This is a genomic window from Caulobacter sp. GW821-FHT11E10 (assembly GCF_058808375.1).
In genome coordinates, this window is record NZ_JBXARP010000003.1 from 1 (window position 1) to 220983 (window position 220983).

Genomic DNA, 220983 nt, shown 5'->3' on the forward strand with positions numbered 1-220983 from the left:
GGCCAGCCCATCGTTTAGCGCCCGATGTCGGCGGAGGCGGCTATCTATCCAACCTCGTTTTCCGTGTCAAATCGTTTTTTTCAAAACGTTTCGAACCAGAGCGGCGACCCCGGGAAATCCCAGAGACACCAGAGCGGCCAGCTTCTAGAGAAGCTAACCTTGCCAGTCAACTAGTTATTTTGAAGAAACTTCAGAACAACTACTTGAATGACTTAACATCGCGCCGCTGAATTCTTGCGAACTCTTGTCTGCGATGTCTCGGAGGGGCGCTTCTAAAGAGGCGACATTCCGAAGTCAACCAACTCTTTTTGGCTTTTTCGAAGCACCGGAGAACCGGGATCGAAGAGACAAAAAAGGATCCCTGGGCCGCCGTGGCCGCCCTTGCGGATCCGTCATCGAGTCGATTGGAGCGCGGTGTTTAGCGAAGCGTCTGAACCGATGCAACTCCCTTTCGGGGGCCGCGTCGTCCGGTCGCGATGCCGTTCCGAGCGAGGCGTTGATCTAGTCGCCGACCTCCCGGCTGGCAACCCCCTCGCGACAATATAACGACGCTCTTTTGACGCCGTGATTAATGCTGGCTTTCCGGCAGGCGCACGACCAGGCCGTCCAACGCGTCGCTTACCTTGATCTGGCACGACAGGCGGCTGTTGGGTTCCACGTTCTCGGCGAAGTCCAGCATCGACTCCTCCATGGCCGACTTGTCGCCGGTCTTATCCAGCCAGGCCTCATCCACATACACATGGCAGGTCGCGCAGGCGCAGGCTCCGCCGCAATCGGCGTCGATGCCCGGCACATTGTTCTTCACGGCGCCTTCCATGACGGTCAGGCCGGGCTTCACGTCGAGGACGTGTTCGGCGCCGTCGTGTTCGATGTAGGTGATCTTGGCCATCTGTCTCTCGTTACCCTTGGAAGGCTCTCTATAAGGCGGCCCTCAGGCCGCCACCTCTTTCATGGACACCGACGGATCGGCGAGCTTGGTCACATCGACCGGCGTGCGCTTGGCGATCAGTTGCTTGCCGGCCATGAACTCGGGCGGCGCATTGACCGCCTCGACCGCCTGGACCAGATCGCCCTTCAGGTGGAAGACGGCGAACTTGGCGGCGGCGACGTCGCCACGCACCACCTGGCGGTCGGCCTCGAACGGCAGGCCGGCGATCTGCAGCTTCAGATCATACTGGTCGGACCAGAACCACGGAACCTCTGGCGCGGGTCCCGGGCGTCCCAGAATCGCCGACGCGGCCTGCTTGGCCTGCTCCAAGGCGTTGGGCACGCTTTCCAGACGGAACTGACGCTCATAGAGCGGCAGCGGCCGGTGGGTGACGTCGCCGATCGCGAAGATCGACGGATCATCGGTCCGCGCCTCCAGGTCGACGACCACGCCGTTGGCGGTCGCGAGACCCGCATCCTTGGCCAGCTCGTCATTGGGAACAGCGCCGACCCCGACCAGGGCGACATCGCAGGGCGCGACAGAGCCATCGGCGAACCGCACGCCGGTGACGTGGCCGTTCTCGCCCTCGAAGCCCGCGACGCCCGCGTTCAGCTCGAACGTGACGCCGTGGCGGCCATGATAGTCCTGGAAGAACAGCGACAGTGTCTCGCAGGCGACGCGCGCCAGGACCCGGCTCTCGCGCTCGATCACCGTGGCGTGGCTGCCTAGGGCGCGGGCCGAGGCCGCGGCCTCGAGGCCGACATAGCCTCCGCCGATCACGGCCAGCCGCTTGTCGGCGCCCAGAGCGTGCTTGAGCAACTCGGCGTCAGCCGCGGTGCGCAGGGCCAGGACGCCGGCCAGGTCGGCGCCGGGAAGCGGCAACGCCCGGGCGCGGGCGCCGGTGGCCAGGATGAGGAAGTCGTAGGAAATGGCCTCGCCCGAGGCCAGGGTCACGGTCTTCGCCGACCGGTTGATCCGCTCGGCCACGCCGGACAGGCGCAGGAAGACATTATTGTCGGCGTACCACTCGGCGGGCTTCAGCGAGAGCGACTCGGCGTCGGCCTCGCCCTTCAGCCAGGCCTTGGAGAGCGGCGGACGTTGATAGGGCAGCAGCGGCTCGTCGCCGATCAGGACGATTCGGCCCTCGTGACCGTACTGGCGCAGGAACGCGGCGGCCGAACCACCCGCGTGACCCGCGCCGACGATGACGACGCATGCGTTCTGATTGACGTTAGCGCTCAAGAACGCCCTCCCTTTCGTCAAAAATGACGCCGGCGTCACCTATTGGCAAGCGCCTTGATCGAGGCGGATAGATAGACAGAAAAACGGCGGCCGAAACCCAGTCCCGGCCGCCGCTTTCAAAAGCAAAGAAACGCGAACCCGTCAGACGACGCGCTCGACCATCATCTTCTTGATCTCGGCGATGGCCTTCGCCGGGTTCAGCCCCTTCGGGCAGACCTGGGCGCAGTTCATGATCGTGTGGCAGCGATAGAGCTTGAAGGGATCCTCGAGCGCATCGAGGCGATCGCCGGTGGCCTCGTCGCGGCTGTCGATCAGCCAGCGATAGGCGTGCAGCAGGGCCGCCGGGCCCAGATACTTGTCACCGTTCCACCAGTAGCTGGGGCACGAGGTCGAGCAGCAGGCGCACAGGATGCACTCGTAGAGACCGTCGAGCTTCTCGCGGTCTTCCGGCGACTGCTTCCACTCGGTCTGCGGCTCGGGCGTGTCGGTGTGCAGCCAGGGCTCGATCGAGGCGTACTGGGCGTAGAACAGCGTCAGGTCCGGGATCAAGTCCTTGACCACCGGCAGGTGCGGCAGCGGGCTGATCTGGACGGCCTTGCCCGGCACCTCGGCCCAGCCGTGGGTGCAGGCCAGGGTGTTGCGGCCGCCGATGTTCATCGAGCAGGAACCGCAAACCCCTTCCCGGCACGACCGGCGGAAAGCCAGGGTCGGGTCGATGGTGTTCTTGATGTAGAGCAGAGCGTCCAGGACCATGGGCCCCACGGCGTCCATATCGACGTCGTAGGTGTCCCAGCGCGGATTGCCGCCTGCTTCGGGATCGTAGCGATAGATCTTGAAGGTCTTGACCTTCTTGGATCCGGCCGGCGCGGGCCAGTGCTTGCCCGACTTGACCTGCGAGTTCTTGGGGAGTGCGAGTTCGACCATCGTACCCTCAGTAGACCCGTTGCTTCGGCGGGATGTAAGCGATGTCGTCCGACATGGTGTAGCTGTGCACCGGGCGGTAATCGACCTTCACCTTGCCAGACTCCATGTCGAGCCAGGCCAGGGTGTGTTTCATCCACTCGGTGTCGTTGCGGTCCGAGAAGTCCTCACGGGCGTGGGCGCCGCGGCTCTCGGTGCGGTTGGCCGCGCCGTTCACCGTGACCACCGCCTGGCCGATCAGGTTGTCGAACTCCAGGGTCTCCATCAGGTCGGTGTTCCACACCAGACCCCGATCGCTGACCTTGATATCGGCCTTCTTGCGCCAGACCTCGGCCAGGCGGGCAACGCCGCTGTCCAGGCTTTCGCCGGTGCGGAACACCGCGGCGTCTTCCTGCATGGCCTTCTGCATCTCGAGACGCAGCTCGGCGGTCGAAGTCGAGCCCGAGGCGTTCCGGAAGCGGTCGAAGCGGGCCAGGTGACCGTCGGTCCAGGCGTCCTTCAGTTCCGGCTGCTTGGCGCCCGGCTTCAAGACCTCGGCGCAGCGCAGGGCCGCGGCGCGACCGAAAACCACCAGGTCGATCAGCGAGTTCGAGCCCAGGCGGTTGGCGCCGTGCACCGACACGCAGGCCGCCTCGCCCACGGCCATCAGGCCCGGGATCACCTGGTCGGGGTTGTCGCCCGACTTGGTGACGACTTCGCCGTGATAGTTCGTCGGGATGCCGCCCATGTTGTAGTGGACGGTCGGCAGCACCGGGATCGGAGCCTTGGTGACGTCGACGCCGGCGAAGACCTTGGCGGTCTCGGAGATGCCGGGCAGGCGCTCGTGCAGGATCTTGGGATCCAGGTGATCCAGGTGCAGGAAGATGTGGTCCTTGTTCGGACCCACGCCGCGACCTTCGCGGATCTCGATGGTCATCGCGCGGCTGACCATGTCGCGCGGCGCCAGGTCCTTCACGGACGGCGCATAGCGCTCCATGAAGCGCTCGCCTTCCGAATTGGTCAGGTAGCCGCCTTCGCCGCGGGCGCCTTCGGTGATCAGGCAGCCGGCGCCGTAGATGCCGGTGGGGTGGAACTGCACGAATTCCATGTCCTGCAGCGGCAGGCCGGCGCGCAGCGCCATGGCGTTGCCGTCGCCCGTGCAGGTGTGGGCCGAGGTGGCCGAGAAATAGGCGCGACCGTAACCGCCCGTCGCCAGGATCACCGTCTGGGCCTGGAAGCGGTGCAGGGTGCCGTCGTCAAGCTTCCACGCCGTCACGCCGCGGCAGACGCCGTCGTCCATGATCAGGTCGAGGGCGAAGTACTCGATGAAGAACTCGGTGTCGTGGGCCAGGGACTGGCCGTACATCGTGTGCAGCATGGCGTGACCGGTGCGGTCTGCCGCCGCGCAGGTGCGCTGGATCGGGCCTTCGCCGTAGTTCTTGGTCATGCCGCCGAAGGCGCGCTGATAGATCTTGCCGTCCGAGGTGCGCGAGAACGGCACGCCCCAGTGCTCGAGCTCGTAGACCGCGGCCGGGGCGTTGCGGGTCAGGTACTCGATGGCGTCCTGGTCACCCAGCCAGTCCGAACCCTTGACGGTGTCGAACATGTGCCAGCGCCAGTCGTCATGGCTCATATTGCCCAGCGAGGCCGAGATGCCGCCCTGCGCCGCCACGGTGTGGCTGCGGGTCGGGAACACCTTGGTGATGCAGGCGGTCTTGAGGCCGGCTTGAGCGGCGCCCAGCGCGGCGCGGAGACCCGAGCCGCCGGCGCCGACGACGACGACGTCGAACTTGTGATCGATGAACTTGTAGGCCGACATCAATGGGCTCCGGTCACGGTCAGGGCCACCTTGAGGATCGAGAAGACCCCCACGGCGCCGGCCAGCACGCAGACGAACAGATTGCCGATCACCAGGGCCGACTTGCTCGTGAAGCGGTGGATATAGTCTTCGATCACCACCTGGACCGCATGCTGCAGGTGGATCAGGGCCGCGATCAGCAGCAGGCTGGTCAGCACGGCATTGACCGGTTGAGCCATCCAGGCCGCGACCGTGTGCTGGTCGGCGCCGATCAGCTTCAGGGCGGCATAGACGCCCCACAGGCTCAGCGGAATGAGGGCCAGGCCCGAAACGCGCTCGGTGATGAAATGTCCGACGCCGTGGCGCGAGGCCCCCGTGCCGCGTGCGCGCGACAGCGGCGTGCGGAACTGCAGGGGCTGGAAGAAATCGTTCTTGCTCATGATCAGAACGCTCCGTTCGCGCCGGCGATGACCCAGGTGACGATCGTCGCCACGATCGCGAAGGCGATCGCCATGGCGCCGGTCATGTCGGCGATGCGCGGCGCGAAGCCCTTGCCGATGTCCCAGAAGGTCTGGCGGATGGCATAGGCGACGTTGAAGAAGACGGCGAAGGTTTCGCCCAGCAGCACCAGCTTGCCGATCGGCGAGCCCAGCAGGCCGACATAGCAGGCATAGGCGTCGGGGCCGGCGGCGAGGGCGGCGGCCCAGCCGGCCAGGATCAGCGCGCCGACCCACAGGCCGACGACACAGCCGCGGTGGAGGATCGAGCAGGCCATGGTGATATGCCAGCGCCACACCTGCAGGTGCGGCGACATCGGGCGCTCAGGCAGCCCCCGGCTCGTGTCGGTCATGAGAGGTCCAACCCCAGTAGCCTTTGTGCGTTGCGGGACGCTTTTAAGCGCGAGGGCGGGGGTGTCAATTAAACCGACCCCTGTTGAGAAACGTTCGCAGATCTCATCCTGGGTAGGGTCGGGAACCTCGACGGCGAAGGTTGCGTTACGGTCGGTGCTCCGGGGGGAAGGCATGACCAGTTCGATCGACTTCAGCGAAATATTCGATCGCATCCCCTCCCCTTACATGCTGCTGGACCGCGATTTCCGCTACATCGCTGCCAATCCGGCCTATCTGCGGACGCTGCAGCGCCGGTGGGAGGACCTGGCCGGTCGCAACGTGTTCGACGCCTTCCCGTCCGAGGGCGCCAGCCGCGCCGAACTGGAGACATCCCTGGCCCGCGCCCGCGACACCGGCGAGATTACTGAGCTGCCGCTTATTCACTACGCGATCGAGCGCCCCGCCGAGCAGGGCGGCGGTTTCGAGGACCGAATCTGGAGCGCCACCCACACGCCGATCCCCGACGAGACCGGCGCAACCTGCTACATCCTGCAGCACACCCAGGACATCACCGCGATCCAGCGCCTGAAGGAGGCGGCCTTCGGGTCGCGTTCGGCCGCCATGCTGGGCGACGAGGTGCTGCGGCGGGCCGAGACGGTGCAATCCCAAAGCCGCCAGCTGCGCAACCTCGTCATGCAGGCGCCCAGCTTCATGGCGGTGCTGCGTGGCCCCGACCACGTGTTCGACTTGGCCAACAACGCCTACGCCCAGCTGATCGGGCACCGCGAGGTCACCGGCCTGCCCATCGGGACAGCCTTGCCCGAGATGGTCGACCAGGGATTCGTCGAGCTTCTAGACCGCGTGATGGAAACCCGCGAGGCCTTCGTCGGCCGGCGCGTGAAGGTCGCGCTGCAGCGCACCGTCGGCGCGCCGCTGGAGGAACGCTATCTCGACTTCATCTACCAGCCGATCATCGAGGCCGATGGAACGGCGTCAGGTGTTTTCGTCGAGGGCGTCGACATGACCGATCAGGTCCAGGCCGACGCGCGCCAGCGCCTGCTGCTCGACGAACTGAACCACCGCGTGAAGAACACCCTGGCCACCGTACAGGCCATCGCCCAGCAGACCCTTCGCGGCGCCCGCACTCCCGAGGCTTTCGCGGCCGCCTTCGAGTCCCGCCTGCTGGCCCTGTCCCAGACCCACAACGCCCTGACCGACAGCCAGTGGGTCGGCGCGGGACTGCGCCAGATCCTGGTCCAGGAGCTGGGCCCCTACGGCGCCGAGCGCGTGGCCATGAACGGTCCGGACGTCCACCTGCCGGCGCGCGTCGCGCTGTCGCTGGGCATGGTCTTCCATGAACTGGCCACGAACGCCGCCAAGTACGGGGCCCTCTCCACCGCCGGCCATCTGCGGCTGACCTGGTCGATCACGGACGAGGATCAGCTGAAGTTCGAATGGCGCGAGACCGGCGGACCGCCGGCCGCTCAGCCGGAGCGTCGTGGTTTCGGCTCGCGCCTGATCGAGCGCAGCATCACCAGCGAGCTCCGGGGAAAGATCAACGCCGACTACAGCGTCGACGGCCTGATCGTCCGGTTCGAAGCGCCCCTGGTCCGCGACTTCAGCTAGCTATCGAAACACCGTCAGGGCCAGGTGCTGCAGCAGCATGATGGTCTTGGCGTCACGGATGCGGCCATCGGCGATCATGGCCAGCGCCTCGTCGATCGTCGGCTCCAGCACCTCGATGTCCTCGCCCTCGTCGGGATGGCCACCGCCCTCGCCGATCCGCATCGTCGCGTCATATTCGGCGATGAAGAAGTGGAGGATCTCGGTCACCGAGCCAGGGCTCATATAGGCCTGGAACACGGGCCGCACCGCGCCGAGGCGATAACCCAGCTCCTCCTCGACCTCAGCCCGGATCCTGACCTCGGGCTCGGCGTCGTCCAGCAGGCCGGCGGCGGCTTCGATCAGCAGGTCGTCATAGCCATTGACGAAGGCCGGATACCGGAACTGGCGGACCAGCAGCACCGTGCGGTTCTGAAGATTGTAAGGCAGCAGCGCCGCACCATTGCCCCGGTCGTAGTGCTCGCGGGCTTGCGTCTGCCAGACTCCGTCGCGCCGCTTCCAGTCAAAGGTCGTCGTCTTCAGGACGTACCAGTTGTCGGAGAGCAACCTGGTCTCGCGGACGCGGATGCGGTCTTTGACGGACATCTTCCGACTCTCCTAGTCCCGGATCCGCGCCACATAGTCGGCCGAGCGCATCTCCTGCAACCGCGAGACGGTGCGTTCGAACTCGAACGAGCCGTCGCCTTCGGGATACAGCGCCTCGGGCTCGGCGTCGGCCAGGGCCACCAGCTTGGCGTCGGCCTCGTAGAGCGCGTCGATCAAGGTGTTGAACCGCTTGGCCGCGTCGCGCCGGGCCGGCGTCAGGCACGGCACGTCTTCCAGGAAGATGGTGTGAAAGCGCTCGGCCACGGCCAGATAGTCCTGCGGCCCCAGCGCCTGCTGGCACAGGCTGGCGAACGACGAGCGCAGCAGGCCGCCGGCCGCGCGGGGCAGGCGCATCTTGCGGCCTAGGACCTCAAGCGTCGCGCCGGTCTCGGACGCGCCGTCCAGCATGTCGGCCCACAGGCGCTCGAACTCGGCCTGGTTCGCCTTGTCGTTCGGGGCCAGCCAGGTGCGGGCGGCTGCGCGCAGGCGGTCCAGGCGGAAGTCGACAGGGCCGCGCACGGCGACAACGTCCAGCGCCGACTTCAGCATGTCGATGAACGGCAGGAAGAGCTGGCGGTTGAGGCCATCCTTATAGAGGTCCTCCGGCGGACGGTTCGAGGTCGCGACCAGGGTGACGCCCCGTGCGAACAGCGCCTCGAACAGCCGGCCCAGGATCATGGCGTCGGCGATGTCGGTGACCTGCAGTTCGTCGAAGCACAGCAAGCGCGCCTCGTCGGCGATCCGCTCGGCGGTCGGCGCGATCGGGTCGTCGCCCTTGGACTGGCCGAAACGGGCCTTGCGCGCCGCCGCGTCGCCCTTGCGCCAGGCGTCGATGTCGGCGTGGACCTCGGCCATGAAGGCGTGGAAGTGGATGCGGCGCTTCCGGACGATCGGGGCGCTGTCGAAGAACAGGTCCATCAGCATGGACTTGCCGCGCCCGACCGGACCCCAGAGATAGACGCCGCGCTGGCTCTTGGGCTTGCGGCCAAACAGCGAGAACCCCGGCTCGCCGGCGGAGTCGAGATCGGACTCCAGCCGTGACAGCGCCTCGACGGCGGCGGCCTGGGCGACGTCCGGCTTGATCTCGCCCTGGGCCAGGCGCTCGCGGTAGGCGGTGCGGAGAGATGTCGGCATCGAGAAGTGCGGTTAGCGCGTGAGGCGTTCCAATGGAAGCCCGCCCGTACGTCATCCGTCGGCTGACAGACTCGCGACCCGCGCCTAAGCTCCCGTCATGGTTCATGTTCCGGCCCTTGGGGCGGTCGAAGCGCAAGACGCCACGTCGCCCCACATCATCGACGCCCTGATCGCCGAGCGCGCGCCGCGCCTGACCGGGTCGGCGATCTGGCCGTTGGTTCGTCCAGGACTCTACGGGCTGCTCGACTACAGCAAGGCGCGGCGGATGGCCGAGACGATCGAGGCGATGGGCGGCCGCGCGGCGCTGGATCATGTCTCCGACCTGCTCGCGTTGAAGGTCGAGGTCGCGGGCCTGGAGCACCTGCCCCCCACCGGTCGCGTCATCATCGTGGCCAACCACCCGACCGGCATCGGCGACGGCGTGGCGGTCTATGACGCGATCAAGGTCCGGCGGCCGGACGTCGTCTTCTACGCCAACGCCGACGCCCACAGGGTCTGTCGCCAGTTCGACGAGGTGCTGATCCCCGTCGAATGGGTCGAGGAAAAGCGCAGCCGCGAGCGCATGCGGCTGACCCTGACCATGACGCGGGAGGCGATGGAGGCCGAACGGGCCCTGATGATCTTCCCGGCCGGCCGCCTGGCGGTGAAGGACGCCGAGGGCCGCCTGACCGACCCGCCGTGGATGACCTCGGCCGTCTCGCTGGCCCGCAAGTACGGCGCGCCGATCGTGCCGCTCCACCTGACCGGCCCGTGGTCGACGCTCTTCCACCTGTTCGACAAGCGCTGGAAGGAGCTGCGGGACATCACGCTTTTTCACGAGCTGCTGAACAAGAAGGGCCGGCGGTTCTCGCTGATCGTTGGCGCGCCGATCGACCCTGAAAGCTTGCCCGATGATACGGGAGAGGCCACGGAGGCGTTGAAGCGCTATGTGGAGCGTACATTACCGACCGATCCGATGAGCCTGCCCGCGTGACCACCATCTTTCTTGCCGACGAGGCCGCGACCCAGGCGCTGGGTCGCCAGTTGGCCGTCGCCCTGCGCCCTGGCGACGCCGTCTGCCTGACCGGTCCGCTGGGCGCCGGCAAATCGACCCTGGCCCGCGCCCTGATCCGCGCCCTGACCACGCCGGACGAGGAGGTGCCCAGCCCGACCTTCACCCTGGTGCAGTTCTACGAGACGGCCACGTTTCCGCTGGCCCACTTCGACCTCTATCGCCTGTCGGACCCCGACGAGGCCTATGAGATCGGTCTGGACGAGGCTCTCGACGACGGCGTCGCCCTGATCGAATGGCCCCAGAGGCTCGAAGGGCGTTTGCCGCCGACTCGGCTCGATATAGACATCGCCCTGGACGGCGACGCGCGACGCGCCGTCATCGTGCGGCACGGCGATTTCGAAGGACGTTCCCTTGAGTTCTGAGCGTGAGACGGCGAAGGCCGCGTTCCTGGAGGCCCACGGCTTCGGCGACGTTCGTCGTGAGAGCTTGGGCGGCGACGCCTCGACGCGGTCGTACGAGCGCTTGCACAGGAATGGCGGCGCCAGCTTCATCTTCATGGACCAACCGCCGTCGGTCGAGACCGCGCCCTGCCCGCCGGACGCCACGCCGGCCGAACGCGCCGCCCTCGGCTACAACGCCCTGGCTCGCCTGGCCGCCGGCCGGGTGGACGCCTTCGTCGCCTGCGCGGGCTGGCTGAACGCCCAAGGCCTGTCGGCGCCGAAAGTGCTGGCCGCTGACGCCTCGGCGGGCTTGGCCGTGCTGGAGGACCTGGGCGACGACCTCTACGCCCGTCTGATCGAGACCGGGACCGACGAGGGTCCACTCTATGACGCCGCGATCGACGGCCTGCTGGCGATCCACGCCGCGCCGACACCGGATATCCTGAACTACGACGGTTCGACCTGGCCGCTGCTGGCCTATGACAACCTGGCCTTGAAGACCGCCCACGACATCTTCGTCGAGTGGCAGCCGAAGTTCCGCGACTTGACCTTCGACGACGCGGCGCTCGCGGAATGGGAAGCCATCTGGGCCCCGATCCGCGCCAAGGGCGAGGCCGGCGCGACCGTCTTCTGCCATCGCGACTATCACGCCGAGAACCTGATCTGGCTGCCGGAGCGCGACGGCGCGGCGCGGGTCGGCATGCTGGACTTCCAGGACGCGGTCCTGGCCCATCCGGCCTGGGATCTGTCGATGCTGCTGCATGACGCCCGCCGCACCGTTTCGCCCGAGCGCGAAGGCGTCAGCCTCGACCGTTATCTGGCCGCCCGACCCGAGTTGGACCGCACCACCTTCCTGGCCGACTATCACGCGCTGGGGGCGCTCAACATCATCCGGATCCTGGGCATCTTCGCCCGCCTTGTGACCCGCGACGGCAAGCCCCGCTACGCCGACTTCATCCCGCGTCTGTGGGTCTATCTGGACGTCTGCTTCGCCGACCCGGCCCTGGCCGACCTCAGGGCCTGGTTCGATCGCTACGTTCCGGTGGAGACGCGCTGATGAGCGCTCCGAAAGTCGCCCCCAAGGTCGCCATGGTGCTGGCCGCCGGCCTCGGCACCCGCATGCGCCCCCTGACCAACGACCGCCCCAAGGCCCTGGTCGAGGTCGCCGGCAAGGCCCTGATCGACCACATGCTGGACCGCCTGGCCGCCGCCGGGGTCGAGACCGCCGTCGTCAATGTCCACTATTTCGCCGACCTGGTCGAAAGCCACCTGAAGGCCCGCGAGGCCAAGGGCCTGGGGCCCCGCATCGTCATCTCCGACGAACGCGCCCAAGCCTTGGAAACCGGCGGCGGCATCAAGCACGCCTTGCCGCTGCTGGGCGAGGGCCCGGTGTTCGTGGCCAATATCGACTCGGTCTGGATCGAGCACGCCGGCGCTGCCATCGACGCCGTCGCCGCGACCTGGGATCCGGCCAAGATGGACGTCTGCCTGATGCTGGCCTCAACCGCCGGCTCGCTCGGCTTCCATGACAGCGGCGACGTTTTCCTGAGCGACGACGGCGCGGTGCGCTTCAAGGATCCCGGCGAGATCGCGCCGCTCGTCTATGTCGGCGTCCATATCTGCAAGCCGGCGATCACCGCCGACGGGCCCGAGGGGCCGTTCTCGCTGCTGCCCCTGTGGAAGCGGCTGGCGGCTGACCATCGCGTTCACGGCGTCGCCCCCGACGGGCTCTGGATGCACGTCGGCGATCCAGACGCCAAGTTGGCGGCCGAGGCGCGGCTCTCCCAGGAGGGCCCGGCCCAGCCATGAGCGGTCCGGCCCCTTTCTTCGAAAGACCGGGGCCGCGCTGGTTCTCGATCCCCGCGCACCGGCCGTTCGTCGACGACCTGGCGCGCGGCCTTCTGAACACCCTGGAGCCATTGGGACCCGAGGCCCTGCCTCGCGCCACGGTGCTGACCCCGACCCGACGCGGGGCCCGCGCTCTGGCCGACGCCTTCCTGGCGGTCGGCGGCGGGCGGGCCCTGCTGCTCCCGCAGATCCGCCCCCTGGGTGACCTGGACGAAGGCGAGCCGCCGTTCGAGCCGGGTTACCTGTCGCTGGGCATTCCCCCGGCCATCTCCTCGCGCCGCCGCCGGTTCGAACTGGCGCGGCTGGTCGTCGACAATGGCGGCCTGCTCTCGTTCAAACCCGGCCCGGTCCAGGCCCTGGAACTGGCCAAGGCCCTTTCCGACTTCCTCGACAGTTCGCAGATCGAGGAGATCGAGATCGACGACAAGCTGGACGGCCTGGCCGAGGGCGATCTGGCCCAGCACTGGCAGGTCTCGGCCGGGTTCTTGAAGGCCGTGCTGCGCGCCTGGCCCGAGCGGCTGAAGGACCTGGGCCTGATCGACGTCTCCGAGCGTCGCGTCAAACTGCTTCGCGCCCTGGAAGCGCAATGGAAGAAGGACCCGCCGACCGAGGTGCTGGTCGCCGCCGGCTCGACCGGCACGGCCCCGGCCACCGCCGACCTGCTGCGCGTCGTGGCCGCCGCCCCGAAGGGCGCCGTGGTCCTGCCCGGCCTCGACGAGGACCTGGCCGACAGCGCCTGGGCCCAGATCGAGGGGACGCAGGGCGAGCAGCATCCGCAGGGCGCCATGAAGCGCCTGCTGGACCGGGCCGGCGTCGCCCGATCCGAGGTCCGCGCCTGGGTTCCGGACGTCGACAGCCGCGGCCGCTGGCGGCGGCGGATCGTCAACGAGGCCCTGCGCCCCGCCGAGGCCACCGCCGACTGGCTGGCCCAGATCGCCGCCCTGCGCGCCGAGGCCCCCGATCTCGACCCCGTCGCCGAGGGGCTGACCGGCTTCTCGGTGATCGCCGCCCGCGCCGAGGAAGAGGCCGCCGGCGCCTGCGCCTTGCTGCTTCGCGAGGCGCTGGAAACGCCCGACATGACCGCCGCCCTGGTCACGCCCGACCAGACCCTGGCTCGCCGGGTGATGACTCGCTTGCAGCGCTGGGGCGTCATCCCCGACAGCTCGGCGGGCGCGCCGCTGGCCGCCTCGGGCGCGGCGATCCTGGCCCTACACCTGGCGCGGCTGGCCGAGGCCCCGCTCGATCCCGTCCGCCTTCTGGCCTTCGCCAAGCATCCGCTGGTGCTGGGCGAAGACGAGGCCCCGGCCGCCGCCCTACTTGAGCGCAAGGGCCTGCGCGGCGCCGCGCCGGGCTCGGTCGAGGTGCTTCGGGCCCGGCTGAAGGACGCTCCCGACGCCTTGGCGCTGTGCAACCGCGTGCTCGCCGCGGTCGACCATGCCGCCGGCCCCTATGTCGACGGCTTCGCCCCGCCGGCCCGCGCCGCCCAGGCCCTGGTCGAGGCGCTGGAAGGCCTGATCGCGCCGAACCGTCTGTGGGCGGGGTCTGCTGGTGAGTGCCTTGGCCTGCTGATGGCCGCCCTGATCCAGGACGGCGAGCCCCTGCCCGACGCCTCGCCCCAAGCCTTCGCCGACATCTTCGACCGGCTGGTCAACGAGGAGACCGTCCGGGTCGGCGGCGCCACCCATCCGCGCCTGCGCATTCTGGGCGCGATCGAAGCTCGCCTGGTCCGCGCCGACAGGCTGGTGCTGGCCGGACTGGAGGAAGGCGTCTGGCCGCAAGGCGCGCCGATCGATCCGTTCCTGTCGCGGCCGATGCGCTCGCGGCTCGGCCTGCCGCCGCCCGAGCGCCGCGTCGGCCTGACCGCCCACGACTTCGCCCAGGCCGCCAGCGCGCCGGACGTCATCCTGGTTCACTGCGAGCGGCGCGGCGGCGCGCCGGCCGTCGAGTCGCGCTGGTTGTGGCGGCTGAAGACCCTGGCCGCCGGCGCTGGTCTCACCTTGCCGCGCCGCGACGACGTACTGGACTGGGTGCGCGCCCTCGACGCGCCAGGCCCCTACGCTCCGATCGGCCGCCCCGCCCCGACGCCGCCGGTCGAGGACCGCCCGCGCAGGATGGCGGTCACCCGGGTCGAGGCCCTGACCCGCGATCCTTACGCCGTCTGGGCCCGCGATATCCTGCGGCTCTATCCGCTCGAGCGTCCCGACGAGCCTGTCGAAGCCCGCGCCCGGGGCACCGCCATCCACGCCGCCTTCGAGGATTTCGCCGAGCAGTTTCCTGACGCCGTCCCGGCCGATGCCGCCTCGGTGTTTGAAGCCCTCTATGTCGATCACTTGATCAAGGCCGGCATGCCGCCGACGGCCCTGACCCGAGAGCGCGCCTTGGCCCGCGAAGCTGCCCTGTGGGTCGCCGACTGGGAGCGCCAGCGCCGGACCACGGCCCGTAAGATCGTGGTCGAGGCCGAAGGCAAGCTGGAGCTGTCGATCAACGGCCGGCCCTTCACCCTGACCGCCAAGGCGGACCGGTTGGAGCCGACGCCCGACGGGACCGCCCACATCCTCGACTACAAGACCGGCGCCGCGCCGTCGCAGAAGCAGGTCGACACCGGCTTCTCGCCGCAACTGACCCTGACGGCGGCGATCCTGATGCACGGCGGCTTTCCGGACCTGGGCAAGCCCACGCCTGGCGACCTCACCTATGTCCGGGTCACCGGAAGACGTCCCGCTGGCGAAGAGCAAGTCCGCGCTTTCGCCGGAGAAGAGTCCAGTGCGGCCGCCGTGAAGGCGCTGGAAGGCCTGTCGACCCTGATCGCCCGCTACGACGATCCCGCCGAGCCCTACCGCTCGCGGGTCGCCCCGCAATTCGTCAAGGAGCACCCCGGCGACTACGCCCACCTGGCGCGGGTGTTCGAGTGGTCGACCAGCGGCGATGACGGGGAGGGCGAATGACCCTTCACGATCCCCAGCGCATCGCCGCCGATCCGGCGATCTCGGCCTTCGTCACGGCCAATGCCGGGTCGGGCAAGACCAAGACCCTGATCGACCGGGTCGCGCGCCTACTGCTGGCCAAGGTCAAGCCCGAGGCGATCCTGTGCGTGACCTATACCAAGGCGGCGGCCGCCGAGATGCAGCGGCGCCTGTTCGAGCGGCTGGGCAAGTGGTCGGTGACCAGCGACGCCGACCTGCGGGCCGAGCTGGTAAAACTGGTTGGCGAAAGCGAGTCCACCTATGACGCCAAGCGCCTGTCCGAAGCCCGCGCCCTGTTCGCCCAGGCGCTGGAGACGCCGGGCGGCCTGAAGATCCAGACCATCCACGCCTTCTGCGAAAAGCTGTTGCGGCGCTTCCCGCTGGAGGCCGGGGTCTCGCCCGGCTTCACGGTCATGGACGACCAGGCCGGCGCCGCCATCGCCCGCGCCGCCCGCCGCGCCACCGCCGCCTGGGTGGATAGCCACGAAGACGCGTTCTCGGAGGCCTATGCCCGTTTCTCCGTGGCGCTCGACTTCCAGAGCTTTGAGACCATGTTCGCCGGTTTCGAGACCCGGCGTGGGCAGATCATGGCCCATGTCGCCCGCTGCGGCGGCCTGCAGGAGGCGATCGCAGACGCCTGGGAACGGTGCGGCTTCGATGCGCCGACCTCAGCCGCCGATCTCGCCGCTCAGGCCATGGCGCGGCTGGACCTCGGCGCCTGGCGCGCGGCCGCGACCGTGCTGTTCGACGGCGGCGGCAAGCAGGACGCCAAATATGCCGAGGCCCTGGCCGCGGTAGCCCGCGATCCGGACGCGACGCTCGATCTCGCCCTGCGCGCTCTGTTCACCGAGGGCGGCGACGGCACGCCCGCGACTTGGCCGGGCAAGACGTCGGGCCTGAAGAGCCGTGAGGACCTGCGCGAGGCGCTGCTGCTGGAGCAAGCCAAGCTGGAAGCCGCCCGCGAGCGGGTCCGCGCCGCCAAGGTGGCCGAGGACACCGCCGACGCGCTGCGGCTGGCGGTGCTCTATGTCAGCTCGCACCAGATCGAGAAGGATGCGCGAGGCGCGCTGGACTTCACCGACCTGATCGACCGGGCCCGGGTGCTGCTGACCGAGAGGGTCGACGCCGCCTGGGTGCTCTACAAGCTGGACGGCGGCATCGATCACATCCTGCTGGACGAGGCCCAGGACACCGCGCCCGAGCAGTGGGCGATCCTGCGCGCCCTGACCGCCGACTTCTTCGCCGGCGAGACCTCCGAGGGCTGGAGCGGCCGACGGGCCGACCGGACCCTGTTCGTGGTCGGCGACGAAAAGCAGTCGATTTATTCGTTCCAGGGCGCCGATCCGCAGCGTCTGCTGATCGAGACCCAAGGCTACATCGCTCAGATCGAGGCGGTGGGCGCGATCGGCAAGGGTGTGCCGCTGACCGTCTCGTACCGCTCGACCCGCGAGGTGCTGAGCTTTGTCGACGCCCTGTTCTCCGATCCGGAAACCCGCGAAGGGGTGCCGCCGCCGGTCGGCCAGGATCTCGTCCGCCACGAACCGTTCCGCAAGGACGGTCCCGGCTGCGTCGACCTCTGGCCCCTGACCCGCGAGCTGCCCGGCGAAGAGCGCGAAGCCTGGGAGAAGCCGCTCGACGAGGAAGGCGAACGCAGCGCCAACCGCCGGCTGGCCGAGGCCATCGCCGCCGAGACCGCCGCGATCCTGCATCGCGGCGACGCGGTGTTCGACAAGGAGCTGGGCCGCCATCGCGCCGCCCATGCCGGCGACATCCTGGTGCTGGTCCGCCGCCGCAAGGTGCTGTTCGAGGAGATCCTGCGGGCGCTGAAACGGCGCGGGGTACCGGTGGCTGGAGCCGACCGGCTGTCGCTGTCCAGTCACATCGCCTTCGAGGACCTGCTGGCCCTGGGGCGGTTCATCCTGTTCCCCGACGATGACCTGACCCTGGCGGCGCTGCTGAAGGCGCCGTTCTGTGGCCTGGGCGACGATGACGTCTACGCCCTGGCCAAGGGTCGCCGGGCCACGCTGTGGACCGAACTCCAGCGCCGGGCCGAGGAGCGTCCCGCATGGGCGGCGGCGAAAACCGTGCTGGACTGGGCCCTGGTCGAAGGTCGCCGCCGTCAGCCGTTCGAGTTTTTCGCCGGCTGGCTGGGTCTGGTTGGAGATGACGGCCGCTCGCACCGCGCCAAGGTCCTGACCCGCCTGGGCGCGGAGGCGGAGGAGGCGCTCGACGAATTCCTGGCCCAGGTGATGGAGGCCGAGCAGCGTGGCGTCCGCGACCTCGAGGCCCTGGTCGCCGACTTCGCGGCCCTGGACATCGTGGTCAAGCGTGAGATGGAAGGCGCCCGGCGCGAGGTGCGGGTGATGACCGCTCACGGCTCCAAGGGCCTGGAGGCGCCGATCGTCTTCCTGCCGGAGACGACCGTGAAGCGCGGCGCGGGCGGGTCGCCCCTGCTGGTCACCGAGGACGGCGCCCTGCTGTGGTGCACGAGCGGCAAGAATGATTGCGAAGCTTCGGGCAAGGCCCGCCGCCTCCGCGAGGAGAAGGAGAGCCAGGAGGCCCTGCGCCTGCTCTACGTCGCCCTGACCCGAGCCCGGGACCGGCTGATCCTGTGCGGCCGCATCGACGCCCGGACCAAGGATGACAAGGTCGGCGGCTGGTACGCCGCCGCCCGCGCCGCCTTCGCCCATGCCGATATCGCTCCGGACGTGCGGCCGATCGGCGATGAGGAGGCGGGCTTCCTGCGCTACGGCCCTGATCCGGTGAGCGCGCCCCATGTCGCGGAGGATGCTCGCGCGCCGGTCGCCGCGCCGAACTGGATGACCCGTGCGGCGCCGCCGGAACCGGCCGCCGCCCGCTACGCCGCGCCGTCGCGGATCGAGGACAACGCCCGCGTCCCCGCCCCCTCGCCCTTGGCGCGGGTTTCGGGCCTGGGCCGCTATCGCCGGGGCGAGATCGTCCACAAGCTGCTGCAGCTGCTGCCCGACGTCGCGCCGGACCAGCGCCTCGGCGCCGCCCGCCGCCTGCTGGCCGCCGAGCGCGACCTGACCGGCGATCAGCGCGAAGAAATGACGGAGGCGGCCTTCGGTGTGCTGGACGACGCCCGCTTCGCCGCCGTGTTCGGACCCGGCTCGCGCGCCGAGGTCGCCCTAGCCGGAACCAGCGCGCACCTGCCCAAGGGCTTGGCGGTCTCGGGCCGTGTCGACCGGCTGGTGGTCGACGAGGGCCGCGTGCTGGTGATCGATTACAAGACCAATCGGCCCTCGCCCGATCGAATCGAGGACGCCGACTCCGCCTATCTGGCCCAGATGGCGGTCTATGTCGCCGTGCTGCGCGAGGTGTTTCCGGGCTGGGCGGTGGAGGCGGCCCTGGTGTGGACCGACGGTCCCAAACTGATGCCGGTTCCAGAAAAGGTGATGACCGAGGCGCTCGCCCGCCTGGCTTAGGCCGTTGCCGGGTCGGTCTGGTCCTCCTACATCTTTGTGCAAGCGCTCGGAACGAATCCCGGGCATGAACCCTTATCGCGTCCTCCGCGCCGGAAGCCGGCCGCGCGACGCCCAGACTGGAGCAGACCATGAGCACCGTTGCGGTGACCGACGCCACCTTCGAATCCGACGTCCTGAAGGCCAGCAAGCCCGTGCTGGTCGACTTCTGGGCGGAGTGGTGCGGCCCCTGTAAGCAGATCGCCCCGGCCCTGGAGCAGATCTCCGAAGAGCTGGCCGACGTGGTCACCGTCGCCAAGGTCAATATCGAGGACAGCCCGACGACCCCGTCACGCTACGGCGTCCGCGGCATCCCGACCATGATGCTGTTCCGCGACGGCCAGATGACCTCGATGAAGGTCGGCGCCATGCCGAAGCAGAAGATCCTGGAATGGCTGAACGAAGCCGGCGTCCAATCGGTCTCGGCGGCCTAAAGCGCCTTTCAGGCTGACTTCGAAACGCCCGTCCCGCTGACGCGGGGCGGGCGTTTTCCGTTGATGGCTACTTCTTGCCCGTGACGATGAACGGCGAGACCGAGACCGGCGGGGCCTTCTTTTCGGCCTTCGGTTTGCGGACTTCCTTGTTCGACTTCTTCTGACCCTTGGCCATCGGCGGTTCCTGCCAGGGCGGGCGCGCCTGCCGAGGATGTCCAGCGGGCCGTGCCGCCCTATCGGCGTCTGTCAGCCTTACGCCCTTAGGTCGGCCAAGTCTCTGGGCTCATCGCCAGGATCTCGCCGGCCAGATAGAGCGAGCCGCAGATCAGGATGTGCGGCGTCGGCTCCAGCTTGAGGGCGCGGTCCAGGGCGTCCTCGACGCCTTCGCAGGCGCAGGCCCTGAGGCCGGCGAGCTCCGCCGAAGCGGCGGTCTCGGCGGCGCTGGCCGCGGCGTGGCCTTCGAAGCTGACGGTGAAGACCTTGATCGCCACGCCCCGGAACGGGCCGAAGAAGCCGGTCGCGTCCTTGTTGGCCAGCAGGCCCGAGATCAGCGCCACGGGCCGGCCGTCGCGGGCGGCGAGGTCGGCGACGGCGCGGGCTACGGCGCGGCCAGCGTGCGGATTGTGGCCACCGTCCAGCCAGAGGTCGGCCCCGGCCGCCTTGGCGCGCTCGGCCAGCGGACCGGCGGTCAGGCGCTGGAAGCGGGCCGGCCAGACCGTACCGGCGATCCCGCGCCCCATGGCCGCCTCGTCGATGCGCGGGTCGGCCAGGGTCAGGAGGGCGGCGACCGCGAGTCCTGCATTGGCGAACTGGTGCTCGCCCGGCAGCGACGGGGCGGGCAGGTCGAGCAGGCGATCCTGCATCTGGACCAGCAGTCGGCCGCGCTCGTTCCAGGCGTCGAAGTCGCGGCCCATCAGCGTCAGGGGGGCATCGGCCTTTCCGGCGGCGGCCTCGATCACGGTCTCGGCCTCTTCCTGCTGGCGGGCCGAGACGGCCGGGGCGCCGGGCTTGATGATCCCGGCCTTCTCGCCGGCGATCTGCGTGAGGGTGTCGCCGAGGAATTCGCGGTGATCGATATCGACCGGGGCGATGACGCTGACCTTGGGGGTGATGACGTTGGTGGCGTCCAGGATCCCGCCCAGCCCAACCTCGACGATGCAGAGATCGGCCGGGACCTCGGCGAAGGCGACCAGGGCCGCGGCCGTGGTGATCTCGAAGAAGGTGATTTCCTGGCCCGCGTTGGCGGCCTCGACGCGGTCCAGCACCTCGGCCAGGTGGTCGTCGGTGATCAGGGTCCCGGCCAGGCGGATGCGCTCGGCGAAGCGGACCAGGTGGGGCGAGGTGAAGACGTGAACCTTGAGCCCCGCCGCCTCGGCCATGGCCCGCAGATACGCGACCGTCGAGCCCTTGCCATTGGTGCCGGCCACGTGGATGACCGGCGGCAGGCGGTCCTGCGGATCGCCCAGCGCCGCGCATAGCCGTCGCATCCGGTCCAGCGACAGGTCGATCAGCTTGGGATGCAGCGCCTGAAGCCGCGCGAGGGCGGCGTCGTGGGCGCGGAGATGGTCGCCCAAGACGGCTCAGAGCCTGTCCGTTTCTGATGGGCCATCAGAAACGGATAAACAGGCTCGCTTTCCTAGTTTTAGAGCGTGGCAGGCGCCGAAACCGCCCACACTTTCGGCTGCCACGCTCTACGCCGCCTTGCGGTTGCGGCCCATCATCAGGGTGCCGAGCAGTGAGCCCAGCACCTCGGGCAGTTCCTTGCGGTGGGTGACGCGGTCGACCATGCCCTTTTCGACCAGATATTCCGAGCGCTGGAAGCCCGGCGGCAGGGTCTCGCGGATGGTCTGCTCGATGACGCGCGGACCGGCGAAGCCGATCAGGGCGCCCGGCTCGGCCAGGTGGATGTCGCCGAGCATGGCGTAGGATGCGGTGACGCCGCCGGTGGTCGGGTCGGTGAGGACCACGACGTAGGGCAGGGCCGCGTCCTTCAGCTCGTTGATGGCCAGGGTCGTACGGGCCATCTGCATCAGCGACAGCGCACCCTCCTGCATCCGGGCGCCGCCGGCGGCCGTGAAGGCGATCAGCGGAACTTCACGCGCCAGGGCGGCCTTGGCGGCGGCGATGAAACCTTCGCCCGCGGCCATGCCCAGCGACCCGCCCATGAAGGCGAAGTCCTGGACCAGCACCACGGCGTCGACACCGCCGACCTTGCCGTAGCCGATGGCCATGGCGTCCGGTTCGCCCGTCGCCTTGCGGGCCGCGGCCAGACGGTCCTTGTAGGGCTTGCCGTCCGAGAAGTGCAGCGGGTCCTCGGGCACCGACGGGGTCGGCAGAGCCTCGAACTGGCCTTCATCGAACGTGGCCTTGAAGCGCGCTTCAGGCCCGATCCGCATGTGACGACCGGCCGGCGTGACCCACAGGGCCGCCTCCAGGTCGGAGCGGAAGATCATTTCGCCCGTGTCGGGACATTTGACCCAAAGGTTTTCCGGCGTCTCGCGCTTGGCGAATGCGCCGCGCACGCCGGGGGCGATCCGCGACAGCCAGCCGCCGCGACGGTCCGCTGCTTTGGACTTGTCGCCCTTCTTCGGGTCCTGGGGTTCAGCCATAGCCATAGCCTTAAAGCCTCACTTCGTCCGGACTCGCGCCGAACGCACAGCCTTAGCCAGCTCCGACGCCTTGAGAAGAACCTTCTCGGTCACGTTTTCGTTCAACTGGGCCGCGGACTCGATTTCATCCACAAGAGCCGAGCCCACGACGGCCGCGTCGGCCACGCGGGCGACGGCGGCGGCCTGGTCGGGCGTACGGATTCCGAAGCCCACGGCGACCGGCAGGCCGGAGGCCTTGCGCAGGCGCTCGACGGCGGGCGCCACATCGGCGGCGTCGGCCGACTTTACCCCGGTCACGCCGGCGACCGAGACGTAGTAGACGAACCCCGAAGTGCGGCGGACCACCATCGGCAGGCGCGCATCGTCGGTGGTCGGCGCCGCCAGGCGGATCAGGGCGATGCCTTCGGCTTCCAGGGCGTCCGACAGCGGGTCGGCTTCCTCGGGCGGACAGTCGACGATGATCAGGCCGTCGACGCCGGCCTTGGCGGCGGCGGCGGCGAAGCTTTCGAAGCCTCGGTTCAGCACCGGATTGAGATAGCCCATCAAGATGATCGGCGTGTCGGTGTCGCCCTCGCGGAAGGCGGCGACCAGATCCAGGGTGCCCTGCAGGGTCATGCCCGACTTCAGGCCGCGCTGGGCGGCGCGCTGGATGGTGGGGCCCTCGGCCATCGGATCCGAGAAGGGAAAGCCCAGCTCGATCAGATCGGCGCCGGCGCCCGGCAGGCCCTTGAGCACGCTCAAGGTCGTGGCGGCGTCGGGATCGCCGGCCATGATATAGGTCACGAAACCCGCGCGGTTCTCGGCCTTCAGCGCCGCGAAGCGACGGTCGATACGGTCTTTGGTCACGCTGGATAGGTCCTAGATCTTGCGCCCAAGCGCTTCGGCCACCGTGAAGATGTCTTTGTCGCCGCGACCGCAGAGATTCATCACCACGATCTTGCCCTTGCCCAGCTCCTTGGCGATGTCGCCAACCCGGGCCAGGGCGTGGGCCGGCTCCAGCGCCGGAATGATGCCTTCGAGGGTCGAGCACAGCTGGAAGGCCGCCAGGGCCTCGTCGTCGGTGGTCGAGACATATTCGGCGCGGCCGATCTCGTGCAGGAACGAGTGCTCCGGGCCGATGCCGGGATAGTCGAGGCCCGCCGAGATCGAGTGGGCGTCGATGATCTGGCCGTCGTCGTCCTGGAGCAGATAGGTGCGGTTGCCGTGCAGCACGCCCGGACGCCCGCCGGTCAGCGAGGCGGCGTGCTTGTCGGTGGAGACGCCGTGGCCGGCCGCCTCGACGCCGATCAGGCGCACGCCCTCGTCGCCCAGGAATGGATGGAACAGGCCGATGGCGTTGGAGCCGCCGCCGATGCAGGCGACCACCGCGTCGGGCAGGCGGCCTTCCATCTCCAGGATCTGCTGGCGCGCTTCCGTCCCGATCACGCTCTGGAAGTCGCGGACCATCACCGGATAGGGGTGGGGACCAGCGGCGGTGCCGATCAGGTAGTAGGTGTCATGCACGTTGGTGACCCAATCGCGCATCGCCTCGTTCATGGCGTCCTTGAGCGTGCCGGTGCCCGAGGTCACCGGGCGCACTTCGGCGCCCAGCAGGTTCATGCGGAAGACGTTGGGCTTCTGACGCTCGACGTCGGTGGCGCCCATATAGACGACGCACGGCAGGCCGAAGCGGGCGCAGACGGTGGCGGTGGCCACGCCGTGCTGGCCGGCGCCGGTCTCGGCGATGATCCGGGTCTTGCCCATGCGCATGGCCAGCAGGATCTGGCCCAGGGCGTTGTTGATCTTGTGCGAGCCGGTGTGGTTCAGCTCGTCGCGCTTGAAATAGATCTTGGCCCCGCCGAAGTGCTCGGTCAGTCGCTCGGCGAAATAGAGCGGGCTGGGCCGGCCGGCATAGTGGGTGTTGTAGCCCGTCAGCTCGGCCTGGAACGCGGGATCGGCCTTGGCGTCGGCATAGGCCTTGCCCAGGTCGAGCACCAACGGCATCAGCGTCTCGGCCACATAGCGGCCGCCGAAGCCGCCGAAGCGGCCTTCCGCATCGGGATAGGCCGAATAGTCGTTAGGCTTTGAGGGGGCGTTCACGAGATCATCCAAAGGCTGGGCAGAGCTACACGCGTTTGACGGCGTCGAGAAACGCCGTGATCAGAGCCGGGTCCTTTAGGCCGGGACCGCGCTCCACGCCAGAAGAAACGTCCACCAGCGGCGCGCCGGAGGCCTTGACGGCCTCGGCGACGTTCCACGGATCCAGCCCTCCGGCCAGGAAATGCGGGCGAGAAAATCGCCGACCTTCCAGCAGCCCCCAGTCGAATCTCGCGCCGGTTCCGCCCGGCAAGACCGAACCTTCCACCGGCTTGGCGTCGAACATCAGGTGCTCGACGAGACCGTCGAAGGCCTGGCCCTGGTCGACATCGGCGGCGCTGGACACCGAAAGCGCCTTGATGACGCCGACGCCGGCGCGGATCCCGATCTCGCGGACCCGCGAGGGCGTCTCCTTGCCGTGAACCTGGATCAGGTCGGGCTTCATGGTCGCCATCAGGCGGTCGATGAAAGCGTCATCGGCGTCGACCGTGACGGCGACCGTCTTCGCGCCGCGACCGCGAACCGGCTCGATCAGGCGGGCCGCGGTTTCGGGCGCGACGTTGCGCGGGCTCTTCTCGAAGAAGATGAACCCCAGGAACCCCGCCCCGCCGTCGAAGGCGGCCTTCACCGCCTCGGGCGTCGAGAGGCCGCAGATCTTTGCCGTCGTCATTGGCGGGGAGTTACGTGCGGGGAAGCGGCGATGCAAGCCCAGGGAATCTGAAGACAGCCGCCTTCCCCCATCAAGGCGGAGGGAACATGACCTATCGACCACGCGCCGCGCGGCTGCGAGTTGATGGAAAGGGCCGCGGAGCGCCGGACATCCGTCCGGAGTGTGTGCGTTGAGTACCGTTTCGACGAAGCCGATCGCTCCGCGCGGCCGTTATCCGGAAGCGTGACGGCCCGACGCTGTTCGCGCCTGGACGCCGTTGAAGCCTCCGGCGGGCGGGCCAGGCCGCGAAGCCTGGTCCCGGATGCCCGGGTTTCCCCGGACCTGTCGCCTCACCGGCCTTCGTCCACCGTCGTTTCTGTGTTCCAGGGTCGACTACCTCGGGGATGGATGAAGTTGCGGAGTCGCCCCCGCACCGGCGAGCGCTACCCGCTCGACCGCACCCCGCCGCCGCAAATGGTCGCTGGCCATGCGCCCTTTCCTCGCGACGAGGTGGGACCAGTATGCGCCGTGGTTTGGACGCGGATCATTCGGCGGGGTGTAAAAGTGGCAAGCGGTTGATTTCGTTGGGGTCGGGATCGCGAATTCCGGGGAAAGCCACGCGCCGATCCCCTTCTCCCCTTGCGGGAGAAGGTGTCGGCGCAGCCGACGGATGAGGGGTCGATCGTCCTGTCCGCCGGCGCCCAGCGTTTCGGTCGTCGCGGCGGCGCCGTCTTTCAACCCCTCACCCGACCCGCTTCGCGGGCCACCCTCTCCCGCAAGGGGAGAGGGATAAACCCGTGTCATCCCGGAAGCGCCGCGGGCGCTATCGGGGACCCAGGGGGTGAAGGAACGCCGTGCGCTCCGCTCCGGCCGGGATGACACGGCTTTGTTGGCTCGCCTTCCCACCCGGGAAGAGCGCCCGCCTTACATCTCACGGCGAGACGATCGCTGGGCGGATCAGGTCACTCAAGGACGACGCTCCGCGTCGCCGCGCGCGGTCGCCGGAGGCGATCCTTGACTGACCTGATCCGCCCAGCACGCTGCAGCCTCCAAGAGATTTAAGGAGGGCTCCGGCCCTGGGGGGGGGGGGCGATTTCCGGGCGAGAGCTAGAGCTTCTACTTGGGGCCCTCGAGCAGCCGAAACCAGTCCTTCACTGCCAGCTTCAAACGATCCACCTCGTCTTCCGCCAGAAGGCCGCAGTGAGCTATCGGCCCTCGCAGTGTGTTGAGGGAAAACATGACGCGACCAAGAGCCTTCTCGTTACTGAGGATGCCTCCAAACAGAACCCAGTTCTCGCGAATTATGTCGCCGAGGTGACCAAACGTCACGTAGTCTAGTTCGTTATCTGAGCGACTCGTAACGCCGGCTTCCTTCTCTCTCTTTTGGTTCGCCTTACATTCTTCCTTGGCGCTTGCAGGGGAGTGAGTATCCCACCATCCAGCGCCATATGCATCAGCTATGGTCTCATCTATGAATTTTCTAATGTCGTTCTCCAACATGTAGAACAACTTATAATACTCGGCCATTACGTCAGCGTTCGATCTAACCTCAGACGAAAACTGATCGATGGAGGATTTTGTGACGCTATCAGCTCTCGTCAGAGAGTCAGAGTTGGCATCGGAATCGGGCCTATGCTTATCGACGGCGAGCTTCAGGGAAGCGCACTTTAAAATATACAACTCGACTTGGTCGGCGCTGTTCATTTCATCAGATTTTCTTTGATACTACGAAAAATGGCGTTCAAAACATTGAGATCCGAAGTCTCCGGTAGAACGATATTAATGTTGTAGGCCAATCGGATACCTCCGACGTCGTCGGTTGGAGGTTGAGGGGGGAGCGCGCGATCTTGCTCTGAAAGATCCTCCTGTTGTTGATCGGTCGCAGTTTCGTCTAGAGTAGTTCCCGATGGTATGTAGGTCTTTATGATATTGAAGGTACCTTTGATGGCCGTGACGATTGGATCGTTCGGCACCAATCCCGTAATTTCGACAATGATATCCTTTAATTTGCTGTCATTTGCCGTATGGGCGTATCCGCTTTTTTTAAATATTTCAGAAAATGCGTTCTGTAGTCCCAGAAGCGCTGCTGCGCCTCGACCGCCGTTTGTTCTAAACTTTGAATAAAGTGCAGTCGGAGTGCCGTCACTGGCGACAAATCCCATCTTCTTCAGGATCGGTATTGTTGCGCGCGCCGCGCCTCCAGTTAAGCTCAAGACATTCTCAAGAAAATCGACGCTGAATCGAGGAGGCTGTTGGGCCTCTATAATTTTATCCAGGACTTTCTTGAGTGTCCCGCTAGCTGGGAGGTAAGGGAGGCTGCCGGGGATTTTTCGCGGTGCGACCTTGGCCGATACACCGCCTGCAGGGGCAACTTCTACCGCAGTAACATTTGGTGCTTTCACCATAATCCACCCCTTTTCCTAGGGGAAGATTGGCGACTATCGGTAAGCTTAGCAACTACCAGTGGTTTGGAGGCATAGTTGCATGTGATCCGTGCCTAACCCCCAACCCTCTCCACCACCGCCCGAAACAACACCGCCATCTCGATGTGCGTGTACACATACTGCCGCTCGAACAGCCACGTCAGCATCCGGTCGTAGACATCGTCATAGTCCGCCGACGACACGCTGCCCGGCTCCCGCGCCTGGCGCTCCAGCACGGCCAGCAGCTCCGGCGCATCCGCCCGCAAGGCCGCGACCACCTCGCCAACCTCGTCGTCGGTAAACTCCGGCACATGCCGTGACCGCCCGGGGTCCAGCGGCGGCCTACGCTCAAAGCCCATCGGCTACCCCTCCGCCCGGGTCAGCTTCCAACGGATCTTGGCCCCGACTTCCGGGCGCACCTGGCTCTTGAGAACGATTTGGCCGGCCTTGCGGGCTAGGCCGTGGTCGAAGTGCGCCGTGGGGGCGATCTCGACGTCGACGGCGTCGTTGCGCAGCCACCAGCCGATGTTGTTGGGGCCCCGGATCAACACGCTCTTGCCGTCGCGGGCGATCGAGGCGCGGGCCTCGGGGTGGAGGTGGAAGCGCACGGCGAACGGCAGGTAGCGGCGCGGGCCTTCCGCGGCGCCGGGGTCGGCGGCGATCGGGGTCAGGCTGTCCTCGCCGCGCAGCTCGTCCGCGACGGCGTCGAGGAACAGGCGGCGGGCGTGGGACAGGCCCAGATGCGCCCAGCCGTCGTGGATGATGTCCAGCCAGACCCCGCCGACGTCGTCGTGGCGCTTGGCGTCGACGGTCTTGGCCCCGTCGACCAGCCAGGCGCCCAGGGCGCGGGCCTTGAAGCCGGAGAGCGGGCGGCCGGCCGAGCCGTCGCCGACCGAGACCGTGGAGGCCGCGTCCGACAGGCGGAAGGCGTGGGCGCCGGCGGCCTCGGGGCTCCAGCCGCAGCTGGTGATCAGCCGGTCCTTGGCGCAGACGATCTCCAGGGCGGCCGGCTGGGCGCAGGCGGAGACCGAGAGCGGGCCGGCGGGCGGCGAGCCGCAGTCGGCGATGACCTCGATGCTGCCGCCGACCATCTTGTGATAGCCGCTGTGCGGGGCGGCGTTCAGGGCGCGCGGGCCGGCGTCGTCATGGGCCAGGGCGGCGGCGATGCGGGCCGGGGCGATGGCCTCGCCGCCGTGGAAGGCCGCCAGGTGTCCGTCGCCCAGGGTGAAGAACCGCGCGGCGGTCGAGAGGCGGTCGATGGCGCGCGAGAGGGCCTCGGGGCTGGGCCGGCCGCGCTGGCCCAGAGCGTCGTCCAGGGTCAGCAGGTCGAACAGCAGCTCGACCCCGGCTTCCGGCGAGCGGGTGGCGTGGCCGCCGTCGGCCAGGACCATCCTGTCCAGATGCTGGGCGACCACCTTCATGGCCTTGTCGATCAGCTGCTCCCCCGGCTTGCCGGCCAGGACGCAGCCGGCCAGGGCGGCGGCGACGGCGCGCTCCAGGGTGCGTTCGGGCGCGCGGCGGATCTCCAGCAGGTGACGGCCCTGGCGGGCGATGTCCTGGCAGAGGTCGGCGATCTCGGCGTCGCTGCCCTCGGCGGCCAGGGACTTGGCGGCGCAGGCCAGGTGGAAGACCCGCCGCTCGATGCAGTCGGCGCTCCACGAGAAGGCGTTCCACTTGCCGAACACCCGGCGCCAGTCGTCCATCAGCCGCAGGGCGCGGCGGGCCCCGTCCGAGCCGGCGGCGACCAGGTCGGGCAGCCAGTCGAAGCGGTGCAGGCTGACGGCGAAGCGGCGCGAGGGGCTGGCGGTGTCGAACGGGTCGCCGTCGGCGCCCAGGCGCAGGGTCCCGCCGTCCAGGGTCAGGTTGCCCGACATCATCTTCAGCCCGTGGGCGGCGTCGGCCGGGCGCGGGTCGCGGGGACGGGCCGACAGGCCCTCGGGCCGAGGCAGGGCCAGCTTGAGCCGGTGCGGACCGGAGCCGAACCATTCGCGCTCGGCATGGGTGGCGATCTCGGCGCCGACGGCCTTCCATAGGACGCCGCCGCGCGGGGATGGCGCGGGAAACTTGAAGCCGTGGGCGGAACGCTTGACGGCCATGGGTTGGGGTCAGCCGCCCTTCAGGGCGCGGATGTTGTCGGCATAGGCGCCGGGCCCGCCCTTGAACACCGCCGAGCCGGCGACCAGGGCGGTGGCCCCCGCCGCGACGCACTGCGGGGCGGTGGCCGGGGTCACGCCGCCGTCGACCTCGATGATGATGTCGAGCCCGGCCTTGTCGACCATCTTGCGCAGGGCCTCGACCTTGCGCAGCTGGCCGGGAATGAAGCTCTGGCCGCCGAAGCCGGGGTTCACGGACATGACCAGCAGCAGGTCGACGTCCTCCAGGATCCACTCGACATGGTCGATCCCGGTCGAGGGGTTGAACACCACGCCCGCCTTGGCCCCCAGCTCGCGGATGCGCTTGAGGGAGCGGTGCAGGTGCGGACCGGCTTCCGGATGGATGCTGATGATGTCCGCCCCGGCGGCGCGAAACGCTTCAAGGTAAGGGTCCGCCGGGCTGATCATCAGGTGCACGTCGAACGGGATCTTGGCGTGCGGCCGGATGGCTTTGACGATGTCCGGACCCAGGGTGATGTTGGGCACGAAGTGGCCGTCCATCACGTCGACATGGACCCAGTCGGCGCCGGCCGCCTCGATGGCGGCGACCTCCGCGCCCAAGCGGGCGAAGTCGGAAGCAAGAATGGACGGAGCGATGATCGGCGCGGTCATGGTCCTGGGATAGCCGCGTCGCGCCGTCCTGTCATCTCTGCTTGGCCTGGATCCCGGCCTTCGCCGGGATGACAGCCTAGGCTGTCGCCTTCCGGAACCGCGCGGCGAAGAAGCCGTCCTGGCCGCCTTCGCGGTGATGCGGCAGCAGGCGCAGGGTCCCGCGCGGGGTCAAGCTGGCCTCCGGGAAGCCCGCCGAGGGGCCTTCGCCAGGCTGGATCGGGTCCAGGACCACGTCCTTGCGACGGGCCAGGAAGGCCTCGACCTGGGCCTCGCCCTCTTCGGGCTCCAGCGAACAGACGCAATAGACCAGCTGGCCGCCGGGCTTGAGGCGGTCGGCGGCGCTGTCGAGGATCCGGGACTGGACGCCGGCCAGGCTGGCCACGTCGCCGGGCCGCGCGGCCCACAGCACGTCGGGATGGCGGCGGAAGGTGCCGGTGGCGCTGCACGGCGCGTCCAGCAGAATGGCGTCGAAGGTCCGCGTGTCGTCCCAGGTCGCGCCGTCGGCGGCGACGATCTCGGCGGTCAGGTTCATCCGCTCGAGGTTCTCGGAAACGCGCTTGAGGCGGGCGGCCGAGCGGTCCAGGGCCACGACGTCGGCGCCCAGGGCGGCCAGCTGCAGGGTCTTGCCGCCGGGCGCGGCGCAGAGGTCCAGCACCTTGTCGCCGGGCTTGATATCGAGCAGGCGAACGGGAACGGCCGCGGCGGCGTCCTGCACCCACCAGCTGCCGTCCTCGAAGTTCGGCCAGGCGGCCACGTCGCCCTTGCGGCGCACGCGCAGGGTGCCGCCGTCGAGGATCTCGGCCTCCAGCGCCTCGGCCAGGACGGCCGCGTCGGCGGAGGGCTTCAGGGAAAGGTCGGTGGCCGGCTCGATGGCGATCTGGGCGGCGACCTCGCGGGCCGTGGCCTCGCCGAACGCGGCGATCCAGCGTGAATAGAGCCAGGGCGGCGCCAGCAGGGTCGGGTCGTCGCTGGGCGGCGGATCGCGCAGCAGGCCGCGCAGCACGGCGTTGACCAGGCCCTTGAACGGCCGGCTGGTCTTGTTGGCGCCGGCCAGCTCGACGCTGGTGGCGACGGCGGCGAAGGCCGGGACCTCCAGGTGGAAGGCCTGGGCCGCGCCGAGACGCAGCAGGTGCATCACCCGGTCGGGCGGGGCCTTCTGCAGCTTGGCGGCCAGGGCGCGGTCGATGGGGCCCAGATGGCGCAGCACGGCCATGGCCAGCGCCCGCGCGAACGCGCGCTCACGCGGTTCCAGGAAGCGGAAACCGTTGGCCGAAGCGGCTTCGTCGATGCCGCCGCGACGCGACAGGGCCGCGTCGATCAGGGTCAGGGCGGCCTCCCGGGCGGGGAGGCCGTCGTTCAATTCTTGAGTCACCGCCTCGCCGTGCCTTGTGACGCGGCGAGACGCAAGTGTCTTGTCGAGAACCGAGCTATGCGGCGGCCACGTCGGCGGCCTTGGCCTGGGTCTTCAGGACGGCCAGACCGAACACGACCATGCCCAGCACCAGCGCGACTTCGCCGATGCCCATGAACGGAATGACGCGCTTGTCGCCGGTCAGCAGCAGGCGGGCCAGCAGCGGGCCGACCAGCAGCAGGCCCACGTTCGACAGGGCGAAATTGATCCAGGCCAGCCGGATCGGGGCGCGGTCGCCGACCAGGGCGTAGAAGCCGCCCATGATCGCCAGGCTGACCCAGCCCAGAAGATTGACGTGAGCATGGACCGGCATCAGCGTATGATCCTGGCTGGCGCCCATGAAGATACCCAGCGACATGCCGCAGATGCCGTAGACCACGGCGCAAAGAAAGAAAGCTTTGGATACTCGAGGCATTGAAGTCCCCCCTCGCTTCAGTTGATCTCGGCGGACCCGAGCAGACGCGCAGATCTAACCGCGGATCAACGTTCTTCAACCACTGTTTTCTTAAATCGCATCCACGATCTAAAGACGTTTCATGACAAATCCTTCAGAAACCCCAGAGTCCGAGATCCCCGGCGCCGCGCCCGGCAAGGAGCTGAGCCCCGCCGCCCGCCGCGCCCTGGAAGAGGCCGCCGCCCGCCGCGCCGCCGAGGCAGCCTCGACCCTGCCTCCCGAGAAGGGCGGCCGCGAGGGCCCCGAGCCGACCCGCTTCGGCGACTGGGAGAAGAAGGGCGTCGCGGTCGACTTCTGACGTCGGCCGGTTCAGGCTTCCCGCAAGACAAGGGAGGAAGCTTTGGACGCTCTCGCTGAACGCCGCATCCAGGTGGTGCGCGACCACATGGCCCTGGAGTGCATCCACGACTGGGACGCGGTGATCGCCACCTTCCAGCACCCGCGCTACGAGATGCATGGCGGCGGCGCGGTGTTTGACGGCGAGACCGCCGTGCGCGGCTATTTCGCCGCCTCGCGCACGCCCTTCCCCGACCAGGGCAACGAGATCATCGCCATCGCCCATGGCGGCGACACGGTGCTGGTCGAGTTTTGGCTCACCGGCACGCACCTGGGCCCGCTGAAACTCTCGGGCCGCACCGTCGAACCGACCGGCAAGCCGTTCCGCGTCCGCATGGCCGCCAGCTTCGAGTTCCCGCCGGGCGGCGACAAGATCGTCTGCGAGCGGCCCTACTACGATCAGTTCGCGGTGCTGCGGGCGCTGGAGCTGGCCTAGGCGTTCCGCCGCCAGGGCGGGCGTCGTTGAGGCCGACGAGCGTTGGGTCGGGGTGGTTTGGCGGCTGCGGCGAACGTCGGCGATGGGTGGGAGTCGGATGTTCAGTGCGTCCTTCGAGGCTCGCCTGCGGCTCACGCCTCAGGATGAGGATCTCCTTGCACTGACCACCTCATCCTGAGGTGCGCGCTCCTGAGCGCGCCTCGAAGGACGCAGTGAGCCAATGTCCGACTAGGGTGGAAGTCGGACGTTGCTGCCCTGTTCGTTGTGCAGCAAGGTCTGCCTATGAATGAAACCCAGGTGGCCCGAGGCTACATAGTAGATGTTCGTTTTGACCGGACATCATTTCCCCAGGCCCCGTCACTGGCGCTGACGCTTCGTCCCTCGCCTGAACTCGCAGACAGCGAGCGTAGCGCCATTTTCAATGGGATCAGCGATCTGCGCCTTATCGACCTCAACGCTATGGTTGACTGCATTCTCTTGATCGAGGACGTGAGCCATTGGCAGCACGACAGGGTTAGGTACTTCGTTCACGACAGCGAAGATGAAGTTATCTCGTTCAAATGCCTACAATGGGACTTTGCCAGCTGAAGGTCCGATCAGGGTGGTTAGGGGACGTTGATATTGGCCGTCTGGCGCATCGAATCCCTCTCTCTTTGAGAGAGGGAGGGGCCCGCCGCGTAGCGGTGGGAGGGTGAGTGGTTTCACCGCTGGCCGGAGAAACCTGAACGGCTCCATCGCTGTTGCAAGCAACACCCATCATTTGCCTAGCGCTTCGTCCGAGCTTCCTTCGGTGAGGGTGTAACCACTCACCCTCCCACGCCTGCGGCGTGGGCCCCTCCCTCTCTCTCAGAGAGAGGGATTCCCGCGTCCGCCCTGGGTGGGAGTCGGATGTTCAGTGCGTCCTTCGAGGCTCGCTTTCGGCTCACGCCTCAGGATGAGGATCTCATTGCACTGACCACCTCATCCTGAGGTGCGCGCTCCTGAGCGCGCCTCGAAGGACGCACAGAGCCAGATGTCCGCAACGGGCCAAAAGCCGCCCTCAACTCGTCGCCAGCCTCTCAGCGAGCCGCCATCCCCGCGTGCCAGCGCCAGGCGCTGGACAGGATGGCGTCGAGGTCTCGGGAGGGCGTCCAGCCCAGCTCGGTCCGGGCCTTGGCGTTGTCGGCCACCAGCATCGGTGCGTCGCCGGGGCGGCGCGGGGCCATCTGGACCGGCAGCGGCGCGCCCGTCGCCCGGCCCACGCCGTCGACCAGTTCGCGCACGGTCACGCCCGTCCCGCTGCCCAGGTTGAACGATTCCGACGCCCCGCCGGCCAATAGCCGTCGCAGGGCCGAGACGTGGGCGTCGGCCAGGTCCAGCACGTGGACGTAGTCGCGCACCGCCGTGCCGTCGCGGGTATCGTAGTCGTCGCCGAAGATGGTGAAGTGCGGCCGCTGGCCCAGGGCGACCTGGATGGCCAGCGGGATGGCGTGGGTCTCGGGCTCGTGCCACTCGCCGATGCGGCCCTCGGGATCGGCGCCGGCGGCGTTGAAGTAGCGCATCACCGTGCTGCGGAAGCCGACATAGCGGTCGTAGTCGGCCAGGGCCTGCTCGACCATCAGCTTGCCGCGGCCATAAGGATTGAGCGGGGCCTGCGGGTGGCCCTCGTCCATCGGCATCCGGACCGGATCGCCAAAGGTCGCGCAGGTCGAGGAGAAGACCAGGGCGTTGACGCCGGCCCGGCGCGCGGCCTCGACCAGGGTGATCGCCCCACCGACATTGTTGTCGAAGAAGGTCCCCGGGTCCTTCACCGACTCGCCCACCTCGATGCGGGCGGCGAAGTGCAGGACGGCGACAGGCTGGTGCGCGGCGAACACCGCGTCCAGGCGCGCGGCGTCGCGGATATCGCCGACTTCCAGCGGTCCCCACTGGACGTGTTCGCGGTGGCCGTTCGAGAGATCGTCGAACACGACCGGTCGGAAACCTGCCGCCGCCAAGGCCAGGCAGGCGTGCGAGCCGACATATCCGGCCCCACCGGTCACCAGAACGGTTTGCATCAGCGATCCCAATACGAAGACCGCCTTTCGCTAGCGGGTTTACGGTCCGCTTGAAAGCTGATCCGCGAGGTCATCAAGATGTCACGGCCCTGAGCATTTTAGGCGCGCGGCTTGCCTCGGCGCCGTGATTGCTGGATTAGGCGGGAAGCGACGCACGAGGCGGCGCTCCCTTTCAGGATGCTTCGATGCGCGTAGCGATGATTGGCACGGGTTATGTGGGTCTGGTGTCGGGGGCGTGCTTCGCCGACTTCGGCCATGTGGTGACCTGCATCGACAAGGATCCGAGCAAGATCCAGCGCCTGGAAAAGGGCGGGATTCCGATCTTCGAACCGGGTCTGGAAGACCTGGTGGCGCGCAACGTCCGCGAAGGCCGCCTGTTCTTCACCCTGGACGGCGCAGAGGCGATCAAGAACGCCGACGCGATCTTCATCGCCGTCGGCACCCCGACCCGTCGCGGCGACGGCCATGCCGACCTCTCCTACGTCTACGCCGCGGCCGAGGAGATCGCCGGCCTGATCGACGGCTTCACCGTCATCGTCACCAAGTCGACCGTACCGGTCGGGACCGGCGACGAGGTCGAGGCGATCATCAAGAAGGCTCGCCCGGACGCCCAGTTCGCCGTGGTCTCGAACCCGGAGTTCCTGCGCGAAGGCGCGGCGATCGAGGACTTCAAGCGTCCGGACCGCGTGGTCGTCGGCACCGATGACGAACGCGCCCAGGCGGTGATGCGCGAGCTCTATCGCCCGCTGTTCCTGAACGAGACCCCGATCGTCTTCACCGGCCGCCGCACCAGCGAGCTGATCAAGTACGCGGCCAACGCCTTCCTGGCGATGAAGATCACCTTCATCAACGAGATGGCCGATCTCTGCGAAGTGGTCGGCGCCGACGTCCAGCAGGTCGCCAAGGGCATCGGCCTGGACAAGCGCATCGGCGGCAAGTTCCTGAACGCCGGCCCCGGCTATGGCGGCTCGTGCTTCCCCAAGGACACCATCGCCCTGGTCAAGACCGCCCAGGACTACGGCGCGCCGACCCGGCTGATCGAGACCACGGTCGAGGTCAACGACGCCCGCAAGAAGGCCATGGCCACCAAGATCGCCAAGGCCATGAACCTGGATGACCTGACCGGCCGGACGATCGGGGTGCTGGGCCTGACCTTCAAGCCCAATACCGACGACATGCGCGACGCCCCCAGCCTCGACATCGTCCCGGCCCTGCTGGCCCTCGGCGCCAAGGTCCAGGCCTTCGATCCGGAAGGCCGCCACGAGGCCGAGAAGCTGCTGCCCGGCATCGACTTCAAGAACGGCGCCTATGACGCCGCCGAGGGCGCCGACGCCCTGGTGATCCTGACCGAGTGGGACCAGTTCCGCGCCCTCGATCTCGACCGCCTGAAGCTCCTGATGAACGCCCCGGTCGTCGTCGACCTGCGCAATGTCTACAAGCCCAGCGAGATGGTTCGCCACGGCTTCACCTACGCCTCGATCGGGCGTCAGTAGGAAGCAGGGCATGGCGTCTGCGGTCATTGTCACGGGTGCGGCGGGCTTCATCGGCATGCACGTGGCCGAACGCCTGCTGGATCGCGGCGAGGCGGTGATCGGGGTCGATGTCTTCAACGACTATTACGACCCGGCCCTGAAGGCGGCGCGCGCCGCGCGGCTTGAGTCCCGGCCGGGCTTCAAGATGGTCCGGATGGACATCGCCGAGCATGAGGCCCTGGCCGAGCTGGTGAAGACCTCGGGCGCCAGGCGGGTCGTGCATCTGGCCGCCCAGGCCGGGGTCCGCTACTCGATCGACAACCCCTTCGCCTATGAGCGCAGCAACCTGGCCGGCCACCTGTCGGTGCTGGAGGCCTGTCGCCATGCCGGGGTCGAGCACCTGGTCTACGCCTCGTCGTCCAGCGTCTATGGCGACCGGCCGCTGAACGGCGACGGCTTCCGCGAAACCGATCCGGCCGATCGTCCGGTGTCGCTTTACGCCGCGACCAAGCGCTCGTGCGAGATGCTGAGCCAGAGCTACGCGGCGCTGTACGGCTTCCCGCAGTCGGGCCTGCGGTTCTTCACGGTCTATGGCCCCTGGGGGCGGCCGGACATGGCCTATTACGGCTTCACCGAGAAGATGCTGAAGGGCGAGCCGATCGAGGTCTATGGCGAAGGCCAGATGGCCCGCGACTTCACCTTCATCGACGACATCGTCGACGGCGTCCTCGGCGTTCTCGACCATCCGCCGGCCGCCGGCGGACACGAGATCTACAATGTCGGCGACAACGATCCGGTCGGGCTGACGGCCATGATCACCACGCTGGAAGACGCGCTGGGGATCGAGGCCCGGAAGATCATGCGGCCGATGCAGCCCGGCGACGTCACCGCGACCTTCGCCAATATCGACAAGCTCAAGGCGCTCTGCGGCTACCAGCCGAAGGTCGAGCTGGCCGAGGGCCTGGCGCGTTTCGTGGCGTGGCGGCGCGCCTACGCCGGCTAGACCGCCGCCGCTTCGACAGCCGCCGCGCGCTGGGCCAGCTGGTGCTCGCGCCACGAGATGAACAGGGTCGAGACCACCACGATCGCCGCCCCGATGAGCGTCGCCGCGCGCGGGATCTCGTGGAACAGCAGGAAGCCCGCGCCCACCGCGAAGACCAGCCGCGTATAGTCGATCGGCGCCATGACCGCGGCCTCGCCGGCCTCCATGCCCTTGATATAGGCCCCCTGGGTGAAGGTGCCGATCACGCCCATGGCGGCCAGCAATCCGAGGTCCGGCCAGGTCGGCCAGCGCCAGACGAACAGGGCCGGCGGCAAGGCGAAGACCAGGCCCAGCACGGCGGCGTAGACCAGGAGCACGAACGGGCTGTGGTCGCGGGTCATCACCTTCATGCCGGTGATGGTCAGGGCGAACAGGAAGGCCGAGATCAGGGCGCAGGCCTGGGGCCAACCGATCCAGGCGCTCATGCCGCCCGCGCCGGGTCGCAGCATGATCAGCACGCCCAGGAACCCGACCAGGGCGGCGCCGATCCGCAAAGGCCCGATCGGCTCGCGCAGGACGAAGGCGGCCAGGGGCACCAGCCACAGGGTCCGGGTGAACGACAGGGCGTTGGCGTCCGCCAACGGCAGCTTCTGATAGGCGTAGAAGCCCATGATCAGGGCCAGGACCCCGGCGCTGGACCGGAAGATCAGTATGCCCGGCCGCGTCGTCCGGAACGCCCCACGCCAGTCGCGGGCGATCAGCGGCAACAGCACGATCACCCCCGCCAGCTGGCGATAGAAGGTCTGCAAGGCCGCTGGATAGCCGGGGCCCAGGAACTTGATCAAGGTGGTCATCGCCGTGAAGCCGACCGCCGAGGCCAGCATCCACAGCGCCCCGCGCAGGTTGGGGGTGAGCGTCACCCCGCCGCGCCGGAGGCGAGCAGACTGGCCCGCATCTGGTCGGCCTGTTCGGGGGTGATGCCCATGGCCGCCAGGATCGGCGAGGGCGTGTTCCGGTCCCACGCGCTGCGCGGCCCGACGGTGATACCGCCGTCGACGACAATGTGGGTGCCCGTGACGAACTGCGAGTCGTCGCTGGCCAGGTAGAGGGCGGCGGCGGCGATGTCCTCGGGCAGGCCCGACTTGGGGATGGGCTGGATCTTGGGACCGATCGAGGCGATCTGGGCGGCCATCTGGTCGGCGACCTCGCGCGGCAGGCCCATCGAGGCCCCAAAGATCGAGGTGGCGATCAGGCCGGGGCAGATGGCGTTGACCCGGATCTTCAGCGGCGAAAGCTCGGCCGCCGCGCACCGGCTCATATGGATGACCGCCGACTTGGCCGCCGAATAGGCCAGCGGCCCGAAGCCCGCCTGCAGGCCGGCGATCGAGGCGGTGTTGATGATCGAACCGCCGCCGCGCTTCAGCATCAGCGGCAGGGCGTGCTTCATGCCGATGGCCGGACCGCGCACCAGCAGGGCGAAGGTCTTGTCCCAGCCCTCGACCGTCAGCTCCGGCACCGAGGCGGGCGTGCCGCCGTGGCCGGCGTTGTTGAACAGGATGTCGAGGCCGCCGAACGCGCTCTCGGCCAGGGCCATGGTCTTGGCCAGATCGTCTTCCGAGGTGACGTCGCAGCGCGAGAAGCGAACCTTGTCGGGGAAACGCTTCTCCAGCATCTCGCCCTTCTCGGCCTGCAGGTCGGCGGCGACCACGCACGCGCCTTCGGCGACGAACAGCTCGACCGCGCCCAGCCCGATGCCGGAGCAGCCCCCGGTGACGACGGCGACCTTGCCGTCCAGACGTCCGACCATGGAAATTCCCTCCGCGTCCCCGACCTCTTCGCGGGTCAGTGATCAATGATCATATTCGCGGAGCAAACCGGGGTTGGCTAGGGGGCTTCGACGCCGGGGCTAAGCTTCGTTGCGAGCGCGCATGCGTTCCCAGCGCGCGGCGTCCGCCGCCTGGGAATCGGCCGCCGCCAGGCGCCGCGCGACATCGCCCAGCGCCGGGCCGATCAGCGACCAGGGCTCGACGCAGTAGCGGGTGAACAGCCGCTTGGGATCGGCGGTCAGGCGGAACAGCCACTCGACGCCCATCCGACCCATCCAGCGCGGCGCGGCCTTCTGGACGCCGGCCTCGTAGTCGAAGGCGCCGCCGACGGTGAAGGTCACGGCCGGGCCGAAGTCCTTGTGGTTCTCCAGCGTCCAGATCTCCTGGCGCGGCATGCCCATGCCGACCAGCACGATGTCGGGCTTGTACTTCCGGATTTGCTCGACCACCGCGGTGTTCTGCGCCGAGCCGTGCGTGGCGTCGAAATAACCGTCATGGCTGGCGACCTGGACGGCCGGCCAGTCCTGCTTGATGCGTTCGATGGCCTGCTCAGCCACGCCGGGCGCGCCGCCGACGAAGAAGACCTTCCAGGCCTTCTGAGTCGCCAGGGCCCAGAAGGCGTCGCGCCAGTCCAGATAGGTGCAGCGGTGGAACGAACGGCTGGACCGGCCCATCAGCCGCGCCCACAGGATCACCGGGGTGGAATCGACCTCGATCAGCTCCGAAGCCTCGTAGAAGGCGCGGATCTTCTCGTCCTTGCGGACCAGGTACAGGCTGTGGAGGTTGTGGTTGGCGACGATGGCGCCCTGCCCCGCCGCCAGCTTGCCCATCACGAAGTAGAAGACTTCCTCGGCGCGCACCAGGTCCATGGACGCGCCCAGCACCTGGACGCGCTCCTCCGGCCGCCGCTTGAGGCGGTAAGGACGGCGCGGCGCGGCCGCTCCGTTCTCTTCCAGCTGGACGTCCATCGCCGCGGAGTCTCCCAATCTCTGGAAGCACTCTCGCGGAATGTCCTCATAGCTTCGCTAAGAAGAATGCTTAGCGAAACCTGACTTACTCAGTCGGTGGTGATCACCACCTTGCCCATGGCCTTGCGGCTGGCGAGGTGGGCGATGGCTTCGCCGGCCCGGGCAAGAGGAAAGCGCTCCGAGACGAACGGCTTGATCTTGCCCTCGGCGTACAGCGCCATCAGCTCCTTGAGGTTCTGGGCGTGACCCTTGGGATCGCGCGCCACCGCCGCGCCCCAGAACACCCCGACGATGTCGCAGGACTTCAGCAGGGTCAGGTTCAGCGGGATCTTCGGAATGCCCGACGGGAAGCCGATGACCAGGAAGCGGCCGTTCCAGCCGGCGGCGCGGATCGTGGCTTCGGAATAGTCGCCGCCGACCGCGTCATAGGCCACGTCCCAGCCGCTGGGGCCGCAGGCGTCCTTGATCAGATTGGCCAGCGCCTTCTGGCCGTCCTTGTCGAACGGGCCGCGCGGATAGACGACGCCGCTGTCGGCGCCGTGCTTGATGGCCAGGTCGATCTTCTCCTGGCTGGAGGCCGCGGCGATCACCTTGGCGCCCATGGCCTTGGCCAGCTCGACGGCCGCCAGGCCCACGCCGCCGGCCGCGCCCAGCACCAGCAGGGTCTCGCCGGCCTTCAGCACGCCGCGATCCTTCAGGGCGTAGTACGAGGTGCCGTAGGTCAGGACGAAGGCGGCGGCCTCGTCGAAGGGCATGTTGTCGGGGATGTGGGTGCAGCGCTGCTCTTCCAGGGCCAGCTTCTCGGCGTAGCCGCCCCAGCCGGTCGAGGCCAGGACCCGGTCGCCGACCTTGAAGCGGGTGACGCCTTCGCCCACCGCCGAGATCACGCCGGAGACCTCGCCGCCCGGCGCGAACGGGCGCGGCGGCTTGAACTGATACTTGTCCTCGATGATCAGGACGTCGGGATAGTTCACCCCGCACGCCTTGACGTCGATCAGCACCTGGCCGGGCCCGGCGACGGGATCGGGCAGCTCTTCCAGCACCAAGGTCTCGGGACCCCCGACTTCCTTGCTGAGCACCGCCTTCATATCGCCTCTCCCGGGTTTCTTCATTAAGAGGGCCGGACGCTAGCGCGGGACGCCTGGCCAAGGAAGCAGAATGTCAAACAAACGTTTTAGTCTCGCCCTGCACGGCGGCGCCGGGGCCAAGCGCGGCCACGACTACGCTGTCGAGATCGCCCACATGCGCGGCCTGGTCGAGGCGGCGCGGGATCGCCTTGCGGCCGGGGCCAGCGCCCTCGATGTCGCCGTCGAGACCGTTGTCGCGCTGGAGGCCAGCGGCCTCTACATCGCCGGCAAGGGCGCCTCGCCCAACGCCGACGGCGAATACGAGCTGGACGCCAGCCTGATGGACGGCCCGACGCTGCGCGCCGGCTCGGTCGCCGCTCTGCAAGGCTTCAAGAGCCCGATCCTGGCCGCCCGCGCGGTCATGGAACAGACCCCGCACGTGATGCTGGCCGGCCAGGGCGCCATCGACTTCGCCCGCGACCAGGGGCTGGAGACGGTCGAGGATCCGCAGGCCTGGTTCACCCGCGCCGGGGCGTTCGAAGACAATCACCCGCCGGACGCCCTGCCGACCGGCACCGTCGGCTGCGTGGTCCGCGACGCCGAGGGCCGCCTGGCCGCCGCCACCTCGACGGCCGGGGTGTTCGGCAAGCGGCCCGGCCGGGTCGGAGATTCACCGATCATCGGCGCGGGCGCCTGGGCCGATGGCTTCGCGGCCGTCTCCTGCACGGGCCAGGGCGAATACTTCATCCGCACCGCCGTCGCCGCCCAGATCGCCCACCGCGTCCGCTTCGGCGGCGAGAGCCTGGAGAGCGCGGCTCAGGCGGCGATTCAGGAGGTGGCGGACCTCGGCGGACATGGCGGGCTGATCGCCATCGATCGCGAGGGCAATGTCGCCATGCCCTTCGATTCAAGCGGCCTGAAGCGCGCCGTCCTGCTGCCGGACGGGACGATCGTCAGCGCGGCGTTCTGAAGCTGTGGCCCCCGCGCCCTAGCCCTTTGACGCCACACCGTTTATAGCCCGCGCCATGTTTGAAGGCCTCTCCCCCCTCGCCCGCGAAGCCCGCTCCTGGCCGTTCGAGCAGGCGCGCGCCACCATCGCCCGCGTCCTGCGCGTGCGTCTTCCCGACCGCGCCGACCAGGAAGCCGCCAAGGCCCTGATCGACGCCGGCAAGACCGACGAGGCGGTGAAGGCCTATCCGGCGCTCGCCAAGGCCGTGATCTTCGAGACCGGCTATGGTCCGTCGGGCCTGCCGCACCTGGGCACGTTCGGTGAAGTGGCGCGCACGACCATGGTGCGCCAGGCCTTCCGCGCGCTGGTCGACGACGTCATACCGACCCGCCTGATCGCCTTCAGCGACGACATGGACGGCCTGCGCAAGGTTCCCGACAACATCGAGAACAAGCAGCCGCTGATCGAGGATCTGGGCAAGCCGCTGACGGTCGTCCGCGACCCGTTCGGCACCCACGACAGCTTCGGCGCCCACAACAACGCCCGCCTGCGCGCGTTCCTGGACGGCTTCGGCTTCGAGTACGAGTTCGTCTCGTCGACCGACTGCTACAAGGGCGGCCTGTTCGACGCGACCCTGCTGACGGCGCTGGAGCGCTTCGACGCCATCCAGAAGGTCATGCTGCCGACGCTCGGCGAAGAGCGCCGCGCCACCTATTCGCCGTTCCTCCCCGTCAGCCCCACCACCGGCAAGGTGCTGCAGGTCCCGACCCTGGAGCGCAATGTCGAGAAGGGCACGATCGTCTTCGAGGACGAGGACGGCTCCAAGGTCGAGGTCCCGGTCACCGGCGGCCACGTGAAGATGCAGTGGAAGCCCGATTGGGCCATGCGCTGGACGGCTCTGGGCGTCGACTACGAGATGTCGGGCAAGGACCTGATCGACTCGGTCAAGGCCTCGGGCGCCATCTGCCGAGCCCTGGGCGGCGTGCCGCCGGAAGGCTTCAACTACGAGCTCTTCCTGGACGAGAACAACCAGAAGATCTCCAAGTCCAAGGGCAACGGCCTGTCGATGGAGGACTGGCTGCGCTACGGCGCGCCCGAGAGCCTGTCGTACTACATGTTCCAGAGCCCCAAGTCGGCCAAGAAGCTCTATTTCGACGTCATCCCCAAGGCGACGGACGAATATCTGCAGCAGCTGGACGCCTATCAGCGCCAGGAGCCGGCCAAGCAGCTCGACAACCCCGTCTGGCACATCCACTCGGGTCGCCCGCCGCAATACGGCTCGCCGGTGTCGTTCAGCCTGATGCTGAACCTGGTTTCGGCCGCCGACGCCTCGACCAAGGAAATCCTCTGGGGCTTCCTGTCGCGCTACATCCCGGGCGCCTCGCCGGAGACCCAGCCCCTGCTGGACCGCCTGGCCGGCTACGCGATCAACTATTACGAGGACTTCGTGAAGCCCACGAAGACCTTCCGCGCCCCGACCGACCAGGAGCGCGCCGCGATGCTGGACCTGCTGGCCAAGCTGAAGGCCATGCCGGCCGACGCGCCGGACGCCGAGCTGATCCAGAACGAGGTGTTCGAGGTCGGCAAGACCCACGGCTTCGACCCGCTGCGCGCCTGGTTCCAGGCCCTGTACGAGGTCCTGCTGGGCCAGAGCCAAGGTCCGCGTTTCGGCTCGTTCGCGGCGATCTTCGGGATCGACCGGACCGTGGCCCTGATCGAAGAGAAGCTCGCTTAGGTCGCGCCTACCCCTCTCCCCTTGCGGGAGAGGGTGGCCCACGACGTGGGTCGGGTGAGGGGTTGAAGACAACATCCGCCGCGACCGGCTTACGGGCTAGTCGCGGCGGTTTTCGTTTTTGCGCCCCTCATCCGTCGCCTCGCGGCGACACCTTCTCCCGCGAGGGGAGAGGGAAAGAACAGGCGCCCCTGCGACACCATGTCCCCATGGATGAACGAAGTCTGAATTCGCGGTTAAGGGTTAGCCCACCTTTCGGAGTCTAGTCTGGGACCATCAGAACCAAGATTAGTCATCAAGGTTACTCCAATGGCTTCGTTCACGCTCCGCCCCACCGACCGTCAGGAATTCGATTCTCTGCTCGGCGGCATTGTCCAGCAGTTCCCCGACGCCCACGTCGAGGCCGCGCACAACGACACCTGGGCTTCCTACCGGCTCGACGTGTCGTGCTCGGACCCCGCCGCCGGCCCGCTGATCGCCTGGTTGCTCGACACCCACGCCAGCTGCCCGCGCACCTGATCTTCTTGGGTCGGCCTACTGGCTGACCCAGACGATCCGCGCGATCCAGGCGACCTCGTCCCGCGACAGCAGGCGATCGCCGTCGCCCTCCGGGCGGGCCCCCAGGGGCAGCAGCTCGATGGTCCGGGCCGTCACGCGGCCCAATTGCCGGACCAGCACCTCGCCGGCATGCGTCCGGGCCACCACCCGGTCACCCTTGCGAGGCTCGACCGTCGGCGAGACCAGCAGCCGGTCGCCGTCGCGATAGACCGGCGCCAGGGACTCCCCCGACACCTCCAGAGCGAACAGGCCCTCGCCCAGATCCGGCGCGAGCGCTTCGTCCCAGCCGGCCCCGACCGGCATCCCAGCCGCATCGAAGAACCCCTCCTGCCCCGCTTGGGCCAGGCCGATCAGCGGCGCGCCCCTGCCGCCCGGCGCGCGCACCGGCCCGGGCTCGGTCAGGGCCGCGAATTCCGAGAAATTCACCCCCGTCGCTTCCAGCAGCTTGGCCAGGCTCTCGGTCGACGGCCAGCGCGCGTGGCCGCCGCCTTCGGACGACCCGCGCTTGGAGCGATTGAAGCTGGTGGGGTCCAGGCCCGCCATCCGGGCCATGGCCGAGGGCGTCATGTCGAACCGCTGGGCCAGGGCGTCGATCGCCCGCCAGATCTCGCCGTGAGAGAGGGTCGCCATCGGCGCCTCCTAAGCGTCTAGCTTCCCCCGAAAATACCCTCTCAACCTTAGGAAAGTAAACCTATCAAGCGCGAACAAGTTGACGTTTACGTAAGCGTTGACGCGAGCCCGATATCGGGTTTACGGTGATCAACGATAACTAAGCGGCCCGGCCGCAGTAGCCAGGCCCTCTTCCTTGGGAGGTTTCCATCCATGGCCGACCTGCGACGCCCCGAGCGGACCTTCACGATCCGCCAGCTCTGCAATGAATTCAAAGCCACGCCGCGCGCCCTGCGCTTCTACGAGGACAAGGGCCTGCTCAATCCGGCCCGCGAGGGCCTGAACCGCGTCTATTCCCACAAGGATCGCGTCCGCCTGCAGTTGATCCTGCGCGGCAAGCGCGTGGGCCTGTCCCTGACCGAGATCCGCGAACTGCTCGACCTCTATGACGAGAACGACGAGGGCGCGGCGCAGATGGCCCGCTCGCTGAAGAAGTTCCGCGAACGCGCCAGCGCCCTGGAGCAGCAGCGCGACGATATCGACAACGCCCTGATCGAGCTGCGCGAAGCCTGCGACCGCCTCGAAAAACGACTGGGCGAGATCCGTCCCGACCTCCTGCCGCGCGCGGCCGACTACGAGCAGGTGCTGCGCGCCCGCCTCGACGGCCACGCCGAAGCGATGCTGGGCAAGTAAGCCTTCCCGCGACGCCGGCTTCGAGCAGACGCGCCTTGCAAGTCTCGCTCAGGCCGGCGGCCGCGCACCCGTTCCCCTTCCCGATCACTCTTCTCAGTTCCCTGGCAGGACCGCTCCATGACCTATCAGCCGCCCGTTCGCGACCACGCCTTCATCCTGCGAGACGTGCTCAACATCGACCAGCACGGCGACCTGCCGGGCTTCTCGGACGCGCCGTTCGAGACCGTGGAGCAGATCCTGGAGGCCGCCGCCCAGTTCACCGGCGAGGTCCTGGCCCCGCTGAACACGGTCGGCGACAAGAGCGGCTGCCAGCTGGATCCGGCGACCAACGTCGTCACCACCCCGCCGGGCTTCAAGGCCGCGTACAAGCAGCTGTGCGAAGGCGGCTGGACGGGCCTCGGCTCGGACCCCGCCTATGGCGGCCAGGGCCTGCCGCACGTGGTCAACCTGGCCTTCAGCGAGATGTCGAGCTCGGCCAACATGGCCTTCTCGATGTATCCGGGCCTGGCCCACGGCGCCTATTCGGCCATCCACACCGGCGGCTCGGACGCGCAGAAGGAAACCTACCTGCCCAAGATGGTCTCCGGCGAGTGGACCGGCACCATGAACCTGACCGAGCCGCACTGCGGCACGGACCTGGGCCTGCTGCGCACCAAGGCGGTCCCGCAGGCCGACGGCAGCTATCGCATCACCGGCCAGAAAATCTGGATCTCGGCCGGCGAGCACGACATGGCCGACAACATCGTCCACCTGGTGCTGGCCCGCATCGAGGGCGCCCCGGCCGGCGTGAAGGGCATCAGCCTGTTCATCGTGCCGAAGTTCGTCCCCAAGGCCGACGGTTCGGTCGGCGACCGCAACCAGGGCGTCAAGTGCGTCGGCCTGGAAGAGAAGATGGGCATCCACGGCAACGCCACCTGCGTCATGCAGTACGACGACGCCGAGGGCTATCTGATCGGCGAGGAGAATTCGGGCCTCAAGATCATGTTCGTCATGATGAACGAGGCGCGCATCGGCGTCGGCATGCAGGGCGTGGCCCAGGGCGAGGCCGCCTACCAGGCCGCCGTCGCCTTCGCCAAGGACCGCCTCCAGGGTCGTTCGCTGACGGGTCCGAAGAACGCCGACGGCCCGGCCGACCCGATCATCGTCCACCCCGACGTCCGCCGCATGCTGCTGGAGAGCAAGGCCTTCATCGAAGGCGGCCGCGCCTTCCTGTTCTGGACCGCCCTGCACGGCGACCTGTCGCACGTCCACCCGGACGAGGCCGTCCGCGAGAAGTCGTCGGACTACATGGGCCTGATGACCCCGGTCCTGAAGGGCTACCTGACCGACAAGGGCTTCCAGGTCTGTTCGAATGCGGTGCAGGTGCACGGCGGCAGCGGCTTCACCGAGCACTTCCCGGTCAGCCAGTTCATGCGCGATTGCCGTATCGCCCTGATCTACGAGGGCACCAACGGCGTGCAGGCCCTGGACCTGGTCGGCCGCAAGCTGGCCTCCAAGGGCGGCCGCGCGGTCATGACCTTCTTCCAGGAGATCGACCAGTTCATCGGCGAGAACGACAGCGACGAGGCCCTCAAGCCCTTCGTCGAAGCGCTCGCGGGCGTGAAGGCCCAGCTGCAGGACGGCACCATGTGGCTGATGCAGAACGGCCTGCAGAACCCCGACAACGCCGGCGCGGCCTCGACCGACTACATGCACCTCTTCGGCCTGACCGGCCTGGCCTACATGTGGGCCCTGATGGCCAAGGCGGCCAACGCCAAGATCGCGGCCGGCTCGTCCGACCCGTTCTTCACCACCAAGCTGGTGACCGGCCGCTACTTCATCGAACGCATCCTGCCTGACGCCGCGTCGCATCTGGCCAAGCTGAAGACCGGCTCGGCGACCCTGATGGCCCTGCCCGCGGAGGCTTTCTGATCATGAGCGTGCTCGCCGTCGAAAAACCCGCCTTCATGGCCGAAGAGGACATCGCGATCTTCGAGGACGCGGTCGGAAAGTTCTTCGACGAGCACGCCCCTGAATCGGTCGTGGCGACCTGGCGCAAGAACCACTGCGTCGATCGTTCGATGTGGACCAAGGCGGGCGAGGCCGGGCTGCTCGGCATCTCCACGCCGGAGGAGTACGGCGGGGCCGGCGGCGACTATCGCCACGAGGTCGTGCTGATGGAGCAGCTGGGTAAGAAGGGCGTCGACGGCTTCGGCGCCAGCCTGCACAACGCCATCGTCATGCCGTACATCTTCCACTACGGCACCGAGGAGCAGAAGCGGCGCTGGCTGCCGCGCCTGGCCACGGGCGAGCTGGTCTCGGCCATCGCCATGACCGAGCCGGGCGCCGGCTCAGACCTGCAGGGCATCACCACCACCGCCAAGAAGATCGGCAACCAGTACGTCATCAACGGCTCCAAGACCTTCATCACCAATGGCCAGACGGCCAACCTGATCATCGTCGTCGCCAAGACCGACCCCAGCGCCGGCGCGCGCGGCACCTCGCTGATGATCGTCGAGACCGACGGCGCGGAAGGCTTCGAGCGTGGCCGCAACCTCGACAAGCTGGGTCAGGAAGCCCAGGACACCTCGGAGCTCTTCTTCAACGACGTGAAGGTCCCGACCGAGAACCTGCTGGGGACCGACGAGGGCCGGGGCTTCTTCCAGCTGATGGGCCAGCTGCCGCAGGAGCGGCTGAACATCGCCGTCCAGGGCATGGCGACGATCGAGCGCGCGCTGGAGCTGACCATCGCCTACGTCAAGGACCGCAAAGCGTTCGGCAAGGCGATCATCGACTTCCAGAACACCCAGTTCGTCCTGGCCGAGTGCAAGACCGAGGCGACCGTCGCCAAGGTGTTCGTCAACCACTGCATCGGCCAGCACCTCGAGGGCAAGCTGGACGCGGCGACGGCTTCGATGGCCAAGTACTGGGTCTCGGACCTGGAGAACAAGATCGTCGACCGCTGCCTGCAGCTGTTCGGCGGCTACGGCTTCATGAACGAGTATCCGATCGCGCGCATGTACAAGGACAGCCGCATCCAGCGCATCTACGGCGGCACGAACGAGATCATGAAACTTCTGATCGCGAGGACGCTGTGATCGTACCGCTCATCATGCTGTTGGCGGGCCCCGCCGCCGCCCAACCGGCTCCCAAGGGGCCGCCCGCTCAAGAGGCCCGCTCGGCCGTGGTCTGCGTGCGAGCCGTCCAGGGCCCGCGCGTCCTGACCTTCTCCGGCGAACTGGTCGGCAAGCGACCCCAGCCCGGCGCGTTCAAGCTGCCGCTGCAGCCGGCCGGCAAGGACATCTGCAACACGCTGCTGCGCTCCAAGATCGCCGAGTGGAAGCTGGAGGTCACGACCTCGGGCTTCACCGCCTGCTCGCTGCCGCCGCCCGAGTTCGGCTCGCGCCTCTACTACCGCGCCAAGGCCTCGGCCAGCGGACTGAAATGCGAGCCCATCGGCAAGTACCCGATCGGCAACTGGAAACAATAACGGCAACTCGGTCCACCGACCGCCCAACGACACGAACAACGCTTCCCAGGGAGGAGCCAGTCCATGGCTGACGCTTACATCTACGACACCGTGCGTACGCCGCGCGGCAAGGGCAAGAAGGACGGCTCGCTGCACGAGATCACCGCCCTGTCGCTGGCCAGCCAGGTGCTGGAAGCCCTGCGTGACCGCAACAACCTGGACACCTCCAAGGTCGACGATGTCGTCCTGGGCTGCGTGGCTCCGGTCGGCGAGCAAGGCAGCGACATCGCCCGCACCGCCGTCCTGACCGCCGACTACGCCGAGAGCGTCGCCGGCGTGCAGATCAACCGCTTCTGCGCCTCGGGCCTGGAAGCCGTGAACATGGCCGCGGCCAAGGTCGCCTCGGGCGAGGCCCAGATGGCCATCGGCGGCGGCGTCGAGAGCATGAGCCGCGTGCCCATGGGCAGCGACGGCGGCGCCTGGCCGACCGACCCGTCCTCGGCCTTCAAGACCTATTTCGCCCCGCAAGGCGTCTCGGCCGACCTGATCGCCACCCTCTACGGCTTCAGCCGCGACGACGTCGACGCCTACGCGGTCGAGAGTCAGAAACGCGCCGCCGCCTCGTGGGCCGACGGCCGCTTCAAGAAGTCGGTCGTGCCGGTGAAAGACCAGCTGGGCCTGACCATCCTGGACCATGACGAGACCGTGCGCGGCTCGACCACCATGCAGACCCTGGCCTCGCTGAACGCCTCGTTCACCGGCATGGGCGAGATGGCCTTCGACGCCGTCGTCACCCAGCGCTATCCGCAGGTCGAGAAGGTCAACCACGTCCACCATGCCGGCAACAGCTCGGGCATCGTCGACGGCGCCGCCGGCGTCCTGATCGGCACCAAGGAAATGGGCGAGGCCCTCGGCCTGAAGGCTCGCGCCCGCATCAAGGGCGCCGCCTCGATCGGCAGCGAGCCCTCGATCATGCTGACCGGCCCCTCGCTGGTCACCGAGAAGCTGCTCAAGAAGCTGAAGATGGAGGTCAACGACATCGACCTCTACGAGCTGAACGAAGCCTTCGCCTCGGTCGTGCTGCGCATGATGCAGGCGCTGAACATCTCGCACGACAAGATGAACGTGAACGGCGGCGCCATCGCCATGGGCCACCCACTGGGCGCCACCGGCGCGATGATCCTGGGCACCGTCCTCGACGAGCTGGAACGCACGGACAAGGAAACCGCCCTGATCACCCTGTGCGTCGGCGCCGGCATGGGCACCGCCACGGTCATCGAACGCGTCTGATGAAACCCGATGCTCCCCCGTTGGGGGAGCTGTCGCGGAGCGACTGAGGGGGCAAGCCCGGCCTGGGCCGAGCTGCCCCCTCCGGTCCTCTGGACCACCTCCCCCAGAGGGGGAGGAGAAGGAGAATGAATATGGAAAACTTCAAGATCGAGGTCGATTCCGACGGCGTGGCCCTGGTCACCTTCGACGTGCCCGGCCGTTCGATGAACACCCTGACCGCTTCGGTCATCAAGGAAATCGGCGAGATCGTCGAAACCATCAAGTCGGACGCCGCCATCAAGGGCGCCGTCATCACCTCGGGCAAGGCGACCGGCTTCTGCGCCGGCGCGGACTTGGGCGAGTTGGGTAGTGGGGCCCTGGGCGTCGGCGCGCCAGCCGGCGAAGAGGGCCTGAAGGCCGCCTTCGAAGCCGGCTTCGCGCTCAACAAGGCGTTCCGCGCCCTGGAGACCTGCGGCAAGCCTGTCGCCGCGGCGATCAACGGCCTGGCCATGGGCGGCGGTCTCGAGATCGCCCTGGCCTGCCACTATCGCGTGGTCGCCGACCATCCGAAGATCCAGCTGGCCCTGCCGGAAGCCAAGGTCGGCCTGCTGCCGGGCGCCGGCGGCACCCAGCGCCTGCCGCGCCTGATGGGGGTGATGGCCGCCGCGCCGTACCTGCTCGAAGGCAAGTCGATGAAGCCGCAGGAGGCCCTGGCCCTGAAGGTCGTCCACGAGGTGGTCGCCCCCGGGACCGAGGTCGAGGCCGCCAAGACCTGGGTGAAGACCAAGGGCGACCCGGTCGCGCCGTGGGACAAGAAGGACTTCAAGCTTCCGGGTGGCGGTCCCTACACCCCGACCGGCAGCCAGGTCTTCGTCATGGGCAACGCCATGCTGCGCAAGCAGACCTATGGCAACTATCCGGCCCAGCTGAACATCCTGAAGGCGGTCTATGAGGGCACGCAGGTGCCGTTCGACGCGGCTATCCGCATCGAGACCCGCTACTTCCTGAAGACGATGATGTCGCCCCAGGCCAAGGGCATGATCCGCACCCTGTTCCTCTCCCTCCAGGAGCTGGGCAAGGGCTCGGGCCGTCCGGCCAATGTCCCGCCATCGGAAGCCAAGAAGGTCGCCGTCCTGGGCGCCGGCATGATGGGCGCGGGCATCGCCTATGTCCAAGCCATGGCCGGCATCGAAAGCATCCTGATCGACCAGACCCAGGAAGCCGCCGACAAGGGCAAGGCCTATGCGGAGGGCCTGGTGAAGAAGGCCGTCTCGCGCGGCAAGATGACCGCCGAGAAGGGCGAAGCCGTCCTGGCCCTGATCACCCCGACCACCGACTACGAGCTGGTCAAGGGCAGCGACCTCGTCATTGAGGCCGTGTTCGAGAACCGCGAGGTCAAGGCCGAGGTCACCAAGAAGGCCGAGGCCCAGTTGGCCGACACCGCCATCTTCGGCTCCAACACCTCGACCCTGCCGATCACCGGCCTGGCCAAGGCCTCGGTGCGGCCGAAGAGCTTCATCGGCATCCACTTCTTCTCGCCGGTCGACAAGATGGGCCTGGTCGAGATCATCATGGGCGCGGAGACCAGCCAGGAAGCCCTGGCCAAGTCGATCGACTACGTCCTGAAGATCAAGAAGACCCCGATCGTCGTCAACGACAGCCGCGGCTTCTACACGTCGCGCTGCTTCGGCACCTTCGTGCAGGAAGGCCTGGAAATGATGGCCGAGGGCATCGCGCCCGCCATCATCGACAATGTCGGCCGCGCCACGGGCATGCCGCGCGGCCCGCTGGAAATGAATGACGACGTCGCCCTGGACCTTTCCTACAAGATCGGCGAGCAGACCAAGAAGGACCTCGGCGACAAGTACGAGGAGCGCCCGTTCGCGCCGGTCCTGGAGAAGATGGTCGTCGAGATGGGCCGCCTGGGCCGCAAGAACGGCAAGGGCTTCTACGACTATCCGGAAAACGGCCAGAAGACCCTGTGGAAGGGCCTCGCCGACCTGATGCCGGTGAAGACCACCGACGCCGACCAGGCGCTGATCCAGGAGATCCGCACCCGCCTGCTCTACCGTCAGGCCGTCGAAGCCGCCCGCTGCTTCGAGGAAGGCGTCATCGTCGACCCGCGCGAAGCCGATGTCGGCGCCATCCTGGGCTGGGGCTTCGCGCCCTGGACCGGCGGCCCGATCAGCCTGATCGACGGCGTCGGCGCCAAGGCCTTCGTCGAGACCTGCGATCGTCTGGCCCAACAGTACGGCAAGCGCTTCGCCCCGCCGGCCCTGCTGCGCGAGATGGCCGAAAAGGGCGAGACCTTCTACGGCCGCTTCGGCGTCAAGGCGAAGGCGGCGGCCTAGGTCGCCATCCTTCACCACTGAAACAGGGAAGGGCCTGGCGGCGACGCCGGGCCTTTTTCCTGTCCGCCGCGGCCACGGTTGCGCCGCACGGCCCGGATACCGACCTCTCGGGCGAAGGCGTCTGGAGGCACGATGAGCGCGGTGACCGCCGACGGGACTTGGCGATCGCCCAATCGGCGGGATCTGGCGATCCTGGCCCTGGCGCTGGCCGCCCATGCGCTGGTCCTGCTGGCCCTGGTCTCCGGCGCCCATTGGATGCCTCAGCTGGTCGAGCCGCCGGTCATCGAGGCCGAGTTGCTGGACACCCCATCAAGACGCTTGGCCACGCCGGCGCCCACGCCGACCCTGCCCGCGCGCGTCATTCGGGATCTGTCCCCGCCGCCCCCCGTGAGCGTTCCGACCATCCCCACCGTCAAACCGGCCGGCCCCGTCGGCATCGTCGCCCCACCTGGCTTCACGGCCCGCAAGCTGGTCGACGAGAGCGACGCCACCCGCGAGAGCCTGCGCAACAGCCTGGGCTGTCGGAACGACAAGGTCGCGGCCCTGACCAAGGCCGAGAAGAACGCCTGCGCCGAGGCCGCCGGCCTGCGCTCGCGCACCGCGCCGCTCTACGCGGCCATCGATCCGGACAAGAAGGCCGCCTTCGACGGCGACTGCGCCAAGGACGACGACTGGTGCCTGTACCGGGTCGGCAAGGGCCCCTATCCGGGCATCTTCGCCCTGGGCAAGAAGAAGAAGCGCAAGGGCTGGGACGACTGAGTCGTCGTCAGGACCGGCCGACGTCCATGCCCAGGGTCGGGCCGATGCCGTCGGGATGGTCGCCGAAGTACTTGCCCTCGGCCTGTCGTCGCGCGACCGCCTCCAAACGCTTTCGCAGGCCCTCGTCCAGCTGAAGAGCCGGCCCGTCCTCGGGATCCTCGCCCTCGTCCAGCGGGATCGCGGCGGCGATCACCTGCCGCAGCCGCGCCCCGAACCGCGCATCGTCGGCGCTGTCCGGCTCGGGCGGGGAGTCGAGAAAGGCCATGACCTCCTCGAGGGCGGTTTCGTCGTCGACGCGATCGGCCATGCGGATCTCCTACGAGACCCGAACGACGCGAGGACGGACGACGTTCCGTCCGCAGCCCGGAAGGTGTCAGGCCGCGCGCGCGGCCTTGGCGCCCACGGCCGCGTCGGTGGTGCGGAACGCCCCCACCAGCTCGGCCAGTTCACGCGCTTCGCTGGCCAGCGAGGTCGCGGCGGCGGACGCCTCCTCGACCATGGCGGCATTCTGCTGGGTGACCTGGTCGATCCGATTGACCGCCGTATTGACGTCGGCCAGCGACAGGGCCTGGTCGCGCGCGGACGCGGCGATCGATCCCACCACGCCGGCGAACTGGCCGATCTCGGTCACGATGCCTTCCAGCGCCAGGCCGGTCCGATCGACCAGCTGCACACCACGATCGACCTGCTGGCTGGAGGCCGAGATCAGAGTCTTGATTTCCTTGGCCGCGTCGGCCGAACGCTGGGCCAGGGCGCGAACTTCCTGGGCGACGACCGCGAAGCCGCGACCGGCCTCACCCGCGCGCGCCGCTTCGACGCCGGCGTTGAGGGCCAGCAGATTGGTCTGGAAGGCGATCTCGTCGATCACGCCGATGATGCTGCCGATCTGCTTGGACGAGCTCTCGATCGCGCCCATGGCCGCCACCGTCTCGCGCACGACCACGCCGCTCTCTTCCGCGCGCGCCTGGATCTGGCCGCTGGCCGTCCCGGCCTGTTCGGCGTTGGCGGCGGTCTTGCGCACCGTCGAGGTGATCTGGTCGAGGGCGGCGACCGTTTCTTCCAGGCTCGCGGCCTGCTGTTCGGTGCGGCGCGACATGTCCAGGGCGGCGTGGCTGATCTCGCCGGCGCCCGAGCGGATGCCGCTCGACGCCTGGACGATGGTGGCCAGCGCCCGTTCCAGCTTGGCGACGGCGGCGTTGAAGTCCTGGCGCAGTTGTTCGTATTCGCCGGAGAAGGCCTCGCGCAGGGTGACGGTCAAGTCGCCGGCCGACAGGGCCGACAGCCCTCGGGCCAGGGCCTCGACGACCTTCTTCTGTTCGGCCGCCGCGCGCTGCTCTTCCTCGCGGCGCGCTTCGGCGGCGCGGGTGCGCTCCTCGGCGTGCAGCTTCTGTTCCTCGTCCAGTTGGGCTTCCATCGCCCGCTGGGCTTCCTGTTGGCGAGCCTGCTCGCGGGTGGCGCGATCCAGATTGCTCCGCCAGCGCAGCAGGGTGCGGACCAGGACGGCCCAGCCGGCGGCCAGCATCGCCGCGCCGGCATAGGTGACCAGCAGGGCCCGACCGCGCGCGTCCTTGGCGCTCTGGACGGCCGCGCCGGTCTCCTTGCGCAGGTCGGCGCCGAAGGCCGCCGCGCCCTGGCTGTAGGCCTGCTTGGCGCTCGAATAGTCGGATCCGTTGAGGATGGCCGTCGCCCCGGCCGCGTCGCCGGCGGCCACGGTTTCGAAGGCCTTGGTCTCGAGATCGATCAGGATCTTGTTCGAACCGCCCGTCTGCTGCTCGAACCGCTCGCGCAGGGCCGGGCTGGCCAGGTCGCGGGCGGCGGCGATCGCCTTGTCCAGCTCCGGGGCGGCGGCGTCGTAGCGCGCCTTGGCCTGGCCGGCGCCCGTCGCCGCAAGGCGGGCCGAACCCGTCAGCACCTCGTCCAGTCGCGCCACCTCGCCCAGCAGGCGCTCGCCCGTCGCGGCGCGACTGTAGGCGGTCTGCAGTCGGCTGGACACGTCCTGGGTGGTCCAGACCAGCCATCCGATCACGGTGGCGGACACCAGCATGACCAAGGCGATCGCCAAGGTCGGAAAGCGAACGGTGGATTGGCTGGCGGTTGTCATGGGCGCGGAGGTCCAGTGTCGAGAATCTGACACCACCCGTACCGGCCAAGTCGCTAAGAACCGTTAAGGCTAAGCTTGGCGCGATCCGGTCGCGACAATCTGGCGCACAGGTCGAACGGACGGGGCGCGGAACATGAAAAGGAAGGGGAAGTGGTGCCGCCTAGGTGACTCGAACACCTGACCTACGCATTACGAATGCGTCGCTCTACCGGCTGAGCTAAGGCGGCCCACGGACGCTTCAGGGAAGACCCCGAAGCGAAGGAGGGCCTATTTAGCGGGGCGCGAGCCACTTGCCAAGCGCCGTCTTGCATTAGAATTGCGACGGGGCGCCGGACCGCCTTCGGGGGGGTCTGGAATCGGCGGCGCGTCGAACACGCCGGGGTCGTCCGGGATCGGCATCATCGCCCCGCCGGTCTCGGCCGCCCGGATGAACGGGGTCGATTCGGCATAGGCGGAGGGCAGTTCCGGCAGGTCGGTCATCGTCCGCTCGCGCCGCTCGTGACGCGGATGGATCAGCTGGCCGGTCTCGGCGTAGCTGACCACCAGGCGCGCCCAGTCCTCGCGCTGATAGGCGAAGGCCCGGCCCTCGGGGTCGAGATCCGTCCAGTCCGGCTCCTGCGGCGCGCCGACGCCGCGGGCGATCCAGGCGCGGGCCTCGTCGGCCTCGCCGTTGGCGGCGGCGACCCGGGCCATCAGGCCGGCGAAGCGCGCCGTCGGGGCTTCCTCGTCCAGCAGGCGGGCGACGGCGCGGGCGGCGACGGGATCGCCGCCGACCAGGGCGCTCTCGACACGCAGCAGGCGGCTCTCGCGCGCCTCGGGCTTCATGGCGGCCAGGGCGGCCAGACGCTGGGCGCGGGCCTTGGGCAGCTCATTGGTCTTCAGGTCGCGATAGGCCAGCCAGAGGGCCGGATGCGGCTGGGCCTTCCAGGCGGCCTCGATCAGGCTCCCCGCCTTGCCGGCCTTGCCGTCGTCCGCCAGCAGGCGGGCGGCCATGACCACGCCGGGCGCGAAGTCGGGCTTCAGCTTCACCGATTGGGTGGCGAAATCCAGCGCCTGGGCGCGCGCCTTGGGGTCGGACGAGTTCTCGAGACTCGCGGCGGAGGCGGCCAGGAGAGCCGCGCGACTGCGCTCGGCCACGACGGGCGAGACGATCTTGCGCTCGAGGGCGCCCTGCACGAGGGCCAGCGCCGCCGCCCAGTCGCCGACCTCCAGCCGGGCCTCCAGCAGGGCGCGCCAGGCCCAGCGGGCGGTGCGGGCCAGGCCGTAGGCGGTTTCGGCGTGACGGACGGCCGCGAGCTTGTCGCCATCGGCCTGGGCGGCCAGCATCAGGCCGCGCAGGCCGGCCAGGCGCATCTCGGGAAAGCCCAGCATGGCGTTGTAGGCGCTCTTGGCCGCGCCCCGGTCGCCGGCGGCCTCGGCCGCCTGGGCCGCGAGCACGCGGACGAGCGCGGGAGCGTCCTCGGCCAGTTCGGCCGACTTCTGGGCCAGGCGTCGGGCCTCGGAGCCATCGCCGGCGGCGACCGCCAGGAAGCCGCGCGACAGGGCCTCGATGGCCTGCTTGCGCTTGGACTCCGCACGGACCCGCGCGGCGCGGCGGGGCGCCTCGACGATCCAGATGACCCCCCGCCAAAGCAGGGTGAACAGCAGGGCCGAGAACAGGGTCAGGAGGGCGGCGGCGGCGGCCGTCATCTCCACGCGCCAGCCCATCCATTCCAGCGCGGCCCGGCCGGGCTCTCCGGTCAGGGCCAGAACGCCGACCGCGGTCGCGGCCACCAGGAAGAGGGCGAAGGCGACGCGGGTCACGGCATGGCCCGCGGAGCGACCGGGGCCGTATCGCGCGAGACGCGCGAGAGACCGGCCAGGGCGTCGGTGCGGACGGCGGCGATATGGCGGTCGATCTCGATGCGCCGACCGGCCGCGTTGATCCACGGCGCGAGCACCTCGCGGGCCGAGTCATTGATCGCATCCAGGGCCGCCACCGCGCCCTCGACGTCGCCGTCATCCAGCAGCGCCTGGGCGCGGGCCAGCATGGCGTCGGGCGTCGAGCCCTTGGTCGACCCGACGTGGCGGATCGAGACGATGCTGGAGAGGGCGTAGCGCAAGCGCGAGAACAGGTCGGCGTCGGGGCCGGGATCGCGCGAGGCGCTGGCGGCGCGCCCGGCCAGGTTTCCGAACTGGACGGCCAGGCTCGCCCGGGTCGGCGCGCCCTGGGCGGCCACGCGTTCGAGCGCCCGAAGATCAGGCGAGGTCAGGACCCGCTGGACGGCGGCCAGCTCCTCGACGAACGGGCGCGAGGTTTCGGTCGCTTCGGACAGGGCCGAGACGGCCAGGGCGGCGGCGGCGGCGTCCGTCACGCTCTTCTGACCGGCTTCCAGGGCGGCGATTCGGCCGTTCAAGCGCTCCACGTCGGCGGCGGGCGGCGCGAGCGCGGTCTCGCCATGCTCGACCGGCAGGGCCGAACCGGTGGCGACGCGCTCGGCGACCGAGCGAGGACTGGGCGTGACCGAGACCGCGCTTTCGGGCGTCTTGGCCTTGGGCGCGAACAATGTGGGGCCGTAATGCGCGATGCTCGCGCCCAGGGCGACGCAGAGCACGCAAAGGATGAGCCAGACCCACACGCCCGGTCCCATCACCCGTCGGCGGGCATAGAGCGCCGGATCGCTGGGCGCGACGATTTCAGCGGGATCGGGAGCGGCGTTCATGGTCCATTCGTGCCCCACGCCGCTGCGTCGCGCAACGTCGCGCTAGAGCGCGACAGCCAAAAGTGGCGGCCGGTTTTGGCGGCCGTCGCGCTCTTCATCAAGAAAATCAGGTCTGTCTATTCAGACAGACCTGCGGCTGTAAGCAGCTCCAGGAGCGAGGTTTCGTCCGGACGCGGCGCGAAGGCCACAGACCGAGGGTCGCTCAAACCCGACAGGGGCTCGGCGACAGCCTCGGACAGGCACAGGACTCGCAGGCGCGGCGCCTGTCGGTCTCGCAGGATCGCCGCCAGGGCGCGCGCCGCGCGCGGCGAATGGACGAGCGCCGTGAGCGGATCGTCCAGGCGCGCCAGGGTCTGGCCCGACGGGGCCCGGTCGATGGTCTCGTAGACGGCCACGCCCTTGGCCATCACGCCATAGCCCCGAAGCATGCCGACGAGATCGCCGGCCGGCTCCCTTGCCCCCGCCCAGAGCACCGCTCCGGAGGCGGCGCCGGCGATCAGGCGGCCCAGATCCTCGACGTCGCCGTCGGCGCTGGAGACGGACGCGAAGCCTTCGAGGGTCGCGGCGCGCGCCGTCGCGCGGCCGACCGCGAACACCGGCAGGCCGCGCTCATCGGACTGTCGGGCGAAGGCCTCGACCCCATTGGCGCTGGTGAAGGCCAGGGCGGCCACATGTGAGAGATCGAGCTCGACGTCGAGGACCTCGACCGCGAGCAGGGGATCGACGATCGGCGTGAAGCCCAGGGCCGCGACCCGATCGGCCGTGGCCAGGGCGCCGGGACGCGCGCGGGTGATCCAGACCGGCGCGCCCTCACCCATGGTCTATTCCGGAAGCAGGATAGCGTCGCCGCCCTCGGCGCGGACCTCGGCGCCGAGCTTCAGGCCCAAAGCGCGGGCCTCGGCGACGTCATCGGCGCCGGTCAGGGTCACTTCGCCATGGCGACGGAAGCGCTGGGCGCCGTTCGGCGTCAGGGCCTCGACGATCATGGTCAGGCGCGCGCCCTCCAGCACGGCGCGAGCGCCGATGGCCGTGCGGCACGACCCTTCCAGAGCGAACAAGGCGCCGCGCTCGGCGGCGACGGCGATGGTGGTCTCGCGGCAGCGGACGGCGTCCAGCCAGGGCGCGTTGACGTCCTCGGCCCGGGTCTCGATGACCAGGGCGCCCTGGCCCGGGGCCGGCGGGCAGGCGTCGGGGTCGAGCCAGCTCCTGGCGACATGGCCCAGGCCCAGGCGGTTCAGGCCAGACTGGGCCAGCAGGATGGCGTCGGCCTCGCCGCGCTCCAGCTTGGCCAACCGGGTATCGACATTGCCGCGCAGCATGACGATCTCGAGGTCGGGCCGCACGTGCAGCGCCTGGGCCTGGCGACGCAAGCTGGCGGTGCCCAGGCGCGCGCCCTTGGGCAGGTCTTCCAGCCGCTCGGCGACATGGCTGATGAAGGCGTCGCGCGGGTCTTCGCGTTCCGGCGTCGCGGCCAGGACCAGGCCCGGCGGCAGTTCGGCCGGCATGTCCTTCAGCGAGTGGACCGCGCAGTCGATCCGGCCGTCCAGCAGGGCTTCCTCGATCTCCTTGGTGAAGAGGCCCTTGCCGCCGATCTCCATCAGGCGGCGATCCTGGATGCGGTCGCCGGTCGTGACGATCGGGATCAGGGGCGCGGCGGCCTCGATCTCCGCCTTGCTGGCGCCTAGCGGCACGCCGAGCGCATGGGCGATACGCGCCTGCATCAGGCCCGATTGCGCCAGCGAGAGCTTGGAGCCACGCGCGCCGATGCGGATGGGAGGTTGCCGGGACACGGTCGGAACGTTACCTGCGGAGACGAAATTTCACCTTCGCTGCTACAGGAGCGGCGGGAAGCCCGCAACCGAATGACCATCCTTACGGATTCTGGCCCTACGCCCCCCGGCCTGACGATCCTCGGTCTCGAGACCAGCTGCGACGAGACCGCGGCCTCGGTCGTGCGCCGCGCGGGCGATGGGACCGTCACGGTGCTGTCCTCGATCATCGGCACCCAGTTCGAGCAGCATGCCCCATTCGGCGGCGTAGTGCCCGAGATCGCCGCCCGCGCCCATGTCGAAGCGATCGACGCGATCGCCGCCGAGGCCATGCGCGCCGCCGGTCTCGGCTTCGACCAGCTGGACGGCGTCGCCGCCACGGCCGGGCCGGGCCTGGTCGGCGGAGTCATGGTCGGCCTGGCGTTCGGCAAGGCCGTGTCGCTGGCGCGCGGCGTGCCGCTCGTCGCCGTCAATCACCTGGAAGGCCACGCGGTCTCGGCCCGACTGGGGGCCGACATCGCCTATCCGTTCCTGCTGCTGCTGGTCTCCGGCGGGCACTGCCAGCTTCTGGAAGTGTCGGGCGTCGGGGCCTGCAAGCGGCTGGGCACCACGATCGACGACGCGGCCGGCGAGGCTTTCGACAAGATCGCCAAGTCCCTGGGCTTGCCCTATCCGGGCGGTCCGGCCCTGGAGACGCTGGCGGTCGGCGGCGACGCGACACGCTATCCCCTGCCCCGCGCGCTTCTGGGCCGCAAGGACTGCGACTTCTCGTTTTCGGGCCTCAAGACCGCCGCCGCGCGGATCGCCGAGACCCTGACGACCGACGACGAACGCCGCGACCTGGCCGCCGCCGTCCAGGCCGCCATCGCCCGCCAGCTGTCGGAGCGGGTCGATCGGGCGATGAAACTCTACAAGGAAAGCCACGGGCCTGGAGACCTCCGCTTCGTCGTCGCGGGCGGCGTGGCCGCCAATGGCGCGGTGCGAGCGGCCCTTCTGGCCGACTGCGAGAAGAACGGCTTCTCGTTCGCCGCCCCGCCGCTGGCCTATTGCACCGACAACGCCGCCATGATCGCTCTGGCCGGGGCCGAGCGGCTGGCGCTGGGGATCTTCGACGACCTCGACGCCGTCGCCCGTCCGCGCTGGCCGCTGGACGAGGCCGCGGCGCTGGCCAATCCCGCCAACGCCTACGGACGCAAGGGAGCCAAGGCATGAGCTATCAGCACGCTGGTGTGATCGGCGCCGGAGCCTGGGGCACCGCGCTCGCCCAGGTCTGTGCCCGAGCCGGTCTCCAGGTCACCCTGCAGGCGCGCGAGCCCGAGGCGGTGGCCTCGATCAACCAGGGCCACGAGAACACCCTGTTCCTGCCCGGGATCGCCCTGGAGCCGGCGATCAAGGCCGTGACCGACTTGGCCGACCTCGCCGACTGCGACCTGATCCTGGCCGTCGCCCCCGCCCAGCACCTGCGCGCGGCCCTGACCGCCTTCGCACCGCACCGCAAGGCCGGCGCGCCCGTGGTGCTGTGCGCCAAGGGCGTCGAGCAGGGCACGCTGAAGCTGATGACCGACGTCGCCGCCGAAACCCTGCCCGATGCGCCGATCGCGGTGCTGTCGGGACCGAGCTTCGCCGGCGAGGTCGCCCGAGGCCTGCCCGCCGCCGTCACCCTGGCCTGCGAGGACCAGGCCCTGGGCTGGGCCATCGCCGAGGCTATCGCCACCCCGACCTTCCGCCCCTACACCGCGGGCGACCTGATCGGGGCCGAGGCCGGCGGGGCGGTGAAGAACGTCCTGGCCATCGCCTGCGGCATCGTCGAGGGCAAGGGCCTGGGCCGCAACGCCCACGCTTCGGTGATCACGCGCGGCTTCGCCGAATTGACCCGCCTGGCCGTCACCCTGGGCGCCAAGCCCGAGACCGTCGCTGGCCTCTGTGGGCTGGGCGACCTGGTGCTCACCTGCTCCAGCCCGCAGTCGCGCAACATGAGCGTCGGCCTGGCGCTGGGCCAGGGCATGACCTTGCAAGAGGCCCTGGCCGGAAAGCTGTCGGTGGCCGAGGGCGTCGCCTCCGCCCCCGCCGTCCGCGCCCTGGCGCGCAAGCTGGGCGTCGAGGTCCCGATCTGCGAGGCCGTCGCCGCCATCCTGGCCGGCGAGGTCGCCGTCGACACCGCCATCGCGGGCCTGCTCTCGCGCCCCCTGAAATCCGAAGCTTAAAGGTAAGGACCGCCCGCATGGCCCTCTTCGTCATCGTCTGCAAGGACAAGCCCGGCGCGCTGGACACCCGTCTCGCGACCCGTCCCACGCACCTCGACTATCTGAACGCCTCGGGCCTGGTGAAGGCGGCCGGCCCCCTGCTCAGCGACGAGGGTAATCCCGTCGGCTCGCTGCTGATCATCGAAGCCGAGGACAAGGCGACCGTCCAGGCTCTGGCCGACAACGACCCCTACACCGCCGCCGGCGTGTTCGAGAGCGTCGAGGTCCATCCCTGGCGCGTGGGCGTCGGCTCGCTCTAGCCCGCTTGCGCACCGACCTCGACAATCCTGCCCGCCCCCTCCCCGGGACGGTGCTCTGCGCGCTGGACGAGATCCCCTCGCCCGGCTCGAAGGGCTTTCGCTACCGCGAGGGCGACGCGATGTTCGCCGGCTTCGTGGTGCGCAGGGGCGAGACCGTGGTCGGCTATGTCGACAGCTGTCCGCACGCCGGCTGGCCGCTGGCCGGATTCGCCGGCCGCTACCTGACCCGCGAGAACGACCTGATTCTGTGCGCGGGCCACGCGGCCCTGTTCCGCATCGAGGACGGGGCCTGCGTCGCCGGGCCCTGTCCGAACGACAAGCTCTTCCCCTGGCCGGTCGAGATTCGCGACGGCGAGATCGTCGTTCTTTGAGCGCCTGACCCTTCCTTAAGACCTTTGCCTTAGCCTCTCCCGCAACCACTGGAGGAGCGGGACGCCATGGCCGCCGACATGCAATTCGACGCCGAGACGGTGACCCACCGGGGCGGCCTCGCCAAGCTGCGCTCGCTGACCAAGGTCAATCCGCGCCTGGCCACCAATCTGGCCAAGACGATGCTGGGCGGACAGCGCGACCACGCCGTGGTCGAGGCCTTCAACACCCATGCCGCCGACGCCGGTTTCGAGTTCACCTCGACCTGGGCCAGCAACAACATCCCGTTCGTGGCCCCGCTGCTGCGCGACTTCGCCGCCAAGCGCCCCGAGGGCGAGACCATCCGCTACATGGAGATCGGCGCCTATGAGGGCCGCAACCTGGCCTTCATGGACTGGCTGCTGCCCAGCCGTCTGGCGGTCACGGTCATCGATCCGTGGTTCGACGAGGCTCTGAACCCGGAAGAAAAATACCACGCCGTCGAGCCGCGCTTCCGCCGCAACATGGACAAGTGCGGCTTCCGCAGCCTTTCGACCCACAAGGGCTTCTCGACCTACGTCCTGCCCCAGATGCTGGAGCGCGGCGAGCAGTTCGACCTGATCTATGTCGACGGCAGCCACACCGCCCTGGCGGTGCTGATCGACCTGTGCTTCTGCGCCAGCCTGCTCAGCGTCGGCGGCATGATGGTGCTCGACGACTACTGGCACGACATCAGCGAGATCGGCGGGCCGGGCGTGAAACAGGCCGTCGACCAGTTCCACGCCGCCTTCGGCCGCTATTTCGAGATCGCCGCCGTCTACCGCCAGGTCGCCCTGGTCAAGACCGCCGAGATCCCGCGCTAGCTTTCCAAGCCAGACCAGCGCTCGCCGAACGCGCGACGTTATGTCGCCGCCTCGACACGATTACGGTTAAGACCTGTTAGAGGCCTTGGCCTGCATTCTTCTCCCGATATTGCGGCATGCCGCGTTGGGGGAAGATCGACATGGCTTCGTTGGGGCAAAAGGTCATGGGAGCGGCCGCTGGGGCGGCGCTGCTGTGCGCGGCCACGGCCGGCACGGGCCTGTGGGTGGCCATGAGCCTCGATTCCGCGCTCTCGCGCGCCGAGGCCTCGGCCAAGATCCTCCGCCTCCACATGCACGCCGACATGATGCACGACGCCCTGCGCGCCGACGTCATGGGCGCGATCATGTCCAGCGATCCGGCTCTAGGCGTCGACCTCAAGACTGTCCGCGCCGACCTCGACGAACACGTCCAGTCGTTCAAAGAGGATCTCGCCTCAAGCGGCAAGCTGGCCGAGGACCCCACCGTCAAGGCGGCCCTCGACGAGGTGCAAGCCCCGCTCGCCACCTATATCGCCGCCGCCACCGAGATCGGCGCGATCGCCGACACCGACGCGGCCGGCGCCCGTTCCAAGCTTCCCGACTTCGCCAAGCAGTTCTCGGCCCTCGAGGACAAGATGGAAGGCGCCTCGGTCAAGATCGAGGCCGCCGCCACGCGCGACGCCAACGCCGCCAAGTCTCTGGGCTTCCTCGGCCAGGTGGTGATGGGCGCCCTGCTGCTGGTCGCCGCCGCCTTCGCCGCGGGTCTGATGATCGCCGCCAAGCGTGGCCTGGTCGCGCCGCTGGTCGAGATCACCAACGCCCTGCGCCGCCTGTCGGCCGGCGACCTCTCGGTCGTCCTGCCGAAGAAGCGGAGCCAGGACGAGATCGGCCAGATGACCGACGCCCTGCAGACCTTCCACGACACCGTCGAGGCCCGCCGCAAGGAGCTGGAGGCCGCCGATGTCCGCGACACCCTCGAGATCGAGCGCCGCGAAGCCGAACAGCGCCGCGACGAGGCCGAAGCCACCCAGAAGGCGGTCGTCGAAAGCCTGGCCCTGGCGCTGAAGCACATGTCCGAGGGCGACCTCTCGCACCGGATCACCCGATCCTTCCCCGCCGGCTACGAGAAGCTGCGCATCGACTTCAACGCCGCCGTCGAAAAGCTGTCGGGCGTCATCGCCGCCTCGCTGGGCGCCGTGAAGGCGATCCATGGCGGCACCGCCGAGATCACCGCCGCCGCCGACGACCTGTCGGGCCGCACCGAGCGCCAGGCCGCCAGCCTGGAAGAGGCCGTCGCCGCCCTCGACGAGATCACCAGCACCGTGCGCCTGACCGCCGAGGGCGCCAGCCGCGCCCGCAAGGTGGTCGAGCGCGCCCGCACCGCCGCCGACGCCTCGGGCTCGATCGTCAGCCAGGCCGTCGAGGCCATGGGCGCCATCGAGAAGTCCTCGGCCCAGATCGGCCAGATCATCGGCGTCATCGACGAGATCGCCTTCCAGACCAACCTGCTGGCCCTGAATGCCGGCGTCGAAGCGGCTCGCGCCGGTGAAGCCGGTCGCGGCTTCGCGGTCGTCGCCCAGGAAGTCCGGGCCCTGGCGCAGCGCTCGGCCGACGCGGCCAAGGAGATCAAGACCCTGATCGGCGCCAGCACGGCCGAGGTCGGCCAGGGCGTGGAATATGTCGGCAAGGCCGGCGAGGCCCTGCGCGCCATCGCCAACGAGGTCGACCAGATCGACGGCCTGGTCGGCGAAATGGCCGCCTCGACCCAGGAACAGGCCCGTGGCCTGGCCGAGGTCAACACGACCATGAACCAGATGGACCAGGTGACCCAGCGCAACGCCGCCATGGTCGAGGAAACCACCGCCGCCAGCCACGCCCTCGCCCAGGAAGCCACGCGCCTGGCCCAGCGGATGGGCGAACTGCGGATCGGCGAACAGCCCGGTCAGCGCCGGGCGGCTTAAGCGGCCGCTTCGCTTCCTAAAATCGTGTCATCCCGGAAGCCTCGCAGAGGCTATCCGGGACCCAGGGGCGGGCGCACTGCGGTTGCCCCTGGGTCCCGGCGCTCCGCGCTACGGCCGGGATGACAGCATTTTTGAATCTGTAAGCAGAGCGCACGCCTATTTGGCGCTCCAATCCCCCGACTTGCCGCCCGTCTTCTCGAGCAGCCTTACGGCTTCGATGACCATGCCCTTCTCGGCGGCCTTCAGCATGTCGTAGATCGTCAGGCAGGCCACCGAGGCCGCCGTCAGGGCTTCCATCTCGACGCCGGTCGGCCCGGTGGTCTTGACCCGCGCGGTCACGGCCAGGCCGCCCTCGGCCGGCTCGACCTCGACGACCACCTTCGACAGCGCCAGCGGATGGCACAGCGGGATCAGGTCCGAGGTCTTCTTCGCGGCCATGACGCCGGCCAGTTCGGCCACCGCCCGCACGTCGCCCTTGCGGCCCGAACCCGACACCGCCAGCGCCAGGGTCTCGGCGCTCATCCGCACGAAGCCGCTGGCCACCGCCTCGCGCGCCGTCGCCGGCTTGTCGGAGACGTCGACCATGCGGGCCCGGCCCTGGTCGTCGATGTGGGTGAGCTTGCTCACGGTTCCAGCCGCCTCATTGTTCCAGCAGTCGGGGCATCAGCTCGACCATGTTGCAGGGCTTGTGGCGGCTATCGAGCTGGGCGCTGATCACCTTGTCCCAGCCGTCGCGCACCGCCCCATTGCTGCCCGGCAGGCAGAAGACGAAGACGCCGTCGATCAGGCCGGCCGTGGCCCGCGACTGCAGGGTCGAGAGGCCCACCGAGGCGTAGGACACCAGGTGGAAGACCACCGAGAAACCGTCGATCTTCTTGTCGAACAGCGGCTCCAGGGCCTGGGGGGTCACGTCGCGGCCGGTCAGGCCGGTGCCGCCGGTGGTGACGATGGCGTCGACCGCCTTGCTGTCGATCCAGTCGCGGACCTGCTGGCGGATCTGCTCGATGTCGTCGCGGACCACCGCCCGGCCGCCCAGCTCATGGCCGGCCGCCTTGACGCGATCGACCAGGATCTGGCCGGAGGTGTCGCTTTCCTCGTCACGGGTGTCGGAGACCGTCAGGATCGCCACGCGCACGGGCTTGAACGGAAGGTCCGGCTTCACCCCGCCGCCCGGCTTCAGCACCGATTCCGACATTCGCGTCTCTCCAGCTCTTCAGTCCCAGCGTTGCGCGTCGGTCCTATCGCGGTCCGTCGGTTCGATCCAGCGGGGTCCGCCGGGACCGTGCTCCTTCTTCCAGAAGGGCGCGCGACTCTTGAGATAATCCATCAGGAAGTCGCACGCCTCGAAGGCCTCGCGGCGATGGCCGGCGGCGGTGGCGACGAAGACGATGGCCTCGCCCGGGGCGATGCGGCCGGTCCGGTGGACGATGTGGACGTCGTGAAGGGAAAAGCGCGCCACGGCCGTTCGCGCGATCTCGCCGATCGCGCTGTCGGTGAACCCCGGATAGGCCTCCAGCTCCAGGGCGACCGCCTGGCCCTTCTCGGCCCGGGCCAGGCCCACGAAGGTGGCGACCGCGCCGGTCTCCTCGCGGTCCGCGCAGAAGGCCGTGACCAGCGCGCCCGGCTCGAACGGCTGGTCGGTCAAGGTCACGGTGGGCGTGACGATCATCCGCCGCTCATCGGCGGCAGGAAGGCGACCTCGGTCGCCGCGGCCAGCGAAGCCTCGCCGCGCACGATGGCCTTGTCGACCGCCACCTGGACGCCCGGAGCGGTCAAGGCCTCGCCGAGTTCGGGATCGTTCGCGGCGAGCGCGGCGCGCAGGGTCGAGAGATCGCCGGCCTCGACCGAGCGGTCGCGCCAGCCGGCCTGGTCGGCCAGGCGTCCGAACAGCAGGACCCGCGCCATTCTAGCCGCCTGTCGTCGACATGTGCCGGGCGACAGCCGGGCGCGCGGCGGCGATCTGGAAGTCGTGCCCCTTGGGCTTGGAGCCGATGGCCGCGAAGATCGCCTCGGTCAACTGGGCGTCGTTCGCGCCGGCCCGGATCACCGCCCGCAGGTCGCTGGCGTCATCGCGGCCCAGGCAGGTGTGCAGGGTGCCGGTGCAGGTCAGGCGCACCCGGTTGCAGGTGTCGCAGAAATGGTTGCTGAGCGGGGTGATGAACCCCAGTCGTCCGCCGGTCTCGGCCACCCGCGTATAGCGCGCCGGACCGCCGGTGGCGTAGTGGATGTCCTCCAGCGTCCAGAACGACGACAGGTCCCGGCGCACATCCTTCAGCGACAGATATTGGTCCGTTCGGTCCTGGTCGACCTCGCCCAGGGGCATGGTCTCGATCAGGGTCATGTCGCAACCGCGCGCGTGGGCCCACTGGATCAGGTCGGGCAGCTCGCCGGCGTTGTCGTTCTTCAGGGCCACGGCGTTGATCTTGACCGCGATCCCGGCCGCCAGGGCCGCGTCGATCCCGGCGATCACGCGGACCAGGTCGCCGCCGCGCGTCAGGGCCCGGAAGAGGTCGGGCTTCAGGGTGTCGAGCGAGACGTTGATCCGCCGCACGCCATGGCGCGCCAGATCGGCGGCATGGCGTTCCAGCTGGGTGCCGTTGGTGGTCAGGGTCAGCTCGTCCAGCGCGCCCGACCGGAGATGCCGCGAGAGACCTGCCACCAGGTCCATGAAGCCCTTGCGCACCAGCGGTTCGCCGCCGGTTAGACGCAGCTTGCGCACGCCCAGGCCCACGAAGGTCGAGGCCAGACGGTCCAGCTCTTCCAGGGTCAGCACCTCGGCCTTCGGCAGGAAGGTCATGTGCTCGGACATGCAGTAGAGGCAGCGCAGGTCGCAGCGGTCGGTGACGGAGACGCGCAGATAGGTCACGGCGCGGCCGAAGCCATCAATGAGGCGGGGCGCGCTGGTAACCGCTTGCGCGGGGCTGTCGTCATAGGGCGTCATGTCTGTCTCTTAGAATAGGCGCTGGGACCCATGACGCAAAGCGATACGACTCGCTGGAGGCCTTCCCGCTCAAGATGGTCATCTTGAACCGATGAGAGGGCCTCCAACCCAAAAGAGCGAACCTGCCAATCCTGGTTGGCGTGATTCACGCCAACCAGGGCAGGCTCTGGAGGCTATCGTCCTGGCGGCGGGCAGGGGCGCCCGCTTTGGCGGCGCCAAGTTGACCGCCCCGTTCAATGGCGCGCCGCTGGTCGCCAGCGCCCTCCTGACGGCGTTCCTGGCCCCGGTGCGGCGGGTTTTCGTGGCGATCGGGCCTGATCCGGCCGTGCGCAAGGCGGTGGAGACGACGGCCGCTCGCCTCGCCGCCGCGGATCGTCTCGTGCTGGTCGCCGTCGACGATCCCGCCGAGGGCATGAGCGCCTCGCTGCGCGCGGCGGTTCAGGCGCTGCCGGACGACGCCGACGGCGCCCTTGTCCTGCTCGGCGACATGCCGGCCATCGATCCGGCCACCCCGACGCGCCTGGCCCAGGCCTTCCGAGGCGCCGGCGACCTGATCGCCCCCACCTATCTGGGGCGGCGCGGCCATCCGGTGCTGTTTGGCGCGACCTGGTTTCCGGCCCTGCGCGAACTTTCCGGAGACGAAGGCGCCCGCGCCCTCCTGGAGAACGCGGGCGCCCGGTTGGCGCGGATTCCCGTCGAGGACCCTGGGATCCATATCGATGTGGATCGACCCGAGGACCTCGCCCGCGCCATCGAAGGCCGCCTGTAGGTCGAACCATCCCCCCAGATGTCCGACGGCGACCTTCGCCCGTTCGATCAGTGCGCCGCCGCCTCTCCCCTGACCACGATGCGCTTGACCTCGGCGATCAGTTTCAAGGCGGTTTCGGAGTCTCCGCGATCCTGCAGGGCCACCAGCCTGGGGATCAGCGCGGCCAGGATTCGTTTGTGGTCCTTGCCGATCACCGCGAAGCTTCGACGGAACTCGGCGATGTCCTCTTCGTCCGCGATGGCGTCGAAATCAGGATTGGACAGTTCCCTCATCGGCCCGTCTCCGGGCGCGGGCGCCTAGCCACAGGGCCGCGAGCAGGATCGCGATGTGGCACACGGCGAGGGCGTTGTTCGCGGCGATCCAGCTGTTGCGATGGACCCGCGCATCGATCAGGTCGACGAACGGACAGAGCACTACCAGCACCGCCACGGCGCATAGGAACACCGTCCATAGCTGCCGATGGCGTAGCGAAAGCCAGATGTACGCCACGGCGGTGATCACATCGATGATCGTCTGGGGCACGTTGAGGACGCCGTAGTCCCAGTGGCCCACCAACGGTGTGATGCTCCACGAGACGATCGTCACCGCCGACATCGCCCGAAGCGTCTGGTCGCCCTTCCAGAGGCCCAACCCAGAGGCGATCACCGCGCCTAGGTAGAAGATGAAGGTGTACAGGGAAATGAACAAGCTCTCGTCCCGGCACGCGTGGCGACTTCCCAAGCCAATAGGCCGGACGGGTTGGGAACGCCAGCGGCTCGGGGTTCCCGATGGCCAGGACGGCGTTCCGATTTCTTGGACGCGACAAAGGCATGCAGGTGTAATCCTTCACGCGGCCGCGACCGCGCGTTTGGTTGACGCTGGAACTGTGGAGAGAGTTGGAAGGCGGCCGGCCTAGTAGTGGGCGATCCTCTGGATCGCCAGGATGAAGGCGTCCATGCTGATCGCGATCCCGGCGAGGCTGGCGGCGATGAAAGCCGCTGCGCCCAGCACCAGGCCCAGCCATTGGAGCAGGGTCAGGTCATGGCGCCCGTCCCGCCCAGCGGACGATCGTCCGTGAGGAACGCCGTCGCGGCGAGAACCCGCAACAGCGTCTTGGACGGCGCCTCCCCGCTGGCCTGAGCCTTGCGCAGGGCCGACACCGCCTCCGGGACCAGGGCCCCGCGTTCGGGGGTCCCCGCCAGCAGGGTCAGGCACTCCTCCAACGAACCCCAACTGGCCAGGAAGCAGGTCGGGTTGATCGGGGCGTTGTTCGTCAGATGAGTGAAGGATTGCTCGTTCATGGTCGTTTCCGATCTCACGATCAGGAAGCGACGGCTCCGGAAGCTCTGCCAGACCGTCTGGCTGCTTACGGTAGTCACTACCGGGGTCCTTGCCCTCCCAGGCCACGAAGGCCAGAGCCGCGTCGCGGCGGCTCAGGCCGGACAGTCGCCGGCGGGCGCTGAGCACATGCATCTCGACGGTCTTTGGAGACAATCCCAACGCCCGCGCGATCTCCTTGGACTGGAGATGTCGGGCGATGAGCCGGAGAATCTCCCGCTCCCGAGGGGTAAGCTTTTCGAAAGCGGTACTGACGCGGTCGACCATACCGCCAAGTTTATCGGCGATTTGTTTCCCGTCCAGCGTGCGCCGGTTGAACCTGCTCCCGCGCCGTCAGGCGCCCGAGCGAGCGACAGCCATATGGTCGGCGCCACGCCCAGCCCGTCTCCGATCGCGAACAGCGAGCCAGGTCGCCACCGGAACGACGACCAGCTGGAGGTTGGATAGGATGTTGTTGGCGGCGTATCGATTGTACAAATGGATGTCGCGGTCGAAGACGTACACGAACGGGACGATCAGGGTCAGCGCCGCCAGCTTCAGCGGTAGATCCCCCTTCCAAATCGCCACGCCGAAAACCGCCAGGGCGATGAGGTAGGTAAAATAGGGGATCAGGTACTCGGGCAAGCTCGAACCTCGATGCCAGCAACGACTTGCCCGGCGCGTGGCGTTTCAGCGATGCGTGATCTGCTGGATCCGCATGATGAATTCTTGGACGCTGATCGCGATGACGGCGAGGGCGACGGCGATCAGGGTCGTAATCCCCAACACCAGCCCCAGCCATTGCAGGTTGGTCAGCTCATGGCGCCAATCCCGCCGGACGGTCGGCGGGTCGTCGGGGCCCGCGACAAGGTCCTTGATCGCCGCCCGCCATTGACCTGGGTCAGGCCCAAGGCCGCCTCCGTGGCTCGGCTGGAGGTCGGCTCCGAAGATCGCCGCGCGGCCATCGTCGTTCATAATGGCGCGATCGGGAGTCGATGGTCCCTTTGGCGCCGTCAAATCGTCAGGCCGCGCGCGATGATCGCCGCCGGGATCCTCGCCCTCCCAGGCCGCGAAGGCCAGGGCCGCGTCACGCCGGCTTATGCCCGACAGGCGTCGCCGGGCGCTGAGCACGTGCATCTCGACGGTCTTGGGCGATAGGCCCAGAGCGCGCGCGATCTCCTTGGATTGGAGATGCGCGGCGATGAGCCGGAGGATTTCCCGCTCACGGGGCGTGAGCTTCTCGAAAGCGGTACTGACGCGGTGAACCATGCCGGCAAGATGATCGGCGAAAATCTTCCCGTCTAGCGTGCGACGGTTGCAGTCGCGCCGATCAGGCCTCCGAACGCACGAAAGGCAGACGGCTGGTCGCGGTCTTGTTCAGGGCGAACAGGGCGTTGGCCACGGCCGGAGCGATGACCGGCGTGCCGGGCTCGCCCACCCCGCTGGGCGGATTGCCGGACGGCACGATATTGGTCTCCACCGTCGGCGCTTCGTTGATCCGCAGCACGCGGTAGCGGTCGAAATTGGTCTGGTCGACCTTGCCGTCGGTCAGGGTCACCTCGCCGAACAACGCCGCCGAAAGGCCGAAACAGGTGCCGCCCTCCATTTGGGCGGCGATCTGGTCGGGCGAGACCGCGACGCCGCAGTCGACGGCGGTGACCACCCGGCCGACCCGCGGGACGCCGTTCTCAAGCTTGACCTCGGTGACCTGGGCGACGACCGAGCCGAAGCTCTCGTGCACCGCGACGCCGCGCGTCCAGCCCGCCGTGGCGGCCGGTCCGGCTTTTTCAACAGCCAGGTTCAAGGCCCCGAGATGGCGATCCGCGCCCGCCTTCTTGTACAGCGCGCGACGGTACTCGATCGGGTCCTTGCCGGCCTTGGCCGCCAACTGGTCGATCGTGTGCTCCATGACAAAAGCGGTATGGGTGGCGCCGACCGAGCGCCACCACAGCACCGGTACGCCGACCTCCGGCAGGGCCACCTGGGCGTCGACGACAGGCGTGGCCTTCAGATAGGGGGAGCCCGCCGTGCCCTCGATCGCGGTCTGGTCGGGGCCTTTGCCGCCCATGGGCGAGCCCTTCATGATCGACTGGGTGACGATCCGGTGGCGCCAGGCGGCCGGATAGCCGTCCTTGTCGAGCTGGATCTTTACGGCGTGGATGACGATCGGCCGGAAATAGCCGGCCTGCATGTCGTCCTCGCGGGTCCAGACCAGCTTCACCGGCCGACCCTTGCCGACCTTCTTGGCGATATGGACGCACTCGGCCGTGTAGTCGGACTGGAAGGTCGCGCGCCGGCCGAACGAGCCGCCCGCGAACACGGTCTCGATCTCGACCGCGCCGGGCAGGCAGCCGACGATCTTGGCGGCGTTGAGTTGATCCAGCGTCTGGCCCTGCGAGCCGAACACCAGCTTGACCTTGTTGCCGTCGACCGAGGCGACGCAGTTCATCGGCTCCATGGTCGCGTGGGCCAGATAGGGGAACTCATAGGTCGCCTCGAACACGCGCTCGCCCTTGGCCGAGGCCAGGGCGGCCGCGTCGCCGTGCGAGTCGAAGGCCTCCCACTTGGTCGCGGCGTCCTTGCCGGCCAGGACGTCCCGGAAGAGTTGGGTGATGGCCGCCGAACCGCGCTTCTCGGCCTTCTCGTCGTTCCACTCGATCTTCAGCGCCTCGCGCCCCATGCGGGCGGCGAAGGTGCTCTGGGCGACCACGGCGACGCCGGTCGGGATCTCGAACACGTCGACCACGCCGGCGACCTTCTTGGCCTCGGCCGCGTCGAAGCTCTTCATCTTGGCCCCGAACAACGGCGCATGGGCGACCACCGCCGTCAGCATGTCGGGCAAGCGGACGTCCTGAGTGTAGCGGGCGGTGCCGTCGCTCTTGGCCTGGGCGTCCTTGCGGCGCACCCGGTCGGTGCCGATCAGGGTGAAGGTCTTGGGGTCCTTCGGCTTGGCGTCGGTCGGCGCCGGGACCTTGGCCGCGTCGGCCAGAAGCTCGCCGAAGGTCGCGGTCTTGCCGGAGGTGTGGGTGAGGACGCTGTCCTTCACCGTGATCTCGCCGACGGCCACGTTCCATTTGTTGGCGGCGGCCTGGACGAACATGGCCCGCGCGCCGGCGCCGGCCTTGCGCAGCTGCTCCCACGAGTTGGAGATCGCCGAAGAGCCGCCGGTCAGCTGCACGCCCATGGCGCCGTTGGCGTAGAGCTTGGCGTTGGCCGGAGCCTGCTCGACCAGCACCTTGCTCCAGTCGGCGTCCAGCTCCTCGGCGACGATGGCCGCCAGGCCCGCATGGTTGCCCTGCCCCATTTCCAGGTGCTTGGAGACCACGGTGACCACGCCGTCGGGCGCGATCTTGATGAAGGGCCCGAACGCGCCGACCTCGACCTTCGAGCCGGTGCTCATCAGGTCGGCGGGCGAGCAGCCGACCAGCAGCGAGCCGCCGACCAGGGCCGAGGCCACGATCACGTCGCGGCGGCTGGGCGGCGCCGGGCTCAGGTTCTTGGCTTGGACGGGGGCGTTCATCGGCCGGCTCCACGCTGGGTCGCGCCCGAACCGGCGACAATGGCCGCGTCGATGTCGGCGTGCGGCTCGCCCTGCGGCGGACCGGTGTCGGCCGCGTCCTTGATCGCCGCGCGGATGCGCTGATAGGCGCCGCAGCGGCAGATGTTTCCGGACATGGCGTTGTCGATGTCCTCGTCCGAGGGCTTCGGCTTTTGCGCCAGCAAGGCGCAGGCCGACATGATCTGGCCCGACTGGCAGTAGCCGCACTGGGGCACGTCGTGGCGCACCCAGGCCTGCTGCACGGGATGCTGGCCGCCCAGCCCCTCGATGGTGGTGATCTTGGCCGCGCCCACCGCCTGGATCGGCGTCACGCAGGCGCGGATCGGCTGGCCGTCCAGATGCACGGTGCAGGCCCCGCACTGGGCCATGCCGCAGCCGAACTTGGTGCCGGTCATGCCCAGCTCGTCGCGCAGCACCCACAGCAAAGGGGTTTCCGGCGCGGCCTGGACCGAAGTCGCCTTGCCATTGATGTCGAGAGTCACGGCCATGCGTCTTCGCCTCCGAGCGATGCGGGCACGCGACGCGGCCCGCCGGTTGGCTAAACCTAACACCGTTCACTCAAGGCTTGGCCAGCGGATTTTGAGCGGCGCGGCGCCGAGGCAAGCCCGGCGGCGGCCAAAAACACTTCCGGATAGGCGAAGGCGGCGGTGACGCCCGTCGAAACCCGCTATGCTCGCGCTCGCACCGTATGGAGGTCTTCGTCTTGCGCCGCGTGCTCGTCTCTTTCGCCGTCCTGGCCACGACCCTGGCGGGCTGCGCCACCGTGGCCCCGATGGACTCCACGGACGCGCCGATCCGCTACAGCTGCAAGGGCGGCAAGCGGTTCACCGCGGCCTACGCCCTGCACGGCAAGAAGGTCTTGGTCACCGCCGGCGGCGCGACCAAGACCTTGAAGCTGGCCCGCTCGGCTTCGGGCGCGCGCTATGCGGCCGGCGACGCGGAGATCTGGAGCAAGGGCGCATCCGCCATGCTCAAGGGTTTCCCCGGCGGTCCGTATGACGATTGCCGATCCCAATAGTCTCGAGGACGACGCGTTGGACTCCTTCCCCGCCTATTTCCCCCTGACCGGCCGCAAGGTGGTGATCGCCGGATCCGGCGAGGCCGCCGAGGCCAAGGCCCGGCTGTTCGAGGGCTCGCCCGCCACCGTGATCCGCCTGGATGGCCCCGAGGCCTATCTGCCCGGCTCGTACACCGGCGCGGTCCTGGCCTTCGTGGCCGGTCAGGACGAGGTGTTCGTCCAGGCCGCCGCCAGGGCGGCGCGGGCCGCGCGAGTGCTGGTCAATGTCGTCGACCGGCCGGATATGTGCGACTTCAACACCCCCGCCGTGATCGATCGCGGCGAGGTGGTGGCGGCCATCGGCACCGGCGGCACGTCCCCCGTCCTGGCGACCATGCTGCGCAACGACATCGAGATTCACGTGCCCGAGGGCACCGGCCGGGTGGCCGCCCTGCTCTCGAAGTTCCAGAGCGAAGTCCGCAAGACCTTGCCGGCCCTGCACGAGCGCCGGGCCTTCCTGCGCGAAGCGGTGATGGGCGAGGCCGCCGAGGCCGCCCGCGCCGGCGACATGGAGCGCGCCGGCCAGCTGCTCCGCGAGGCCCTGGCCAAGGGCTGGGACCGCAAGGGGGTGGTCCGCTTCATCGCCGGCAAGGGGCCGGTCGACCTGCTGACCCTGCGCGCGGTGCGGATGCTAGGCGCGGCCGACGTCCTGGTCCTGGACGCCGACGCCGAGCCCGAGATCGTCAAACTCGCCCGGCGAGACGTCGAGCGCCTCGATCCCGCCCAGGCCGACGCCGATCACCTGATCGAGCTGGCCAACGAGGGCCGCCAGATCGTCCGCCTGATCACCCATGCGGTCGACCCGGCCTTGATCCACGCCCTGACCCAGGCGGCCGTGACGGTCGAGGTCGTCCCCGTCGCCCCGATCGCCTAGAGCCCTCCCGGGGACCGCTAGTTCAGCGGTCGCCCCTTGGTCTCGGGCAGCAGGAACGCCGTGGTCAGCACGCTGATCAGGGTGAAGGCGACCGGATACCAGAGGCCGGCATAGATGTTGCCGACCGCCGTCACGATGGCGAAGGCGAAGAACGGCACGAAGCCGCCCACCCAGCCCGTGCCGATATGATAGGGCAGCGACAGGGCCGTATAGCGCACCCGCGTCGGGAACAGCTCGACCAGGCAGGCGGCCAACGGGCCGAACAGAGCCGTCGCGGCGATCACGAACACGAACAGCACGCCCAGCATCAGCGCCTTGTTCATTCGCGCCGGATCGGCCTTGGCCGGATAGCCGGCCTTGACCAGGGCGGCCTTGATCTCGGCCTCGACGCCGGTCTTCACGGCCTTGATCTGCGCCTTGGGCAGGCCCTTGGCGCTCTTGGAGACCACCTCGACGCCGCCGACCTTGACCACCGCCGTCGTCCCGGCCGGCGCCTTTTCGTTAGCGTAGGAGACACCGGCGTTGGCCAGGGCGCCCTTGACGATGTCGCACGAGGTGACGAACGCCGCCTTGCCCACCGGGTCGAACTGCAGCGAGCAGTCCGCCGGATCGGCCACGACCACCACCGGCGACTTGGCCGAAGCCTCGGCCAGGGCCGGATTGGCGGCCCGCTCCAGCAGGTGGAAGCCGGGGAAATAGAACAGCAGGGCCAGGGTCATGCCGGCCAGCATCACCGGCTTGCGGCCCACCTTGTCCGACAGCCAGCCGAAGACGACGTAGAAGATCGCGCTGATCGCCGTGGCCGTCATCATCAGGCCGTTGATGGTGACCGGATCGACCTTCAGGAACTTCTCCATGAAGGTCTGGACGTAGAAGAAGCTGGTGTACCAGACCGCCCCCTGGGCGCACATCATCGACAGGAAGGCCAGGATCACCAGCTTCATGTTCTTCCACTGGCCGAAGGCCTCGGCATAGGGCGCCTTGGAGGCGTTGCCTTCTTCCTTCATGGCGGCGAAGGCCGGGCTTTCCGTCAGCTTCAGGCGCATCCAGACCGAGACGCCCAGCAGGCCGATCGAGACCCCGAACGGGATCCGCCAGCCCCAGGCGTCGAAGGCCTCGGGCCCGACGTGCTTGCCCAGCACCCAGCGGGTGGCCAGGATCACCAGCAGGGCGCCGAACAGGCCGAAGGCGGCCGAGGTCTGCACCCACGAGGTCGACCAGCCGCGCTTGTTGGCCGGCGAGTGCTCGGCGACATAGATCGCCGCCCCGCCGTATTCGCCGCCCAGGGCGAAGCCCTGCACGCAGCGCAGGATGATCAGGAGGATCGGCGAGATGATCCCCGCCTGCTGGTAGGTCGGCAGGAAGGCGATGGCGAAGGTCGCGCCGCCCATCAGCAGCACCGTCGCCAGGAACGCCCCCTTGCGCCCGGCCTGGTCGCCGATCTTGCCGAACACCAGGGCGCCCAGCGGCCGGAACGCGAAGCCGACACCGAACAGGGCCAGGGCGGCGATGTAGCCGGCGGCGTCGGGCAGGCCCGTGAAGAAGACCTTGGAAATGACCTGGGCCAGGCTGCCGAAGATGAAGAAGTCGTACCACTCGAAGGCCGTGCCGGCGGACGACGCCGCCACCACCGTGCGCATGGATGCGCGTTCCTGACTTCCCTCGGCCATCTGGTTCCCCCGTATTTGGGCCCTGCTTAGCGTGGTTCAGGGCTCGGGGGGAAGAGGCTGAGGGAACAGGGTTAGGCGACGGCGGTGCGGGTGTCCGGTCCGCCCTGGGACAGGCGCACGATCTCGGCCACCAGGGCGGCGGGCGCGATCGGCTTGGCGACCACTCCGTCCATGCCGGCGGCGCGGTACGAGGCCCGCTGGTGAGCCATGACGTTGGCGGTCAGGGCGATGATCGGGACGCGGGCGGCCGCGCACGACAGGGCCCGGATGCGGCGGGCGGCTTCCAGGCCGTCCATGCCGGGCATCTGCACGTCCATCAGGATCAGGTCGAAGCCGCCGGCCTTGGCCGCCGCCACCCCCGTTGCGCCGTCGTCGGCGAGGCTGACGATCGCGCCCAGCTGCTCCAGGATCCGGCGGGCGACCAGCTGGTTGGTGGCGTTGTCCTCGACCACGAGGATCTTGAGTCCGGCCAGCAGGTCCTCGGCCTCACTCTCGACCGCGCACGGCGCGGCGGTCGGCGGGGCGGCGATGGTCAGGGTGAAGGTCGAGCCCTCGCCCGGCATCGAGTGGAACGAGACCTCGCCGCCCAGCATCTGGGCCAGCTTGCGGGTGATAGCCAGGCCCAGGCCCGAACCGCCGAAGCGGCGCGTGGTGCTGGCGTCGGCCTGCTGGAAGCGCTCGAACAATCGGGCCTGCGCCTCCAGCGGGACGCCGACTCCAGTGTCGATCACATCGAAGACCAGACGCTGCCCCTCGGCGGTCATCAGCCGACGGGCCCGCACGGTCACCGAGCCCCGCAGGGTGAACTTCACGGCGTTGCCGATCAGGTTGAACAGGGCCTGGCGTACGCGGGTCGGATCGGTCTCGACCCAGCCCAGGTCGTCGGCCAGATCCAGCTCCAGCCGCAGTCCCTTGTGCGAGGCCTGGCCGGCCAGCAGGCGCGCCACGCCCCGCGTCAGCTCGCGCGGATCGACCGGTTCGTGATTCAGGTCCAGGCGGCCCGCCTCGATGCGGGAAATGTCGATGACGTCGTCCAGCAGGGTCGACAGCATCTGGCCGGCCGCCAGGGCTTCGCCCAGCAGGTCGGCGCTGTCGCCGGCGGGCAGCTCGCGCTTGAGCACGTGCATGACGCCCAGCACGCCGTTCATCGGCGTGCGGATCTCGTGGCTCATATTGGCCAGGAACTGCGCCTTGGCGTCATTGGCCGCCTGGGCCGCGCGCTCGGCGGCGACCAGGGCCAGCTCGGCCTTCTTCTTCTCGTCGATATCCAGGACCAGGCCGAAGGCTTTCCGAGCCAGCCCGGAGGCGTCGCGCCGAACGTCATGGAAGACCCGCATCCAGCGCGGCTCGCCCTCGGACGTGACGAGGCGAACATCATATTCGTGAGCGCCCCAGGCGCCGGTCCGGCGCCACTCGGCGGCGGCGGCATACAGCTGATCCCGGTCGTCGGGATGGATCATCGGCCAGACGGCCTCGCGCACGTCCTCATACTCGACCCGGCGACCGACCATCCGATGGAATTCAGGCGACCCCCAGAAGCTCTGGCTCTCGTGGTCGATCTCGTAGACCCCGGCCCGGGCCGCGCCCAGGGCGACCTTCAGTCGCCGGGCGTTGGTCCGCGCCTCGCGCCGCGCCGCCGTCAGGGCGGTGACGTCGTCCATATAGGTGATGACGCCGACGATCTCGCCGGCCACATCCAGCCACGGCCGGGCCTCCCAGCGGAACGACCGCTCCACGCCCTCGGCGTCGAACAGACGATCCTCGCGCCGGGTGACGACCTCGCCCGACAGCGCGCGGGTGACCCCGGTCACGAACCGGCGACGCCCGCCATTGGTCAGCTCCTCCAGAGTCTTGCCGATGACCTGGGCCTCGGTCGACTTGAAGATTTCGAGGAAGCGCGGGCTGACCAGACGCAGCCGCATGTCCACGTCGTAGACGGCGACGGCGAACGGCGCGTCCTCGACCAGGCGCCGAGCCCGGCGTTCGCTCCAGATGGCCTTGTCGCGGCTGCGAGCCACGTCGGTGATGTTCTGCGAAATGCCCTTCAGGGCGAACAGCGGACCGGGCCGGGGTTCGGCGCGATAGGTGCTGCGGAAGGTCTGCCAGCGACCGTCGTCGCCGCGCAGCCGGAATTCGATCGAACCGCCCTCGCCCGTGCGGGTGGCCTTGCGGAAGGCCTCGTGGACCATCTCGCGTTGATCGTCGGGCAGGCGGGCCAGGAAAGTATCGGCGGTCGCGACATCGGACGGCCTCAGCCCCAGCAGCGCCAGGGCATCGGGTGACCAGTCGATCCGCTCGCCGTCAGGCTCGTAGCTCCAGACCCCGACGCCCGCGGCCTCGGCCAACAGTTCGCGGGTTCGACGAGAGGCCTCCAGCTCGGCGCGGCCCGCCATCTCGCTCGAGATGTCGTGCATCACCCCGACCCGCTCGCCGTTCGGACCCAGTCGCGCACGGCCCTGCAGCCAGACGCAGCGGCCGGACTTGCAGCGGATCTTGATCTCGGTGGTCGCCGAGCCGGCCTCGTTCACCCGTTCGGCGAAGGCGGCGAGCTCGGCGTGGCTGTCGCGATGGACGTACTTGGCGGTCAGCTGGCCGATCAGCTCCTCGGCCGTCCAGCCGGTCAGAGCGGTCCAGGCGGCGTTGACGGTGATGAACCGGCCCTCGGGCGAAACCACCGTGAACAGGTCGCTGGCGTTGTCGAAGAACCAACGCGCGGCCTCCGCCTCGCCGAAGGGCGGGGCATGTGCGATCGCATCATTGGGCGACGTCTGGGACATCCTGTCTCCGCCAAGGTTGGGCGGATCGTGGAGCGCAACCGTAAACTTATAGTTCGCAAGTCGTATCGATGTTCCGTGAACGCGGTATTTAGGCTGTTTCCGCGCTCCGACCCCTAGGTCTAGATCTCTAAACCTCGGCCCATTGGCGCAGCAGGTTGTGATAGACGCCGGTCAGCGAGAGGATTCCTTCGTCGTCCGCCTCGACCTTGCGGGCCAGGCGCTGGATGGCGACGTCCATCTCCAGCAGCATCGTGCGCCGGGCGTTGTCGCGGATCAGGCTCTGGATCCAGAAAAAGCTGGCCGTGCGCACGCCCCGGGTCACCGGGGTCACATGGTGCAGGCTGGAGCTCGGGTAGAGGATCATGTCCCCCGCCTCCAGCTTGACGGCATGGTCGCCATACAGGTCGTTCACCACCAGTTCGCCGCCGTCGTAGTCGTCGGGCTCGGCCAGGAAGAGGGTCGCAGACAGGTCCGTGCGCAGGCGCTTGCCGGTGATCGGATCGCGGCGGATGGCGTTGTCGACATGGTCCTTGAAGCCCATGCCCTCGCCGTAGCGGTTGAACATCGGCGGCAGGATGACCTGCGGCAGGGCGGCCGAGACGAACAGCGGATGGACCTCCAGAGCCTGGAGGATCGCCTCGCCGACGGTGCGGGCCGCCTCGCTGTCCTGCGGCAGCTGCTCGTTGGTCTTGGCCCGCGCCGCCTGAAAGCCCGAGGTCAGGTTGCCGTCGACCCACGGACCCGCGTCCAGGATCGCCCGGCATTCGGCCACCTGGGCCTTGGTCAGCACCTGCGGGATCTGCAGCATCATCGGGACCGCTCCTTTTCGCCGCCCAGGCTTAGCCGTCGCGCCGTCCGTCCTCTTTGATCCGGATCAGGCCGAAACGTAAAGCGCCCCGCCCGACGTCGTTGTCAGGCGGGGCGCGAACGCGAAGTCCTTCCGGGGGGAGGATCAGTACTTCACGTTGAACGTCAGGATCGCCTGGCGGCCCGGCGCCGGATCGGCGTGGTGCACGCCGTTGGTGCGGGCGATGTAGCGTTCGTCCGTCAGGTTCTGGACGTTCAGCTGCAGGTCGACCTTCGGGTTGATGGCCCACGAGGCGAAAGCGTCGTAGCGCCAGTAGGACGGGGCGTAGATCGCGTTGGCCCCGCCACCGGCCCCGCCCTGGTTGCCGCCGAAGCTCTTCGACACGTAGTACGCGCCGCCGCCCAGCGAGACCTTCCGCGTCACGCGGTAGGTCGTGAAGCTGGAGAAGGTGTGCTTGGGCGTGTTGGCCAGCGGGTCGCCCTGGTTGACGTTGGTGTAGGCGCCGCGGACCAGCTCGCTGTCCATGTAGGTGTAGCCGCCGAACACCTGCCACTTCGGGGTGACATTGCCCGAGAAGCCGAGCTCGAAACCCTTCACCTCGACCTCGCCGACCTGGGCGTAGGTGTTGGCGTCGATCTGGATCTGGGCGTTCTTGCGGGTCGTCTTGAAGGTGGCGGCCGACAGGGCCAGCGTATCGTTGAAGACGTTGGCCTTGGCGCCCAGCTCGAAGCTGACGCTGTCTTCCGGCTCCAGCTGGACGGTGGCCAGGTTGCCCGTGCCGGTCGTCGTGTTGCTGTTCTGGTCGCCGCCCGAAATGCCCGGCGGGGTCGAGGACGTGCCGTACGAAGCATAGAGGCTGGAGCTGGCGGTCGGCTTATAGACCAGGCCGACCTGGTAGTTGGTGAACTCCCAAGAACCGCTGCGCGCAGTGATCGCCGTCGTCGTGAACACGCCGTTGGCGTTGGTCGTGGTGACGTCGTAGCCCTGGCTGTCGTAGCTGTCGTGACGCAGGCCCAGGTTCAGCAGCACCTTGTCGCCGAATTTGACGGTGTCGAAGCCGTAGATGGCGGCTGTCTTGGCCAGGTTGCGCGAGGCCGGGCCGCGATTGAGCGTGCCGGTCCAAGGGTCGTTGGCGTTCGGCTTGTAGACGAGCGTGCAGTCGCCGCCGCCGACGCTGGTCAGGGTCGCCGCCGCGATGGTGAAGCCGGTCGGGCAGGCCGAGGCGCTGGTCGCGAACGGGGCGTAGGCGGCGTTGAGGTTTTCCTCGCGGCTCAGCTCGATGCCGACGTCGAAGCTGTGCTCCATCCCTGCAAAGACTTGCTTGCCGTGCAGGTCGGTGACCGCGGCGATCGTCTCGGTCGGATTCCAGCGGCTCTTGGTGCCGCGCTTCATCCACCACTGCCCCTGGACGAACTGGGCCGCGCCGCCGTCGCCCGGGTTGGTGACCAGGTAGTCGTTCACGCTCTTGGAGTAGCGCACGACCTGACGAACGTTCAGGTCGTCATTGATGGTGTGGTCGATGGCGAAGGTGGCGATGTCCGACTTGGTCTTCTGCCAGTCGCGGTTCTTCAGGCCATAGAAGCTGCGACGATCGACGGCCAGGATACCCGAGGCCGTGCGCGGCTGGGTGGTCTTGGTGATCAGCGGGATGCCGTAGTCGGGCGTCTGGTCGGTATCGAGGTGGTAGTAGCTGACGGTGATCTGGGTGTCGCCGTTCAGGCCGACGGCCAGCGACGGGGCGAAGCCCCAGCGGCTGAAGTCGACGGCCTTGCGGCCCGGGGTGTTGCCCTGGGTGCCCAGCACGTTCAGGCGCACGGCGACGTTGTCGTTGAACGCATAGTTGAGGTCGGCCGTGGCGCGGACATATTCGTCGGTGCCAACGCCGACCGCGCCGCGCGCGAAGCTCTCGGCCTTCGGGCTCTTGGACGACAGATTGATGCTGCCGCCGCCCGAACCGCGGCCGCTATAGGCGCTGTCGGGGCCTTTGACGACCTCGACCTGTTCGAGGTTGAAGATCTCGCGGGTCTGGCCGCCGCTGTCGCGAACGCCGTCGACGAAGATGTTGTTGGCCGAGCTCGAACCCCGAATGAACGGACGGTCGGCCAGCGGCTGGCCGCCTTCGCCCGCGCCGAAGGTGATGCCCGGAGAGGTGCGCAGGATGTCGGTCAGCGAGGTGGCGGCGGTCTGTTCGATGATCCGCGACGGGATGACCGTCACCGACTTGGGCGTGTCGACCAGCGGCGCGGTGAACTTGCTCGACGAGGGGTCGGCGACGCGCTTGGCGTCGATCTTGACGGTCGAGACCTCGTTGCTGTCGGCGGCCGGAGCCGTGGCGACCGGCGCGGCGGCGTCGGCCACGGCGTCCGGAGCGGCCATGGCGGCATGGGCCATGCCCAGACCGGCCAGACCGGCGACAGCGGCGGCGCCCAGGGCGCGACGAGGCCGGCTCACAACGCCGACAGAGTTCGGATTACGCATTGTTGGTCCTATCCCCAGGGGACGCCGTCGAGGGCGCCCCTCCTGATATTGCGAGGCGTTCTTAGCGATGTTGCGATACAGTCGCAATGATAATCGTTCGCAATATCGTCGACACGATCGGAAAAGTGACGCTTCGGTCCAAGAAGGCCGCCGACCACCCTCCCGGAAGGCCGGAGCGCTCCCTATTTCCCGGTCCTGGTGCCAGAGGCTTCGGGGCGCGCGAGCCTCGCGCGAGCCATCCGCCTGGACGTCGTCACGCTAGCGGAGCCGCCCATGCCCGAGGCCAAGACCTGGATCGCCTTCACGCTCGTCTGCCTGGGCATGGCCCTGACGCCGGGGCCGAACATGCTCTACGTGGTCAGCCGCTCGATCTCGCAAGGCCGATGGGCGGGGATCGTCTCGCTGATCGGCACCGCGGCGGGCTTCGTGGTCTATCTGGTCTGCGCGTCCCTCGGCATCACCGCGCTGTTGATGGCCGCGCCGATCGCCTACGACGTGCTGCGCTTCGGCGGGGCGCTCTATCTGGGCTGGCTGGCCTGGCAGGCGATCCGGCCCGGCGGCGCCTCACCGTTCCAGGTGCGGGACCTGCCCAAGGACAGCCCCGCCAAGCTGATCAGCATGGGTTTCGTCACCAACATCCTGAACCCCAAGGCAGCGATGCTGTACCTGTCCCTGCTGCCCCAGTTCATCAAGCCCGAGCACGGCGGGGTGTTCACCCAGTCGCTGGTGCTGGGCCTGTCGCAGATCAGCGTCAGCATGATCGTCAACGGGACCATCTGCTTCACCGCCGGAACCATCGCGGCCTTCCTGTCCACCCGGCCCAGCTTCGCGCTGGTGCAGCGCTGGCTGATGGCCACGGTGCTGGGCGGCCTGGCGGTGCGAATGGCCACCGAGGCCCGTCGCTGAGTCTCGGCTTTCTTGACGCCGGACGCGGCGCGGGTCCCTATCCGCGCCGCAGTTTGGAGTCTCCGATGAAGACCGCTTTCGCCGCCGCTCTCGCGCTACTCGTCACGACCGGCGCCGCCCAGGCGTCCAGCCTTAAGTCCTGCGCGGTCCCGGCCTCCGTGACGCCGGCGCCGACCGAGATCCCCCCGCAAAACGAGATCCATCCCGACGTCCCGATCGCGGCCTATCTGCTGGCGCTGTATTGGTCGCCCGAGGCCTGCCGTGCGGGGATCCCGGAGTCGGACAAGACGATCCAGTGCGAGACCAACCGCTTCGGCTTCACGGTCCACGGCCTGTGGCCCAACGGTCCCGACAAGGTCCATCCGCGCTACTGTCGCTCCAGCCCGCCGATGAGCGTGAAGACGGTGAAGGCCAATCTCTGCATGACCCCCTCCCCCTGGCTGCTGCAGCACGAGTGGCAGGCGCACGGGACCTGCCAATGGGACACGCCCGAGGCCTATTTCAAGAAGGCCCGCGAGATCCGGAAGGGCCTGAATGTCCCCGACCTGAAGCCCGGTCCGGACCAGACCATGACCGCCGGCGAGATCCGCCAGGCCTTCCTGAAGCGCAATCGCGGCATGACGGCCCAGGGCCTGAACGTCCGCGTCAAGGAAGGCCGCCTGACCGAGGTCTGGGCCTGCATGGACCTCGGGTTCAAATGGGCCGCCTGCCGGGGCGGCAACGGCCCGCCGGACTCGGCGGTGGTGAAGGTAACGCCGAAGGGCTGATCAAAGCGGATCGGGCGGCCGGATGCGCCGGTAGGCGGCCTCGACGAAGCCGAACAGGCCGAAGGCGATCAGACCCGCCGCGACCATGCCCAGCATCCAGCTGCCCAGGGGCTGCCGCTCGACGACCTGTAGGGCCTGCCCCCAGCCGTGGGCCTGGCTCGCGCGCGCCTCGACGCCCGCGACGACGAGGAAGCCGCCCAGGGGCAGGGTCGCCAGGCCGCGCGCGGCGTAGCCGATCTTCGCCAACGGAACCACGCGCCGACAGGTTCGCTCGTCGCAGGCCAGGCGCTTGCCGAAATCCTGGACCAGGCCCTGGATCACATTGCCGACGCCGAACCCCAGGACGATCAGGCCGGCGCCGATCAGCAGCAGGTCGCCTTGCGGCGCCGTGAGGATCGCGCTCGCGACATGGTGCGTCGCCTGCTCCTCGTCCGCCTCGCCGACATCTTCGAAGACGTCGAGAAGCTCGAACGCCGAGAACGCCAGGCCGCCGTACACGAGGCCGCTGATCCCCTGACCTATCCGCACCGCCCACCCCTTGGCCGAGCGCCCATGACGATCGGCGTCGAGCAGCGCCTGTACGCCGCGCCACAGCGCGAAGCCGGTCAGGCCGCAGGCGACGACAGCAATCAACACCAGGCCAAGCGGCCAGTCGGCCCAGGTCTCCAGCAGACCCTTGGCGCCTTTGGCGCGCGGCGTGAGATCGATCGCCGCCAGCAGGACGATCGCCCCGAGCCCGACATAGACCAGGCCCCGCGCCGCATAGCCGAGGCGCGCCAGAAGCTGGAGAAGCGTCGAGAGGCCGAACGCGCTCGAGGGCGAGCGCCTTGGCGAGAAAGCGGCGAAGTGGACCAAGCGTGTCGCTCCGTGGCGTTTCGACCTCAACGCCGAGAGCCGCCTTCCCGCTCCGAGCCAGATCAGCAGGTCTTGGGGTCGTCCGACTTCAACACGCACAGCATCTTCTGGGCGCGCGGCGCGGTGTAGCGCGAGACCAGCTGCCGCTCGAACCAGCGCCACTTGTCCTGGGTGTCCTGAGCCGCGACGTTCATGGCCCTGTTGTACGATCCAGGCCCGCGCTTCGTGCCGGCCGTGTCCTTGTTGAGCAGGGCGTGCCGGATCCGCCCATCGCAGTGCATCGACTCCGGGAAGCCCTCGTAGCAGCCGGAGATCAGCCCGGCCGGGAAGGTCGAACCGTTCGGCGACAGCCACGGCGCCGGGTAGGACTTGTTCAGGCCCGGAGGACTGTCGATCGAGCCTGGCGCGGCTTCGGCGTCGGTCCAGTTGCTGTGCGAGTAGAAGTCCTGGGCGGCGTGGAACACCAGGCCCATCTGTTCGAGGACGTTGCACTTGGCGCGCAGCCTATGGCCCGTGAAATTGCAGCCGCCCGAGGTGCTGATCGAGCCGAACGTCAGGTCGGGCTTCACGAGGTCGCCCGCGTCGAGCACCGCCTGGTTGAGACGGGCGACGATGTAGCGGCGGCAGGCGGTCAGCTGTTCCTGGGCCACGGCCTGGGTGCGCGGATAGCCGGGCGCGTCGAAGTAGTCGCCGCCGTCGCAGTGAGCTTCCTTGCTGCTCATCAGGCCGCGATCGGGCCGGTCGGGCGCGCCCACCGCGCCGAACTCGCCGGTCTTGCCGGCCAGCATCGACAGGGTCACTGGCCCAAAGGCGAACGAGGCCAAGCCCTGGCGGGTAATGCGCTCGTGCTCGGCGTTCTGGCCGAGTCCGCGAATGGTGCCGAAGGCCAGCGCCTGGGGCGCGGAAATCACCAGGGCCGCAACGGCCAAGATACTCAGGGTACGCTTGACCATGACGAGCCCCCTTGCCTGCACAAGGCAGGATTGCACAGGCGCGCTGGGAAATCTTGGCCCAAACGCAAAGCGGGCGGTCCCTTCGGAACCGCCCGCACGCTAGCGTCTCACTTCGGAGAACCGTTCACCCTCAGGTGTTGACGGCGTCTTCCGGAGCCAGTTCGGCCTTCTTCGACAGGTCTTCGCCGGTCTCTTGATCGACGACCTTCATCGACAGCTTGGTCTTGCCGCGATCGTCGAAGCCCAGGAGCTTCACCTTGACGATCTGGCCTTCCTTCAGCACGTCCGACGGCTTGGCGACGCGTTCGTTGCTGATCTGGCTGACGTGGACGAGGCCGTCCTTGGCGCCGAAGAAGTTCACGAAGGCGCCGAAATCGACGACCTTCACGACCTTGCCGTCGTAGATCTTGCCCACTTCGGCTTCGTCCGTGATCGACTTGATCCAGTCGATCGCGGCCTTGATCTTGGCGCCGTCCGAGGCCGAGACCTTCACGGTGCCTTCGTCGTTGATGTCGACCTTGGCGCCGGTGGTGGCGACGATCTCGCGGATCACCTTGCCGCCCGAGCCGATCACTTCACGGATCTTGTCGGTCGGGATGGTGATGGTCTCGATCTTCGGAGCGTAGTCGCCGACGTCTTCACGCGGGGCGTCCATGGCCTTGTTCATCTCGCCCAGGATGTGAGCGCGACCTTCGTGGGCCTGGGCCAGGGCTTGCTTCATGATCTCCGGGGTGATGCCGGCGATCTTGATGTCCATCTGCAGCGAGGTCAGGCCCTCGCTGGTGCCGGCCACCTTGAAGTCCATGTCGCCCAGGTGATCTTCGTCGCCCAGGATGTCCGACAGAACCGCGAAGCCGTCCTTTTCCAGGATCAGGCCCATGGCGATGCCCGAGACCGGACGGATCAGCGGCACGCCGGCGTCCATCATGGCCAGCGACGAACCGCAGACCGTGGCCATCGAGGACGAACCGTTCGACTCGGTGATCTCCGAGACCAGGCGGATCGTGTAGGGGAAGTCTTCCTTGGCCGGCAGCATCGGACGCAGGGCGCGCCAAGCCAGCTTGCCGTGGCCGATTTCGCGGCGGCCCGGGCTGCCCATACGGCCGGTTTCACCGACACTGTAGGGAGGGAAGTTGTAGTGCAGCAGGAAGGATTCCTTGTAGGTGCCTTCCAGGGCGTCGATGAACTGCTCGTCGTCGCCGGTGCCCAGGGTGGCGACCACGATCGCCTGGGTCTCGCCACGGGTGAACAGGGCCGAGCCGTGGGTGCGCGGCAGGATGCCGACTTCACCCAGGATCGGACGGACCTTGTCGACGGTGCGGCCGTCGATGCGGATGCCGGTGTCGAGGATCGAGCGACGGACGATGTCCGCTTCCAGTTCCTTGAAGACCGAAACCAGCTTCAGCGGGTCGATGCCGGCCGGGTTGGTGTCGCTCTTGGCGAAGGTCTCGATGGCCTTGTTCTTGGCGGCGCCCAGGGCGGCGACGCGGTCGCCCTTGGCCTGGATCTTGTAGGCGTCAGCCAGATCCTGGCCGACGGCCTTCTTCACTTCGGCCTTCAGGGCGTCGGTGTCTTCCGGTTGGAAGTCGAAGGGCTCCTTGGCGGCGTGCTCGGCCAGGTCGATGATCGCGTCGATCACCGTCTGCATTTCCTTGTGGGCGAAGTTGACGCCGCCCAGCACGATCTCTTCCGAGAGCTCTTGGATTTCGCTTTCGACCATCATCACGGCGTCGGCGGTGCCGGCCACGACGAGGTCCATCTTGCTTTCCTTCAGCTCGTCGAGCGTCGGGTTCAGCACGTAGCCGCCGTCAATGTAACCGACGCGCGCGGCGCCGATCGGGCCCATGAACGGGGCGCCCGACAGGACCAGGGCGGCCGAGGCGGCCACCATGCCCAGGATGTCGGGATCGTTCTCGAGGTCGTGCTGCAGCACGGTGACGACGACCTGGACTTCGTTCTTGAAGCCCTTGACGAACAGCGGGCGGATCGGACGGTCGATCAGGCGGGAAACCAGGGTTTCCTTTTCCGACGGACGGCCTTCACGCTTGAAGAAGCCGCCGGGGATCTTGCCGGCCGCGAAGGTCTTTTCCTGATAGTTGACCGTCAGCGGGAAGAAATCTTGACCGGGCTTCGCCTTCTTGGCGAACACTGCGGTGGCCAGGACGACGGTTTCGCCCATGGTGGCCAGAACTGCGCCGTCGGCTTGACGGGCGATACGACCGGTTTCGAGGACCAGCGTCTTGCCGCCCCACTCGATCGTCTTGCGCTTGATATCGAACATTTTTCGTCTTTCGGTTCCCGCGGGCGGATTCCCGTCGGGGCGGACAGGGGCGGACGGCTAACGGAAGCCGGCCCGATGATCCTCATCCAGTTCGACAGGCGGGTTTGAGGACGTGAACCCTCGTACGGACGAACGGTTCTCCAAATAAGGAAGACCGCTTTTGAACCTTCACGGCGCCCGGCCTGTCTCGGGACGCCTGGTTCCAAATACGCGATCCGCCGCCCTGCGTGAGCGGGGCGGCGGACCTTGTGCCTTAGCGACGCAGACCCAGCTTTTCGATCAGGGACTGGTAACGGGCGACGTCGGACTTCTTCAGGTGGTCGAGAAGCCGGCGACGCTGGGAAACCAGCTTCAGCAGGCCACGACGGCTGTGGTTGTCCTTCTTGTGCGTCTTGAAGTGCTCGGTCAGGTTCGAGATGCGCTCCGAGAGGATCGCGACCTGGACTTCAGCGCTGCCGGTGTCGCCTTGCGTGCGGGCGTGTTCGGCGATGAGCGCGCTCTTGCGCTCGATGGTGATCGACATCGGGTTGTCTCCGCTCAGGTGAGTTGGAAGACCCGCACCGGATTGAGCTTCCCGGCGCGCATCTCGCACAAGGCCACCAGCCTGTCCCCCGACATGGCGGAAACGGTGCGATCGCCGGGCGTGAGCTCGGCTTTCAGCGTTTCAACCTGCCTTGGAAGCAGGACGATGGCGCGTCCCTGTGCAAGCCGGAAGGCGTCTTCATCGGTCACGGCCAACGCCGGGATGTCGTCCAGCGCGGTCTCGACCGGAAGCAATGCCTCCGACAGCCGGGCCTCATAGCTCAAATTCTCAAGGGTTTCCAGCGATATCGCCGCGTCCTCGGTAAACCGGCCCACCCGTGTCCGGCGCAGCTCGGCGACATGGCCGCAGGTTCCCAGCGCCTTGGCCAGATCGCGGACCACGGCCCGGACATAGGTGCCCTTGCCACATTCCATTTCCAGGGTGACGTGGTCGGCGTCGGGCGTCGCCACGACCTTCAGCCCGTGGATGGTCACCTTGCGGGTCGCCAGCTCGAATTCCACGCCGTCACGGGCCAGGTCATAGGCCCGCTCGCCGTCCACCTTGATGGCCGAGAAGTTCGGCGGGATCTGGTCGACTTCGCCGATGAAGGCCGGCAGGGCGGCCTCGACCTGCTCGCGCGCCGGGCGCACGTCGGAGGTCCCGGTCGTCTCGCCCTCGCGATCCAGGGTCGTAGTGTCGCGGCCCCAGGCGATGGTGAAGCGATAGGCCTTGTCGGCGTCCATCAGGAACGGGACGGTCTTGGTCGCCTCGCCCAGGGCGATCGGCAGGATGCCCGTCGCCAGCGGGTCCAGCGTGCCGGCATGGCCGCCCTTCTGGGCGTTGAACGCGCGGCGCACACGGCTGACGGCCGTGGTCGAGGTCAGGTCGTAGGGCTTGTCCAGGCACAGCCAGCCCGAGATGGCCTCGCCCTTCTTGCGGCGGGCCATGTCTCAGTCCTCGTCCCCATGGTCGTCATCGTCGCCGAGGACGTCGGAGAGCCGACCGGTGTCCTGCTGCACGCGCGGATCGTCGAACAGGCGGTCCATATAGGCCGCGGCGCCGAAGCTCTCGTCGTGAATGAACTTCAGGTCGGGCGTGAACTTCATGTCGATCATCTTGCCCAGGCGACCGCGCAGGAAGCTCGCGCCTCGGTTCAGGGCCTTGATGACCTCCTTGATGTCCTCGTCCTTGCGGCCCGCTTCGCCCTTCAGGCCCGCGCCGAGGGGCTCGACGAAGCAGACGGCGTGACGCAGGTCGGGGCTCAGCCGCACTTCGGAGACCGTGATCGAGAGATTGACCAGCACCGGATCGGCCAGGCCCTCCTCGCGGAAGACATCGACCAGGGCGTGGCGGATCAGTTCGCCGGCGCGGAGCTGGCGCTGCGAGGGGCCGGCGGGGCCCTTCTTGGTTTCGGCCTTTTTGGGACCGGAGAGGCGCTTCATGGCGCGGAATCCTTGTGGCCCGGCCGGCGGATCGAACGCCGGTGCGCGGGGAAAATCGGAGGCGGGGTGTCTAGGCCCCCAGCGCTAGAAAGTCCAGCGCTAGGCCCCCACCCGCGCCCTGAAGAACGCCACCACCTTGTCTCGCGCCTTCATCGAGCCGCTGTCGGGGATCGAGCGGTGGAGGTGCAGGGTGAGGACCGAATGGGGCGCCATCGGCATGCCGGGCGCGGCGTCCTCGTCGGTGAGCTCCACCACCTCGACCTTGTCGCCGAACTCGGCCTTGAGCCGGTCGATGCGGGCGTTCGGCACCAGCTTGTCGGAGGTGAAGCGCAGGGCCAGCAGCGACAGGTCCTCGTCCTTGAACCGCTTCTTGGCGCAAGCCAGTTCCGAGGCCGAGCAGTCCAGGCCTCCGCCGTTGTTCAGCGGCAGCGACGGCTGGGACAGCACGGGCGCCACCACGGACGGCTCGGTCATCATCGCCAGGGCGAAGCCGCCGGTGAAGCACATGCCGACCGCGCCGACGCCCTTGCCGCCGCACTCCTCGTGCGCCTTCCGGGCCAGGGCCCGCAGCCAGTCGACGATGGCGCTGGAGCGGCCGCCGTTCCAGACGCTGAACTCACGCCGCACGCAGATGTTCTTGAGGATCGAACCGATCGCATAGCCCCGTGTGACCTGTTTGCCGGGCTGGCCGAACAGACTGGGGCAGAAGGCGGTCATGCCGGCGCTGGCCAGGTCGCGGGCGAATTCCAGCACGCCCGGATGCAGGCCCGGCACCTCGTGGATGACGATCACCGCCGGGCCGGAACCGATGCGGAAGACCTCCCGCGTCCAGCGCCCGTCGTCGAACTCAAAGCGCGTGAAACCCGCCAGCGCGTCCCCGTCAGCCATGCCCATTCCCCCTGTTTGAGGAGAGGCTAGACCGGAGTCCCCGGGCTGGCGAGGTCAGAAGGCCATGGCGCGTTCCCAGACCGGCCTGCGGTCGCGGGCCCGGGGGCGTTCACCCAGGTCGCTCGACTCCAGCAGAAGGCGGATTTCGATCGCGGCCGAGCCGCCATTTGGCGTCGGGGCCGGAGCGGGGCAGCGGCGCACCCACGCGGCGGCGTCCTCGCGCGAGTCCAGGTCATAGACCCAGAAGCCGGCCAGGGTCCGGCCGTCCGCCGTCTCGTCGGAGGCCATCCGGGCGCCCCGCGCCGAGAGCCTGGCGCGATCGGCGACCCCGGCGCGGGCCAGTTCGGCGTCGTAGGCCCGCATGGCCTCGGCCGGATCGGCTTCGGCGTCCGCCTCGACCTTCAGAAGCACCATGAACCGCATCACGCGTCTCCCGCCGACCCTTTCCAGTCCTGGGCCGGCCTCACTCCTAGGACGCGCGAGACCCGCCGAATGCGACACGGGCGGCGGAAAAATGTCAGTTGGTGGTGTCGGGATGCTGCGGACTGTCGGTCCAGTCCGACATCGGATCCGGCCGGCGATCCTTGGGCAGACGCCATTCGCCGCGATAGGAGAAGTCCAGGGTGCCGCAGAGCCTGGCGCGCCCATCGACCTTCGGATCGTCGCCGAACGCCTGGATACGCAGGTCGCGCCGAATGGCGATGGTGCTGAACGCCAGCCACAGGCGCTTCGAACCCGGGCAGAAGGCGCGGACATAGATCTTGCCCTGGGCGGTCTTGTCGTCGACCTCGTAGAGCGAGGCGTCGGCGTCGACGCCGTCCATGGCCCCCAGGCCGCCGGGTCCGAGGTCCTTCTGGCGGCCATCCTTCAGCACGGCCTGGGCCGGGACGCCGGTGGCCAGGACCTTGATCGGGCGGCCGGCGCCCAAAAGGCCTTGGTTGAACAGGATCGTCACGCCGGCGCCGGTCAGCCGCCTGGCGTCCGGCGAGATCGGATCGTACGAGAACATCCGCGTCTCGGCCCGCGCGGCGGAAACCGCCGGCGGCGACAGGGCGGCGGCCACCGCGATCAGGGTCAGGGCCGCGCCCCCACGGATAGCTGACTTCATCGTTTCAGGTGCAGGTTCGCCGCTTGAGCATCGAAGCCCGACAGCCGCCAGCGGTCGCCTTCGCGCATGAAGGTCAGCATGCAGGGCCCGTCGCGCTTGGCCGCGCAGACCCGGCCGTCGCCAACCGGCCGCAGCGTGCTGGCGATCGCCACCCGGCCCGGAATCGGGCGGTCGGGCGTGTAGCCGTAGTAGTTGGCGGCGGCGTGGAAGGTCTCGGGCCGGATCAGCGCCTCGCCCGCGACGTCGGCCAGGGGCCCGGCCGCCAAGGCCGCCAGGGCCATCAGCTTGTCGCCCGGCTGGCGCTGACGCGCCTCGTCCACCAGCCTCGCCTCGATCTGGGCCTTGAGCGCGCGGCGATCGACATGGGCGTCGAAGGTCGCGCGATCGTTGTCGCGGATGGCGACCAGCAGGTCGTGCACGTCGCCGGCGGCGTCGTAGCGATCCACGGTCGCGCAGGCGCTCAAGGACGCGGCGGCGACGGTCAAGACGAGAAGGGCTCTGATGCGCATGCCAAAGGCGTAGCGCCGGATTGGGGCGATTTCCAGTCTGGGTTCGGATGCCGCCACAAAGACAAAGGGCGCGGACCTTGCGATCCGCGCCCTTCGATCTTGCGATCTTGCAGCTAGCCTAGTCGAGCTGGCGCTTGATCTCTTCGACGGTGAAGCACTCGATGGTGTCGCCGACCTTGATGTCCTGGAAGCCGGCGAACAGCATGCCGCACTCCTGGCCGGACGGAACCTCGTTGACCTCGTCCTTGAAGCGCTTGAGCGTCGCCAGGGTGCCCAGTTCCAGAACGACGATGTCGTTGCGGATGATCCGGACCTTGGCGCCCTTGCGGACCACGCCTTCGGTGACCTTACAGCCGGCGACCTTGCCGATCTTCGAGATGTCGAAGGCCTGCAGGACCTCGGCGTTGCCGAGGAAGGTTTCGCGTTGGATCGGGGCCAGCATGCCCGAGAGCACGCCTTTGATGTCGTCCAGCAGGTCGTAGATGATCGCGTAGTAGCGGATCTCGACCCCTTCGCGTTCGGCCAGGGCTCGCGCCTGGGCCGAGGCCCGGACGTTGAAGCCGATGACCGGCGCGCCGGCGCCCTTGGCCAGCATGACGTCGCTTTCGCTGATCGCGCCGGCGCCCGACAGGATGATCCGCGCGCGGACCTCGTCGGTCGACATCTTGTCCAGCGAACCGATGATCGCCTCGGCCGAACCTTGCACGTCGGCCTTGATGATCAGCGGAAGCTCTTTCAGCTTCTTGTCCTGCAGCTTGGCCATCATGTCGGCCATCGAAGCGCCGGCGCCCACCGGGTGCAGCGACTTCTCACGCTTCAGGCGGATGCGGTACTCGGTCAGCTCGCGAGCGCGGGCCTCGTTCTCGACCACGGCGATGGCGTCGCCCGGCGAGGGCACGCCGTCCAGGCCGAGAATCTCGACCGGGGTGGCCGGACCGGCTTCGGTCAGCTGTTCGTTGCGCTCGTTGAGAAGCGCGCGAACACGACCCCACTGGCTGCCGGCCACGACGATGTCGCCGCGCTTCAGCGTGCCGCGGTTGACCAGCACCGTCGAGACGGCGCCACGGCCCTTGTCCAGCTTGGCCTCGATCACGACGCCGTCGGCGCTGCGGTCGGGGTTGGCCTTCAGGTCGAGCACTTCGGCCTGCAGCAGGATGCCTTCCAGCAGGTCGTCGAGACCGGTGCGGGCCTTGGCGGAGACCTCGATGATCTGGGTGTCGCCACCCAGGCTTTCGACGACGATCTCGTGCTGCAGCAGCTCGTTGACCACGCGGGTCGGATCCGAGCCCGGCTTGTCCATCTTGTTGACGGCGACGATGATCGGCACCTCGGCGGCCTTGGCGTGTTTGATCGCCTCGATCGTCTGGGGCATCACGCCGTCGTCACCCGCCACCACCAGCACGACGATGTCGGTGATGTTGGCGCCGCGAGCGCGCATCGACGAGAACGCGGCGTGGCCGGGCGTGTCGAGGAACGTCACGCGCTGACCGTCCTTCAGGCGAACCTGATAGGCGCCGATGTGCTGCGTAATGCCGCCGTGTTCGCCGGAGGCGACATCGGTGGAGCGCAGGGCGTCGAGCAAGCTGGTCTTGCCGTGGTCGACGTGGCCCATGATCGTGACGACCGGGGGACGCGGCTCCAGGTGATCGTCGATGTCCTCGGCGCCGATGAAGCCTTCTTCGACGTCGGCTTCCGACACGCGGCGCACGGTGTGACCGAATTCGGTCGCCACCAGCTCGGCGGTGTCGTTGTCGATGACGTCGTTGATCTTCAGCATCACGCCCTGACGCATCAGGAACTTGATGATCTCGACACCACGCACCGCCATCCGGTTGGACAGCTCCTGCACGGTGATGACGTCAGGAATGACCACTTCGCGGCTGACCTTCACAACCTCGGCGGGACCGCCGCGGCGCTTTTCTTTTTCACGTTCACGGGCTCGGCGAACCGAGGCCAGCGAGCGCATGCGATCGGCGGAATCCCCGTCGCCGGCCACGGCCTGGATGGTCAGGCGACCTTCACGGCGAACCGGGGCGCCCTTGGCGCGCGACACGGCCTTGCCGGGAGCGGCGGCCTTACGGCGATCATCGTCGTCATCGGGGCGACGGCTGACTTCGCCGCCGGGACGCGGCGCCGAGCGCATGGCGCGCTGGACTTCCGGCGTCGCCGGAGCCGAGGCGGGCACGCCCGGACGCGGACCGCGCGGACCACCGGGACCCGTACGGGGGCCGCCAGGCGCCGGACGCGGCGCGAGGGCCGAGTAGCGCACGGTCTGTTGCGGACGGTCGCGATCATTGCCTTGCGGACGATCGCCCTGCGGGCGGTCGCCACGGTAGCCGGCGCGATCGCCCTGCGGACGATCGCCTTCGGGACGCGGACCACGCGGACGGTCACCCTCGGGACGGGGAGCCCGTTGCCCGAAGTTGGCGCCGGCGTCGGGACGCGGCGAACGCTGATTGAACGGGCTTTGCGGAGCCGGGCGATAGGTCGTCGTGCTCGGACGATCGTCGCGGCGCTCGCGGCTGGGCTCGTAGGAACGGGTCTGGCTGGACGGGGCCGGGCGCGGACCTTCCTGGCGCGGAGCCTCGCTACGCGGCGCTTCCGCGCGCGGGGCGACCGGGGCCTGAGCCACGGGTTGGGCCGGAGCGGTCGGCGGCGGGGTCACCGGCGCGGCGGGCGCCGAAGCGACTGGGGCCTGAGCGACCGGAGCCGGAGCGGCCGGAGCCGTCGCCACGGGGGCCGGAGCCGAAGGCGGCGCGGCGGCCGCGCGTTCGGCGGCGGCCTTGGCGGCGGCTTCACGCTGAGCGGCGTCCTGGGCGGCGCGAGCGCGCGCTTCGGCGGCGGCCTGGTCGGCGGCGCTGCGGGCTTGGGACTCACGAGCGGATTCGATGGCGCGCTGGCGAGCGCGCAGTTCTTCCTGCGAGAGACCACCAGCCGAGCTGCCGCCGCCACCGCCTTGCGATTGCTGCGGACGCGGAGCCGGGGCGTCCGGCGTATGGCGACGCTCAGCCGAAGACGGCGCGGCAAGGTTGCCGGTCGCGGGCGCATGCGAACGCGTGCGCTTGGTTTCGACCACCACCGTCTTGGTGCGGCCGTGGCTGAAGCTCTGCTTCACGACCCCTGCGCTCACCGAGCCCTGGCGGGGCTTCAGCGTCATTGGGGTGCGTCCGCCGGGTCGGCCGTTTTCGTTCTCGTCGCTCATGCGCTCGCTTGTACTTCCGCCGGGCGGTACCCGGCTAAAAAACCGTTCGTCCCATGTGAGAAAGGGGCCAGGACGTACCTCTCGAAAGAAGCGCGTTTCCCGACCCTAACTCACGAGCGCGACCCGGATGGCCGCGCCCAACGTCGAAGATTCTAGAGTCTTGCGATCACACCGGCCGCCCGGTGTGGTCGAAAGACCCTAGAGCCTGTCATGGCCGGCAAGCCGGCCGGGGCAAACAGGCTAGCCCCACTTGGCCGGGAGACTTGGTCTCCCTAGCCGTCCTCACGTGCGTTCGCCGACCATTCGGGAGGCGAAAGCGGGCGAAAACCGGATAAACGCTCGACGTCCAAAGTCCATCGATCGATGCCGCGCCCGGCGAGGAGCGCCGTGTGTATCACATTCTCCCCGCCCAAGGCCAAACCCAATTCGTCCGAACTGAATGCGCCCAACAAACGGGGTGTGTTCGGGGCCTTGCGGGCGGCGTTCTGAATCTTTCGGCGACCGTCTTCGGCGCTGTCGGACGCCTCGATCAGCCAGGCGACGCTACCCGTCCCCAGGGCGGCGACCACCTTCTCGTACCCCGAGATAATGGTCCCAGCCTTCCGTGCAAGGCCCAGGCTGTCCAGGATCCGCCGCGCGAGCAGCGCCTCGACCTGGTCGGCGAGATCCGCCGGCGCGGTCAGCTTGGTCTTGGCCGCGCGCGAGAACAGGCCCTTCTTTGCGGCGGTCGTGACCGAGTCCCGGTCGGCGCCGACCCAGATGCCCCGACCCGGCAGCTTGCGGGCGAGATCCGGAACCACGACGCCGTCCGGCCCCGCCACGAAGCGGATCAGACGCGCCTCGTCGGTCGCCTCGCCCAGGACGATGTCCTTACGCAGGCGATTGGCTTCGGCGTGGGTCTTGGGCGCGGCGGGCTCGGTCATGGGTCCTTGAAGTTGGCCTTATGAGCGCGAACGGCCCCGCGGATCGCTCCGCGAGGCCGTCGTGCGTCGATCAGAGGCCCTTAGGCTTCTTCTTCCGAGGCGGCTTCTTCTTGAGTGGCCTCGACGGCTTCGTCGGCGACAGCGTCGCCTTCGACTTCGTCGTCACCTTCGAACTCGCCTTCGGCTTCCGGCTCGTATTCCGGCTCCGGCGGGGCTTCGACCCAACCCATGACGACGCGGGCGCGCATGATCAGGGCTTCGGCGTCCTCCGGCGACAGGTTGAAGCTTTCCAGGATGCCCGGCTCGCGCACGCGCTCGCCGCCCTTGTTCTCGAACCAGCCACGCATGTCGTCCGGCACCAGACCGGCGAGATCCTCGACGGTCTTCACGTCGCCTTCGCCCAGGGCCACGGCCATGGCCAGGGTCACGCCCTCGATCTCCAGCACCGCGTCCTCGACGCCGTACTCGACACGCTTGGCGTCCAGGGCGGCGGCTTCCTTTTCCAGGAATTCGCGGGCGCGAGCTTGAAGCTCCTCGGCGGTCTCCTCGTCGAAGCCTTCGATCGAAGCGATCTCGTGCGGCTCGACATAGGCGACGTCTTCCACCGCGGCGAAGCCTTCGGTGACCAGCAGCTGGGCGATGACTTCGTCGACGTCCAGGGCTTCCTGGAACAGGGCCGTCGTCTCGGTGAACTGCTTCTGACGGCGCTCGCTCTCCTGGCTTTCCGTCATGATGTCGATCTGCCAGCCGGTCAGCTGCGAGGCGAGGCGGACGTTCTGGCCGCGACGGCCGATGGCCAGCGACAGCTGCTCATCCGGCACCACGACTTCGACGCGCTCGTCTTCCTCGTCCATGACGACCTTGGAGACTTCGGCCGGGGCCAGGGCGTTGACGATGAAGGTGGCTTCATCTTCCGACCACTGGATGATGTCGATCTTCTCGCCCTGCAGCTCGGCCACGACCGCCTGCACGCGCGAACCGCGCATGCCGACGCAGGCGCCGACGGGGTCGATCGAGCTGTCGTTCGAAATGACGGCCATCTTGGCGCGCGAGCCCGGGTCGCGGGCCACGGCGCGGATCTCGATGACGGCGTCGTAGACTTCCGGCACTTCCTGAGCGAACAGCTTGGCCATGAAGCCGCCGTGCGCGCGGCTCAGCATGATCTGCGGGCCCTTGGTCTCGCGACGGACGTCGTAGATGTAGGCGCGGATCCGGTCGCCGACGTTGAAGTTCTCGCGCGGGATCGACTGGTCGCGGCGCATGATGCCTTCGCCACGGCCCAGGTCGACGATGACGTTGCCGTATTCGACGCGCTTGACGCTGCCGTTGACGATCTCGCCGACGCGATCCTTGTACTCGTCGTACTGACGCTCGCGCTCGGCTTCGCGGACCTTATGCATGACGACCTGGCGGGCCATCTGGGTCTGGACGCGGCCGATCTCGAACGGCGGCAGGGATTCTTCGTAGATCTTGCCGATCTCGGCGTCGCGCCAGGTGCGCTTGGCGATCGAGAGCTGGACCTTGCCGATCTCGCCTTCGAGTTCTGTGTCGTCGGCGACGACCTCGATCACGCGCTTCTGGTTGGTCTCGCCCGTCTTGGGGTCGATCTTCACCCGGATGTCGTGCTCGGCGCCGTAACGGGCGCGGGCGGCTTTCTGCAGGGCGTCCTCGATGGCCTCGATGACGACTTCCTTCTCGATGCCCTTTTCACGGGCGACCGCGTCGGCGATCTGCAGGAGTTCGAGCCGGTTGGCGGCGATGCCGATGGCCATGATTAGTCCTCTTCACTTTCGGACAGGTCTTCGTTGTCGGATTTGATGCGAGCGGCGCGCTGCTCGGCGCCCCGCTTCATCAGGGTGTCGGTCATGACGAGCTTGGCGTCGATGATCCAGGCGAACGGGAAGTAGACGGTAACGTCGTCCTCCCCCTCGATGTTCAAACCGACCTGGTCGTCCTCGATCCCGGCCAGCTCGCCCTTGAAGCGCTTGCGGCCCTCGGCCACGCGGTCCAGTTCGATGCGGGCGTCCAGGCCGGCATAGTCGTCGAAGTCTTTCAGGCGGGTCAGCGGGCGGTCGATGCCCGGGCTGGAGACCTCCAGCGTATATTCGCCGACGATCGGATCGGCGGCGTCGAGAATTTCCGAGATGGCGCGCGAAAGCTTCGCGCAGTCCTCGACGTTCATGTCGCCGCCCGAGCCGTCTTCCTGCAGCGGATGTTCGGCCATGATCTGCAGGCGACGCTGCTCGGCGCCGCCCATCAGGCGCAGGCGGACGATTTCGTAGCCGACGGCCTCGGCCACGGGATCGAGCATCTCGATCAGGTCACGGTCTTCCTGCGTCTTGCCGCGCACGTTCTTCTCAACTCGATACGGCTGACGGGAGCGAACCCGCCGTCCAGCCAAACAAAAAGCGGCAGCCTTTCGGGCCGCCGCTCGAAAGCGCCAATCAGCGCTAACGGACGATGTGGAGCGCTTTATAGGCGAATTGCCGCCCGTTGTCGACTCCGTCGGCGCACGCCTCTTCCGCACCGCAGCAATTTGAGCCTATAAGCCCCACCGCGCAGGCCGCCTCCCCGCGGACCTCATAAGACGAAGAGTCACAATGGACCTCTCCAAGATCCCTACGGGCGTCAATCCGCCCTACGATCTGAACGCCATCATCGAGATCCCGCAGGGCGGCGAGCCGGTGAAGTACGAGATCGACAAGGAAAGCGGCGCCCTGATGGTCGACCGTTTCCTGCACACGGCCATGTTCTATCCGGCCAACTACGGCTTCATCCCGCACACCCTGGCCGACGACGGCGACCCCGCCGACATCATGGTGGTGGGTCCGACGCCGGTCGTGCCCGGCGCGATCATTCGCTGCCGCCCGATCGGCACCCTGATGATGGTCGATGAAGCCGGTTCGGACGAAAAGATCCTGGCCGTGCCGGTCGACAAGCTGCACCCGTTCTACACGGGCGTGAACAGCTGGCGCGACCTGCCGGTGATCCTCACCGAGCAGATCGCTCACTTCTTCCAGCACTACAAGGACCTGGAAAAGGGCAAGTCGACCAAGATCACCGGCTGGGCCGATCTGGAAGAAACCGCCGACATCATCCGCGCGGCGATCAAGCGCTACAACGAAACCTACTAGGTCTTTTCTCGGTCAGCCTTTTTGTCCAGTCTGATCGCGCCGATCAGATTGGAAAGGCTTCCGATGGCCAGGATCGATCTCATCCTTCGGATCATCCTGGCCGACCCGCCCGCGGGCGTGGTCTTTTCCAAGCAGGACGCCAAGAGCCGGCCGGTCGATCCGACCAGGGCCGGCGACGGCGATCTTTCCTTCGACATCCCGATCACCCTGACACGAACGCCGGACGGCCTTCGCCCCGGCGGCGGCTTCGTGCGGTCGGATGATCGCGGACGCTTCGTCTATGTCGCCTCGGGCCGACAGGCCGGAGACCCGGCCTCCGAATGGTCTCGGCGGGTCAAGGTCTATCTGAACGACTTGCCCGCCGACCTTGCCCTGGCCGCCGCGACGGCGGGCGAGATCCTGGAGGCGACGATCGCCGGTCGCTCGGGAGACGGCGGCCCGGCCTGCGCCTCGGTTCCACTGCTCTCGACCTGGCGACGCATCGGCGGCTGAAGGTCGTCAGGCGGCCATGTCCAGATCGCGGATCAGGGCTTCCCAGTCCTCGCGCGGCAATGACGGCTTGGCGCCGAAGTTCAGCAGGCCCGCGAACGCCTCGGGCTGAGCGCCTTCGCGGATCATGCCGTCGCGCGCCTTGGTCAGCAGGGCCAGGCGTCCCGCGGGGCTGGCGGCCGGGATCATCAGCTGGGCATAGGCGATCATCCGGTCGGGCGTGAGGGCGGCGGTGATCCGCCCCTCGATCGCCGCCAGTTCCTCGTCCGTGAACAGGTCCTGCAGCACGGGCAGTATGACTTCCTCCTCCTCGGCCATGTGCGCCAGGTCGTCGGCGACGAAGCGGGTGAAGGCCAGGTACAGGCGGTGCAGGGCCCCAGCGCGCCGGTCGGCCGGGGTCGCCTCGACCGCGCTGATGGCGATCTCGATCTGGGTGAAGCTGGCGCGGTGGCGATCGTGGTCCGTGCAGAGGTCACGGGCCGCGCCGGGGATCCGCGCCTCGAGGGCGGCGTGGATCTCGCGCTCCTCATGATCGAGATGCGCGGCCGACAGGATCATCTGGGCGCGCAGGTCCGCCATCAGGGTCGCGACGGCGCCGCGATCAACGGCGTCAACCGAGCCCAGTCGGATCAGCAGCCGCGAAAGCGCCAGGCGCAGGCCCTTGTGGATCGGGGCGTACAGGTCGTGGGCGGCGGCGGGCTTGGGGGACAAAAAGGACATGGGATCTCCTTTCGGCGTCCATGCAGGGACGCCGAGGCAAGAGGCGGATGGGGAAAGGAACTAGGACGAAGCGGTCAGACGGCCTGTCGCTGCTGGGCCTCGATCGCGCTGAGCCAGCCGTTGAAGGCGGCGTTGGCGATCGGCCAGGACGGTCGGGCGCTCATGCGCTCGAGCCAGGCGGCGACATTGGGATAGGGCGAGAAGTCAAAGGCCACGGTCCAGCCCAGGCTGATGATCGCCGCGCCGAAATAGTCGGCCAGCGAGATCGCCTCGCCGCAGACGAAGGGGCGCTCGCCCAGCATGTGGCGGTCCAGCACGCCGAGCCACTTCTCGGAGGCGTGCGCCCCGAAGCGCATCAGGGCCGGCGAGGCCGAGACGTCGGGCATGTGGTCCGCCGGCAGGATCTGGGGATAGACCAGCAGGTGGCCGAAATCGCGATAGAGGTTGGTGTTGAACCAATCCATCGCCTCGTTGACCTTGGCGCGCGCCTTCAGCTCGGCGGGATAGGCCGGCGAGCCGACCTTGTCGGCCAGGTATTTCAGGATCGCCGAGGCCTCGCCCATCTCCAGGTCGCCGTCGACCAGGTAAGGCACGATGCGGTTCGGATTGATCAGGCCGTAGTCCTGGCCCCGCTGCTCGTTCGACATCAGGTCGACATGGCGGTGATCCAGGGCCACGCCGTGCTCGGCCGCGAACTGCAGGATCGGGCGGCAGACGGTCGAGAGCGGGTCGCAGTAGAACAGCATTTCGGGGCCTTCAGGGGGAATGTCGTGGGCGGTGATGTCGTGGCGTCTGGATAGGGACCACCGCACGGTTCGACAATCAGCGTTCTTGCAACGTCACTATGCGAAATCGCATAGTGCCCGAATGTTCGACTGGAATGACCTGCGACACTTCCTGGCCACGGCGCGCGCGGGAAGCACCCTGGGCGCGGCCAAACGCCTGGGCGTGAACCAGAGCACCGTGGCCCGACGGCTCGACGCGCTGGAGGCCGCCTGCGGTCTGGCCCTGTTCGATCGCGGCCGCGGCGGCGCGGTCCTCACCGAGGTCGGCCGAGACCTGCTCGCTCACGCCGAGGCGGTTGAAAAGGCCGTCGAGGCCGCCGAGCATCGGATGGCCACCCACCAGCGCGGCATGGCGGGCGTCGTGCGCATGACCACCAGCGAGTCATTGGCCAACATCGCCGTGATCCCGGCGCTCAGCGAGTTCCGGCGCCTTTATCCCGACATCCAGATCGACCTGGTGCTGACCGACGCCTTCCTTGACATCGAGAAGGGCGAGGCCGACATCGCCCTGCGCGCCTCATACGCCCTGCAATCCTCGAACCTGGTCGCCCGCAAGGTGGCCGACGACTATTGGGGCGTCTATTGCAGCCGGAGCTATGCTGAAACGCATGGTCTGCCGACGACGCTGGAGGCCCTCGCCAGCCACCCGGTGATTGATGGCGAGGGCGCGCTGGAGAATCTGCCGCCGATCCGGTGGCTGCGCGAAGCCGCGGGCGGCGCGACGGGTCCTCTGCGCTGCAGCACCCTGAACAACATGGTCAGCGCGGCCTGCGCGAACCTGGGCCTGGCCGCCCTGCCCTCCGGCCTGGGCGATCGCAATCCGGACCTGGTCTACTGCCAGCCGGTGACCGTCGAGGGTCAGGCGTCCTTCTGGATGATGACGCGCCAGGATCTGCGACAAGTGCCGCGCATCAGGGCCTTCATCGATTTCTTCGTGCCGCACATGGCGATGACCATGCGCCAGACCCCGGATCGCTCGGGCTTGAACCGCTGGTGAGGCGCGAAAGCGCGATAGCCGAAGGTGGCGGCCGGCTTCGGCGGCCATCGCGCGCCAACGATGTGAGTCAGGTCCTGATGAAGTCCAGGAACACCGGAGCGCAGTCGCCCAGCTTCTTTTCCTCGTAGCGCGTCGTGACGTGGTCGGCCGGGATCGCGTTGCGATCGGCGTCAGCCTCGGCGAAGCGGAAGTTCGGGTCGGCCAGAACCCGTTCGGTCGTCCACTCGCCGTAGTCGGCCCAGTCGGTGGCGAAACGCAGGGCCGCGCCCGGCTTCATCACCCGCGCCAGCCTGGCCACGAACTCCGGCTGGATCAGGCGGCGCTTGTTGTGGCGGGCCTTGTGCCAGGGGTCGGGGAACATGATGAAGACCCGGTCCAGGCACGCGTCGGGCAGCCAGTCGACCACCTCGCGCGCGTCGCCTTCGTGGACGCGGACGTTCTTGAGCGCCTGCTCCTCGACGTGCCGCACGGCGCTGGCCACCCCGTTCACGAACGGCTCGGCGCCGATCACCAGGGCCTCGGGATTGCGCCCGGCCTGGGTCGCCATGTGCTCGCCGCCGCCGAAGCCGATCTCCAGCCACACCGCCTTGGCCTCGGGCATCAGGTCCAGCGGCTGGAACGGGCCCTGGGGCACGGCGATCTCGGGCAGCAGGGTGTCGAGCAGGGCCTGCTGGCGCGGCTTCACCGGACGCGACTTGATGCGGCCGAACGAGCGCAGCGGCCCGTGGGGAATGGGAGCGGAAGTCATGGGCGGCGTCTTAGCGTTGATGGCGGTTGGAGGCTAGCGGCGCCAATCGTGCGTCCTTCGAGGCTCGCCTTCGGCTCTCACCTCAGGATGAGGATCTCATTGCACTGAACCCTCATCCTGAGGTGCGCGCTCCTGGGCGCGCCTCGAAGGACGCAAGGCTCAAACGAAACGGGCCCCGGCATGACCGGGGCCCGCTCGTGTTCATGAAAAGGGGTTAGGCTTACGCCAGGCCCTTCAGCTCGCTCACCAGATCGGTCTTCTCCCACGAGAAGCCGCCCTCGTTGTCCGGCGTGCGGCCAAAGTGGCCGTAGGCGGCGGTGCGGGCGTAGATCGGGCGGTTCAGCTGCAGGTGCTCGCGGATCGAGCGCGGGGTCGCGCCGCCGATCAGTTGCGGCAGCAGCTTTTCCAGCACGGCCGGATCGACCTTGCCCGTGCGGTGCAGGTCGACGTGGAACGAGACCGGCTGGGCCACGCCGATCGCATAGGCGATCTGGATGGTGCAGCGATCGGCCAGGCCGGCGGCCACGACGTTCTTGGCCAGGTAGCGGCAGGCATAGGCGGCCGAGCGGTCGACCTTGGTCGGGTCCTTGCCCGAGAACGCGCCGCCCCCGTGCGGCGAGGCGCCGCCGTAGGTGTCGACGATGATCTTGCGGCCGGTGACGCCCGCGTCGCCGTCGGGGCCACCGATCTCGAAGCGGCCGGTCGGATTGACCAGCCACTGGGTCTTCTTGGTGACCAGACCGTCAGGGAACACTGGCAGGATGTGCGGCTTGATCAGGTCCAGCACGCGCTTGGAGGTCGCGGCCTTGCCGTCGATCTTCTTCTTGTGCTGGTGGCTCACGACGATCGAGACGACGCGGACCGGACGGCCGTTGCCGTCATATTCCAGCGTCACCTGGCTCTTGGCGTCGGGTTCGAGTTCCGAGAGTTCGCCCGAGTGACGCAGTTCCGCCAGCCGCTTGAGGATGTTGTGGCTGTACTGCAGCGTGGCCGGCATCAGCTCCGGGGTCTCGGTGCTGGCGTAGCCGAACATGATGCCCTGGTCGCCGGCGCCTTCGTCCTTCTTCTCGGTGGCGTCCACGCCCTGGGCGATGTGCGCCGACTGGCCGTGCAGGAAGTTGGCGAATTTCGCCTTCTCCCAGTGGAAGCCCTTCTGCTCGTAGCCGATGTCCTTGATCGCCGCGCGAACCTTGGGCTCCAGCGAGCCAAGGATGTCCTTGGTCAGCTGCTTGTTGGCCTTCTTGTCGCCATCCGGCTTGCCGGCCCGCACTTCACCGGCCAGCACGACGCGGTTGGTCGTCACCAGGGTTTCGCAGGCCACGCGGGCCTCGGGATCGACCGACAGGAAGGCGTCGACGACGGTATCGCTGATGCGGTCGGCGACCTTGTCGGGATGGCCCTCGGAAACGCTCTCGCTGGTGAAGATGTAGGACGAACGGTTCAAGAGACAGCTCCGGCCATGAAGACGCGCGCGGGCGCAGGCGCCCAGTTGGGCGTCCAGTTAGACCGGAAGCATATAAAGATATGTTTATGCGGGCAAGGCGCGAGCGGCGTTCGCCTGCTACGTGTCCGTCAGTCCTCGCCCAGGGCGGTGTCTTCCGCCATGGACCGAACCAGTTCGAGGATCCGGCGACGGACCTTCGGCTTGGTGATCTTCGGGAACAGGGTCGCCAGTTCCAGGCCTTCGGAGGTCATCAAGAAGTCATGCACGAAAGGCTCGCCAGTTTCGGAAAAGCCGTCGACCGTGTCGGCCAGGCCTTCGAAGAAATAGCCGACCGACGACTGCAGGCTCTTGGCGATTTCGTAGAGCTTGCTCGCGCTGACCCGGTTGGCGCCGCGCTCGTACTTCTGGATCTGCTGGAAGGTCAGGCCCAGGTCCTCGGCCAGGCGTTCCTGGCTGACGCCCAGGATCTTCCGGCGCATGCGGATGCGCGCTCCAACATGGAGATCGACCGGATTGGGGTGGCGTTCGGTGTCCGACAGCTCGCTCATACCCGCGCTTGATAGCTGAAATTATGGTTTCAATTCAGCCTAAGTCTTGCGTGCGCGCAATAGAGGAAAAGGATTTACCTGTCCGAAGGCGAGCTGACGCAACCGCAGATATCAATAGAAGCGCGATGAACGGCAGGTTTCCGAAGTCGTCGAAGGGTGTAACCTCACCCATTGCCGGTATAACCGCGTCGATGACTCCGCTTTTTCCTAAATCCAGACGCGTTCCAGGAACGATTTCACCGCGCGAGTCGATGACGGCGCTTACTCCCGTCGGCGTCGACCGCAGGATCGGCTTGGCGCTTTCGATGGCCCGATAACTGGCCAGGTTCAGGTGCTGCAACGGGCCCGAGGTCACGCCGAACCAGGCGTCGTTCGAGACATTGATCAGAACCCGGACGTTCCGATCGCGGCGGGCCAGGCCCGGAAACAGGCTCTCGTAGCAGATCAGCGGCTGGATCAGCAGATCGGGCGCCACCCGCAGCGGCGCGGGGCGGGGCCCGGTGGCGAAGCCGTCGCCCAGATGGGCCAAGCTCTTGAAGCCGATCTTGGTCAGCAGGGCGTCGGCCGGCAGGTACTCGCCGAACGGCACCAGGCGGTGCTTGTCATAGACCCCGACGACTTCCAGATCGGTCGCCGTGCGGCGCAGGGCGATCAGGCTGTTGTAGTAGACCGGCTTCGCGACCGGCCCCTCGTAGCGATAGCCGCCGATCAGCAAGGTCTGGCCCGGCTGGAGCGCGTCAACGATCGCCTGGCGCACCCAGGTCCCGGGCGCGAGATAGTCATCGATCGCGGCCGGCAGCGCGCCCTCGGGCCAGATCACCAGATCGGCGGGCTTACCGGCGTAGGGCTTGGCGGTCAGCGAGACGTAGGACTGGACGATCTGTGCGAAGCGCGCCGCGTCCCACTTGGCGTCCTGCTTGATGTCGGCCTGTACGATGCGGACCGAGATCGGCTCGCCCTTGGCCAGCGGGCGCGACTGGACCAGGGCGCCGTGGCCGTAGAGCGCGACAAGACCGGCCAGGGCCGCGCCCAGCGCGATCCGCCCGCCCTTCCCGTCCCGCCAGACGGCGGGGGCGGCGGCGATGGCCAGGGTGATCCAGGTCAGGCCGTAGGCGCCGACCAGCGCGGCCGCCAGTGACGGAAGCGAGCCCGCCCGCCAGGTCTCGCCCGGCAGGTTCCAGGGAAAGCCGGTCAGGACGTGGCCACGAAGCCACTCCAAGGCCGCGAAGGCGCCGGCGAAGGTCAGGACCCGCCAGGCGCTCGCCGGGCGAACAAGGCGGTAGAGCAGGCCGGCTAGGCCCCAGAACAGCGCCAGCCCCGCCGCCATCGCGGCGACGGCGAACGGCGCCATCCAGCCCTGGTTGGCGGCGTCGACCATGAAGGCCTCGCCGATCCACCAGGTGCCGAGCCCGAAATAGGCCAGACCGGCCAACCAGCCGCGCCAGAACGCCGAGCGCAGCGGCTTGGCCTCATGGGCTTGGTCGAGCAGGTGAAGCAAAAGCGCGTAGCCCAGCAGGCCAGGCAGCACACCGAACGGCGGATGGGCCAGGGCGGCGGCGAGACCGGCGACCAGCGCCAGGACCGGCCCACGCCAGTCCTTCTCGCGGAAACGATCCCAGGCGCTCACGAGGCCCTGGTTTCCTCGGCGGCTCCGGTCGTCGCGTTCGGCGATGGACCGCCACGCACACGGACCCGGCGCACACGACGCGGATCGGCCTCGACCACCTCGAACTCGTAGCCGTCGGGATGGGCGATCACCTCGCCCCGCTGCGGCACGCGGCCGGCCAGGGCCACGACGAGCCCCGCGACCGTGTCGATGTCCTCTTCCATGTCGGACGGCGCGAGCTCGCGGCCGAGGACGGCTTCCAACTCCTCCAGCGGCGCGCGGGCGTCGGCGTCGAAGATGCCGCCCGGACGCGCCACGATCGAGGCCGAGGCCGCGTCGTCGTGCTCGTCGTCGATCTCGCCGACCACCGCCTCGATCAGATCCTCCATCGAGACCAGGCCGTCGGTGCCGCCGAACTCGTCGATGACCAGGGCCATGTGAATCCGGCTGGTGCGCATGCGCAGCAGCAGGTCGGCGGCCTTCATCGAGGCGGGCACATACAGCGCGTCGCGGCGCAGCTTGTGCAGCACCAGATCCTCGGCGCCCGGCCGCTTTTCGTCGGAGAGCAGGCGGAAGACGTCCTTGATGTGGATGACACCCACAGGGTCATCCAGCGTCTCGCGATAGATCGGCATCCGCGAGTGCTCGGCCTCGGCGAACTGGGCGACCACCGCCTCGAACGAGGCGGAGAGTTCGATGGCCACGATATCCGCGCGGGGCGTCATCACGTCGGCGACCCGCAGGCTCTGGAACGCCTCGGCCTGGTCGACGATGTCGACCTCGCCGGCCTGGGGCGGAGGCTCGGGCGGACGCGGGGGCGCGCCGCCGCCGACCGTCAGCCGCTTGCGCATGCGTCGGAGGAACGCCCGCACGCCCCGGCTTCTTCGGACAGGAACGGCGGGCTTTTGACTAGGCTCGTCGCTGGGCATGGCCCTGTTCAGCGCCCCTCTTCGTCGCTGGCATAAGGGTCTGGAACATCCAGCCCCGCCAGAATCTCGCGTTCGAGCGCCTCCATGGCTTCCGCCTCGTCGTCGCTCTCGTGGTCGTATCCTAGGAGATGAAGCACGCCGTGCGCCACCAGATGTTGCAGGTGGTGCCCCAGCGACTTGCCCTGCTCCGCCGCCTCGCGGGCGCAGACGCCATAGGCCAGGGCGATGTCGCCGATCTGGCCCTCGGGATTGGGGGGCGAGGGGAAGGACAGGACGTTGGTCGCGTAGTCCTTCTGGCGAAAGTCGCGGTTCAGCGCCTGAACGCTGTCGTCGTCGGTCAGCAGGATCACGATCCCTTGACCTTCGATGTCCTCGTGGGCGTCCAGCACGGCCTGGGCGGCGCGCCAGACCAGGGCCTCGGTCTCGGCTTCCGCCGTCGTCCAGGCCTCGTCCTCGATCTCGATGTCGACGGTGATGGTCATCTAGCGCGGCGTGCTCTGCAGGGCGTCGGCGTCATAGGCCTTGACGATGCGCTCGACCAGCGGGTGACGCACCACGTCGGCCGACGTGAAGCGCGAAATGGCGACGCCCTCGACCCCTTCCAGGATCGAGACGGCATGGGCCAGGCCGGAGTCGCGCGGATTGAGCAGGTCGATCTGGGTCGGATCGCCCGTCACCACCATGCGCGCGCCCTCGCCCAGGCGGGTCAGGACCATCTTCATCTGCAGGCGCGAGCAGTTCTGGGCCTCGTCGACGATGACGAAGGCGTGGGCCAGGGTGCGGCCGCGCATGAAGGCGATCGGGGCGACCTCGATCTCCAGCTTCTCGCGGCGGCGACGCAGTTGGTCGGCGCCCATGATGTCGGTCAGGGCCTCCCAGACCGGGGCCATATAGGGGTCGACCTTCTCGTTCAGGTCCCCCGGCAGGAAGCCCAGCTTCTCGCCGGCCTCGACGGCGGGACGGGTGACGATCAAGCGGTCGACCTCGCCGCGCAGCAGCATGCCGGCGCCGTGGGCCACGGCCAGGAAGGTCTTGCCGGTGCCGGCCGGGCCCAGGCCGAAGTTCAGCGGATGGGTGACCATCGCTTCCATGTAGCGGGCCTGGCCCTTGGTCTTGGGCGAGACGCTGCCCTTGCGCACGGCGCGGGGCGAAGCCTGGCCGCCGGTCTCGTGGGCCGAGCCGATCGCGATCCGCACATCGGCCTCGACTACCTCCTCCGCGGCGTCGGCGCGCGCGGCCAGGGTCTGCAGCACCCGCTTGGCGCCCGTCCGGCCCCGCGCGTCGCCCGTGATGGTGACGCCGCCGCCCGGCGTCTCGATCAGCACCTTGAAGGCGTCCTCGATCAGGGCGGCGTGACGGCCGCTGGGACCGGAAACGGCATGGACCGCGTCGTCCGACAGCGGCAGGAACTCAGGGGTGCGACTCAAGCGGACTCCAGAACGGTCTGATTTTCCAGAATGCCGCCCAAGCTCATCTTGGCGGCGCTCTCGATACGAACCGGAACGATCGTCCCGATCAAATGTTCGCCGCCCTCGCAGTGGACGGCCTGCAGATATGGGCTGCGCCCCACGATCTGGCCAGGGTGGCGGCCGGCCTTCTCGAACAGCACCGGCAGGACCTTGCCGACCTGGCTGGCGTTGAAGGCGCGCTGCTGGTCGTCCAACAGCTGGTTCAGGCGGTCCAGGCGCTCGGCCTTCACGACTTCGTCGACCTGACCGGTCATGGCCGAGGCGGGGGTGCCGGGGCGGCGCGAATATTTGAACGAGAAGGCGGATGCGAAGCCGACCTCGCGGACCAGCTCCAGAGTCTTTTCGAAATCGCCGTCGCGCTCGCCGGGGAAGCCGACGATGAAGTCGCCGCTCATGGCGATGTCGGGCCGCGCCGCGCGGATCTTCTCGATCAGCTTCACATAGCTCTCGGCCGTGTGGTCGCGGTTCATGGCCTTGAGGATCTTGTCGCTGCCCGCTTGCACCGGCAGGTGCAGATAGGGCATCAGCTCCGGCAGCTCACCATGGGCCTCGATCAGATCCTCGCCCATGTCGCGCGGGTGGCTGGTCGTGTAGCGGATGCGGTCCAGGCCGTCGATCTTGGCCAGCTGGCGCACCAGCTTCGCCAGGGTCGAGCCGTCGCCGTCATAGGCGTTGACGTTCTGGCCCAGCAGGGTGACCTCGCGCACGCCCTGGTCGGCCAGGCGCTTGGCCTCCTCGACGATGTCGTTCACGGGCCGCGACCACTCGCCGCCGCGCGTATAGGGCACCACGCAGAAGGTGCAGAACTTGTCGCAACCCTCCTGCACGGTGAGGAACGCGGTGACCCCGGTCACATGGCGTTCGGCCGGCAGGGCGTCGAACTTTTCATCGGCCGCGAAATTGGTCGACAGACGCTCTCCGGTCGCCCGGTGGGCGCGGGCGATCAGTTCGGGCAGCTGGTGATAGGACTGCGGGCCGACCACGAGATCGACGGCCTTCTGCCTATGCATGATCTCCTTGCCCTCGGCCTGGGCGACGCAGCCGGCCACGGCGATGGTCATGCGACCGCCGCCTTCCGCCTTCCGGTCCTTCATCTGCTTGATGTAGCCGAGCTCGGAATAGACCTTCTCGGTGGCCTTCTCGCGGATGTGGCAGGTGTTCAGCACCACCAGGTCCGCGCCCTCCGGATCATCGACCACGCCATAGCCCAGCGGGCGCAGGACATCGGCCATGCGCTCGCTGTCATAGACGTTCATCTGACAGCCGTAGGTCTTGATATAGAGGCGCTTTTGCGGGGTCTCGCTCATGCGCGAGGTTATGGGGTCACGCGGCCCCTGGCGCAAGTTCGCCAGGGTCACACCCTCACCTCGATCAGTCCTCCAGCGGCACGCCGTAGAGCTCCAGCCGGTGATCCACCAGCTTGTAGCCCAGCTTGCGCGCGATGGCGTTCTGCAGGGCCTCGATCTCCTCGTCCACGAACTCGACGACCTTGCCGGTCTTCATGTCGATCAGGTGGTCGTGGTGATGGGTCGGAGTCTCTTCATAGCGCGAGCGGCCGTCGCGGAAGTCGTGGCGCTCGATGATGCCGCTCTCCTCGAACAGGCGAACGGTGCGGTAGACCGTGGCGATCGAGATGTGCGGATCGATGGCGTGGGCGCGACGGTGCAGCTCTTCCACGTCCGGATGGTCCTCGGCCGACGACAGCACGCGCGCGATCACGCGGCGCTGGTCCGTCATGCGCATGCCTTTTTCGATACAGGCCTTCTCGAGTCGATCCACGGCGGAGCCTCCGTCTTGAGTCGCGGGCAAGATAGGGGGTTGGCCCCTAAGTGTTAAGCGCTCGCCGCATGACAAGCGCGTCCTTGGCGCCATCTGGATGGGGATAATAGCCCTTGCGGACTCCGACCTTCACGAAACCGGTCGCTTGGTAGAGCGCGATGGCCGCCAGATTGTCGGCCGCGACCTCCAGGAACATCACCTCGGACTCGGTTTCGGCGGCGATTCCGGCGGCGATCTCGACCAGGGCCGCGCCCCAGCCGCGTCGCCGGGCCGCGGGATCGACGGCCACGGTCAGGATCTCGGCCTCGCCGGCGATCGAGCGGCAGAGGATGAAGCCCTTGGCCTGAGCCGGTTCGCCGGCCTCGCCCAGGATCGCGAAGGCGCCGGGCGATTTCAGCAGTTCGTCGAACTCCAGCGCCGTCCAGGGCCGGTCAAAGGCCTTGTCGTGGATATCGGCGAGATCGAATGAGGCCTCGGGGCCGACAGGACGCAGGTTCATGCGGCGGGCAACGTCGCATAGGGCGCGCGCAGGTACAGCGGCCGGGGCGAATGAGCTGGGGCGGGCTTGGCGGCGGCCAGACGCGCCACCGCGGCGGGATCAGGCGCGGCCGGGGTCAGCACGACGGCGCCAGGCAGGACGTCGGCCAGCAGCGGCGCGCCGGAACCAACCAGGGTGGCCGGTCCGCCGGAATAGAGCTCGGCCAGGCGCGCGGCGGCCTCGCCCAGGCCCAGAGCGTCCGGGGCCATCAACGAGACCCCGTCCGCGAACACCTGGATATAGACCTGGCTCATCCGCGCATCGATGACGGCGGCGACGAAGCCTTTGGTCCCGAAGGCCAGGGCTTCCAGCGTATTGACCCCGACGCACGGGATCGACAGGGCCGTGGCAAGACCCTTGGCGAAGGCCAGGCCGACGCGCAGGCCGGTGAACGAGCCCGGGCCGACGGTGACGCCGATGCGCGAAAGGTCGGTGAAGGCCACGCCGGCCTCGGCGACGACCTCGCGGGCCAGAATGCCGATCCGCTCCTGGTGGCCTCGGGTCATGGGCTCGCTGCGCGCGGCCAGCACGCGCTCGCCGTCCAGCACGGCGACCGAACTGGCGCCGAGGCAGGTGTCGATCGAGAGGATCATCGGATCAGGCCGAACCGACCACCGCGCCCTCGGCCGGACGCCAGATCAGTTCGTTCAGCTGGCCCTTGGCCTTCAGCGCCGTTTCGGACGGCACGGCCGGTTTGTTCCAGCCCGGCACGCCGATCATGTAGAGCACGGTCGGCGCCTCGGGACGCACGCAGATGGTCGCCCCGACCTCGCGGCCGGTCCCAAGGCGGCAGTGGTCGACCGTCAGGCCCAGGTCGTTCCACTTGGCCAGCAGCTGTTCGCCCTTGGGGCCCCGGATGTCGCCGGCGGCGGCGCGGACATAGGCGATCTCGCCGTCCTCCGTCTTGCCGATCATCAGCAGCGGAACGTTGTCCTGCTCGACATTGATGATCGGCTGGGCCGGACCCTCGCCGAAATGCAGGAAGGCGCTCTCGACCTTGGCCTTGGGGAACAGAGCCTTGATCGTGGCCAGGTCGAAGGCGGTCGCGGCGGTGATCGGTCCGACCCCATCCTTGGTGATCTGAAGCGGCCCGCCGAGATAGGGCGTTATGGCCAGCTGGACCGGGGCCTTATCCTTGGACGGCGCGCTGACCGGCGGCGCGGCGGCGCTCTCGTCCTTCTTGGCCGGCCCACAGGCGGCGAGCAGGAGCAGCGGCAGGGCGAGGAAGGCGTGGCGGAGGGTCATGCCCTACTTCTAGCCAATGTACGCTTTCCGTACAAAACCCTTGTCATCCCGGCCGCGGCGAAGCGGAGAGCCGGGACCCAGGGGCCGACGCGGTGTGGTTGCCCTGGGTCCCGGCTCGGCGCGCCGCGCGCTTGGCCGGGATGACGGTTTTCAAAGAATCTTCGCCGCCTCGTCGAAGTCCAGGCGCGGCAGGCGCGGGAACAGGTTGTCCTCCGTTCCGTAGCCGATCGAGACGATGAAGTTGCTCTTGATGTTCGTGCCCGCGAAGAATTCCGCGTCGACGGCGTCGTTGTTGAAGCCCGACATCGGCCCGGCGTCCAGGCCGAGCGCCCGGGCGGCCATGATGAAATAGCCGCCTTGTAGCGAGCTGTTGCGCAGGGCGCCCCACGCCTTGGCCGCGGGATCGGGGAACCAGTCGCGAGCGCCCGGGGCGTGCGGGAACAGCCGATCCAGGGTCTGGGGGAAGTCCAGGTCGTAGCCGATGATCACCGTGCAGGGCGCCTGGCGGATCTTCACCCCGTTCGAACCCGACGAAAGCTTGGCCAGGCGCTCCTTGGCCTCTGGCGACGTCAGGAAATAGAAGCGGGCCGGGGTCGAATTGGCGGCCGTGGGGCCGAACTTCACCAGCTCATACAGCTCGTGCAGCACGCTCTCGGGCAGGGGCGCGGGATCCCAGCCGTTGCGGGTCCGGGCCTCGGTGAACAGCTGGGCGAGCGTGGCGTTTTCGAGCTTGGCCATAGGCAGTCCTTATAACGGCTATTCGCAACTCTTATAGTTACAGTATAGCCGCGTGGCGGGGGCGAGCAACACCCTCCCGCGCTCTTATGCTGGGATGATCCGAAAAGTTCGCGTCAGAGCGTCTGCTCGACCCGGGTCACTTCCGGCACATAGTGCTTGAGCATGTTCTCGACGCCGGCCTTCAGGGTCGCCGAAGACGACGGGCAGCCCGAGCAAGCGCCGCGCATGTGCAGCCACACCACGCCGGTCTGCGGCTCGAACTTCGAGAACACGATGTCGCCGCCGTCCTGGGCCACGGCCGGGCGGATGCGCGTGTCCAGCAACTCCTTGATCTCGGCGACGATCTGGCTGGCTTCTTCGTCATAGACGCCGTCCTCGTCGTGGCCGCCACCTTCGGCGGCCTGGTCCAGCAGGATCGGCCGACCGCTGGTGAAGTGATCCATGATGGCCGCCAGGATCGGGGCCTTCAGGTGCGGCCACTGGGCGTCCTCGCCCTTGGTCACGGTCAGGAAATCAGGGCCGAAGAACACACGCGTGACATCGCCCAGGTCGAACAGCGCCTTGGCCAGCGGCGAGACATCGCCCTCCTCCGGCGTACGGAACTCGCGAGCCCCTTCGACCAGCACTTCGCGGCCGGGCAGGAACTTCAGAACCTCGGGGTTCGGGGTGGTTTCGGTCTGAATGAACATGGCCCTGAAATGGACCTCGCGACGTCTCGACGCAAGTGCGCGACCTGACGCACAAAAAAAGTGACACTGGCGTCATCTTCTGGCGATATGACCGCAGAACAATGATCCGCGGGAGGATCCCTATGAGCGACGGTTCGGTGGACCTGAAGGCTGACGCCCGGGCGAAGGCCTATTCCATCCCCCTCGAGGACTATCACGTCGCCGATCCGGCCCTGTTCCAGGCCGACGCCATGTGGCCCTATTTCGAGCGGCTGCGGAAAGAGGACCCCGTCCACTACTCGCAAGGCAATGAGGAGACCGGGCCCTACTGGTCGGTCACCCGCTACAACGACATCATGACCGTCGACACGACCCACCAGGTCTTCTCGTCGGACGCGCACCTGGGCGGCATCACCATCCGGAACTTCGACGAGGACTTCGTCCTGCCGATGTTCATCGCCATGGACCAGCCCAAGCACGACATCCAGCGCAAGACCGTCAGCCCGATCGTCTCGCCGGCCAATCTGGGCAAGCTGGAGGGCATTATCCGCGAGCGGGTCTGCCAGATCCTCGACACCCTGCCGATCGACGAGCCGTTCGACTGGGTCGACAAGGTCTCGATCGAGCTGACCACCCAGATGCTGGCCACCCTGTTCGACTTCCCGTGGGAGGAGCGCCGCAAGCTGACCCGCTGGTCGGACGTCGCCACCGCCTCGCCCGAAAGCGGCATCGTCGAGAGCGAGGACGCCCGCCGCGCTGAGCTGCTGGAGTGTCTGGGCTATTTCACCAATCTCTGGAACGAGCGGGTCAACCAGACCGAGCCGGGCAGCGACCTGATCTCGATGCTGGCCCACGGCGAGGCCACCCGCGACATGCCGCCCATGGAGTATCTGGGCAACATCATCCTGCTGATCGTCGGCGGCAACGATACGACCCGAAACTCGCTGACCGGCGGCCTCTACGCCCTGAGCCAGAACCCCCAGGAAGAGGCCAAGCTTCGCGCCGATCCCAGCCTGATCCCGAACATGGTCTCGGAGATCATCCGCTGGCAGACCCCGCTGGCTCACATGCGCCGCACGGCGCTGGAGGATTATGAGCTGGCCGGCAAGACCATCCGGAAGGGCGACAAGGTCGTCATGTGGTACGTCTCGGGCAACCGCGACGACACGGTGATCGAGAACGCCGACGCCTTCATCATCGATCGTCCGCAAGCCCGCCGGCACCTGTCGTTCGGCTTCGGCATCCACCGCTGCGTGGGCAATCGCCTGGCCGAGATGCAGCTGAAGATCGTCTGGGAAGAGGTGCTGAAGCGCTTCCCCCGGATCGAGGTGCTGGAAGAGCCCAAGCGGGTCTATTCGACCTTCGTGAAGGGCTACGAGCGGCTGATGGTGCGGATCCCGGCGCGGGCCTGACGATCTCTATTGGGCTTACTTGGGGAAAAGATTCCACAAAACGGCCAAATACGAGATTCTTGACGCGGATTCATTACTGGCGCACTGTCATTCGCGCTCTGAAATGAGCGCATAAAAAAGCAGGCTGCTTTCACAGCCTGCGAGTTTGCTCGCGAACGTTGCCGCTGCGAACCGTACCGATTTTGCGGATCAGTACGGCCCGGACGGGTGAATGAGTTTCACCCGTCCCAGCATACCTGAAGTGGTTCGCGCCCAGAGTCCAGCCACACCTAGCGAACTTCCACTGGAAGATCACAAGATGTTGTGCGATCTACCTCGATTACTCGGCACTTGGTGGACGCCTTAAGTATTGAGTCCGATCAGACTCAAGCGAGTTCCTCGATCTCGGCGTCAGTCAGATCCCCCGGCACCACGGTCACTGGTAGCTTGCGCCCCGAGAACCCAACGCCCTCCTTGGCGATAGCCGAGATCAGCGGGCCGGGGCCCCGCCCCGCCGTGGACGTCGCCAGGATCAGGATCTTGATGGTCGGATCGGCCGCGACGACCTGCTTGAGGGCCGTCCGCACGCTATCGGCATGCTTGATGATGAACTCGGGCGGCAGGCCGGTGGCGGCGACGACCTGGCCGGCCAGGCTCTGCAGCAGGGTCTCGGCCTCGGCGCGCTCCTGGCGCTCGATCTCCTCGCGCACCCCGCTCCAGTGCTCGAACTCGGCGGGCGAGATCACCTTCAGCATGGCCACGTGACCGCCGGTCGAGCGGGCCCGGCGGCAAGCGTATTTGAGAGCGGCCGCGAATTCCGGGCTATCGTCGGCGACGACCAGGAATTTGCGGCGACTTAGCTCGGCTGAGGACGAAGCAGCGTCAGTCATCGGCGGAGATGACGCCGCTTTCGCCTCAGTCTCAAGCCCCCCAGAAGCCGACCAGCTTCTTGACCTCGGCCAGGGTCGGGGCGGCGGCCTCAGAGGCCTTGGCCGCGCCCTTGGCCAGGATCTTGTCCAGCTCGGCCGGGTCGGCCAGCAGGCCGCGCATCTTCTCGCCGACCGGGGCCAGCTTCTCGACCGCCAGGTCCGCCAGGGCCGGCTTGAACGTCCCGAAGCCCTTGCCCGCGTACTCGGCCAGCACCTCGGCCTTGGTCCTGCCGGCCAGGGCCGCGAAGATGCCGACCAGGTTGTCGGCTTCGGCGCGGGCGCCCAGCTCTTCCAGGGTTTCCGGCAGCGGTTCCGGGTCGGTGCGAGCCTTGCGGACCTTGGCGGCGATGTCGTCGACCGTGTCGGTCAGGTTGATGCGCGAATAGTCCGAAGGGTCGGACTTGCTCATCTTGGCCGAACCGTCGCGCAGGCTCATGACCCGCGCCCCGGGGCCCTGGATCAGCGGCTCGGGCTGCGGGAAGAAGGCCGGAACCCCGCCCGGAATCCCGAAGTCGTGGTTGAACTTGCCGGCGATGTCGCGGGTCAGCTCCAGGTGCTGCTTCTGGTCCTCGCCGACCGGCACGTGGGTGGCCTTGTAGATCAGGATGTCGGCCGCCTGCAGCACCGGATAGGTGTAGAGGCCCACCGAGCTGCGCTCCTTGTGCTTGCCGCTCTTCTCCTTGAACTGGGTCATGCGGTCCAGCCAGCCGAGGCGGGCGACGCACTGGAAGATCCAGGCCAGCTCGGCGTGCTCGCGCACCGCCGATTGGGGGAAGATCGTCGCCTTGTCCGGGTCCAGGCCGGAGGCGATGTAGGCGGCCGCGATCTCGCGGGTCTGCTGGGCCAGCAGCGCCGGATCCTGCCAGACGGTGATGGCGTGCAGGTCGGCCACGAAGATGAAGGTGTCGATCTCGTGCTGCAGGCGGGTGAACTTCACCAGCGCGCCGAGATAGTTGCCCAGGTGCAGAGCGCCGGACGGCTGGACGCCCGAGAGCACGCGGGACGGGCCCGCATAGGCGACGGGACCCGGGGCGGCGGGAGATTGGTCGGTCATGGCTTCAGCCTTGGCTGTAGAATTCGAAGGATTTGGCTAGCGCGCGGATGCGCGGTCCGCGTCCAGCGGACGCAAGGATCAAAGTCAGAAACAGCCGCGCCATCGCGGCGCGTGGAGACCGATCGGAGCCATGCCCCGCTGGTTAGCGTCCCCGTCGGCATGGATCAAGCCTTGCCCCGGCGCAGGGCGGCCTTCAGCTCCGAGGGCTTCACCCCGCCGAACAGGAACAGCAGGGGCGGATAAACCGCGACGCCGGCCAGGCAGGTCAGGGCCAGGGCGAACTCCTTGGCGCCGAGCGCGTGGCCGGTCAGGCCGAGCTCGCGCAGCGGGGCTTCGATCAGCGCCCGCCAGTGCGAGGCGGCCACCAGCAGCAGGCCCATGCCGAGGCTGGCCAGCAGGATCCGCGCCAGGCGCGACCAGGTCTGGAGGGTGGGGCCGTAGTGACCCTTGCGCCAGAGGCCGAACGCCATCTGGCCGACGTTCACCCACGAGGCCACGGCGGTGGCGGCGGCGATGCCCTGCACGCCGAACAGATTGAACAACACCACACCCAGTCCGATGTTCACGGCCACCGAGATCAGGGCGAAGCGCATCGGGCTCTTGGTGTCGCCGCGCGCGAAGAAGGCCCGCGAATAGAGCTGCTGCAGGACGAAGGCCGGGGTGCCCAGGCCGTAGAAGAACAGCGCCGACGCCGTCTGGCTGGCGTCGAAGGCGGTGAACTGGCCGCGCGTATAGAGGGCGTCCGACAGGAAGCCCGGCATGGCCACCAGGGCCGCGGCGGCGGGAAGGGTGAAGGCCATGGCCAGGGTCATGGCCTGGTCCATGGCGGTCTGGGCGTCGCCGTCTTCGCCAGACTGCACGGCGCGCGACAGGCGCGGCAGCAGGGCCACGCCGATGGCCACGCCCACCAGGCCCAGCGGCAGCTGGTAGAGGCGGTCGGCCGTGGCCAGCCAGGTCCGGCCGCCCGGCACGTGGCTGGCCAGGTTGCTGGAGATGAAGATGTTGACCTGAGTGGCGCTGGCCGCCAGGGCGCCGGGAATGGCCTTGCCGATCAGCTCGCGCACTTCCGGCGTCAGGCGCGGCAGGCGCCAGTGGACCTTGGCCCCCGACTTGTTGACGCCCCAGACCAGCAGTCCCGCCTGGGCCACGCCAGCCACGATCACCCCGACCGAGCCCCATTGGGCGGCCCCCACCGCCGTGGTCTGGGGCAGGATGAAGATCAGGGTGGCGATGTTCAGCAGGATCGGCGCGCCGGCCGACAGGACGAAGTGGTCGCGGGCGTTCAGCACCCCCGAGAGGTGCGCGACGATGGCCATGCACGGCAGGTACGGCATGGTGATCTGGGTCAGCAGCACCGCCAGCTTGTACTTCTCGGTGCCCCAGCCGAAGCCGGGGCTGATCAGCATCATCAGCCACGGCATGGCCAGCTGGCAGATGACGGTGATGATGATGGTCGAGGCCGCCAGGGTGGCCATGGCGTCGCCGGCCAGGATGTCGGCCTTGTCCTCGCCGTCGCGCTGCAGCGACTTGGCGTAGGCGGGCACGAAGGCCGCCGCGAACGCGCCTTCGGCGAAGAACCGGCGAAACAGGTTCGGAAAGGCCAGGGCGGTGTTGTAGGCGTCGGCCGCCGGCGTGGCGCTGGCCCCCATCCGGTATGAGACCGCCAGATCCCGCGCGAACCCCATGAACCGGCTGACCAGGGTCAGGCCGGAATAGATCACCGAAGACCTGAACAGCCCGCCCTTCTTGGGGGCTGCGGACTCTTCGGCGGGAACAGGGGGCACGGGGTCGGTCACGTTCGGCTTCTGGGCGTTTGGCGAAGGGGCGTCAAGCGGGGTCGGTTCTCTCCCTTCCCCCTTGATGGGGACGCCTCCCGCCCCGGCTTGACCTCGTCCGCCGCCTCGTCGTTGATGCCCCCTCGGTGCGAGGGCGTTCGATGAACAAGACAAGCGGCGGCAACTTTGTCCTGGGTGTGTGCGGCGGCATCATCTTCGGCGCGCTCATCCACAACATGGCGATCGGCCTCTTGCTCGGGTTCGCCGTCGGCTTCGGCCTGGTGAAGTTCAACTGGGGCAAGCCGCGTGCTCAGAGCCCAACAACGCCCGCGCCGCGCGTCCCCGTCTCGATCGCCTGGGCCGACTGGAAGCTCGCGAGCCTCCCCGTCGACGAAAAATACGCCACTGTCTCGAAATTTCCCGACGACAACCCCCAGAGCGATCGTTGGAGCATCGCCCTCTATTTCGACGGCGGCCGGACTGGCCCTGCCTGGCGCGGCGAGGCGGAGTTCCTGGTCCCCGAAGCGCCAACCGGGAAGCTCAAGCCTGGCGCGGTGTTCGAGATGCTGGAAGGCGAGCGGATCTCAGCCGTGGTGACGGTCGAGGCGCCCTCAGCCCTTTGACGTGAGGTCCGGCCGCGACGCCAGGAACGCCGCCTTTTCCTCGGGGGTCAGCACCTTGGCGGTCTTGCGGCGCGCCACCTTGGGCGTGGGCCGCGCATAGGCGCCCGTGGCCGCCGCGGGCTTCAGATCGGACAGGCGCTTGATCGGCGGCTTCATGTCTTTCCCTCGCGTTGAGGCCTGCGAGGACTATGTGGTGATCCGGCGGGATCGCCAAGACGGCCCCTATTCCTCGCGCAGCTCCAGCGCCGTGAACGGCGCCTGGCCGCGCTCGATGCGGATCAGGTCCAGCACCCCGACGATCTGACGCGACCGCCATTGGCTCACCATGTAGCCCAGAGGGGCCAGGGTGGCCGTCATCACCAGATAGATCGTCAGCTGGGGATGGGCGCGGACGAAGCTGATGATGTTGTCGCCGATCAACTCGGCCAGCAGCGCCGCGACCGATAGCGGCACGGTCAGATAGGCGATGATCACCGCCCGCAGCAGCTGGTCCTGCCGGCGAGCGTTCAGGTTGACCAGGGCCGACAGCGCGTCGAACGTGGCGTCATCGACGCCGTCCAGAAGCGCGAAGGCCCGGACGGTCGAGCGGTTCTTGCGAAAGCCGCTGACGAAGTCGACGCCGAGATAGCCCCACGCGCCGGGGGTGTAGAAGCTCTCGGGCAACAGGCTCCAGGCCGGGAACAGCCGCTTGAGCTTGTCCCACAGGATCCAGACCTCGCCACGCTGGTCCGCCAACTCAGCCTTCGCCATCCGCTACGCCCCGCGCACTCAACCTGTGCGGACAGGTCTAGGGGGCGCCGGGGGTGCTGTCGACCCCTGGCCAGTGTCCGAACTCCGTTGACCACCGGAGTTTATTTATAAATTTCAAAGCCATAAATTCTTGTCGTCCCGGAAGCCTCGCAGAGGCTATCCGGGACCCAGGGGGTGCGTGAACACTGTGCGCGCCGCCCCTGGGTCCCGCTCTACGCGCTGCGCGCTCCGGCCGGGATGACAAGGAGATGAGCTGAGCTCAGCGCGCCACGCTGGCCCGCGCCCGCTTCAGGCCGGGCCGCGCGGCCGGGGCCGTGGCCTCGTTCTGCTCGAGGGCGGTCAGCAGGTCGGCCTTCAGGGCGTTGACCTTCCGCGTCTCGGTCACCTTCCCGCCTTCGGCCGTCTGGACGTAGAAGGCGTCGACCGCCCGCTCGCCATAGCCATCGATGTGGGCCGACTGGATCGAGAGACCGCTGTCGGCCAGGGTCTTGGCCAGGGCGTGCAGCAGGCCGGGCCGGTCGCGACCCGAGGCCTCGACCACCGTGGCGTCGTTGGAGGCGTCGTTGTCGACGGTGACGCTGGGGGCGATGGCGAAGGCGGCGGCGCGCGATTGCTCCGACCCCCGGCGCGGCTCGACGCCCAGCGGCTCGCCCTTGCCCGCCGCCTCGAGGGCGTCGGCCAGGCGGCGCAGGGCGCGCGGATTCTCGCAGCCGAACGGCGCGCCGGTCACGTCCTGCACATAGAAGACGTCCAGGGCCTGGCCCTGGCGGGAGGTGAAGACCCGCGCTCCGACGACGTTGCCGCCGAGGGATGAGATGGCCAAGGCGAGATCGGCGAACAGGCCGCGCCGATCCTTGGCCGCGACCACGATCTCGGCGGCGTTCTGGCCGGACCGCACCTGACCCTCGGCGGCCGCGCCCCCCTGGATCGCCGCGCGCCTTGCCAAGGCGGCGTGCTCGAACAGATCCTCCTGCGAGAAGGCGCTGAAATAGGCGTTCTCCATCGCCGACACCCAGCCCTTGGCGGCCGGGTCGGTCTCCAGCAGGGCGGCGCGGGCGCTTTCGGCGAGGTTCTCCTGGTGGCGCAGGACGTTGGCGGCGGCGTCGCTGCCGCGCCCGCCCCGGAACACCGCCTCGGTGGCGTTGTAGAGCTCGCGCAGCAGCTGGCCCTTCCAGCCATTCCAGACGCCCGGCCCCACGGCGCGGATGTCGGCGACGGTGATGATCAGCAGCAGGCGCAGGCGCTCGGGGTTCTCGACGATGCGGGCGAAGGCGGCCACGGTGCCGGGATCGGAGACGTCGCGCTTCTGGGCGAAGTCGCTCATCACCAGGTGGTGCTCGACCAGCCAGGCGACCAGCTCGACCTTGGCGCGGTCGACGCCCAGGCGCTCGCAGGCGCTGCGGGCGGCGCGGGCCCCGGCCTTTTCCTGACCGCCGACCCCGCCCTTGCCGGTGTCATGCAGCAGCATGGCCAGGAACAGGGCTTCGCGGTCCTCGACCAGCGGCATGATCGACACGGCCAGCGGATGGTCCTCGACCATCCGGCCGGCGGCGATGTCGCCGATCACGCCCACGGCCCGCAGGGTATGCTCGTCCACCGTGTACGAGTGGTACATGTTGAACTGCATCTGGGCCACGACCCGGCCGAACTCCGGGATGAACCGGCCCAGGACCCCGGCGTCGTTCATCAGGGTCAGGGTGCGATAGCTGCGCTTGCCACGCGCCAGCAGGTCAATGAACGCTCGGCAGGCGTCGGCGTCGCGGCGGACCTTCGAGGTGATCAGCGCCAGGCTGCGCGTCACCGCCGTGAAGGCGTCCGGATGGAGGTCCAGGTCGCGCTCGTCGGCGATCTTGAACAGGCGGATCAGGTTGACCGGATCGGCGTCGAAGACCGCCTGGCCCTCGATGTTCAGGCGCCCGCCGTCCTCGTAGAAGCCCTCGACGTCCAGCGCCTTGCGCTTGGACCGGCCGCCCGACAGGAACCGCGAAATGCCCTTGGGCTCGTTCTTGAAATGCTCGGCCTCAAGCTTGGCCGAGAAGGCGCGGGTCAGGGTCCCGACCTCCTTGGCGATCAGGAAGTAGCGCCGCATGAACCGCTCGACCGCCGGCGCGTCGCCCCGGTCGCCATAGCCCATGCGGCGGGCGATCTCGGGCTGCAGGTCGAAGGTCAGGCGCTCTTCCGGCCGGCCGGTCGTGAAGTGCAGGTGGGCCCGCACCGCGTGCAGGAAGTCGAAGGCTCGGATGAAGGCCTTGGTCTCGCGACTCGAAAACACCTCCATCTTGAAGACGTCCTCGGGGCGGTCGACCGGATGCAGATATTCGGCGATCCACATCAAGGTATGGAGGTCGCGCAGACCGCCCTTCCCTTCCTTGACGTTGGGCTCGACCATGTAGCGGCTGGCCCCGGCCCGGGCCTGGCGGTCGTCGCGCTCCTTCAGCTTGGCGGCGACGAACTGGGCGCCGGTGCCCTTCATGACGTCGTCACGGAAGCGGCGCTTGAGATCATCGGCCAGGCGCTCGTCGCCGGTCAGGCGGCGGGCCTCCAGGATCGAGGTGCGGATCGTGAAGTCTTCCTTCGAGAGGCGCACGCACTCCTCGATGGTCCGCGAGGCGTGGCCGACCTTGAAGCCCAGATCCCACAGCGCATAGAGCATGTACTCGATCACGCTCTCGGCGTGCGGCGTCTGCTTGTAGGGCCGCAGGAACAGCAGATCGATGTCCGAGAACGGCGCCAGGGTCGCGCGGCCGTAGCCGCCGACGGCCAGCAGGCACAGGCGCTCGCCCTCGGTCGGGTTGCGGGCCCGGAACACGTGGACCGTCGTGAAGTCGTAGAGGGCGGTGATCACCTCGTCGGTGACGCCGCTGAGCAGGCGAGCGGTCTCGACGCCGCTGGCGCCATTCTCCACCCGCTCCTTGGCGATCATCCGGCCGCGAAACAGCGCCTGCTTGAGGATCTCGATGGCCCGCAGCCGCTGCTCGGCCTCGTTGCCGATGGAATCGAGCGCGGCGGCCGAGAGACGAGCCCTGAGGGCGTGCCCGTCGACGACATGTTCCAGGCGGGTAGGACGAAGGCGACGAGGCATGACGCTATATAGGGCTACCCGCTAGGTCTTGAGCAGACCCTTTAGACGATAAAGCGCTTCCAAGGCCTCGCGCGGACTCATGCCGTCAACATCCAGATCGGTCAGCGAGGTCTCGACCGCGCTCGGCGCCGCTTTGACAGGCGCCCCATAGGCTGTTTGGGAGGCGGCCTGGCTGACGGCGAACAGGGGCAGGTCGTCCAGCTTCGCCGGCGACTGGTCCTTGCTTTCGAGTCGGTCCAGCACCTCGCGGGCCCGGACCACCACGGGCGTCGGCACGCCGGCCAGCTTGGCCACCTGCACGCCGTACGAGCGATCGGCCGGGCCGGGCGCGGCCTCGTGCAGGAAGACGAGGTCGCCGTTCCACTCCTTGGCCCGCAGGCTGAGGTTGGAGACGTGCGCCATCCGCTCCTCCAGCGTCGCCAGCTCGTGATAGTGGGTGGCGAAGAGGGCGCGACTGCGATTGGTGTCGTGCAGGGCCTCGGCGCAGGCCCAGGCTATGGCCAGACCGTCATACGTCGCCGTGCCCCGACCGATCTCGTCCAGGATCACCAGGCTGCGCGGACCGGCCTGAGTCAGGATCGCGGCGGTCTCGACCATCTCCATCATGAAGGTCGAGCGGCCTCGGGCCAGGTCGTCGCCGGCTCCGACGCGGCTGAACAGGCGGTCGACGACGCCGAGCCGGAAGCTGGCGGCTGGCACGTAGCAGCCGGACTGGGCCAGGATCGCCAGCAGGGCGTTCTGGCGCAGGAAGGTCGACTTACCAGCCATGTTCGGGCCGGTGACGATCGATAGCCGCGCTCCGATCTCGCCCGAAGCGTCCAGGCAGCAGTCGTTGGGGGTGTAGGGGTCGCCAGCCCGCTTCACGGCGGCCTCCACCACCGGGTGGCGGGCGGCCTTGGCGTCGAAGGCGTAGGAGGTGTCGACCATCGGCCGCACCGCGTCGGCGTCCTCGGCCCATTCGGCCAGGGCCGAGGCGACGTCCAGGCGCGCCAGGGCCTCGGCGGCGATCTGGATGGCGTCGGCCAGCAGGCGGGCCTGTTCGCGCCAGTCCTCGAAGGCCGAGACCTCCATGGCCAGGGCCCGCTCGGCGGCCTGGGCGATGCGGGCATCGAGGTCGGCCAGCTCCACAGTCGTGAAGCGGACCTGGTTGGCCAGGGTCTGGCGGTGGATGAAGGTGGCGTTCAGCGGCGGCTGGAACAGCGGATCGGCCTTGCCGGCCGTGGCCTCGACGAAATAGCCGAGCACGCCGTTGTGGCGGATCTTCAGCGGCACGCCGCTTTCCAGGGCCAGCTGGGATTCCAGGGCGGCGATGACCTTGCGGCTGTCGTCGCGCAGGCCGCGCGCCTGGTCCAGCTCGGGCCGGACGCCGGGCGCGACAAAACCCCCGTCGCGGGCCAGGGCCGGAAGATCGGGGCCAAGGCCCTGCTCCAGGATGTTCAGGAACTGCGACAGGCCCTCGTGCAGCGACGGGGTCAGGGCCTTGAAGGCGTGCTCCAGCTCGAACGGCGGCGGCGACAGCGGATCGGGCGAACCGCCCGCCATGCCGGCCAGGCGCTCGCCGACCTTCAGCGTGTCGCGCAGGCAGCCGAGGTCGCGCGGACCGCCCCGACCCAGGGCCAGGCGCGAGAGCGCGCGGGCCATGTCGCCGGCGCCCTTCAGCACCTCGCGGAGGCGCTGGCGCAGCTGGCGGTGCTCGACGAACCATTCGACCGCGTCCAGGCGCTGGTCGATGGCGGCGACGTCCAGCAGCGGCCGGGCCAGGCGCGAGGCCAGCATCCGCGCGCCGCCGGCGGTGACGGTGCGGTCGATGGCGGCCAGCAGCGAGCCGTTGCGGTCGCCGCTCTGGGTGCGGTCGATTTCCAGGCTGCCGCGCGTGGCCGGGTCGATGGCCATGACGTCGGCCTCGGCCGCGCGCCGCGGCGCGCGCAGGGCCGGCAGCTTGCCGGCCTGGGTCATTTCCAGGTGGGCGGCGATCAGGCCCAGCGCCCCGATCTCGGCCGGCGACAGGCCGCCGAAGCCGTCCAAGGTGTCGACGCCGTAAAGGCGCTTCACGCGGGCTTCCGAGGCCTGCGGTTCCGAGAGCGCCGAAGGCATCGGCTGCACCAGGCCGCCGCAGATCTTCAGGGTCTGGGACAGGGTCTCGTCCGACAGCAGTCGGTCGGCGACCAGGGTCTCGGACGGCGCCAGGGCCGCCAGGATCGCGGCCACGGCCTCCTTGGCCACGGCGAAGACCTCGACCTCACCGGTGGAAAGTTCGACGGACGCCACGGCCGCCTGACCCGCGCGCACGGCCACGGCCGCCAGACGGTTGGCGCCGCGCGCGTCCAGCAGGCCGTCCTCGGTCAGGGTGCCGGGCGTCACGACGCGGACGATGTCGCGGCGAACCACCGACTTGGAGCCGCGCTTCTTGGCCTCGGCCGGGTCTTCCATCTGCTCGCAGACGGCGACCTTGAAGCCCATGCGGATCAGCTTGGAGAGATAGGCCTCGGCCGCGTGCTGCGGCACGCCCGCCATCGGGATCGGCTGGCCGCCATGCGTGCCCCGGAAGGTCTGGCTGATGCCGAGCGCGGCGGCGGCCTTGTAGGCGTCGTCGAAGAACAGCTCGTAGAAGTCGCCCATGCGGAAAAAGATCAACGCATCGGGCTGCCGCGCCTTCATCTCGAAGAACTGCTGCATCACCGGCGTCGCGCCGGTGGGGTCGAGCGTATGCGCGGGGGGCGTCGAGTGGGCGTTCATCGCCCCGGAAACTATAGAGCGTCGCGACTCCCGTTAAGGGGCCGCGTTAAGGAATTCCGGGGATGAAACGCCCGAAAATGGGGGCGTCGACGGGGAAAGGTTAATTCCCCGTGACCTCTTCCCAGAAGCGCTTGGCCTTGCCGACGAAGTTGGCCGACTTGGGGTTCTGCTTCTCGCCGCACAGACCGGCCAGCTCCTTGAGCAGCTCCTTCTGGCGGGCGGACAGGTGGGTCGGGGTTTCCACGAACAGCTCGACCACCAGGTCGCCGCGCTGGCGGCTGCGCAGCGACGGCATGCCGCGGCCTTTCAGGCGGACAGTCTTGCCGGTCTGGGCGCCTTCCGGCACCGAGACCGAGATCTTGCAGTTGCCGTCGCAGTTCTCGCCGCCCATCAGGCAGGGCGCGTCGATCTCGCCGCCGAGCGCCGCCGTGGTCATCGGCACCGGCACGGTGCACAGCAGGTCGAGACCATCACGCTCGAACAGCTCGTGCGGGGTCACCGACAGGAAGATGTAAAGGTCGCCGCGCGGACCGCCGCGCGCGCCCGCGTCGCCTTCGCCCGCCAGGCGGATCCGGGCGCCGTCGTCGACGCCGGCCGGGATGCGGACCGACAGGATACGCTCGCGGCGCACCTGGCCGTGGCCGTGGCAGTTCTGGCAGGGATCGAGGACCAGGCGGCCCGAGCCGCCGCAGCGTGGGCAGCCGCGTTCAACGGCGAAGAAGCCTTGCGTCGCGCGGACCCGGCCGGCGCCGCCGCAGGTGCCGCAGACGGTGGGATTGGTGCCGGGCTTGGCGCCCGAGCCCTCGCAGACCTCGCAGGTCATGGCGGCGGGCACCTTGATCGAGACCTCGGCGCCGGCATAGGCCTGCTCGAGGGAGATCTCCAGGTCGTAGCGGAGGTCCTGGCCGCGCTGGGGTCCGTTCGACTGGCGACGACCGCCGCCGAACATCTCGCCGAACACGTCGCCAAAGACGTCGTTGAAGATGTCGCTGGCGTCGAAGCCCTGGCCGCCGGCGCCGCCTTGCGGGCCATTGACCCCGGCATGGCCGAAACGGTCATAGGCCGCGCGCTTCTGGGGATCGGAGAGGACCGAATAGGCCTCGTTGATTTCCTTGAACCGGCCGGTCGCGTTCTCGCAGCCGCCGTTGCGGTCCGGATGGTGTTCCATCGCCAGTTTGCGGAACGCGGACTTCAGACCAGCATCGTCGATGGTCCGGGTCACGCCGAGAATTTCGTAATAGTCGCGCATCGTCAGCGTCTGGCGCCCAAAAGGCCCACGAAAGAGGCGTTGATAGGGAAAGAGGTGGGATAGCACGCGGCCCGGCGCAAGGCGTCCTCGGGCCGCGAGACAAGACGTCGCGGCCGCGGAACAGACCTATCGAGCATGTTCCGCGGCGCGCGCATGGCGAAGCTAGTTCGCCGGCTTGTTGTCGTCGACTTCCTCGAACTCGGCGTCGACAACGCCGTCGTCCGCGGCCTCGGCGCCGTCAGCGCCTTCGCCGTCGCCCTGCTGGGCGGCGTACATGGCCTCGCCCAGCTTCATCGAGGCCTGGATCAGGGCTTGGGTCTTGGCCTGGATGGCCTCGACGTCCTCGCCTTCCAGAGCGGCCTTCAGCTCGGTGATGCCGGTCTCGATCGCGGTCTTTTCAGGCGCGCCGACCTTGTCGCCGTGCTCGGCCAGGGCCTTCTCGGTCGAGTGCAGAACCGCCTCGCCCTGGTTCTTGGCCTCGACCAGCTTCTTCTTGGTCTCGTCCGCGGCCTTGTTGGCCTCGGCTTCCTTGACCATGCGCTCGATGTCGCTGTCCGAGAGGCCGCCATTGGCCTGGATGCGGATCGAGTGCTCCTTGTTGGTCGCCTTGTCCTTAGCGTGGACCTGGACGATGCCGTTAGCGTCGATGTCGAAGGTGACCTCGATCTGCGGCACGCCGCGCGGCGCCGGCGGGATGCCGACCAGGTCGAACTGGCCCAGGATCTTGTTGTCCTGCGCCATCGGGCGTTCGCCCTGGAACACGCGGATCGTCACGGCCGACTGGTTGTCGTCGGCGGTCGAGAAGGTCTGCGAGCGCTTGGTCGGGATCGTGGTGTTGCGTTCGATCAGCGGGGTGAACACACCGCCCAGGGTCTCGATGCCCAGGGTCAGCGGAGTCACGTCCAGCAGCAGCACGTCCTTGACGTCGCCTTGCAGCACGCCGGCTTGGACGGCCGCGCCCAGCGCCACGACTTCATCGGGGTTCACGCCCTTGTGCGGCTCGCGACCGAAGAAGTCCTGCACCGCCTGCTGGACCTTGGGCATGCGGCTCATGCCGCCGACCAGGATCACTTCGTCGATGTCGCTCTTCTTCAGGCCGGCGTCCTTGAGGGCCTGTTCGCACGGACCGATGGTGCGGGCGATCAGGTCGTCGACCAGGGCTTCCAGCTTGGCGCGCGACAGCTTGATGTTCAGGTGCAGCGGGCCCGAGGCGTTCATGCTGATGAACGGCAGGTTGACCTCGTACTGAGCCGTCGAGGACAGCTCCTTCTTGGCCTTTTCCGCTTCTTCGCGCAGGCGCTGAAGGGCCAGCTTGTCCTTGCGCAGGTCGACGCCCTGCTCCTTCTTGAACTCGTCGGCCAGGTAGTCGACGATCCGAAGGTCGAAGTCCTCACCGCCCAGGAAGGTGTCGCCGTTGGTCGACTTCACCTCGAAGACGCCGTCGCCGATCTCCAGGATCGAGACGTCGAAGGTGCCGCCGCCGAGGTCATAGACCGCGATCTTCTTGCCGTCGTTCTTGTCCAGGCCGTAGGCCAGGGCCGCCGCGGTCGGCTCGTTGATGATGCGCAGGACTTCCAGGCCGGCGATCTTGCCGGCGTCCTTGGTCGCCTGACGCTGGGCGTCGTTGAAATAGGCCGGAACCGTGATGACCGCCTTGGTCACCGGCTCGCCGAGGTGGGCCTCGGCGGCTTCTTTCATCTTCTGCAGAATGAAGGCCGAAACTTCCTGCGGGCTGTAATCCTTGCCGTGCGCCCTCACCCAGGCGTCGCCGGTCGGGCCCTTGACGATTTCGTAGGGCACCATGCCCTTGTCTTTCTCGACCACCGGATCGCTGGCGTTGCGGCCGATCAGGCGCTTGATCGCGAACAGCGTGTTGGTCGGGTTGGTCACGGCCTGGCGCTTCGCCGGCTGACCGATCAGGCGCTCGCCGTCCTCCTGGAAGGCGACGACCGACGGGGTGGTGCGAGCGCCTTCGGCGTTCTCGATCACCTTCGGGTTCTTACCGTCCATGATGGCGACACACGAGTTCGTGGTGCCAAGGTCGATGCCGATAATCTTGCTCATATTGGTACCTGTTCGCTCCTTAAGGCGGACGGCGGTGACAAGGGCCTTCTCAGAAGCGCCCCGGTTTTTCTTGTTCCCGTCCCCGGTGGGTTCGCACGCTTTACGTTAGGGTCCACATCCTGTCCCGACCGACAAAAGTCGAGCGGGCAAAATGCGTTGTTCGAAGTTGACGAGCCCGTCAACCCCGCTTCGCAGCCGGATATGGGGGATAGGTACCAGGGCGCAAGCCCATAACCCCATGCAACAAGGGGGAATCTGGTACCGCGACCAAGAAAAATGGCCGCACCCTTTCGAGCGCGGCCAAGAAAAATATCACGTTATCCGAGATTTAGCCCGTCACCCTACTTCGATCGGGCGACCCAGGCCGTGATCGCGGGCAGCCTTTGCTGGCGGATTTGGGCCCGATTCAGCACCGAGGCGGCGATCTTGTCGGCCTCCTTGCGCGAGCCCTCGGCCAGGTTGGCGACGGCGTAGGCCTTGATCTTCTCGGCCGTCGCCGGGTTCGACGAGCCCGCGCCCAGACCCGGGATGAAACGGGTGCGCGAGCTGGAGTCGACCTTGTCGTTGACCGCGTCCTTGTTGCCCAAGGCCCAGTCGAAGGTCATGTCCGGATGAGTGGCGGCCACACGCGAGATCATCGTGCTGGACAGGGTCTCGCCCGGCTCCGGCGTCAGGGCCAGCTCCAGAGCCTTCCTGGCCAGGGCCTCGTCCTCGGCGGCGGCGAGCAGCGAGAACAGCTGGGCGCGGACGAGCGGGGTCTTCTCGGCCAGGGCCTGGGCGTGGATGACGTCCCAGGTGGCCTGGTCGGCGTGCTTGGCCACGACGCCCAGGATGGTCTTGCGCAACGGGCCCGGGATCGCCGCCGGATCGGTCTTGTCGGCGTTGAAGCGACGCGTGGCCTCGGCCACCACCTCCGGATCGCCCAGACCGCCGAGCGCGCCGATCAGATCGCCGCGCAGGATGCCGACATTGTCCGGCTCGCCGGCCTTGGCGGTCCAGCCCGTCCGGGCCAGCATCGGCCGCAGCTGGGCGATAGCCAGCTTGCGGAACGCCGCGCGCTCGGTCGCCATGCCCTCGTAATAGCCGTCGATGGCCGACAGGGTGCCGGCCACCTTCGACAGCACCTGCGGATCGGCCTCGGCGGGCGTGGCCCTGGCCAGGTCCAGGAAGTCGGTGGCGGGCTGGTAGCCGGCCAGGCCCATCGACCAGGCGTCGCTCATCACGCCCAGCTGGTCGATCGAGGGCAGCTTAGCGAAGTTTCCGGCGATCGCCGCGAAGCGCTCCGAGCCGTATTGGGTGCGGAAATAGCCGCTCTGGCCGGCGTTGACGACCACGGGGCCGCAGCCGTCGACGGTCACCGAGCCCTTGCCCCCCGTGACCAGGGTCTTGGCCTCGCCGCCCCCCAGAGCCTTGACGGTGACCGGCACGCGCCAGGTCAGCGGCTTGCGGCCGGGGGCGTCCTTGCTGAACTCGCCCTGGGTCAGGGTCAGGGTGGTCTTGCCGACGGCGCAGGTCGCGCTGTCGACCGTGATCAGCGGCACGCCCGGCTGCAGGGTGAAGTCGTGGGCGATGGCCTTGATCGGCTTCTTGGCGGCGGCCTCGACCGCGCTCCAAAGGTCGTCGCTGACCGTGTTGCCGTGGGCGTGCTTCTTCATGTAGGCGCGCACGCCGTCGCGCCAGGCGTCGTGGCCCACATAGCTTTCCAGCATGCGGATGACCGCTTCACCCTTCTGGTAGGTGATGCCGTCGAAGGCCTGGCTGGCCTGCTCGACGGTCTCGACGTGCTGCACCACCGGGTGGGTCGTCGCCAGGGCGTCGAGGCCCATGGCGTACTCACGCCCGCCCACGGCGTTCAGCGCCGCGTTCCATTCGGGGTGGAAGTGCTCGGTGGCCCGGCCCTCCATCCACGAGGCGAAGCCCTCGTTCAGCCACAGGTCGTCCCACCAGGCCATGGTGACCAGGTCGCCGAACCACTGGTGGGCCATCTCGTGGGCCACGGTGGTGAAGACGTTCTGGCGGTCGGTCTCGGTCGAGATCTTCGGATCCAGCAGCAGGGCGTATTCGAAGTAGAAGATCGCGCCCCAGTTCTCCATGGCGCTGAAGAACTGGCTGCGGCCCGGGGCGGCGATGTTGTCCAGCACCGGCAGCGGATAGGGCGTGCCGAAATAGTCGTTGTACCAGGGCAGGATGTCGGCGGCGGCCTTCAGAGCGAAGTCCGCCTTCGGGGTGTCGCCCTTCTTGGTGACCACGCCGACGTCGGCGCCGGCGACCTTGATCGAGGCGCGGTCGAACTCGCCCAGGCCGAAGAACAGCAGATAGGTCGACATCTTCGGCGAGGTCGCGAACTTCACCAGGGTCTTGCCGCCGCCCAGGTCCTTCGACGCGGCGATCGGCATGTTGCCCAGGGCCATCTGGCCGGTCGGGATGGTCGCCTCGACGGTATAGGTGGCCTTGTAGAACGGCTCGTCCCACGAGGGGATGAAGCGGCGGGCGTCGGAGTTCTCGAACTGGGTGTAGATCGCGCGCTTCTTGCCGGCCTCGGTCTCATAGTCGAGGGCGAACAGGCCGGCGGCCTGCTTGTAGATCTTGCCGGCGTAGTCGATCGAAAGGACGTACTTGCCCTTGGCCAGCGGCTTGTCGAACGTGAAGGCGGCGGTCTGGGCCTCTTCGTCGACCTTGATCTTCGCCGCGCCGACGCCGGCGATCTGCGCCTTGTCGAAGGTCAGGTCGGCGGCCTGCAGGGTCACCGTGTTGGTCGGCTCGATTACCTCGATGGCGATCTTCACCTTCGCGGTGAAAGTCAGCTTGTCGGCGTCGGGCGTGAACGCCAGATCATAGTGGGAGGGCCGGACATTGCGCGGCAGCTGGGTCGTCACGCTGGCGAAGGTGGCGCCCTTGGTCCCGACAGCGGCGGCCTTCTGGGCCTTGGCCGGCGCGGCGGCGAGCGAACCGCCGGCGGCGAACAAAATCACGGCCGCGACCGCGGAGGACATAAGACGACGCATGTTCGGTCCTAATATGGAAAAATCATCCGGCCCCCTCAGCCGGCGGCGCAAACCAACACCTTCCGTCCCTATGGCGCGCGTTAAATTTCAGCAATGTTTCAGCCGCTAGCCATCGTTCCGGGTTTCGACCTCTGGCCGGGCCTTCTGGATCGCGCCGTCCAGCAGGCGCTGGTCGACGCCGTGCTGGCCGCGGCCGAGGTCGCGCCCTTCGCGAACTACGACACCGCCTATGGCAAGCCGATGAGCGTGGGCATGACCGCCTTCGGTCCGCTGGGCTGGACCAGCGACAGGGCCGGATACCGCTACGCCGAACACCATCCGGGAACGGACCAGGCCTGGCCCGCCATGCCCACCGCGCTGCTCGACCTCTGGGGCCGGCTGGGCGATCCGGACACCCCGCCGGACTCGTGCCTGATCAACCTCTATCGCGGCGACGCGCGCATGGGCCTGCACCAGGACCGCGACGAGGCCGACCCGGCCTTCCCCGTGCTGTCGATCTCGCTGGGCGACACGGCGGTGTTCCGGATCGGGGGGACCAGCCGCAAGGATCCGACCCGAAGCTTGAAGCTGAACTCGGGCGACGTCTGCCGGCTGTCGGGTCCCGCGCGTCTGGCGTTTCACGGGGTGGATCGGATCCTGGCTGGGTCGTCGGGGCTGGTGCCGGGAGGCGGGCGGATCAATCTGACGCTGAGACGGGCGCGTTAGCCGCCCTCGCCCAAGAAAAAAAGGGCCGCCCTCGCGAGCGACCCCCTTCCCCACGTCTTGTTCGCCTGGATCAGCCGCGCAGCTTGCGCGTGATCGTCTCCAGGTCATGGTTCAGCACGCTGTCGTCGACGCGCAGGGCCTCGATGCGGCGCACCGCGTGCAGCACGGTCGTGTGGTCGCGACCGCCGAAACGACGGCCGATGTCCGGCAGCGAGCGGGTGGTCAGTTGCTTGGCCAGCCACATGGCGGCCTGGCGCGGACGGGCCACGGCGCGGTTGCGGCGTTCGCTGAGCAGGTCGGCCTGCTTCATGCCGTAATGCTCGGACGTCGCTTTCTGGATGTCGTCGATGGTGATGCGCTTCTCACCCGACCGCAGGTGCGGCCGCAGGATCGCCTGGACTTCGTCGAGAGTCATGCGCGAGAGCCCTTCGCCAGCGCGGGCCGACAGGGTGTTCAAGGCCCCTTCCAACTCGCGGACGCTGTCGGTGAAACGGTCAGCTAGGAACTGCAGCACGTCCGGACGCATGGTCGGCTCGAAGCCGTGGGCGGCCGAAAGGGTCTGGATCTTGCGCTCCAGGATGCCCAAGCGGAGGTTCCGGTCAGCCGGCTCCAGGCCGCAGACCAGGCCCGCCGACAGGTGCGAGCGCAGGTGGGCGTCCATCTCGGTCATGGCCGACGGCGGACGGTCCGACGAGAACACGACGCGACGGCCTTCCTCGACCAGGGCGGTGAGCGTGTGGAACAGCTCTTCCTGGGTGGATTGCTTGCCGGCGATGAAATGGACGTCGTCGATGATCAGCAGATCGGCCGCGCGCAGCTCTTCCTTGAAGGCCGCCGTCTGGCGATCCATCAGGGCGCGCACGAAGGTCGACAGGAAGCGTTCGGCGGTCAGATAGACCACGCGCTTCTCGGGCGCGTTGCGCATGGCTTCCCAGGCCAGGGCGTTCAGCAGGTGGGTCTTGCCGAAGCCGTAGGGGCCGTGGAACAGCACGGGATTGAAGTGGCCGTCGGCCCAGTTGGCGATGCGGCGCGCCACGGCGTGGGCGAACTCGTTGGCCGGACCGGGGACGAAGGTCTCGAAGGTGAAGCGTTCCTGCAGACCCTGGGTGCGCGGCGACTTGGCGCTGGGCGCCATCACGGCCGGCGCGTCGCTGGACACGGGCAGGACGATCTCGATGGGTTCGGCGGCCGCGGCCTTGGGGGCGTCGACATAGGCGCCGCCGGAAATGGCCAGGGCGGCCTCGAATTCCAGGCGCGACTTCAGGTCGATGCGGCGCGCCGTCGGATCGTTGGCCGACCACAGCTCGCCAATGCGGCGCCAGGCGCTGCGACGGATCCAGTCGCGAGCGATGCCCGTCGGCGTAACCAGGACCACATCACCGGTCGCGGCTTCGCGCAGCATCGCGGGCGCGATCCATGATCCGAAGGCCGCGTCACCCAGCTCTCGTTTCAAGGCCACACAGACCTTCGACCAGACGCCCGTCGCCGGCTCGCAAGCCGACGCGATCGCCGCCGAGAAGTCCTGGCTGGCCACCCCACCCTTCATCGTCATTACGTCCACCGCCTCGCACATATACAACCGCCGCACACAATCAGCCGCCGCCCCCCATGGCGTACGGCCGGTTTTCTCAACGCACACAGGTTCTTACTCGGCGAACGCAATGGTTCCGCCGCCGCCTTGTTTTTCCAAGACTGGAGAAGCGCTGAGACCCTTAAACTAGCCAGCAGGCAGGGCCGGTCAAACGGAAAACTTGCGTCCGATCGCGGATATTTCTGTTGACTCGCGAGAGCCCCTCGCCCCGCAAGGGAATAGTGAAGCCAAGCCCTCAGATCACAGATTGCAACGCGAGGAACAGAACGTTGGATTCAAAGCAAAAGCCGGCCAGGCGAACCTGACCGGCTTCTGTAAATACTTGAATTCGTTGAACGAACGATGTTCGTCCGAATTCTGGACTAGGCCGCGGCCTTATCCAGCTTCTTCAGGCGAGCCGCGAGGCGCGACACCTTGCGCGAGCCCGTGTTCGGGTGAACGACGCCCTTCGAGACGGCGCGCATCAGCTCCGATTGAGCCTCGACGAAAGCGGCCTTGGCGACGGCGACGTCACCCTTGGCGATCGCGTCTTCGAACTTGCGCAGGAAGGTGCGCACGCGCGAGCGGCGAGCGGTGTTCACTTCGGTGCGGCGAGCGATCTTGCGGATCGCTTTCTTGGCGCCGGGATTATTGGCCATGGGTCGGACCTTCAAACGGACAGCCGCGCGGGCAGCCGCGAAGCAGAGGAAATCGAGCGCGCGGATATACGGGAAGCGCTGGCCGGGGTCAACGGTCCACAGGCAGGTTTCCTGCGGGCCGGTCCGCGCAAACGTTTAGCGAGGGATCACGTCCCCTTGAATAGCGGCTTACGCTTCTCGACGAAAGCCGCCATGCCTTCTTTCTGGTCTTCGAAGGCGAACAGCGAGTGGAACAGGCGCCGCTCCAGGGCGACGCCCGTCGTCAGGGTCGTCTCGTAGGCGGCCTCGACCAGTTCCTTGTTCATGGCCACGGCCAGCGGCGACTGGCCGGCGATCTTGGCGGCGATGGTCAGCACCTCGTCGACCAGGCTGTCGGCCGGAAACACCCGCGACACCAGGCCGGACCGCTCGGCCTCGGCGGCGTCCATCATCCGGCCGGTCAGGATCATGTCCATGGCCTTGGACTTGCCGACGAAACGGGTCAGGCGCTGCGTGCCGCCAATGCCGGGGGCGACGCCGAGATTGATCTCCGGCTGGCCGAACTTCGCCGTATCGGCGGCCAGGATGAAGTCGCACATCATGGCCAGCTCGCAGCCGCCGCCCAGGGCGTAGCCGGCGACGGCGGCGATGATCGGCTTACGGCACTGCTCGATCGCGCGCGCGCCGGCGGTGAAGAAGTCGGCCTTGAACATCTGGGCGTAGGTCTTGTCCGACATCTCCTTGATGTCGGCGCCGGCCGCGAAGGCCTTGGCCGAGCCCGTCAGCACGATGCAGCCCACGCTGTCGTCGGCCTGCGCCGTCGCCAGAGCTTCAGCGAGCTCGCCCAGCAGCTGGGTGTTCAGCGCGTTCAGGGCCTCGGGCCGGTTCAGGCGGATCAGGGTCACGCCTGGCGCGCTCGCCGGCGCTTCGACGATGAGGGTCTGGTAGTCGGCCATCGGGGTCTCCTGCTTGCGGTTGTCTTTATAGAGAGGCCGTTCGCATTGGGGAGCCCCCCGCCGAAGCGATCCGCCGCGCGAAGGCGCGAGAAGACGGCGAGCCTTGCCTTGATCGGGGCGACCCCATAGGTTCCGCCCCATCGCGGGGGCGCGATCGCTTACGGAGTCCAGTAAGTGCTGTACATTTTCCACCGCGCCGGCCAGCCGGCCGCGCGGCGCCGCTTCGCGTCGAGCGCGATCTCGGCGGCCCTCACCCCCATCATCCTGTTGTCGCCGCTGGCGGCCCACGGCGCGGAGACGCCACGCCGTCTCTTCGGCGAAACGGTCCTGAGCGACAGCGATGACACCATCACCAACGACAAGACGGTCGACCTGACCGAGGACAGCGACTTCGGCGGCGGCAGCGACATCCTCACCAACACCGGCGTCATCACGATCGGCGCCAAGGCGACGGCGCCCGTGTCCGTGTCGCTGAAATCGCTTGAGGGGCTGAAGAACTCGGGCCTGATCGACATGCGCAACGGCCATGTCGGCGACGTCCTGACCCTCTCCAACGAATATGAAGGCGGAGGCAATGCGCGTCTGGCGCTTGATATCGGGGCCGACGGCGCCGACAAGCTGGTGGTCGGCGGCCTGGTCTACGGCAAGACCGCCATCCTGCTGAACGTGTCCGCGTCCGCCGCCACCCTGACGGGCGACAAGGGTCCGGTCCTCGTGCAAGCGGGCAACGCCGTCCGCGCCGACGTCTTCCGCATCGACAACAGCGAGGTTGGCTTCATCCAATACAGCCTGGTTTTCGACGCGGACGCGAAGTCCTACCGCCTCAGGGGCGTGGCCAGCCAACGGGTCTTCGAAGCGCTGAAGGTCTCCGAAGGCGCCGCGAGCGTCTGGCGCGGGTCGGCCGACGCCTGGAGCGCTCACGTCGCCAGCCTGCGCGACGCCGGCTCCGACGCCAATGGCGGGGGCGTGTGGGTCCAGGCCCACGGCGAGCGGCGGAACCTCGAGGACAAGGTGGCCGCGACGGGCCGCATCGTCGACGTCGACTATGACCAGACGACCCACGGCGGCCAGATGGGCGTGGACCTGATCAACGCCGGCCTCGACGGGAGCCGGGTGCTGATCGGCCTGACCGGCGGCTATGCGGACTCCAAGATGAAGTTCAGCGGCCTGGCCGGGCAGGAGATGAAGTTCAGCGTGATGAACCTGGGCGGCTATCTGGCCCTGACGCGCGGCGGCTTCTTCCTGAATGCGCTGGCCAAGGCCGACCGCCAGTCGATCACGGCGCGAGGGCAGGAGATCGCCGCCAAGTTCGACGGCGTCTCCTACGGCGCCCAGATCGAGGCCGGCGCGCGGACCCAGGCCGACAGCCTGGCGTTCGAGCAACTGCTCGGCGTCAGCTATGTCAGCACGCGCCTCGACGACATGGCCACCTTGGCCAAGCGCCTCGACTTCGACGACGCCAGCGGCTTCGTCGCCAAGGTCGGCGTGCGGGGAACGGCGCAGGGTGAGATGTTCGGCGGCGCGCTGACGACCTACGGCGCCGCGTTCGTGGTCCACGACTTCACCGTCAAGACCGGGCTGGACCTGGTCAGCGGCGATCAGGTCGAGCATCTGTCGCGGGACGGCGGCCGGACCTATGGCCAGGTCGCCATGGGCCTGAACTACCGCACCGGCGGCGGGACGCTCGCGTTCCTGGAGGCCAACGGCGACTACGGCAATGGCCGCGAAGCCCTCGGCCTGCGGCTCGGCGCGCGGGTCGGCTTCTAGTGCGGACGGGGTCGTCGGGCTTCAAGCGAGGCCCGGCGACCTTTTTCTCTTCCAGGTCTCGGGAGCGGCGAACGCGCCTAGACCCTGGCCTCGATCATGCCGACCTTCAGGTCGCTTGCCGTATAGACACAAACCCCATCGGCCAGCAGCCGCCCATTGGCCAGGCCCAGCGCCAGCTTGCCGCGGCGGACCTGCCTGAGACTGACCTCGTAGCGGACGAGTCGCGTGGCCGGCGTGATATCGCCGCGGAACTTGACCTCGCCCACGCCGATGGCGCGTCCCTTTCCGGGTGAGCCCGACCAGCCGAGCCAGTAGCCGACCACCTGCCACATCGCGTCCAGGCCCAGGCATCCCGGCATCACCGGATCTCCCGGGAAATGGCAGTCGAAGAACCAGAGGTCCGGATTGATGTCGAGCTCGGCCACGACATGGCCCTTTCCGAAGTCACCGCCGTCCAGGCTCATCTCGGTGATCCGATCCATCATCAGCATCGGCGGCGCGGGCAACTGCGCGTTTCCGGGCCCGAAATAGCCGCCGAGGCCCGATTGGATCAGGTCGGCCTTGGTGTAGTGGTCCTTCGGCGTGTGATGGTCGTGCGGATTGGCCAAGTCGCTTCCCCCGTCGAAGGTCGCGCGGCCGGTCGGATCGCCGATCCTGTCGCCTTCGGGCCGCCGAGGTTGTGGCCTCTATGGGCGAAGCGTCAAGATTGCGCGGCGCCCCGACCTAAAAGACTTCAGACCTGGCAGACCGGGCAGAAAAAGGTCGAGCGACCCGCCTGGACCTCGCGCCCGATCACGCCCTTGCAGCCCGCCGTCGGGCAGGGCTCGCCCTCGCGATCATAGACGCGGAAGCGATGCTGGAAATAGCCCAAGGCGCCGTCGGCCGCGGCGAAGTCCTTCAGGGTCGAGCCGCCGACCTCGACGGCCTCGGCCAGGACCTCCTTGATCGCCGTGGTCAGGGGGCCCAGGCGCTTCTTGGCGACGCCGCCCGAGGGCTTGAACGGCGAGATGCCCGATCGGTGCAGGGCCTCGCACACATATATATTGCCAAGACCCGCCACGGTGCGCTGGTCCAGCAGCAGGGTCTTGGGGCCCTGCTTGCGATTGGCGAAGGCCTTTTCCAGGGTCCTGGCGTCGAAGCCCTCGCCCAGGGGCTCGGGGCCCATGGCCGCGAACCAGGGGTGGCGGCTCACATGATCGGTGGCGATCAGGTCCATGAAGCCGAACCGGCGCGGGTCGTAATAGGTGATGGTCGCGCCGTCGTCGGTCTCGAAGACCACGTGGGCGTGCTTGTCGTCGGGCGTGACCTCGCGGGCGAAGTCGCCGGGGCGGACGACACCTTCAGGCGCGGCGATCTCGAAGCGACCCGTCATGCCCAGATGCATCACCAGGGTGTCGCCCCGGTCCAGCGGCGCCAGGATATATTTGGCCCGGCGGTTGAGGCGCAGGATCTTCGCCCCGGTCAGCCGCTGGACGAAGCCGTCGGGCAGGGGGAAACGCAGGTCGGGCCGGTTGGCGCGGACGCGCGACAGGCGGGCGCCGGACAGCACGGGCTCCAGGCCCCGGCGGACGGTCTCGACTTCGGGCAATTCGGGCAAGGGTGGTCCTTCGGCGGATGACGCGAGGCGAGGCGCGAGCTAATAGCGGTCTGTCATATAGAGAGCGCGGCCCAAAGACGTCATGAGCAACTCCTCCGCCAGCTTCGGTTTCAAGGACGTCGACGCCTCGCAGAAGGCGGGCCTGGTGCGCGGGGTCTTCGACCGCGTCGCCAAGAACTACGACATCATGAACGACCTGATGAGCGGCGGCGTCCATCGGCTGTGGAAGGACGCGGTCGCCGCGCGCCTCAACCCGCAGCCGGGCGAGGTGATCATCGACTGCGCCGGCGGCACGGGCGACATGGCCCGCCGCTTCGCCAAGATGGCCCGAAACGCCCAGGAGCGGCGCGGCGGCGCGGACGCGACCATCAACATCATCGACTACAATGCCGAGATGATCGCCGCCGGCATCGAACGTGGCGGCGAGCCGGAGATCACCTGGACCGTCGGCGACGCGCAAGCCCTGCCGCTGCCGGACAATTACGCCAACGCCTATGTGATCAGCTTCGGCATCCGCAATGTCACCGACATCGACGCGGCCCTGCGCGAGGCCCGCCGGGTGCTCAAGCCCGGCGGCCGCTTCCTGTGCCTGGAATTCTCGCGACCGGTGACCGAGGCCCTGGCCAAGGCCTATGACGCCTACAGCTTCAAGGTCATCCCGCAGGTCGGCGAATGGGTCGCCAAGGATCGCGAGGCCTATCAGTACCTGGTCGAGAGCATCCGCCGCTTCCCCGACCAGCGGACCTTCGCCGGCATGATGGAAAACGCCGGCTTCAAGCGGGTCAGCTTCACCAACTTCACCGGCGGCGTCGCGGCCCTGCACCAGGGCTGGGCGCTCTAAAGCTGTGGCCAGTCTCTCCGCCTTCTGGCGCCTGACCGGCGCGGGCTGGGCCCTCGTGCGGGCCGACGCCTTGCTGCCGCGCGAGGTCGAGCCTCTGCTGCCGACGTCGGCGCGATGGGCGGGGCGACTGCTGCGCCTGTTCGCGGGTCCGGCGGCCAAGCGGGGCCGTCCCGGCGAGCGCCTGGCCAAGGTGCTGGAGGCCCAGGGCCCCGCCGCCATCAAGATGGGCCAGTTCCTGTCGACGCGGGCCGACATCTTCGGCACCGCCTTCGCCGAGGACCTCTCGCACCTGAAGGACCGACTGGCGCCCTTCCCGCTCGCCGAGGCCAAGGCCGAGATCATCCGCAATCTCGGCAAGCCGCTGGACGCGGTCTATGCCGAGATCGACGAGCCGGTCGCCGCCGCCTCCCTGGCCCAGGCCCATCCGGCCGTTCTGCTGGACGGTCGCAAGGTGGCCGTCAAAGTGCTGCGGCCTGGCATCGAGCGCCGGGTGGCCCAGGACAGCGCCGTGCTGCGCCTGGCCGCGCGCCTGGCCGAGGCCCTGGCCCCCGCCGCGCGCCGCCTCAAGCCCACCGAGTTCGTCGAGGTGGTGATCCGGGCCCTGGACCTCGAGATGGACCTGCGGTTCGAGGCCGCCGGCTGCGCCGAGTTGGGCGAGGCCATGGCTGTCGACGCCTATATGCGCGCGCCGCTGGTCTGCTGGGAGGGGGTCGGCAAGCGAGTCCTGACCCTGACCTGGGCCGAGGGCGTGCCGCTTTCGGACCCCGCCGCCCTGGAACTGCCCGGCCTGGACCGCAAGGCCCTGGCCGAGAACGTCACCCGCGGCTTCCTGGCCCAGGCCCTGGACCACGGCCTGTTCCACGCCGACCTGCACGAGGGCAACCTGTTCGTGGCCGCGCCGTCGGCGATCACGGCCGTCGACTACGGCATCCTGGGTCGCCTGGGCCCCGGTGAGCGCCGCTACCTGGCCGAGATCCTGTACGGCTTCCTGAACCGCGACTACGCCCGGGTGGCCAAGGTCCATTTCGACGCCGGCTATGTGCCCGCCCATCAGGACATCGACGCCTTCGCCCAGGCCCTGCGCGCCGTCGGCGAGCCGGTGTTCGGGCGCAACGCCCGCGACGTCTCGATGGGTCGCCTGCTGGCCCAGCTGTTCGAGATCACCGCTCTGTTCGACATGGCCCTGCGGCCGGAGCTGGTCCTTCTGCAGAAGACCATGGTCACGGTCGAAGGCGTCGCTCGCCGCATCGACCCCACCCACGACCTCTGGGCCGCCGCCGACCCGGTGGTGCGCCGCTGGATCGGCCGCGAACTGTCGCCCGCCGCCAAGGCTCGCGATTTCGCCGACGAAGCCCTGCGCGCGATCAGGGCCCTGGCCCGTCTGGCCGAGGCCCCGCCGACGACGACCACGATCCGGGTGGAGCGTGAGCACACCTGGCCGTTGCTGTGGTTCCTGGTCGGCGCCGCTACGGCGGGCGCGGCCTTCGTGACCGGCCTGCTGCTGGCGGGGTAGGGACCCCTACCCTTCCGCCTGATCCCGCTCCCGCTTCTTGGAGGCCGAAGCCCGGCGTTCCTCGCGGGTCTTCTGCACATCCCAATAGGCAGCGCCCTCATCCGGCTTGAACATCGTGCGCGGCGCGCCGTCGCGCGACACCACCGCGAAGACATTGGCCTTGGGATCGTAGATCAGCAGGTCGCCGTTCGCGCGCTTCAGCGTCTCCGAGCCCTTGGGCGGGTCGCTGACGAAGGCGTGGACCTTGGCGACATAGTCGTCGGCGCTCTTGGCTCCGAAGGTCTCGCCGTTGCGCTCGAACGAACGCTGGGCGTTCTCCTCGGCCGAGCGCGTGCGATTGGCGGCCCAGTAGGGCTTGCCGGCGACCAGCTTGACCGGCGCGTCGCGCGGATCGGCCCGACGGGAGCCTTCACCCTCGAACGACGAGGTCGCCGGAGGCCCCGTCTCGATGGTGGCCCGCTCGCCGCCCTTGGGCGCCTTCACGGCCGAGGCGCCGCTGTCGCAAGCCGCCAGGCCGGCCAGAACCGCGATGGCCGTCATGCCCGTCGCGAGATATCGCACAATCTTCATGATCGCATTTTCCATGATGCTCTACCCTGGCGTTTATTGAAACGAAAGCGGAACAAGAGTCGAGTCCCTATCTTCGACCCGCCTTTCGAGCATGTTTCTCTCTGGCGCTTTGCCGCGCGGGTGGGCATGTGCAGGGACGAGACCAACGCGGACAGCGGAGCGCGACGTGAGCGGCAAAAGGGTTCTCTTGATCGTCGGCGGCGGCGTGGCGGCCTACAAGGCGCTGCTCTTGACCCGCCTGCTGCGCAAGGCCGGCATCGGCGTGCGCCCGATCCTGACCAAGGCCGGCGCGGAGTTCGTCACGCCCCTGTCCCTGTCGGCCCTGGCCGAGGACAAGGTCTATGACGACCTCTTCTCCCTGACCGACGAGGCCGAGATGGGCCATATCGAGCTGTCGCGCTCGGCCGATCTGGTGGTCGTGGCCCCCGCGACCGCCGACCTGATCGCCAAGGCCGCCAACGGCCTGGCCGGGGACCTGGCCTCGACCACCCTGCTGGCCACCGACAAGCCGGTGCTGATGGCCCCGGCCATGAACGTGCGGATGTGGCTGCACCCCGCCACCCAGCGCAACATCGCCACCTTGAAGGCCGACGGCGTCAGCTTCGTGGGCCCCGACGACGGCGCCATGGCCTGTGGCGAGTTCGGCCCCGGCCGCCTGGCCGAACCGGAAGAGATCTTCGCCGCGATCGTCGCGATGCTGGAAGGCCCCGCCGCCCGACCGCTCGCCGGGAAGCGCGCCCTGGTCACCGCCGGCCCGACCTTCGAGCCGATCGACCCGGTGCGCGGCATCACCAATCGCTCCAGCGGCAAACAGGGCTTCGCGATCGCCGAGGCGCTGGCCAAGCTGGGCGCCGAGGTCACCCTGGTCGCCGGTCCCGTCGCTCTGCCCACGCCAGTCGGGGTCAAGCGGGTCGATGTCGAGACCGCCCGCCAGATGCTGGCCGCCAGCCAGGCCGCCCTGCCCGCCGATGTCGGGGTGTTCGTGGCCGCCGTGGCCGACTGGCGCGTCGACGAGGCGTTCGGGACCAAGCTGAAGAAGGACAAGGGCGGCCCGCCGGCCCTGGTCTTCGTCGAGAACCCCGACATCCTGGCGACCCTGTCGGCCTCCGGGCCCCGACGGCCGAAACTGGTCATCGGCTTCGCGGCCGAGACCGACCATGTCGAGGACCACGCCCGCGCCAAGCTGGCCCGCAAGGGCTGCGACTGGATCATCGCCAACAACGTGACCGAACCGGGCGTGATGGGCGGCGGCGAGAATGCCGTGCTGCTGATCACCCAGGACGGGATCGAACGCTGGGACCGCGCGGCCAAGAACCAGGTCGCGGCCCAGATCGCCCAGCGGATCGCCGCCCACCTGGCTTAGGGGCTCTGGCCTGACGGGCCGCAAATCAGCTACAGCCGGGCGGTCTTTTCAGCAGGAACGCTCGCATGTCCGCCATCCCCGCCGGCCTCGCCATCCGCTTCAAGCGCTGGGAAGGCAATCCCGACCTGCCGGTTCCCGCCTATGCCACGGCCGGGGCTGCGGGCTTTGACCTGCGCGCCTCCGTGCCCGAAGACGCGCCGATCGTGCTGAAGCCCGGCTCGCGCTGCATGGCGCCGACCGGCTTCTCGGTGGCGATCCCGGATGGCTGGGAGATGCAGGTGCGCCCGCGCTCGGGCCTGGCCTTCAAGAACGGCGTCACGGTGGTCAATGCGCCTGGCACCGTCGACAGCGACTATCGCGGCCAGGTCTGTGTGCTGCTGGTCAATCTGGGCGAAGAGGACTTCACCATCCGCCGGGGCGACCGCATCGCCCAGGGCGTCATCGCGGCGGCCCCGCAATGGTCGCTGGTCGAGGTCGACGACCTGGACGCCACCGATCGTGGCGCGGGCGGCTTCGGCTCGACCGGGGTCTAGCTGGTCGGGTGAATGGCCCGCAGGCCCAGCGCCATGTAGCCGCCGAACCCGGCGGCGAAGCCGGCCGCGGCCATCCACAGGACCGGACGGATCAGGTCGAACGGCGATTGGCCGATCGGGGGCTGGGACTTCATCGGAACCTCCTGCTGCCTATAGGCGGAGCCGGCGGAAACTCACCGGAGGAGATACGCGCTGCCGACCCGTTGGTTGCGGTTGGCGAGCGATCTCACTGTGCCGTGATTCCAGCGCGCGCGGGAATTGCGGCGCGCTGTCGCATGCTCAAGCTTGCATAGGCAGGCGTAGTCCAGATTGTCCGGGCACGGATAGTATTCCCAGGTAGTACAGTCAGGTGTAGTTGGCTGCGTCAAAACGTCGCCAAATTGGCCGATTCCTGAGCGTTACTGGCCCAGAAAACGATTTCTGGCCCCAGATTCTCAGCTAACATTGATCTTCGTCATATGCCTTCGAGTTTGTTAACCCTGTGACGGCAGCCTGATCTGGACTTCAGGTCTAGGGACGCTGCTCATGTCTAATCTCAAGGTTGCACACAAACTTGTGCTTGCATTCGCGATCCTCGTCTTCGGCGTGGTCGCCGCCGGCGTTCTCGTCGCCTCGAGCCTGAGCTCGATCCAGAAGATCACCCAGCTCAACGAGCACAGCTACGCCTATGTCGACGCGATCGGCGACACGACCAGCGCCCTGGTCGAGGAGCAGAACGCGGTGCGCGGCTATGTGGCCAGCCTGGACGCCTCGTTCCTGAAGAAGCGCGCCAAATACGCGGAAGAGTACGAGGCCGCCTTCAAGCGGCTCGCGGCCGGCGTCGAGGACGCCGAGGAGAAGGCCCGCATCGACGCCCTGACTGCGGCGGTCGGCGTCTTCCATGGCGAGATCGACAAGCAGGTCGCCGAAGCCAACGACCCCGCCTCGCTCGAAGCGACCCGCGCGGCGGTCGCCAAGACCGGCCGCCTGACCAACACCCGCAAGGTGCTGGAGGCGATGACCAAGGTCGAGGAACAGCAGCTGGCCGCGCGCACGGCGGAACAGGGCAAGGCCTTCCGCACCGGTCTGATCACCCTCATCGCTGGCGGGGCCGTAGCCATCGGGGTCGCCGTCCTGATGGGCTGGCTGCTGTCGAACGCCATCGCCGCGCCGATCACGGCCATGACCGGCGTCATGCGCCGCCTGGCCGGCGGCGACAACAGCGTCGCCGTCCCCGCCACGGGCCGCAAGGACGAGATCGGCGGCATGGCCGCCGCCGTCCTGACCTTCAAGGAAGCCGCCATCGAGAAGATCCGCCTGGAAGGCCTGTCGGTCGAGCAGCGCGCCGAGGCCGAACGCCACCGCGAAGCCGGCGAAGCCGAGCGCCAAGCCAACGCCCGCGAGCAATCGGTGGTGGTCGGCCGCGTCGGCGAAGGTCTGGAGGCCCTGGCCGGCGGCGACCTGACCTTCCGCCTGAACGAAACCTTCCCACCCGCCTATCGCAAGCTGCAGGGCGACTTCAACGCCGCCATGGACCAGCTGGCCCAGACCATGGGCGTGATCAACGGCGCCGTGGGCGGCATCCAGGCTGGCTCCGGCGAGATCAGCCAGGCCGCCGACAACCTGTCCAAGCGCACCGAGCAACAGGCCGCCAGCCTGGAAGAAACCGCCGCCGCGCTCGACGAGATCACCGCCACCGTCCGCAAGACCGCCGAAGGCGCCGGCAGCGCCCGCCGCACCGTCGACACCGCCCGCAAGGACGCCGAAAAGGGCGGCGAGGTCGTCGACCGCGCCGTGGCCGCCATGGGCCAGATCGAATCCAGCTCGCGCGAGATCGGCGCCATCATCGGCGTGATCGACGAGATCGCCTTCCAGACCAACCTGCTGGCCCTCAACGCTGGCGTCGAAGCGGCGCGGGCCGGTGAAGCCGGTCGCGGCTTCGCGGTCGTCGCCCAAGAGGTCCGGGCCCTGGCCCAGCGCTCGGCCGACGCGGCCAAGGAGATCAAGACCCTGATCTCGAACTCGACCCAGCAGGTCGACGAAGGCGTCCATCTGGTCGGCGAGACCGGCGAGGCCCTGCAGCGGATCATCGCCGGCGTGCAGGACATCAACCGCATCGTCGCCGAGATCGCCGCCTCGGCCACCGAACAGGCCACGGGTCTCAACCAGGTCAACATCGCCGTGAACCAGATGGACCAGGCCACCCAGCAGAACGCCGCCATGGTCGAGCAATCGACCGCCGCCAGCCACGGCCTCTCCAACGAGGCGCGCGAGCTGGGCAAGCTGGTGCAGCGCTTCCGCCTGGCCGAAAGCGGGAGCGCCCGCCGCGCCGCCTAGCGAGGACGATCCCTCGCGAACGCCTTTCGCGAAAACTTCTTCGAGCCATTGTTGAATTCTGGACGACTGCGTCCATTTATCCCTTGAAGAGCGCGCCGGACGGGACTATCCGGCGCGCTCGAAGTCTTTCGACAAGGGTCTGGCCATGGCGGCGTCCGAGAAGAAGAAGCTTGTTCCGATGCTCGTCGGGGGGGTGGTCCTCGTCGGCGTGATCGTGGGCGGAACCCTCTGGTTCCTCGACAAGCAGCGCTATGAGGCCACCGACAACGCCTTCGTCCAGGCCGACACCGTCCAGGTCAGCCCGCAGGTCTCCGGCTATGTGGCCGAGGTGCTGGTGGCCGACAACCAGCGCGTCGAGGCCGGCCAGGTGCTGGCCAAGATCGATCCCTCGACCTTCCAGGCCCGGCTCGACCAGGCCATCGCCAACGCCGCGGCGGCCGACGCCGCCATCCGCGCCATCGACGACAAGTCCAGCCTTGAGTTGGCGATGATCGCCCAGCGGGCCGCCGGCGTGACCAGCGCCCAGGCCGACGCCAGCCGCGCCAAGGCCGATCTCGACCGCTACAACGCCCTGGCCGGCCAGGGCTGGGTCTCGCAGCAGAAGGTCCAGACCACCCGCGCCACCGCCACCCAGACCGCCGCCGGCGTCGCCAGCGCCCAGGCGGCCCTGGAGGCCGAACGCCGCACCGCCCAGTCGCTGGGCTCGGCCAAGGCCCAGACCATCGCCCAGGCCGCCGCCGCCCACGCCGCCGTGGAGCAGGCCAAGCTCGACCTGGATCGCACCGTGGTCCGCGCGCCCGCCGCCGGCGTGGTCGGCGCCCGCTCGGTCCGCCCGGGCCAGCTGGTCCAGCCGGGCGTGGCCCTGATGTCGGTCGTGCCGCTGGGTCAGGCCTATATCGTCGCCAATTTCAAGGAGACCCAGGTCTCGCGCATCCGCATCGGCCAGCCGGTCGAGATCAAGGCCGACGCGTTCGGCAAGCAGAAGATCGTCGGCAGGATCGACAGCTTCGCGCCTGCCACGGGCCAGGAGTTCGCCCTGATCCCGGTCGAGAACGCCGTCGGCAATTTCACCAAGATCACCCAGCGCCTGCCGGTGAAGATCGTGGTCGACCGCAGCCAGCTGGGCGCGGCCTTGCGTCCAGGCCTGTCGGTCGAGATCAAGGTCGATGTCCGCGACCGCTCGGGCGCCTCGTTCGCCGAAGCCGGTCAAGCCGGACCGCAGGTCGCCCGCCAGGGCGCGAGCCGCTAATCGGGGACCGCGTCATGACCGACGCCGCCTTGCCCGCATCCTCCGCGCCGACGCCCGCCGCGGCTCCCCAGATCGACTGGGGCAAGCTGATGCTCGGCTTCGGCGCGATGGTCATCGGCCAGTTCATGGCCATCCTCGACATCCAGATCGTGGCGGCCTCGCTGCCGCAGATCCAGGCCGGCGTCGGAGCCAGCACCGACCAGATCAGCTGGATCCAGACCGCCTATCTGATCCCCGAGGTCGTGATGATCCCGCTGTCGGGATATCTGTCGCGCCTCTGGGGCACACAGCGCCTCTATCTGATCTCGTGCACCGGCTTCATCGTCATGAGCGTGCTGACGGGCCTGTCCTCGTCGATCGACATGATGATCATCACCCGCGCCCTGCAGGGCTTCATCGGCGGGGCGATGATCCCGACGGTGTTCGCCGTGGCCTTCACCGCCTTCCCGCCCGAAAAGCGCGTGACCGCCAGCGTGATCATGGGCCTGATCGTCACCCTGGCCCCGACGGTCGGACCGACCCTGGGCGGCCACCTGACCGAGGCGCTGTCCTGGCGCTGGCTGTTCTTCATCAACGTCCCGACCGGCCTGATCGTGCTGTTCGGCGTGGCCCGCTGGGGCGATTTCGACAAGGGCGACCCGGGCCTGGCCAAGGGCTTCGACTGGTTCGGCCTGGCCGTGATGGCCATCTTCCTGATGAGCATGCAGTTCGTGCTGGAAGAGGGCGCCAAGGACGACTGGTTCAGCGACAGCGGCATCCTGTGGCTGACCGTCCTGGCCGTGATTGGCGGGGTGACCTTCATCTGGCGGCAGCTGACCTATCGCAACCCGATCGTCGAGCTGCGGGCTTTCGCCAATCGCAATTTCACGGTCGGCGTGCTGATGACCGCCGTCTCGGGCGCCAGCCTGTTCGGCGGCACCTTCCTGCTGCCGCAGTTCCTGGGCCGCGTGCGCCACTATTCGGCGTCGGAGGTCGGCACCACGATGGTGATCTCCGGCCTGTCGATGTTCATGACCGGCCCGATCGCCGGCCGGCTGGTGCGCAAGACCGATCCCCGCGTGCCGATGTGCATCGGCTTCCTTCTGGCCGGTTGGGGCATGTTCATGGCTCACGCCGTGACCAAGGACTGGGGTTTCTGGGAATTCGCGGGCGTTCAGGCTTGCCGCGGCGTCGGGGTCATGATCGCCATGATCGCGACCCAGCAGATCACGATGAGCACCCTGCCCCCGCACATGGTCAAGAACGCCTCCGGTCTCGTGAACCTGTCGCGCAACACCGGCGGGGCCATCGGCCTGGCCCTACTGGCGACGTCGATCACCCAGCAGACGGCGCTGTACTATGACGACATGAGCTCGAAGGTGATCGCCGGCGGTCCCACCGCGAGCATGATGGCGGGCCTGATGGAGCGCATGGCGCAACTGGGCGTCGCCGACCCGGCCGGCGCCGCGCGCAAGGCGATCTCGGGCATGATGCAGCAGCAGGCCACGGTGCTGGCGTTCGGCGACAGCTTCACCCTGCTGGCCATCGGCTGCTTCATCGCCGCCGGCGTGTCGCTGCTGGCCGCGCCGGTCAAGAACGCCCCGCCGCCCCCTTCGGACGCCCACTGATGCCGAGAGTCGCCTAATGCCAAGGGTTCCCGGACAGATCGACGTCGCCAAGACCGAAGCCATCCTCGACGCCGCGGTCGAGGTGATCGGCGAGCGCGGCCTCTCGGCCCCGATGGAGGAGATCGCCCGCCGCGCGGGGGTCTCCAAACAGACGGTCTATAATCACTACGGTTCCAAGGCCGACCTGATGCGCGCCCTGATGCAGCGCCGGGTCGAGGCCATCACCGCCTCGCTGCGCGAGCCCGGCGCCGAGGAAAATCCGACCGAGGCCCTCGAGGCCTACGCCCGCTCGGTGCTGGAGACGGTGATCACCAGCAAGAGCTACTCGATGATGCGGGTGATCATCCTGGGCTCGGGCGAGATGCCCGACCTCGCCAAGGACGTCTATGAGGCCGGTCCGCTCAGCGCCCGCCGCCAACTGGCCGCGTTTCTGAAGACCGAGACCGAGCTGGGCCGCATGAAGGTCGAGGATTTCGACCAGGCGGCGGAGTTCTTCTCCGGCATGGTCATGGGCCACAACCAGCTGCGGTCCCTGCTGCGTCTTCCGTCCGACAAGACCCAGGAACAGTACGGCCGCCTCGCGAGGGAGGCGGCCGAGCGGTTCATGCGGGCCTACGCCCCTTAATGGGGCCAACTAAACACACCGCTCATCCACCGCTAAACAACTCGTCATCCCGGCCGCAGCGAAGCGGAGAGCCGGGACCCAGGGGCAACCGCGCTGGGCTTGGCCCCTGGGTCCCGGATCGGCTACGCCGTCCGGGATGACGAGTGATTGATACTGCCGATAGAAAAGCCTGATGCCGCCTACGCCTCTTCGGCGTCCGGCATGCCCATCATGTGGAAGCCGGCGTCGACGTGGACGACTTCGCCCGTGGTCGACTTGCCGAGGTCCGAAGCCAGCCACAGCGCGCAGCCGGCGACGCCTTCCATCGAGGTGTCTTCCTTCATGGCGCTGAAAGCGCGGCCCTGGGCGATCATGCCACGGCCGCCGGCGATGCCGGCCAGGGCCAGGGTGCGCATGGCGCCGGCCGAGATGGCGTTGGCGCGGATGCCCTTGGGCCCCAGGTCGCGAGCGATGTAGCGGGTCGAGGCTTCCAGAGCCGCCTTGGCCACGCCCATGGTGTTGTAGTTCGGGATGGTCCGCTCCGACCCCAGATAGGTCATGGTGATCAGCGAGCCGCCGTTCGGCATGATCTTCGAGGCGCGCTTGGCGACGTCCACGAAGCTGAAGGCCGAGATGTTCATGGCCAGCAGGAAGCCTTCCCGGCTGGTGTTCTCCACGAACGAGCCCTTCAGCTCATTCTTGTTGGCGAAGGCGACCGAGTGGACGACGAAGTCCAGCGTGCCGAATTCCTTCTCGATCTCGGCAAAGGCGGCGTCCATCGAGGCGTCGTCGGTGACGTCGCAGGGGATCATCGTCTTGACGCCGATGCTCTCGGCCAGCGGCCGCACGCGGCGCTCGAGTTCCTCGCCCTGATAGGTGAAGGCCATCTCGGCGCCCTGGGCGGCCAGTTGGCTGGCGATACCCCAGGCGATGGAGTTGTGATTGGCCACGCCCATGACGAGGCCCTTCTTGCCTCGCATCAGCTCGCCCTTGGGGAACGCGTAATCGTCGGCCATGTGTCGGGCCCCTTCTGGAAGTCGTTGATCGCTGGTTAGCAGGGGGAACCGCTGGGCGGAACCCTTTCCGGTCAGCTCAACGGTTGGCCATGCCGACGAAGGCGGCCTCCAGCGACCGCGCGAAGGTGGTCGGGTCAAACACGTCGGAGGCCCGCACCGCCTTCTCCAGAAGGCTTTTCAACGCGTCCAGCGCTGCTCGGTCGGTCGCGAGATCGGCGGCCTTGGCGACATAGGCGCCGACATCGCCGGCGATCAGTTCGGGCAGGCCCAGCGCCGTCAGCAGGCTGGCGCCGACCCGGCTGGCGAAACTCTTCCCCGGCAGGGTCAGGACCGGAACCTCCATCCGCAGGGCGTCGCTGGCCGTGGTGTGGGCGCCGTACGGCCACGTGTCGAGCACCAGATCGGCCAGCGCGTGGCGGGCCAGGTGCTCGGCGTGCGGCATGGGCTGAGCGAAGACCAGGCGTTCGGGCGCGACCCCGGCGTCGACGGCTTGAGCTCCGAGGTTCTCGGCGACGCCCGGCGCGCCGTCATAGAGCCAGAGCACGCTGGCCGGCGCGGCCTTCAGGATCGCCATCCAGGCCGCGAAGGTCTCGGGCGTGATCTTGGCCGGGTTGTTGAAGCAGCAGAAGACGAAGGCGCCCTCGGGGAGGCCCGCCTCGGCGCGTGTCGGAGGCGGCGGTACTGGTCCCAAGGCGTCGTTGGGCTGGTAGTGCGGCAGTCGGACCACCGCCTCGGACCAGTCAGACTCCGCGCCGGGCGGGAGCGTGACGGCGTCGGCGATCACATGGCCCGCGTGGGCGGCCAGCGTGCCTGGATAGCCCAGCCAGCTGACCTGAACCGGCGCGGCGTGGTGGGCCAATATGCCAGGCCGACCGTCCTGGGTGTAGCCTTTCAGGTCGACGGCGATATCGATTCCGAGGTCGCGGCAACGCTCGGCAACCCTTGCGTCGGTTAGGTGTCGCGCCTCGACCCAATGCTCACACGCCGCCTTGAGCCGCTCGCGCATCGGACCGCCGGTGTCCGGTCCGTATGAGACGGCGAACACTTCGAACCGGGTCCGATCGTGCGCTTCAAGAACCCCCGCCAGCAACCGGGCCGTGGCGTGCTCATGCAGGTCGGCCGACAGGTAGGCCACGCGGATCCGCTCACCCTCCGGCCTGACCGGCCATGCCGGTGGCGGAACCTCGCGCGGCGCGGCCAAGCTGGAGCAATGCCGATGCAGGGCCGGATCGTCGAACACCGCCAGGGCCGCGAAGGGCGCGATGGCGAGGTTTCCGGCCTTCAATTCCACGCGAACGAGCATCTGCAGCGCCGCGTCTTCACGCCAGTCGCAGGTTTGCCGGCGCGCCCACAGCAGGTCCCCGGCGACGCGGGGGTAGCGGGGATCAAGCTCCAGGACGCCCTCGAGGTCGGCCGCCGCCTCAGCCGGGCGGTTCAGCAGCGACTTGAGGGCGGCGCGATTGGCCAGCGCCCTCGCCTCGCGCGGCGCGGCCTGGACGGCGCGATCGTGGGCCGCCAGGGCCTCGTCGAAGCGCCCCAGGTCGGTCAGGGCGATCCCGCGATTGCAGAGGGCGTCGACGAAGTCCGGCGCGATCTTCAGCGCCGCCTCATAGGCCGCCAGGGCCTCATCCGCGCGGCCGAGCCGCCGCAACGAGACGCCCAGGGCGTTGAGAACGGGCGGGTTTTCCGGATCGACCGCCAGCGCCGCCCGGCCGGCGAGAACCGCCTCGTCGTCACGCGCCAGCGCATTGAGCGCCAAGGCCCTGGCCGAAAGGACGCCCGCCCGGAGGGGATCGAGCGCCAAGGCCGCGTCCAGCGCCGCCAGGCCCGTCTGGGCGCGGCCCAATCCCAGTCGCGCCACGCCCAACAGGTGCCAGGCCTCGACGCTGGGCGCATCGACGACCAGTCGCTCGCACAGGGCGGCGGCTTCGGCCACTCGGCCGGCTTGATAGAGGGCGAAAGCCTCGCGGGCGGTCGTCAAACGCGCCCCCGACCCGGACTAGTCGACGCGGCTGATGATCAGCGTGCCGTTGGTGCCGCCAAAGCCGAAGCTGTTGGACATCACCGTTTCCAGCGGCTTGTCCGAGCGCTGGCGCAGGATCGGCAGGTCGGCGAACTCGGGGTCCAGCTCCTCGATATTGGCGCTCTCGGCCGCGAAGCCGTTGTTGAGCATCAGGATCGAGTAGATGGCCTCCTGAGCGCCGGCGGCGCCGAGGCTGTGGCCGGTCAGGGACTTGGTCGACGAGATCAGCGGCGGCTTGTCGCCGAACACCTCGCGCACCGCGCCCATTTCCTTGCTGTCACCGACGGGCGTCGAGGTGCCGTGCGGGTTCAGATAGTCGATGGTGCGGCCGCCGGCTTCGGCCATGGCCAGCTTCATGCAGCGCGCCGCGCCCTCTCCCGACGGGGCGACCATGTCGAAGCCGTCGGAATTGGCGGCGTAGCCCACGACTTCGCCGTAGATCTTGGCCCCGCGCGCCTTGGCGTGCTCGTACTCTTCCAGCACCACGATGCCCGCGCCGCCGGCGATCACGAAGCCGTCGCGGTTCTTGTCATAGGCGCGGCTGGCCACGGCCGGACGGTCGTTGAAGTTGCTGCTCATGGCGCCCATGGCGTCGAACAGGTTCGACAGGGACCAGTCCAGCTCCTCGCAGCCGCCCGCGAAGATCACGTCCTGCTTGCCCATCTGGATCTGCTCGGCGGCCGCGCCGATGCAGTGGGCGCTGGTCGCGCAGGCCGAGCTGATCGAATAGTTGATGCCGCGGATCTTGAACCAGGTCGACAGCACCGCCGACGGACCCGAGCTCATGGCCTTGGGCACCGCGAACGGACCGATCCGCTTGGGACCCTTCTCCTTGGTCGTGGCCGCGGCCTCAACGATCACGCGGGTGGACGGGCCGCCCGAACCGACGATCAGGCCGGTGCGCTCATTGGAGATGTCGACCTCTTCGAGGCCGGAATCGGCGATCGCCTGCTCCATGGCGATGTGGGCGTAGGCCGTGCCGGGCGCGAGGAAACGCGCCGCGCGGCGATCGACCATCGACTCCCACTCGATCTGGGGCGCGGCATGGACCTGACAACGGAAGCCGAGCTCGGCGTACTCGGGCGCGGCGACCACGCCCGACTTGGCCTCGCGCAGCGAAGCCAGCACCTCATTGGCGTTGTTGCCGATGGACGAGACGATCCCCAGTCCGGTGACGACGACGCGACGCATATCGTAAATCCTCTTCTCCCCCTCCGATCCGTCAGGGGCCGGCTCTCGTGGGCCGGTCTCGTCTAACGGATCAAGCCATTTGCTCGGGCGTGAACAGGCCGACCTTAAGGTCCTTTGTCTCGTAGATGACCTTACCGTCGGCTTCCATCACGCCATCGGCGATTCCCATGACCAACTTACGCATGATCACCCGCTTCAAGTCGATCTTATAGACGACTTTCTTGACGTCGGGAGTGACCTGGCCGGTGAACTTTACCTCGCCGACGCCCAAGGCGCGACCACGGCCCGGCCCGCCCGACCAGCCCAGGAAGAAGCCGACCAGCTGCCACATGGCGTCCAGGCCCAGGCAGCCCGGCATGACCGGATCGCCGATGAAGTGGCAACCGAAGAACCAGAGGTCCGGATTGATGTCGAATTCGGCCTCGACATAGCCCTTGCCGTACTTGCCGCCCTCCGACTCGATCCGCACGATCCGGTCGAACATCAGCATCGGCGGGGCCGGTAGCTGAGCGTTGCCGGGACCGAACAGTTCGCCGCGGCCGCAAGCCAGGAGTTCTTCGAAGGTATAGGCGTTCTTCTGCATAACGGACGCCCTAGCACGGCGGTGGGTCAGGTCTCAACGTTTCCCTGAGACCTCTGTTCCTATCCCTTGCGGCATTGGACCGCGGGGTCGGCGCCCCAGATGTCGCTTTCGCGGGCCCAGCCCTGCGAGCCGTCGGCGCGCAGCCGGCACCAGCCTTTCTCGCACTTGTCCAGGCTGACGATCGAGCGGCCCTTCAGATAGGCGCTGACCTTTGCCCCCGCTTTGGGGGCGCTGAGCAGCGGCAACACAGTAGGCTGAACCCGCATGGCCGAGCGCCGGCCGTCGGTGGTGCGCTTGTGCACCCAGGCCAGGCCCCCTTCGGGATCGCAGATCCGTCGCCACTCGCGCGTCTCGGCCACGACCTGCACCGGCAGGCCCTTGGCGTGATAGATCCACAGCAGCTGGTGAGCCTCGTCAGGGCCGTTGCGCGCATTGACCTCGGCGTATTTCAGCGAGACGTAGCGCGGCACCTCAAGGCCCGACGGGGTGATCTTCGGCCCCTCGGCCAGGGCGCGACCGGCAAGGGCGGACATAATTCCGACCACCGCCAGCCCCAAACGCTTCCCAGACGCACGACGAGACGAACGTTGTTCTGATTTCCTCGGCATGTTGCTTGGCCCCTTCGGGCCCCTTTGCTACAGCTTTCAAACGCCCGTCAGAGAGAGCTTTCAAACCGCCCATGGCCGCCCGCAAGCTCAAAGTCATCGTCACCCGCAAACTGCCCGATCCGGTCGAGACGCGGATGTGCGAACTGTTCGACACCGAACTCAACGTCTCCGACAAGCCGTTGACGGCGGATGAACTGGTCGACGCCATGAGCCGGGCCGATGTGCTGGTGCCGACGATCACCGATCGTATCGACTCGCGTCTTCTGTCGCGATCCGGCGATCGGCTCAAGCTGATCGCCAATTTCGGCGCCGGCGTGGACAATATCGACGTCGCCACGGCCAACGCCCGCGGCATCATCGTCACCAACACCCCGGGTGTCCTGACCGAAGACACCGCCGACCTGACCATGACCTTGATCATGGCCGCCTCGCGCCGGATCGTCGAAGGCGCGGAAGTCGTCAAGGCCGGCGGCTTCAACGGCTGGTCGCCGACCTGGATGCTGGGCCGCCGCCTGTGGGGCAAGCGCCTGGGCATCATCGGCATGGGCCGCATCGGCCAGGCCGTGGCCCGCCGCGCCAAGGCCTTCGGCATGCAGGTGCATTATCACAATCGCAAGCCGATCAGCCCGCGCATCGCCGAGGAGATCGGGGCCACCTATTGGGAAAGCCTCGACCAGATGCTGGCCCGGATGGACTTCGTCTCGGTCAACTGCCCGCACACACCGGCCACCTACCACCTGCTGTCGGCCCGCCGGCTGAAGCTGCTGCGGCCCCACGCCGTGCTGGTCAACACCGCCCGCGGCGAAGTGATCGACGAGGGGGCCCTGGCCAACATGCTGGCGCGCGGCGAACTGGCCGGCGCGGGCCTGGACGTCTACGAGCACGAGCCGGCCATCAATCCCAAGCTCCTGAAGCTGCCCAACGTCGTACTGCTGCCCCACATGGGCTCGGCGACGGTCGAGGGCCGCATCGACATGGGCGAGAAGGTCATCGTCAACGTGAAGACCTTCATGGACGGCCACCGCCCGCCGGACCGGGTCATCCCGTCGATGCTGTAACACGCGAAAGGCCCATTGCGGGGCTGCGTGCATGCCAGCTACACCCCCGATCCAGGGTTGTGATTGGGGCTGATTCACATGATTTCTCGTCGTCGCATGATCGCGAGCACCGCAGGTGTTCCGCTGGCGTTTCAGGCCTTTTCGGCCTTCGCCCAGGCGGGGCCGCACACGATCGACGAGCTGAACATGCCCCGCCGCGACCGGGGCGCGGCGCTGTCGCCGGACGGCAAGAAGATCGCCGTGGCCTCGACGAACGAGCTCGGCAACGACAAGGTCGATTCGCGGATCACGATCATCCCCGCCGACGCCCCCGATCAGACCCTGGTGGTCCTGCCGCTGGGCGATCGCGAGGTGCAGGACATCGCCTGGGCCACCGACACGCGCTTGCTGGTCACCTTGCTGATCCCTCTGCGCCGCGCGCGCGCCGAGACCGGCACGCGCTTGGCGCGCAGCAGTGACACCTATGAGCGCGAACCGCCCAAGGCGCGACGCGTGCTGGCCATCGATGTGGACGGCAAGAACAGCGTCATCCTGTTCGACGACGGCACCGGCAAGCTGGCCGAGGTCCACGATCTGGGCTCGATCGTCGACCTGATGCCGAACGATCCCGATCACATTCTGATGCGGGCGGCGAACTACAACCTGCGGACCTACTGCCTCTACAAGGTCGACATCCACACCGGTAAGACCGACCTGATCGAGCAGGGCGGGCTCAAGACCTTGACCTGGATGAGCCAGAACGGCGTCCCGGTCGTGCGGTACGACAGCAACCAGCGCGGCACGGTCCAGACCATCTATGTCCGCCCGCCCGGCGCGACCGAGTGGAAGTTCTTCCGCGAGCTGCGCAAGGACGAGTTCAACAAGCAGGAGTTCACCCTGGTCGGGTCCACGCCAGAGCCGGGCGTTCTGCTGGCGGTCGCGCGCGAGGGCGCCGCGGGCACTCTGTCGCTGCGCAAGTTCGACCTTCGGACCATGGCCCTGGGCGAGACCCTGGCCAGCCGACCCGATCACGACGTCGAGGACGCCCTGATCACCCGCAAGGGCCAGTTTCTTGGCGCGTCGTTCCTTGAGGACCGCTGGACCTATCAGTTCGTCGACCCGAAGATGGGCGCCACCTTCCGGGGCCTGAACAAGTATCTGGGCGATACCTGCAATATCCGGATCTTCGACATCAGCGACGACGGCAATCGCTTCCTCGCCATGGCCCAAGGGCCGCGCGAGCCCGGCACGATCTATTTCTACGATCGCGTGACCAAGCGCTTCGACGGCGTTGGCCAGGCCGCCCCGCAGTTGGCCCCTGAACGACTCGCGACGATGGAGACGCTGGCGATCAAGACCCGCGACGGCCTGCCGGTCACCGCCTATCTGAGCGTGCCGCTGGCGACCGGTCCGCGCCCGCTGGTCGTGATGCCGCATGGCGGTCCGGAAGCCCGTGACAACTACGGCTACGACGCCTTCGCCCAGGTCCTGGCGGCCCAGGGCTGGCTGGTGCTGCAGCCCAACTTCCGGGGCTCCGGCGGCTACGGCAAGGCGTTCGCCGACGCCGGCCGCAAGCACTGGGGCGACAAGATGCAGGAGGACGTCGAGGACGCGATCGCCCAGGTGGTGGCCAGCGGCCGGGCCGATCCCAACCGCATCGCCATCTGCGGCGGCAGCTATGGCGGCTACGCGGCCCTGATGGGCGCCGTGCGGCGGCCCGATCTCTACAAGGCCGTGGTCGCGATCGCCGGCGTCAGCGATCTCGTCGAGTCGATCGCCGCGACCAAGCTCTACGACGGCGCCGACTCGCCCAGCTACTTCTACTGGCTGGAGACCATCGGCGACCCGGCCAAGGACCGGACGATGATGGAAGCCGCCTCCCCCGCCCTGCATGCCGACAAGGTCACCGCCCCAGTGCTGCTGATCCACGGCACGGAGGACGACATCGTGCCGGTCAAGCAGTCGCGGATCATGAACAGCGCCTTGAAGAGCGCGGGCAAGTCCGTGGAGCTGATCGAACTGAAGGGCGCGGGCCACCGCGACCTTCAGCCGGAGGAATGGGACATCGTCTTCAAGAGGTCGGTCGCCCACATCGCCAAGGCCTTCAAGGCCTAGGGCGTCAGGGCTGGCGGCGTCGGGTGCGCCGCCAGCCAGGCCGCCACGTCGGCGGCCGAACGGCCGGGGATCTGCTCCATCGGCACGTGGCCGACGCCCGGATAGAGGATCAGGCTCGCGCCCGGTATGGCCTTGTGGAATCGCTCGCCGTCAGCGGCCGGGATCAGCCGGTCCTCCTGGCCGAACATCACCAGGGTCGGCACGTGAATCCGCGACAGGTCGGCCACCGTCGCCGTCCGGCGCGGCCCGGTCTGCAGGCCCAGAAGGATGTCGCGATGCCCCGGCGCCCGCGCCAGGTCGACATAGCGGTCGATCAGGGCCGGCGTGACCAGCTTGGGATCCAGATAGGCCGCCCGCAGGCCCTGGGCGATCAGCGGCCGGGTGTCGATGTTCTTGAGCACCGCTCGGCCGACCGGATTGCGCATGACGTTGAAGATCATCGCCCCGTTGGCCTTGTCCGCCGGCCAGCCACCGGCGTCGACCAGGATCAGGCGCTCGACCTTGTCCGGATGATCCAGGGTGAAGGCCCAGGCCACGGCGCCGCCCATCGAGTTGCCGGCCAGGGTGAAGCGGGTCAGGCCCAGCCGGCGGGTCAGTTCGTCGACCACCGCCTCGAAGCCATCACGCCCGCCCGCATAGGCGCCGCCGGCCCGCGTCAGGCCATGGCCCGGCAGGTCCAGCACCACCACGCGATAGGTCTTGGACAGCGCCTTGGCCCAGCCGTCCCAGGCGTGGGTGGAGGCCGAGAAGCCGTGCACCAGCACGATGGCCGGCGCGTCGCGCGGACCCAGGTCGCGATAGTGCGCGCGGACCCCGCCCGGCAGGTCCATGTACTGGGAATCCGCATGGCCATATCGCGCCTCAAGCGTGGCGTAGGGTATGTCCGGGCGTTGCAGCAACAGCCATCCGACCGCCGCCAGGGCGACGATCAGCACCAGGGCGATCGCGAGACCGCGCGCCAGCGTCTTCATCCCGCCCTCCCCGCGTTATGGACACCCATTTCAGCATTTGAGCGAACGACGTTCCGCGAGCTCCGTCAAGCGCCGCAGGACGCGCAATGGGGATCGGCCCCGATCCGCACCGTCCGTGTCTCGGCCGACAGGGCGTCATAGATCAACAGTTTGCCCGACAGCGGCTCACCCGCCCCGGCGATCAGCTTGACGGCCTCCAGGGCCATCATCGACCCAATCACGCCGGCCAAGGCCCCCACGACGCCGACCAGGGCGCAGGTCTCGGCGTCAGGCGGAGTCTCGGGCACCAGGCAGCGATAGCAGGGCTTGCCGTGGAACACCCCGACCTGGCCGGTCCAGCGGCCCAGGGCCCCGCTGACCAGCGGCTTGCCGTGCGCCAGGCAGGCGTCGCTGACGGCGAAGCGGGTGGCGAAGTCGTCGGTGCCGTCCAGAACCAGATCATACCCGGCGACGATCCCGGCGGCGTTGTGCGCGTCCAGCCATACTGGATGGGTTTCGACGGCCGTGTGCGGGTTCAGGGCAGAGAGCCGCTCCACCGCGGCCTCGACCTTGGGACGGCCGACGTCGGCGGTGGCGTACAGCACCTGGCGCTGCAGGTTCGACAGCGAGACGACGTCGGGATCGACGAGGCCGATGGTCCCCACACCGGCGGCGGCCAGATACAGCGCAGCCGGCGCGCCCAGCCCTCCGGCGCCGACCACCAGAACCCGGGCCGCCTTGAGCTTCTGCTGCCCCGGACCACCGACTTCGCGCAGCACCAGATGGCGGGCATAGCGCTCGACCTCGGCTTGCGAAAAACTCATGGCGCTTGACCCTCCGGTCCGGCCTCGCCACATGCGAAGCCATGCAAAGCTCAACTTCCTTCCCCGACTGGCATGGCACGACCATTCTGGCGGTGCGCAAGAACGGTCAGACCGTGATCGCCGGCGACGGACAGGTCTCCATGGGCCAGACCGTCGTCAAGGGCAACGCCCGCAAGGTCCGGCGACTGGCCGGCGGCAAGGTGGTGGCCGGCTTCGCCGGGGCCACGGCCGACGCCTTCACCCTGATCGAGCGTCTCGAGGCCAAGCTCGAGCAATATCCCGACCAGCTGGCTCGCGCCTGCGTCGACCTGGCCAAGGACTGGCGGACCGACCGCTACCTGCGCCGCCTGGAGGCCATGCTGCTGGTGGCCGACAAGGACGCCATCTACACCGTGACCGGCGTCGGCGACGTGCTGGAGCCGGGCGAGAGCGCCGGCGGCGCAGCGGTGGCGGCGATCGGCTCGGGCGGCAACTACGCCCTGGCGGCGGGCAAGGCCCTGATCGACCAGGACCTCACGGCAGAGGCGATCGCCCGCAAGGCGATGGGCATCGCCGCCGAAATCTGCGTCTACACCAACGGCAATCTGACCGTCGAAGTCCTTTAGGCGAAGTTCCGTAGGTTTTCGTCGCAAACGAGGTGCGCGGCGAGATCGCTGGCGCATGGCTGAAGCATGGGGAGGATCCTGCCATGCTGAAAACCGTACTGATCGCCACTTTCGCTCTCGTCGCCGCGTCGTCCGTGCTCGCGGCCCCCAAGCCGCCCGGCCAGCAAATCGAGGCCGCCGAGCGCGCCTTCGCCGCCGATGGGCTGGCCCTGGGCGTCCGGGACTCGTTCCTGAAGCACATGAGCCAGGACGCCATCGTCTTCAATCCAGGTCCGGTCAACGCCCGGGCCCTGTACGGCGCGCGCTCGGGCGAGGGTGAGCCGAAGATCGAATGGTGGCCGGCCTTCATCGTGGCGGCCAAGTCGGGCGACCTGGGCCTTTCGACCGGACCGACGGCCTATGACGGCAAGCCCGGCGGCTGGTTCTCCAGCATCTGGCGCAAGGACGCCGACGGGACCTGGCATTGGATCTACGACGGCGGCGGCGCGGCTGACTCCGTCGCCGCGCCCAGCCAGGCGACGCCAGCGGTCCAGGCCCCGGTCTCCGCCGTGGGCGAGGGCTCGTCCGCCAAGGCCTTCGATGCGGTGCGCGTCGCCGAGGCCGCCCTGGCCGACGCCACGGGCAAGGACGCCCCGGCCGCCTACCGGGCCACGCTCAGCGCCGACGCCCGTCTGATCGGGCCGCGCGGGACCCGGCCCCTCCTGCCGACCGCCCTCGACCAGCGCCTGGCGCTGCGCCCGGCGACCATGGGCCTGACCCTGCGTGGGGGCGGCGCCTCCAAGGCCGGCGACTTCGTCTGGACCCACGGCGAGGCGCAATGGCTGGAAACCAGCAAGGAAGGCGCTCAAAAAACCGCCGCAGCCCACTATATGCATGTCTGGCAGCGGCGCCCCGATGGGTGGCGTCTGATCTTCGAGGCCCTGATCAACGACCTATGACTGAATTTTCCCCCCGCGAGATCGTTTCCGAACTGGACCGTTACATCGTCGGTCACACCGAGGCCAAGAAGGCCGTCGCCGTGGCTCTGCGCAACCGCTGGCGACGCCGTCGCGTACCGGCGGACCTGCGTGACGAGGTGACGCCCAAGAACATCCTGCTGATCGGTCCCACGGGGGTGGGCAAGACGGAAATCGCCCGCCGGCTGGCCAAGCTGGCCCAGGCGCCGTTCCTGAAGGTCGAGGCCACCAAGTTCACCGAGGTCGGCTATGTCGGCCGCGACGTCGACCAGATCGTCCGCGACCTGGTCGAGAGCGCCCTGGCCATGGTCCGCGACAAGCGCCGCGCCGCCGTGAAGGCCAAGGCCGAGGCCGCCGCCGAGGAGCGCATCCTCGACGCCATGACCGGCCCCGGCTCGACCGCCGCCCGTGACAGCTTCCGCAAGAAGCTTCGCGCCGGCGAGCTGGACGACAAGGAGATCGAGTTGCAGCTGGCCGACACCGGCGGCCAGAGCTTCGAGATCCCTGGCCAACCGGGCGCGGCGGTGCTGAACCTGTCGGAGATGATGAAGTCATTCGGTGGCGGACGCACCAAGGTCCACAAGACCACCGTCGCCGCCGCCTGGGCCCCGCTGATCGCCGAGGAAAGCGACAAGCTGCTCGACCAGGAGGCCCTGACCCAGGAGGCCCTGGAGCTGGCCGAGAACCACGGCATCGTCTTCCTGGACGAGATCGACAAAGTCGCCAGCTCGTCGCAGCGTTCGGGCGCGGACGTCTCCCGCGAGGGCGTGCAGCGCGACCTGCTGCCGCTGATCGAGGGCACGACCGTCTCGACCAAATACGGACCGGTGAAGACCGACCACATTCTGTTCATCGCCTCGGGCGCCTTCCATGTGGCCAAGCCGTCGGACCTGTTGCCCGAGCTGCAGGGCCGCCTGCCGATCCGCGTCGAACTGAAGGGCCTGTCGCGCGACGACATGCGCCGCATCCTGATCGAGCCGGAAGCCAATCTGATCCGCCAGCACCAGGCCCTGATGCTGACCGAGGGCGTGACCCTGACCTTCACCGACGAGGCCATCGACGCCCTGGCCGACGCGGCCGTGGCCGTGAACAACTCCGTCGAGAACATCGGCGCCCGCCGGCTGCAGACGGTGATGGAGAAGGTGGTCGAGGAGATCAGCTTCTCGGCCGCCGATCGCAGCGGCGAGACGGTGGCGATCGACGCGGCCTATGTGCAGGAGCGCATCGGCGCCCTGGCGGCGAACGCGGACCTGAGCCGGTTCATTCTCTAGGAGGCGGCCGCCACGGCCTCCATCCCCAGCATCGCCGCCTTGCGCGCCAGGCCCCAGTGGTAGCCGGTCAACCGGCCGCTCTTGGCGATGGCCCGGTGGCAGGGGATGAGCAGCGAGATCGGGTTGGCCCCGATGGCCCCGCCCGTGGCCTGGAACGCCTTGGGCTTCCCGGCCCAGCAGGCGACCTGGCCGTAGGTGGCGGTCTCGCCCGCCGGGATCTGCAGCAGCGCCTTCCAGACCTGCACATGATAGGGCGAGCCGATCAGCACGATCGGCAGCGGCCCCTCCCCGCCCGTGAAGGCGTGGACGGCCGTGGCCCGCGCGGCCTCGTCGTCGCGCGTCCAGTCGGCGGCCGGGAACCGGCGGTGCATGTCGGCGAACACCATCTCGTCCTCGCCGTCCGAAAAGGCCAGACCCGCCAGGCCGCGGTCGGCCATGACGAACAGGCCCTTGCCGAACGGCGTCGGGGCCCAGCCCCAGCGCAGCCGCATGCCGGCCCCACGCCGACGCACCTCGCCCGGGGTCGCGGCCTCCTGGGCGATGAACAGGTCGTGCAGGCGCGAGGGACCGGACAGGCCCGCGTCGAACGCGGCGTCCAGCACCGTACCGCCGGCCTCCAGCGAGCGGCGGGCCTCGGCGTGGGCGATGGCCGAGACAAAGCTCTTGGGACTGACCCCGGCCCAGCGGGTGAAGATGCGCTGGAAATGGAAGGGCGACAGGCCCACGGCCTGGGCGGCTTCGTCCAGCGAAGGGTGATCCGACCACCGCTCGGCCAGCCAGTCGAGCGCCTTGGCCATGCGGTGATAGTCGACCGAACGCTCGGCCAGACGGACCAGCTCCTGGCTGGCCGTCTCCGAGATCGCGCTCGCGAAGGGGGATGCGTCGTATGCCATGCTCATAGGCTAGGCCCCTCGGAGACCGGCGTCCGCCCGGTTCTTGCGGTGTTGAGCGACAGGGCCATGGCCTGAATTTAGGCGCCTCCCCGGCGCTTGGCGAGCGGTCCGCATCACGGCATGGTCGCGCCGATGGTCAAGCCTGCCGCTCCCAAGAAGAAGAAACCGCCCGTCAAGCGGATCAGCCCCGCCGAGCGCGAACGGGTCGAGGTGCTGTTCGACCGCTTCGAAAGCCTGGAGCTGCGGCCCAAGACCGAGCTGAACTACACCAACCCCTACGAGTTGGTCACCGCCGTCGCGCTCTCGGCCCAGGCCACCGACGTCCAGGTCAACAAGGCCACCGGACCGCTGTTCCAGATCGCCAACAGCCCCGAGGCGATGCTCGACCTGGGGGAAGCGGGGCTGATCAAATACATCGCCTCGATCGGCCTCTTCCGCACCAAGGCCAAGAACGTCATCGCCGCCGCCCACATCCTGATGGACAAGCACGGCGGCCAAGTTCCGCTGAACCGCGCCGATCTCGAGGCCCTGCCAGGTGTTGGCCGCAAGACCGCCAGCGTGGTGCTGAACGAGCTGGACATCGAGCCGGCCATCGCCGTCGACACCCATGTCTTCCGCGTCTCGCATCGGCTGAAGCTGTCGGCCGGCAAGACGCCCGACGCGGTCGAGCAGGACCTGATGCGGATCGTGCCAGGGCCCTACCAGACCCGGGCGCACCACTGGCTGATCCTGCACGGGCGCTATGTCTGCGTGGCGCGCAAACCCAAGTGCGAGATCTGCAAGATCAGCGACCTGTGCCCGTCGCGGGAGCTGTTCCTGGGGGCTTAGGCTCAAATCCTCTCCCTAGCGGGAGAGGTGTCGGCGCAGCCGACGGAGAGGGGAGAAGCGGGGCCAGGAGCACTTCCCCCTCCGGTCGCTTCGCGACCACCTCCCCCGCTTGGGGGAGGATTTCAGCCCAACGCCCTCACCACCGCCGCCGCGAACGCCGCGCCGCCGTCGTGGGCATGTTGCAGGAAGAGGTCCGGCTCGATGACCTCCAACTCCATCAGCTGTGGGGTGTGATCCAGACCCCGGATCAGGTCCACCCGCGCATAGGTCAATGCGGGACCCGCCGCCTCCAGCACCATTTCGGCCGCGCGCAGGGCCTCGGGCTCGGGCGCGATCTCACTGACCCGGCCGCCGAACTGCGGCTGGACGCGGAAGTCGCCCTCGACCGCGACCTTGGTCACCGCGTGGCTGAAGTGTCCGTCGAAGAAGAACAGCGACAGTTCACCCTCCTCGCCCACCGCCGGCAGGAACGGCTGGATCAGGGCCGGGCTGGTCGGGCCACCCTGCAGCGAACCGTGGCGCTTGACCCGGATGGTCTCGTGCGAGCCGGCGGAGACCTGCGGCTTGACCACCAGTTCATCGCCGCCGAACGCGTCGAAGGCCGCCAACACCGCTTCCTCGGTCAAGACGTCGTGGGCATGGGTCGGGACAACGGGCGCGCCCTTGCCCGCGAACTCGACCAGATAGGTCTTGGTCGAGTTCCAGCGCAGGACCGACGGCGGATTGACCATTTTCAGGCCGGTGGCCTCCCAGGCGTCGAGCTGGGCGAACCATTCGGGCTGGCGGCCGTGATAGCCCCAGGCGAGAGACGGCATGACGAGCCGCGCCTGATCCTTATCAATGGGGTCCGTCCAGGGCTGGTTCGCCACCGTCAGGCCTCGGGCCCGTAGCGGCGCGGCCAAGCGCTCGAACAGCGGCGCCCAGCTGTTGGCGAACCGAGGCTCGTCGCGAGCGGGGACCAGGAGCAGGACATCGACCATCGGTTTACTCACGCTTGCTAGGATCGTGCAGCTAGGGTCTCCCGGACGCCGCGACAAGGCTCGCGTTGCCTTGAGGCCCCACTTCCTTTAATCGCCGTGTGTTTTCGGCCGCTTGGCCCGTTCTTTCAAAGGTTTGTTCCGTCCCATGACCGCGCTCTACGACGTCGCCGCCATCGGCAACGCCATCGTCGACGTCATCGCCCAGTGCGACGACGCCTTCCTCGCGCGCGAAGGCCTGGTGAAGGGCTCCATGGCCCTGATCGATCCGGCGCGGGCGGCCAGCCTGTACGACGTGATGGCCGCGGCCATCGAGGCCTCGGGCGGCAGCGCCGCCAACACCGTGGCCGGCGTGGCCAGCTTCGGCGGCAAGGCCGCCTTCATCGGCAAGGTCGCCGACGACCAGCTGGGCCGCGTGTTCCGTCACGACATGAACGCCATCGGCTGCAAGTTCACCACGCCGCCGCTGGCCGAAGGTCCGGCGACCGCCCAGAGCCTGATCAACGTCACCGCCGACGCCCAGCGCACCATGTCGACCTATCTGGGCGCCTGCGTGGAGCTGACCCCGGCCGACGTCGATCCCGAGATCATCGAGGCCGCCCGCTATTCGTACTTGGAAGGCTATCTGTTCGACCCGCCGGAAGCCCGCCGCGCCTTCGCCAAGGCCGCCGCGCTGAGCCACGGCGCCGGTCGCCAGATTTCCATGACCCTGAGCGACAGCTTCATGGTCGACCGCCATCGCGGCGCCCTGCTGGGCTTCATCGAGACCCAGTGCGACATCGTCTTCGCCAACGAGGATGAGGTCTGCTCGCTGTTCGAGACCACCGACTTCGACGCCGCCGTGAAGGCCCTGGCCGCGCGCAGCGAGATCGCCGCCATCACCCGGGGCGAAAAGGGTTCGGTGGTGGCCGCCGGCGGGCAGCTTTACGAAATCTCGGCCTACCCCGTGGAAAAAGTCGTGGACACGACGGGCGCGGGCGACCAATACGCCGCAGGTTTCCTCTACGGCCTCAGCCAAGGCCGCCCGCTGCCGATCTGTGGCCAGCTGGGCAGTCTCGCCGCCGCCGAGGTCATCGACCACTACGGTCCGCGCCCGCAGGTTTCCCTGCGTGAGCTGGCCGCCAAAAACGGCCTCTAGGCCAAACGGACTGTAGGACGAGCATGGCCCGCACCGCTGAAGTGGTCCGCGAGACGAAAGAGACCCAGATCCGGGTCTGGATCGATCTCGACGGGACCGGCGTCTCGACGATCTCCACCGGCATTGGTTTCTACGACCATATGCTGGAGAGCTTCGCGCGCCACGGCGGCTTCGACCTGAAGGTCGAGACCAAGGGCGACCTGCACATCGACATGCACCACACGGTCGAGGACACCGGCATCGTGCTGGGCCAGGCGATCAACAAGGCGCTGGACGGCTTCAAGGGCATCCGGCGCTTTGGCGCGGCCTATATCCCGATGGACGAGACCTTGACGCGCTGCGCCATCGATCTGTCCAACCGGCCGTATCTGATCTGGAAGGTCGACTTCAAGCGGCCCAAGGTCGGCGAGATGGACACCGAGCTCTTCAAGGAGTTCCACCACGCGTTCGCGATGAACTGCGGGGCGTGCGTCCACCTGGAGACCCTGTACGGCGACAACACCCACCACGTGGCCGAGAGCGGCTTCAAGGCCCTGGCCCGGGCGCTGCGTCAGGCGGTCGAGATCGACCCCAAGACCGGCGGCCAGGCTCCGTCCACCAAGGGCGTGCTGTAGGAACCTGATTTCATGCAGACCGTCGCCCTGATCGATTACGGGTCGGGCAACCTGCGTTCGGCCGAAAAGGCCCTGCGCGAGGCGGCCCGCCGCCGTGCGCTCGACGCCGACATCGTTGTCACCGCCGACCCCGACCTTGTCGCCAAGGCCGATCGCGTCTTCCTGCCCGGCGTCGGGGCCTTCGCCTCGTGCCGCGCGGGCCTGGACGCCACGGGCGTCTATGAAGCCATGAACCAGGCCGTGCACGGGCGCGGCGTCCCGTTCATGGGCATCTGCGTCGGCCACCAGCTTCTGGCCACCGAAGGCCTGGAGTTCGGCGTCACCCCCGGCCTCGACTGGATCGCCGGCCAGGTGAAAAAGCTCGAGCCGAACGATCCGGCGCTGACCATCCCGCACATGGGCTGGAACGCCATCAAGTTCGTCCGCCCTCACGCCCTGTTCTCGGGGATAGAGGACGGCGCCCACATGTACTACGCCAACTCTTTCGCGTTGAACGCGGCCGATCCGGCCGACGTCGTTGCGATCACCGACCACGGTGGTCCGTTCACGGCGGCGGTGGCCAAGGGCAATGTCGCGGGCGTACAGTTTCACCCCGAAAAGTCACAAGCTTCAGGGCTCGCCCTGCTCGCCAACTTCCTGGAATGGCGCCCATGATCCTCTATCCCGCCATCGACCTGAAGGACGGCCAGTGCGTGCGCCTGCTGCATGGCGACATGGAGAAGGCCACGGTCTTCAACAATTCGCCCGCCGACCAGGCCCAGCGCTTCGTCAAGGACGGCTTCTCGTGGCTGCATGTCGTCGACCTGAACGGCGCGATCGAGGGCAAGTCGGTCAACACCGCCGCCGTGGAGTCGATCCTGGAGTCGATCTCGATCCCGGTGCAGCTGGGCGGCGGCATCCGCACCCTGGAAGGCATCGAGGCCTGGATCGAGGCGGGCGTGTCCCGCGTCATCCTCGGCACCGTGGCCGTGCACGACCCCGAACTGGTCAAGAAGGCCGCCCGCCTGTGGCCCGAGCAGATCGCCGTGGCGGTCGACGTCCGTGACGGCAAGGTCGCGGTCGACGGCTGGACGGGCCTCTCGGACCTCTCCGCGATCGATCTGTCGCGTCGCTTCGAGGACGCCGGCGTCGCCGCCCTGATCATCACCGACATCAGCCGCGACGGCGCCCTGACCGGCGTCAATGTCGAGGGCGTGGGCGAGCTGGCCGACGCCGTCTCGATCCCCGTCATCGCTTCCGGTGGCGTGGCGGCGGTCGCCGACATCGAGCGCCTCAAGGCCCGCAAGGGCGTCGAGATCGCAGGCGCCATCCTGGGCCGCTCGCTCTACGCCGGTACGATCAAGCCGTCCGAAGCCCTGATCGCGGCGGCCGTCTGATGCTGAAGACCCGGATCATTCCCTGCCTCGACGTGAAGGACGGGCGGGTGGTCAAGGGGGTTAACTTCGTCTCCCTGCGCGACGCCGGCGATCCGGTGGAGCAGGCGCGGGCCTATGACGCCGCCGGCGCCGACGAGCTGATGTTCCTGGACATCACCGCCTCCAGCGAAGGCCGCGGCCTGATCCTGGACGTCATCTCGCGCACCGCCGAGGTCTGCTTCATGCCCGTCTCGGTCGGCGGCGGCGTGCGCCAGGTGTCGGACATGCGCCGCCTGCTGCTCGCCGGCGCCGACAAGGTTTCGACCAACACCGCCGCTGTCGAGAACCCCGACCTGATCGCCGGGGGCGCGGACGCCTTCGGCTCGCAGTGCGTGGTCGTGGCCATCGACGCCAAGGCGCGCGAGGATGGTTCGGGCTGGAACGTCTGGACCTATGGCGGCCGCAAGGACACCGGCCTGGATGTGGTCGACTGGGCCGCCAAGGTGGTCGAGCGCGGCGCGGGCGAGATCCTGCTGACCTCGATGGACCGCGACGGGGCCAAGATCGGCTACGACATCCCGCTGCTCAAGGCCGTGACGGGCGCCGTGAACGTGCCGGTGATCGCCTCGGGCGGCGCCGGCAGGACCGAGCACCTGGTCGAAGCCGCCCGCGACGGCCACGCCGCCGCCGTGCTGGCCGCCTCGATCTTCCACTTCGGCGAGATCTCGATCGGCGAAGCCAAGCAGGCCATGGCCGACGCCGGCATCCCGGTGCGCCTGGATGCTCTGAGGGGGGTCGCATGAGCCAGCGCTTGACCGCCGTTCTGGAACGCCTGGCCGCGACCATCGAAAGCCGCAAGGGCGGCGACCCGACCGCGTCCTACACCGCCAAGCTGCTGAACGACCCGGCCCTGGCCGCCAAGAAGCTGGGCGAGGAAGCCGTCGAGACGGTGATCGCCGCCGTCTCGCAGGGGCTCGACGCGCTGGCCGCCGAGAGCGCCGATCTGCTGTACCACTGGCTGGCCCTGATGGCCGCCTCGGGCGTCTCGCTGGACGCCGTGGCCGAGAAGCTGGAGGCCCGCGAAGGGACCTCGGGGATTGCTGAGAAGGCTTCCAGGAAGAGCTAGGCACAATCCGTGTCATCCCGGAAGCCTCGCAGAGGCTATCCGGGACCCAGGGGGTGCGTGAACGCCGTGCCGGCCGCCCCTGGGTCCCGGCTCTACGCTACGCTCCGGCCGGGATGACACGATTTTTTTTATGGAAGCGGGCGCTCAGCCCTTCCGCTTCAGCGCCACATAGAGCGCGCCATCCCCGCCGTGTCGCTGGTCAGCCGTCGACACGCCGGCGATCATTTCCCGCACGGCCGCGCCCGCCAGCCATTCCGGCGTCCGCGCTTTCAGCACCCCGTGCCCGACCTTGCCCTTGCCGGTGATGATCAGCACCGCCCGGTGGCCGTCCTCATAGGCGCGGCGGATAAAGCCCTCCAGGGTCGCCCGGGCCCGGTCCTGGTCGAGGCCGTGCATGTCGAGGCGCGCGCCGATCGGGTCGTGCTCCTTGACGATGCGGCGCTTGCGGTTGGGCTCGATGCGCTCGGCGGGCCCCTTGGGGACCTTGGCCGCGGCCGGCTTGAGCTCCTCGGGCGAAATCCGCAATGGCGCGATCGACACCAGGCGGGTCGGCGGGTCCTGCGGGATCGCCGTCGCCGTCTTCACAGGCCGGATGCGCGCCTTGCTGCGCATCTTCTCGGGTTTGGCCGGCGCCAGGGGGGTGACGGTCGAGGCGACGAGCTTCCAGAGACGCCTGTCGTCGTCCGGTCCGGGCGGCGGCTTCTTGGCCATGTCAGGACTGGGGCGCGAGCCGATAGAGGCGCAGGGTGTGCCGCACGCGGCCGGCCTCGGCGCCGGCGGTCGCCCCGCTGCCCATGTAGAGGTCGGCGCGCACCTCGCCCTTGATCGCCCCGCCGGTGTCCAGCGCCATCGCCGCGCGGCGATAGACGGGGAAGGCCCCCGCCAGCTTCGGCGCGGCGGCGTCCAGCCAGTAGAATCCGCCATATGCGTGGCGACTGGGGTCGACGGCGATGGCCCGGCCGGCCGGCAGCGACACGCCGGCGGCCCCGACGGGCTCCTTGCCGTCATCGGCGGCCATTTTGAAGAACACGTAGCGCGGGTTCAGCTGCATGATCGCGTCGGCCTCGGGCCCGCGATGCTCGGCCAGCCAGGTCCGAATGGCGTCGCCCGAGGTGTTGTTGTCCGGTAGCAGGCCCCTGTCGCGCATGGCCGTGGCGATCCCCACGAAGGGCTTGCCGTTCGAGCCGGCGAACGCAGCGCGCACTCGGCGGCCATCGGGCAGCACCAGAACGCCCGAACCCTGGATCTGTAGGAAGAAGAGCTCTTCGGGCCGCATCCAGGCCAGAGGCTTGTCGGTCGGCGTCGCCTCGATCGTCGCGCGGTCGGGATAGGGCACGAAGCTCGGGCCCTCGACGTGGCCGGTGATCTTCTTGCCGATGAAAGCGGGCTCGAAGTCGCCGAGCTCAAGGACCACCAGGTCCGCCGGCAGGCCACGCACCGGGACCGTGAATTCCGCATTCCGCGACATCCGCGCCTCGTATTGCGGAGCGAAATAGGCGGTCAACAGGCCATCGCCCCCAACCGGTTCGGGGCGGAAGTTGGTTTCGAGGAACAGGCGGGCGCCGGCCTCGTCCTGGATCGTCGTCGCGCGGGCCAGGCCGCACACGCGCACCGAGGCCGCGTCCTTCGCCACGCCGCAACCCGCGCGGAAGGCGTTCAGGGCCGCCAGGTGGTCCTCGTCCGCCCAGCCGGCCAGGCTTGAGAACGACAGGGCCGTCGGCGGCAAGGTCGCCACCGGCGGGCGGGACGGAGGGGTCGTCGGCGTGGATGGCGGCGTCGACGGCCCGGTCGTCGCCGGGGGCGGCGTCACGGCGCCGGCGCAGGCGCTCAACAGCAGCGCCACCAGAACCAGCGGCGCGCAGGCCTTCGAAATCGGAACGCGGAGCATCAGGCCTCGGCGGCGGCGACGAACGACAGGAGCCAGTTCGGATTGGCGCTGCTGACTTCCCGCTCGAAGGTCCACAGCTCGGCGGTGCGCCGATCGTCGACGCCCTCGCCGCGCTCGTCCTTGGTGCGGGTGCGCACCTCGGCCAGGATCCGCACCACCGCCTTGGCGAGGTCGCCGACGACGTCGACGCTTTCCAGGTCGAGGCGCGGGGCGTTCATGAACTCGACCTTCTCGGTGCGGCCCGCCGTCTCGCGGGCGACCATGGCCTGCTCGAAATTGGCCATCACCTCGGTCGACAGCAGCGGCTTCAGCGCCTCGCGGTCGCCATCGGCATAGGCCTTGACGATCTGCTCGTAGGCCGCGCGGGCGCCGGCCAGGAACTTGGTCGGATCGAAATCCGGCTGCTTGGACTTCAGCGCCGCCATGCCTTCCGAGCGGAAGATGGACGGCAGATCGGCGGCGAGGGTCCCCGATCCGGGATTGGCCGTGATGGCGACGTCCTCGGGCTGACGCCCCACCCGGCGACCCAGGGTGGCGTACAGTTGGTAGAGCACGACGGCCGCGATCGCGGCGAGAAACAGGATCTGGAGCACTTCGAGGTCCGGCAGCGGGCTTTGAGCCCAGAGTATCGTGTCTATATAGGCGAGACGCGCTCTCCCGTCAGGCGCCTGACGTTGCGCCAGACGGGCCCTCATGGTAGCAGCGCCCACCTTTCTTCAGGCGTTCTAGCCGCCGATTACGGATTTTATCCTAATGACCGACACCACCGCCCCCGAGGCGACTTCGGAAGAGATCACGGGGCAATCGGGCATCCGCATCCTGGCCCAGTTCGTTCGTGACTTCTCGTTCGAGAATCCGCTGGCTCCCGACAGCCTGCGCGCCGGCGCGGCCCAGCCCGCGATCGACATGGGCGTCGAGATGAATGCCCGCGGTCGCCCCGACGGCCTGTTCGAGGTGGACCTGAAGCTCTCGGCCCGCGCCCTGCGCGACGAGCAAGCCGTGTTCCATGTCGAAGTGGTCTATGGCGGCCTGTTCCACATCGAAGGCGTGCCGGAAGCCGATCTCGAGCCGGTGCTGCTGATCGAGTGCCCGCGCTTCCTGTTCCCCTACGCTCGCCGTCTGATCTCGGACGTCACGGCCGAAGGCGGCTTCCCGCCCTTCCTGATCGACCCGATCGACTTCGCCGGCGTCTACGCCGCGCGCAAGGCCCAGACCGAAGGCCAGGTGATCGGCAACGCCTAACGATCCTAGGCTCAAGCGATTTTGGAGAGGGCTCGGCCGAAAGGTCGGGCCCTTTTCCATGCTCACACGCTCAAAATAGCTCGTCATCCCGGCCGCAGCGAAGCGGAGAGCCGGGACCCAGGGCGACCGCAATGCGTCGGCCCCTGGGTCCCGGATAGCGCTACGCGCTTCCGGGATGACGAGTGTTGTTAGCCTTGAACGGCCTACGGCTGCAGCCGATAGCCGCCCATCTCGGTGATCAGGATCCGCGCCACGGCCGGATCGGGCTCGATCTTCTGGCGCAGGCGATAGACGTGGGTTTCCAGCGTGTGGGTGGTGACCCCGGCGTTATAGCCCCAGACCTCGGTCAGCAGTTCCTCGCGCGACACCGGCTTGGAACCGGCGCGATAGAGGTACTTGAGGATATTGGTTTCCTTCTCGGTCAGCCGCACCTTCTTCTGCTTCTCGTCGACCAGAAGCTTGGCCGAGGGGCGGAATTCGTACGGGCCGATGCGGAACAGGGCGTCTTCCGAAGCCTCATAGCTGCGTAGCTGGGCGCGAATGCGGGCCAGAAGCACGCCGAAGCGGAAGGGCTTGGTCACATAGTCGTTGGCGCCGGACTCCAGGCCCAGGATCGTGTCGCTGTCGCTGGCCGCCGCGGTCAGCATGATCACCGGCGCGGTTACGCCGTTCTTGCGCATCAGGCGGCAGGCCTCGCGGCCGTCCATGTCGGGCAGGTCGACGTCCAGCAGGATCAGGTCGGGCTTGATCTCGCGCGCCACCCGCACGCCTTCGCCGGCGGTCGAGGCCTCCGCCACCGCGAACTCCTCGTGCAGGGCGAGCTGCTCGGCCAGGGCGCCGCGCAGGTCATCGTCGTCATCGATCAGCAGAAGGGTCTTGCGTTGCGCCATAAGGGGAAACATGCACCGCTGCGCCCCCCGGGGACAACCCCGCGAAGGTTCATAAGTCTGAGGAGTCGCCTTCCATGCTGTTCCGCGCCCACGCCGATGGCCGTTTCGAGCTGGACGGCCGGATCCTGCGCTGCGCGATCGGCAAGGCCGGGGTGATCGCCGGGTCGGACAAGCGTGAGGGCGACAACAGAAGCCCGCTGGGGACCTGGATCCTGCGCGAGGTCTGGTATCGGCCGGATGTCTATCCTGACGGGCCGAAGACCGCCCTGCCCGTCCGCGCGACGACGCCCGAGGACGGTTGGTGCGACGCCCCGGATGATCCGAACTACAACCGCCCCGTCACCCTGCCCTATCCGGCGAGCGCCGAGCGGATGTGGCGCGACGACCCTGTCTACGACCTGGTGGTGATCCTCGGTCACAATGACGACCCGCCGGTCCCGGGGAAGGGCTCGGCCATCTTCATGCACCTGGCGCGGGACGGCTATCCCGGCACCGAGGGCTGCGTGGCCCTGGAACGGCCCGACATCGAGGCCGTTCTGGCGATCGCCAAGCCGGGCGACGCGGTCGAGATCGTCGCAGACTAACCCGGATTGCGGCTTCCGAAGATCGCGGACCCGACCCGCACCGACGTCGCCCCCTGGGCGATAGCGGTCTCGAAGTCGTCGCTCATGCCCATCGACAGCTTTTCGACGCCGTTGCGCTCGGCGATGGCGCGCAGGGCCGCGAAATGCGGCGCGGGGTCGGCGTCGAACGGCGGGATGCACATCAAGCCCTCGATAACGAGGCCATAGGTCGTGCGACACGCGGCGATGAAAGCGTCGGCGTCGGCGGGCGCGACGCCAGCTTTCTGGGCCTCTTCGCCGATATTGACCTGGACATAGAAGCGCGGCGCCTTGCCGGCCCGCTGGATCTCCTCGGCCAGGACCCGGGCCAGCTTCTCGCGGTCGATCGTCTCGATCACGTCGAAGAACGCCACCGCCTCGCGCGCCTTGTTGGTCTGCAGCGGGCCGATCAGGCGCAGCTCCAGGCCTTCGCGGCGGTCGCCCCAGCGCTCCAGGGCCTCCTGGACGCGGTTCTCGCCGAACACTTTCTGTCCCGCATCCAGCACCGGCGCGATATGGTCCCAGGCTTGAGTCTTGGACACCGCCACCAGGGTCACCGAGCCCGCCGGACGCCCGGCGCGGGCCTCGGCGGCGGCGATGCGGCCCCTGATCTTGGTAAGGGGGATCTCGGCGAGGGCTGGCGACATGGAGACGGATCCGGCGTGGAAGACCTGAGCGAACTGGAGGTCCTGTCTAGGACAGCCGCCGCCTTTCCGCCAAGGACCGCGCGCGGGATCGCCCTGCCCAAGCTGCTGTTCTTCACCGATCCGGCCCGGGTCGCAGATCCGGAAGCGGTAGCCCGCCGCCTGCCGCGCGGCGCGGGGATAGTGTTCCGGGCCTTCGGGGCCTCGAATGCGGTCGAGCAAGGTCGCCGCCTGCGCGCCATCGCCAGCGAGGGCGGTCTCATCCTGATGGTCGGGGCGGATGCGGATCTGGCCGAGAGGATCGCGGCCGACGGCCTGCACATGCCTCAGCGGCTGGTCGGGGACGTCGCGAGCCTGCGAATCAGGCGCCCCGGGTATCTGATCACCGTCGCGGCCCATGACGAGGCAGCGTTGCGGGCCGCCGAACAGGCCGGCGCGGACGCGGCGATCGTCTCGCCAGTCTTTCCCAGCAACAGCCCCTCGGCGGGAACTCCGCTGGGCGTGGAAGGCCTGAAAGCCCTGGTCGAGGCCACGACCCTGCCCGTCTACGCCCTAGGCGGCGTGCGCAAGGACACGGCTCCGCAGCTGGCGAGCAGCGGGATTGTCGGAATAGCGGCCGTGGAGGCGCTAGCCGGTTCTTAGAATTTGAAAGCGGTTTCCAGGCGAACGCGCGGGGCCGGATCGGGCTGCTGCGCCTTGCGGGCGGCGATCGCCGGATTGGTTTCGCCGAGGCTGACGGCGCCGCCGACACGGATCGACGGGGTGACCTTGAAATAGGCCCCGGCCTGGACGTCCTGCAGTTCCATTTCACGGCTGGAGGGCTGGTCGAGGTCCAGCTTCAGGCCCCAGCGGCCCTTCTTGGCGTCCCAACGCAGGCTGCGCTTGTCATCCTGCGGATATTGGACACCGGCGGCGGCGCTGGTGAAGTCATTCTTGACGGAGAAATCGGGCGCGACAGCATGCGGCTTGGCCTGGGCGAACGCCATCGACGCCGATCCCGTCAGGATCAGCGCGGCAGTCCCCGCCAAAAAGAAACGCGTCGCGACCATCGCTACTCGCCGCCTACTCTGTTGTCCCCACTCATTCCATATAGGAACGAGCCCCGTGATTGCGATTAAAGGCTTGGCCAGAACGCGGTCAACCGGCCTTTGGTCGCACATCACACCGAATTGGGCGATTCAATCGACTCCTGTGGCGACACGGCCACGCGATTCCTGTTTTGAGGCGGCGTAGCCATGCTATAGACCGGCTCCCGGCCGCGGGGGCGCGCCTGGTTGCGCATCCGCGCCGGCGAGACATTGGAGCGAGGTACTATGGCGTTTGAGCGTGGGTCTGTGATGCGCGGCGTCGCCGCGGGCGTCCTGGCTCTGTCGATGCTTGGCGTGACGGCATGCGCGAGCAACAAGGCCCCCAAGACGTTTTCCACGCAAAGCGACGAGCCGGGTCTGAACCCGTTCAAGCGCTTCGGCGGCGGCTCCAAAGCCCCGGCCAGCGAGGGCTCGATCGGCGTCAACGGCTATCTGTGGCGCGCGAGCCTGGATACCTTGGCCTTCATGCCGCTGGCTTCGGCCGATCCTTACGGCGGCGTGATCATCACCGACTGGTATGTGAACCCGGAAACACCGGCCGAGCGCTTCAAGGCCACGGTCTACATCCTGGACACCCGCCTGCGCGCCGACGGCCTGAACGTCACCGTGTTCAAGCAGGTCAAGGACATCAACGGCGCCTGGGTCGATGCTCCGGTTTCCGAGCAGACCGCGACCGACCTGGAGAACGCGGTCCTGACCCGCGCTCGCCAGCTTCGACTTTCGAACATCAAGGGCTAAGGCCCTCGGAGGGTTCTCGCTGATCGGCGGGAACCCTCACGACTTCCTATTTTCCTGCGCGCTCCGCTCGCGAAACCGCATACTTTGAGGCGGCCGCGCTCTTCGGAGCGCTTTTCCGCATCCAAGACCCTGGTTTCCGATGGCCCGCTACAATCCCAAAGACACCGAGCCCAAGTGGCGTGAAGCCTGGGCGAAGGCCGACGTCTTCAAGACCGGCGAAATCAACGACGGCCGTCCGAAATACTACGTGCTCGAGATGTTCCCGTATCCGTCGGGTCGCATCCATATGGGCCACGTCCGCAACTACGCCATGGGCGACGTGGTGGCCCGCTATAAGCGCGCCCAGGGCTTCAACGTGCTGCACCCGATGGGCTGGGACGCCTTCGGCATGCCGGCCGAGAACGCCGCCATGGAGCGCGGCGTCCACCCCAAGGGCTGGACCTACGACAACATCGCCGCCATGCGCGAACAGCTGAAATCACTGGGGATTTCGGTCGACTGGTCGCGTGAGTTCGCCACCTGCGACCCGGAGTACTACGGCAAGCAGCAGGCCTGGTTCCTGCGTCTGCTGGAGCGCGGCCTGGTCTATCGCAAGGAAGCCTCGGTCAACTGGGACCCGGTCGACATGACCGTCCTGGCCAATGAGCAGGTTATCGACGGCAAGGGCTGGCGCTCGGGCGCGACGGTGGAGAAGCGCAAGCTGACCCAGTGGTTCCTGCGCATCACCGACTACGCCGACGCCCTGATCGACGGCCTGAAAACCCTGGACCGCTGGCCCGACAAGGTTCGCCTGATGCAGGAGAACTGGATCGGCCGCTCCAAGGGCCTGCGCTTCAAGTTCCAGTTCGACGGCGAGGCCCCCGACGGCATGGCCGAAGGGCTGGAGGTCTATACCACCCGTCCCGACACCCTGTTCGGCGCCAGCTTCGTCGGCATCGCGCCCGAGCATCCGCTGGCCGAGTCGTTGGCGATCGAGAACCCCGAGATTCAGACCTTCATCGCCGACTGCCGCAAGGGCGGCACGTCCGAAGCTGAGATCGAGAGCGCCGAGAAGCTGGGCTACGACACCGGCCTGCGGGTGAAGCACCCGCTGGACCCGTCGATCACCCTGCCCGTCTGGATCGCCAACTTCATCCTGATGGACTATGGCACCGGCGCGATCTTCGCCTGCCCGGCCCACGATCAGCGCGACCTGGACTTCGCCCGCAAGTACGACCTGCCGGTGCTGCCGGTGGTGCTGCCGAACGGCGAGGATCCGGCGACCTTCACGGTCGGCAAGGAGGCCTATGTCGGCCCCGGCAAGATCTTCAATTCCGAATTCCTGGACGGCATGGACGTTGAGTCCGCCAAGGCCGAGGCCGTCGCCCGCATCGAGAAGGCCGGCCAGGGCCAGGGCGCGACGGTCTATCGCCTGCGCGACTGGGGCGTTTCGCGCCAGCGCTACTGGGGCTGCCCGATCCCGGTCATCCATTGCGAGAGCTGCGGCGTCGTCTCGGTTCCTGAAGACCAGCTGCCGGTCGCCCTGCCCGACGACGTCACCTTCGACAAGCCGGGCAACCCGCTGCTGCGTCACCCGACCTGGCGCCACACCACCTGTCCCTCGTGCGGTGGCAAGGCCGAGCGCGAGACCGACACGCTGGACACCTTCATGGACTCCAGCTGGTACTTCGCCCGCTTCGCCGACACCCAGGCCGCCGAGCCGGTCGGCAAGGACGCGGCCGACTATTGGCTGGCGGTCGACCAGTATATCGGCGGTGTCGAGCACGCGATCCTGCACCTGCTGTACGCCCGCTTCATCACCCGCGCCCTGAAAGACGTGGACCTGCTGTCGGTCGAGGAGCCGTTCGCGGGCCTGTTCACCCAAGGCATGGTCACCCACGAGGCCTACAAGAACGAGGCCGGCGAATGGGTCGAGCCGTCGGACGTGGTGATCACCGCCGAGGGCAATAGCCGCACCGCCAAGCACGCCAAGACCGGCGCCCCGATCGTCATCGGCGACATCGAGAAGATGTCGAAGTCGAAGAAGAACGTCGTCGCGCCCGAGGACATCTTCGAAGCCTATGGCGTCGACTCCGCGCGCCTGTTCGTGATGTCCGACAGCCCGCCCGAGCGCGACGTCCAGTGGACCAACTCGGGCGTCGAAGGCAGCTGGCGCTTCACCCACAGGCTGTGGAACGAATTCGACAGCCAGCCGGCCGGCGACTTCGCCCATGACGACAGCGACGAAGCGGCCCTGGCCCTGCGCAAGTCGGCCCACAAGCTGATCGGCTTCGTCACCGACAGCATCGAGGGTTTCCGCTTCAACAGCGGCGTGGCGCGCCTGTACGAGTTCCTGAACGCCCTGAAGGCCGCTCCGGCTGAAGGCGCGTCCCAGGGCGTCCTGGCGGCCCGCAAGGAAGCCCTGAACATCCTGGCCCGTCTGGTCGCTCCGTTCACGCCGCACCTGGCCGAGGAAGCCTGGGCCAGCATCGGCGGCGACGGCATGGTCGTGAATGCGCCCTGGCCCAAGGCCGACCCGGCCCTGGCCGCGGACGACGAACGCGTCCTGCCGATCCAGATCAACGGCAAGCGTCGCGGCGAGATCAAGGTCAAGGCCGGCGCGCCTGACGACGAGGTTCAGAAAATCGCTCTGGCGGATCCGAACGTCCTGGCCCACCTTGAGGGTGTCACGGTCCGCAAGGTGATCGTGGTCAAGGACCGCATCGTCAACATCGTGGCCAACTGATCGATGAAACGCACCCTGCTGATCGCCGTCCTGGCGCTGTCGACCACGGCTTTATCGGCCTGCGCCGGCTTCACGCCGCTATACGGTCGCCCCGGTGTCGGAGGCGGCCTCTCCAGCATCGAGACCGTCGCCTCCGAGGGTCGCGGCGGTTACCTGCTGCGCGAACAGCTGGACGACGCCCTGGACCACAAGCAGGGCGATCCGACGGCCTACAAGCTGTACTTCTCGGTCAACGAGCTGCGGTTCGCCCGCGGCGTGCGCCTCGACAACGTCGCCAACCGCTACGAACTGCGGATGAGCGTCGACTGGCGCCTGCTGGACGCCAAGAGCGGCGCCGAGGCCCACAAGGGCCGGACCGACGTCTCGGTGACCTACGACTCCGCCGACCAGCCCTACGCCGCCATCGCGGCCCAGAATGACGGCCAGGAGCGGGCGGCGACCGAAGCGGCCCGCAAGATCCAGCTGGACCTCGCCACCTGGCTGGCGGGCCGGAAGCCGGCTTAGGGCGCATGATCCTCTCCAAGCGTCCGGACGTCGAACGCTTCCTGAAGGAGCCGACCCCGGACATCCGGGCCGTGGTGCTCTACGGCAAGGACCGGGGCGTGGTGCGCGATCGCGCCAACGCCCTGGCCAAGCGCGTGGTCGAGCGCCCGGACGATCCCTTCGACACCGCCCAGCTGACCGACAGCGATCTGGACGCCGATCCCGCCAAGCTGGAGGACGAGCTGTCGGCCCTGTCGATGATGGGCGGCCGGCGCCTGGTGCGCCTGCGCCTGTCCGGTGAAAAGGCCGGACCCGACAAGCAGGCCGCCGAGGCCCTGACCCGGCATGTCGAGGGCCAGCTCAATCCCGACGCCTTCTTCCTGGTCGAGGCCGGGGCCCTGGGCCGGGAGTCCCAGCTGCGCAAGGTCGGCGAGAAGGCCAATGGCTGCGCCGTCATCCCCTGCTACGAGGATGAGGCCGGCGACCTGGCCCGCCTGACCCGCGACACGCTCGCCGCCGACAAGGTCAGCCTGAACAGCGAGGCGCTGGACCTGTTCGTCTCGCGCCTGCCCAAGGAGCGCGGCGTCGCCCGCGCCGAAATCGAGCGCCTGGCCCTCTATCTCGGCCCCAACAGCGGCATCAACGCCACGGCGGCCGACCTGACGGATTTCCTGGGCGTTGAACCCGAGGCCTCGCTTGGCGACGCCGCCGCCGACGCGTTCGGCGGCAAGGCCGGGCCGGCCCAGGCGGCGCTGCGTCGCGCGGCGGCCGAGGGCGAAGGCGGTCCGGCCGCGGTGCGGGCCATGGGCTATTATCTCGGCCGCCTGCGCCGGGTCCTGACCCTGCACAAGAACGGCGTCGACCTGCAGGCCGCCGCCAAGGCCGCCGGCGTCTTCTGGAAACAGGAGCGCGAGTTCCTCCGCCAAGCGCGCGCCTGGAACCTGGAAGCCATCCTCGACATCCAGGGCGAGGTGCTGACCGCCGACCGCGCCTGCAAGACCTCCGGCTCGCCCGACCAGCTCATCGCCGAGCGCCTGGCGCTCATGATCGCGGGTCGCGCGCGGCGATTGGGGCTGTAGGGCTCGAAACGCCCGAAAACAGGGCCTTTGCGCGCCTGTGGATGACTTTCAAGAAAGCCTTATCGGACAGAGGTTTGTGGTCAAAAACGACTCACAGCCCCCTCCTCTCACGAAAACGGCGCCTCCCGGAGTACGGAAAGTCGCCGCTCCGTGCGCGACAGAGGCGATTTTAGAAGGCGCCTTTGGGGCCCGAAAATCGCTCATCCGCACGCATTTGCGTGTATCCGATCAGACCCCTCGGCTGAGCCGGTTGCAAAGGTCGTCGAGCTGCTCGAGCGTCGCATAGGTGATGGTCAGGGTTCCGGTCGAACCGCGATGGTCGATCGAGACGTCCAGGCCCAGCACCGACGACAGGTCGGCTTCGAGGGCCTGGGTGTCGGTGTCCTTGACCCGAGGCGGACGACCGCCCTTGTTCTTGGCCGGACGGGGATCGGGCGCCTTGCGGGCCAGGGCCTCGGTCTCGCGAACCGACAGGCCGCCGTCGATGATCTGCTTCGCCAGGGCCACCGGATCTGCCGAAGCCGCGATAGCGCGGGCGTGGCCGGCCGAAAGCTCGCCGCTGACCAGGTACGACTGCACCTCGTCCGGTAGGGCCAGCAGTCGCATGGTGTTGGCGACGTGGCTGCGGCTCTTGCCGATGGTCTGGGCGATGTTCTCCTGGGTGCGCTCGAACTTCTCCATCAGCACCTTGTAGGAGAGCGCCTCTTCCAGAATGTTCAGGTCGGCGCGCTGGACGTTCTCGATGATGCCGATTTCCAGCACCGCCAGGTCGTCCAGTTCGCGGATCATGATCGGCACGGCGCGCAGGCCCGCACGCTGGGCCGCGCGCCAGCGGCGCTCGCCGGCGACGATCTGATATTCCCCCGGGGTATCGGGCGACGGCCGCACCAGGATCGGCTGCAGCACGCCCTTCTCCCGGATCGAGCCGGTCAGTTCCTCCAGGTCTTCCTCGCGGAAGGTGCGGCGCGGCTGGTCGGGATTGCGCTTCAGCAGCTCGATCGGCGCGTCGCGCGAACCGCCGGCGTTCTCGCCCGGCGCCTGGGCCGGCGCGGTGTCGACCTCGCCCAGCAAGGCGGACAGACCCCGCCCCAGACCACGACGACCTTCGGCCATACCCGGCTCTCCCACCACGACGGACTCCATCATCTTCTCAGTCAAGCTTAGGTTCGGTACTCAAGAACTCGGTCAGACGGCCCGAAGTCAGGCAGCTTTGGCCTGGCGATCACGCTCGCGGCTGATCACCTCGCGCGCCAGCTTCAGATAGGCTTGGCTGCCCGCGCACTTCAGGTCGTACAGCAGCACGGGCTTGCCGAACGACGGCGCCTCCGAGACGCGGACGTTACGGGGAATGACCGCGTCATAGACCTTGTCGCCGAAGTGGGCGCGGACGTCGCTGGCCACCTGCTCCGACAGGCTGTTGCGGCGGTCGTACATGGTCAGCACCACGCCCTGGATTTCCAGGCGCGGATTGAGGCTGCCACGCACGCGTTCGATCGTCCGCATCAGCTGGGTCAGGCCTTCCAGGGCGAAGAACTCGCACTGCAGCGGCACGAACACCGCGTCGGCGGCGGTCATGGCGTTGACGGTCAACACATTCAGTGACGGCGGGCAGTCGATCAGCACATAGGTGTAGGGCCCATTGGCGCGGATGGGCTCCAGGGCGTCGCGCAGACGGTAGGACCGGCGCGCGGTCTGACCCAGTTCGATCTCGACGCCCGACAGGTCGGCGTCGGCCGGTATGACGTCCAGGCCAGGTAGTTCGGTCCTCACCGCGGCGTCGACCACCGGGGACTCGCCCATCAGCACGTCATACAGCGTGGTCCGGCGCGCGGTGCGGCCGATACCCAGACCCGTCGAACAGTTGCCTTGCGGGTCGGCGTCGATCAGCAGCACGCGCTCGCCGCAAGCCGCCAGGGCTGTGCCCAGGTTGATGGCGGTCGTGGTCTTGCCGACGCCGCCCTTCTGGTTGGCGATGGCCAGGACGCGGAGAGGATTAGCGGACACGGGAAAGCCTCTTCACTTGAACGATCCGACCGCGAGGGTCGCTTTGACTGGGTCTTAGATCACTGGCGAACTTCCAGGCGCGGGAGGCCTCGGTCAGCTCGGCCGCCACGTCCTGTCCCTTCAGGAACAGACCGGTCGCGCCCCGGTGCAGATAGGGTTCGGCAAAGCCCAGAAGCTTGGTCATCGGCGCGCAGGCTCGCGCGGTGACGACGTCGACCTTCAGTTTGAGGTCCTCGGCGCGGCAGTTGTGGATTTCGACCGGCAGGTCGAGGTCCTTGGCCGCGACTTCGAGGAAGCGACAGCGCTTCGCCATGCTCTCGACCAGGTGGACCTTGGCCCCCTCCTCGCCCTTCAGCAGTATGGCCAGCACGACGCCGGGCAGACCAGCGCCGGCCCCGAGGTCGGCCCAGGTCAGGGCGCCGGGGGCCATGGCCAGCAGCTGCGAGCTGTCCAGCACGTGGCGGGTCCAATAGGTGGCGATGGTCATCGGGCCGACGAGGTTCATCACCTCGTTCCATTCGGCCAGCAGGTCCTGGAAGCGCGTCAGATCGGCGATCTGTGCGTCACTGGCGCCGGTCAGGGCCTGATAGCCCGCCGCGTCCAGCACCGGTTCGGAAACGATAACGGCCTCAGGCTGCACGGCTGCGCCTCACGTGGGCCAGAAGCGCCGTCAGCGCCCCCGGGGTCACGCCTTCGATCCGCGCCGCCTGGCCCAGGGTCAGCGGGCGCACGCGCGCCAGCTTCTCGCGCACCTCGTTCGAGAGACTGCCGATCTCGGCGTAATCCAGGTCACGCGGCAGGCGCAGGTCCTCGTCCTTGCGCAACGACTCGGCGTCGGCGCGCTGGCGGTCGAGGTAGCCGGCATAGGCCGCTTCGATTTCGATCTGCTCGCGAACGTCGGTGTTCCACGTGAAAACCTCGGGCCATACGGCGCCAAGGTCGTCCAGCGACACATCCGGATAGGCCAGCATGGCGAACAGGTCGCGCCGCACGCCGTCACTGTTGACCTTGAAGCCAGCCTTCACGGCCTCGTTCGGGGTCAGGGTGACAGAGCGGGCGAAAGTGCGCGCCGCTTCCAGTCGCGCCTTCTTCTCGGCCCAGGCTGCGGAGCGGCGCTCACCGACCACGCCCAGCTCGATCCCGCGATCGGTCAGGCGCTGGTCGGCATTGTCGGCGCGCAGGGTCAGGCGAAACTCGGCCCGGCTGGTGAACATGCGATAGGGTTCGGTGACGCCCCGTGTAACCAGGTCATCGATCATCACCCCGATATAGGCTTCGTCGCGCGCGAAGACGGCCGGCTCCCTGCCCTGCGTGGCCAAGGCCGCGTTCAGGCCTGCGACCAGGCCTTGGGCCCCCGCCTCTTCATAGCCCGTCGTGCCGTTGATCTGCCCGGCCAGGTACAGACCCGGCAGCCGCTTGGTCTCCAACGTGGCGTAGAGTTCCCGCGGATCGACGTAGTCGTACTCGATGGCGTAGCCGTAGCGCTTGACCTCGACGGCCTCCAGGCCGGGGATGGTGCGCAGGAACAGCAGCTGCGTCTCTTCCGAGACCGACGTCGAAATACCGTTCGGATAGACCGTCGTGTCGTCCAGACCTTCCGGCTCCAGGAACACCTGGTGACTGGTCTTGTCGGCGAAGCGGACAACCTTGTCCTCGATCGACGGGCAATAGCGCGGGCCGATCCCCGTGGCCCGCCCGCCATAGACGGCGGACTCCCCGAGCCGGTCGGCGATGATCTGGTGGGTCTCGGCCGTCGTGAAGGTGATGCCGCACGCGATCTGCGGCGTCTCGATCCGGTCGTTCAGGAACGAGAACGGCACAGGTTGGTCGTCGCCCGGCTGCATCTCCAGCCGGTCCCAGGCGATGGTCGCGCCGTCCAGGCGGGCGGGCGTGCCGGTCTTCAACCGGCCCATGTGGAAGCCCAGGCCGTAGAGCCGATCCGACAGGCCGATCGAGGGCTGGTCGCCCACGCGGCCGGCCGGGATCCGGGTCTCTCCCAGATGGATCAAACCCTTCAGGAACGTGCCCGTCGTCAGGACGACACGTGAAGCGCGGTAGGACCGCCCTTCCCCGTCAACGGCGCCGGTGACCTTTCCGTCCTCGACGATCAGGTCTTCGGCGGCCGCGGCGATGATCTCGAGGTTCGCCGTGGCGGCCAGCTCGGCCTGCATCGCCTCGCGATAGAGCTTGCGGTCAATCTGAGCGCGCGGACCGCGAACGGCCGGCCCCTTGGAGCGGTTCAGCATCCGGAACTGGATGCCGCCCTTGTCAGCCACGCGGCCCATCACCCCGTCCAGGGCGTCGATCTCGCGCACGAGATGGCCCTTACCCAGGCCGCCAATGGCCGGGTTGCAGGACATCTCACCGATGGTTTCAAGCTTGTGGGTCAGCAGCAGGGTGCGCGCGCCAGTGCGCGCCGAGGCGGCAGCCGCCTCGCAGCCGGCGTGACCGCCGCCGATGACAATGACATCCCAGGTGTTGGACAACGAACTCGCCTCAATGCGAACGCCCCCGAAACGAGCGGGGGCGCTGGACTCGACATATACGCCAATCAGCCGAGGCGGTCGATGTGACTCAAAGGCGTTTCACGTGAAACACCCCCGCCGCAGCTGTGAGCGTGCTGTGGACAATATGGGGGCGGTTTTCACGTGGAACACTATTTGCCGATGCAGAACGTCGAAAAGACGCGGCCCAGCACGTCCTCGGGATCGACCCGACCGGTGATCTTCTCCAGGGCGCGCGCCGCCAGTCGAACATCCTCGGCCGCCAATTCCACTTCCAGCCCCACTTCAGATAGCGCGCGGGCCAGGTAGCCCCGGGCCTCCGTAAGCCGTTCCGCATGGCGTAGCCGTGTCGCGGCCGGAAACTCCGCTCCGGACAAGGCGTCCGCGACATGATCGGCCAGAGCGCCCCGCAGCGCGCTCACCGCATCGTCCGACTTGGCGGATAGGCGTACGGCATTCAGCCCTCTGTCCGCCCAGTATGACTGGGCTACATCCAGCTCAGCACTATCCGCGATGTCTGCCTTGTTCAGGATCAGCCAGTCCCCCGATCGCGGAGCGGCTTCGAGCTCCACCGCATGTTTCACGTGAAACCCGTCGACAACCCAAAGTCTTAGATCGGCTTCTTCAGCCCAGGCCCGCGCCCGGCGGACGCCCTCCGCCTCGATGGCGTCGGCCGTTTCCCGAATTCCCGCCGTGTCGGCGATCAGGATCTTGTAGCCGCCCAGCACCAGAGGGATCTCTATGACGTCCCGAGTAGTGCCGGGCGTGTCCGTGACGATGGCCGCGTCGCGCTCCACCAACCCATTCAGCAAGGTGCTCTTGCCGGCGTTCGGCGCGCCAACCAGCGCGATGCGGAACCCGTCCCTCACACGGCGACCACGGGACACGTCGGCCAAAGCCGCGTCGAGTTCGGCGCTCAAGGTCCGAAGGCCCGGACGCGCGCGCTCCGCGACCTCTTCCGGCAAGTCCTCGTCGGGAAAGTCGACCGCCGCCTCCAGCATGGCCAGAGACTGGACCAACAGGTCGCGCCAGCGGTCGTAGCGCTGGCTCAGCGCTCCGCCGACCTGTCCCAGCGCTTGCTTGCGCTGGGCCTCGGTCTCGGCGTCGATCAGGTCGGCGACACCCTCGGCCTGGGCCAAGTCCAACTTGCCGTTCTCGAAGGCGCGCCGGGTGAACTCGCCAGGCTCGGCCAGGCGAAGGCCCAGCTCGACCAGCGCCGACAGCAGGACCTCGACGACGGCTCGGCCGCCGTGCACATGGAACTCCGCGCTGTCCTCGCCGGTGTAGCTGGCCGGGCCCACGAACCTCAGGACCAAGGCCTCGTCCAACTCGGCCCCCTGGTGGCGCAGCCTGCGAAGGGCCGCCAGGCGTGGGGCCGGCGCCGTGCCGCATAGCGCTTCGACGATCGACAGGGTCGCCGGACCCGAGACGCGCACCACGGCCACCGCCGCTCGCCCGGCCGCCGTGGCCAGGGCGAAGATCGTGTCCGTCATGCGTTAGGGCTTCCCGACAGCCGCGCCGGCCGCCGCCGTCATCAGTTTGCGGAACTGCTCCTGGGCCCCGGCCCCGAACGCCATCCAGTTCTTCATCAGCTCCTCGGGCGCCAGCATCGCCATGTTGGCGTCCATCCGGGTCTGCATCTCCTTGACCAGATGGTCGTTCAAGGCGCTGACGTCCGGCAGGCCCAGAAAGGTCCTCGCCTCGACAGGGGTGCAGTCGATCTCGATCGTCATCTTCATCGGAAGTTCCCTTCGGTCAGGGCACGATATTGTTATGGGCGTGGCCCGTCGGCGCAGGTTAGAGCGCTTTGGTCGAAAGTCACATTGTCCTGAATTTCGGGACCCGAAAGCGACGGAGAGCCCCGATGAGCGAGACCCTCACGATCACCACGCCTGACGGCGCCTTTTCAGCCTATGTGGCGCGCCCTCAGGCAGAGGTCGCCCCGGCCGTCGTCGTGATCCAGGAGATCTTCGGCGTCAACAAGGTGATGCGCGATATCTGCGACGGCCTGGCCGCCCAGGGCTTCGTCGCCGTCTGTCCCGACCTGTTCTGGCGGATCGAGCCTGGCATCGACATCACCGACCAGTCCGAAGCCGAGTGGAAGCGGGCCTTCGAACTGTTCAATGCGTTCGACGTGGACGCCGGCGTCGGCGACATCGCCGCGACCCTCGCGGTCGTCCGCAAGCTGCAGGGCGTCAACGGCAAGGTCGGCGCGGTCGGCTATTGCCTGGGCGGCCTGCTGGCCTTCCTGACCGCGACCCGCACCGACGTCGACGCTTCGATCTCGTACTATGGCGTCGGCATCGAGAAGCATGTCGGCGAGGCCGAGAAGCTGAACAAGCCGCTGCTGATGCACGTGGCCGAGAAGGACCAGTTCGTGCCGCCGGAAGCGCAGCAGGTCATCCTGAACGCCCTGAAGGATCACCCTCAGATCGCGATCCATACCTATGCCGGCCGCGATCACGCGTTCGCCCGGGAAGGGGGCGCGCACTTTGACGCCGCCGACGCCGCCAAGGCCAACGGTCGCAGCCTGACCTTCTTCCAGAAGGAACTCCTCTGATGCTGGCGATCCAGGCCGTTCGCACCGGTGGTCCCGAGGTTCTGGAGGCCGTCGAGCTCGACCGCCCCTCGCCCGTCGCCGGCCAGATTCTGATCCGCCATCAGGCGGTCGGACTGAACTATATCGACACCTATCATCGCTCGGGCCTCTATCCCCTGAAGATGCCGATCGTGATCGGGCTCGAGGCGGCCGGCGTGGTCGAGGCGATCGGCGACGGGGTCACCCGGTTCCAGATCGGTGACCGCGTCGCCTACAACGGGACCATGGGCGCCTATGCCGAGGCGGCGGTCGTGCCCGCCGAGCGCGCGGTGAAGGTCCCCGACGGCGTCAGCGTGGAGACCGCCGCAGCGGCGCTGCTCAAGGGGATGACCGCCGAGTTCCTGGTCCGCCGGTGTTTCCACGTGAAACACGGCGACACCGTCCTGATCCACGCGGCCGCCGGCGGCGTGGGCCAAATCCTGGTCCAGTGGTGCAGGGCTCTCGGCGCGATCGTCATCGCCACGGTTGGCTCCGAGGCCAAGGCCGCCATCGCCCGCGAGCTCGGGGCGGATTACGTCATCGACTATAGTCATGAAGACGTCGCCGCCCGGGTCGGCGAGATCACCGGCGGCCAGGGCGTGGCCGTGGTCTATGACGGTGTCGGCAAGGACACCTGGGCCGCCAGCCTCAAGAGCCTGGCCCGGCGCGGCGTGCTGGTCACCTTTGGCAACGCCTCGGGCCCGGTCCCACCCTTCGCGCCGCTGGAGCTGGGCGCCAAGTCGGCCTTCGTCACCCGTCCTCGTCTGTTCGACTACATCGTCACGACCGAGGAATTGGACGAGAGCGCCGAAGCCTTGTTCGCGGTTCTCGGCTCGGGCGCGGTGAAGATCGACATCGGCCAGACCTTCCCGCTGGGCGAGGCCCGCGCCGCGCACGAAGCGCTGGAGGGCCGGCGTACGACCGGCGCCACCCTGCTCATCCCGTAGGGCCTAGCCCGGTACGACCAACAAAAAAGGCGCCGGGTAGCACCGGCGCCTTTCTCGTACAGGTATGAGTCCGTCTGGACTCAGGTGTTCATCGACTGGAAGAAGTCGCCGTTCGTCTTCGACTGACGCAGCTTTTCCAGCAGGAACTCGATCGCGTCCGACGCGCCCATCGGGTTGAGGATGCGGCGCAGGACGTAGGTCTTCTGCAGCTGGTCGCGCGGCGTGATGAGCTCTTCCTTGCGGGTGCCCGACTTGAGCACGTCGATCGCCGGGAAGATGCGCTTGTCCGCGACCTTGCGGTCCAGGACGATTTCCGAGTTACCGGTGCCCTTGAACTCTTCGAAGATCACTTCGTCCATGCGGCTGCCGGTGTCGATCAGGGCCGTCGCGATGATCGAGAGCGAACCGCCCTCCTCGACGTTGCGCGCCGCGCCGAAGAAGCGCTTCGGGCGCTGCAGGGCGTTGGCGTCGACACCGCCGGTCAGCACCTTGCCCGACGACGGGACCGTGGTGTTGTAGGCGCGGCCCAGACGGGTCACCGAGTCCAGCAGGATGACGACGTCGCGCTTGTGCTCGACCAGGCGCTTGGCCTTTTCGATGACCATCTCGGCCACCTGGACGTGGCGGGTCGCCGGCTCGTCGAAGGTCGAGGCGATAACCTCGCCCTTCACCGTGCGCTGCATGTCGGTGACTTCTTCCGGCCGCTCGTCGATCAGCAGGACGATCAGGTAGCACTCGGGGTGGTTGGTCTCGATCGACTTGGCGATGTTCTGCAGCATGACCGTCTTACCCACGCGCGGCGGGGCGACGATCAGGCAGCGCTGGCCCTTGCCGAGCGGAGCGACGATATCGATGACGCGGCCCGAGCGATCCTTGATGGTCGGATCGGGCAGTTCCATGTTCAGGCGCTCTTCGGGATAGAGCGGCGTCAGATTGTCGAAGTGGATCTTGTGCTTGACGTTGTCCGGGGCCTCGAAATTGATCTTGGCCACGCTCGTCAGGGCGAAGTAGCGCTCGCCTTCCCGCGGTGAGCGGATGGCGCCGTCGACGCTGTCGCCGGTGCGCAGGCCATACTTCCGGATCTGCGAGGGCGAGACGTAGATATCGTCCGGACCCGGCAGGTAGTTGGCTTCCGGCGAGCGCAGGAAGCCGAAGCCGTCCTGCAGCACTTCCATGGTGCCCGACCCCGAGATCTCCACGCCTTCTTCGGCGAGGGTCTTCAGGATCGCGAACATCATGTCCTGCTTGCGCATGGAGTTGGCGTTCTCGACCTCGAAGGTCTCGGCGAACGCCAGCAGGTCGGCCGGAGTTTTCTCCTTCAGCTCCTGCAGGGACATGGATTTGAGGCCCAGCGCCGCGACGGTCGCGGCGATGTCGGAGCCCTCGTCGTCGCCTTCGCCGTCGGCCTCGGCGGCGTCAGCGCTGGCGTCGGCGGTCGTATCGACCAGCTCTTCGGTGGTCGCCTCTTCGGCGGCCGAGATTTCGTTTTCGGTTTCTTCGGTCATGACAAGACTCAAGTCAGGGCGCGGTCTCCACGACGGAGTCCGGCCGGTAGAATTCATGGGTCACGCCGGACAGGCCAGCGAGCGCGTCGATTGACGATGACGCGGATCGTTAGGGGGACGGACCTTGGAGCGGTGTCGCTCGCGGGGCGCGCCAGGACGGGCGCCGGTCCGTGAAGAGAAAGTTCGGAAACTCCGAACCTCTTGGATGCAAACCACGCGGGGACCGGCGGGTCAAGCGCCGCCGGTCATACCCGCTCGGTCTCAGTTGTTCAGGAACTTGGTCGTCACCGAGATGACGATGACGATCGCCAGAACGAACGGGATCTCGTTGGTCGCCCGCCAGAACTTTTCGGAGCGGGTGTTCTGACCCCGCTCGAACTTCCTGCGCGAGGCCGAGAGGAAGCCGTGCCAGCCATAGAGGCCGACCAGGGCGACCAGCTTGGTGATCATCCAGGGCTGGGCCAGGAAGTCCCAGCCGCGGATCTGGCCATCGGCCAGGATCAGGCCCACGCCGAACACGAAAGTCGCGATCGAGGCCGGGTTGATGATCCCGCGCAGCAGACGGCGCTCCATGACCTTGAAGGTCTCGTCCATCTCCGAGCCCGGCGTGGCCTGGGTGTGATAGACGTAGAGGCGCGGCAGGTAGAGCAATCCGGCCATGAAGGCGATGACCGACAGGATGTGCAGACCGCGCACCAGGTTGAAGTGCGCCACCAGGAAATCGATCACGCCGAGGCTCTCTTTCTACACGGACAGTTGGACCCGTCGGGCTCACAGCGCCAAGACGAACCAGGCTTTAGCCCGCTGGCGCCCAGCACGCTGCTCACCAGGCCCGCCAGACCACTGATGAACTCCGGCGCCGTGCCCAGAGCCGGCACGCGGAGATAGGGGGCGACCCCGACCTCCTGGGCCAGCTCGGCATATTCGTGGTCCAGCTCTACCAGGGTCTCGACGTGCTCCGAGACAAAGGCGATCGGGGTGACGATCACGCCCTTGCCGTCGACACCCGCCCGGCGGATCTCGTCGTCGGTCGAGGGGCCGATCCACTTCATCGGCCCGACCCGGCTCTGGTAGCAGACGGTCCAGTCCAGGTCGCTCGGCAGCTTCGCCGCCACCGCCGAGGCCGTGGCCTCGATCTGCTTCTGATACGGGTCGCCGCCCAGGATCACCTTCTCGGGCAAACCATGGGCCGAGAACAGCAGGCGCACGTTCGTCGGCGAACCGGCCTTCTCCCAGGTTTCTCGGATCAGGCGGGCATGGGCCGAGACCAGGCCCTCTTCCGTCGGATAGCAGCAGACGGTCGTTTCGCGCCCCGACCCCTTATAGGCCTCACGCCAAGCCTTCAGCGAAGATCCCGTCGTGGTCGCCGAAAACTGCGGATAGAGCGGCAGCAGCACGACCTCGTCCGGCGCGAACGCCGCCACCGCCTTGGCGGTCTCATCGGTCAGCGGGTTCCAGTAGCGCATGGCGATGAAGCACTTGGCTTCGACGTCCGCCAGCGCGGCGGTCAACTCGGCCTCCAGCGCTTTGGCCTGCTTTTCCGTTTCAGGCAGCAACGGCGAGCCGCCACCCATGATCGCGTAGTTGGCCTGGGCGGATTTCTCGCGCCGGCTCGAGATCAGCGCCGCCAGCGGATAGCGAAAGATCGCCGGCAGGCCGATGATCGCTGGATCGCGGAACAGGTTGAACAGGAACGGCCGAACCGCCTCCTGGCCGTCCGGCCCGCCCAGGTTGAAAAGAACGACCGCGAGCTTCCTGCTCACTTCACAACCTTCTGGCCGGTCACTCGCTCCAGCACCGCCTCGACGTGGGCGATCGGAGTGTCGGGCAGGATGCCGTGACCCAGGTTGAAGATGTAGGGACCCTGGTTCCACTGTTCCAGCAGCTCGTCGACACGCTTCAGCAGCGCATCGCCGCCAGCCCGCAGCAGCAGCGGATCCAGCGCGCCCTGGATGGTCTTGGTCTTCTGGATCGATTGGCCCAGCTTGGCGGACGCCGACGTATCGAGCGCCACGCCTTGCACCGGGACCTTGGCCGCGTAGTCTTCGACTAGTGTCCCTGCCCCACGCGGGAAACCGATGATCGGCACGGTGACGCCCCGCGCCCGCAGGCCTTCGATGATCCGGATATGCGGCTGGGTGACCAGGCGGTCGAACAAGGGCTCCGACAGACCCTCGGCCCAGCTCTCGAACAGCTTCACGGCCTGGGCCCCGGCGCCCGCCTGCATGGCCAGGTAGTCGATGGTCGAGTCGACCAGCACTTGGATCAGGGCGTCCAGCTTCTCGGGGTTCTGGTAGGCGTAGGTCCGGGCGCCGCTGCGATCGCTGGAGCCGCCTTCGATCATGTAGGTCGCCACGGTCCAGGGCGCGCCGGCGAAGCCGATCAGGGCCTTCTCCGGATCAAGCGCCGAACGAACCCGGGTCAGCGTCTCCCCGATGAGCGACAGGGCCTTGCCCGCCTCCCCGGCCTTTTCGGCCATGGACTCGATCGACGGCATTTCGCCTAGCTTCGGGCCTTCGCCGGCCTCGAACCAGACCTTCTGGCCCAGGGCGCCCGGGATCAGCAGGATGTCGGCGAAGACGATGGCGGCGTCGTACGGAAACCGCCGCATCGGTTGAAGCGTGACCTCGGCGGCCTTCTCCGGATCGAAGCAGAAGCTGATGAAGTCCGGCGCCGTCGCCCGCACCGCTCGGTACTCGGGCAGATACCGCCCAGCCTGCCGCATGAACCAGATCGGAGGGTTCGCTTGGCTCTCGCCCGAAAGCGCGGAGAGAAATTTGGGAGTCTGGGCCGAGGACGTCATGGCTCGGGTTAAAGCCCGGCCTGAGCTCGGGCTCAAGTCCGTAAGGTCCCTAAGACCTTTCTATCATTTCTTAATAAGAATTTAAGAAGGATGGAGGGTGTTGGAGGACAACTGCACAGTGGGGAAAACGCCTCGGAGGCGAGCGACTCCCACACGAGATCCGCCATTGCCAACAGGCCTTCCCACATGTGGTTAAGGCTTTGTTAATAATGTGGACGGTCTCGCAGGGCCTTGAAGGTCTTAATGAATTCTTAATACCCGACCGTGGGTGAAAGACCCGTCACGGGACTCTTTCCCGAGCTTGGGACAGCCGGGATTCAGAGTTCTGGGGATGCAGGGTGAGCCTGGGGATGGTACGCGAGCAATGCGACCGTTTATCACAGCGGCGCCATGTCACGACGCCTTGAGGGCCATTCGGCGCCCGGGCGTCCCCAGAGGCAGGACAAGTGGTTAAGCAACCGTTAACGGATGATCCACAGGAGAGTCTGGCTCAGGGGGACGGAGAACGGCTGCCGCCGCGCTTCGCCACCTACTTCCATATCCACCTGGTGTCCGACTCCACGGGCGAGACGCTTAACGCGATGGCGCGCGCCGTCTGCGCTCGTTTCACCGACATCCTGCCCATCGAACACATCTACGCGCTGGTTCGTTCCACCCGTCAGCTGGATCGGGCGCTGGAAGAGATCGCCGGCGCGCCGGGTGTCGTCATGCATACGATCGTCGATCCAGGCTTGCGCGCGGCGCTGGAAGAAGGCTGCCGCAAGCTGGAGATGCCCTGCATCGCCGCGCTGGACCCGGTGATCAGCGCCATGTCGCGCTATCTGGGCGCGCGGATCTCGACCCGGGTCGGGGCCCAGCACGCCCTAACCAATGACTATTTCGATCGCATCGAGGCCCTGGACTACGCCATCGCCCACGACGACGGCCAGGGCGGCCAGGACCTGACCCAGGCCGACGTGATCCTGGTCGGCGTGTCGCGGACCTCCAAAACCCCCACCTGCATCTATCTGGCTCACCGGGGCGTGCGCGCCGCCAATGTGCCGCTGGTGCCGGGCCGGCCACCGCCGCCCGAGCTGTTCGAACTGAAGGGCACCTTGATCGTCGGCCTGATCACCTCGCCCGACCGCCTGATCCAGATCCGCCGCAACCGCCTGCTCTCTTTGAAAGAGACGCGCGAGAGCGACTATGTCGACGGCGACGCCGTGCGCCAGGAGATCATCGCCGCCCGCCGCCTGTTCGAGCGGATGAACTGGCCGGTTATCGATATCACCCGCCGCTCGGTCGAGGAGACGGCGGCGGCGATCATCAACCTGCTGTCTGGCGGCCGCGGCAAGGTCGAGGTCATCGGATGAGTTTGACCCCTGTAACCCTGGCGTCGAAGAGTTCCGCCCGGCAGATGATCCTCAAGAACGCCGGGGTCGCCTTCGAGGCGGTCAGCCCCGGTGTCGACGAGGAGGCCGCCAAGGCTTCGTTGCTGGCGGAAGAGGTTACGCCGCGCGACATCGCCGACGCGCTCGCCGAGATGAAGGCGGTCAAGGTTTCCACGAAGCGGCCGGGCCTGGTGATCGGCGCCGATCAGACACTCGACCTGGGCGGCCGGCTGATCGACAAGGCCGACTCGCTGGAGGAAGCCCGCGCCCGCCTGCTGGGACTGCGCGGCACGACTCACAAGCTGCACTCGGCCGTGGTGGTGGCCCGCGATGGCCGGCCGATCTGGCGGATCGTCGAAAGCGCCAAGCTGTCGGTGCGTCCGTTCAGCGAGGCCTGGCTCGACCAGTACATAGAGAAGCGCGGCGAGGCCCTGCTGTGGTCGGTCGGCTGCTACGAGCTGGAGAGCGAGGGCGTGCAGCTGTTCGACAAGGTCGACGGCGACTATTTCACCATACTGGGCCTGCCGCTGATCGGCCTGCTCGACTTCCTGCGTCTTCACGGGGCTCTCGCCACATGAGTTCGACCATCTCGGGGGCCGCCATCATCGGCGGCGTCTGCGGCGCGCCGATCAGGCATTCGATGAGCCCGCTGATCCACAATGCCTGGATCCACGCGGCCGGGCTGGATGCGGCCTATGTGCCGTTCGCGCCGAGCGTCGAGGGTTTCGAGACCTTCGTGAACGGTTTCCGGGGCGGGGCGATCCGGGGGCTGAACGTCACGATCCCGTTCAAGGAACGAGCGCTTGCCGTCGCCGACCACGCCAGCGACCTGGCCAGGATGGCCGGGGCGGCGAACCTTCTGATTTTCGAGGCCGACGGCTCGATCCATGCCGACAACACCGACGGACCGGGTCTGCTGGGCGCGATTGCCGCGCAGGCCACGGGCTTCGACGTCGCGGCCGCGCCGGTGGTGATCCTCGGGGCCGGCGGCGCGGCGCGCGGGGCCACCGCCGCCTTGCTGCTGGCCGGTGCGCCCCAGGTCCGGATCGTCAACCGCACCGTGGCCCGCGCCCAGGAGCTGGTCGAGGCGTTCGGCGACAAGGTCGTCGCGGCCGGTGAGTCCGATCTCCCCACCCTGCTGGTTGATGCGGGTCTTGTCATCAACGCCACCTCGCTCGGTCTGGGCGGCGGCGCGGGTCCGGAAGCCGACCTGACCCTGACGCCCGAAACGGCCGTGGTCATGGACATGGTCTACAAGCCGCTGCGCACCGAGTTCCTGCGCCGCGCCGATGCCGCTGGTCGGCGCACGGTCGACGGCCTCGAAATGCTGCTGCGCCAGGCGGTCCCCACCTTCGAGCGGATGTATGGAGTCACGCCGCCGGCTCAGGTGGACGTGCGCGGCATGCTGCTGCGCATTCTGGGTGAAGCCTAGGCCATGCTGATCCTCGGTCTCACCGGCTCGATCGGCATGGGCAAGTCGACGACGTCGGCGATGTTCCAGGCCGAGGGGGTTCCGGTCTACGACTCCGACGCGGCGGTCCATGCCCTTTACGCCACCGGCGGCGCCGCGGTGGCCCCGGTCGAGGCGGCTTTTCCAGGCGTGGTCGTGAACGGCGCGATCGACCGCGCCAAGCTCAGCGCCGCCGTGGTCGGAAAATCCGAGGCCCTGGCCAAGCTGGAAGCCATCGTCCACCCACTGGTCGGCGCCGATCGCATCGGCTTCTTCGCGGCGGCGGAGGCCAAGGGCTGCGACATCGTCGTGCTCGACATCCCCCTGCTGTTCGAGACCGGCGGCGAGAAGAAGGTCGACAAGGTCGTGGTGGTTTCGGCTCCGGCCGACGTCCAGCGCCAGCGCGTCCTGGCTCGCCCTGACATGACGCCGGAAAAGTTCGAGGCGATCCTGGCCCGTCAGCTGCCCGACACCGAAAAGCGGGCCCGCGCCGATTTCGTCGTCGATACGGGCCAGGGCCTGGACCATGCCCGGCAACAGGTCCGCGACCTTCTGACTCTGTTGAGAACTCCCGGCTCCGCTTGAAGCCGGCCACGAACGGCTTCATTGAAGGGTCATGGCCCGGGAAATCATCCTCGACACCGAAACCACCGGCTTCGATCCGAAGACGGGCGACCGCCTGGTCGAAATCGGTTGTATCGAGGTGGTCGACTTCATGCCGACCGGCCGCTCGTTCCACGAATATTGCGACCCGCTGCGCGACATGCCGGCCGAGGCCGAGAAGGTTCACGGCCTGTCGGGCGCCTTCCTGACCGGCAAGCCGAAGTTTCACGAGATCGCCGAACGCTTCATCGAATTCGTCGGCGACAGCGTCGTCGTGGCTCACAACGCCGCCTTCGACCGCTCGTTCGTCAATTTCGAGCTGGAAAAGTGCGGCCGCGCCCCGATCCATGAGGACCAGTGGGTCGACACCCTGGCCATGGCCAAGAAGCGCTTTCCGGGCATGTACAACTCGCTCGACGCGCTCTGTAAGCGGTTCAAGATCAGCCTGGAAAGCCGCGACAAGCACGGCGCCCTGATCGACGCCCACCTGCTGGCCGAGGTCTATCTGGAACTTCAAGGCGGCAAGGAACGCGCTCTGGAACTGACCCATGCGGTATCGGCCATGGCGGTTTCGGCGGCGATCCAAGGCTCGTACGGCGCGCGGCCTCGTCCCCTCGCGCCGCGCTCGACCGACGCCGAGCGCGAGGTCCATGCCGCCTGGATCCGCAAGAATCTCAAGGATCAAGCGCTGTGGATCAAGTCCGGCGTGGTCGCGGGCGAGGCCTGAGCTTCGTTCTAGTGGACCCTCGGCAGGCAGGCCGCCGAGCGCGCTCGCAGGAAATCCCGCTCGCGCGCATTACGGGTGAGGTCGGCGGCCGCGTCGAAGGCGGCCTTGGCTTCGGGCAGCCGGCCGGCGCGGTATAGCAGATCCCCTTTCGCCGCCGGCAAGGGCGCATAGTTGCGCAGCGCCGCGGCTTCCGCGATCTCGTCGACCAGGGCGAGGCCAGCCTCGGGCCCGAAGGCCATGCCGTGGGCGATGGCGCGGTTCAGCTCGACCACGGGCGACGGCATGACTTGGCCTAGCCGGTCGTACAGCCCGGCGATCCGGCGCCAGTCGGTGTCCTCGGCCTTGCGGGCCCGAGCGTGACAAGCGGCCAGGGCGGCCTGCAGGGCATAGGGTCCATCGGCGCCGCCCAAAGCCTCGGCCTTGGCCAGGGCGGTCAGGCCTCGCCGGATCAGCAACTGGTCCCAACGGGCGCGGTTCTGTTCGGTGATCGGCACGAAGCCTCCGTCCGGCCCGGTGCGGGCGGTCAGGCGCGAGGCCTGGATCTCCATCAGGGCCAGCAAGCCATGGACCTCGGGCTCATGCGGGGCGAGGCCCGCGAGGATGCGGCCCAGTCGCTGGGCCTCGGCGCACAAGGTCGGCCGGATCAGATCCTCGCCGGCGCTGGCGGCATAGCCTTCGTTGAAGATCAGGTAGACGACCTGCAACACCGACGTGAGCCGCGCGTCACGCTCCGCGCCGCGTGGAATTTCAAAGGCCAGTCCCGCCTCGCCGATCGCGCGCTTGGCGCGAACGATCCGCTGGGCGATAGCCGACTCGTTGGCCAGGAAGGCTCGGGCGATCTCGTCGGTGGTCAGGCCGCCGACCAAGCGCAGGGTCAGGGCCGCGCGGGCCTCGGCCGAGATCGCCGGATGGCAGGCCGTGAAGATCAGGCCCAGAAGATTGTCGCCGACATCGTCGTCCATGGCCGCCTCGATGGCCTCGATCGCGGAATCGTCGGCCTCCTCGAGGCCGTGGCCGATTTCCGCGTGTTTCCGTTCCCGCATCCGGTCGCGTCGGAAGCGGTCGATGGCGCGGCGCCGGGCGGCCGCCATCAGCCAGGCGGCCGGATTGTCCGGCACGCCTGTCCTGGGCCATTCGGCCAGGGCGACGAGCAGCGCGTCCTGGGCCAGCTCTTCGGCCAGGTCCAGACTGCGGGTCACGCGGGCCAGGCCCGCGATGAGCCTGGTCCGCTCGATGCGGAAGACCGCCTCGATCGCTCGATGGGTGTCGTCTGGCGCCATGCCGTTCCGCGCCGGATCAGTTACCGGCCAGGCGGTCGCGGGTCCTCTGGTGCAGCGCTTCCAGTTCCGGCGTCATGACCTCGGCGAAGTCGGACATGTCGAGGATCGGGCGGATCTCGATCTCGCTGGGGCCCGGCATGGGATTGGGGCAGCGCTTGAGCCAGGCCACCGCCTCATCCATGTCGCGCACTTCCCACAGCCAGTAGCCGGAAACCAGTTCGCGGGTCTCGGCGAACGGGCCGTCGATCACGGTGCGCGACGCGCCGTCGAAGGCGACGCGCTTGCCCTGTACCGAAGGCCGCAAGCCGTTGCCGTCGACCATGATACCGGCGTTGACCAGTTCCTCGTTGTACTTGCCCATGGCTTCGATCAGCTCGGGCGTCGGCATGGCGCCCCGTTCGCTGTCCTCGGTCGCCTTCACGAACACAATCACGCGCATCGTCCGTCTCCTTTGATCATCGGGCCGGAAGTGGCCTCATATCTTGATGACGAACGGGCGACGCGGGGATCGACAGCCTGTCCGCTAAATTTTCAGATCCGCTGTCACGGGCGCGTGGTCGCTGGGGCGCTCCCACTCCCGCACGGTGTCGTGAACGCGCGAACTGGCCTTGCCGTTGACGAGCGCCGCCTCGCGCAAACCGGGGCTGGCCAGGATGTGGTCCAGGCGCAGGCCGCGGTTGGACTTGCGGAAGTCGGCGGCGCGATAGCTCCACCACGAGAACAGCTTTTCCGGCTCGGGCGTGGCCAGGCGGGGCAGGTCCAGAAAGTTCATCGAGGTCATCAGCGCCTCGAAGGCCTCGAGCTCGGCCGGCGTATGGCTGACGACCTTCAGCATCTGTCGATGGCTCCAGACGTCGTTCTCGCCGGGGGCGATGTTCAGGTCGCCGGTGACGATCAGCGGCGCCTTGGGGTCGCGCTTCTTCAGGGCGGCGGTCAGGGTCTCGTAGAAGTCGAGCTTGTGGTCGAACTTCGGGTTGGCGACCCGGTCGGGCACGTCGCCGCCGGCGGGGATGTAGAAGTTCTGGATGTCGACACCGGCCACCTTGACCGCGACGCAGCGGGCGTGACCCTCGCGGCAGTTCATCAGGGTCGGGACGTCCTCGAACGGCAGGCGCGAGGCGATGGCCACGCCGTGCCAGCCCTTCTGGCCGGCGATCTTCAGGTGCGGCAGGCCCATGGCCTCGAAGGCCTCGCGCGGGAACTCGCCCTCCTGGCACTTGATCTCCTGCATGCACAGGACGTCCGGGGCCTGCTCGTCGACGAAACGGGCGGCCTGCTCGGCGCGGAGGCGGACGGAATTGACGTTCCAGGTGGCGATACGAAGGCGCATGGCCTCGCTCTAATGCCTTTGCCAGACCCTGAAAAGGGAAACGCCGGCCTGTCAGGGCTAGCCTCCGGCCAGCGGCCGATCACCAAAAAGAAAAACGCCCCCGTACACCGAGTGTCTCCCCCAGCCGGCCGGAGGCCGGCGCATAAGAAAAACGCCCCGGACGCCTTAGCGTCCGGGGGCGAAAGTCTAGTCTCTCATGCCGCCGCCGGGAGGGGATAGGATCCGGCACGGTTCGCGAAGAGCGGGTCGGTCGCTCATCGCCATGCGTGTTAAATATGCCACTTTAAAATCATAAGTCAAGAGATGTGGCGTTTGATTCTTGCCTGTTGTCGTTATGTCACATTCCTGACGTAGAACCTTACTTGCCGACCTTGCGACGGGGATCGGTCAGCACGAACAGCTTGGGATCCAGGCCTGACGTCTCGGCGAAATCGTTGAGGCGCACGCGAATTTGGCCGCCCTTGATGTCAGTGACGGTCCAGCCCATCAGGCCGACGGGGCTGTTGGAGAAGTCCAGCGAGATCTTGCCCAGCGCCTGGCGCTTGGCGTCCTGGGCCACGATCGTGAAGCCGTCGGCCAGCGGGCGAATGTCGGTGATGATCACGCCGCGATCCAGGCGGACCTCGCGGGCCAGCAGCAGGTTCAGCGGCGTCTTGCTGAGCGGATAGCTCTCATAGGTCTTCAGCCGGCTGTCGAAGATGTTGACGTTGTTGCCGTTCGACACGACCAGCAGGCCGGCTGGCGGATCATAGGCGAACCGCGCCTTGCCCGGACGCTGCAGGTAGAAGGTCCCTTGGGTCACCGTCCCGCGCTGGTCGGTCTGTACGAAGCGGCCCTTGGCCGAGGACAAGCCCTGGATATAGGTCGTGGCCTTGTCCAACAGCGCCTGCTGATCGGCGGTGAGGCTGGCCGGCACGGGCTTGGCGCTCTGGGCGTGGGCGCCAAAGGGGATGGCTGCGGACATGGCGGCGGCCAGGCCGGCCGCCAGCAGGATACGGCGTGTGGTCATGCTCATACGGACTCCTTAGCGCCAACCTTGGCCAGCGCGAAGGCCGTCGCGAGGCCATTTTCCGGCGCTCCGATGAAGCGCCGTTCAGGTTGGAGCGTCAGGAAACGCTCAAGCTCTAGCGGAGTTGCCTACATCGGCGGCGGTGGCGGGGCCAGGATCTCGCGCTTGCCGGCGTGGTTGGCGGCGCCGACGACGCCTTCCTTTTCCATACGCTCCATCAGCGAGGCGGCGCGGTTGTAGCCGATCTGCAGGCGGCGCTGGATGTAGCTGGTCGAGGCCTTGCGGTCGCGGGTGACCACGGCCACGGCATGGTCGTAGAGGTCGTTGGCCCCGCCCTCGCCGGCGAACGCGCCCTCGATGGCTTCTTCCTGTTCCTCGTCGCCGCCGGCGGTGACCTCCTCCAGATATTGGGGGATGCCCTGGTCGCGCAGGAACTTGGCGACCTGCTCGACTTCGCCGTCCGAGACGAACGGGCCATGCAGGCGGGTGATGCGACCGCCGCCGGCCATGTACAGCATGTCGCCCTGGCCCAGCAGCTGCTCGGCGCCCTGCTCGCCCAGGATGGTGCGGGCGTCGATCTTGCTGGTGACCTGGAAGCTGATCCGGGTCGGGAAGTTGGCCTTGATGGTGCCGGTGATGACATCGACCGACGGGCGCTGGGTAGCCATGATCAGGTGGATGCCGGCGGCGCGGGCCATCTGGGCCAGGCGCTGGACGGCGCCTTCGATGTCTTTGCCGGCCACCATCATCAGGTCGGCGACCTCGTCGATGACCACGACCAGATAGGGCATGGCCTCGGGGCGGATCTGCTCGGTCTCGTAGATCGGGCGGCCCGCGTCGTCGAAGCCCGTCTGCACGGTGCGCTCGAAGTGCTCGCCCTTGGCCGCGGCCTCGTTGGCCTTTTCGTTGTAGCCGCCGATGTTGCGCACGCCGATCTTCGACATGCGGCGATAGCGGTCCTCCATCTCGCGGACGGTCCACTTCAGGGCCACGACGGCTTTCTTCGGATCGGTCACGACCGGGGCCAGCAGGTGCGGGATGCCGTCATAGACCGACAGTTCCAGCATCTTCGGGTCGATCATGATGAAGCGGCACTTCTCGGGCGGCAGCTTGTACAGGATCGACAGGATCATGGCGTTGACGCCGACCGACTTGCCCGAACCGGTGGTGCCGGCGATCAGCAGGTGGGGCATCTTGGCCAGGTCGGCGATATAGGGCTCACCGCCGATGGTCTCGCCCAGGGCCATGGGCAGGATCTGGCTGGCCTTCTCGTAGTCGGACGACGACAGCAGATCGCGCAGATAGACGGTCTCGCGGCGCGAGTTGGGCATTTCGATGCCGATGGCGTTGCGGCCCTGGGCCACGGCCACGCGACACGAGATCACGCTCATCGAGCGGGCGATGTCGTCGGCCAGGGCCACGACGCGGGCGGTCTTCACGCCCGGGGCCGGCACCAGTTCGTACATGGTGACGACGGGGCCGGGGCGGATCTGGTCGATCTGGCCCTTCACGCCGAACTCGGCCAGCACGCTTTCCAGCAGGCGGGCGTTCTGGCGCAGGGCGGCGGCGTCGACTTCCGACGAGCGCGGCTTGGCCTTGGCCAGCATGGCCAGTTCGGGCAGTTGGAAGCCGGCGTCCTCGTCGAAGGCGAAGGCCTTCTGCTGCTCGCGGGCTTCGCGGCCGGACTCCTTGGGCGGGGCCTTGGGCTTGGCGATCGCCATCGGGCGAGCGTCCAGCGTGTCCTCGAATTCGTCTTCCTCGTCCTGAACCTCGGGCGGCGGGGTGTAGGCGCGTTCGTTGGAGATCGGGGTCGGGGCCGCGACCGTGGCGTCGTCGTCTTCCGCCTCCAGCGGCGGCAGGCCGCGCTTGGGCGGCGCTTCGGTCTTTTCCTTCCGGGCGCGGGCCGGCTTGGCGGTTGGAGCGGGCATGGGCTCCGGCCCGGGGCGGGCGCGCGGCTGCAGGGCGTTGCTGACGGCGGTGTGGATGGCGTCGGGGTCGACCTCGCGCACACCGATGGCGAAGCCCAGGGCGATGATGGCGGCGATGGCGAACAGGACGGCGGAAATGATCGTCGCGCCGGGAATGTGGGCGAAGCGCAGGACGTTGGCGACCATGTGCAGCAGGGCGTCGCCCCAGAAGCCGCCCAGGCCCTTTTCAAGTTGCCAGATGGCGGGCGGCGGCGGCGCGGCCAGGGCGGCGGCCAGGGCCAGCAGGCCCAGCGAGCCGACGACGGCGCGCTGGCGCAGGTCCTTGCGCTCGGCGTCCGGGTCGGCCTGGGCCACGCGGGTTACGCCGAAGACCAGCAGCAGCAAGGCGACCCCCCAGGCCGACAGGCCAAGAGATTGCATCAGCATGTCGGAGATCGCCGCGCCCGGCGCGCCCAGGGCGTTGCGCACGGGCTCGCCCGAGACGGCGTTCAGGCTGGGGTCGGTGGCGTTGTAGGTGGCGATGGCCAGCAGCAGGCCGGCCCCGATGACGGTGACGATCCCGCCCCGGAACCGGGCCGTCCAGGGCTGGACCCAGCCATAACGGATCGCGTCCCAGAGGAGCTCCGTCGTGGATCGCCGCGCGGCTCGCGCCATGAAAGTCTCCGAACTCAACTTCGTATTCTGGACCCGCTAGAGCAGGTCGAACCGCGATGTTGTGCCCGAAGAGAGTTAAGGGGCGTTTACGGCGTTCGTCAGGAAACGATTCAGAATGTCGCTGGGGAGGCCAGGAGGCGCCGTGCGTCCTTCGAGGCTCGCCTTCGGCTCACACCTCAGGATGAGGGATTATGCAAAACGGTCCTCATCCTGAGGTGCGCGCTCCTAAGCGCGCCTCGAAGGACGCAGGGAGTTCGCCTCAGGCCGCGTCGAACGCCACCGGGCCACCCCAGAAGCCCTGGACCAGGCCGTTCTGCGGGCCCGGCGTTCCGGTGGTCAGGAAGACACGGCTTCCACCCGTTCCAGGCACGAATTCCGGATGGCGCTGCAGGTAGAGCTCCAGCGCGTCGGCGGTCGAGGCCGGTTGCTGGATCAGTGGTGTGCCGGCCGGCAGAGCGGCGCGGAACAGGTCGGCGATGATCTCGTAGTGGGTGCAGCCCAGCACCACGCGGTCGGGGAAGCGGCCGATGCGGGTCTTCAGGGCCAGGACGTGGCCTTCGATCGCCTTGGCCAGCTCGACGACGCTGGCGTCGCCCTCGATCAGCGGCACCAGTTCGGGGCAGGCCTCGGAAAAGACGGCCAGGTCCTGCTTTCGCTTGTCGATCTCGATCTCATAGACCCGCGAGCGCACCGTGGCCTGGGTGGCGAAGACGCCGAGGATGTCCAGCTGCTGGACCTTCTCGCCGCGTCGCTCGGCCTCGTGCTCCCACGGCAGGCCCGTGGCCTTCTCGATGGTCGGGACGATGATGCCCAGGATATTGACCGGCCGGCCCAGGTCCTTGCGATAGCCGGGCAGCCAGGTCTGTTGCAGGCGGCGCAGAGCGATGGCCGAGGCGGTATTGCAGGCCAGGACCACCAGGTTGGCGCCGCGCTCGAACAGGCGGACGCAGCCGGCCTTGGTCAGGTCGACGATCTCCTCGCCGGTCCGCACGCCGTACGGCGCATTGGCCTGATCGGCCAGATAGGTGAAGTCCGCCTGCGGCAGACGCTGCACGAGGGCGCGGTGGACCGTGAGCCCGCCCACGCCGGAGTCGAAGACGCCGATCATGCGTCAGGTTTAGCCGTCGATGAGGGCGCCGTCCACGCAACCCGAAAGGTTACGGTCCTGTCATGTGACGGGTGTGGACGCTTGCCATAGGGTCGCTGCAAATCTTCACCGGAGACACTCCGTGCAACGTCGTACGTTCCTTGCTTCAGCCGCCGCCACCGGCGCCGTCGCCGCCCTCAATCCGAGCTTGTCCATGGCCCAAGGCAGTAATCCCCTGACCGCCAAGTGGGTGGGCCCCTATGGCGGCGTGCCGGCCTTCGACATGGTCAAGGTCGCCGACTTCAAGCCGGCCCTCGAGGCGGCCATGGCCCGGAACCTGGCCGAGATCGACGCGATCACCGCCAACAAGGCCGCGCCGAACTTCGAGAACACCATCGCCGCCCTGGAAGACGCCGGCCGCACGCTCAACGACGTCCAGACCTACTACAACATCTGGGGCTCCAACATGAGCTCGCCGGAGTTCCAGGTCGTCGAAGCCGAGATGGACCCCAAGCTCTCGGCCCACAACGACAAGATCAACCAGAACGCCGCGCTCTTCGCCCGCATCGAGGCGGTCTACAATTCGCCGGACAAGGCCAAGCTGACGCCCGAGCAGCAGCGGGTCCTGTGGATCTACTACCGCAACTTCGTGCGCGCCGGCGCCAAGCTGGACGCAACCGCCAAGACCCGGATCGGCGCGATCAACACCGAGCTCGCCGGCCTCTTCACCAAGTTCAGCCAGAACCTGCTGGCCGACGAGAACACCTGGATCGAGCTGACCGACGCCGACCTGGCCGGCCTGCCGGAGGGGCTGAAGGCGGCCGCCGCCTCCAACGCCACGGCGCGCAAGCTTCCGGGCAAGTTCGTGGTGGTCAACACCCGCTCCAGCGTCGACCCGTTCCTGGCCGAGTCCCCGGTTCGCGCGGCCCGCGAGAAGGTCTGGCGCGCCTTCGTCAATCGCGGCGACAACGGCAACGCGACCGACAACAACGCCATCATCGCCCGGATCCTGAAGCTGCGCGTCGAGCGGGCCAAGCTGCTCGGCTACAAGACCCACGCCCACTGGCGCCTGGAAGTGGCCATGGCCAAGACGCCCGAAAACGCCATGGCGCTGATGGAGGCGGTGTGGAAACCGGCCATCGCCCAGGTCGCCATCGACGTCGCCGACATGCAGGCGATCATCGACAAGGAAGGGGGCGGCTTCAAGCTCGAGCCCTGGGACTACCGCTTCTATGCCGAGAAGGTCCGCGCCGCGAAGTACGACCTCGATATGAACGAGGTGAAGCCCTACCTGCAGCTGGACAAGCTGCGCGAGGGCATGTTCTGGGCGTCGGGCCAGCTGTACGGCTTTGAATTCAAGCAGCTTTCCGGCATCCCGGTCTATCACGAGGACATCACCGTCTATGAGGTGACCCGCGCCGGCAAGCATGTGGGGCTGTGGTACTTCGACCCTTATGCCCGCCCCGGCAAGCGCTCGGGCGCCTGGATGAACGCCTACCGCACCCAGGAGCGGTTCAAGGGCGAGGTGACCACGCTGGTCTCCAACAACTCCAACTTCATTAAGGGCAAGCCGGGCGAGCCCCTGCTGATCTCGTGGGACGACGCCATCACCCTGTTCCACGAGTTCGGCCACGCCATCCACGGCCTGAACGCCAATGCCACCTATCCGTCGGTGTCGGGCACGGCCGTGGCGCGCGACTATGTCGAGTTCCCCAGCCAGCTGAACGAGCACTGGCTGCCGACGCCGCAGGTGCTGAACCAGTTCGCCCTGCACTACCAGACCGGCAAGTCGATCCCGCGGGCCCTGGTCGACAAGATCGAAAAGGCCGACCAGTTCGGCGAGGGCTTCGGCACGACCGAGTACCTGGCCAGCGCCCTGATCGACATGAAGCTCCACCTGGCCGGCGACGTCGACATCGATCCGGACAAGTTCGAGCGCGAGGAGCTGGCCAAGCTGAACATGCCCAAGGAGATCGTCATGCGGCACCGCACGCCGCAGTTCGGTCACGTGTTCTCGGGCGACGGCTATTCGGCCGGCTACTACAGCTACCTGTGGTCCGACACCCTGACCGCCGACGCGGCCGAGGCGTTCAAGGAGGCCCCGGGCGGCTTCTACGACAAGGTCGTCGCCAAGCGGCTCTATGAGAACGTCATGTCGAAGGGCAACACGATCGATCCCGTCGACCAGTTCCGCGCCTTCCGCGGCCGCGACGTGAAGATCGGCGCCCTGATGCGCAAGCGCGGCTTCCCGGTACCGCCGGGAGCCTGAGAACCCGCCCCCTCTCCCCCTGCGGGAGAGGGTGGCCCACGCAAGTGGGTCGGGTGAGGGGTTGAAGAAAAGATGCGCCGCGACAGCCTCACCGCCGTCGCGGCGTTTCTGTCTGTGCGACCCCTCATCCGTCGCCCTTCGGTCGACACCTTCTCCCGCAAGGGGAGAAGGGCTAAATGGTTTCGGGGGCTGAAGGAGTTTCGATGGCCGCGTCCAAGTCCGCCCTGCCCGCCCTCGCTCTCTCGCTGATCTTCGCCGTCCCGGCTCTGGCCCAGAGCGCGCCGCCGCCGCCGACGGTCGATCTCGGCCAGGCCCCGGCCCAGGACGAGAGCGCCGTGGTCGCGGAGCTGACCATCATGGCCAAGCCGCCCGGCCCGGCTGTCTGGTTGGCCGAAAAGGACGGCGCCAAGCTCTACATCCTCGGCTCGGCCCCGCCCCTGCCCCACCAGCTGAAGTGGGATAGCCCCCGCTTGAACAAGGCCTTGGACAAGGCCAGCCTGGTGCTGGTCCCGCCGCAGGCCTCGGTCGGCGTCACCCAGATCGCCGGCTTCATCCTGAAATTCGGCGGGGGTCTGCGCCAGCCCGTGGGCAAGAACCTGGAAGACCAGCTGCCGCCCGACCTGAAGGCGCGCTTCGTCGAATCCCGCAACCAGGCCCGCAAGGGCGCGGGCGAGTACAAGAACTGGAAGCCGGCCGTGGCGGGCTTCCTGCTGCTGTCCGACTTCCGCCAGGCGGCGGGCCTTTCGGAAGCCAAGCCGATCAGCACGATCGAGCGCATGGCCAAGGCTCGTAAGCTGAAGGTCAAGGCAGTGGGCCAGTACCGGATGAGCGCGATCACCACGATCGCCTCCAAGCTTTCGCCGGAAGACCAGCTCTATTGCCTGCGCGTGGCCCTCGACGAGATCAGCTACGACGGGGCCCACTCCACATCGATCGGCCGCGACTGGGCCGAGGGCGACCTGGCCTCGGTCCGCGCCCGCTATCGGGCCAGCGGCGCTCAGCGCTGCCTGCTGCGCGCTCCCGGTGGTCCGGCCCTGCTGGAGAAGGGGATCGGCCAGACGACCGACGCCATGACCGAGGCCTTGAAGCGTCCGGGCGTCACCGTGGCGGTGGTCGACCTCGGCTTCCTGCTGCCCGGCAACGGCGTGCTGGACCGCCTGAAGGCCGGCGGCGCGACCCTTACCTCGCCCGTCGAGTAGCGGCATCCTTGACGGGTCACCTCCCCTGCCCTCAGCGTGGTCGCGAGCTCGGGAGGAAGACACCGATGAAGACGATGATCGCCGCCGCCGCTGCGGCGCTGCTGGCCGGCTCGCTGACCACTGGGGCGGCGCGCGCCGAGGTGGTCGACGCCCAGCCGAACGGCTTCGAGATCCGGCACGAGGTGGTCATCGCCGCCCCGGCCAGCGCCGTCTGGGCGACCTTGGTGCAGCCTTCGAAATGGTGGGCGTCGACCCACACCTGGTCGGGCTCGGCCGCCAACCTGTCGATCGGCGCGGCCTCGGGCGGCTGTTTCTGCGAGCGGCTGCCGAACGGCGGCTCGGCGCTGCACATGACGACGGTTAACGCCGTTCCGGGTCAGAAGCTCGTTCTGATCGGCGGCTTGGGCCCGATACAGAGCTCGGGCGCGAGCGGCGCCCTGACCTTCCTGCTCGCCGAGAAGGAGGGGAAAACCACCGTGACGGTGACCTATGACGTCGGCGGCTACTTCAAGGGTGGGCTCGACAAGATCGCCCGGCCGGTGGACGGCGTGCTGGGCCAGCAGGTGGCGGGACTGAAGGCGGCGGCGGAGGGGAAGTAGGCCTTGCGTCCTTCGAGGCTCGCCTTCGCTCGCACCTCAGGATGAGGAATTCAGTACAGAGCACCTCATCCTGAGGCGCCCGCGAAGCGGGCCTCGAAGGACGCAAGGCATAACAAAACGCCCGCGAACCTCTCGGTCGCGGGCGTCTTCGTATCGGCTTCGACGAGGAGACTAGGCGCTTTCCGCCAGGCCCTCGTCGCTGGCGCCCAGCAGAGCCATCTGCAGACGCGAGCGGTCGCGGCGCGCCGCTTCCAAGGCGCCTTCGGCCATGGCGGCTTCCGAGGTGAGGCGCTCGATCGTGGCCTGCATCTCGGCGACCTTGTCTTCTTGCTCGCGACGCATCTGGTCTTGAGCCTCCTGCATGGCGTCCAGGCGGGTGCGCAGCTGAGCGGCGCGTTCCTCGGCGCGCTTGAGCGCCTTGTCCTGGGCGACGCCGCTCTTGGCCAGCTGGTCGGCGCGTTCGATTGCGGTGGCGCGGGCCGTGTCGACGCCGGCATGGCGCTGACGCAGACCGTCGGCCTCTTCCTCAAGGGCGCGGACGCGATCCAGGGCGCGCTCCAGGGCGACGTTGAGATCGCCGGCGCGGCGCTCGACGGCCTTCTGGTGGGCGCTGGACTCGGCGAGACGGGCCGAGATCTGGCCGTTCATCTCTTCCAGCTTGTCGGCGCGGCCGGTGGCGGTTTCCAGACGGGTCTGCAGCGCCGAGATTTCGGCGCGAGCCGCCTCGACCTGGCCTTCCAGGTTCCGGATCGTGCGACCGCTGTCGGTCTGGTGGGCCGCCAGGGCGTTTTCGATCGCCTGGACGCGCGCGCGCTCGTTGGCGAGCTGGGCCTCGAGGTCGGTCTCGATGCGCGACAGGCGGGCGATATCCAGACCGGCCTGGTCGACGCGCTTCTTCAGCGTCGCGGATTCTTCACCCAGCAGGGCGTTGTCCTGGTTGGCGCGGGCCAAGGCGGCCTCGGCGTCGCCACGACGGGTGTCGATGTCCTGGGCCTGGGTCCGCAGGCTGTCGACATCCTGGGTCAGGTGCTCGATGCGGGCGGTGGAGTCGCGCAAGCTGGCGTCGAGGCTGGAAACCTTCAGATCCGACTGCAGCAGCGCGTTTCGCAGGCGATCGATCTCGAGAACGTTGTCTTCGAGCGCCGCGTCCTGGGTCTGGCGACGGGCGTCGGATTCGCCGAGGGCGGTCTCGGCGGCGGCCAGGCGCGCGGACACTTCGCGCTCCTCGGCCTGGATCTGGGCGATCTGGCGCTGGGCCTGGTCGAAATTGGCGCGCAGGGCGATCAGTTCGGCGTGCTCGCTGCGGCGCGCCTCGAACTCCTGGGCGACGGGGCCGCGGATCTCGGCGATCAGCGGCTCGATGGCCTTCAGGTGCTCCATCACGCGCCCAATGCTGTCGAGTCCGCCGTGGATGGTCTCGTAGCGTTGGCCGATGGCCTGGGTGGATTCGATCTGGTGCTGCACGCTCTCGATCCCGGCGTCTTCACCCAGAACGGTCGGCTTGCCGTTTTTGTTCTCGCGCGAATTCTTCGACAGCAGTCTCATCTAGCCCACCTTCGCCCCGTGCGAGTCCGCCGCGTCCTGAAGGACGCCCTTGCGGAAGCCGCGAATCTCTTACCCAGAGGTTAACAACTTAGTTTACGGACAAGATGAATGTCGAGGGGCCGACGCCGCGACCGGGCGTCGCGGCTGGGGCTCAAACCCCCGAAAACTGGGGATGATCGCTGGTCTGGGCCGCCAGTGTGCGTCCTGTCGCGCTCACCACGGCGGCGATGCGCAGAGCAACCTGGATTTGAACCGGCTGGACACCTCGCCGGCGCAATTCGGATTCATGGCTGTCCAGACACGCCCCGCAGCCGTTGATCGCCGACACCGCCACGCACCAGAGCTCGTAGTCGACAGTCTCGACACCGGGGTGATGGGCCAGCTTGTTCATGCGCAGGCGCGACGGCAGGGCCTCGTAGTCGGGCGCCTCCATGAGATGCACGGCGCGGAAATAGACGTTGGTCATGGCCATGATGGCCGCCGCCGTCCTGGCCGCCTCGAAGGCCTCATGCGACAGGCCCGCCTCGCGCGCCGCGCTGTCGATCGCTCTCAACGTCTCCGGCTCGCCCACGGCGCAGGCGCTGGCGACGAAACAGCCCCACTTGGCCTGTTCGGACAGGGTGGTCTCTTCGGCCAGGACGGAAAGATTGGTCCCGATGTCCCGGGCATAGGCGGGAAGCTGGGCGCGCAGGGCCGCGATCGACATGGGAACGCTCCGTCCGGTCTGGACCAGCGGCTTAGCATCGGGGGGAAGCTGCGTCCCGGTCCGCGCCACGGGGAGGGGAAGCGCGGGCGGACCGGGAGCGGGCTGGGCGCCGGCGTCGGGGGGGAGAAACGCCGGTCTTTCGCCGTGCCTTGGTGGTACGCCGTGGCGGATCAACTATCCAATCGATAGTTTTTGGAATCTCGATAGATAGATCCTATATCGGGACCATGCTCCTCCCCACCCTTCGCCAGCTGCAGTACCTGAAGCTGCTTTCCGAGCACGGTTCGTTCAGTCGCGCCGCCGAGAGCGCCTTCGTCACCCAGCCGACCCTGTCGGCCGGCATCCAGGAACTGGAAAAGATCCTGGGCGCCCCGGTCGTCGATCGGGCCCGCTCCGGTGTGATCCTGACCGCCGCCGGTCAGGAAGCGGTGCGACGAGCCGAGGACATCCTGGCGCGGGCCGAGGACCTGGTTCAGGCCGCGCGCGGGGCCGGCCAGCCGCTGGCGGGCCGCTTTCGTCTCGGGGTGATCCCGACCGTGGCCCCTTACCTGTTGCCGCGCGCCCTGCCCCTGCTGCGCGATCGCTTTCCGAAGCTGAAGCTGTTCCTGCGCGAGGACCTGACCCAGCGCCTGATCGCGGCCCTGAAGACCGGGGCCCTGGACGCGGCCCTGATCGCCCTGCCCTACGACATGAGCGGCCTGGACTGGGCCCATGTCGAGGACGACGAACTGCTGGCCGCCGCGCCGGCGAACCATCCGATGGCGGCGTCGATCCGCGTCGATCCGGCGACCCTGCAGGGCGACGACCTGATCCTGCTGGAGGACGGCCACTGCCTGCGCGACCACGCCCTGGCGGCCTGTGGCCTGGAGCCGCCCAAGGGCGTCGGCGACGAAGAGAGCTTCGCGGCCACCTCCCTGCCGACCCTGGTGCAGATGATCGGGTCGGGCCTGGGGATTTCGTTCCTGCCGGCCATGGCGGTGGAGGCCGGGCTGGCCGACAAGACCGCGCTCACCATCCGGCCACTGGCCACCGAGCATCCCAGCCGGGAGATCGTCGTGGCCTGGCGCGCGGGATCCAGCCGTGGGGTCGAGGGCCGTCTGCTGGCCGAGACCCTGCGCGAGGCGCCCCAGAGCTAGCGGCCTGACAGCTTGGTGCGGGCCGCCTGTTCGATCTTGTCGAGGCCGCTCAGGGTGTCGCGGGACGCCTCCAGCGTGGTGTTGAAAACGCGCAGGTCGGCGGTGTTGATCTTGCGGACCGCGTTCTCGCGCGACCACTCCAGGCCGATCAGCTGGCCCATGCGACAGGCCTTGGGCAGCAAGGCCGCGCGCTGCGTCGGGCCACCCTTCACGAGCAGCTTGCCGACCACGTCGTTCCAATTGGGCGCGCCGGGCATGCACATCGCCAACCGGTCGCATTGGCCCGTCCAGAACCGCCGGTACCAGCGCTCGTGCTCGGGGGTGTCGTAGCGGTTGGAGGCGCTGACGAGCGCCTGGCAGTCGGCGCGGACGTACGACTGGGCTTGCGCGCCGGTCGCCGCCAGGAGGCCCGCCGCCAAAAGGGCGGGGCCGAAAATCCTAAACCGCATGGGAGATCGGACCCTCGGCGCGGCCTTCGACGAACTGGCGGACATAGGGGTTGTCAGTGGTGCGCAGTTCGGCGGCCGGACCGCGCCAGATGATCTTGCCCTCGTGCAGCATGGCGATCTCGTCGCCGATCGTCTGGGCCGAGGCCAGGTCGTGGGTGATCGACACCGCCGTCGAGCCGAGGCGCCGCACCTGATCCGAGATCAGTTCGTTGATCGCCGCCGCCGTGATCGGGTCCAGGCCCGTGGTCGGCTCGTCGAAGAACAGGATCTCGGGCTGGGCGACCACGGCGCGAGCCAGGCCGGCGCGTTTCTGCATGCCGCCGGACAGCTCGGAAGGGAAGCGATCGGCGACGGCCGGGGCCAGGCGCACCTGCTCCAGGGCCTCGATCGCCCGCTCTCGGGCTTCGGCGCGCGGCACGCCGTCGGCGTTGATCAGGCGGAAGGCGACGTTCTCCCAGACGGTCAGGCTGTCGAACAGGGCCGCGCCTTGGAACAGCACCCCGACGCGGGAGAACAGCTTGCGGCGCTGGCCTTCCGGCAGGCCGACGATGTTCTGGCCGTCCAGCTCGATCTTGCCGGCTTCGGGGCGCATCAGGCCAAGGGCCGTCTTGATGGTCACCGACTTGCCCTGGCCCGAGCCGCCGATGATCACCAGCGACCGGCCCGGCGCGACCGACAGGTCGAGGCCATCCAGGATCGTGCGGCCGCCGAAGCGCTTGGTCACGCCTTTCCAGGCCAGTTTTGGGATGGCGTCGGTCATGAGGCGTGGGTGAAGAAGGTGGTCAGGAGATAGTCGGAGGCGAAGATCAGGATCGCCGAGGAGACCACCGCGTGGGTGGTGGCCCGCCCCACGCCCCGCGCCCCGCCCGAGGCATTGTAGCCGTGATAGCAGCCCATCAGCGCCACGATGAAGCCGAACACCGCCGACTTGATCAGGCCCGACCAGATGTCCCAGCCTTCGAGGAAGGTGACGGTGTTGCGGATGTAGACGGTCGGGTTGAATTCCAGCACCCGCGTGGCGACCAGCCAGCCGCCGGCGACGCCGATGGTGTCGGCCACGGCCGTCAGCAGAGGCAGCATCAGCACCCCGGCCAACAGGCGCGGCGCGACCAGGTAGCGGAACGGATCCGTCGACAGGGTGCGCATGGCGTCGATCTGCTCGGTCGCGCGCATGGCCCCGATCTCGGCGGCGATGGCGGCCGAGACGCGGCCGGCCAGCATCAACGCGGCCAGGACCGGGCCCAGCTCGCGGGTGATGCCGATGGCCACGATCTGCGGCATGACCTGCTCGGCATTGAAGCGTCCGCCGCCGGTATAGATATTCAGGGCCAGGGCCGCGCCGGTGAAGATGGCGGTCAGGCCCACCACCGGCAGCGAGAAGAAGCCGATGGCCACGAACTGCCGCAGCAGCTGGCTGAGGAACCACGGCGGGCTCAGGACAGCCGCGACACCCCGCGCCGCGAAGACGCCGACCGACCCGACCATGCGCACGGCCGCCAGGGTCGAGCGCCCCAAGGTGCGAATGGGGTGGGTGGCGACCTCGCGGGCCGCCTCGACCGCGGTCATGTCAGTAGCTCTCGGCCGGTTGGGTGGCCGGGTTGGCCGGAGCCGGCGCAGGGGTCGAAGTCCCGCCGCCGCCATTGCCCTGCGGACGGATCACCGAGCCGATCAGGCCGAAGATGTCGACCGCGCCTTGAGTGTTCTCGATCTCGCCGCCCGGCTTGATGTCGTCCAGCGAGCCGCCCGGCGCGATCGCGATGTGCGCGCCGCCCAGCAGGCCGTCGCTGGTGATCTTGGCCGTGGAGTCGGCGGGCAGCTTGATGTTCGGCTCGATGCTCAGCTTGGCCACGGCCAGGAACGTCTTCGGCTCCAGGGTGACCTGCGAGACCGTGCCGACCTTGACGCCCGCGACGCTGACCGCCGCGCCGGGGGCCAGCGAGCCGGCCTCGCCGAACTTGGCGCTGATCTCGTAGTTGCCGCGCTTCATGGCGACGCCGCCGACGCTCAGCGAATAGGTCAGGAACCCCGCCGCCAAGGCGAGGACGACGACGCCCATGGCCGTTTCGGCCCATTGTTCGCGCACTGCAAATCCCCTTTTCAGTCTGACGCTCGGGCCGCTCTAGCGGCGGCCCTTAGCGGCGGTACCGCCCTTTTGAAGCTGGTTGATCAGCACGTCGATGTTGCCGCCGGCGTTGTCGATCGTCGAGACGAAGTCCTGCTGCTGGGTGATGGCCAGCCAGACGCCCTTGAACTGGACGTCGACGACCTTCCAGGTCTGGCCGCCGCCCAGCACCCGCCAGGACACCGCCACGGGCTGGCTGAGCTGGCCGCCGGAGACCGTGGTGTTGACGATCACATCGCCCGGCTTGCGGATCACCGAGCCGGTCACCTTCAGCTGCTCACCGCGATAGTCGTCGATGCGGTTCTGGTAGACGTTCTCTGCATAGGTCCGGAAGACCGCCGAGAAGCGGGCCTTCTGGTCCGGATTGATGGTGCGGGCGTACTTGCCCAGCACGAAGTTGGTGATGCGCGGCACGTCGGCCAGCTCGTCCACCGCCTGGTGGAAGGTCTGCTTCTTCTGCGCTTCGCTCATGCCCTTGTTGGCCAGGACGCTGATCACGCGCTGGGCGCGGGTCTGGACGAAGGCTTCGGCGCCGGGATCGCGCGTGCTCTGGGCCAGGGCCGGGCTGGCGACGGACAGGGCGGCGGCCCCGAAGAACGTCAAAAGCGCGGCGTTGGCGCCGCGCCGGGTGGGGGAGGTGTTTTGCATGGTGTTACCGGGGGAGGTCATGGTTTGGGCGTCGCTCCTGGCTTGGGGGTCTCCAGGGGCGGCGTATCGAAGTCGGGCAGTTGTTCGGCCTCTCCGGTGGCTTCGCGAACGAAGGCCTCGCGGTACTGGGCATAGGCCGAGCGGGCGGTGACGTAGGGATCGGCGGCGTCCTTCAGGGCGTGGAACGCTGGGTCGGCCTGGGCGCGCAGATCGACGACGGTGACGCCGACGCGGACCTTGCCGAAGTCGGTGTCCAGGCCGCCCGCGAACATCGAAACCGGGTCGGTGGCGAAGTCCAGCGCGCGGCCGACGCCGTCGCGGACGTTCAGCGGGCCCATGATCGGCACATAGAGATAGGCGCCGGGCTTCGCGCCCCAGACCGCGAAGGTCTGGCCGAAATCGGCGCCGCGCGGCGGCAGCCCCATCTTGGCGGCCACGTCGAATAGGCCCAGCACGCCGATGGTCGAATTGACGACGAAGCGGGTCGTCGTGCGCGCGGCTCGCTTGGGCTTGCCCTGCAGCACGTTGTTCATGAACGTGTTCGGCTCGCCCAGATTATAGACCGCCGAGCTGACGCGATTGCGCACCACCTTGGGCGTGACGGCGATGTAGCCGTGGGCGATCGGGCTCAGAAGGACCTTGTCGACGCCCATGCTCAGCTTGAACGAGGCGCGGTTCAGGCCTTCCAGGGGGTCGCTGGCGGCGGCCTGCGGGGCTTGGTTCGGCGCTTCCGAGCCCTGCGCCCAGGCGGCCGGCGCGAACGTCAGCGCGCCGGCGGCCACGGCCAGTCCGGCGGCGGCGTAAAGCCGTCCAGCGGCCTTCCGGCGCGGGCTTCGGTTCTGGTCGCGCAAACTCATGCTCCTGCTTGTCACACCGGCCATGTATTCACGGCGTCCTCCGTATCAAGATTGCCACGGACTATTTCGGTCACGCTGTGGCCGCCTTGCCCTGAAAGCGTCCGACTTGAACGGGCCGGCTGCGAAACGCTGATTCGATCGCGAACACCAGCAGCGCTTCGCTGGTTCGCGCCGATCCGTCCCCCGAGACAGACCCCGAACACGGGGTAACGAGCGTTTTTCCATCGCATCGTTGTTTCTTTGCCGCGTTCCACCAGGTGTGACGCAATCAGATATATCGGAAATAGCTCTTGACGAGGTCCCAATCCGATATATCTATCGTTTCGATATAACGAAATAGGATCTAAAGAACATGTTTGGACGACACCAACACCACCGCGGCGAATGGCGCGGTCACGGCGGAGAGCATCACGGCCGCCATCCGTTCGGCTTCCACGGCGGGCATCATCATGGTCCGCGTCGCGGCGGCCGCATGGGCCGGTTCTTCGACCACGGCGATCTGCGCTTCGTGGTCCTCAAGCTGATCGCCGAGAAGCCCAGCCACGGCTACGAGCTGATCAAGGCCATCGAGACGGCGGCCGGCGGCGCCTACACGCCCAGCCCGGGCGTGGTCTATCCGACCCTGACCCTGCTGGAAGAGCTGGGCTACGTCACCGCCAGCGACGCCGGCGGCGGCAAGAAGCTCTATACGATCACCCCCGAGGGCGAGGCCTTCCTGGCGGGCAACGAACAGCCGGTCCGCTCACTGTTCGAGCGCATGGCCGAGGCGGCTTCCGCCAGCGCGGCCTTCGCGCCGCAGATCCTGCGGGCCCGCGAGAATCTGAAGACCGCCCTGCGCCTGAAGCTGCACGCGGGCCAGCTGACCGCCGAGCAGATCTCCGCCATCGCCAAGGCGATGGACGACGCCGCCGCCGCCATCGAAGCCATCTGAGCGGAAACGGAGGCACGACATGGAAAGCCACGCCCGCGTCGCCACCGAGAGGGCGGCCCGCTACATGATTCAGCTGGCCAAGCACTGGAGCCACAAGTTCGAGGTTCGCTACGACGAGACCTCGGCGACGTTCCCGCTGCCGCTGGGAACCTGCCAGATGACCGCCCATCCGGACGGTCTGGACATCACGGTCGAGGCTGTCGACCTGGAAGGCCTGGCCCGGATGGAAGATGTGGTGGCCAAGCATCTGGACCGCTTCGCCTTCCGCGAGGGCGAGCTGAAATACGGCTGGACCCGCGCCTGGCCGGCCGGCGGCGTCGACCCGAAGACCATCCGGATCAACGCGATCCACTAGGCGGAGAACGCCAAGTCGGCGAACACTGGTCATCTCCGGTTCATCCAAGCTTCGCTTTAACGAGCGCCGAGCTTGAAAGGATGACCATGAAGACCCTGCTGACCACCACCATGATGCTCGCGCTGGCCTTCGCGGCCGGCGCCGAGGCGGCTCCCACCGCCCGCGTCCGCGACGTGGTCATTTCCGGCGGCTGGCGCTGGGGCGCGGGGCCCAGCGGGGACTTCGCCAACACCCTGACCGAGGCGGTCAACGATCGCCTGGTGGTCTGCGCGGCGGGCCAGGATCTTCGGCTGGACCTGAAGATCGAGCGCCTGGATATCCGCCAGGCGAACCAGATTGGCCGCAACCGCCCCAATCGCCTGGTCGCTCAGGTCAAGGTTCGCCAGGCGCGGGACAAGAGCGTGATCGATCTTCAGCGCATCGACGTCCAGACGCCGGACGAAGGAATCATGGCCTTCCTGCGCGATCCGGAAATCATCCTGTCGGAAGCGACGGGCGACGCGATCTGCGGGGCCTTCTTCGCCAAGAGCCCGGTCTAGCCCATCCGGCTAGGCGAACGGTTTGAACGGCTGGTCGGCGGACGCCACGACGCGGCCGTCCGCATCGAACTCGATGGCGATCAGACCGGGCTTCTCGCGGAAGGGCATCTGATCGTCGTTGCCGAAGAAGGTCTGCCACCAGCGG

The 220983-nt window shown here is 68.1% G+C and carries 219 protein-coding genes, 1 tRNA gene and 7 pseudogenes (1 of these 227 only partly in view); 88 read left to right on the top strand and 139 right to left on the bottom strand.

Annotated features, from left to right (window positions below; genetic code table 11):
• Positions 1–230 (top strand): annotated as a pseudogene (locus AC1RRV_RS05910) (hypothetical protein); the annotation flags it as partial.
• Positions 231–568: 338 nt separating this feature from the next.
• Here AC1RRV_RS05910 and AC1RRV_RS05915 read toward each other — a convergent pair.
• From AC1RRV_RS05915 to sdhC, 6 genes are all read right to left on the bottom strand, one after another.
• On the bottom strand, positions 569–889 hold the full coding sequence (locus tag AC1RRV_RS05915; RefSeq protein ID WP_492858670.1) for a 2Fe-2S iron-sulfur cluster-binding protein: 321 nt from the start codon (positions 887–889) through the stop codon (positions 569–571).
• Positions 890–931: 42 nt separating this feature from the next.
• A complete protein-coding gene (locus AC1RRV_RS05920) occupies positions 932–2170 on the bottom strand; it encodes an NAD(P)/FAD-dependent oxidoreductase (protein WP_492858671.1) in 1239 nt (412 codons plus the stop codon).
• A 141-nt stretch (positions 2171–2311) separates the two neighbouring features.
• Positions 2312–3094, bottom strand: a complete 783-nt coding sequence (locus AC1RRV_RS05925; protein ID WP_492858673.1) for a succinate dehydrogenase iron-sulfur subunit — start codon at positions 3092–3094, stop codon at positions 2312–2314.
• Between the two features lie 7 nt (positions 3095–3101).
• Positions 3102–4889 (bottom strand): succinate dehydrogenase flavoprotein subunit, encoded by a 1788-nt coding sequence (gene sdhA, locus AC1RRV_RS05930; protein ID WP_492858674.1) that lies wholly within the window; start codon positions 4887–4889, stop codon positions 3102–3104.
• Positions 4889–5344 (bottom strand): succinate dehydrogenase, hydrophobic membrane anchor protein, encoded by a 456-nt coding sequence (sdhD, locus tag AC1RRV_RS05935; protein ID WP_492859218.1) that lies wholly within the window; start codon positions 5342–5344, stop codon positions 4889–4891. The genes sdhA and sdhD overlap by 1 nt, the downstream gene beginning before the upstream one ends.
• Complete coding sequence (sdhC, locus tag AC1RRV_RS05940) at positions 5311–5718, bottom strand: succinate dehydrogenase, cytochrome b556 subunit (RefSeq protein ID WP_492858675.1); 408 nt, start codon at positions 5716–5718, stop codon at positions 5311–5313. The genes sdhD and sdhC overlap by 34 nt, the downstream gene beginning before the upstream one ends.
• A gap of 172 nt (positions 5719–5890) precedes the next feature.
• Between sdhC and AC1RRV_RS05945 the strand changes: the two genes are divergently transcribed.
• Complete coding sequence (locus tag AC1RRV_RS05945; protein WP_492858676.1) at positions 5891–7324, top strand: sensor histidine kinase; 1434 nt, start codon at positions 5891–5893, stop codon at positions 7322–7324.
• On the opposite strand, the gene AC1RRV_RS05950 is transcribed toward AC1RRV_RS05945, so the two are convergent.
• Together AC1RRV_RS05950 and zapE are read right to left on the bottom strand one after the other, a co-directional pair.
• Complete coding sequence (locus tag AC1RRV_RS05950) at positions 7325–7906, bottom strand: GDP-mannose pyrophosphatase (protein WP_492858677.1); 582 nt, start codon at positions 7904–7906, stop codon at positions 7325–7327.
• 12 nt (positions 7907–7918) lie between these two features.
• Positions 7919–9040, bottom strand: a complete 1122-nt coding sequence (gene zapE / locus AC1RRV_RS05955; protein ID WP_492858678.1) for a cell division protein ZapE — start codon at positions 9038–9040, stop codon at positions 7919–7921.
• Between the two features lie 97 nt (positions 9041–9137).
• Between zapE and AC1RRV_RS05960 the strand changes: the two genes are divergently transcribed.
• From AC1RRV_RS05960 to trxA, 7 genes are all read left to right on the top strand, one after another.
• Positions 9138–10013 (top strand): 1-acyl-sn-glycerol-3-phosphate acyltransferase, encoded by an 876-nt coding sequence (locus tag AC1RRV_RS05960; protein ID WP_492858679.1) that lies wholly within the window; start codon positions 9138–9140, stop codon positions 10011–10013.
• The gene (gene tsaE / locus AC1RRV_RS05965) at positions 10010–10456 is read left to right on the top strand and encodes a tRNA (adenosine(37)-N6)-threonylcarbamoyltransferase complex ATPase subunit type 1 TsaE (RefSeq protein WP_492858680.1); all 447 of its coding nucleotides are present in this window, start codon (positions 10010–10012) and stop codon (positions 10454–10456) included. The genes AC1RRV_RS05960 and tsaE overlap by 4 nt, the downstream gene beginning before the upstream one ends.
• Positions 10446–11531 (top strand): N-acetylmuramate/N-acetylglucosamine kinase AmgK, encoded by a 1086-nt coding sequence (gene amgK, locus AC1RRV_RS05970; protein WP_492858681.1) that lies wholly within the window; start codon positions 10446–10448, stop codon positions 11529–11531. Before tsaE ends, amgK begins: the two co-directional genes overlap by 11 nt.
• Positions 11531–12283: an N-acetylmuramate alpha-1-phosphate uridylyltransferase MurU gene (gene murU, locus AC1RRV_RS05975; protein WP_492858682.1), complete on the top strand. Its 753-nt coding sequence runs from the start codon at positions 11531–11533 to the stop codon at positions 12281–12283. The genes amgK and murU overlap by 1 nt, the downstream gene beginning before the upstream one ends.
• The gene (addB, locus tag AC1RRV_RS05980) at positions 12280–15267 is read left to right on the top strand and encodes a double-strand break repair protein AddB (protein WP_492858683.1); all 2988 of its coding nucleotides are present in this window, start codon (positions 12280–12282) and stop codon (positions 15265–15267) included. The genes murU and addB overlap by 4 nt, the downstream gene beginning before the upstream one ends.
• Positions 15264–18731 (top strand): double-strand break repair helicase AddA, encoded by a 3468-nt coding sequence (gene addA / locus AC1RRV_RS05985; RefSeq protein WP_492858684.1) that lies wholly within the window; start codon positions 15264–15266, stop codon positions 18729–18731. Before addB ends, addA begins: the two co-directional genes overlap by 4 nt.
• Positions 18732–18859: 128 nt before the next feature.
• The gene (trxA, locus tag AC1RRV_RS05990) at positions 18860–19201 is read left to right on the top strand and encodes a thioredoxin (protein ID WP_492858685.1); all 342 of its coding nucleotides are present in this window, start codon (positions 18860–18862) and stop codon (positions 19199–19201) included.
• 67 nt (positions 19202–19268) lie between these two features.
• On the opposite strand, the gene AC1RRV_RS05995 is transcribed toward trxA, so the two are convergent.
• The 6 genes from AC1RRV_RS05995 to AC1RRV_RS06020 all read right to left on the bottom strand — a co-directional run bounded on the left by AC1RRV_RS05995 (position 19269) and on the right by AC1RRV_RS06020 (position 24556).
• A complete protein-coding gene (locus tag AC1RRV_RS05995; protein WP_492083984.1) occupies positions 19269–19376 on the bottom strand; it encodes a hypothetical protein in 108 nt (35 codons plus the stop codon).
• Between the two features lie 85 nt (positions 19377–19461).
• A complete protein-coding gene (locus AC1RRV_RS06000) occupies positions 19462–20775 on the bottom strand; it encodes a bifunctional folylpolyglutamate synthase/dihydrofolate synthase (RefSeq protein WP_492858686.1) in 1314 nt (437 codons plus the stop codon).
• Between the two features lie 117 nt (positions 20776–20892).
• Positions 20893–21816 (bottom strand): acetyl-CoA carboxylase carboxyltransferase subunit beta, encoded by a 924-nt coding sequence (locus AC1RRV_RS06005; RefSeq protein WP_492858687.1) that lies wholly within the window; start codon positions 21814–21816, stop codon positions 20893–20895.
• Positions 21817–21828: 12 nt separating this feature from the next.
• Complete coding sequence (gene trpA, locus AC1RRV_RS06010) at positions 21829–22656, bottom strand: tryptophan synthase subunit alpha (protein WP_492858688.1); 828 nt, start codon at positions 22654–22656, stop codon at positions 21829–21831.
• 12 nt (positions 22657–22668) lie between these two features.
• The gene (trpB, locus tag AC1RRV_RS06015; protein WP_492858689.1) at positions 22669–23889 is read right to left on the bottom strand and encodes a tryptophan synthase subunit beta; all 1221 of its coding nucleotides are present in this window, start codon (positions 23887–23889) and stop codon (positions 22669–22671) included.
• Between the two features lie 25 nt (positions 23890–23914).
• The gene (locus AC1RRV_RS06020; RefSeq protein WP_492858690.1) at positions 23915–24556 is read right to left on the bottom strand and encodes a phosphoribosylanthranilate isomerase; all 642 of its coding nucleotides are present in this window, start codon (positions 24554–24556) and stop codon (positions 23915–23917) included.
• A 425-nt stretch (positions 24557–24981) separates the two neighbouring features.
• Here AC1RRV_RS06020 and AC1RRV_RS06025 point away from each other — a divergent pair.
• Positions 24982–25050 (top strand): annotated as a pseudogene (locus AC1RRV_RS06025) (hypothetical protein); the annotation flags it as partial.
• Between the two features lie 413 nt (positions 25051–25463).
• A complete protein-coding gene (locus AC1RRV_RS06030; RefSeq protein WP_492859219.1) occupies positions 25464–25553 on the top strand; it encodes a hypothetical protein in 90 nt (29 codons plus the stop codon).
• 98 nt (positions 25554–25651) lie between these two features.
• Here the strand turns inward: AC1RRV_RS06030 and AC1RRV_RS06035 are convergent, their stop codons facing one another.
• From AC1RRV_RS06035 to AC1RRV_RS06065, 7 genes are all read right to left on the bottom strand, one after another.
• Positions 25652–26239, bottom strand: coding sequence for a Swt1 family HEPN domain-containing protein (locus AC1RRV_RS06035; RefSeq protein WP_492858691.1), 588 nt, complete (start codon positions 26237–26239; stop codon positions 25652–25654).
• Positions 26236–26940, bottom strand: a complete 705-nt coding sequence (locus AC1RRV_RS06040; protein WP_492858692.1) for a DUF5343 domain-containing protein — start codon at positions 26938–26940, stop codon at positions 26236–26238. Before AC1RRV_RS06040 ends, AC1RRV_RS06035 begins: the two co-directional genes overlap by 4 nt.
• Positions 26941–27032: 92 nt before the next feature.
• A complete protein-coding gene (locus AC1RRV_RS06045) occupies positions 27033–27317 on the bottom strand; it encodes a hypothetical protein (protein ID WP_492858693.1) in 285 nt (94 codons plus the stop codon).
• A 3-nt stretch (positions 27318–27320) separates the two neighbouring features.
• Complete coding sequence (locus tag AC1RRV_RS06050) at positions 27321–29054, bottom strand: heparinase II/III family protein (protein ID WP_492858694.1); 1734 nt, start codon at positions 29052–29054, stop codon at positions 27321–27323.
• A gap of 9 nt (positions 29055–29063) precedes the next feature.
• The gene (gene rpe / locus AC1RRV_RS06055; protein ID WP_492858695.1) at positions 29064–29723 is read right to left on the bottom strand and encodes a ribulose-phosphate 3-epimerase; all 660 of its coding nucleotides are present in this window, start codon (positions 29721–29723) and stop codon (positions 29064–29066) included.
• Positions 29724–29799: 76 nt separating this feature from the next.
• Positions 29800–31095, bottom strand: coding sequence for an RsmB/NOP family class I SAM-dependent RNA methyltransferase (locus AC1RRV_RS06060; RefSeq protein ID WP_492858696.1), 1296 nt, complete (start codon positions 31093–31095; stop codon positions 29800–29802).
• Between the two features lie 55 nt (positions 31096–31150).
• Positions 31151–31549, bottom strand: coding sequence for a hypothetical protein (locus tag AC1RRV_RS06065; protein ID WP_492858697.1), 399 nt, complete (start codon positions 31547–31549; stop codon positions 31151–31153).
• 121 nt (positions 31550–31670) lie between these two features.
• Between AC1RRV_RS06065 and AC1RRV_RS06070 the strand changes: the two genes are divergently transcribed.
• From AC1RRV_RS06070 to AC1RRV_RS06080, 3 genes are all read left to right on the top strand, one after another.
• Positions 31671–31886 carry a DUF1674 domain-containing protein gene (locus AC1RRV_RS06070; RefSeq protein WP_492858698.1) on the top strand — a complete coding sequence of 72 codons (216 nt, stop codon included), beginning with the start codon at positions 31671–31673 and terminating at the stop codon, positions 31884–31886.
• 42 nt (positions 31887–31928) lie between these two features.
• The gene (locus AC1RRV_RS06075) at positions 31929–32360 is read left to right on the top strand and encodes an ester cyclase (RefSeq protein WP_492858699.1); all 432 of its coding nucleotides are present in this window, start codon (positions 31929–31931) and stop codon (positions 32358–32360) included.
• A gap of 282 nt (positions 32361–32642) precedes the next feature.
• Entirely contained in the window at positions 32643–32948 is a 306-nt protein-coding gene (locus AC1RRV_RS06080) for a hypothetical protein (RefSeq protein ID WP_492858700.1), read from the top strand.
• 470 nt (positions 32949–33418) lie between these two features.
• Here the strand turns inward: AC1RRV_RS06080 and galE are convergent, their stop codons facing one another.
• Entirely contained in the window at positions 33419–34396 is a 978-nt protein-coding gene (galE, locus tag AC1RRV_RS06085; protein WP_492858701.1) for a UDP-glucose 4-epimerase GalE, read from the bottom strand.
• A gap of 185 nt (positions 34397–34581) precedes the next feature.
• On the opposite strand from galE, the gene AC1RRV_RS06090 reads away from it, so the two are divergent.
• Together AC1RRV_RS06090 and AC1RRV_RS06095 are read left to right on the top strand one after the other, a co-directional pair.
• On the top strand, positions 34582–35889 hold the full coding sequence (locus AC1RRV_RS06090) for a UDP-glucose dehydrogenase family protein (protein WP_492858702.1): 1308 nt from the start codon (positions 34582–34584) through the stop codon (positions 35887–35889).
• A 10-nt stretch (positions 35890–35899) separates the two neighbouring features.
• On the top strand, positions 35900–36871 hold the full coding sequence (locus AC1RRV_RS06095) for an NAD-dependent epimerase/dehydratase family protein (RefSeq protein ID WP_492858703.1): 972 nt from the start codon (positions 35900–35902) through the stop codon (positions 36869–36871).
• Here the strand turns inward: AC1RRV_RS06095 and AC1RRV_RS06100 are convergent.
• From AC1RRV_RS06100 to AC1RRV_RS06115, 4 genes are all read right to left on the bottom strand, one after another.
• Entirely contained in the window at positions 36868–37770 is a 903-nt protein-coding gene (locus tag AC1RRV_RS06100; protein ID WP_492858704.1) for a DMT family transporter, read from the bottom strand. The genes AC1RRV_RS06095 and AC1RRV_RS06100 overlap by 4 nt on opposite strands.
• Entirely contained in the window at positions 37767–38657 is an 891-nt protein-coding gene (locus AC1RRV_RS06105) for an SDR family NAD(P)-dependent oxidoreductase (protein WP_492858705.1), read from the bottom strand. The genes AC1RRV_RS06100 and AC1RRV_RS06105 overlap by 4 nt, the downstream gene beginning before the upstream one ends.
• 99 nt (positions 38658–38756) lie before the next feature.
• Positions 38757–39644 carry a WecB/TagA/CpsF family glycosyltransferase gene (locus AC1RRV_RS06110; RefSeq protein WP_492858706.1) on the bottom strand — a complete coding sequence of 296 codons (888 nt, stop codon included), beginning with the start codon at positions 39642–39644 and terminating at the stop codon, positions 38757–38759.
• A gap of 89 nt (positions 39645–39733) precedes the next feature.
• Positions 39734–40732, bottom strand: coding sequence for an NADPH:quinone oxidoreductase family protein (locus AC1RRV_RS06115; protein WP_492858707.1), 999 nt, complete (start codon positions 40730–40732; stop codon positions 39734–39736).
• A gap of 70 nt (positions 40733–40802) precedes the next feature.
• On the opposite strand from AC1RRV_RS06115, the gene AC1RRV_RS06120 reads away from it, so the two are divergent.
• From AC1RRV_RS06120 to AC1RRV_RS06130, 3 genes are all read left to right on the top strand, one after another.
• Positions 40803–41681: an isoaspartyl peptidase/L-asparaginase family protein gene (locus AC1RRV_RS06120; RefSeq protein ID WP_492858708.1), complete on the top strand. Its 879-nt coding sequence runs from the start codon at positions 40803–40805 to the stop codon at positions 41679–41681.
• Positions 41682–41736: 55 nt separating this feature from the next.
• Positions 41737–43395 carry a lysine--tRNA ligase gene (locus AC1RRV_RS06125; protein WP_492858709.1) on the top strand — a complete coding sequence of 553 codons (1659 nt, stop codon included), beginning with the start codon at positions 41737–41739 and terminating at the stop codon, positions 43393–43395.
• 306 nt (positions 43396–43701) lie between these two features.
• Positions 43702–43911, top strand: a complete 210-nt coding sequence (locus tag AC1RRV_RS06130) for a hypothetical protein (protein WP_047413717.1) — start codon at positions 43702–43704, stop codon at positions 43909–43911.
• 15 nt (positions 43912–43926) lie between these two features.
• Here AC1RRV_RS06130 and AC1RRV_RS06135 read toward each other — a convergent pair whose 3' ends face one another.
• Positions 43927–44580 (bottom strand): S24 family peptidase, encoded by a 654-nt coding sequence (locus tag AC1RRV_RS06135; protein WP_492858710.1) that lies wholly within the window; start codon positions 44578–44580, stop codon positions 43927–43929.
• A 192-nt stretch (positions 44581–44772) separates the two neighbouring features.
• On the opposite strand from AC1RRV_RS06135, the gene AC1RRV_RS06140 reads away from it, so the two are divergent.
• The 7 genes from AC1RRV_RS06140 (at position 44773) to AC1RRV_RS06170 (ending at position 53079) form a co-directional block, all read left to right on the top strand.
• Positions 44773–45252: a MerR family transcriptional regulator gene (locus AC1RRV_RS06140; protein WP_492858711.1), complete on the top strand. Its 480-nt coding sequence runs from the start codon at positions 44773–44775 to the stop codon at positions 45250–45252.
• 117 nt (positions 45253–45369) lie between these two features.
• Positions 45370–47163 carry an acyl-CoA dehydrogenase C-terminal domain-containing protein gene (locus AC1RRV_RS06145; RefSeq protein WP_492858712.1) on the top strand — a complete coding sequence of 598 codons (1794 nt, stop codon included), beginning with the start codon at positions 45370–45372 and terminating at the stop codon, positions 47161–47163.
• A 2-nt stretch (positions 47164–47165) separates the two neighbouring features.
• Positions 47166–48329, top strand: a complete 1164-nt coding sequence (locus AC1RRV_RS06150) for an acyl-CoA dehydrogenase family protein (protein ID WP_492858713.1) — start codon at positions 47166–47168, stop codon at positions 48327–48329.
• A 14-nt stretch (positions 48330–48343) separates the two neighbouring features.
• Positions 48344–48721 (top strand): hypothetical protein, encoded by a 378-nt coding sequence (locus AC1RRV_RS06155; protein WP_492859220.1) that lies wholly within the window; start codon positions 48344–48346, stop codon positions 48719–48721.
• 63 nt (positions 48722–48784) lie between these two features.
• Positions 48785–49990 (top strand): acetyl-CoA C-acetyltransferase, encoded by a 1206-nt coding sequence (locus AC1RRV_RS06160; protein ID WP_492858714.1) that lies wholly within the window; start codon positions 48785–48787, stop codon positions 49988–49990.
• 131 nt (positions 49991–50121) lie between these two features.
• Positions 50122–52320 (top strand): 3-hydroxyacyl-CoA dehydrogenase NAD-binding domain-containing protein, encoded by a 2199-nt coding sequence (locus AC1RRV_RS06165; RefSeq protein ID WP_492859221.1) that lies wholly within the window; start codon positions 50122–50124, stop codon positions 52318–52320.
• 132 nt (positions 52321–52452) lie between these two features.
• A complete protein-coding gene (locus AC1RRV_RS06170; protein WP_492858715.1) occupies positions 52453–53079 on the top strand; it encodes a hypothetical protein in 627 nt (208 codons plus the stop codon).
• Between the two features lie 7 nt (positions 53080–53086).
• On the opposite strand, the gene AC1RRV_RS06175 is transcribed toward AC1RRV_RS06170, so the two are convergent.
• The 7 genes and pseudogenes from AC1RRV_RS06175 to hemC form a co-directional block, all read right to left on the bottom strand.
• Entirely contained in the window at positions 53087–53386 is a 300-nt protein-coding gene (locus AC1RRV_RS06175; protein WP_492858716.1) for a hypothetical protein, read from the bottom strand.
• Positions 53387–53452: 66 nt separating this feature from the next.
• A pseudogene (locus tag AC1RRV_RS06180) lies at positions 53453–54277 on the bottom strand (methyl-accepting chemotaxis protein); the annotation flags it as partial.
• A gap of 1054 nt (positions 54278–55331) precedes the next feature.
• Positions 55332–55407: transfer RNA gene (locus AC1RRV_RS06185), tRNA-Thr, on the bottom strand.
• Between the two features lie 40 nt (positions 55408–55447).
• Positions 55448–56983 carry a heme biosynthesis protein HemY gene (locus AC1RRV_RS06190; RefSeq protein ID WP_492858717.1) on the bottom strand — a complete coding sequence of 512 codons (1536 nt, stop codon included), beginning with the start codon at positions 56981–56983 and terminating at the stop codon, positions 55448–55450.
• A complete protein-coding gene (locus tag AC1RRV_RS06195; RefSeq protein ID WP_492858718.1) occupies positions 56980–57882 on the bottom strand; it encodes a COG4223 family protein in 903 nt (300 codons plus the stop codon). The genes AC1RRV_RS06190 and AC1RRV_RS06195 overlap by 4 nt, the downstream gene beginning before the upstream one ends.
• Before the next feature lie 116 nt (positions 57883–57998).
• On the bottom strand, positions 57999–58700 hold the full coding sequence (locus AC1RRV_RS06200; RefSeq protein ID WP_492858719.1) for a uroporphyrinogen-III synthase: 702 nt from the start codon (positions 58698–58700) through the stop codon (positions 57999–58001).
• Between the two features lie 3 nt (positions 58701–58703).
• Entirely contained in the window at positions 58704–59672 is a 969-nt protein-coding gene (hemC, locus tag AC1RRV_RS06205; RefSeq protein WP_492858720.1) for a hydroxymethylbilane synthase, read from the bottom strand.
• Positions 59673–59744: 72 nt separating this feature from the next.
• Between hemC and tsaD the strand changes: the two genes are divergently transcribed.
• The 6 genes from tsaD to AC1RRV_RS06235 all read left to right on the top strand — a co-directional run bounded on the left by tsaD (position 59745) and on the right by AC1RRV_RS06235 (position 65305).
• Complete coding sequence (gene tsaD, locus AC1RRV_RS06210) at positions 59745–60863, top strand: tRNA (adenosine(37)-N6)-threonylcarbamoyltransferase complex transferase subunit TsaD (protein ID WP_492858721.1); 1119 nt, start codon at positions 59745–59747, stop codon at positions 60861–60863.
• Positions 60860–61855: an NAD(P)H-dependent glycerol-3-phosphate dehydrogenase gene (locus AC1RRV_RS06215; protein ID WP_492858722.1), complete on the top strand. Its 996-nt coding sequence runs from the start codon at positions 60860–60862 to the stop codon at positions 61853–61855. Before tsaD ends, AC1RRV_RS06215 begins: the two co-directional genes overlap by 4 nt.
• Before the next feature lie 17 nt (positions 61856–61872).
• Positions 61873–62154 carry a YciI family protein gene (locus AC1RRV_RS06220; protein WP_492858723.1) on the top strand — a complete coding sequence of 94 codons (282 nt, stop codon included), beginning with the start codon at positions 61873–61875 and terminating at the stop codon, positions 62152–62154.
• Positions 62155–62159: 5 nt separating this feature from the next.
• Positions 62160–62525, top strand: a complete 366-nt coding sequence (locus AC1RRV_RS06225) for a Rieske (2Fe-2S) protein (RefSeq protein ID WP_492858724.1) — start codon at positions 62160–62162, stop codon at positions 62523–62525.
• Between the two features lie 66 nt (positions 62526–62591).
• Complete coding sequence (locus AC1RRV_RS06230) at positions 62592–63365, top strand: class I SAM-dependent methyltransferase (RefSeq protein ID WP_492858725.1); 774 nt, start codon at positions 62592–62594, stop codon at positions 63363–63365.
• A gap of 140 nt (positions 63366–63505) precedes the next feature.
• Positions 63506–65305, top strand: a complete 1800-nt coding sequence (locus AC1RRV_RS06235; RefSeq protein WP_492858726.1) for a methyl-accepting chemotaxis protein — start codon at positions 63506–63508, stop codon at positions 65303–65305.
• A gap of 156 nt (positions 65306–65461) precedes the next feature.
• Here the strand turns inward: AC1RRV_RS06235 and moaC are convergent, their stop codons facing one another.
• The 5 genes from moaC to moaA are packed head-to-tail and all read right to left on the bottom strand — an operon-like array spanning position 65462 to position 68246.
• The gene (gene moaC, locus AC1RRV_RS06240; protein WP_492858727.1) at positions 65462–65932 is read right to left on the bottom strand and encodes a cyclic pyranopterin monophosphate synthase MoaC; all 471 of its coding nucleotides are present in this window, start codon (positions 65930–65932) and stop codon (positions 65462–65464) included.
• Positions 65933–65945: 13 nt separating this feature from the next.
• Positions 65946–66500: a molybdenum cofactor biosynthesis protein B gene (gene moaB / locus AC1RRV_RS06245; protein ID WP_492858728.1), complete on the bottom strand. Its 555-nt coding sequence runs from the start codon at positions 66498–66500 to the stop codon at positions 65946–65948.
• Positions 66501–66518: 18 nt separating this feature from the next.
• Positions 66519–66974, bottom strand: coding sequence for a molybdenum cofactor biosynthesis protein MoaE (locus AC1RRV_RS06250; protein WP_492858729.1), 456 nt, complete (start codon positions 66972–66974; stop codon positions 66519–66521).
• Positions 66971–67210 (bottom strand): MoaD/ThiS family protein, encoded by a 240-nt coding sequence (locus AC1RRV_RS06255; RefSeq protein ID WP_492858730.1) that lies wholly within the window; start codon positions 67208–67210, stop codon positions 66971–66973. Before AC1RRV_RS06255 ends, AC1RRV_RS06250 begins: the two co-directional genes overlap by 4 nt.
• 1 nt (position 67211) lies before the next feature.
• Positions 67212–68246, bottom strand: a complete 1035-nt coding sequence (gene moaA, locus AC1RRV_RS06260) for a GTP 3',8-cyclase MoaA (protein WP_492858732.1) — start codon at positions 68244–68246, stop codon at positions 67212–67214.
• 166 nt (positions 68247–68412) lie between these two features.
• Here moaA and AC1RRV_RS06265 point away from each other — a divergent pair, with 166 nt between their 5' ends.
• Positions 68413–69015, top strand: a complete 603-nt coding sequence (locus tag AC1RRV_RS06265) for a nucleotidyltransferase family protein (protein ID WP_492859222.1) — start codon at positions 68413–68415, stop codon at positions 69013–69015.
• A gap of 47 nt (positions 69016–69062) precedes the next feature.
• On the opposite strand, the gene AC1RRV_RS06270 is transcribed toward AC1RRV_RS06265, so the two are convergent.
• The 8 genes and pseudogenes from AC1RRV_RS06270 to AC1RRV_RS06305 all read right to left on the bottom strand — a co-directional run bounded on the left by AC1RRV_RS06270 (position 69063) and on the right by AC1RRV_RS06305 (position 74358).
• Positions 69063–69287, bottom strand: a complete 225-nt coding sequence (locus AC1RRV_RS06270) for a hypothetical protein (protein WP_492858733.1) — start codon at positions 69285–69287, stop codon at positions 69063–69065.
• Entirely contained in the window at positions 69265–69702 is a 438-nt protein-coding gene (locus AC1RRV_RS06275) for a hypothetical protein (RefSeq protein WP_492858734.1), read from the bottom strand. The genes AC1RRV_RS06270 and AC1RRV_RS06275 overlap by 23 nt, the downstream gene beginning before the upstream one ends.
• Before the next feature lie 326 nt (positions 69703–70028).
• Positions 70029–70373, bottom strand: a complete 345-nt coding sequence (locus tag AC1RRV_RS06280; protein WP_492859249.1) for a hypothetical protein — start codon at positions 70371–70373, stop codon at positions 70029–70031.
• 46 nt (positions 70374–70419) lie between these two features.
• Positions 70420–70599: pseudogene (locus AC1RRV_RS06285) on the bottom strand (LuxR C-terminal-related transcriptional regulator); the annotation flags it as partial.
• 66 nt (positions 70600–70665) lie between these two features.
• Positions 70666–70956: a hypothetical protein gene (locus AC1RRV_RS06290; RefSeq protein ID WP_492858735.1), complete on the bottom strand. Its 291-nt coding sequence runs from the start codon at positions 70954–70956 to the stop codon at positions 70666–70668.
• 45 nt (positions 70957–71001) lie between these two features.
• A complete protein-coding gene (locus AC1RRV_RS06295) occupies positions 71002–71580 on the bottom strand; it encodes a helix-turn-helix domain-containing protein (protein ID WP_492858736.1) in 579 nt (192 codons plus the stop codon).
• Between the two features lie 61 nt (positions 71581–71641).
• Positions 71642–73831 (bottom strand): xanthine dehydrogenase family protein molybdopterin-binding subunit, encoded by a 2190-nt coding sequence (locus tag AC1RRV_RS06300; protein ID WP_492858737.1) that lies wholly within the window; start codon positions 73829–73831, stop codon positions 71642–71644.
• Positions 73828–74358, bottom strand: coding sequence for a (2Fe-2S)-binding protein (locus tag AC1RRV_RS06305; protein WP_492858738.1), 531 nt, complete (start codon positions 74356–74358; stop codon positions 73828–73830). Before AC1RRV_RS06305 ends, AC1RRV_RS06300 begins: the two co-directional genes overlap by 4 nt.
• A gap of 215 nt (positions 74359–74573) precedes the next feature.
• Here AC1RRV_RS06305 and AC1RRV_RS06310 point away from each other — a divergent pair, with 215 nt between their 5' ends.
• Both AC1RRV_RS06310 and AC1RRV_RS06315 read left to right on the top strand, forming a co-directional pair.
• Positions 74574–74888 carry an MliC family protein gene (locus AC1RRV_RS06310; protein ID WP_492858739.1) on the top strand — a complete coding sequence of 105 codons (315 nt, stop codon included), beginning with the start codon at positions 74574–74576 and terminating at the stop codon, positions 74886–74888.
• A gap of 16 nt (positions 74889–74904) precedes the next feature.
• Positions 74905–75801 (top strand): NAD(P)-dependent oxidoreductase, encoded by an 897-nt coding sequence (locus AC1RRV_RS06315; protein WP_492858740.1) that lies wholly within the window; start codon positions 74905–74907, stop codon positions 75799–75801.
• Positions 75802–75818: 17 nt separating this feature from the next.
• On the opposite strand, the gene AC1RRV_RS06320 is transcribed toward AC1RRV_RS06315, so the two are convergent.
• From AC1RRV_RS06320 to AC1RRV_RS06335, 4 genes are all read right to left on the bottom strand, one after another.
• Entirely contained in the window at positions 75819–77471 is a 1653-nt protein-coding gene (locus tag AC1RRV_RS06320; RefSeq protein WP_492858741.1) for an MFS transporter, read from the bottom strand.
• A 71-nt stretch (positions 77472–77542) separates the two neighbouring features.
• Positions 77543–80248 (bottom strand): PAS domain-containing hybrid sensor histidine kinase/response regulator, encoded by a 2706-nt coding sequence (locus tag AC1RRV_RS06325; RefSeq protein WP_492858742.1) that lies wholly within the window; start codon positions 80246–80248, stop codon positions 77543–77545.
• A 127-nt stretch (positions 80249–80375) separates the two neighbouring features.
• Positions 80376–81059, bottom strand: a complete 684-nt coding sequence (locus AC1RRV_RS06330; protein ID WP_492858743.1) for a Fe2+-dependent dioxygenase — start codon at positions 81057–81059, stop codon at positions 80376–80378.
• A 141-nt stretch (positions 81060–81200) separates the two neighbouring features.
• Positions 81201–83534 carry a TonB-dependent receptor gene (locus AC1RRV_RS06335; protein WP_492858744.1) on the bottom strand — a complete coding sequence of 778 codons (2334 nt, stop codon included), beginning with the start codon at positions 83532–83534 and terminating at the stop codon, positions 81201–81203.
• 273 nt (positions 83535–83807) lie between these two features.
• On the opposite strand from AC1RRV_RS06335, the gene AC1RRV_RS06340 reads away from it, so the two are divergent.
• Both AC1RRV_RS06340 and AC1RRV_RS06345 read left to right on the top strand, forming a co-directional pair.
• Positions 83808–84440 (top strand): LysE family translocator, encoded by a 633-nt coding sequence (locus tag AC1RRV_RS06340; RefSeq protein ID WP_492858745.1) that lies wholly within the window; start codon positions 83808–83810, stop codon positions 84438–84440.
• Positions 84441–84493: 53 nt separating this feature from the next.
• On the top strand, positions 84494–85207 hold the full coding sequence (locus AC1RRV_RS06345; protein WP_492858746.1) for a ribonuclease T2: 714 nt from the start codon (positions 84494–84496) through the stop codon (positions 85205–85207).
• Here AC1RRV_RS06345 and AC1RRV_RS06350 read toward each other — a convergent pair whose 3' ends face one another.
• The 14 genes from AC1RRV_RS06350 to rimP form a co-directional block, all read right to left on the bottom strand.
• Positions 85208–86062, bottom strand: a complete 855-nt coding sequence (locus tag AC1RRV_RS06350) for a DUF1206 domain-containing protein (protein ID WP_492858747.1) — start codon at positions 86060–86062, stop codon at positions 85208–85210.
• 62 nt (positions 86063–86124) lie between these two features.
• On the bottom strand, positions 86125–87015 hold the full coding sequence (locus AC1RRV_RS06355) for a hypothetical protein (protein ID WP_492858748.1): 891 nt from the start codon (positions 87013–87015) through the stop codon (positions 86125–86127).
• A gap of 130 nt (positions 87016–87145) precedes the next feature.
• A complete protein-coding gene (gene pnp, locus AC1RRV_RS06360) occupies positions 87146–89296 on the bottom strand; it encodes a polyribonucleotide nucleotidyltransferase (RefSeq protein ID WP_492858749.1) in 2151 nt (716 codons plus the stop codon).
• A 253-nt stretch (positions 89297–89549) separates the two neighbouring features.
• Positions 89550–89819 carry a 30S ribosomal protein S15 gene (gene rpsO, locus AC1RRV_RS06365; RefSeq protein WP_047413759.1) on the bottom strand — a complete coding sequence of 90 codons (270 nt, stop codon included), beginning with the start codon at positions 89817–89819 and terminating at the stop codon, positions 89550–89552.
• 14 nt (positions 89820–89833) lie between these two features.
• The gene (gene truB, locus AC1RRV_RS06370; RefSeq protein WP_492858750.1) at positions 89834–90766 is read right to left on the bottom strand and encodes a tRNA pseudouridine(55) synthase TruB; all 933 of its coding nucleotides are present in this window, start codon (positions 90764–90766) and stop codon (positions 89834–89836) included.
• Positions 90767–90769: 3 nt separating this feature from the next.
• Positions 90770–91261: a 30S ribosome-binding factor RbfA gene (gene rbfA, locus AC1RRV_RS06375; RefSeq protein ID WP_492858751.1), complete on the bottom strand. Its 492-nt coding sequence runs from the start codon at positions 91259–91261 to the stop codon at positions 90770–90772.
• Between the two features lie 99 nt (positions 91262–91360).
• On the bottom strand, positions 91361–92149 hold the full coding sequence (locus AC1RRV_RS06380) for a dienelactone hydrolase family protein (protein ID WP_492858753.1): 789 nt from the start codon (positions 92147–92149) through the stop codon (positions 91361–91363).
• Positions 92150–92203: 54 nt separating this feature from the next.
• Positions 92204–92572: a YciI family protein gene (locus AC1RRV_RS06385; protein WP_492858754.1), complete on the bottom strand. Its 369-nt coding sequence runs from the start codon at positions 92570–92572 to the stop codon at positions 92204–92206.
• Positions 92573–92666: 94 nt separating this feature from the next.
• Positions 92667–93158: a hypothetical protein gene (locus tag AC1RRV_RS06390; RefSeq protein WP_492859223.1), complete on the bottom strand. Its 492-nt coding sequence runs from the start codon at positions 93156–93158 to the stop codon at positions 92667–92669.
• A 95-nt stretch (positions 93159–93253) separates the two neighbouring features.
• Positions 93254–93766, bottom strand: a complete 513-nt coding sequence (locus tag AC1RRV_RS06395; protein ID WP_492858755.1) for a DUF2939 domain-containing protein — start codon at positions 93764–93766, stop codon at positions 93254–93256.
• Positions 93767–93884: 118 nt separating this feature from the next.
• Complete coding sequence (infB, locus tag AC1RRV_RS06400) at positions 93885–96968, bottom strand: translation initiation factor IF-2 (protein WP_492858756.1); 3084 nt, start codon at positions 96966–96968, stop codon at positions 93885–93887.
• Positions 96969–97240: 272 nt separating this feature from the next.
• Entirely contained in the window at positions 97241–97891 is a 651-nt protein-coding gene (locus AC1RRV_RS06405) for an RNA-binding protein (protein WP_492858757.1), read from the bottom strand.
• An 80-nt stretch (positions 97892–97971) separates the two neighbouring features.
• Entirely contained in the window at positions 97972–99663 is a 1692-nt protein-coding gene (nusA, locus tag AC1RRV_RS06410) for a transcription termination factor NusA (protein ID WP_492858758.1), read from the bottom strand.
• Between the two features lie 2 nt (positions 99664–99665).
• Positions 99666–100241, bottom strand: a complete 576-nt coding sequence (rimP, locus tag AC1RRV_RS06415) for a ribosome maturation factor RimP (RefSeq protein ID WP_492858759.1) — start codon at positions 100239–100241, stop codon at positions 99666–99668.
• Positions 100242–100491: 250 nt separating this feature from the next.
• Here rimP and ppa point away from each other — a divergent pair, with 250 nt between their 5' ends.
• Positions 100492–101025: an inorganic diphosphatase gene (ppa, locus tag AC1RRV_RS06420; RefSeq protein ID WP_492858760.1), complete on the top strand. Its 534-nt coding sequence runs from the start codon at positions 100492–100494 to the stop codon at positions 101023–101025.
• 63 nt (positions 101026–101088) lie between these two features.
• Positions 101089–101517 (top strand): DUF5990 family protein, encoded by a 429-nt coding sequence (locus AC1RRV_RS06425; RefSeq protein WP_492858761.1) that lies wholly within the window; start codon positions 101089–101091, stop codon positions 101515–101517.
• A 6-nt stretch (positions 101518–101523) separates the two neighbouring features.
• On the opposite strand, the gene AC1RRV_RS06430 is transcribed toward AC1RRV_RS06425, so the two are convergent.
• Entirely contained in the window at positions 101524–102234 is a 711-nt protein-coding gene (locus AC1RRV_RS06430; RefSeq protein WP_492858762.1) for a hemerythrin domain-containing protein, read from the bottom strand.
• Between the two features lie 74 nt (positions 102235–102308).
• Complete coding sequence (locus AC1RRV_RS06435) at positions 102309–102980, bottom strand: glutathione S-transferase family protein (RefSeq protein WP_492858763.1); 672 nt, start codon at positions 102978–102980, stop codon at positions 102309–102311.
• Between the two features lie 121 nt (positions 102981–103101).
• On the opposite strand from AC1RRV_RS06435, the gene AC1RRV_RS06440 reads away from it, so the two are divergent.
• A complete protein-coding gene (locus AC1RRV_RS06440; protein WP_492858764.1) occupies positions 103102–104016 on the top strand; it encodes a LysR family transcriptional regulator in 915 nt (304 codons plus the stop codon).
• 67 nt (positions 104017–104083) lie between these two features.
• Here the strand turns inward: AC1RRV_RS06440 and trmB are convergent, their stop codons facing one another.
• The 14 genes from trmB to AC1RRV_RS06510 form a co-directional block, all read right to left on the bottom strand.
• Entirely contained in the window at positions 104084–104764 is a 681-nt protein-coding gene (gene trmB, locus AC1RRV_RS06445) for a tRNA (guanosine(46)-N7)-methyltransferase TrmB (protein WP_492858766.1), read from the bottom strand.
• A 220-nt stretch (positions 104765–104984) separates the two neighbouring features.
• Positions 104985–106208, bottom strand: a complete 1224-nt coding sequence (metK, locus tag AC1RRV_RS06450; protein WP_492858767.1) for a methionine adenosyltransferase — start codon at positions 106206–106208, stop codon at positions 104985–104987.
• A 128-nt stretch (positions 106209–106336) separates the two neighbouring features.
• A complete protein-coding gene (locus AC1RRV_RS06455) occupies positions 106337–106756 on the bottom strand; it encodes a helix-turn-helix domain-containing protein (RefSeq protein WP_492858768.1) in 420 nt (139 codons plus the stop codon).
• A gap of 34 nt (positions 106757–106790) precedes the next feature.
• On the bottom strand, positions 106791–108383 hold the full coding sequence (gene lnt / locus AC1RRV_RS06460) for an apolipoprotein N-acyltransferase (protein WP_492858769.1): 1593 nt from the start codon (positions 108381–108383) through the stop codon (positions 106791–106793).
• Positions 108380–109291, bottom strand: coding sequence for a hemolysin family protein (locus AC1RRV_RS06465; RefSeq protein ID WP_492858770.1), 912 nt, complete (start codon positions 109289–109291; stop codon positions 108380–108382). The genes lnt and AC1RRV_RS06465 overlap by 4 nt, the downstream gene beginning before the upstream one ends.
• An 8-nt stretch (positions 109292–109299) precedes the next feature.
• On the bottom strand, positions 109300–109755 hold the full coding sequence (ybeY, locus tag AC1RRV_RS06470) for an rRNA maturation RNase YbeY (protein WP_492859224.1): 456 nt from the start codon (positions 109753–109755) through the stop codon (positions 109300–109302).
• 18 nt (positions 109756–109773) lie between these two features.
• On the bottom strand, positions 109774–110718 hold the full coding sequence (locus AC1RRV_RS06475; protein WP_492858771.1) for a PhoH family protein: 945 nt from the start codon (positions 110716–110718) through the stop codon (positions 109774–109776).
• The gene (gene miaB, locus AC1RRV_RS06480; RefSeq protein WP_492859225.1) at positions 110715–112067 is read right to left on the bottom strand and encodes a tRNA (N6-isopentenyl adenosine(37)-C2)-methylthiotransferase MiaB; all 1353 of its coding nucleotides are present in this window, start codon (positions 112065–112067) and stop codon (positions 110715–110717) included. Before miaB ends, AC1RRV_RS06475 begins: the two co-directional genes overlap by 4 nt.
• A gap of 64 nt (positions 112068–112131) precedes the next feature.
• Positions 112132–112539: a Fur family transcriptional regulator gene (locus AC1RRV_RS06485; RefSeq protein WP_354068050.1), complete on the bottom strand. Its 408-nt coding sequence runs from the start codon at positions 112537–112539 to the stop codon at positions 112132–112134.
• Positions 112540–112585: 46 nt separating this feature from the next.
• Positions 112586–113038, bottom strand: a complete 453-nt coding sequence (gene rimI / locus AC1RRV_RS06490; RefSeq protein WP_492858772.1) for a ribosomal protein S18-alanine N-acetyltransferase — start codon at positions 113036–113038, stop codon at positions 112586–112588.
• Entirely contained in the window at positions 113035–113670 is a 636-nt protein-coding gene (gene tsaB, locus AC1RRV_RS06495) for a tRNA (adenosine(37)-N6)-threonylcarbamoyltransferase complex dimerization subunit type 1 TsaB (RefSeq protein ID WP_492858773.1), read from the bottom strand. Before tsaB ends, rimI begins: the two co-directional genes overlap by 4 nt.
• 4 nt (positions 113671–113674) lie before the next feature.
• Positions 113675–114322: a DUF1131 family protein gene (locus AC1RRV_RS06500; protein WP_492858774.1), complete on the bottom strand. Its 648-nt coding sequence runs from the start codon at positions 114320–114322 to the stop codon at positions 113675–113677.
• Positions 114323–114472: 150 nt separating this feature from the next.
• Positions 114473–115060 (bottom strand): malonic semialdehyde reductase, encoded by a 588-nt coding sequence (locus AC1RRV_RS06505; protein ID WP_492858775.1) that lies wholly within the window; start codon positions 115058–115060, stop codon positions 114473–114475.
• A 113-nt stretch (positions 115061–115173) separates the two neighbouring features.
• Positions 115174–115749: a NifU family protein gene (locus AC1RRV_RS06510; RefSeq protein WP_492858776.1), complete on the bottom strand. Its 576-nt coding sequence runs from the start codon at positions 115747–115749 to the stop codon at positions 115174–115176.
• Positions 115750–115871: 122 nt separating this feature from the next.
• On the opposite strand from AC1RRV_RS06510, the gene AC1RRV_RS06515 reads away from it, so the two are divergent.
• The gene (locus tag AC1RRV_RS06515; RefSeq protein WP_492858777.1) at positions 115872–117140 is read left to right on the top strand and encodes a cytochrome P450; all 1269 of its coding nucleotides are present in this window, start codon (positions 115872–115874) and stop codon (positions 117138–117140) included.
• A gap of 365 nt (positions 117141–117505) precedes the next feature.
• Here AC1RRV_RS06515 and AC1RRV_RS06520 read toward each other — a convergent pair whose 3' ends face one another.
• The 4 genes from AC1RRV_RS06520 to murJ all read right to left on the bottom strand — a co-directional run bounded on the left by AC1RRV_RS06520 (position 117506) and on the right by murJ (position 120898).
• Entirely contained in the window at positions 117506–118009 is a 504-nt protein-coding gene (locus AC1RRV_RS06520; RefSeq protein ID WP_492858778.1) for a universal stress protein, read from the bottom strand.
• Positions 118010–118040: 31 nt separating this feature from the next.
• Positions 118041–119102: a tryptophan--tRNA ligase gene (trpS, locus tag AC1RRV_RS06525; protein ID WP_492858779.1), complete on the bottom strand. Its 1062-nt coding sequence runs from the start codon at positions 119100–119102 to the stop codon at positions 118041–118043.
• An 84-nt stretch (positions 119103–119186) separates the two neighbouring features.
• Positions 119187–119234: a hypothetical protein gene (locus AC1RRV_RS06530; RefSeq protein WP_492859226.1), complete on the bottom strand. Its 48-nt coding sequence runs from the start codon at positions 119232–119234 to the stop codon at positions 119187–119189.
• Positions 119235–119266: 32 nt separating this feature from the next.
• Positions 119267–120898, bottom strand: coding sequence for a murein biosynthesis integral membrane protein MurJ (murJ, locus tag AC1RRV_RS06535; protein ID WP_492858780.1), 1632 nt, complete (start codon positions 120896–120898; stop codon positions 119267–119269).
• Positions 120899–121038: 140 nt separating this feature from the next.
• Here murJ and AC1RRV_RS06540 point away from each other — a divergent pair, with 140 nt between their 5' ends.
• A complete protein-coding gene (locus AC1RRV_RS06540; protein WP_492858781.1) occupies positions 121039–121500 on the top strand; it encodes a hypothetical protein in 462 nt (153 codons plus the stop codon).
• Here AC1RRV_RS06540 and AC1RRV_RS06545 read toward each other — a convergent pair.
• From AC1RRV_RS06545 to AC1RRV_RS06575, 7 genes are all read right to left on the bottom strand, one after another.
• On the bottom strand, positions 121489–121656 hold the full coding sequence (locus AC1RRV_RS06545; protein WP_492858782.1) for a hypothetical protein: 168 nt from the start codon (positions 121654–121656) through the stop codon (positions 121489–121491). The genes AC1RRV_RS06540 and AC1RRV_RS06545 overlap by 12 nt on opposite strands.
• 66 nt (positions 121657–121722) lie before the next feature.
• Entirely contained in the window at positions 121723–122250 is a 528-nt protein-coding gene (locus AC1RRV_RS06550) for a hypothetical protein (RefSeq protein WP_492858783.1), read from the bottom strand.
• Between the two features lie 259 nt (positions 122251–122509).
• Positions 122510–125332: a [protein-PII] uridylyltransferase gene (locus AC1RRV_RS06555; RefSeq protein ID WP_492858784.1), complete on the bottom strand. Its 2823-nt coding sequence runs from the start codon at positions 125330–125332 to the stop codon at positions 122510–122512.
• A 21-nt stretch (positions 125333–125353) separates the two neighbouring features.
• On the bottom strand, positions 125354–128068 hold the full coding sequence (gene mutS / locus AC1RRV_RS06560; protein WP_492858785.1) for a DNA mismatch repair protein MutS: 2715 nt from the start codon (positions 128066–128068) through the stop codon (positions 125354–125356).
• Between the two features lie 100 nt (positions 128069–128168).
• Positions 128169–129317: a molecular chaperone DnaJ gene (gene dnaJ, locus AC1RRV_RS06565; protein ID WP_492858787.1), complete on the bottom strand. Its 1149-nt coding sequence runs from the start codon at positions 129315–129317 to the stop codon at positions 128169–128171.
• Positions 129318–129479: 162 nt separating this feature from the next.
• The gene (dnaK, locus tag AC1RRV_RS06570; RefSeq protein WP_492858788.1) at positions 129480–131381 is read right to left on the bottom strand and encodes a molecular chaperone DnaK; all 1902 of its coding nucleotides are present in this window, start codon (positions 131379–131381) and stop codon (positions 129480–129482) included.
• A gap of 341 nt (positions 131382–131722) precedes the next feature.
• Positions 131723–134386 (bottom strand): M1 family metallopeptidase, encoded by a 2664-nt coding sequence (locus tag AC1RRV_RS06575; RefSeq protein ID WP_492858790.1) that lies wholly within the window; start codon positions 134384–134386, stop codon positions 131723–131725.
• 93 nt (positions 134387–134479) lie between these two features.
• On the opposite strand from AC1RRV_RS06575, the gene AC1RRV_RS06580 reads away from it, so the two are divergent.
• On the top strand, positions 134480–135091 hold the full coding sequence (locus AC1RRV_RS06580; protein WP_492858791.1) for an alpha-ketoglutarate-dependent dioxygenase AlkB: 612 nt from the start codon (positions 134480–134482) through the stop codon (positions 135089–135091).
• 70 nt (positions 135092–135161) lie between these two features.
• Here AC1RRV_RS06580 and dnaA read toward each other — a convergent pair whose 3' ends face one another.
• The 3 genes from dnaA to AC1RRV_RS06595 form a co-directional block, all read right to left on the bottom strand.
• Entirely contained in the window at positions 135162–136643 is a 1482-nt protein-coding gene (gene dnaA / locus AC1RRV_RS06585) for a chromosomal replication initiator protein DnaA (RefSeq protein ID WP_492858792.1), read from the bottom strand.
• A gap of 401 nt (positions 136644–137044) precedes the next feature.
• Positions 137045–137320, bottom strand: a complete 276-nt coding sequence (gene rpsT / locus AC1RRV_RS06590) for a 30S ribosomal protein S20 (RefSeq protein ID WP_004617408.1) — start codon at positions 137318–137320, stop codon at positions 137045–137047.
• A 146-nt stretch (positions 137321–137466) separates the two neighbouring features.
• Positions 137467–138255, bottom strand: a complete 789-nt coding sequence (locus AC1RRV_RS06595; protein WP_492858793.1) for an enoyl-CoA hydratase — start codon at positions 138253–138255, stop codon at positions 137467–137469.
• A gap of 174 nt (positions 138256–138429) precedes the next feature.
• Here AC1RRV_RS06595 and AC1RRV_RS06600 point away from each other — a divergent pair, with 174 nt between their 5' ends.
• Complete coding sequence (locus tag AC1RRV_RS06600) at positions 138430–140022, top strand: hypothetical protein (RefSeq protein WP_492858794.1); 1593 nt, start codon at positions 138430–138432, stop codon at positions 140020–140022.
• A gap of 77 nt (positions 140023–140099) precedes the next feature.
• On the opposite strand, the gene fabA (AC1RRV_RS06605) is transcribed toward AC1RRV_RS06600, so the two are convergent.
• Positions 140100–140630, bottom strand: coding sequence for a bifunctional 3-hydroxydecanoyl-ACP dehydratase/trans-2-decenoyl-ACP isomerase (fabA, locus tag AC1RRV_RS06605; RefSeq protein WP_492858795.1), 531 nt, complete (start codon positions 140628–140630; stop codon positions 140100–140102).
• Between the two features lie 125 nt (positions 140631–140755).
• Complete coding sequence (mutM, locus tag AC1RRV_RS06610; RefSeq protein ID WP_492858796.1) at positions 140756–141619, bottom strand: bifunctional DNA-formamidopyrimidine glycosylase/DNA-(apurinic or apyrimidinic site) lyase; 864 nt, start codon at positions 141617–141619, stop codon at positions 140756–140758.
• A gap of 82 nt (positions 141620–141701) precedes the next feature.
• Here mutM and AC1RRV_RS06615 point away from each other — a divergent pair, with 82 nt between their 5' ends.
• Entirely contained in the window at positions 141702–142460 is a 759-nt protein-coding gene (locus tag AC1RRV_RS06615) for a class I SAM-dependent methyltransferase (RefSeq protein ID WP_492858797.1), read from the top strand.
• A gap of 4 nt (positions 142461–142464) precedes the next feature.
• A complete protein-coding gene (gene ubiB / locus AC1RRV_RS06620; protein ID WP_492858798.1) occupies positions 142465–143973 on the top strand; it encodes a 2-polyprenylphenol 6-hydroxylase in 1509 nt (502 codons plus the stop codon).
• 6 nt (positions 143974–143979) lie between these two features.
• On the opposite strand, the gene AC1RRV_RS06625 is transcribed toward ubiB, so the two are convergent.
• Positions 143980–144543, bottom strand: coding sequence for a hypothetical protein (locus AC1RRV_RS06625; protein WP_492858799.1), 564 nt, complete (start codon positions 144541–144543; stop codon positions 143980–143982).
• Between the two features lie 166 nt (positions 144544–144709).
• On the opposite strand from AC1RRV_RS06625, the gene coaBC reads away from it, so the two are divergent.
• Both coaBC and dut read left to right on the top strand, forming a co-directional pair.
• Complete coding sequence (gene coaBC, locus AC1RRV_RS06630) at positions 144710–145906, top strand: bifunctional phosphopantothenoylcysteine decarboxylase/phosphopantothenate--cysteine ligase CoaBC (RefSeq protein ID WP_492858800.1); 1197 nt, start codon at positions 144710–144712, stop codon at positions 145904–145906.
• Between the two features lie 65 nt (positions 145907–145971).
• Complete coding sequence (dut, locus tag AC1RRV_RS06635) at positions 145972–146439, top strand: dUTP diphosphatase (RefSeq protein ID WP_492858801.1); 468 nt, start codon at positions 145972–145974, stop codon at positions 146437–146439.
• On the opposite strand, the gene AC1RRV_RS06640 is transcribed toward dut, so the two are convergent.
• Positions 146436–146573, bottom strand: coding sequence for a hypothetical protein (locus AC1RRV_RS06640; RefSeq protein ID WP_492858802.1), 138 nt, complete (start codon positions 146571–146573; stop codon positions 146436–146438). The two genes, dut and AC1RRV_RS06640, sit on opposite strands and share 4 nt — an antisense overlap.
• Positions 146574–146964: 391 nt before the next feature.
• Between AC1RRV_RS06640 and AC1RRV_RS06645 the strand changes: the two genes are divergently transcribed.
• The 5 genes and pseudogenes from AC1RRV_RS06645 to AC1RRV_RS06665 form a co-directional block, all read left to right on the top strand.
• Complete coding sequence (locus AC1RRV_RS06645) at positions 146965–148755, top strand: HAMP domain-containing methyl-accepting chemotaxis protein (RefSeq protein ID WP_492858803.1); 1791 nt, start codon at positions 146965–146967, stop codon at positions 148753–148755.
• A gap of 139 nt (positions 148756–148894) precedes the next feature.
• Positions 148895–150004, top strand: a complete 1110-nt coding sequence (locus AC1RRV_RS06650) for an HlyD family secretion protein (RefSeq protein WP_492859227.1) — start codon at positions 148895–148897, stop codon at positions 150002–150004.
• Positions 150005–150018: 14 nt separating this feature from the next.
• On the top strand, positions 150019–151611 hold the full coding sequence (locus AC1RRV_RS06655; protein ID WP_492858805.1) for a DHA2 family efflux MFS transporter permease subunit: 1593 nt from the start codon (positions 150019–150021) through the stop codon (positions 151609–151611).
• Positions 151612–151627: 16 nt separating this feature from the next.
• Complete coding sequence (locus tag AC1RRV_RS06660; protein WP_492858806.1) at positions 151628–152236, top strand: TetR/AcrR family transcriptional regulator; 609 nt, start codon at positions 151628–151630, stop codon at positions 152234–152236.
• A gap of 45 nt (positions 152237–152281) precedes the next feature.
• Positions 152282–152383 (top strand): annotated as a pseudogene (locus AC1RRV_RS06665) (hypothetical protein); the annotation flags it as partial.
• A 32-nt stretch (positions 152384–152415) separates the two neighbouring features.
• Here AC1RRV_RS06665 and AC1RRV_RS06670 read toward each other — a convergent pair.
• The 5 genes from AC1RRV_RS06670 to AC1RRV_RS06690 all read right to left on the bottom strand — a co-directional run bounded on the left by AC1RRV_RS06670 (position 152416) and on the right by AC1RRV_RS06690 (position 157636).
• Positions 152416–153231: an enoyl-ACP reductase FabI gene (locus AC1RRV_RS06670; protein ID WP_492858807.1), complete on the bottom strand. Its 816-nt coding sequence runs from the start codon at positions 153229–153231 to the stop codon at positions 152416–152418.
• Positions 153232–153307: 76 nt separating this feature from the next.
• Complete coding sequence (locus tag AC1RRV_RS06675) at positions 153308–155212, bottom strand: O-linked N-acetylglucosamine transferase, SPINDLY family protein (RefSeq protein ID WP_492858808.1); 1905 nt, start codon at positions 155210–155212, stop codon at positions 153308–153310.
• Between the two features lie 18 nt (positions 155213–155230).
• Positions 155231–156445 (bottom strand): beta-ketoacyl-ACP synthase I, encoded by a 1215-nt coding sequence (gene fabB / locus AC1RRV_RS06680; RefSeq protein WP_492858809.1) that lies wholly within the window; start codon positions 156443–156445, stop codon positions 155231–155233.
• Positions 156446–156515: 70 nt separating this feature from the next.
• Positions 156516–157028, bottom strand: a complete 513-nt coding sequence (gene fabA / locus AC1RRV_RS06685; RefSeq protein WP_492858811.1) for a 3-hydroxyacyl-[acyl-carrier-protein] dehydratase FabA — start codon at positions 157026–157028, stop codon at positions 156516–156518.
• Between the two features lie 59 nt (positions 157029–157087).
• The gene (locus tag AC1RRV_RS06690; protein ID WP_492858812.1) at positions 157088–157636 is read right to left on the bottom strand and encodes an SH3 domain-containing protein; all 549 of its coding nucleotides are present in this window, start codon (positions 157634–157636) and stop codon (positions 157088–157090) included.
• A 71-nt stretch (positions 157637–157707) separates the two neighbouring features.
• Between AC1RRV_RS06690 and AC1RRV_RS06695 the strand changes: the two genes are divergently transcribed.
• Entirely contained in the window at positions 157708–158694 is a 987-nt protein-coding gene (locus AC1RRV_RS06695) for a 2-hydroxyacid dehydrogenase (protein WP_492858813.1), read from the top strand.
• A 96-nt stretch (positions 158695–158790) separates the two neighbouring features.
• Positions 158791–160788: an alpha/beta hydrolase family protein gene (locus AC1RRV_RS06700; protein ID WP_492858814.1), complete on the top strand. Its 1998-nt coding sequence runs from the start codon at positions 158791–158793 to the stop codon at positions 160786–160788.
• Here AC1RRV_RS06700 and AC1RRV_RS06705 read toward each other — a convergent pair.
• Together AC1RRV_RS06705 and AC1RRV_RS06710 are read right to left on the bottom strand one after the other, a co-directional pair.
• Positions 160785–161759 (bottom strand): alpha/beta fold hydrolase, encoded by a 975-nt coding sequence (locus AC1RRV_RS06705; RefSeq protein ID WP_492858815.1) that lies wholly within the window; start codon positions 161757–161759, stop codon positions 160785–160787. The genes AC1RRV_RS06700 and AC1RRV_RS06705 overlap by 4 nt on opposite strands.
• Before the next feature lie 65 nt (positions 161760–161824).
• Entirely contained in the window at positions 161825–162562 is a 738-nt protein-coding gene (locus AC1RRV_RS06710; protein WP_492858816.1) for a HesA/MoeB/ThiF family protein, read from the bottom strand.
• Between the two features lie 5 nt (positions 162563–162567).
• On the opposite strand from AC1RRV_RS06710, the gene hslV reads away from it, so the two are divergent.
• From hslV to hslU, 3 genes are all read left to right on the top strand, one after another.
• Positions 162568–163167: an ATP-dependent protease subunit HslV gene (gene hslV / locus AC1RRV_RS06715; protein ID WP_492858817.1), complete on the top strand. Its 600-nt coding sequence runs from the start codon at positions 162568–162570 to the stop codon at positions 163165–163167.
• An 83-nt stretch (positions 163168–163250) separates the two neighbouring features.
• Complete coding sequence (locus tag AC1RRV_RS06720) at positions 163251–164105, top strand: DUF4440 domain-containing protein (RefSeq protein ID WP_492858819.1); 855 nt, start codon at positions 163251–163253, stop codon at positions 164103–164105.
• Positions 164102–165394, top strand: coding sequence for an ATP-dependent protease ATPase subunit HslU (gene hslU, locus AC1RRV_RS06725; protein ID WP_492858820.1), 1293 nt, complete (start codon positions 164102–164104; stop codon positions 165392–165394). The genes AC1RRV_RS06720 and hslU overlap by 4 nt, the downstream gene beginning before the upstream one ends.
• On the opposite strand, the gene AC1RRV_RS06730 is transcribed toward hslU, so the two are convergent.
• On the bottom strand, positions 165391–166293 hold the full coding sequence (locus tag AC1RRV_RS06730) for a methylated-DNA--[protein]-cysteine S-methyltransferase (protein ID WP_492858821.1): 903 nt from the start codon (positions 166291–166293) through the stop codon (positions 165391–165393). The two genes, hslU and AC1RRV_RS06730, sit on opposite strands and share 4 nt — an antisense overlap.
• Positions 166294–166407: 114 nt before the next feature.
• On the opposite strand from AC1RRV_RS06730, the gene nth reads away from it, so the two are divergent.
• Positions 166408–167115, top strand: coding sequence for an endonuclease III (gene nth / locus AC1RRV_RS06735; protein ID WP_492859228.1), 708 nt, complete (start codon positions 166408–166410; stop codon positions 167113–167115).
• Positions 167116–167237: 122 nt separating this feature from the next.
• Here nth and AC1RRV_RS06740 read toward each other — a convergent pair whose 3' ends face one another.
• Positions 167238–168095, bottom strand: a complete 858-nt coding sequence (locus AC1RRV_RS06740) for an ATP-grasp domain-containing protein (RefSeq protein WP_492859229.1) — start codon at positions 168093–168095, stop codon at positions 167238–167240.
• Between the two features lie 145 nt (positions 168096–168240).
• Between AC1RRV_RS06740 and AC1RRV_RS06745 the strand changes: the two genes are divergently transcribed.
• Genes AC1RRV_RS06745 through AC1RRV_RS06770 form a run of 6 tightly spaced genes read left to right on the top strand, consistent with a single transcriptional unit; the run spans position 168241 to position 172325 of the window.
• The gene (locus tag AC1RRV_RS06745) at positions 168241–169230 is read left to right on the top strand and encodes an adenosine kinase (protein ID WP_492858822.1); all 990 of its coding nucleotides are present in this window, start codon (positions 168241–168243) and stop codon (positions 169228–169230) included.
• A gap of 23 nt (positions 169231–169253) precedes the next feature.
• A complete protein-coding gene (gene hisB / locus AC1RRV_RS06750; RefSeq protein ID WP_099582024.1) occupies positions 169254–169844 on the top strand; it encodes an imidazoleglycerol-phosphate dehydratase HisB in 591 nt (196 codons plus the stop codon).
• Between the two features lie 12 nt (positions 169845–169856).
• Positions 169857–170498: an imidazole glycerol phosphate synthase subunit HisH gene (gene hisH, locus AC1RRV_RS06755; protein ID WP_492858823.1), complete on the top strand. Its 642-nt coding sequence runs from the start codon at positions 169857–169859 to the stop codon at positions 170496–170498.
• Positions 170486–171220 carry a 1-(5-phosphoribosyl)-5-[(5-phosphoribosylamino)methylideneamino]imidazole-4-carboxamide isomerase gene (gene hisA, locus AC1RRV_RS06760; protein WP_492858824.1) on the top strand — a complete coding sequence of 245 codons (735 nt, stop codon included), beginning with the start codon at positions 170486–170488 and terminating at the stop codon, positions 171218–171220. Before hisH ends, hisA begins: the two co-directional genes overlap by 13 nt.
• Positions 171220–172002, top strand: a complete 783-nt coding sequence (gene hisF / locus AC1RRV_RS06765) for an imidazole glycerol phosphate synthase subunit HisF (protein ID WP_492858825.1) — start codon at positions 171220–171222, stop codon at positions 172000–172002. Before hisA ends, hisF begins: the two co-directional genes overlap by 1 nt.
• Positions 171999–172325, top strand: a complete 327-nt coding sequence (locus AC1RRV_RS06770) for a phosphoribosyl-ATP diphosphatase (protein ID WP_492858826.1) — start codon at positions 171999–172001, stop codon at positions 172323–172325. The genes hisF and AC1RRV_RS06770 overlap by 4 nt, the downstream gene beginning before the upstream one ends.
• Before the next feature lie 144 nt (positions 172326–172469).
• Here AC1RRV_RS06770 and AC1RRV_RS06775 read toward each other — a convergent pair whose 3' ends face one another.
• From AC1RRV_RS06775 to timA, 3 genes are read right to left on the bottom strand one after another with little or no spacing between them, the layout of a single operon-like run.
• Entirely contained in the window at positions 172470–173036 is a 567-nt protein-coding gene (locus tag AC1RRV_RS06775) for a Smr/MutS family protein (RefSeq protein WP_492858827.1), read from the bottom strand.
• Position 173037: 1 nt separating this feature from the next.
• Entirely contained in the window at positions 173038–174213 is a 1176-nt protein-coding gene (gene mltA, locus AC1RRV_RS06780) for a murein transglycosylase A (protein ID WP_492858828.1), read from the bottom strand.
• Entirely contained in the window at positions 174213–174821 is a 609-nt protein-coding gene (gene timA, locus AC1RRV_RS06785; RefSeq protein ID WP_492859230.1) for a TIM44-related membrane protein TimA, read from the bottom strand. The genes mltA and timA overlap by 1 nt, the downstream gene beginning before the upstream one ends.
• Before the next feature lie 145 nt (positions 174822–174966).
• Between timA and secB the strand changes: the two genes are divergently transcribed.
• Both secB and AC1RRV_RS06795 read left to right on the top strand, forming a co-directional pair.
• Positions 174967–175455, top strand: a complete 489-nt coding sequence (gene secB / locus AC1RRV_RS06790; RefSeq protein ID WP_492858829.1) for a protein-export chaperone SecB — start codon at positions 174967–174969, stop codon at positions 175453–175455.
• 75 nt (positions 175456–175530) lie between these two features.
• A pseudogene (locus AC1RRV_RS06795) lies at positions 175531–175610 on the top strand (hypothetical protein); the annotation flags it as partial.
• A 48-nt stretch (positions 175611–175658) separates the two neighbouring features.
• Here AC1RRV_RS06795 and AC1RRV_RS06800 read toward each other — a convergent pair.
• On the bottom strand, positions 175659–176345 hold the full coding sequence (locus AC1RRV_RS06800) for a response regulator transcription factor (protein ID WP_492859231.1): 687 nt from the start codon (positions 176343–176345) through the stop codon (positions 175659–175661).
• Between the two features lie 74 nt (positions 176346–176419).
• Between AC1RRV_RS06800 and AC1RRV_RS06805 the strand changes: the two genes are divergently transcribed.
• Complete coding sequence (locus AC1RRV_RS06805; protein WP_492858830.1) at positions 176420–176929, top strand: L,D-transpeptidase family protein; 510 nt, start codon at positions 176420–176422, stop codon at positions 176927–176929.
• Here AC1RRV_RS06805 and AC1RRV_RS06810 read toward each other — a convergent pair.
• Entirely contained in the window at positions 176926–177594 is a 669-nt protein-coding gene (locus AC1RRV_RS06810) for a YggS family pyridoxal phosphate-dependent enzyme (protein WP_492858831.1), read from the bottom strand. The genes AC1RRV_RS06805 and AC1RRV_RS06810 overlap by 4 nt on opposite strands.
• 15 nt (positions 177595–177609) lie before the next feature.
• Here AC1RRV_RS06810 and AC1RRV_RS06815 point away from each other — a divergent pair, with 15 nt between their 5' ends.
• The gene (locus AC1RRV_RS06815) at positions 177610–178233 is read left to right on the top strand and encodes a thiamine phosphate synthase (protein ID WP_492858832.1); all 624 of its coding nucleotides are present in this window, start codon (positions 177610–177612) and stop codon (positions 178231–178233) included.
• Here the strand turns inward: AC1RRV_RS06815 and AC1RRV_RS06820 are convergent.
• On the bottom strand, positions 178230–178640 hold the full coding sequence (locus AC1RRV_RS06820; RefSeq protein WP_492858833.1) for an NtrZ family periplasmic regulatory protein: 411 nt from the start codon (positions 178638–178640) through the stop codon (positions 178230–178232). The two genes, AC1RRV_RS06815 and AC1RRV_RS06820, sit on opposite strands and share 4 nt — an antisense overlap.
• 249 nt (positions 178641–178889) lie before the next feature.
• On the opposite strand from AC1RRV_RS06820, the gene AC1RRV_RS06825 reads away from it, so the two are divergent.
• The 4 genes from AC1RRV_RS06825 (at position 178890) to holA (ending at position 183704) form a co-directional block, all read left to right on the top strand.
• A complete protein-coding gene (locus AC1RRV_RS06825; protein WP_492858834.1) occupies positions 178890–179417 on the top strand; it encodes a DUF3576 domain-containing protein in 528 nt (175 codons plus the stop codon).
• 139 nt (positions 179418–179556) lie between these two features.
• A complete protein-coding gene (leuS, locus tag AC1RRV_RS06830; protein WP_492858835.1) occupies positions 179557–182142 on the top strand; it encodes a leucine--tRNA ligase in 2586 nt (861 codons plus the stop codon).
• A 3-nt stretch (positions 182143–182145) separates the two neighbouring features.
• Positions 182146–182646 (top strand): LPS assembly lipoprotein LptE, encoded by a 501-nt coding sequence (lptE, locus tag AC1RRV_RS06835; RefSeq protein ID WP_492858836.1) that lies wholly within the window; start codon positions 182146–182148, stop codon positions 182644–182646.
• Between the two features lie 5 nt (positions 182647–182651).
• Positions 182652–183704, top strand: coding sequence for a DNA polymerase III subunit delta (gene holA, locus AC1RRV_RS06840; protein WP_492858837.1), 1053 nt, complete (start codon positions 182652–182654; stop codon positions 183702–183704).
• Between the two features lie 228 nt (positions 183705–183932).
• Here holA and AC1RRV_RS06845 read toward each other — a convergent pair whose 3' ends face one another.
• The 6 genes from AC1RRV_RS06845 to AC1RRV_RS06870 all read right to left on the bottom strand — a co-directional run bounded on the left by AC1RRV_RS06845 (position 183933) and on the right by AC1RRV_RS06870 (position 189951).
• Complete coding sequence (locus tag AC1RRV_RS06845; protein WP_492859232.1) at positions 183933–184847, bottom strand: ParB/RepB/Spo0J family partition protein; 915 nt, start codon at positions 184845–184847, stop codon at positions 183933–183935.
• Positions 184848–184904: 57 nt separating this feature from the next.
• Positions 184905–185708, bottom strand: a complete 804-nt coding sequence (locus tag AC1RRV_RS06850) for a ParA family protein (RefSeq protein WP_492858838.1) — start codon at positions 185706–185708, stop codon at positions 184905–184907.
• Positions 185698–186348 carry a 16S rRNA (guanine(527)-N(7))-methyltransferase RsmG gene (gene rsmG / locus AC1RRV_RS06855; protein ID WP_492858839.1) on the bottom strand — a complete coding sequence of 217 codons (651 nt, stop codon included), beginning with the start codon at positions 186346–186348 and terminating at the stop codon, positions 185698–185700. The genes AC1RRV_RS06850 and rsmG overlap by 11 nt, the downstream gene beginning before the upstream one ends.
• Positions 186338–188194: a tRNA uridine-5-carboxymethylaminomethyl(34) synthesis enzyme MnmG gene (gene mnmG, locus AC1RRV_RS06860; protein ID WP_492858840.1), complete on the bottom strand. Its 1857-nt coding sequence runs from the start codon at positions 188192–188194 to the stop codon at positions 186338–186340. The genes rsmG and mnmG overlap by 11 nt, the downstream gene beginning before the upstream one ends.
• 170 nt (positions 188195–188364) lie before the next feature.
• Positions 188365–189705: a tRNA uridine-5-carboxymethylaminomethyl(34) synthesis GTPase MnmE gene (mnmE, locus tag AC1RRV_RS06865; protein ID WP_492858841.1), complete on the bottom strand. Its 1341-nt coding sequence runs from the start codon at positions 189703–189705 to the stop codon at positions 188365–188367.
• A gap of 3 nt (positions 189706–189708) precedes the next feature.
• On the bottom strand, positions 189709–189951 hold the full coding sequence (locus AC1RRV_RS06870) for a DUF6489 family protein (RefSeq protein WP_492858842.1): 243 nt from the start codon (positions 189949–189951) through the stop codon (positions 189709–189711).
• A 125-nt stretch (positions 189952–190076) separates the two neighbouring features.
• Here AC1RRV_RS06870 and AC1RRV_RS06875 point away from each other — a divergent pair, with 125 nt between their 5' ends.
• Positions 190077–190772, top strand: a complete 696-nt coding sequence (locus AC1RRV_RS06875) for a dienelactone hydrolase family protein (RefSeq protein WP_492858843.1) — start codon at positions 190077–190079, stop codon at positions 190770–190772.
• Positions 190772–191737, top strand: coding sequence for a quinone oxidoreductase family protein (locus AC1RRV_RS06880; RefSeq protein ID WP_492858844.1), 966 nt, complete (start codon positions 190772–190774; stop codon positions 191735–191737). The genes AC1RRV_RS06875 and AC1RRV_RS06880 overlap by 1 nt, the downstream gene beginning before the upstream one ends.
• 80 nt (positions 191738–191817) lie before the next feature.
• Here AC1RRV_RS06880 and rho read toward each other — a convergent pair whose 3' ends face one another.
• The 4 genes from rho to hemE all read right to left on the bottom strand — a co-directional run bounded on the left by rho (position 191818) and on the right by hemE (position 196045).
• Positions 191818–193242, bottom strand: a complete 1425-nt coding sequence (gene rho / locus AC1RRV_RS06885; protein ID WP_492858845.1) for a transcription termination factor Rho — start codon at positions 193240–193242, stop codon at positions 191818–191820.
• Positions 193243–193503: 261 nt separating this feature from the next.
• Positions 193504–193971, bottom strand: a complete 468-nt coding sequence (locus tag AC1RRV_RS06890) for a CopD family protein (RefSeq protein ID WP_492858846.1) — start codon at positions 193969–193971, stop codon at positions 193504–193506.
• Positions 193968–195005 carry a ferrochelatase gene (hemH, locus tag AC1RRV_RS06895; protein ID WP_492858847.1) on the bottom strand — a complete coding sequence of 346 codons (1038 nt, stop codon included), beginning with the start codon at positions 195003–195005 and terminating at the stop codon, positions 193968–193970. The genes AC1RRV_RS06890 and hemH overlap by 4 nt, the downstream gene beginning before the upstream one ends.
• A complete protein-coding gene (gene hemE / locus AC1RRV_RS06900) occupies positions 195002–196045 on the bottom strand; it encodes a uroporphyrinogen decarboxylase (protein WP_492858848.1) in 1044 nt (347 codons plus the stop codon). The genes hemH and hemE overlap by 4 nt, the downstream gene beginning before the upstream one ends.
• A gap of 446 nt (positions 196046–196491) precedes the next feature.
• Between hemE and AC1RRV_RS06905 the strand changes: the two genes are divergently transcribed.
• From AC1RRV_RS06905 to dnaQ, 5 genes are read left to right on the top strand one after another with little or no spacing between them, the layout of a single operon-like run.
• A complete protein-coding gene (locus tag AC1RRV_RS06905; protein ID WP_492858849.1) occupies positions 196492–197397 on the top strand; it encodes a pyruvate, water dikinase regulatory protein in 906 nt (301 codons plus the stop codon).
• Entirely contained in the window at positions 197394–197993 is a 600-nt protein-coding gene (locus AC1RRV_RS06910; protein WP_492858851.1) for a Maf family protein, read from the top strand. The genes AC1RRV_RS06905 and AC1RRV_RS06910 overlap by 4 nt, the downstream gene beginning before the upstream one ends.
• Positions 197990–198847, top strand: coding sequence for a shikimate dehydrogenase (aroE, locus tag AC1RRV_RS06915; protein WP_492858852.1), 858 nt, complete (start codon positions 197990–197992; stop codon positions 198845–198847). The genes AC1RRV_RS06910 and aroE overlap by 4 nt, the downstream gene beginning before the upstream one ends.
• Positions 198848–198850: 3 nt before the next feature.
• Entirely contained in the window at positions 198851–199450 is a 600-nt protein-coding gene (coaE, locus tag AC1RRV_RS06920) for a dephospho-CoA kinase (protein WP_492858853.1), read from the top strand.
• A 31-nt stretch (positions 199451–199481) separates the two neighbouring features.
• The gene (gene dnaQ / locus AC1RRV_RS06925) at positions 199482–200195 is read left to right on the top strand and encodes a DNA polymerase III subunit epsilon (protein WP_492858854.1); all 714 of its coding nucleotides are present in this window, start codon (positions 199482–199484) and stop codon (positions 200193–200195) included.
• A gap of 8 nt (positions 200196–200203) precedes the next feature.
• On the opposite strand, the gene AC1RRV_RS06930 is transcribed toward dnaQ, so the two are convergent.
• The 6 genes from AC1RRV_RS06930 to AC1RRV_RS06955 form a co-directional block, all read right to left on the bottom strand.
• Positions 200204–201475 carry an RNA polymerase sigma factor gene (locus AC1RRV_RS06930; protein WP_492858855.1) on the bottom strand — a complete coding sequence of 424 codons (1272 nt, stop codon included), beginning with the start codon at positions 201473–201475 and terminating at the stop codon, positions 200204–200206.
• Between the two features lie 16 nt (positions 201476–201491).
• Positions 201492–201914 carry a YciI family protein gene (locus tag AC1RRV_RS06935; protein ID WP_492858856.1) on the bottom strand — a complete coding sequence of 141 codons (423 nt, stop codon included), beginning with the start codon at positions 201912–201914 and terminating at the stop codon, positions 201492–201494.
• A gap of 84 nt (positions 201915–201998) precedes the next feature.
• A complete protein-coding gene (xth, locus tag AC1RRV_RS06940) occupies positions 201999–202805 on the bottom strand; it encodes an exodeoxyribonuclease III (protein ID WP_492858857.1) in 807 nt (268 codons plus the stop codon).
• A gap of 358 nt (positions 202806–203163) precedes the next feature.
• Positions 203164–203814 carry an outer-membrane lipoprotein carrier protein LolA gene (locus AC1RRV_RS06945; RefSeq protein ID WP_492858859.1) on the bottom strand — a complete coding sequence of 217 codons (651 nt, stop codon included), beginning with the start codon at positions 203812–203814 and terminating at the stop codon, positions 203164–203166.
• A 128-nt stretch (positions 203815–203942) separates the two neighbouring features.
• Positions 203943–206414 (bottom strand): FtsK/SpoIIIE family DNA translocase, encoded by a 2472-nt coding sequence (locus AC1RRV_RS06950; protein WP_492858860.1) that lies wholly within the window; start codon positions 206412–206414, stop codon positions 203943–203945.
• Between the two features lie 241 nt (positions 206415–206655).
• Positions 206656–207504 (bottom strand): glutamate racemase, encoded by an 849-nt coding sequence (locus tag AC1RRV_RS06955; protein WP_492858861.1) that lies wholly within the window; start codon positions 207502–207504, stop codon positions 206656–206658.
• Positions 207505–207625: 121 nt separating this feature from the next.
• Here AC1RRV_RS06955 and AC1RRV_RS06960 point away from each other — a divergent pair, with 121 nt between their 5' ends.
• The 4 genes and pseudogenes from AC1RRV_RS06960 to AC1RRV_RS06975 all read left to right on the top strand — a co-directional run.
• A complete protein-coding gene (locus AC1RRV_RS06960) occupies positions 207626–209752 on the top strand; it encodes a M3 family metallopeptidase (RefSeq protein ID WP_492858862.1) in 2127 nt (708 codons plus the stop codon).
• Positions 209753–209955: 203 nt separating this feature from the next.
• Complete coding sequence (locus AC1RRV_RS06965) at positions 209956–210951, top strand: TraB/GumN family protein (protein WP_492858863.1); 996 nt, start codon at positions 209956–209958, stop codon at positions 210949–210951.
• A gap of 65 nt (positions 210952–211016) precedes the next feature.
• The gene (locus AC1RRV_RS06970) at positions 211017–211550 is read left to right on the top strand and encodes an SRPBCC family protein (RefSeq protein WP_492858864.1); all 534 of its coding nucleotides are present in this window, start codon (positions 211017–211019) and stop codon (positions 211548–211550) included.
• A gap of 5 nt (positions 211551–211555) precedes the next feature.
• Positions 211556–211655: pseudogene (locus AC1RRV_RS06975) on the top strand (hypothetical protein); the annotation flags it as partial.
• A 66-nt stretch (positions 211656–211721) separates the two neighbouring features.
• Here the strand turns inward: AC1RRV_RS06975 and creS are convergent.
• Both creS and ahpD read right to left on the bottom strand, forming a co-directional pair.
• Positions 211722–213095 (bottom strand): crescentin, encoded by a 1374-nt coding sequence (creS, locus tag AC1RRV_RS06980; RefSeq protein ID WP_492858865.1) that lies wholly within the window; start codon positions 213093–213095, stop codon positions 211722–211724.
• Between the two features lie 151 nt (positions 213096–213246).
• The gene (ahpD, locus tag AC1RRV_RS06985) at positions 213247–213801 is read right to left on the bottom strand and encodes an alkylhydroperoxidase, AhpD family (protein ID WP_492858866.1); all 555 of its coding nucleotides are present in this window, start codon (positions 213799–213801) and stop codon (positions 213247–213249) included.
• 227 nt (positions 213802–214028) lie between these two features.
• Here ahpD and AC1RRV_RS06990 point away from each other — a divergent pair, with 227 nt between their 5' ends.
• Entirely contained in the window at positions 214029–214937 is a 909-nt protein-coding gene (locus AC1RRV_RS06990; protein WP_492858867.1) for a hydrogen peroxide-inducible genes activator, read from the top strand.
• Here the strand turns inward: AC1RRV_RS06990 and AC1RRV_RS06995 are convergent.
• The 6 genes from AC1RRV_RS06995 to AC1RRV_RS07020 are packed head-to-tail and all read right to left on the bottom strand — an operon-like array spanning position 214934 to position 219037.
• Positions 214934–215386: a hypothetical protein gene (locus AC1RRV_RS06995; protein ID WP_492858868.1), complete on the bottom strand. Its 453-nt coding sequence runs from the start codon at positions 215384–215386 to the stop codon at positions 214934–214936. The genes AC1RRV_RS06990 and AC1RRV_RS06995 overlap by 4 nt on opposite strands.
• Complete coding sequence (locus AC1RRV_RS07000) at positions 215376–216146, bottom strand: ABC transporter ATP-binding protein (RefSeq protein ID WP_492858869.1); 771 nt, start codon at positions 216144–216146, stop codon at positions 215376–215378. The genes AC1RRV_RS06995 and AC1RRV_RS07000 overlap by 11 nt, the downstream gene beginning before the upstream one ends.
• Entirely contained in the window at positions 216143–216952 is an 810-nt protein-coding gene (locus AC1RRV_RS07005; RefSeq protein ID WP_492858870.1) for an MlaE family ABC transporter permease, read from the bottom strand. Before AC1RRV_RS07005 ends, AC1RRV_RS07000 begins: the two co-directional genes overlap by 4 nt.
• A 1-nt stretch (position 216953) precedes the next feature.
• Positions 216954–217487, bottom strand: a complete 534-nt coding sequence (gene mlaD / locus AC1RRV_RS07010) for an outer membrane lipid asymmetry maintenance protein MlaD (protein WP_492859233.1) — start codon at positions 217485–217487, stop codon at positions 216954–216956.
• An 18-nt stretch (positions 217488–217505) separates the two neighbouring features.
• On the bottom strand, positions 217506–218177 hold the full coding sequence (locus AC1RRV_RS07015; RefSeq protein WP_492858871.1) for an MlaC/ttg2D family ABC transporter substrate-binding protein: 672 nt from the start codon (positions 218175–218177) through the stop codon (positions 217506–217508).
• Positions 218174–219037 (bottom strand): MlaA family lipoprotein, encoded by an 864-nt coding sequence (locus tag AC1RRV_RS07020; protein WP_492858872.1) that lies wholly within the window; start codon positions 219035–219037, stop codon positions 218174–218176. The genes AC1RRV_RS07015 and AC1RRV_RS07020 overlap by 4 nt, the downstream gene beginning before the upstream one ends.
• Positions 219038–219365: 328 nt before the next feature.
• On the opposite strand from AC1RRV_RS07020, the gene AC1RRV_RS07025 reads away from it, so the two are divergent.
• From AC1RRV_RS07025 to AC1RRV_RS07035, 3 genes are all read left to right on the top strand, one after another.
• Complete coding sequence (locus AC1RRV_RS07025; RefSeq protein ID WP_492858874.1) at positions 219366–219944, top strand: PadR family transcriptional regulator; 579 nt, start codon at positions 219366–219368, stop codon at positions 219942–219944.
• Between the two features lie 19 nt (positions 219945–219963).
• The gene (locus AC1RRV_RS07030) at positions 219964–220299 is read left to right on the top strand and encodes a DUF2218 domain-containing protein (RefSeq protein WP_492858875.1); all 336 of its coding nucleotides are present in this window, start codon (positions 219964–219966) and stop codon (positions 220297–220299) included.
• Positions 220300–220385: 86 nt separating this feature from the next.
• Entirely contained in the window at positions 220386–220838 is a 453-nt protein-coding gene (locus AC1RRV_RS07035; RefSeq protein ID WP_492858876.1) for a hypothetical protein, read from the top strand.
• A gap of 9 nt (positions 220839–220847) precedes the next feature.
• Here AC1RRV_RS07035 and AC1RRV_RS07040 read toward each other — a convergent pair whose 3' ends face one another.
• Positions 220848–220983, bottom strand: the final stretch of a protein-coding gene (locus AC1RRV_RS07040; RefSeq protein WP_492858877.1) for a family 43 glycosylhydrolase. 1136 nt of this gene lie beyond the right edge of the window; the window shows 136 of its 1272 coding nt (coding positions 1137–1272); its start codon lies beyond the right edge, outside the window; it ends in the stop codon at positions 220848–220850.

What these genes read in the sequence shown, in the direction of transcription:
- AC1RRV_RS05915 (WP_492858670.1), bottom strand. Translation starts at nt 889, where the DNA reads ATGGCCAAGATCACCTACATCGAACACGACGGCGCCGAACACGTCCTC.
- AC1RRV_RS05925 (WP_492858673.1), bottom strand. Translation starts at nt 3,094, where the DNA reads ATGGTCGAACTCGCACTCCCCAAGAACTCGCAGGTCAAGTCGGGCAAG.
- sdhA (WP_492858674.1), bottom strand. Translation starts at nt 4,889, where the DNA reads ATGTCGGCCTACAAGTTCATCGATCACAAGTTCGACGTCGTCGTCGTC.
- sdhC (WP_492858675.1), bottom strand. Translation starts at nt 5,718, where the DNA reads ATGACCGACACGAGCCGGGGGCTGCCTGAGCGCCCGATGTCGCCGCAC.
- AC1RRV_RS05945 (WP_492858676.1), top strand. Translation starts at nt 5,891, where the DNA reads ATGACCAGTTCGATCGACTTCAGCGAAATATTCGATCGCATCCCCTCC.
- AC1RRV_RS05950 (WP_492858677.1), bottom strand. Translation starts at nt 7,906, where the DNA reads ATGTCCGTCAAAGACCGCATCCGCGTCCGCGAGACCAGGTTGCTCTCC.
- zapE (WP_492858678.1), bottom strand. Translation starts at nt 9,040, where the DNA reads ATGCCGACATCTCTCCGCACCGCCTACCGCGAGCGCCTGGCCCAGGGC.
- AC1RRV_RS05960 (WP_492858679.1), top strand. Translation starts at nt 9,138, where the DNA reads ATGGTTCATGTTCCGGCCCTTGGGGCGGTCGAAGCGCAAGACGCCACG.
- murU (WP_492858682.1), top strand. Translation starts at nt 11,531, where the DNA reads ATGAGCGCTCCGAAAGTCGCCCCCAAGGTCGCCATGGTGCTGGCCGCC.
- addB (WP_492858683.1), top strand. Translation starts at nt 12,280, where the DNA reads ATGAGCGGTCCGGCCCCTTTCTTCGAAAGACCGGGGCCGCGCTGGTTC.
- addA (WP_492858684.1), top strand. Translation starts at nt 15,264, where the DNA reads ATGACCCTTCACGATCCCCAGCGCATCGCCGCCGATCCGGCGATCTCG.
- trxA (WP_492858685.1), top strand. Translation starts at nt 18,860, where the DNA reads ATGAGCACCGTTGCGGTGACCGACGCCACCTTCGAATCCGACGTCCTG.
- AC1RRV_RS05995 (WP_492083984.1), bottom strand. Translation starts at nt 19,376, where the DNA reads ATGGCCAAGGGTCAGAAGAAGTCGAACAAGGAAGTCCGCAAACCGAAG.
- AC1RRV_RS06005 (WP_492858687.1), bottom strand. Translation starts at nt 21,816, where the DNA reads ATGGCTATGGCTGAACCCCAGGACCCGAAGAAGGGCGACAAGTCCAAA.
- AC1RRV_RS06020 (WP_492858690.1), bottom strand. Translation starts at nt 24,556, where the DNA reads ATGACGACGGCAAAGATCTGCGGCCTCTCGACGCCCGAGGCGGTGAAG.
- AC1RRV_RS06035 (WP_492858691.1), bottom strand. Translation starts at nt 26,239, where the DNA reads ATGAACAGCGCCGACCAAGTCGAGTTGTATATTTTAAAGTGCGCTTCC.
- AC1RRV_RS06040 (WP_492858692.1), bottom strand. Translation starts at nt 26,940, where the DNA reads ATGGTGAAAGCACCAAATGTTACTGCGGTAGAAGTTGCCCCTGCAGGC.
- AC1RRV_RS06045 (WP_492858693.1), bottom strand. Translation starts at nt 27,317, where the DNA reads ATGGGCTTTGAGCGTAGGCCGCCGCTGGACCCCGGGCGGTCACGGCAT.
- AC1RRV_RS06050 (WP_492858694.1), bottom strand. Translation starts at nt 29,054, where the DNA reads ATGGCCGTCAAGCGTTCCGCCCACGGCTTCAAGTTTCCCGCGCCATCC.
- rpe (WP_492858695.1), bottom strand. Translation starts at nt 29,723, where the DNA reads ATGACCGCGCCGATCATCGCTCCGTCCATTCTTGCTTCCGACTTCGCC.
- AC1RRV_RS06065 (WP_492858697.1), bottom strand. Translation starts at nt 31,549, where the DNA reads ATGCCTCGAGTATCCAAAGCTTTCTTTCTTTGCGCCGTGGTCTACGGC.
- AC1RRV_RS06070 (WP_492858698.1), top strand. Translation starts at nt 31,671, where the DNA reads ATGACAAATCCTTCAGAAACCCCAGAGTCCGAGATCCCCGGCGCCGCG.
- AC1RRV_RS06080 (WP_492858700.1), top strand. Translation starts at nt 32,643, where the DNA reads ATGAATGAAACCCAGGTGGCCCGAGGCTACATAGTAGATGTTCGTTTT.
- galE (WP_492858701.1), bottom strand. Translation starts at nt 34,396, where the DNA reads ATGCAAACCGTTCTGGTGACCGGTGGGGCCGGATATGTCGGCTCGCAC.
- AC1RRV_RS06090 (WP_492858702.1), top strand. Translation starts at nt 34,582, where the DNA reads ATGCGCGTAGCGATGATTGGCACGGGTTATGTGGGTCTGGTGTCGGGG.
- AC1RRV_RS06095 (WP_492858703.1), top strand. Translation starts at nt 35,900, where the DNA reads ATGGCGTCTGCGGTCATTGTCACGGGTGCGGCGGGCTTCATCGGCATG.
- AC1RRV_RS06105 (WP_492858705.1), bottom strand. Translation starts at nt 38,657, where the DNA reads ATGGTCGGACGTCTGGACGGCAAGGTCGCCGTCGTCACCGGGGGCTGC.
- AC1RRV_RS06110 (WP_492858706.1), bottom strand. Translation starts at nt 39,644, where the DNA reads ATGGACGTCCAGCTGGAAGAGAACGGAGCGGCCGCGCCGCGCCGTCCT.
- AC1RRV_RS06115 (WP_492858707.1), bottom strand. Translation starts at nt 40,732, where the DNA reads ATGAAGGCGGTGCTCAGCAAGGAAGTCGGGGGTCCCGAGACCTTGGTG.
- AC1RRV_RS06120 (WP_492858708.1), top strand. Translation starts at nt 40,803, where the DNA reads ATGTCAAACAAACGTTTTAGTCTCGCCCTGCACGGCGGCGCCGGGGCC.
- AC1RRV_RS06125 (WP_492858709.1), top strand. Translation starts at nt 41,737, where the DNA reads ATGTTTGAAGGCCTCTCCCCCCTCGCCCGCGAAGCCCGCTCCTGGCCG.
- AC1RRV_RS06130 (WP_047413717.1), top strand. Translation starts at nt 43,702, where the DNA reads ATGGCTTCGTTCACGCTCCGCCCCACCGACCGTCAGGAATTCGATTCT.
- AC1RRV_RS06135 (WP_492858710.1), bottom strand. Translation starts at nt 44,580, where the DNA reads ATGGCGACCCTCTCTCACGGCGAGATCTGGCGGGCGATCGACGCCCTG.
- AC1RRV_RS06140 (WP_492858711.1), top strand. Translation starts at nt 44,773, where the DNA reads ATGGCCGACCTGCGACGCCCCGAGCGGACCTTCACGATCCGCCAGCTC.
- AC1RRV_RS06145 (WP_492858712.1), top strand. Translation starts at nt 45,370, where the DNA reads ATGACCTATCAGCCGCCCGTTCGCGACCACGCCTTCATCCTGCGAGAC.
- AC1RRV_RS06150 (WP_492858713.1), top strand. Translation starts at nt 47,166, where the DNA reads ATGAGCGTGCTCGCCGTCGAAAAACCCGCCTTCATGGCCGAAGAGGAC.
- AC1RRV_RS06155 (WP_492859220.1), top strand. Translation starts at nt 48,344, where the DNA reads ATGCTGTTGGCGGGCCCCGCCGCCGCCCAACCGGCTCCCAAGGGGCCG.
- AC1RRV_RS06160 (WP_492858714.1), top strand. Translation starts at nt 48,785, where the DNA reads ATGGCTGACGCTTACATCTACGACACCGTGCGTACGCCGCGCGGCAAG.
- AC1RRV_RS06165 (WP_492859221.1), top strand. Translation starts at nt 50,122, where the DNA reads ATGGAAAACTTCAAGATCGAGGTCGATTCCGACGGCGTGGCCCTGGTC.
- AC1RRV_RS06170 (WP_492858715.1), top strand. Translation starts at nt 52,453, where the DNA reads ATGAGCGCGGTGACCGCCGACGGGACTTGGCGATCGCCCAATCGGCGG.
- AC1RRV_RS06175 (WP_492858716.1), bottom strand. Translation starts at nt 53,386, where the DNA reads ATGGCCGATCGCGTCGACGACGAAACCGCCCTCGAGGAGGTCATGGCC.
- AC1RRV_RS06195 (WP_492858718.1), bottom strand. Translation starts at nt 57,882, where the DNA reads ATGAACGCCGCTCCCGATCCCGCTGAAATCGTCGCGCCCAGCGATCCG.
- AC1RRV_RS06200 (WP_492858719.1), bottom strand. Translation starts at nt 58,700, where the DNA reads ATGGGTGAGGGCGCGCCGGTCTGGATCACCCGCGCGCGTCCCGGCGCC.
- tsaD (WP_492858721.1), top strand. Translation starts at nt 59,745, where the DNA reads ATGACCATCCTTACGGATTCTGGCCCTACGCCCCCCGGCCTGACGATC.
- AC1RRV_RS06215 (WP_492858722.1), top strand. Translation starts at nt 60,860, where the DNA reads ATGAGCTATCAGCACGCTGGTGTGATCGGCGCCGGAGCCTGGGGCACC.
- AC1RRV_RS06220 (WP_492858723.1), top strand. Translation starts at nt 61,873, where the DNA reads ATGGCCCTCTTCGTCATCGTCTGCAAGGACAAGCCCGGCGCGCTGGAC.
- AC1RRV_RS06230 (WP_492858725.1), top strand. Translation starts at nt 62,592, where the DNA reads ATGGCCGCCGACATGCAATTCGACGCCGAGACGGTGACCCACCGGGGC.
- AC1RRV_RS06235 (WP_492858726.1), top strand. Translation starts at nt 63,506, where the DNA reads ATGGCTTCGTTGGGGCAAAAGGTCATGGGAGCGGCCGCTGGGGCGGCG.
- moaB (WP_492858728.1), bottom strand. Translation starts at nt 66,500, where the DNA reads ATGTCGGAATCGGTGCTGAAGCCGGGCGGCGGGGTGAAGCCGGACCTT.
- AC1RRV_RS06250 (WP_492858729.1), bottom strand. Translation starts at nt 66,974, where the DNA reads ATGATCGTCACGCCCACCGTGACCTTGACCGACCAGCCGTTCGAGCCG.
- AC1RRV_RS06255 (WP_492858730.1), bottom strand. Translation starts at nt 67,210, where the DNA reads ATGGCGCGGGTCCTGCTGTTCGGACGCCTGGCCGACCAGGCCGGCTGG.
- moaA (WP_492858732.1), bottom strand. Translation starts at nt 68,246, where the DNA reads ATGACGCCCTATGACGACAGCCCCGCGCAAGCGGTTACCAGCGCGCCC.
- AC1RRV_RS06270 (WP_492858733.1), bottom strand. Translation starts at nt 69,287, where the DNA reads ATGAGGGAACTGTCCAATCCTGATTTCGACGCCATCGCGGACGAAGAG.
- AC1RRV_RS06295 (WP_492858736.1), bottom strand. Translation starts at nt 71,580, where the DNA reads ATGGTTCACCGCGTCAGTACCGCTTTCGAGAAGCTCACGCCCCGTGAG.
- AC1RRV_RS06300 (WP_492858737.1), bottom strand. Translation starts at nt 73,831, where the DNA reads ATGAACGCCCCCGTCCAAGCCAAGAACCTGAGCCCGGCGCCGCCCAGC.
- AC1RRV_RS06305 (WP_492858738.1), bottom strand. Translation starts at nt 74,358, where the DNA reads ATGGCCGTGACTCTCGACATCAATGGCAAGGCGACTTCGGTCCAGGCC.
- AC1RRV_RS06320 (WP_492858741.1), bottom strand. Translation starts at nt 77,471, where the DNA reads ATGGCCGAGGGAAGTCAGGAACGCGCATCCATGCGCACGGTGGTGGCG.
- AC1RRV_RS06325 (WP_492858742.1), bottom strand. Translation starts at nt 80,248, where the DNA reads ATGTCCCAGACGTCGCCCAATGATGCGATCGCACATGCCCCGCCCTTC.
- AC1RRV_RS06330 (WP_492858743.1), bottom strand. Translation starts at nt 81,059, where the DNA reads ATGATGCTGCAGATCCCGCAGGTGCTGACCAAGGCCCAGGTGGCCGAA.
- AC1RRV_RS06335 (WP_492858744.1), bottom strand. Translation starts at nt 83,534, where the DNA reads ATGCGTAATCCGAACTCTGTCGGCGTTGTGAGCCGGCCTCGTCGCGCC.
- AC1RRV_RS06340 (WP_492858745.1), top strand. Translation starts at nt 83,808, where the DNA reads ATGCCCGAGGCCAAGACCTGGATCGCCTTCACGCTCGTCTGCCTGGGC.
- AC1RRV_RS06355 (WP_492858748.1), bottom strand. Translation starts at nt 87,015, where the DNA reads ATGGTCAAGCGTACCCTGAGTATCTTGGCCGTTGCGGCCCTGGTGATT.
- pnp (WP_492858749.1), bottom strand. Translation starts at nt 89,296, where the DNA reads ATGTTCGATATCAAGCGCAAGACGATCGAGTGGGGCGGCAAGACGCTG.
- rpsO (WP_047413759.1), bottom strand. Translation starts at nt 89,819, where the DNA reads ATGTCGATCACCATCGAGCGCAAGAGCGCGCTCATCGCCGAACACGCC.
- truB (WP_492858750.1), bottom strand. Translation starts at nt 90,766, where the DNA reads ATGGCCCGCCGCAAGAAGGGCGAGGCCATCTCGGGCTGGCTGTGCCTG.
- rbfA (WP_492858751.1), bottom strand. Translation starts at nt 91,261, where the DNA reads ATGAAGCGCCTCTCCGGTCCCAAAAAGGCCGAAACCAAGAAGGGCCCC.
- AC1RRV_RS06380 (WP_492858753.1), bottom strand. Translation starts at nt 92,149, where the DNA reads ATGGCTGACGGGGACGCGCTGGCGGGTTTCACGCGCTTTGAGTTCGAC.
- AC1RRV_RS06385 (WP_492858754.1), bottom strand. Translation starts at nt 92,572, where the DNA reads ATGCGGTTCATGGTGCTTCTGAAGGTCGAGGCGGACGCCGAAGCCGAT.
- AC1RRV_RS06390 (WP_492859223.1), bottom strand. Translation starts at nt 93,158, where the DNA reads ATGTTCTCGTACGATCCGATCTCGCCGGACGCCAGGCGGCTGACCGGC.
- AC1RRV_RS06395 (WP_492858755.1), bottom strand. Translation starts at nt 93,766, where the DNA reads ATGCGCATCAGAGCCCTTCTCGTCTTGACCGTCGCCGCCGCGTCCTTG.
- infB (WP_492858756.1), bottom strand. Translation starts at nt 96,968, where the DNA reads ATGAGCGACGAGAACGAAAACGGCCGACCCGGCGGACGCACCCCAATG.
- AC1RRV_RS06405 (WP_492858757.1), bottom strand. Translation starts at nt 97,891, where the DNA reads ATGACCGAGCCCGCCGCGCCCAAGACCCACGCCGAAGCCAATCGCCTG.
- nusA (WP_492858758.1), bottom strand. Translation starts at nt 99,663, where the DNA reads ATGGCCATCGGCATCGCCGCCAACCGGCTCGAACTCCTGCAGATCGCC.
- ppa (WP_492858760.1), top strand. Translation starts at nt 100,492, where the DNA reads ATGGACCTCTCCAAGATCCCTACGGGCGTCAATCCGCCCTACGATCTG.
- AC1RRV_RS06425 (WP_492858761.1), top strand. Translation starts at nt 101,089, where the DNA reads ATGGCCAGGATCGATCTCATCCTTCGGATCATCCTGGCCGACCCGCCC.
- AC1RRV_RS06430 (WP_492858762.1), bottom strand. Translation starts at nt 102,234, where the DNA reads ATGTCCTTTTTGTCCCCCAAGCCCGCCGCCGCCCACGACCTGTACGCC.
- AC1RRV_RS06435 (WP_492858763.1), bottom strand. Translation starts at nt 102,980, where the DNA reads ATGCTGTTCTACTGCGACCCGCTCTCGACCGTCTGCCGCCCGATCCTG.
- AC1RRV_RS06440 (WP_492858764.1), top strand. Translation starts at nt 103,102, where the DNA reads ATGTTCGACTGGAATGACCTGCGACACTTCCTGGCCACGGCGCGCGCG.
- trmB (WP_492858766.1), bottom strand. Translation starts at nt 104,764, where the DNA reads ATGACTTCCGCTCCCATTCCCCACGGGCCGCTGCGCTCGTTCGGCCGC.
- AC1RRV_RS06455 (WP_492858768.1), bottom strand. Translation starts at nt 106,756, where the DNA reads ATGAGCGAGCTGTCGGACACCGAACGCCACCCCAATCCGGTCGATCTC.
- AC1RRV_RS06465 (WP_492858770.1), bottom strand. Translation starts at nt 109,291, where the DNA reads ATGCCCAGCGACGAGCCTAGTCAAAAGCCCGCCGTTCCTGTCCGAAGA.
- miaB (WP_492859225.1), bottom strand. Translation starts at nt 112,067, where the DNA reads ATGAGCGAGACCCCGCAAAAGCGCCTCTATATCAAGACCTACGGCTGT.
- rimI (WP_492858772.1), bottom strand. Translation starts at nt 113,038, where the DNA reads ATGAACCTGCGTCCTGTCGGCCCCGAGGCCTCATTCGATCTCGCCGAT.
- tsaB (WP_492858773.1), bottom strand. Translation starts at nt 113,670, where the DNA reads ATGATCCTCTCGATCGACACCTGCCTCGGCGCCAGTTCGGTCGCCGTG.
- AC1RRV_RS06500 (WP_492858774.1), bottom strand. Translation starts at nt 114,322, where the DNA reads ATGACCCTCCGCCACGCCTTCCTCGCCCTGCCGCTGCTCCTGCTCGCC.
- AC1RRV_RS06505 (WP_492858775.1), bottom strand. Translation starts at nt 115,060, where the DNA reads ATGGCCAAGCTCGAAAACGCCACGCTCGCCCAGCTGTTCACCGAGGCC.
- AC1RRV_RS06510 (WP_492858776.1), bottom strand. Translation starts at nt 115,749, where the DNA reads ATGTTCATTCAGACCGAAACCACCCCGAACCCCGAGGTTCTGAAGTTC.
- AC1RRV_RS06515 (WP_492858777.1), top strand. Translation starts at nt 115,872, where the DNA reads ATGAGCGACGGTTCGGTGGACCTGAAGGCTGACGCCCGGGCGAAGGCC.
- AC1RRV_RS06520 (WP_492858778.1), bottom strand. Translation starts at nt 118,009, where the DNA reads ATGACTGACGCTGCTTCGTCCTCAGCCGAGCTAAGTCGCCGCAAATTC.
- trpS (WP_492858779.1), bottom strand. Translation starts at nt 119,102, where the DNA reads ATGACCGACCAATCTCCCGCCGCCCCGGGTCCCGTCGCCTATGCGGGC.
- AC1RRV_RS06540 (WP_492858781.1), top strand. Translation starts at nt 121,039, where the DNA reads ATGAACAAGACAAGCGGCGGCAACTTTGTCCTGGGTGTGTGCGGCGGC.
- AC1RRV_RS06545 (WP_492858782.1), bottom strand. Translation starts at nt 121,656, where the DNA reads ATGAAGCCGCCGATCAAGCGCCTGTCCGATCTGAAGCCCGCGGCGGCC.
- AC1RRV_RS06550 (WP_492858783.1), bottom strand. Translation starts at nt 122,250, where the DNA reads ATGGCGAAGGCTGAGTTGGCGGACCAGCGTGGCGAGGTCTGGATCCTG.
- AC1RRV_RS06555 (WP_492858784.1), bottom strand. Translation starts at nt 125,332, where the DNA reads ATGCCTCGTCGCCTTCGTCCTACCCGCCTGGAACATGTCGTCGACGGG.
- mutS (WP_492858785.1), bottom strand. Translation starts at nt 128,068, where the DNA reads ATGAACGCCCACTCGACGCCCCCCGCGCATACGCTCGACCCCACCGGC.
- dnaJ (WP_492858787.1), bottom strand. Translation starts at nt 129,317, where the DNA reads ATGCGCGACTATTACGAAATTCTCGGCGTGACCCGGACCATCGACGAT.
- dnaK (WP_492858788.1), bottom strand. Translation starts at nt 131,381, where the DNA reads ATGAGCAAGATTATCGGCATCGACCTTGGCACCACGAACTCGTGTGTC.
- AC1RRV_RS06575 (WP_492858790.1), bottom strand. Translation starts at nt 134,386, where the DNA reads ATGCGTCGTCTTATGTCCTCCGCGGTCGCGGCCGTGATTTTGTTCGCC.
- AC1RRV_RS06580 (WP_492858791.1), top strand. Translation starts at nt 134,480, where the DNA reads ATGTTTCAGCCGCTAGCCATCGTTCCGGGTTTCGACCTCTGGCCGGGC.
- dnaA (WP_492858792.1), bottom strand. Translation starts at nt 136,643, where the DNA reads ATGACGATGAAGGGTGGGGTGGCCAGCCAGGACTTCTCGGCGGCGATC.
- rpsT (WP_004617408.1), bottom strand. Translation starts at nt 137,320, where the DNA reads ATGGCCAATAATCCCGGCGCCAAGAAAGCGATCCGCAAGATCGCTCGC.
- AC1RRV_RS06595 (WP_492858793.1), bottom strand. Translation starts at nt 138,255, where the DNA reads ATGGCCGACTACCAGACCCTCATCGTCGAAGCGCCGGCGAGCGCGCCA.
- AC1RRV_RS06615 (WP_492858797.1), top strand. Translation starts at nt 141,702, where the DNA reads ATGAGCAACTCCTCCGCCAGCTTCGGTTTCAAGGACGTCGACGCCTCG.
- AC1RRV_RS06625 (WP_492858799.1), bottom strand. Translation starts at nt 144,543, where the DNA reads ATGAAGATTGTGCGATATCTCGCGACGGGCATGACGGCCATCGCGGTT.
- dut (WP_492858801.1), top strand. Translation starts at nt 145,972, where the DNA reads ATGTCCGCCATCCCCGCCGGCCTCGCCATCCGCTTCAAGCGCTGGGAA.
- AC1RRV_RS06640 (WP_492858802.1), bottom strand. Translation starts at nt 146,573, where the DNA reads ATGAAGTCCCAGCCCCCGATCGGCCAATCGCCGTTCGACCTGATCCGT.
- AC1RRV_RS06645 (WP_492858803.1), top strand. Translation starts at nt 146,965, where the DNA reads ATGTCTAATCTCAAGGTTGCACACAAACTTGTGCTTGCATTCGCGATC.
- AC1RRV_RS06655 (WP_492858805.1), top strand. Translation starts at nt 150,019, where the DNA reads ATGACCGACGCCGCCTTGCCCGCATCCTCCGCGCCGACGCCCGCCGCG.
- AC1RRV_RS06660 (WP_492858806.1), top strand. Translation starts at nt 151,628, where the DNA reads ATGCCAAGGGTTCCCGGACAGATCGACGTCGCCAAGACCGAAGCCATC.
- AC1RRV_RS06670 (WP_492858807.1), bottom strand. Translation starts at nt 153,231, where the DNA reads ATGGCCGACGATTACGCGTTCCCCAAGGGCGAGCTGATGCGAGGCAAG.
- fabB (WP_492858809.1), bottom strand. Translation starts at nt 156,445, where the DNA reads ATGCGTCGCGTCGTCGTCACCGGACTGGGGATCGTCTCGTCCATCGGC.
- fabA (WP_492858811.1), bottom strand. Translation starts at nt 157,028, where the DNA reads ATGCAGAAGAACGCCTATACCTTCGAAGAACTCCTGGCTTGCGGCCGC.
- AC1RRV_RS06690 (WP_492858812.1), bottom strand. Translation starts at nt 157,636, where the DNA reads ATGCCGAGGAAATCAGAACAACGTTCGTCTCGTCGTGCGTCTGGGAAG.
- AC1RRV_RS06695 (WP_492858813.1), top strand. Translation starts at nt 157,708, where the DNA reads ATGGCCGCCCGCAAGCTCAAAGTCATCGTCACCCGCAAACTGCCCGAT.
- AC1RRV_RS06700 (WP_492858814.1), top strand. Translation starts at nt 158,791, where the DNA reads ATGATCGCGAGCACCGCAGGTGTTCCGCTGGCGTTTCAGGCCTTTTCG.
- AC1RRV_RS06705 (WP_492858815.1), bottom strand. Translation starts at nt 161,759, where the DNA reads ATGAAGACGCTGGCGCGCGGTCTCGCGATCGCCCTGGTGCTGATCGTC.
- AC1RRV_RS06710 (WP_492858816.1), bottom strand. Translation starts at nt 162,562, where the DNA reads ATGAGTTTTTCGCAAGCCGAGGTCGAGCGCTATGCCCGCCATCTGGTG.
- AC1RRV_RS06720 (WP_492858819.1), top strand. Translation starts at nt 163,251, where the DNA reads ATGCTGAAAACCGTACTGATCGCCACTTTCGCTCTCGTCGCCGCGTCG.
- hslU (WP_492858820.1), top strand. Translation starts at nt 164,102, where the DNA reads ATGACTGAATTTTCCCCCCGCGAGATCGTTTCCGAACTGGACCGTTAC.
- AC1RRV_RS06730 (WP_492858821.1), bottom strand. Translation starts at nt 166,293, where the DNA reads ATGAGCATGGCATACGACGCATCCCCCTTCGCGAGCGCGATCTCGGAG.
- nth (WP_492859228.1), top strand. Translation starts at nt 166,408, where the DNA reads ATGGTCGCGCCGATGGTCAAGCCTGCCGCTCCCAAGAAGAAGAAACCG.
- AC1RRV_RS06740 (WP_492859229.1), bottom strand. Translation starts at nt 168,095, where the DNA reads ATGGTCGATGTCCTGCTCCTGGTCCCCGCTCGCGACGAGCCTCGGTTC.
- AC1RRV_RS06745 (WP_492858822.1), top strand. Translation starts at nt 168,241, where the DNA reads ATGACCGCGCTCTACGACGTCGCCGCCATCGGCAACGCCATCGTCGAC.
- hisB (WP_099582024.1), top strand. Translation starts at nt 169,254, where the DNA reads ATGGCCCGCACCGCTGAAGTGGTCCGCGAGACGAAAGAGACCCAGATC.
- hisH (WP_492858823.1), top strand. Translation starts at nt 169,857, where the DNA reads ATGCAGACCGTCGCCCTGATCGATTACGGGTCGGGCAACCTGCGTTCG.
- hisA (WP_492858824.1), top strand. Translation starts at nt 170,486, where the DNA reads ATGGCGCCCATGATCCTCTATCCCGCCATCGACCTGAAGGACGGCCAG.
- hisF (WP_492858825.1), top strand. Translation starts at nt 171,220, where the DNA reads ATGCTGAAGACCCGGATCATTCCCTGCCTCGACGTGAAGGACGGGCGG.
- AC1RRV_RS06770 (WP_492858826.1), top strand. Translation starts at nt 171,999, where the DNA reads ATGAGCCAGCGCTTGACCGCCGTTCTGGAACGCCTGGCCGCGACCATC.
- AC1RRV_RS06775 (WP_492858827.1), bottom strand. Translation starts at nt 173,036, where the DNA reads ATGGCCAAGAAGCCGCCGCCCGGACCGGACGACGACAGGCGTCTCTGG.
- mltA (WP_492858828.1), bottom strand. Translation starts at nt 174,213, where the DNA reads ATGCTCCGCGTTCCGATTTCGAAGGCCTGCGCGCCGCTGGTTCTGGTG.
- secB (WP_492858829.1), top strand. Translation starts at nt 174,967, where the DNA reads ATGACCGACACCACCGCCCCCGAGGCGACTTCGGAAGAGATCACGGGG.
- AC1RRV_RS06800 (WP_492859231.1), bottom strand. Translation starts at nt 176,345, where the DNA reads ATGGCGCAACGCAAGACCCTTCTGCTGATCGATGACGACGATGACCTG.
- AC1RRV_RS06805 (WP_492858830.1), top strand. Translation starts at nt 176,420, where the DNA reads ATGCTGTTCCGCGCCCACGCCGATGGCCGTTTCGAGCTGGACGGCCGG.
- AC1RRV_RS06810 (WP_492858831.1), bottom strand. Translation starts at nt 177,594, where the DNA reads ATGTCGCCAGCCCTCGCCGAGATCCCCCTTACCAAGATCAGGGGCCGC.
- AC1RRV_RS06820 (WP_492858833.1), bottom strand. Translation starts at nt 178,640, where the DNA reads ATGGTCGCGACGCGTTTCTTTTTGGCGGGGACTGCCGCGCTGATCCTG.
- leuS (WP_492858835.1), top strand. Translation starts at nt 179,557, where the DNA reads ATGGCCCGCTACAATCCCAAAGACACCGAGCCCAAGTGGCGTGAAGCC.
- lptE (WP_492858836.1), top strand. Translation starts at nt 182,146, where the DNA reads ATGAAACGCACCCTGCTGATCGCCGTCCTGGCGCTGTCGACCACGGCT.
- holA (WP_492858837.1), top strand. Translation starts at nt 182,652, where the DNA reads ATGATCCTCTCCAAGCGTCCGGACGTCGAACGCTTCCTGAAGGAGCCG.
- AC1RRV_RS06845 (WP_492859232.1), bottom strand. Translation starts at nt 184,847, where the DNA reads ATGGAGTCCGTCGTGGTGGGAGAGCCGGGTATGGCCGAAGGTCGTCGT.
- mnmE (WP_492858841.1), bottom strand. Translation starts at nt 189,705, where the DNA reads ATGACGGACACGATCTTCGCCCTGGCCACGGCGGCCGGGCGAGCGGCG.
- AC1RRV_RS06870 (WP_492858842.1), bottom strand. Translation starts at nt 189,951, where the DNA reads ATGAAGATGACGATCGAGATCGACTGCACCCCTGTCGAGGCGAGGACC.
- AC1RRV_RS06875 (WP_492858843.1), top strand. Translation starts at nt 190,077, where the DNA reads ATGAGCGAGACCCTCACGATCACCACGCCTGACGGCGCCTTTTCAGCC.
- AC1RRV_RS06880 (WP_492858844.1), top strand. Translation starts at nt 190,772, where the DNA reads ATGCTGGCGATCCAGGCCGTTCGCACCGGTGGTCCCGAGGTTCTGGAG.
- rho (WP_492858845.1), bottom strand. Translation starts at nt 193,242, where the DNA reads ATGACCGAAGAAACCGAAAACGAAATCTCGGCCGCCGAAGAGGCGACC.
- hemE (WP_492858848.1), bottom strand. Translation starts at nt 196,045, where the DNA reads ATGACGTCCTCGGCCCAGACTCCCAAATTTCTCTCCGCGCTTTCGGGC.
- AC1RRV_RS06910 (WP_492858851.1), top strand. Translation starts at nt 197,394, where the DNA reads ATGAGTTTGACCCCTGTAACCCTGGCGTCGAAGAGTTCCGCCCGGCAG.
- aroE (WP_492858852.1), top strand. Translation starts at nt 197,990, where the DNA reads ATGAGTTCGACCATCTCGGGGGCCGCCATCATCGGCGGCGTCTGCGGC.
- coaE (WP_492858853.1), top strand. Translation starts at nt 198,851, where the DNA reads ATGCTGATCCTCGGTCTCACCGGCTCGATCGGCATGGGCAAGTCGACG.
- dnaQ (WP_492858854.1), top strand. Translation starts at nt 199,482, where the DNA reads ATGGCCCGGGAAATCATCCTCGACACCGAAACCACCGGCTTCGATCCG.
- AC1RRV_RS06930 (WP_492858855.1), bottom strand. Translation starts at nt 201,475, where the DNA reads ATGGCGCCAGACGACACCCATCGAGCGATCGAGGCGGTCTTCCGCATC.
- AC1RRV_RS06935 (WP_492858856.1), bottom strand. Translation starts at nt 201,914, where the DNA reads ATGCGCGTGATTGTGTTCGTGAAGGCGACCGAGGACAGCGAACGGGGC.
- xth (WP_492858857.1), bottom strand. Translation starts at nt 202,805, where the DNA reads ATGCGCCTTCGTATCGCCACCTGGAACGTCAATTCCGTCCGCCTCCGC.
- AC1RRV_RS06945 (WP_492858859.1), bottom strand. Translation starts at nt 203,814, where the DNA reads ATGACCACACGCCGTATCCTGCTGGCGGCCGGCCTGGCCGCCGCCATG.
- AC1RRV_RS06955 (WP_492858861.1), bottom strand. Translation starts at nt 207,504, where the DNA reads ATGATCGGCGTCTTCGACTCCGGCGTGGGCGGGCTCACGGTCCACCGC.
- AC1RRV_RS06965 (WP_492858863.1), top strand. Translation starts at nt 209,956, where the DNA reads ATGGCCGCGTCCAAGTCCGCCCTGCCCGCCCTCGCTCTCTCGCTGATC.
- AC1RRV_RS06970 (WP_492858864.1), top strand. Translation starts at nt 211,017, where the DNA reads ATGAAGACGATGATCGCCGCCGCCGCTGCGGCGCTGCTGGCCGGCTCG.
- creS (WP_492858865.1), bottom strand. Translation starts at nt 213,095, where the DNA reads ATGAGACTGCTGTCGAAGAATTCGCGCGAGAACAAAAACGGCAAGCCG.
- ahpD (WP_492858866.1), bottom strand. Translation starts at nt 213,801, where the DNA reads ATGTCGATCGCGGCCCTGCGCGCCCAGCTTCCCGCCTATGCCCGGGAC.
- AC1RRV_RS06990 (WP_492858867.1), top strand. Translation starts at nt 214,029, where the DNA reads ATGCTCCTCCCCACCCTTCGCCAGCTGCAGTACCTGAAGCTGCTTTCC.
- AC1RRV_RS06995 (WP_492858868.1), bottom strand. Translation starts at nt 215,386, where the DNA reads ATGCGGTTTAGGATTTTCGGCCCCGCCCTTTTGGCGGCGGGCCTCCTG.
- AC1RRV_RS07000 (WP_492858869.1), bottom strand. Translation starts at nt 216,146, where the DNA reads ATGACCGACGCCATCCCAAAACTGGCCTGGAAAGGCGTGACCAAGCGC.
- AC1RRV_RS07005 (WP_492858870.1), bottom strand. Translation starts at nt 216,952, where the DNA reads ATGACCGCGGTCGAGGCGGCCCGCGAGGTCGCCACCCACCCCATTCGC.
- AC1RRV_RS07015 (WP_492858871.1), bottom strand. Translation starts at nt 218,177, where the DNA reads ATGACCTCCCCCGGTAACACCATGCAAAACACCTCCCCCACCCGGCGC.
- AC1RRV_RS07020 (WP_492858872.1), bottom strand. Translation starts at nt 219,037, where the DNA reads ATGGCCGGTGTGACAAGCAGGAGCATGAGTTTGCGCGACCAGAACCGA.
- AC1RRV_RS07025 (WP_492858874.1), top strand. Translation starts at nt 219,366, where the DNA reads ATGTTTGGACGACACCAACACCACCGCGGCGAATGGCGCGGTCACGGC.
- AC1RRV_RS07030 (WP_492858875.1), top strand. Translation starts at nt 219,964, where the DNA reads ATGGAAAGCCACGCCCGCGTCGCCACCGAGAGGGCGGCCCGCTACATG.
- AC1RRV_RS07035 (WP_492858876.1), top strand. Translation starts at nt 220,386, where the DNA reads ATGAAGACCCTGCTGACCACCACCATGATGCTCGCGCTGGCCTTCGCG.